Origin of the sequence: Kineosporia babensis (assembly GCF_021129305.1) — a bacterium.
Lineage (GTDB): Bacteria > Actinomycetota > Actinomycetes > Actinomycetales > Kineosporiaceae > Kineosporia > Kineosporia babensis.
Map to the genome: position 1 here is coordinate 1 of NZ_JAJOMB010000011.1, position 230686 is coordinate 230686.

210 protein-coding genes, 3 tRNA genes, 2 pseudogenes and 2 riboswitches (1 of these 217 cut by a window edge) are annotated in these 230686 nt (G+C 68.7%); of the genes and pseudogenes, 101 read left to right on the forward strand and 114 right to left on the reverse strand.

What is annotated here, in order from left to right:
* Positions 1-276: 276 nt before the first annotated feature.
* From LR394_RS20165 to LR394_RS20175, 3 genes are all read right to left on the reverse strand, one after another.
* Complete coding sequence (locus LR394_RS20165) at positions 277-4122, reverse strand: RHS repeat domain-containing protein (protein ID WP_231444221.1); 3846 nt, start codon at positions 4120-4122, stop codon at positions 277-279.
* Positions 4119-9848, reverse strand: a complete 5730-nt coding sequence (locus tag LR394_RS20170; RefSeq protein ID WP_231444223.1) for a LamG-like jellyroll fold domain-containing protein — start codon at positions 9846-9848, stop codon at positions 4119-4121. Before LR394_RS20170 ends, LR394_RS20165 begins: the two co-directional genes overlap by 4 nt.
* Before the next feature lie 672 nt (positions 9849-10520).
* Positions 10521-11396, reverse strand: coding sequence for a helix-turn-helix domain-containing protein (locus LR394_RS20175; protein ID WP_231444225.1), 876 nt, complete (start codon positions 11394-11396; stop codon positions 10521-10523).
* Between the two features lie 399 nt (positions 11397-11795).
* On the opposite strand from LR394_RS20175, the gene LR394_RS20180 reads away from it, so the two are divergent.
* Together LR394_RS20180 and LR394_RS20185 are read left to right on the forward strand one after the other, a co-directional pair.
* Positions 11796-11987: a DUF397 domain-containing protein gene (locus LR394_RS20180; protein ID WP_231444227.1), complete on the forward strand. Its 192-nt coding sequence runs from the start codon at positions 11796-11798 to the stop codon at positions 11985-11987.
* A 264-nt stretch (positions 11988-12251) separates the two neighbouring features.
* Positions 12252-12713, forward strand: a complete 462-nt coding sequence (locus LR394_RS20185; protein WP_231444229.1) for a hypothetical protein — start codon at positions 12252-12254, stop codon at positions 12711-12713.
* A gap of 307 nt (positions 12714-13020) precedes the next feature.
* Here LR394_RS20185 and LR394_RS20190 read toward each other — a convergent pair whose 3' ends face one another.
* The 3 genes from LR394_RS20190 to LR394_RS20200 form a co-directional block, all read right to left on the reverse strand.
* The gene (locus LR394_RS20190; RefSeq protein WP_331283089.1) at positions 13021-14709 is read right to left on the reverse strand and encodes a PKD domain-containing protein; all 1689 of its coding nucleotides are present in this window, start codon (positions 14707-14709) and stop codon (positions 13021-13023) included.
* Positions 14604-15788, reverse strand: coding sequence for a hypothetical protein (locus LR394_RS43070; protein WP_231444232.1), 1185 nt, complete (start codon positions 15786-15788; stop codon positions 14604-14606). The genes LR394_RS20190 and LR394_RS43070 overlap by 106 nt, the downstream gene beginning before the upstream one ends.
* Positions 15789-15896: 108 nt before the next feature.
* Positions 15897-18263, reverse strand: coding sequence for a hypothetical protein (locus tag LR394_RS20200; protein ID WP_231444234.1), 2367 nt, complete (start codon positions 18261-18263; stop codon positions 15897-15899).
* Between the two features lie 412 nt (positions 18264-18675).
* Here LR394_RS20200 and LR394_RS20205 point away from each other — a divergent pair, with 412 nt between their 5' ends.
* On the forward strand, positions 18676-19179 hold the full coding sequence (locus LR394_RS20205; RefSeq protein WP_231444236.1) for a hypothetical protein: 504 nt from the start codon (positions 18676-18678) through the stop codon (positions 19177-19179).
* 534 nt (positions 19180-19713) lie between these two features.
* Here the strand turns inward: LR394_RS20205 and LR394_RS20210 are convergent.
* The gene (locus tag LR394_RS20210; RefSeq protein ID WP_231444238.1) at positions 19714-20205 is read right to left on the reverse strand and encodes a VanZ family protein; all 492 of its coding nucleotides are present in this window, start codon (positions 20203-20205) and stop codon (positions 19714-19716) included.
* An 80-nt stretch (positions 20206-20285) separates the two neighbouring features.
* Positions 20286-20834, reverse strand: a complete 549-nt coding sequence (locus tag LR394_RS20215) for a peptidase inhibitor family I36 protein (protein ID WP_231444240.1) — start codon at positions 20832-20834, stop codon at positions 20286-20288.
* 598 nt (positions 20835-21432) lie between these two features.
* On the opposite strand from LR394_RS20215, the gene LR394_RS20220 reads away from it, so the two are divergent.
* Complete coding sequence (locus tag LR394_RS20220; RefSeq protein WP_231444242.1) at positions 21433-22389, forward strand: hypothetical protein; 957 nt, start codon at positions 21433-21435, stop codon at positions 22387-22389.
* Between the two features lie 151 nt (positions 22390-22540).
* Positions 22541-23113, forward strand: a complete 573-nt coding sequence (locus LR394_RS20225) for a hypothetical protein (RefSeq protein ID WP_231444244.1) — start codon at positions 22541-22543, stop codon at positions 23111-23113.
* Here LR394_RS20225 and LR394_RS20230 read toward each other — a convergent pair whose 3' ends face one another.
* Genes LR394_RS20230 through LR394_RS20240 form a run of 3 tightly spaced genes read right to left on the reverse strand, consistent with a single transcriptional unit; the run spans position 23114 to position 25636 of the window.
* Entirely contained in the window at positions 23114-23593 is a 480-nt protein-coding gene (locus LR394_RS20230) for a D-glycero-alpha-D-manno-heptose-1,7-bisphosphate 7-phosphatase (RefSeq protein ID WP_231444246.1), read from the reverse strand.
* 32 nt (positions 23594-23625) lie between these two features.
* Positions 23626-24594, reverse strand: a complete 969-nt coding sequence (locus tag LR394_RS20235; protein WP_231444248.1) for a bifunctional heptose 7-phosphate kinase/heptose 1-phosphate adenyltransferase — start codon at positions 24592-24594, stop codon at positions 23626-23628.
* Complete coding sequence (locus LR394_RS20240) at positions 24584-25636, reverse strand: SIS domain-containing protein (protein WP_231444250.1); 1053 nt, start codon at positions 25634-25636, stop codon at positions 24584-24586. The genes LR394_RS20235 and LR394_RS20240 overlap by 11 nt, the downstream gene beginning before the upstream one ends.
* A gap of 296 nt (positions 25637-25932) precedes the next feature.
* Here LR394_RS20240 and LR394_RS20245 point away from each other — a divergent pair, with 296 nt between their 5' ends.
* Complete coding sequence (locus LR394_RS20245) at positions 25933-26814, forward strand: hypothetical protein (protein WP_231444252.1); 882 nt, start codon at positions 25933-25935, stop codon at positions 26812-26814.
* A gap of 14 nt (positions 26815-26828) precedes the next feature.
* Here LR394_RS20245 and LR394_RS20250 read toward each other — a convergent pair whose 3' ends face one another.
* On the reverse strand, positions 26829-27149 hold the full coding sequence (locus LR394_RS20250) for a hypothetical protein (RefSeq protein WP_231444254.1): 321 nt from the start codon (positions 27147-27149) through the stop codon (positions 26829-26831).
* A 327-nt stretch (positions 27150-27476) separates the two neighbouring features.
* Here LR394_RS20250 and LR394_RS20255 point away from each other — a divergent pair, with 327 nt between their 5' ends.
* The 3 genes from LR394_RS20255 (at position 27477) to LR394_RS20265 (ending at position 28942) form a co-directional block, all read left to right on the forward strand.
* Positions 27477-27962: a helix-turn-helix domain-containing protein gene (locus tag LR394_RS20255; protein ID WP_231444256.1), complete on the forward strand. Its 486-nt coding sequence runs from the start codon at positions 27477-27479 to the stop codon at positions 27960-27962.
* Positions 27963-28117: 155 nt separating this feature from the next.
* Positions 28118-28555: a hypothetical protein gene (locus LR394_RS20260; RefSeq protein ID WP_231444258.1), complete on the forward strand. Its 438-nt coding sequence runs from the start codon at positions 28118-28120 to the stop codon at positions 28553-28555.
* Between the two features lie 6 nt (positions 28556-28561).
* Positions 28562-28942 (forward strand): peptidase inhibitor family I36 protein, encoded by a 381-nt coding sequence (locus LR394_RS20265; RefSeq protein ID WP_231444260.1) that lies wholly within the window; start codon positions 28562-28564, stop codon positions 28940-28942.
* 61 nt (positions 28943-29003) lie between these two features.
* On the opposite strand, the gene LR394_RS20270 is transcribed toward LR394_RS20265, so the two are convergent.
* Both LR394_RS20270 and LR394_RS20275 read right to left on the reverse strand, forming a co-directional pair.
* On the reverse strand, positions 29004-29867 hold the full coding sequence (locus LR394_RS20270) for a calcium-binding protein (RefSeq protein WP_231444262.1): 864 nt from the start codon (positions 29865-29867) through the stop codon (positions 29004-29006).
* A gap of 82 nt (positions 29868-29949) precedes the next feature.
* Positions 29950-30834 carry a calcium-binding protein gene (locus LR394_RS20275; protein WP_231444264.1) on the reverse strand — a complete coding sequence of 295 codons (885 nt, stop codon included), beginning with the start codon at positions 30832-30834 and terminating at the stop codon, positions 29950-29952.
* A gap of 166 nt (positions 30835-31000) precedes the next feature.
* Here LR394_RS20275 and LR394_RS20280 point away from each other — a divergent pair, with 166 nt between their 5' ends.
* The gene (locus LR394_RS20280; protein WP_231444266.1) at positions 31001-31630 is read left to right on the forward strand and encodes a DUF1963 domain-containing protein; all 630 of its coding nucleotides are present in this window, start codon (positions 31001-31003) and stop codon (positions 31628-31630) included.
* Positions 31631-31717: 87 nt separating this feature from the next.
* On the opposite strand, the gene LR394_RS20285 is transcribed toward LR394_RS20280, so the two are convergent.
* Genes LR394_RS20285 through LR394_RS20300 form a run of 4 tightly spaced genes read right to left on the reverse strand, consistent with a single transcriptional unit; the run spans position 31718 to position 35649 of the window.
* Positions 31718-32302, reverse strand: coding sequence for a GTP-binding protein (locus tag LR394_RS20285; RefSeq protein WP_231444268.1), 585 nt, complete (start codon positions 32300-32302; stop codon positions 31718-31720).
* Positions 32283-32585, reverse strand: a complete 303-nt coding sequence (locus tag LR394_RS20290; protein WP_269329505.1) for a DUF742 domain-containing protein — start codon at positions 32583-32585, stop codon at positions 32283-32285. Before LR394_RS20290 ends, LR394_RS20285 begins: the two co-directional genes overlap by 20 nt.
* Positions 32586-32641: 56 nt before the next feature.
* Positions 32642-33061 (reverse strand): roadblock/LC7 domain-containing protein, encoded by a 420-nt coding sequence (locus LR394_RS20295; protein WP_231444272.1) that lies wholly within the window; start codon positions 33059-33061, stop codon positions 32642-32644.
* 47 nt (positions 33062-33108) lie between these two features.
* Complete coding sequence (locus LR394_RS20300; protein WP_231444274.1) at positions 33109-35649, reverse strand: sensor histidine kinase; 2541 nt, start codon at positions 35647-35649, stop codon at positions 33109-33111.
* Positions 35650-36373: 724 nt separating this feature from the next.
* Here LR394_RS20300 and LR394_RS20305 point away from each other — a divergent pair.
* Positions 36374-37249 carry an SGNH/GDSL hydrolase family protein gene (locus tag LR394_RS20305; RefSeq protein ID WP_231444275.1) on the forward strand — a complete coding sequence of 292 codons (876 nt, stop codon included), beginning with the start codon at positions 36374-36376 and terminating at the stop codon, positions 37247-37249.
* A gap of 103 nt (positions 37250-37352) precedes the next feature.
* On the opposite strand, the gene LR394_RS20310 is transcribed toward LR394_RS20305, so the two are convergent.
* Positions 37353-37754: a RidA family protein gene (locus LR394_RS20310; RefSeq protein ID WP_231444277.1), complete on the reverse strand. Its 402-nt coding sequence runs from the start codon at positions 37752-37754 to the stop codon at positions 37353-37355.
* Between the two features lie 83 nt (positions 37755-37837).
* On the opposite strand from LR394_RS20310, the gene LR394_RS20315 reads away from it, so the two are divergent.
* Positions 37838-38836: an endonuclease/exonuclease/phosphatase family protein gene (locus tag LR394_RS20315; protein WP_231444279.1), complete on the forward strand. Its 999-nt coding sequence runs from the start codon at positions 37838-37840 to the stop codon at positions 38834-38836.
* Between the two features lie 9 nt (positions 38837-38845).
* Here LR394_RS20315 and LR394_RS20320 read toward each other — a convergent pair whose 3' ends face one another.
* Positions 38846-39442, reverse strand: coding sequence for a M15 family metallopeptidase (locus LR394_RS20320; protein WP_231444281.1), 597 nt, complete (start codon positions 39440-39442; stop codon positions 38846-38848).
* Positions 39443-39530: 88 nt separating this feature from the next.
* Between LR394_RS20320 and LR394_RS20325 the strand changes: the two genes are divergently transcribed.
* The 6 genes from LR394_RS20325 to LR394_RS20350 all read left to right on the forward strand — a co-directional run bounded on the left by LR394_RS20325 (position 39531) and on the right by LR394_RS20350 (position 44182).
* The gene (locus tag LR394_RS20325; protein ID WP_231444284.1) at positions 39531-40202 is read left to right on the forward strand and encodes a response regulator transcription factor; all 672 of its coding nucleotides are present in this window, start codon (positions 39531-39533) and stop codon (positions 40200-40202) included.
* Positions 40192-41274, forward strand: coding sequence for a sensor histidine kinase (locus LR394_RS20330; RefSeq protein ID WP_231444286.1), 1083 nt, complete (start codon positions 40192-40194; stop codon positions 41272-41274). The genes LR394_RS20325 and LR394_RS20330 overlap by 11 nt, the downstream gene beginning before the upstream one ends.
* 16 nt (positions 41275-41290) lie before the next feature.
* A complete protein-coding gene (locus LR394_RS20335) occupies positions 41291-41941 on the forward strand; it encodes an MOSC domain-containing protein (RefSeq protein WP_231444287.1) in 651 nt (216 codons plus the stop codon).
* 149 nt (positions 41942-42090) lie between these two features.
* The gene (locus LR394_RS20340; RefSeq protein WP_231444290.1) at positions 42091-42612 is read left to right on the forward strand and encodes a hypothetical protein; all 522 of its coding nucleotides are present in this window, start codon (positions 42091-42093) and stop codon (positions 42610-42612) included.
* 402 nt (positions 42613-43014) lie between these two features.
* A complete protein-coding gene (locus tag LR394_RS20345; RefSeq protein WP_231444292.1) occupies positions 43015-43569 on the forward strand; it encodes a hypothetical protein in 555 nt (184 codons plus the stop codon).
* 73 nt (positions 43570-43642) lie between these two features.
* Positions 43643-44182 carry a hypothetical protein gene (locus LR394_RS20350; RefSeq protein WP_231444294.1) on the forward strand — a complete coding sequence of 180 codons (540 nt, stop codon included), beginning with the start codon at positions 43643-43645 and terminating at the stop codon, positions 44180-44182.
* Here the strand turns inward: LR394_RS20350 and LR394_RS20355 are convergent.
* On the reverse strand, positions 44151-44444 hold the full coding sequence (locus LR394_RS20355; protein ID WP_231444296.1) for a DUF3253 domain-containing protein: 294 nt from the start codon (positions 44442-44444) through the stop codon (positions 44151-44153). The genes LR394_RS20350 and LR394_RS20355 overlap by 32 nt on opposite strands.
* A gap of 10 nt (positions 44445-44454) precedes the next feature.
* Positions 44455-45636 (reverse strand): MFS transporter, encoded by a 1182-nt coding sequence (locus LR394_RS20360; RefSeq protein WP_231444298.1) that lies wholly within the window; start codon positions 45634-45636, stop codon positions 44455-44457.
* Between the two features lie 156 nt (positions 45637-45792).
* Here LR394_RS20360 and LR394_RS43075 point away from each other — a divergent pair, with 156 nt between their 5' ends.
* Positions 45793-46242: an Lrp/AsnC family transcriptional regulator gene (locus tag LR394_RS43075; protein WP_231444300.1), complete on the forward strand. Its 450-nt coding sequence runs from the start codon at positions 45793-45795 to the stop codon at positions 46240-46242.
* Here LR394_RS43075 and LR394_RS20370 read toward each other — a convergent pair.
* Positions 46239-47846: a GGDEF domain-containing protein gene (locus LR394_RS20370; protein ID WP_231444302.1), complete on the reverse strand. Its 1608-nt coding sequence runs from the start codon at positions 47844-47846 to the stop codon at positions 46239-46241. The genes LR394_RS43075 and LR394_RS20370 overlap by 4 nt on opposite strands.
* A gap of 326 nt (positions 47847-48172) precedes the next feature.
* Between LR394_RS20370 and LR394_RS20375 the strand changes: the two genes are divergently transcribed.
* Positions 48173-50437, forward strand: coding sequence for a transglycosylase domain-containing protein (locus LR394_RS20375; RefSeq protein ID WP_231444304.1), 2265 nt, complete (start codon positions 48173-48175; stop codon positions 50435-50437).
* Between the two features lie 265 nt (positions 50438-50702).
* Here the strand turns inward: LR394_RS20375 and LR394_RS20380 are convergent, their stop codons facing one another.
* A complete protein-coding gene (locus LR394_RS20380; RefSeq protein ID WP_231444306.1) occupies positions 50703-51314 on the reverse strand; it encodes a hypothetical protein in 612 nt (203 codons plus the stop codon).
* A 208-nt stretch (positions 51315-51522) separates the two neighbouring features.
* On the opposite strand from LR394_RS20380, the gene LR394_RS20385 reads away from it, so the two are divergent.
* Together LR394_RS20385 and LR394_RS20390 are read left to right on the forward strand one after the other, a co-directional pair.
* The gene (locus LR394_RS20385) at positions 51523-52236 is read left to right on the forward strand and encodes a Crp/Fnr family transcriptional regulator (protein WP_231444308.1); all 714 of its coding nucleotides are present in this window, start codon (positions 51523-51525) and stop codon (positions 52234-52236) included.
* 118 nt (positions 52237-52354) lie between these two features.
* Complete coding sequence (locus LR394_RS20390; RefSeq protein WP_231444310.1) at positions 52355-53275, forward strand: hypothetical protein; 921 nt, start codon at positions 52355-52357, stop codon at positions 53273-53275.
* On the opposite strand, the gene LR394_RS20395 is transcribed toward LR394_RS20390, so the two are convergent.
* The gene (locus LR394_RS20395; RefSeq protein WP_231444312.1) at positions 53272-54456 is read right to left on the reverse strand and encodes an FAD-dependent monooxygenase; all 1185 of its coding nucleotides are present in this window, start codon (positions 54454-54456) and stop codon (positions 53272-53274) included. The two genes, LR394_RS20390 and LR394_RS20395, sit on opposite strands and share 4 nt — an antisense overlap.
* A 91-nt stretch (positions 54457-54547) precedes the next feature.
* Here LR394_RS20395 and LR394_RS20400 point away from each other — a divergent pair, with 91 nt between their 5' ends.
* The 11 genes from LR394_RS20400 to LR394_RS20450 all read left to right on the forward strand — a co-directional run bounded on the left by LR394_RS20400 (position 54548) and on the right by LR394_RS20450 (position 67042).
* Positions 54548-55084, forward strand: coding sequence for a MarR family winged helix-turn-helix transcriptional regulator (locus LR394_RS20400; protein WP_231444314.1), 537 nt, complete (start codon positions 54548-54550; stop codon positions 55082-55084).
* 55 nt (positions 55085-55139) lie between these two features.
* A complete protein-coding gene (idi, locus tag LR394_RS20405) occupies positions 55140-55703 on the forward strand; it encodes an isopentenyl-diphosphate Delta-isomerase (RefSeq protein ID WP_231444316.1) in 564 nt (187 codons plus the stop codon).
* A gap of 3 nt (positions 55704-55706) precedes the next feature.
* Complete coding sequence (locus LR394_RS20410) at positions 55707-56045, forward strand: GntR family transcriptional regulator (RefSeq protein WP_231444318.1); 339 nt, start codon at positions 55707-55709, stop codon at positions 56043-56045.
* Between the two features lie 73 nt (positions 56046-56118).
* Positions 56119-57114: a GGDEF domain-containing protein gene (locus tag LR394_RS20415; protein ID WP_231444320.1), complete on the forward strand. Its 996-nt coding sequence runs from the start codon at positions 56119-56121 to the stop codon at positions 57112-57114.
* Positions 57115-57220: 106 nt separating this feature from the next.
* Entirely contained in the window at positions 57221-59443 is a 2223-nt protein-coding gene (locus LR394_RS20420; protein WP_231444322.1) for an NADP-dependent isocitrate dehydrogenase, read from the forward strand.
* Positions 59444-59671: 228 nt separating this feature from the next.
* Entirely contained in the window at positions 59672-60007 is a 336-nt protein-coding gene (locus tag LR394_RS20425) for a hypothetical protein (protein ID WP_231444324.1), read from the forward strand.
* A 502-nt stretch (positions 60008-60509) separates the two neighbouring features.
* Positions 60510-61109 (forward strand): hypothetical protein, encoded by a 600-nt coding sequence (locus LR394_RS20430; RefSeq protein WP_231444326.1) that lies wholly within the window; start codon positions 60510-60512, stop codon positions 61107-61109.
* A gap of 105 nt (positions 61110-61214) precedes the next feature.
* The gene (locus tag LR394_RS20435; RefSeq protein ID WP_231444327.1) at positions 61215-62351 is read left to right on the forward strand and encodes a hypothetical protein; all 1137 of its coding nucleotides are present in this window, start codon (positions 61215-61217) and stop codon (positions 62349-62351) included.
* A 71-nt stretch (positions 62352-62422) separates the two neighbouring features.
* A complete protein-coding gene (locus LR394_RS20440) occupies positions 62423-63430 on the forward strand; it encodes a hypothetical protein (protein ID WP_231444329.1) in 1008 nt (335 codons plus the stop codon).
* A gap of 383 nt (positions 63431-63813) precedes the next feature.
* Positions 63814-65412, forward strand: a complete 1599-nt coding sequence (locus LR394_RS20445; protein ID WP_231444331.1) for a sulfatase family protein — start codon at positions 63814-63816, stop codon at positions 65410-65412.
* 109 nt (positions 65413-65521) lie between these two features.
* The gene (locus LR394_RS20450; protein WP_231444333.1) at positions 65522-67042 is read left to right on the forward strand and encodes a sulfatase family protein; all 1521 of its coding nucleotides are present in this window, start codon (positions 65522-65524) and stop codon (positions 67040-67042) included.
* A 10-nt stretch (positions 67043-67052) separates the two neighbouring features.
* On the opposite strand, the gene LR394_RS20455 is transcribed toward LR394_RS20450, so the two are convergent.
* Entirely contained in the window at positions 67053-67550 is a 498-nt protein-coding gene (locus LR394_RS20455) for a MarR family winged helix-turn-helix transcriptional regulator (RefSeq protein WP_231444335.1), read from the reverse strand.
* A 41-nt stretch (positions 67551-67591) separates the two neighbouring features.
* On the opposite strand from LR394_RS20455, the gene LR394_RS20460 reads away from it, so the two are divergent.
* The 3 genes from LR394_RS20460 to LR394_RS20470 all read left to right on the forward strand — a co-directional run bounded on the left by LR394_RS20460 (position 67592) and on the right by LR394_RS20470 (position 71037).
* Positions 67592-68512, forward strand: a complete 921-nt coding sequence (locus tag LR394_RS20460; protein ID WP_231444337.1) for a DMT family transporter — start codon at positions 67592-67594, stop codon at positions 68510-68512.
* A 92-nt stretch (positions 68513-68604) separates the two neighbouring features.
* Entirely contained in the window at positions 68605-69318 is a 714-nt protein-coding gene (locus LR394_RS20465; protein WP_231444338.1) for a neutral zinc metallopeptidase, read from the forward strand.
* A 138-nt stretch (positions 69319-69456) separates the two neighbouring features.
* Positions 69457-71037 (forward strand): discoidin domain-containing protein, encoded by a 1581-nt coding sequence (locus LR394_RS20470; RefSeq protein ID WP_231444339.1) that lies wholly within the window; start codon positions 69457-69459, stop codon positions 71035-71037.
* Between the two features lie 11 nt (positions 71038-71048).
* Here the strand turns inward: LR394_RS20470 and LR394_RS20475 are convergent, their stop codons facing one another.
* The 4 genes from LR394_RS20475 to LR394_RS20490 form a co-directional block, all read right to left on the reverse strand.
* Positions 71049-71489, reverse strand: coding sequence for a BLUF domain-containing protein (locus LR394_RS20475; RefSeq protein WP_231444340.1), 441 nt, complete (start codon positions 71487-71489; stop codon positions 71049-71051).
* Positions 71486-72097, reverse strand: coding sequence for a hypothetical protein (locus tag LR394_RS20480; RefSeq protein WP_231444341.1), 612 nt, complete (start codon positions 72095-72097; stop codon positions 71486-71488). Before LR394_RS20480 ends, LR394_RS20475 begins: the two co-directional genes overlap by 4 nt.
* A 323-nt stretch (positions 72098-72420) precedes the next feature.
* The gene (locus tag LR394_RS20485) at positions 72421-72843 is read right to left on the reverse strand and encodes an NINE protein (RefSeq protein WP_231444342.1); all 423 of its coding nucleotides are present in this window, start codon (positions 72841-72843) and stop codon (positions 72421-72423) included.
* Positions 72844-73114: 271 nt separating this feature from the next.
* Positions 73115-73468, reverse strand: a complete 354-nt coding sequence (locus LR394_RS20490) for a hypothetical protein (protein WP_231444344.1) — start codon at positions 73466-73468, stop codon at positions 73115-73117.
* A gap of 403 nt (positions 73469-73871) precedes the next feature.
* On the opposite strand from LR394_RS20490, the gene LR394_RS20495 reads away from it, so the two are divergent.
* Genes LR394_RS20495 through LR394_RS20510 form a run of 4 tightly spaced genes read left to right on the forward strand, consistent with a single transcriptional unit; the run spans position 73872 to position 78926 of the window.
* Complete coding sequence (locus LR394_RS20495; RefSeq protein WP_231444346.1) at positions 73872-74867, forward strand: 3-oxoacyl-ACP synthase III family protein; 996 nt, start codon at positions 73872-73874, stop codon at positions 74865-74867.
* On the forward strand, positions 74864-77566 hold the full coding sequence (locus LR394_RS20500) for an alpha/beta fold hydrolase (RefSeq protein WP_231444348.1): 2703 nt from the start codon (positions 74864-74866) through the stop codon (positions 77564-77566). The genes LR394_RS20495 and LR394_RS20500 overlap by 4 nt, the downstream gene beginning before the upstream one ends.
* Positions 77563-78531, forward strand: a complete 969-nt coding sequence (locus LR394_RS20505) for an NAD-dependent epimerase/dehydratase family protein (RefSeq protein ID WP_231444349.1) — start codon at positions 77563-77565, stop codon at positions 78529-78531. Before LR394_RS20500 ends, LR394_RS20505 begins: the two co-directional genes overlap by 4 nt.
* Positions 78516-78926: a hypothetical protein gene (locus LR394_RS20510; RefSeq protein WP_231444351.1), complete on the forward strand. Its 411-nt coding sequence runs from the start codon at positions 78516-78518 to the stop codon at positions 78924-78926. Before LR394_RS20505 ends, LR394_RS20510 begins: the two co-directional genes overlap by 16 nt.
* A 6-nt stretch (positions 78927-78932) precedes the next feature.
* Here the strand turns inward: LR394_RS20510 and LR394_RS20515 are convergent, their stop codons facing one another.
* Together LR394_RS20515 and LR394_RS43080 are read right to left on the reverse strand one after the other, a co-directional pair.
* Positions 78933-79610 carry a hypothetical protein gene (locus tag LR394_RS20515; protein WP_231444354.1) on the reverse strand — a complete coding sequence of 226 codons (678 nt, stop codon included), beginning with the start codon at positions 79608-79610 and terminating at the stop codon, positions 78933-78935.
* A 29-nt stretch (positions 79611-79639) separates the two neighbouring features.
* Complete coding sequence (locus LR394_RS43080) at positions 79640-81256, reverse strand: sensor domain-containing diguanylate cyclase (protein ID WP_231444356.1); 1617 nt, start codon at positions 81254-81256, stop codon at positions 79640-79642.
* Between the two features lie 186 nt (positions 81257-81442).
* On the opposite strand from LR394_RS43080, the gene LR394_RS20525 reads away from it, so the two are divergent.
* Positions 81443-82396 carry a helix-turn-helix transcriptional regulator gene (locus tag LR394_RS20525; protein WP_231444360.1) on the forward strand — a complete coding sequence of 318 codons (954 nt, stop codon included), beginning with the start codon at positions 81443-81445 and terminating at the stop codon, positions 82394-82396.
* 19 nt (positions 82397-82415) lie between these two features.
* On the opposite strand, the gene LR394_RS43085 is transcribed toward LR394_RS20525, so the two are convergent.
* Both LR394_RS43085 and LR394_RS43675 read right to left on the reverse strand, forming a co-directional pair.
* Positions 82416-83057, reverse strand: a complete 642-nt coding sequence (locus LR394_RS43085; protein ID WP_231444362.1) for a response regulator — start codon at positions 83055-83057, stop codon at positions 82416-82418.
* Positions 83058-83484: 427 nt separating this feature from the next.
* Positions 83485-84237, reverse strand: a pseudogene (locus LR394_RS43675) (histidine kinase); the annotation flags it as partial.
* A gap of 133 nt (positions 84238-84370) precedes the next feature.
* On the opposite strand from LR394_RS43675, the gene LR394_RS20540 reads away from it, so the two are divergent.
* Positions 84371-85495 carry a serine hydrolase domain-containing protein gene (locus LR394_RS20540; protein WP_231444366.1) on the forward strand — a complete coding sequence of 375 codons (1125 nt, stop codon included), beginning with the start codon at positions 84371-84373 and terminating at the stop codon, positions 85493-85495.
* 56 nt (positions 85496-85551) lie between these two features.
* Here the strand turns inward: LR394_RS20540 and LR394_RS20545 are convergent, their stop codons facing one another.
* The 8 genes from LR394_RS20545 to LR394_RS20580 all read right to left on the reverse strand — a co-directional run bounded on the left by LR394_RS20545 (position 85552) and on the right by LR394_RS20580 (position 93709).
* On the reverse strand, positions 85552-87987 hold the full coding sequence (locus tag LR394_RS20545; protein WP_231444368.1) for a FlgD immunoglobulin-like domain containing protein: 2436 nt from the start codon (positions 87985-87987) through the stop codon (positions 85552-85554).
* A 287-nt stretch (positions 87988-88274) separates the two neighbouring features.
* Positions 88275-88955: a response regulator gene (locus LR394_RS20550; RefSeq protein ID WP_231444370.1), complete on the reverse strand. Its 681-nt coding sequence runs from the start codon at positions 88953-88955 to the stop codon at positions 88275-88277.
* Positions 88952-90142, reverse strand: coding sequence for a sensor histidine kinase (locus tag LR394_RS20555; protein ID WP_231444371.1), 1191 nt, complete (start codon positions 90140-90142; stop codon positions 88952-88954). The genes LR394_RS20550 and LR394_RS20555 overlap by 4 nt, the downstream gene beginning before the upstream one ends.
* A gap of 29 nt (positions 90143-90171) precedes the next feature.
* On the reverse strand, positions 90172-90441 hold the full coding sequence (locus LR394_RS20560; RefSeq protein ID WP_231444373.1) for a PLDc N-terminal domain-containing protein: 270 nt from the start codon (positions 90439-90441) through the stop codon (positions 90172-90174).
* 58 nt (positions 90442-90499) lie between these two features.
* Complete coding sequence (locus tag LR394_RS20565; RefSeq protein ID WP_231444375.1) at positions 90500-91306, reverse strand: hypothetical protein; 807 nt, start codon at positions 91304-91306, stop codon at positions 90500-90502.
* Between the two features lie 270 nt (positions 91307-91576).
* The gene (locus LR394_RS20570; RefSeq protein ID WP_231444377.1) at positions 91577-91894 is read right to left on the reverse strand and encodes a hypothetical protein; all 318 of its coding nucleotides are present in this window, start codon (positions 91892-91894) and stop codon (positions 91577-91579) included.
* 134 nt (positions 91895-92028) lie between these two features.
* Positions 92029-92937, reverse strand: a complete 909-nt coding sequence (locus LR394_RS20575; protein ID WP_231444379.1) for a ribonuclease Z — start codon at positions 92935-92937, stop codon at positions 92029-92031.
* A gap of 73 nt (positions 92938-93010) precedes the next feature.
* Complete coding sequence (locus tag LR394_RS20580) at positions 93011-93709, reverse strand: GAF and ANTAR domain-containing protein (RefSeq protein WP_231444381.1); 699 nt, start codon at positions 93707-93709, stop codon at positions 93011-93013.
* Positions 93710-93754: 45 nt separating this feature from the next.
* Here LR394_RS20580 and LR394_RS20585 point away from each other — a divergent pair, with 45 nt between their 5' ends.
* Complete coding sequence (locus tag LR394_RS20585) at positions 93755-94444, forward strand: class I SAM-dependent methyltransferase (RefSeq protein ID WP_231444383.1); 690 nt, start codon at positions 93755-93757, stop codon at positions 94442-94444.
* On the opposite strand, the gene LR394_RS20590 is transcribed toward LR394_RS20585, so the two are convergent.
* Positions 94426-96030: a lysyl oxidase family protein gene (locus LR394_RS20590; protein ID WP_231444385.1), complete on the reverse strand. Its 1605-nt coding sequence runs from the start codon at positions 96028-96030 to the stop codon at positions 94426-94428. The two genes, LR394_RS20585 and LR394_RS20590, sit on opposite strands and share 19 nt — an antisense overlap.
* A gap of 124 nt (positions 96031-96154) precedes the next feature.
* On the opposite strand from LR394_RS20590, the gene LR394_RS20595 reads away from it, so the two are divergent.
* The gene (locus LR394_RS20595; protein ID WP_231444387.1) at positions 96155-96712 is read left to right on the forward strand and encodes a GNAT family N-acetyltransferase; all 558 of its coding nucleotides are present in this window, start codon (positions 96155-96157) and stop codon (positions 96710-96712) included.
* Between the two features lie 115 nt (positions 96713-96827).
* Positions 96828-97274 carry a hypothetical protein gene (locus LR394_RS20600; protein WP_231444389.1) on the forward strand — a complete coding sequence of 149 codons (447 nt, stop codon included), beginning with the start codon at positions 96828-96830 and terminating at the stop codon, positions 97272-97274.
* On the opposite strand, the gene LR394_RS20605 is transcribed toward LR394_RS20600, so the two are convergent.
* Positions 97259-98350, reverse strand: coding sequence for an aggregation-promoting factor C-terminal-like domain-containing protein (locus tag LR394_RS20605; RefSeq protein WP_231444391.1), 1092 nt, complete (start codon positions 98348-98350; stop codon positions 97259-97261). The genes LR394_RS20600 and LR394_RS20605 overlap by 16 nt on opposite strands.
* Before the next feature lie 329 nt (positions 98351-98679).
* On the opposite strand from LR394_RS20605, the gene LR394_RS20610 reads away from it, so the two are divergent.
* Positions 98680-99669, forward strand: a complete 990-nt coding sequence (locus LR394_RS20610; protein ID WP_231444393.1) for a helix-turn-helix transcriptional regulator — start codon at positions 98680-98682, stop codon at positions 99667-99669.
* Between the two features lie 9 nt (positions 99670-99678).
* Here LR394_RS20610 and LR394_RS20615 read toward each other — a convergent pair whose 3' ends face one another.
* Positions 99679-100278 (reverse strand): DUF4126 domain-containing protein, encoded by a 600-nt coding sequence (locus LR394_RS20615; RefSeq protein WP_231444395.1) that lies wholly within the window; start codon positions 100276-100278, stop codon positions 99679-99681.
* Positions 100279-100570: 292 nt separating this feature from the next.
* Between LR394_RS20615 and LR394_RS20620 the strand changes: the two genes are divergently transcribed.
* Positions 100571-101731, forward strand: coding sequence for an SGNH/GDSL hydrolase family protein (locus LR394_RS20620; protein WP_231444396.1), 1161 nt, complete (start codon positions 100571-100573; stop codon positions 101729-101731).
* A gap of 71 nt (positions 101732-101802) precedes the next feature.
* Here the strand turns inward: LR394_RS20620 and LR394_RS20625 are convergent, their stop codons facing one another.
* Genes LR394_RS20625 through LR394_RS20635 form a run of 3 tightly spaced genes read right to left on the reverse strand, consistent with a single transcriptional unit; the run spans position 101803 to position 104877 of the window.
* Positions 101803-102450: a response regulator transcription factor gene (locus LR394_RS20625; protein WP_231444397.1), complete on the reverse strand. Its 648-nt coding sequence runs from the start codon at positions 102448-102450 to the stop codon at positions 101803-101805.
* Positions 102447-103736 (reverse strand): hypothetical protein, encoded by a 1290-nt coding sequence (locus LR394_RS20630; RefSeq protein ID WP_231444398.1) that lies wholly within the window; start codon positions 103734-103736, stop codon positions 102447-102449. Before LR394_RS20630 ends, LR394_RS20625 begins: the two co-directional genes overlap by 4 nt.
* Positions 103729-104877: a sensor histidine kinase gene (locus tag LR394_RS20635; protein WP_231444399.1), complete on the reverse strand. Its 1149-nt coding sequence runs from the start codon at positions 104875-104877 to the stop codon at positions 103729-103731. The genes LR394_RS20630 and LR394_RS20635 overlap by 8 nt, the downstream gene beginning before the upstream one ends.
* Before the next feature lie 364 nt (positions 104878-105241).
* On the opposite strand from LR394_RS20635, the gene LR394_RS20640 reads away from it, so the two are divergent.
* Positions 105242-106084, forward strand: coding sequence for a calcium-binding protein (locus LR394_RS20640; protein ID WP_231444400.1), 843 nt, complete (start codon positions 105242-105244; stop codon positions 106082-106084).
* Positions 106085-106122: 38 nt separating this feature from the next.
* Here the strand turns inward: LR394_RS20640 and LR394_RS20645 are convergent, their stop codons facing one another.
* On the reverse strand, positions 106123-106797 hold the full coding sequence (locus LR394_RS20645) for a hypothetical protein (protein ID WP_231444401.1): 675 nt from the start codon (positions 106795-106797) through the stop codon (positions 106123-106125).
* 203 nt (positions 106798-107000) lie between these two features.
* Here LR394_RS20645 and LR394_RS20650 point away from each other — a divergent pair, with 203 nt between their 5' ends.
* The 4 genes from LR394_RS20650 to LR394_RS20665 all read left to right on the forward strand — a co-directional run bounded on the left by LR394_RS20650 (position 107001) and on the right by LR394_RS20665 (position 110344).
* Complete coding sequence (locus tag LR394_RS20650; protein WP_231444403.1) at positions 107001-107429, forward strand: SRPBCC domain-containing protein; 429 nt, start codon at positions 107001-107003, stop codon at positions 107427-107429.
* Positions 107422-107760, forward strand: a complete 339-nt coding sequence (locus LR394_RS20655) for an ArsR/SmtB family transcription factor (RefSeq protein WP_231444405.1) — start codon at positions 107422-107424, stop codon at positions 107758-107760. The genes LR394_RS20650 and LR394_RS20655 overlap by 8 nt, the downstream gene beginning before the upstream one ends.
* Entirely contained in the window at positions 107757-108521 is a 765-nt protein-coding gene (locus LR394_RS20660; RefSeq protein WP_231444407.1) for a DUF899 domain-containing protein, read from the forward strand. The genes LR394_RS20655 and LR394_RS20660 overlap by 4 nt, the downstream gene beginning before the upstream one ends.
* A 212-nt stretch (positions 108522-108733) precedes the next feature.
* Positions 108734-110344, forward strand: coding sequence for a lysyl oxidase family protein (locus LR394_RS20665; protein WP_231444410.1), 1611 nt, complete (start codon positions 108734-108736; stop codon positions 110342-110344).
* Between the two features lie 64 nt (positions 110345-110408).
* Here LR394_RS20665 and LR394_RS20670 read toward each other — a convergent pair whose 3' ends face one another.
* The 5 genes from LR394_RS20670 to LR394_RS20690 all read right to left on the reverse strand — a co-directional run bounded on the left by LR394_RS20670 (position 110409) and on the right by LR394_RS20690 (position 114920).
* A complete protein-coding gene (locus LR394_RS20670) occupies positions 110409-111491 on the reverse strand; it encodes a DNA polymerase III subunit beta family protein (protein ID WP_231444411.1) in 1083 nt (360 codons plus the stop codon).
* A gap of 121 nt (positions 111492-111612) precedes the next feature.
* A complete protein-coding gene (locus tag LR394_RS20675) occupies positions 111613-112056 on the reverse strand; it encodes a DoxX family protein (protein ID WP_231444413.1) in 444 nt (147 codons plus the stop codon).
* 256 nt (positions 112057-112312) lie between these two features.
* Complete coding sequence (locus tag LR394_RS20680) at positions 112313-112753, reverse strand: DoxX family protein (RefSeq protein WP_231444415.1); 441 nt, start codon at positions 112751-112753, stop codon at positions 112313-112315.
* Positions 112754-112934: 181 nt separating this feature from the next.
* Positions 112935-113780 carry a hypothetical protein gene (locus LR394_RS20685; RefSeq protein ID WP_231444417.1) on the reverse strand — a complete coding sequence of 282 codons (846 nt, stop codon included), beginning with the start codon at positions 113778-113780 and terminating at the stop codon, positions 112935-112937.
* Positions 113781-114041: 261 nt separating this feature from the next.
* Positions 114042-114920, reverse strand: coding sequence for a MerR family transcriptional regulator (locus LR394_RS20690; protein WP_231444420.1), 879 nt, complete (start codon positions 114918-114920; stop codon positions 114042-114044).
* Between the two features lie 181 nt (positions 114921-115101).
* Between LR394_RS20690 and LR394_RS20695 the strand changes: the two genes are divergently transcribed.
* Entirely contained in the window at positions 115102-116244 is a 1143-nt protein-coding gene (locus LR394_RS20695; protein WP_407937090.1) for a winged helix DNA-binding domain-containing protein, read from the forward strand.
* A 442-nt stretch (positions 116245-116686) separates the two neighbouring features.
* Positions 116687-118348: an alpha-amylase gene (locus LR394_RS20700; RefSeq protein WP_231444424.1), complete on the forward strand. Its 1662-nt coding sequence runs from the start codon at positions 116687-116689 to the stop codon at positions 118346-118348.
* Between the two features lie 126 nt (positions 118349-118474).
* On the opposite strand, the gene LR394_RS20705 is transcribed toward LR394_RS20700, so the two are convergent.
* The 4 genes from LR394_RS20705 to LR394_RS20720 form a co-directional block, all read right to left on the reverse strand.
* Positions 118475-118954, reverse strand: a complete 480-nt coding sequence (locus LR394_RS20705; RefSeq protein WP_231444426.1) for an SRPBCC domain-containing protein — start codon at positions 118952-118954, stop codon at positions 118475-118477.
* Between the two features lie 64 nt (positions 118955-119018).
* Complete coding sequence (locus LR394_RS20710) at positions 119019-119201, reverse strand: DUF4236 domain-containing protein (RefSeq protein ID WP_231444428.1); 183 nt, start codon at positions 119199-119201, stop codon at positions 119019-119021.
* 114 nt (positions 119202-119315) lie between these two features.
* Positions 119316-120209 carry an alpha/beta hydrolase gene (locus tag LR394_RS20715; protein WP_231444431.1) on the reverse strand — a complete coding sequence of 298 codons (894 nt, stop codon included), beginning with the start codon at positions 120207-120209 and terminating at the stop codon, positions 119316-119318.
* A gap of 58 nt (positions 120210-120267) precedes the next feature.
* Complete coding sequence (locus LR394_RS20720; RefSeq protein ID WP_407937091.1) at positions 120268-121032, reverse strand: GntR family transcriptional regulator; 765 nt, start codon at positions 121030-121032, stop codon at positions 120268-120270.
* A 127-nt stretch (positions 121033-121159) separates the two neighbouring features.
* On the opposite strand from LR394_RS20720, the gene LR394_RS20725 reads away from it, so the two are divergent.
* The gene (locus tag LR394_RS20725; protein WP_231444435.1) at positions 121160-122488 is read left to right on the forward strand and encodes an MBL fold metallo-hydrolase; all 1329 of its coding nucleotides are present in this window, start codon (positions 121160-121162) and stop codon (positions 122486-122488) included.
* Here LR394_RS20725 and LR394_RS20730 read toward each other — a convergent pair whose 3' ends face one another.
* Together LR394_RS20730 and LR394_RS20735 are read right to left on the reverse strand one after the other, a co-directional pair.
* Entirely contained in the window at positions 122489-122884 is a 396-nt protein-coding gene (locus LR394_RS20730; RefSeq protein ID WP_231444437.1) for a VOC family protein, read from the reverse strand.
* An 11-nt stretch (positions 122885-122895) separates the two neighbouring features.
* On the reverse strand, positions 122896-123210 hold the full coding sequence (locus LR394_RS20735) for a hypothetical protein (RefSeq protein ID WP_231444439.1): 315 nt from the start codon (positions 123208-123210) through the stop codon (positions 122896-122898).
* Positions 123211-123339: 129 nt separating this feature from the next.
* Between LR394_RS20735 and LR394_RS20740 the strand changes: the two genes are divergently transcribed.
* The 3 genes from LR394_RS20740 (at position 123340) to LR394_RS20750 (ending at position 125300) form a co-directional block, all read left to right on the forward strand.
* Positions 123340-123609, forward strand: coding sequence for a hypothetical protein (locus LR394_RS20740; RefSeq protein WP_231444440.1), 270 nt, complete (start codon positions 123340-123342; stop codon positions 123607-123609).
* Positions 123606-123908: a hypothetical protein gene (locus LR394_RS20745; RefSeq protein WP_231444442.1), complete on the forward strand. Its 303-nt coding sequence runs from the start codon at positions 123606-123608 to the stop codon at positions 123906-123908. Before LR394_RS20740 ends, LR394_RS20745 begins: the two co-directional genes overlap by 4 nt.
* Positions 123909-124139: 231 nt before the next feature.
* Entirely contained in the window at positions 124140-125300 is a 1161-nt protein-coding gene (locus LR394_RS20750) for a hypothetical protein (RefSeq protein ID WP_231444444.1), read from the forward strand.
* Positions 125301-125389: 89 nt separating this feature from the next.
* On the opposite strand, the gene LR394_RS20755 is transcribed toward LR394_RS20750, so the two are convergent.
* Positions 125390-125770: a hypothetical protein gene (locus LR394_RS20755; protein ID WP_231444446.1), complete on the reverse strand. Its 381-nt coding sequence runs from the start codon at positions 125768-125770 to the stop codon at positions 125390-125392.
* 156 nt (positions 125771-125926) lie between these two features.
* Between LR394_RS20755 and LR394_RS20760 the strand changes: the two genes are divergently transcribed.
* Positions 125927-126235, forward strand: coding sequence for an effector-associated constant component EACC1 (locus tag LR394_RS20760; RefSeq protein WP_231444448.1), 309 nt, complete (start codon positions 125927-125929; stop codon positions 126233-126235).
* On the opposite strand, the gene LR394_RS20765 is transcribed toward LR394_RS20760, so the two are convergent.
* Positions 126225-127499 carry a hypothetical protein gene (locus LR394_RS20765; RefSeq protein ID WP_231444449.1) on the reverse strand — a complete coding sequence of 425 codons (1275 nt, stop codon included), beginning with the start codon at positions 127497-127499 and terminating at the stop codon, positions 126225-126227. The genes LR394_RS20760 and LR394_RS20765 overlap by 11 nt on opposite strands.
* A gap of 217 nt (positions 127500-127716) precedes the next feature.
* On the opposite strand from LR394_RS20765, the gene LR394_RS20770 reads away from it, so the two are divergent.
* Positions 127717-128421, forward strand: a complete 705-nt coding sequence (locus LR394_RS20770) for an HAD family hydrolase (RefSeq protein WP_231444450.1) — start codon at positions 127717-127719, stop codon at positions 128419-128421.
* On the opposite strand, the gene gcvH is transcribed toward LR394_RS20770, so the two are convergent.
* From gcvH to LR394_RS20785, 3 genes are all read right to left on the reverse strand, one after another.
* Positions 128387-128773, reverse strand: coding sequence for a glycine cleavage system protein GcvH (gene gcvH / locus LR394_RS20775; protein WP_231444451.1), 387 nt, complete (start codon positions 128771-128773; stop codon positions 128387-128389). The genes LR394_RS20770 and gcvH overlap by 35 nt on opposite strands.
* 10 nt (positions 128774-128783) lie before the next feature.
* Positions 128784-129902, reverse strand: a complete 1119-nt coding sequence (gcvT, locus tag LR394_RS20780; protein ID WP_231444452.1) for a glycine cleavage system aminomethyltransferase GcvT — start codon at positions 129900-129902, stop codon at positions 128784-128786.
* Positions 129903-130063: 161 nt separating this feature from the next.
* Positions 130064-130167, reverse strand: a riboswitch (glycine riboswitch).
* 37 nt (positions 130168-130204) lie between these two features.
* Positions 130205-131401 carry a MalY/PatB family protein gene (locus tag LR394_RS20785; RefSeq protein ID WP_231444453.1) on the reverse strand — a complete coding sequence of 399 codons (1197 nt, stop codon included), beginning with the start codon at positions 131399-131401 and terminating at the stop codon, positions 130205-130207.
* 203 nt (positions 131402-131604) lie between these two features.
* Here LR394_RS20785 and LR394_RS20790 point away from each other — a divergent pair, with 203 nt between their 5' ends.
* The 7 genes from LR394_RS20790 to LR394_RS20820 all read left to right on the forward strand — a co-directional run bounded on the left by LR394_RS20790 (position 131605) and on the right by LR394_RS20820 (position 135845).
* Complete coding sequence (locus LR394_RS20790) at positions 131605-132354, forward strand: hypothetical protein (protein ID WP_231444454.1); 750 nt, start codon at positions 131605-131607, stop codon at positions 132352-132354.
* A gap of 233 nt (positions 132355-132587) precedes the next feature.
* Complete coding sequence (locus LR394_RS20795; protein WP_231444455.1) at positions 132588-133079, forward strand: FBP domain-containing protein; 492 nt, start codon at positions 132588-132590, stop codon at positions 133077-133079.
* A gap of 57 nt (positions 133080-133136) precedes the next feature.
* Positions 133137-133703, forward strand: a complete 567-nt coding sequence (locus LR394_RS20800; protein WP_231444457.1) for an RNA polymerase sigma factor — start codon at positions 133137-133139, stop codon at positions 133701-133703.
* A complete protein-coding gene (locus LR394_RS20805; RefSeq protein ID WP_231444459.1) occupies positions 133700-134266 on the forward strand; it encodes a hypothetical protein in 567 nt (188 codons plus the stop codon). Before LR394_RS20800 ends, LR394_RS20805 begins: the two co-directional genes overlap by 4 nt.
* 128 nt (positions 134267-134394) lie before the next feature.
* Complete coding sequence (locus tag LR394_RS20810; RefSeq protein ID WP_231444461.1) at positions 134395-134709, forward strand: hypothetical protein; 315 nt, start codon at positions 134395-134397, stop codon at positions 134707-134709.
* Positions 134710-134714: 5 nt separating this feature from the next.
* Positions 134715-135521 (forward strand): L,D-transpeptidase family protein, encoded by an 807-nt coding sequence (locus LR394_RS20815; protein WP_231444462.1) that lies wholly within the window; start codon positions 134715-134717, stop codon positions 135519-135521.
* A gap of 165 nt (positions 135522-135686) precedes the next feature.
* The gene (locus tag LR394_RS20820; RefSeq protein WP_231444463.1) at positions 135687-135845 is read left to right on the forward strand and encodes a hypothetical protein; all 159 of its coding nucleotides are present in this window, start codon (positions 135687-135689) and stop codon (positions 135843-135845) included.
* 245 nt (positions 135846-136090) lie between these two features.
* On the opposite strand, the gene LR394_RS20825 is transcribed toward LR394_RS20820, so the two are convergent.
* From LR394_RS20825 to LR394_RS20850, 6 genes are all read right to left on the reverse strand, one after another.
* Entirely contained in the window at positions 136091-136729 is a 639-nt protein-coding gene (locus LR394_RS20825) for a nitroreductase family protein (protein WP_231444464.1), read from the reverse strand.
* Between the two features lie 28 nt (positions 136730-136757).
* Positions 136758-137471 (reverse strand): hypothetical protein, encoded by a 714-nt coding sequence (locus LR394_RS20830; RefSeq protein ID WP_231444465.1) that lies wholly within the window; start codon positions 137469-137471, stop codon positions 136758-136760.
* A 6-nt stretch (positions 137472-137477) separates the two neighbouring features.
* Positions 137478-138176, reverse strand: a complete 699-nt coding sequence (locus LR394_RS20835) for a hypothetical protein (protein WP_231444466.1) — start codon at positions 138174-138176, stop codon at positions 137478-137480.
* Entirely contained in the window at positions 138173-139096 is a 924-nt protein-coding gene (locus LR394_RS20840; RefSeq protein WP_231444467.1) for an ABC transporter ATP-binding protein, read from the reverse strand. The genes LR394_RS20835 and LR394_RS20840 overlap by 4 nt, the downstream gene beginning before the upstream one ends.
* A complete protein-coding gene (locus LR394_RS20845) occupies positions 139093-139494 on the reverse strand; it encodes a GntR family transcriptional regulator (protein ID WP_231444468.1) in 402 nt (133 codons plus the stop codon). Before LR394_RS20845 ends, LR394_RS20840 begins: the two co-directional genes overlap by 4 nt.
* Positions 139495-139940: 446 nt before the next feature.
* The gene (locus LR394_RS20850) at positions 139941-140456 is read right to left on the reverse strand and encodes a MarR family winged helix-turn-helix transcriptional regulator (RefSeq protein WP_231444469.1); all 516 of its coding nucleotides are present in this window, start codon (positions 140454-140456) and stop codon (positions 139941-139943) included.
* 107 nt (positions 140457-140563) lie between these two features.
* Here LR394_RS20850 and LR394_RS20855 point away from each other — a divergent pair, with 107 nt between their 5' ends.
* Positions 140564-141772, forward strand: a complete 1209-nt coding sequence (locus LR394_RS20855) for an MFS transporter (protein WP_231444471.1) — start codon at positions 140564-140566, stop codon at positions 141770-141772.
* A 3-nt stretch (positions 141773-141775) separates the two neighbouring features.
* On the opposite strand, the gene LR394_RS20860 is transcribed toward LR394_RS20855, so the two are convergent.
* The 6 genes from LR394_RS20860 to LR394_RS20885 all read right to left on the reverse strand — a co-directional run bounded on the left by LR394_RS20860 (position 141776) and on the right by LR394_RS20885 (position 152879).
* The gene (locus LR394_RS20860) at positions 141776-143284 is read right to left on the reverse strand and encodes a precorrin-2 C(20)-methyltransferase (protein ID WP_231444473.1); all 1509 of its coding nucleotides are present in this window, start codon (positions 143282-143284) and stop codon (positions 141776-141778) included.
* Positions 143281-143934, reverse strand: a complete 654-nt coding sequence (locus LR394_RS20865) for a precorrin-8X methylmutase (protein ID WP_231444475.1) — start codon at positions 143932-143934, stop codon at positions 143281-143283. The genes LR394_RS20860 and LR394_RS20865 overlap by 4 nt, the downstream gene beginning before the upstream one ends.
* The gene (locus tag LR394_RS20870) at positions 143927-145300 is read right to left on the reverse strand and encodes a hypothetical protein (RefSeq protein ID WP_231444477.1); all 1374 of its coding nucleotides are present in this window, start codon (positions 145298-145300) and stop codon (positions 143927-143929) included. Before LR394_RS20870 ends, LR394_RS20865 begins: the two co-directional genes overlap by 8 nt.
* Positions 145301-145504: 204 nt before the next feature.
* The gene (locus LR394_RS20875) at positions 145505-148516 is read right to left on the reverse strand and encodes an MGH1-like glycoside hydrolase domain-containing protein (RefSeq protein WP_231444479.1); all 3012 of its coding nucleotides are present in this window, start codon (positions 148514-148516) and stop codon (positions 145505-145507) included.
* A gap of 119 nt (positions 148517-148635) precedes the next feature.
* Positions 148636-149550, reverse strand: a complete 915-nt coding sequence (locus LR394_RS20880; protein ID WP_231444482.1) for an SWIM zinc finger family protein — start codon at positions 149548-149550, stop codon at positions 148636-148638.
* Positions 149550-152879 (reverse strand): DEAD/DEAH box helicase, encoded by a 3330-nt coding sequence (locus LR394_RS20885; RefSeq protein WP_231444484.1) that lies wholly within the window; start codon positions 152877-152879, stop codon positions 149550-149552. Before LR394_RS20885 ends, LR394_RS20880 begins: the two co-directional genes overlap by 1 nt.
* 83 nt (positions 152880-152962) lie before the next feature.
* Positions 152963-153135: riboswitch (cobalamin riboswitch) on the forward strand.
* A gap of 28 nt (positions 153136-153163) precedes the next feature.
* On the opposite strand from LR394_RS20885, the gene cobN reads away from it, so the two are divergent.
* Positions 153164-156886 carry a cobaltochelatase subunit CobN gene (gene cobN / locus LR394_RS20890; protein ID WP_231444486.1) on the forward strand — a complete coding sequence of 1241 codons (3723 nt, stop codon included), beginning with the start codon at positions 153164-153166 and terminating at the stop codon, positions 156884-156886.
* 3 nt (positions 156887-156889) lie between these two features.
* On the opposite strand, the gene LR394_RS43090 is transcribed toward cobN, so the two are convergent.
* Complete coding sequence (locus LR394_RS43090; protein WP_231444489.1) at positions 156890-157777, reverse strand: helix-turn-helix domain-containing protein; 888 nt, start codon at positions 157775-157777, stop codon at positions 156890-156892.
* Between the two features lie 77 nt (positions 157778-157854).
* Here LR394_RS43090 and LR394_RS20900 point away from each other — a divergent pair, with 77 nt between their 5' ends.
* Positions 157855-158457: a TIGR03086 family metal-binding protein gene (locus LR394_RS20900; RefSeq protein ID WP_231444491.1), complete on the forward strand. Its 603-nt coding sequence runs from the start codon at positions 157855-157857 to the stop codon at positions 158455-158457.
* Positions 158458-158620: 163 nt separating this feature from the next.
* Here the strand turns inward: LR394_RS20900 and cobA are convergent, their stop codons facing one another.
* The 11 genes from cobA to LR394_RS20955 all read right to left on the reverse strand — a co-directional run bounded on the left by cobA (position 158621) and on the right by LR394_RS20955 (position 175224).
* Positions 158621-159907 carry a uroporphyrinogen-III C-methyltransferase gene (cobA, locus tag LR394_RS20905; RefSeq protein ID WP_269329498.1) on the reverse strand — a complete coding sequence of 429 codons (1287 nt, stop codon included), beginning with the start codon at positions 159905-159907 and terminating at the stop codon, positions 158621-158623.
* Between the two features lie 4 nt (positions 159908-159911).
* Positions 159912-161102: a nicotinate-nucleotide--dimethylbenzimidazole phosphoribosyltransferase gene (cobT, locus tag LR394_RS20910; RefSeq protein ID WP_231444495.1), complete on the reverse strand. Its 1191-nt coding sequence runs from the start codon at positions 161100-161102 to the stop codon at positions 159912-159914.
* Between the two features lie 306 nt (positions 161103-161408).
* On the reverse strand, positions 161409-163028 hold the full coding sequence (cobC, locus tag LR394_RS20915; protein WP_231444497.1) for an Rv2231c family pyridoxal phosphate-dependent protein CobC: 1620 nt from the start codon (positions 163026-163028) through the stop codon (positions 161409-161411).
* Positions 163028-164503, reverse strand: a complete 1476-nt coding sequence (locus LR394_RS20920) for a cobyrinate a,c-diamide synthase (protein WP_231444500.1) — start codon at positions 164501-164503, stop codon at positions 163028-163030. Before LR394_RS20920 ends, cobC begins: the two co-directional genes overlap by 1 nt.
* 34 nt (positions 164504-164537) lie before the next feature.
* Complete coding sequence (gene cobO, locus LR394_RS20925) at positions 164538-165152, reverse strand: cob(I)yrinic acid a,c-diamide adenosyltransferase (protein ID WP_231444502.1); 615 nt, start codon at positions 165150-165152, stop codon at positions 164538-164540.
* Complete coding sequence (locus tag LR394_RS20930) at positions 165152-167263, reverse strand: VWA domain-containing protein (protein ID WP_231444503.1); 2112 nt, start codon at positions 167261-167263, stop codon at positions 165152-165154. Before LR394_RS20930 ends, cobO begins: the two co-directional genes overlap by 1 nt.
* Positions 167264-167558: 295 nt before the next feature.
* Entirely contained in the window at positions 167559-169079 is a 1521-nt protein-coding gene (locus LR394_RS20935; RefSeq protein ID WP_407937092.1) for a cobyric acid synthase, read from the reverse strand.
* 197 nt (positions 169080-169276) lie between these two features.
* The gene (locus LR394_RS20940; protein ID WP_231444507.1) at positions 169277-170263 is read right to left on the reverse strand and encodes a cobalamin biosynthesis protein; all 987 of its coding nucleotides are present in this window, start codon (positions 170261-170263) and stop codon (positions 169277-169279) included.
* Positions 170264-170529: 266 nt separating this feature from the next.
* Positions 170530-171138: a single-stranded DNA-binding protein gene (locus tag LR394_RS20945; protein WP_231444509.1), complete on the reverse strand. Its 609-nt coding sequence runs from the start codon at positions 171136-171138 to the stop codon at positions 170530-170532.
* 247 nt (positions 171139-171385) lie between these two features.
* On the reverse strand, positions 171386-173245 hold the full coding sequence (locus LR394_RS20950) for a GTPase (protein ID WP_231444511.1): 1860 nt from the start codon (positions 173243-173245) through the stop codon (positions 171386-171388).
* Between the two features lie 125 nt (positions 173246-173370).
* Positions 173371-175224, reverse strand: coding sequence for a dynamin family protein (locus LR394_RS20955; protein WP_231444513.1), 1854 nt, complete (start codon positions 175222-175224; stop codon positions 173371-173373).
* 2624 nt (positions 175225-177848) lie between these two features.
* On the opposite strand from LR394_RS20955, the gene LR394_RS20960 reads away from it, so the two are divergent.
* Both LR394_RS20960 and LR394_RS20965 read left to right on the forward strand, forming a co-directional pair.
* Positions 177849-177924 (forward strand) — tRNA-Arg (locus LR394_RS20960).
* Between the two features lie 534 nt (positions 177925-178458).
* Positions 178459-179499 (forward strand): GGDEF domain-containing protein, encoded by a 1041-nt coding sequence (locus tag LR394_RS20965; RefSeq protein ID WP_231444515.1) that lies wholly within the window; start codon positions 178459-178461, stop codon positions 179497-179499.
* A 23-nt stretch (positions 179500-179522) separates the two neighbouring features.
* On the opposite strand, the gene LR394_RS20970 is transcribed toward LR394_RS20965, so the two are convergent.
* Both LR394_RS20970 and LR394_RS20975 read right to left on the reverse strand, forming a co-directional pair.
* Positions 179523-180698, reverse strand: a complete 1176-nt coding sequence (locus LR394_RS20970; RefSeq protein ID WP_231444517.1) for a sensor domain-containing phosphodiesterase — start codon at positions 180696-180698, stop codon at positions 179523-179525.
* A 228-nt stretch (positions 180699-180926) separates the two neighbouring features.
* Positions 180927-181589 (reverse strand): pyridoxamine 5'-phosphate oxidase family protein, encoded by a 663-nt coding sequence (locus LR394_RS20975; RefSeq protein WP_231444519.1) that lies wholly within the window; start codon positions 181587-181589, stop codon positions 180927-180929.
* Between the two features lie 272 nt (positions 181590-181861).
* Between LR394_RS20975 and LR394_RS20980 the strand changes: the two genes are divergently transcribed.
* A complete protein-coding gene (locus LR394_RS20980) occupies positions 181862-182911 on the forward strand; it encodes a sigma-70 family RNA polymerase sigma factor (RefSeq protein WP_407937093.1) in 1050 nt (349 codons plus the stop codon).
* Complete coding sequence (locus tag LR394_RS20985; protein WP_231444524.1) at positions 182911-184269, forward strand: hypothetical protein; 1359 nt, start codon at positions 182911-182913, stop codon at positions 184267-184269. Before LR394_RS20980 ends, LR394_RS20985 begins: the two co-directional genes overlap by 1 nt.
* A gap of 13 nt (positions 184270-184282) precedes the next feature.
* Here the strand turns inward: LR394_RS20985 and LR394_RS20990 are convergent, their stop codons facing one another.
* From LR394_RS20990 to LR394_RS21000, 3 genes are all read right to left on the reverse strand, one after another.
* Positions 184283-186034, reverse strand: coding sequence for a hypothetical protein (locus tag LR394_RS20990; RefSeq protein ID WP_231444525.1), 1752 nt, complete (start codon positions 186032-186034; stop codon positions 184283-184285).
* Between the two features lie 180 nt (positions 186035-186214).
* The gene (locus LR394_RS20995; RefSeq protein WP_231444527.1) at positions 186215-187000 is read right to left on the reverse strand and encodes a UbiA family prenyltransferase; all 786 of its coding nucleotides are present in this window, start codon (positions 186998-187000) and stop codon (positions 186215-186217) included.
* A gap of 70 nt (positions 187001-187070) precedes the next feature.
* Positions 187071-187835: a TetR/AcrR family transcriptional regulator gene (locus LR394_RS21000; protein ID WP_231444529.1), complete on the reverse strand. Its 765-nt coding sequence runs from the start codon at positions 187833-187835 to the stop codon at positions 187071-187073.
* Between the two features lie 94 nt (positions 187836-187929).
* On the opposite strand from LR394_RS21000, the gene LR394_RS21005 reads away from it, so the two are divergent.
* Genes LR394_RS21005 through LR394_RS21015 form a run of 3 tightly spaced genes read left to right on the forward strand, consistent with a single transcriptional unit; the run spans position 187930 to position 190221 of the window.
* Positions 187930-188892, forward strand: coding sequence for an ATP-binding cassette domain-containing protein (locus LR394_RS21005; RefSeq protein ID WP_231444532.1), 963 nt, complete (start codon positions 187930-187932; stop codon positions 188890-188892).
* Complete coding sequence (locus LR394_RS21010) at positions 188885-189667, forward strand: ABC transporter permease (protein WP_231444534.1); 783 nt, start codon at positions 188885-188887, stop codon at positions 189665-189667. The genes LR394_RS21005 and LR394_RS21010 overlap by 8 nt, the downstream gene beginning before the upstream one ends.
* Before the next feature lie 41 nt (positions 189668-189708).
* A complete protein-coding gene (locus LR394_RS21015; RefSeq protein WP_269329537.1) occupies positions 189709-190221 on the forward strand; it encodes a metallophosphoesterase family protein in 513 nt (170 codons plus the stop codon).
* 177 nt (positions 190222-190398) lie between these two features.
* Here LR394_RS21015 and LR394_RS21020 read toward each other — a convergent pair whose 3' ends face one another.
* From LR394_RS21020 to orn, 4 genes are all read right to left on the reverse strand, one after another.
* Positions 190399-190725 carry a hypothetical protein gene (locus LR394_RS21020; protein ID WP_231444538.1) on the reverse strand — a complete coding sequence of 109 codons (327 nt, stop codon included), beginning with the start codon at positions 190723-190725 and terminating at the stop codon, positions 190399-190401.
* A gap of 70 nt (positions 190726-190795) precedes the next feature.
* A tRNA-Lys gene (locus tag LR394_RS21025) sits at positions 190796-190868 on the reverse strand.
* A gap of 225 nt (positions 190869-191093) precedes the next feature.
* Positions 191094-191166, reverse strand: a tRNA-Lys gene (locus tag LR394_RS21030).
* Positions 191167-191327: 161 nt separating this feature from the next.
* Positions 191328-191954, reverse strand: coding sequence for an oligoribonuclease (gene orn / locus LR394_RS21035; protein WP_231444540.1), 627 nt, complete (start codon positions 191952-191954; stop codon positions 191328-191330).
* A gap of 79 nt (positions 191955-192033) precedes the next feature.
* Here orn and LR394_RS21040 point away from each other — a divergent pair, with 79 nt between their 5' ends.
* Positions 192034-193203, forward strand: a complete 1170-nt coding sequence (locus tag LR394_RS21040; protein ID WP_231444541.1) for a PrsW family intramembrane metalloprotease — start codon at positions 192034-192036, stop codon at positions 193201-193203.
* Positions 193204-193242: 39 nt separating this feature from the next.
* On the opposite strand, the gene LR394_RS21045 is transcribed toward LR394_RS21040, so the two are convergent.
* Together LR394_RS21045 and LR394_RS21055 are read right to left on the reverse strand one after the other, a co-directional pair.
* Complete coding sequence (locus tag LR394_RS21045; protein WP_231444543.1) at positions 193243-193476, reverse strand: DUF397 domain-containing protein; 234 nt, start codon at positions 193474-193476, stop codon at positions 193243-193245.
* A 277-nt stretch (positions 193477-193753) separates the two neighbouring features.
* A pseudogene (locus LR394_RS21055) lies at positions 193754-194579 on the reverse strand (helix-turn-helix domain-containing protein).
* Between the two features lie 360 nt (positions 194580-194939).
* Here LR394_RS21055 and LR394_RS21060 point away from each other — a divergent pair.
* Positions 194940-195512, forward strand: coding sequence for an ATP-binding protein (locus tag LR394_RS21060; protein ID WP_231444547.1), 573 nt, complete (start codon positions 194940-194942; stop codon positions 195510-195512).
* A gap of 73 nt (positions 195513-195585) precedes the next feature.
* Here the strand turns inward: LR394_RS21060 and LR394_RS21065 are convergent, their stop codons facing one another.
* A complete protein-coding gene (locus LR394_RS21065) occupies positions 195586-196434 on the reverse strand; it encodes an SAM-dependent methyltransferase (protein ID WP_231444549.1) in 849 nt (282 codons plus the stop codon).
* 157 nt (positions 196435-196591) lie between these two features.
* On the opposite strand from LR394_RS21065, the gene LR394_RS21070 reads away from it, so the two are divergent.
* Entirely contained in the window at positions 196592-196873 is a 282-nt protein-coding gene (locus LR394_RS21070) for an Lrp/AsnC family transcriptional regulator (protein ID WP_231444550.1), read from the forward strand.
* Between the two features lie 83 nt (positions 196874-196956).
* Here the strand turns inward: LR394_RS21070 and LR394_RS21075 are convergent, their stop codons facing one another.
* The 4 genes from LR394_RS21075 to LR394_RS21090 all read right to left on the reverse strand — a co-directional run bounded on the left by LR394_RS21075 (position 196957) and on the right by LR394_RS21090 (position 200309).
* On the reverse strand, positions 196957-197568 hold the full coding sequence (locus tag LR394_RS21075; RefSeq protein WP_407937094.1) for a GntR family transcriptional regulator: 612 nt from the start codon (positions 197566-197568) through the stop codon (positions 196957-196959).
* A gap of 79 nt (positions 197569-197647) precedes the next feature.
* The gene (locus LR394_RS21080; RefSeq protein ID WP_231444554.1) at positions 197648-198154 is read right to left on the reverse strand and encodes a flavin reductase family protein; all 507 of its coding nucleotides are present in this window, start codon (positions 198152-198154) and stop codon (positions 197648-197650) included.
* A gap of 50 nt (positions 198155-198204) precedes the next feature.
* A complete protein-coding gene (locus LR394_RS21085; protein WP_231444556.1) occupies positions 198205-198639 on the reverse strand; it encodes an ester cyclase in 435 nt (144 codons plus the stop codon).
* Positions 198636-200309, reverse strand: coding sequence for a BCCT family transporter (locus LR394_RS21090; protein WP_231444558.1), 1674 nt, complete (start codon positions 200307-200309; stop codon positions 198636-198638). The genes LR394_RS21085 and LR394_RS21090 overlap by 4 nt, the downstream gene beginning before the upstream one ends.
* Positions 200310-200661: 352 nt before the next feature.
* Here LR394_RS21090 and LR394_RS21095 point away from each other — a divergent pair, with 352 nt between their 5' ends.
* The 7 genes from LR394_RS21095 to LR394_RS21125 all read left to right on the forward strand — a co-directional run bounded on the left by LR394_RS21095 (position 200662) and on the right by LR394_RS21125 (position 207342).
* Positions 200662-201318 (forward strand): amino acid synthesis family protein, encoded by a 657-nt coding sequence (locus tag LR394_RS21095; RefSeq protein WP_231444560.1) that lies wholly within the window; start codon positions 200662-200664, stop codon positions 201316-201318.
* Positions 201318-201869: an amino acid synthesis family protein gene (locus LR394_RS21100; protein ID WP_231444563.1), complete on the forward strand. Its 552-nt coding sequence runs from the start codon at positions 201318-201320 to the stop codon at positions 201867-201869. The genes LR394_RS21095 and LR394_RS21100 overlap by 1 nt, the downstream gene beginning before the upstream one ends.
* Positions 201866-202588 carry an alpha/beta fold hydrolase gene (locus LR394_RS21105; RefSeq protein WP_231444565.1) on the forward strand — a complete coding sequence of 241 codons (723 nt, stop codon included), beginning with the start codon at positions 201866-201868 and terminating at the stop codon, positions 202586-202588. Before LR394_RS21100 ends, LR394_RS21105 begins: the two co-directional genes overlap by 4 nt.
* The gene (locus tag LR394_RS21110) at positions 202581-204065 is read left to right on the forward strand and encodes an aldehyde dehydrogenase (RefSeq protein ID WP_231444567.1); all 1485 of its coding nucleotides are present in this window, start codon (positions 202581-202583) and stop codon (positions 204063-204065) included. The genes LR394_RS21105 and LR394_RS21110 overlap by 8 nt, the downstream gene beginning before the upstream one ends.
* A gap of 1 nt (position 204066) precedes the next feature.
* Complete coding sequence (locus LR394_RS21115; protein ID WP_231444569.1) at positions 204067-204294, forward strand: tautomerase family protein; 228 nt, start codon at positions 204067-204069, stop codon at positions 204292-204294.
* A complete protein-coding gene (locus tag LR394_RS21120; protein ID WP_231444571.1) occupies positions 204291-205337 on the forward strand; it encodes an LLM class flavin-dependent oxidoreductase in 1047 nt (348 codons plus the stop codon). Before LR394_RS21115 ends, LR394_RS21120 begins: the two co-directional genes overlap by 4 nt.
* A gap of 820 nt (positions 205338-206157) precedes the next feature.
* The gene (locus LR394_RS21125) at positions 206158-207342 is read left to right on the forward strand and encodes a hypothetical protein (RefSeq protein ID WP_231444574.1); all 1185 of its coding nucleotides are present in this window, start codon (positions 206158-206160) and stop codon (positions 207340-207342) included.
* Here LR394_RS21125 and LR394_RS21130 read toward each other — a convergent pair.
* The 6 genes from LR394_RS21130 to LR394_RS21155 all read right to left on the reverse strand — a co-directional run bounded on the left by LR394_RS21130 (position 207318) and on the right by LR394_RS21155 (position 213798).
* The gene (locus tag LR394_RS21130) at positions 207318-208394 is read right to left on the reverse strand and encodes a CAP domain-containing protein (protein WP_231444575.1); all 1077 of its coding nucleotides are present in this window, start codon (positions 208392-208394) and stop codon (positions 207318-207320) included. The genes LR394_RS21125 and LR394_RS21130 overlap by 25 nt on opposite strands.
* A gap of 60 nt (positions 208395-208454) precedes the next feature.
* Positions 208455-209387, reverse strand: a complete 933-nt coding sequence (locus LR394_RS21135) for an N-acetylglucosamine kinase (protein WP_231444577.1) — start codon at positions 209385-209387, stop codon at positions 208455-208457.
* Between the two features lie 9 nt (positions 209388-209396).
* Positions 209397-210740 carry a family 4 glycosyl hydrolase gene (locus tag LR394_RS21140; RefSeq protein ID WP_231444579.1) on the reverse strand — a complete coding sequence of 448 codons (1344 nt, stop codon included), beginning with the start codon at positions 210738-210740 and terminating at the stop codon, positions 209397-209399.
* Positions 210741-210749: 9 nt separating this feature from the next.
* Positions 210750-211574 (reverse strand): carbohydrate ABC transporter permease, encoded by an 825-nt coding sequence (locus LR394_RS21145; protein ID WP_231444581.1) that lies wholly within the window; start codon positions 211572-211574, stop codon positions 210750-210752.
* Positions 211571-212392, reverse strand: a complete 822-nt coding sequence (locus LR394_RS21150) for a carbohydrate ABC transporter permease (protein ID WP_231444583.1) — start codon at positions 212390-212392, stop codon at positions 211571-211573. Before LR394_RS21150 ends, LR394_RS21145 begins: the two co-directional genes overlap by 4 nt.
* 80 nt (positions 212393-212472) lie before the next feature.
* Positions 212473-213798: an ABC transporter substrate-binding protein gene (locus tag LR394_RS21155; protein ID WP_231444585.1), complete on the reverse strand. Its 1326-nt coding sequence runs from the start codon at positions 213796-213798 to the stop codon at positions 212473-212475.
* Positions 213799-213990: 192 nt separating this feature from the next.
* On the opposite strand from LR394_RS21155, the gene LR394_RS21160 reads away from it, so the two are divergent.
* On the forward strand, positions 213991-214746 hold the full coding sequence (locus tag LR394_RS21160; protein WP_231444587.1) for a DeoR/GlpR family DNA-binding transcription regulator: 756 nt from the start codon (positions 213991-213993) through the stop codon (positions 214744-214746).
* On the opposite strand, the gene LR394_RS21165 is transcribed toward LR394_RS21160, so the two are convergent.
* On the reverse strand, positions 214743-215744 hold the full coding sequence (locus LR394_RS21165; protein ID WP_231444589.1) for a sugar-binding transcriptional regulator: 1002 nt from the start codon (positions 215742-215744) through the stop codon (positions 214743-214745). The genes LR394_RS21160 and LR394_RS21165 overlap by 4 nt on opposite strands.
* Positions 215745-215871: 127 nt before the next feature.
* On the opposite strand from LR394_RS21165, the gene LR394_RS21170 reads away from it, so the two are divergent.
* The 13 genes from LR394_RS21170 (at position 215872) to LR394_RS21230 (ending at position 229564) form a co-directional block, all read left to right on the forward strand.
* Positions 215872-216546, forward strand: a complete 675-nt coding sequence (locus LR394_RS21170; RefSeq protein ID WP_231444592.1) for a DUF2291 family protein — start codon at positions 215872-215874, stop codon at positions 216544-216546.
* Positions 216546-218054 carry a sugar ABC transporter ATP-binding protein gene (locus LR394_RS21175; RefSeq protein WP_231444594.1) on the forward strand — a complete coding sequence of 503 codons (1509 nt, stop codon included), beginning with the start codon at positions 216546-216548 and terminating at the stop codon, positions 218052-218054. The genes LR394_RS21170 and LR394_RS21175 overlap by 1 nt, the downstream gene beginning before the upstream one ends.
* Entirely contained in the window at positions 218051-219130 is a 1080-nt protein-coding gene (locus LR394_RS21180) for an ABC transporter permease (protein ID WP_231444596.1), read from the forward strand. The genes LR394_RS21175 and LR394_RS21180 overlap by 4 nt, the downstream gene beginning before the upstream one ends.
* 35 nt (positions 219131-219165) lie before the next feature.
* Positions 219166-220143 (forward strand): D-ribose ABC transporter substrate-binding protein, encoded by a 978-nt coding sequence (locus LR394_RS21185; protein ID WP_231444598.1) that lies wholly within the window; start codon positions 219166-219168, stop codon positions 220141-220143.
* A 12-nt stretch (positions 220144-220155) separates the two neighbouring features.
* Complete coding sequence (locus LR394_RS21190; RefSeq protein ID WP_231444600.1) at positions 220156-221046, forward strand: transketolase; 891 nt, start codon at positions 220156-220158, stop codon at positions 221044-221046.
* Complete coding sequence (locus LR394_RS21195) at positions 221043-221984, forward strand: transketolase family protein (protein ID WP_231444602.1); 942 nt, start codon at positions 221043-221045, stop codon at positions 221982-221984. Before LR394_RS21190 ends, LR394_RS21195 begins: the two co-directional genes overlap by 4 nt.
* Entirely contained in the window at positions 221984-223432 is a 1449-nt protein-coding gene (locus LR394_RS21200; RefSeq protein ID WP_231444604.1) for an FGGY family carbohydrate kinase, read from the forward strand. Before LR394_RS21195 ends, LR394_RS21200 begins: the two co-directional genes overlap by 1 nt.
* A 4-nt stretch (positions 223433-223436) precedes the next feature.
* Positions 223437-224426, forward strand: coding sequence for a sugar phosphate isomerase/epimerase family protein (locus LR394_RS21205; protein WP_231444606.1), 990 nt, complete (start codon positions 223437-223439; stop codon positions 224424-224426).
* A 117-nt stretch (positions 224427-224543) separates the two neighbouring features.
* The gene (locus LR394_RS21210; RefSeq protein WP_231444608.1) at positions 224544-225251 is read left to right on the forward strand and encodes a DUF3632 domain-containing protein; all 708 of its coding nucleotides are present in this window, start codon (positions 224544-224546) and stop codon (positions 225249-225251) included.
* 34 nt (positions 225252-225285) lie between these two features.
* Entirely contained in the window at positions 225286-225819 is a 534-nt protein-coding gene (locus LR394_RS21215; protein ID WP_231444610.1) for a 2'-5' RNA ligase family protein, read from the forward strand.
* 66 nt (positions 225820-225885) lie between these two features.
* Positions 225886-226674 (forward strand): hypothetical protein, encoded by a 789-nt coding sequence (locus LR394_RS21220; RefSeq protein ID WP_231444612.1) that lies wholly within the window; start codon positions 225886-225888, stop codon positions 226672-226674.
* 234 nt (positions 226675-226908) lie between these two features.
* On the forward strand, positions 226909-229020 hold the full coding sequence (locus tag LR394_RS21225) for a putative bifunctional diguanylate cyclase/phosphodiesterase (protein ID WP_231444614.1): 2112 nt from the start codon (positions 226909-226911) through the stop codon (positions 229018-229020).
* A 28-nt stretch (positions 229021-229048) separates the two neighbouring features.
* Complete coding sequence (locus LR394_RS21230; RefSeq protein WP_231444616.1) at positions 229049-229564, forward strand: DUF1707 SHOCT-like domain-containing protein; 516 nt, start codon at positions 229049-229051, stop codon at positions 229562-229564.
* On the opposite strand, the gene LR394_RS21235 is transcribed toward LR394_RS21230, so the two are convergent.
* Both LR394_RS21235 and LR394_RS21240 read right to left on the reverse strand, forming a co-directional pair.
* A complete protein-coding gene (locus LR394_RS21235) occupies positions 229561-229965 on the reverse strand; it encodes a MerR family transcriptional regulator (RefSeq protein WP_231444617.1) in 405 nt (134 codons plus the stop codon). The two genes, LR394_RS21230 and LR394_RS21235, sit on opposite strands and share 4 nt — an antisense overlap.
* A 358-nt stretch (positions 229966-230323) precedes the next feature.
* On the reverse strand, positions 230324-230686 hold the end of the coding sequence (locus tag LR394_RS21240; protein ID WP_231444619.1) for a CAP domain-containing protein. 618 nt of this gene lie beyond the right edge of the window; 363 of the gene's 981 nt are visible here — the last part of the coding sequence; the start codon falls outside the window, past its right edge; the stop codon is at positions 230324-230326.

Sequence of the window (230686 nt, forward strand, 5' to 3'; positions counted from 1 at the left end):
ATGCCCCTCGGTCACGGACTCAGAGGTGAACAAACGGTCAGACACGGCACTCCTAGTGCTGTTGGCGGGCTGCGACAAGACCTAGCCCACGCTGGGAATTGTCATCGGAATACTTAGCTTTCCAGCGGGTTCTGCAACATGTCGTCTACTCACGAGTCCTCGGCCGAACGTACGGTCGGGCCTTCCGATCCCGCCCCCCATGCACCTTCGGTGCGAAGAGATGGGGCCACCGTTTCATCGACGGTGGCCCCATCATTCTTCCCCTCCGTCAGACCATTAAGGCCGCCGTACCGACCCAGTCCCGGTCGGATCGGTGTTGTTCACCGGGTCACTCCCGGCGTAGGTGTACCGATTGCTTCCCTCATTGGGATAGCCGACGCTCTCGTTGATGTACCTCTGGAGCGCGAAGTTATGGTAGCGGGACCTGTTGTACTGCAGACCATTCCCATCGCTCTGGAGCCCGGTGAAGTAGAACGAGTTGTTGCTCGAACCGCTGGCCGTTGCCTTGCCGAACGGGTCGTACGTGTAGCTCACTGTCACTGTGCCCGACGGGTCGGCCAGGGAAACCGTCGAACCGAGCCGATCGGTCATGAACGAACGGATGACATTCCCGGTGGTCGTCCGCGTGTAGATCTCGTCCGGGCCCAGACCAGCCAGAAGGCTGGAGAAGACCGCAGCTCCGCGACGCTCCTGCAAGACGTTCTGGCCGTCGTAAAGGAACGCGGTCAACGGGTCGGCGCCGACCTTCTTGCTAGCCCGACGCCCCACCGCATCGTAGGTGTACGGGCTAGCCCCAGCCTGCGTCAGCTGCCCCCGCGCGTTCCACGTGTAGGCCAGGGTCCCATCATTCGTCAGCTGCCCGTTGGCGTCATACGTCAACGACTTCGCCCCCAGCTGCGTCAACTGGTTGTTCGCGTTGTACTCCGCCCCCGACCAGTTCGCCGGCAGGTTCACCTTCGCCGCGCTGCCGTCCGCCGTCAGCGTCCGCCCAGCATCGTCGTACGTGTACAGCAGATCGCCCTTGTTCGTCGTCCCGACGCTGTGGTTGATCTTCGTAACCTGCGATGCCGCATCGTAAGTCAGCGTGCGCTTCAGGTTGCCCGGCATCGTCACCGAGGTCCGTCGGTCCGCGTCGTCCCAGGTGAAGGCCACGGTCTGCTCGGCCCGCACAAGAGAGGTCATACGGTCGGCGTCGTCGTACGTATAGCTGGTCGCGGCCTGGTTGGGCGCGGTCATGCCGGTGCGCCGGTCGGCCAGGTCGTACGTGTAGCCCACGGTTCCGACCGAGCCGGCCTCCGAGGACAGCCGGTCCAAGGCGTCGTAGGTGTAGTCGATGGTGCCGCCCACACTGTCCACCAACTTCGTCAGCCGGTCACCGGCGTCCCAAGTTTTGCTCGAAGTGCTCTCGTAGGTGGTGGTTCCGCCGCTGGTGGTGGCCTTGTAGCCGGTCATCAGCGAGCGCCCGAGCACGTCGTAGGTCTGCGTGGTGGTCTGGCCCTTGCGGTCTACCGTCGCGGCGAGGTCTCCCCCGCTGTTGTACGTGTAGTTCTCGGTGTTGCCCAGGGCGTCGGTCCAGGACAGAGGACGGTTCAGGCCGTCGTAGGTGCTGGTCTCCACCTGTCCGAGGGGGTTGGTTCGGGTGAGGGCGTTGCCCACTGCGTCGTAGGCGGTGGTGGTGGCGTTGCCGGCGGCGTCGGTGACCTTGGTGGGCCAGTCCATGGCGTTGTAGGTGGTGCTGGTGCGCCTTCCAGTGGCGTCGGTGGTGCGCGTGAGGCGACCGGCCGCGTCCCAGAGCAGGGTTCGGGTGCGCTCCAGCGGGTCGCTGACCGCTACGGGCTTGCCGTCGAGGTAGCTGACGGTGGTGGCGTTGCCCAGGGCGTCGGTCTTGCGTACTGGGAAGCCTTCGGAGAATTCGGTTGTGCTGGTGTGGCCGAGCGGGTCGGTTTTGGTCTCCAGGCCGTCGTCGTAGGTGAAGGTGGTGGTCTTGTTCAGAGCGTTCTTGATCGAGGCGACGCGGCTGAACATGGGCTCGTAGGTGTAGGTGACCTTTTGGGCGGTCGACGTGCCGGTGGCCTTGGTGGTGGTGAGCAGGTTGCCCTTGGCGTCGTAGGTGTTGGTGGTGCGGCGGCTCAGCGGGGCGAGCAGCTGGAGCACGCGGTTGGTGTTGGCGTCGCGGGTGTAGGTGGTGGCCTGGGCCAGTGGGGTGCCGAAGGCCTTGGTGTCGGTGAGCGGGTAGCCCGAGGCGTTGAAGGTGACCCGGCGTTTGGCGCCGCGTGGGTCGGTGACCGTGGTGGTGACGATCCGGAGATTGTCCGGGTTGGTCACGTACTCGAACTTGTAGTCGCTGTCGTCGGCCAGTTGCCGCCGGGTCAGGCGGTTCTCGCCGTTGTAGGTGTAGCGGTCGGTGATCACGTTGACCGCGTTCTTGACCGAGGCGATCTGGTTACAGGTCGTCCACCAGTCGGTGCACTCGTTCCAGGTGTAGGTGGTGGCCTTGCCCGCGGCGTTGGTGAACTTGGTCAGCCGGGCGTTCGGGTCGTAGTCGTACTTGACCGTGCGGCTGGTGTTGTCTTTGGCCTGGCCGATGCACTGGTATCCGCTGCCGCAGGACTTGTAGGTGAACTGGATCCAGCGGTTGTTCGGCGAGGTGATCTTGTAGGCCCGACCGTTGTAGTAGTCGCGCTCCACGGTCAGGGTGTTGCCGTGGCGGTCGGTCTGGGCGGTGAGATAGCCGTGGTAGTAACCGAAGTACCAGACTCGGCCGTCCTTGAAGGTGATCGTGTAGCCGTTCGGGTAGCCACCGCCGAAGACCGCGCCCTGGAGGTCGCTGGGGGTGTTCTTGGCCCGGTACTGCCCGTCGGGGTCCGCCGTGAAGGTCACGGTTAAGCCGGACGGGAAGCCGACCTGGTAGTAACCGTTCCCGTTCCAGCCGGCCCAGATGTTGAGCTTGTTGCCCTGGGCCAGTCCGAAGTCCCGGTAGCTACTGTCGCCCTGGTGGTAGTGCCGGTTCAGGGCGGCGTCGCTCACGTCCGACACCGAGAGGTCGGTGCCCAGATTGTCGAGCACCCCGTAGGCGAGGTTGACGCCGTCGACCGTGCGCAGCTCGTCTTCTTGGAATGGTTCACCGGCACAGCCCTGGTTCTGCGTATCGCAGCCAGGACCGGCCTGGGCGGTGGAGAGCTCGAAAAGTTTGGACGAGGTGTCCCAGTTGGTGCCTCTGCCAGCCGAAGTGGTTTCCACCGATGCGAGACCGGGCTGCAGCGTCCAGCCCATCGGGGTACCGCCGGTGGGTGGCACCGGCTGCTTCGAGGGATCGATCTTGACCAGGGACAGCGAGCGCACCGGTTTGCCATCCAGGCCGGTGAGTTTCGTGCCAGCCGGGATCTTGAGATTCAGGTTGGGCAGGTCGGAGCTGCTCAGAGCGAGCTCTCCGGTGATCTTGGCAGGTGCGCTGAACCGCTTGCCGCGCTCCACCAGGGTCAGCCAGTTCACCCCGGGCAGGGCGGTGGCCTCGCCCTTCTCCAGCTTGATCGGCTGCTGGTACGAGCCGTAGTCGCCGCCCGTCGCCGCGTGGGCGTTGATGGTCAGCGTGGTCTGCTCCGGGTCCAGACCGGTGAGCAGGAACCGGCCGTCAGCACCGGTTTTGGCCTGCTTCGAGCCAACCGAGTAGATCACACCAGCCAGAGGACGTCCGTCCGGCGTCTTGGCGGCGCCGGTCACCGCGGTCTGTCCCTTGGGTGCGGTCAAGGGCTGGTAGCCCCGGTCGGCCTTGGGCAGCGATGCCAGCGAGTTGCGCGGAACGGTGTGCTCGGTCTTTCCGGGCGGGACTGCTGCGGTGGGTTCCCGGTCTTGCTGGGCTGCAGCCTTTTTGGCTGCGCTCGGGAAGACCGGCGAACCGATCGTGAGGAGGTTGCCCACTGCGTCGTAGGTGTACTTCTTGGTGGCGCCGGTTGCGTCGGCGACGGTTTGCAGCCGGCCCAGGGCGTCGTAGGTGTAGGTCACCTTGGGCACGGCGGCGGTGGCCGGGGCGGCCAGGCTGGCGCCCAGGGGCAGGGCCAGGGTCAGCGACAGCGCGCCGACCAGGCCTGCCTTGCTTGGCGAAGCGTTCTTTTTCATGGTCATCGTCCGCTCGTGTAGTGGGCCGACACCTGGGCGGCGGTCAGGACGGTTCCGAAGATGGCGACTTCGTCGATGCCGCCAGAGAAGCCTGTATTTCCTTCGTGATCGGATCCGACGAAGAGCCGGTTGTCGACGTTCGCGGTACGCAGGCGCGTCGAGAAGGTCTGCGCGCCCAACGATGCCCCGTCGAGGTAGGCCGTCACCGATGTTCCGTTGTAGGTCACCACCACGTGATGCCAGGCCCCGTCGACCAGGTCTTTCCCGGTGGCGAACGTAAGGGCGTTGTAGTAGCTGTCCACGGTGAGATTGCTCCCTGACACTCCGATGGCGAAGGCCCTGCCGGTCTCCGAGTCGCCCCAGGCCACGTCCCACCGATGGTTGCCGTCGGTACGCTTGACCCAGTACTCGACGCTGCGGGCACCGGTGCCCTTGGGCAGATCCGGCACCACGCTTCGGCCGATCGGCGTGCTGTTGTTACCCGAGGCCGAAGTGTCAGGGTCGTTCCGGACCGCGCCTGCGACGCCCAAAGTCGTTCCGTAGTAGGGAATGAGCTGAGATCCCTTGCCCGAGGAGTCAGCCAGCGAAGGACTACCGGTCGAGTCGCCCAGCCGGTAGTAGGCCAGCGGGTTCAGCGCCTGCACCTGCGTGACGTAGGTGCTGGTGCCGCCGGTCGGAGTGGCCGTCACGCCGGTACCGGACGGGCCGGAGCCGAACTCGTTGTTGGCCGTGACCTTCACCGTGTGGGCGCTGCCGCCGGGCAGGCCGCTGATGACAGTCGACCGAATGTTGCCGGCAACGGTTTTCGCGTTCACCACGCCACCGCTGCGTACGGCCGTGATCGTGTATGAGGTAGCGGCATCCGCTCCGGGGGCCGTTGCCCACGTGACCGTCACCCGGTTGGCTCCCCCGGTCGCGGCGACCGACGGGACCGTGCCGGGCACGGATCGTCCACTGTTGTCGAAGTGAGCCTTGATCCGGGCTGCCGAGAGACTTGCCGAGTACACCGCAACCTCGTCGAGGTCACCGTGAACGCCGGGGTAGTTCTCGTGGCGGGAACCGATCCAGAGCAGGTCGTCGTCGGTGGTGGTGTACAGCGGCTCGGTGAGTTCCTTGGTACCGAGCGACTGGCCGTCCAGGTACGCGGTGATGCTCGTGCCGTCGTACGTGGTGGCGAAGTGGTGCCAGGCGTTCTGCAGCGATCGGCCGGCCGGGAACTTCAACTCCCGGGCACCGACGTTCACCACTACCGATTCACCGACATACCCCAGTGAGAATCCGCGGTCGCGACTGTTGGAGCCGTAGCCGATCAGGTACGAGTCGTCCGTGGTGCCGGGCCGGGCCCAACCCTCCAGGGTGCGCGCTGCGTCTCCACCGGGCAGATCCCGCACCGTGGAGCGAGCAACTTCGTAGTTCCAGGTGGTGCTGGCCGAGGCGTCGTCGTCTCCGCGCAGCGCCCCCGCGCCACCGAAGGACGCCCACGAGCCGGCTGTCCCGGACTGGGAACCGGTGATTGAGCGACCGGAAGAGTCGGCAAGACCGGCGGAACCGGTTGCCTCGCTGAGCCGGTAGTAGGCCTTGGGCGCATCGGTGAGCACTTCGGCCGCGTAGGTCGTAGCCGCGCCGGTCGGCCTGATCACGGTCGACACTGCGGCCGGGCCCTCGCCCAGGCTGTTCGCCGCGCGCACCTGGATGGTGTAGTCGACGGCGCCGGGCAGGCCGGTGAGCAGCGTGTTGGTCGTGCCCGGAGCGACGATCACCGAGTTCAGCGGTGTCGATCCCCGAAACGCGGTAACCCGGTAGCGGGTGGGCGTGTCACCGGTGGTCGGCGCCTCCCACGTCACGGCCGCGCCGTTCTCCCGGGCAGAAGCGCTGATCAGGCTCACCACGCCGGGAACGGCATGTCCTGAGGCGTTCACCCGGGCTTCCACCTGAGCCGCGGTCAGCGCGGTCGGGTAGATGGCGACCTCGTCCAGACCGCCGTAGTGCTGGCTGTTGCCGGTGCTGTCCGCACCCAGCCAGAGCTTGGAGTTGGCCGTGCTGGTGAGTTCCGGGTCGGTGAAGGCTTCGCTGCCCAGGCTCACACCGTCCAGGTAGGCGGTGACCTCGTGGGTGGTGGAGTCGTAGGTAGCCGTGATCAGGTGCCAGTTGTTGTCGGAGATGGACTTCTCGACGACGTCCGTGGAGAAGTTCTGGGTCTGGCCGTTGCCGCGCACCAGCACCGCGTTGGGGCGAACCCCCACGCTGAAGCCGCGCTCGGAGTCGCCGCCCCAGCCGACCAGCCAGCGCTCGCTGGTGTCGGTCAGCTTCACCCACGCCTCAGCCGTGCGAGAACCGTTGCCCTTGGGCAGAGACGCGACCAACCCCGACGCCGTGACGCCGCAGCAGGCTGCGGCGGTGTCCGCGTCCTCCCCAATGGCGCCCGTCTCGCCCAGCGCAGACGAGTGGCGGCGCAGGTTGGCGCCGCGGCCGGAAGAGTCGGCGAGGTAGGTGTTCGTGTTCGACGGCTCGCCCAGGCGGTAGTACGCGGAGGGCGAGTTCGACAGAACGGTAGACGCGTACGTGCTGGTGGTGCCGGTCGGTGTCACGGCCGCGCTGGCTCGGGCGGCGCCGAAACCGTAGGCGTTCGCGGCGGAGACCTGCACGGTGTACGGCGACGCCCCGACCAGGCCGGTGAGGGTGGTCGACGTGGTGCCGGCCGGAACGACCTTGGCGTTGACCGGCGTCGTACCCCGGAATGCCTTCACCAGGTAGTCGGTGACCGCATCAGGGGTAGCTGTCGGAGCCGTCCAGGAGACCGCGGCCCCGTTCGGACGAGCCGACGCCGTGACCGTGCCGACCTGACCCGGACGCGGGTGCCCGCCCGTTGTGAACTGGGCCGAGACCTGGGCAGCAGTGAGAGCGGTGCTGAACACAGCAACTTCGTCCAGGCCGCCGTACGCCGGGTAGTAGTTCTGCGGCGCGCTACCGACCCACAGCCGCTTGTCTCCCCCGATGTCGCGCGGGGTGCCGAATGTGCGGGTGCCCAGGCTGACGCCGTCAAGGTAGGCGGTGATGTTCTGCCCGGTGACGGTGTAGGCCACGTGGTGCCAGGCGCCATCGGTCAGCGAGCGGTTGGTCGGGAACTGCACCCGGCCCTCGCCGATGTCAGCCACCAGCAAGGCGTCGCCGTAGCCGAAGCTGATGCCGTTGCCGGCGCCGTTCGCGCCCCATCCGGCCACCCAGCGGTAGTTGTACGAGTCAGACGGCTTGATCCACGCCCCCACGCTCAACGGCGCATCTCCCTGGGGAAGCCGGCTGACCGGCGCGTTGCCCAGAGGGTTGCCATTCGCATTGGCTCCGCGGTCGGGTGCCGCGAGCACGCCGTTACCGCCGATGCCGGGGTTGGTGAGCACCAGCTGCTGGGCGTTGTTCGCCGAGTACGCCGAACTGTCGGCCGCCGACGTCACGCCGGTCTCCTCGCCCAGGCGGTAGTAGGCGATCGGTGAGTTGGCAAGCACCGAACCGGAGTGGGTGGTTGCGCTACCAGTAACAGTGGACGCCGGTGAGGTCAGCCGCGCGCTGTCGCCGTAGAGGCTGCTTGCCTGCACGGCCACGGTGTAGGCGGTGCCACCGGGAAGGTCACCGATGGTGGCGGTGGTGACGTCGCCAGCCACGATGATCGAGTTGACCGGCGTTGTGCCCTTGTACGCGGTCACGGTGTACCGGGTGGGTGTGTCTCCCGAGGTCGGCTCCGGCCAGGTGGCCGTGATCCGGTTGGCGCCCGGCGTCACGCTGACATCGCCGCTCAGCACCGGCGGCTGGTGACCGCTGGCGGCCAGGTGGGCCTGAACCTGGGTGGCGCTCAGCGCCTTGTCGTAGACGGCGACCTCGTCGAGCGCGCCGTACCAGCGGTAGTCACCGTTCAGGTTGCTGCCGACCCATAGCCCGCTGGAGTCCAGCGTGCGCAGTGCGGTCAGCGCTACCGAGCCCAGTGACGTGCCGTCGATGTAAACCGTGGCCTTGGAGCCGTTGTAGCTGAGCACCAGGTGGTGCCAGGAACCGTCGGTCAGAACCTTCTTGCCCTTGAACCGGACGCTTGAGGCGCTGTCCTGCAGCAGGACGTCCTTGCCTTCGACCGCAACGCCGAACTCACGCCGCGACTCCCGGGTGCCCCACGACGCCACGTAGTGAAAGCCGTCGGTGGCCGGGCGAACCCAGGCCTCCAGCGAGCGGGCCGAGTTGCCTGCCGGAGTGCGGGCCGGGCTCCATCCCGCTCCGCGGGGAGAGTCAACGGTGTTGACGGCGCCGTCGCTGTCGCCGACGAGCGCGCCATCCGCCACGGCCTTGCGCTCGGCGCGGTACTGCAGCTGGTTGTTGCGAACGGACGAGTCTCCGCCCAGGCTGACGCCGTTCGGCTCACCGAGGCGGTAGTAGGCCACCGGTGAATCCGCGCGCACCGTGCTGGAGTACGTCGTTGCCGCACCCTCGACCGTGGCCGACGACGGCGATGTGGCTGCCGTGCCCAGGCCGTAGGTGTTCACCGGGCGCACCGTGGCGGAGTAGGCACTGTCCCCCGCCAGACCTGTGATCCGGGCCGAGGTCTTCGTTCCGGCGACCACCGTCTGCGCCTGTGTAACACCTTCCGGGTTCTGCGCAGTGACCAGGTAGCTGCTGGCCGGCGGCTTCGAGGCAGTGGTCGGCAGCGACCAGCTCACCACCGCCTCGTTGTCGCTGGCGGCGGCAATGCTCACCCGACTGGCCGGGTTCGGACGTGACCAGCCAGAGGCCGCGAAGTGCGACGAGACCTCGGTGCTGGTGAGCTCCTTGCTGTACACGGCCACTTCGTCCAGGCCGCCGTACCAGGGGTAGTGGTAACCGTAGTCGCCCAGCCTGAGGGTGTTGTCGTCCACCCGGGTCGCGATCGGCTGATCGAGCGTGCGGCTGCCCAGGAGCTGACCGTCGAGGTAAGCCGTGACCTTGTCGCCCGAGGCCGTCACCGCCAAGTGATGCCAGACCCCGTCGTCCAGGGCCCGCGGCGCGGGAAACCAGGCCTCGTTCGACCAGGTACCCACGTTGATCCAGTTCGGATGAGCGGCCACGTGGAAATCCCGGTAGGTGTTGTGCGTACCCCACTGGGCAATGGTCCGGTAGTTGTTGTCGCGCGGCTTGAACCATGCCTCCACCGACCGCGCGTTGTCCTCATCCGGCAGCGTCAGACTGGAACGCCCCAGCTCCGAACCGTTCGCGTTGGCCGACTTGTCCGTGTCGTTCGCCAGTGCTCCCGCCTGCGAACGCTCCTGCCCGGTGTAGCCGTAGCGCAGGGTGGCTGCCGTAGCCGACGAGTCCGCGCCTACTTCCAGCGACTCAGCTTCTCCAAGTCGGTAGTAGGCGCTCGGTGCGCTCGCCAGCACGCTGGAGGCGTACGTTGTGGCCGCACCGGCCACCGTCACGGCCGCGCTAGTGCGTACGGCCCCGTTGCCACAGGTGCTGACCGCCCGCACTCTCACCGTCCAACCAGTCCCGGCAGCAACACCGGTCAGCGTTGCGGTGGTCGCATCCGCAGCAACCGCAACGGCTGGTCCGGCCGTCGTCCCCTTGTAGGCCTGGGCGATGTAGCCCTGGATGGAGGTTCCGTTGTCGGCGGCCGCCCCGAAAGTCGTCTTGAGTTGGTTGCTTCCCGGCGAGGTAGCTGTGGCCGATGCCGGTGCTCCCGGCACGTCGCAGTCGGCTGCCTGCGCGGTACCGGCCACGGCGCTCAGCCCACCTACGGCGAGCGCTCCAGCGACCAGTCGGGCAAACCATCTTGCCCCGGCCCGTCTTTGGACATGGCGAAGCGATGGACGCAATGACATGACAATCCCCCGTAACCCCGCCTTTTTGCAGGGCTCTTCGATCGTTCGATGATCTGCGGACGGCCGCACCGTTCCCCCGCGGCGCGACTTAGCAAGATGAGAGCGCTTCTGCAGCGCTCAGCCGAAATCCCCCTGCGCTGCCGACATCTCAGATCGTGCGGCAGCGCGGCCTGAGCATAGCTAACTCACAGCAGCCGGGGTCGGGCTGTTCATTCGAAAGAAACTCATCCGAGCGGTGGAGCCTCCGCCCACCAGAGGTGCGATATCGCAAGTCGCCGAGATAGACACCTGTCGAGGAAATTCAGGGGATGACCAGACGATGGGCGATCATGTCCCGATGCCGTCCCCGGAACGCTCGCCCGCGGTCAAGCGAGGGCCGCCTGCCCGTAACAACTCTGGGCCGCTACGGTCCCTCCCGCACGCGAGTATCCGCCTTATCGAAAAACGGGAGCTCTCACGCGTCTGCCTCCCAAGGCCCTGGCCGCCTCGACAGGCCTTTCGGTAGGCCTACTTGTCGTGTCCGCTACACCGACCGCTGCGCTTACCCGAATCGCACTTCAGTATCGCCCTTCAGCCGAGGGCATTGATCGCCAGATCCAATATCTCGAGCGTGTTCTCGCGAGGCGCGATCTGCTCTATCTCCCAGAAGTGGTTGAGATAAGTCAGCGGCGTCGACGGCCCTCGTTCTTCTGCGTCGCTTTCGCTGATGATCATCTGGCCTCCGGGATGTTCCAGGTACAGGACGTTTTCGTCCTCGTCCGCCTCGAACTCGAAGATCACATAAGGCGCGCGCATGTGCGGGTACAGGCCGCGGTCGAAGGTGACTACGCGAACCGTCACGTGCTCCTCCTGTGCCGCTTCCATAATCCGGCGAAGCTGCCTGCGCATGAGCGGAACGCCCCCGACCTGACGCCGCACGATCGCTTCGTCGATGATGAAGTGCAGCTTCGGAGGGTTCGGCCGGACCAGCAACTCCTGCCGCTGCATGCGCAGGTCGACCAGAGAGTCGATGCGACCCTTCGGATCGATGACCTGCAGTACCGCCCGAGCATATTCCTCGGTCTGCAACAGCCCAGGAACCAAGGTGGGTTCAAAGTTCCGGATGATTGCTGCCGAGGACTCGAGCCCGACGAAGTTCAGGTATTCGGAGGTAGCCTCGCCTCGCCAGGCTGCCCATGGCGTCGGTCCACGCGCCGCTCGGGACACCTCCATGATCTCTTCGGCCCGCGATGCCTCCACACCGTAGAAGCTCAGGAGCATCCGCAGATCGTTGGTGCTGACCCGGACCGACCCGCTCTCGATTCTGATCAGCTTTGAAATTGACCAGTCCATGGCCTGCACAACCTCCCTCTGGGTACGCTGTGCAGCTTCGCGGGCACGACGCAACTGGTTGCGCAGTCTCCGCCGGTGGATAAACGGATCAGGACTCACCGGATCCTCAGTCACCCTCGTCACCTCGCCAAGGTCACGCAGTCGCCTTTCGGCGGCGCACAGCCACACCCCGTATGCCGTGCATGCTTGTTTCGCAGGATATGAGACGGATACCAGGGCGGGAATGCACTCGATCTGCCACCTGGAGAACGGGAACATTGACGTCCGATGGTGCCAGGACGAAACCGCAAAAAATTTAGGTAGTAAAATGCAACCGTTGCAAAATTACACGGCTATCGATCTTGCCAGAAACTGACCCCGTCAGACTCAGGGCGAGGCAGGCGGCTGTCGACGAGTCAGCACAGGTAGCCCGGCGGCTGCCCTGGTCCGCAAATGCTCATTTTGGGTTTATCCTGAAAACTCGGGCGGGCCGATAGGTCCGGCGGATCTCGGGACTCACGGAGGAGCCAGTTGATGGAACGCGAAAAAATTTGGCATAAGAGCACTTTCAGCGCAGAAGAGAACTGCGTCGAAGTCCTGGTGGAGCCCGAACGCGTCCTGGTGCGCCATACCCGAGACCGCCTTGGCCCGGTACTGAGCTTCAGCACCGCCGAGTGGCAAGCATTCCTCCAAGGGGTGAAAGCAGACCAATTCGAAGTTTCCTGAACCAGCCGTCCCACCTACGGAGTAACTGCCGACAGTTGCAATCTGCAACGTTTCAGCTCAGGACCAGGCGTTCCGTCTAGACCATCAGGCCCTGGCACCCTTTGACTACTTGCCGAGCGATTCGCGCTTTTCCAGTTACTCCAGAAAAGCAAGTAGCCACGAAGAGAAGAGTCACCTTGCATCGGCCAGGCATCCCGGTAGCGGGTCGCTCATATCCGGTTGACGTTATCTGGCAAGGTTTTTCGCCTCATCTATTATCAATTCGTGGGTAAGAAGAACATCCCCCAGCAAGGGGACAGCTCATCTGTCCGATCCAACGCGGCACGAGCTCTGCGCTGGCTGTCCCAGCAACTCGTGCACAAGGACGGCGGCCTCTTGGCAACCGTTCGTGGCCTGCTCGTTGCCGGTCTGCTCGCTGCTGCGGCCAAGTTCGTGCCGCAGGCCTACCTACCTGACGATATCTGGCAGGCATCGACATATTTGTTGATCTTTGTACTCGTGGTGATGGGGTTAGTGCTGATAGTTCGCCGCAGGAACTCGGTGCCGACCAAGACAGCACCACCGAGCACCGACAATTCCGGTGAAACTCCTGCGGAGCTTCCGGCAACCCTGAGGCCCTACGAACCGGCCGGGCCTTCCACAGAAGGCGGGGCGTCCACACGGAACGTCCTTGACCTGCATGTACATATCCATGTGGACACGCGCGGGCCTGACGACGAGCCGTAGCTGCGGAAGCTCTGCCCCGAGAGCCTGCGCTCCTGCAGGCCGGGTCGAGGTTGGAAAGGCCATGCTGGTGGTGCCAGCGGCCGACGAGGTCCTGGGGTGGGCGATTGCTGCTCAACCCGATCTCCGCGAGCAGGTCACCGAAGCTTTCGAGTTTTAGGTGTCGGCGGCGCCCGTCTGATCGCCGCGACTGAACCGAGTACCTGGCACGTATTCGTCTGGGATGCCCGCATGGTTGCTCTGCTGCGCGCAGCACGCGAAAGCTAACATAGGTGGTGGGCTTCCAACGGCTGGAAGCCCACCACCTATGTCACTCCTGGATCAGAGTGTTCCGACCTGGTCCGCCATCCAGCACGTCGGCACCCGGACCACCGTGCAGCCAGTCGTCACCGGCTTCACCGTTCAGGCTGTCGTCTCCGGCCTCGCCGTGCAGCACGTCGTCGCGGGCGCCGCCGTAGATGACGTCGTTCCCGTCGCCCCCGCGCAGACTGTCGCGACCGTTGCCGCCCAGCAGGTGATCGGCATCGGCTTCGCCTGACACCTGGTCATGGCCGTTACCTCCGTCGATCCGGTCCTGACCGGCACCGCCGCGCAGGAAGTCGTCGCCGGTGTCGCCGACGATCGTGTCGTTACCGGCAGCGCCTAGGATCGTGTCGTCGCCGGACCCGCCGTACAGGGAGTCGTTGCCGTCGCCTCCGTCGATGACGTCGTCGCCCTTTTCGCCCTCCACCCGGTCGTTACCGGCACCGGCACAGATCACGTCGTCACCGGCACCGCCCCGGATCACCTCGTCGGCCGAAGTTCCCACGATCACATCGGCTTTTTTGGTGCCCTGGATGACACCGCTTCCGTCACCGATGATCGTGGCCGCCAGGCCCTGGCAAGAAGTTGCCGGAGGGGTGGCCTTGACGATCGTGATGTTCGTGGTCGTCTCGGCCCACGCGCCATCGTCGTCGGTGACCCGCAACTTGACCGCAAACGTCCCTGGCTTTTTGTACTCGTGCTGGATCTTGGCTCCCTTCGCGGTCGATCCGTCTCCGAAGTTCCAGTCGTAGGTGGCGATCGTGCCGTCGCTGTCGCTGGAGGTGCTGGCATCGAAGGCAAGGGTGGCCGGTGCCACTGTTTCGCCGGCGAACGAGAATGCCGCTGTGGGTGGCTCGTTCGCTGGAGGCTCGGCCGCCTTGACCGTGACCTGGGTAGAGGCACTGGCCTTGAGCCCAGCGTCATCGGTGACGTTCAGCTTGACTGTGTAGGTGCCGGACTTGGCGTAGGTGTGCTGGACCTTAGCTCCCTGCGCGGTCTTCCCATCGCCGAAGTCCCATTCGTACAGCTGGATCTGGCCACCGTCGGCGGTTGAGCCGCTTCCGTCGACCACGATCTTGAGCGGTTCTTGGTTGTCCACCGCCAAATTGAGGACGGCCGTGGGCGCCTGCCGCTGAACGGTGACGGTGGACGATGTGGTTGCGGTGAGCCCGCTGTTGTCCCGCACCGTCAGATTCACCTGATAGGAACCTGGTGCCTGGTACTCGTGCTCCGGGGTCGCTCCCGTAGCCGTGCTGCCGTCGCCGAAGTTCCATTCGTAGGCAGCGATCGAGCCGTCCGGATCGAAGGAGCTCGAACCGTCGAACTTGTACTTCCTGGGCTGGTTCTCGTCCGGCACCACAGCCGTGAACGACGCACTCGGTGCCTGAGGCTCGGGCTCCGGCGCGTCCTGGGTGGAGGCAACTGCTGCAGCCCGGGCGAAAGCGGCCACATCGTCACTCTCGGCGCGCAGCTGAGCGGCCGAATCGTTCAGGGCCGTGGTCAGGCTCTTGTCCACCGGCGCCTCGGTAATCGGCGTGGAGAGGTTGCCGCGGGCGTCCACGATTTCGGCGTCGCTCCAGCCGAGAGCCTTCAGCTGATCGATCTCCCGCTGAGTGAAACCGTTCTCGCGCACCCGCTTGCGGATCGCATCGATGTTGTCGCGCTCGGCCTGGGTGAACAGAGTCTGGTTGAACACCGACTCGGTCGCCAACTGGTTCGACCAGGCCTGCTGGGCGGCGGCCGACCGGTCCAGTTCGGCGGCCAACTCGAGCCGTACTCGCGGATCGCTGCGGCCTGGCGCACCTGCCCGGCGACGTTGTTGTCCAGCACGGCTCCCTGGTAGCGCTCGTAGGCCACCAGCACGGCCCGGCCGAGTGAGCGCTGCCGGTCCATCGAGATGCCCAGCGCCTTCAGGTTCGGGTCGGCGATCTCGGGGAAGGTGCTGTACTCCGGCTTCTGCACGTTCTGGTAGTCGTGGCGCGGCGGGTCCTTGACGATGTCGTCGAACATTCGCTGCACGCCGCAGGAGACGTGGGTCAGGATGGTCCAGGCCCGATCCTGGGAGCTGTCGAAGGTGCCGTACTCCAGTTGCCCGGAGAATTCGAGGTCCTCGTTGGCCACCAGGACGGCGCCGACCCTGACGTAGTTACGGCCCACGGCATCGGCCGGGTCACGCAGCAGACGGCCGACGCCCTTCCTGATCGCGCCGACCCCAGGTGATCCGGCGAAGTCCACGGCGGTCAGGGCGGCACAGGTCAGGGTAGTGCCCAGGCGCAGGCGGGCCGACGACTGCTTGAACGCGGCCGCCGCCTCGGCACCGATCCGCGGGTCACAGCCGCTCTCGATCACGCACGGCTCCACCGTGAACGGCTCACTGAGCTTGGCAGAGCCGCCGCCTTCACCGTCGCTGGTCTCGTGCTCAGTGACCATCAGCCGGTAGGTGCCGGGAACCAGGCTCGGGCCCTCGATCAGGGTGTACACCGTGCCGACCCCGATCACGTAGTTGGGCGTGCTCCAGTCGACCTTCCGTTTGGAGCAGGTGTTCTCGCTGTCCTCCTCGGCCAGCGGCGCGTCCGGGACCACGCAGATGTCGCCGCCCTCGAGGTCCGAGGTCATGTAGGCGAACAGGGCATCAGCAGTGGTGAATCGGTTCTCCGGAAGACCGTCCTCGTCAGCCGGTATGGGGTTGTATAGGTGGGCCTGCGCGGATGGCGCAAACACCACCAGTCCGAGAACGACCACGAGGCCGGACAGCAGTCCGGCGATGGTGGTCACTGAACGTCGGTGCCGAACTTTCATTGGATCCCCCGATCCAGGCGGGAACGGGTGGCGGCCCGAGAAGGCCGCCACCCGTTCGTCATTGGTTCAGAAAGTGCTGCTGGATCACTCCTGGATCAGCGTGTTGTGTCCTGGTCCCCCGTCCAGCACGTCTTCGCCCAGGCCACCGTGCAGCCAGTCGTCGTCCTCCTCGCCGCGCAGCACGTCGTCACCGTCGTCGCCGTAAAGGACGTCGTCGTCGAGGCCACCGAGGATCTGGTCGTTGCCGGCCCCACCGTGCAGGTCGTCACGTCCGTCCCGGCCCCACAACAGGTCGTTGCCGGCGTCACCGGACAGCTGGTCGCGCCCGGCGCCACCGTCCAGCTTGTCCATGCCGTCGGCGCCCCGCAGCACGTCGTTGCCGGCTTCGCCGTGGATGGTGTCGTCGCCCGAACCGCCGGTGATGTTGTCGCGGCCGTCGCCACCGTAGATGGTGTCGTTGCCAGCCTCACCGTTGACGGTGTCGTTACCCGCGTCGCCCCGGACGGTGTCGTTGCCGGTTCCGCCGACGATGACGTCACGGCCCTCGCCACCGGCGAAGGTGTCGTTACCGGCGTCGCCGATCAGAGCGTCGTTACCCTTGCCGCCGTCGAAGGTGTCGTTGCCCTCGCCACCGAACAGGGTGTCGTTGCCCTTGTCCCCGATCAGCTTGTCGTCGCCACCGTTACCGCAGATGACGTCGTTGCCGCCGAGGCCGTTGATCGTCTCGGCCGCGGACGAGCCGACGATGACGTCGTCTTTCTTGGTTCCGGTGATCACCGGCTCGCCGTACCCGATGATGGTGGCCGGGCGACCGCCGCAGGTGGCTTCCGAACCCTCAGGAGCCTTCTGCATCCAGAGCACGGTCGCAGTGGCCGTCAGTTCCGAGACCGTGGCCGTGACCGTGGAGTCGCCGTCCTCGCTGGAGGCGAAGCAGAACTTCGCCGAGCCGTCGGCACCGGTGCTCACCGACTTGGTGGTGGCGCCCTTGCCGGTGGCGGCGAAGTCCACGCGGATGCCGTCGAGCTTGGCTCCCGGCTCGCCGGTGAGCTTGCCAGTCACACACGCTTCGGCGCCGGTGATGGCAGTCTGCGTGGCTGGGTCGAGCGCCAGGCCGGTGATCTGGGCGATCGCCCCGATACCGAAACCGCCCGGATAGCCATAGGAGTCGTACGAGTCGAACCCGTACACCAGCACTCCGACCGGAGTACCGCCCGAGATCTTGTGAGCACCCGGCTGAACCGGGACAACGGTGGATGCGTAGGCCGAGCCGTTGCCGATCGGCTTCCAGTCGGCTTCCGGCACCGCCTTACCGTCCACACTGACCTGACCGACCTTGTCGGCCAGAGCGGTGAGGTTGATGTAGTTCTGCGCGAAGCCCTCGCCCGGCGTGGCCACGGTGTACTCGGTTAGGTACTGCTCGTACGGTGGCACCAGCGACATGAACGGGTCCGACACCGTACCGTCCGACCCGGAGCCTTCGGAGAACTGGGCCACCAGCACCGGCTCGTCCGACGTGATCGCCGAAGGAACACCGGTGCGGAACGTGTGAGACTCCCCCGCCTCCAGTTTCACCTGAGTGGGAGCGCCACCGGAGGTGATGGTGAGATCCGTGCCGTTCTTGTCGGCCAGCACCCGCAGAGTGTCGTTGGCCCGGGTGGCCAGCGGTGCGGTCACGTACTTTTTGCCCCACGAGTCCAGGGGTGGCATGGCCTCGACGATGTGGTCGCAGGCCGACACCCCCTCCGGGATGTTGACGCACTGGTGCGCGCCGAACACGGCGACCGGCGCCGAAGCCTTCACCAGCGAACCGGTCAGGTCGCCCGGCGGAGTGACCTGGTACTCCAGCGCCTCCCCCTTCTGCAGGGTGACGGTGGCCGGCTTACCGGCTTCGTAGCTGCTGTTGCCGACGGTCGGGACGAAGGTGACCTTCGTGTCTGCCTGGGTTGCCACCACCGAGAACTCCGAGCCGCCGTGGCCCGGCCCGTAACTCATGATCCGGTAGTCGGTACCGAGTGAGTTCACTGGGATACCGGTGAAAGCGTCGGTGGTGTACTGGGTGCGGTTGAGCCCGTACAGCGCGACGTCTGACGACGACTGCACGTTGATGCCCAGAGCCTGGATGAACGACTGGTTGGGATCTAGCTGGCTCTCCAGTGGGACGTTCACCGACGCCAGGCCGTCTGCCCCGATGCTGAACGTGCTGTTGAATCCGAGCGAGTCGATCTTCACCGTGCCGGTGGCCGGCACCGGTGACGACATGTACAGCGTCAGTTTGCTGGTGTCGTTCGTCTCCAGATTGTGGTCGAAAGCCACCCAGAAGTCCTGCCCGTAGGTGGTGCGTGGAGCTGCCCCGGCCCCACCCCCGCCGAGCATCGCGATGGCCAGGGCCGAGGCCCCGGCCGCCGCCGCGATCCAGAGTGCCCGTCGTCTGCCACGTTTCCCGATTGCCAAGATCTTCCCCTCCGTTGAGTTGACCGCCCAGTTCTAGAGCGGATTCGCCGGCATTCACGGGAATTTTCAAGCAACTCGACGATACGTGGGAGGTTGATCCGACCGTTCAACCCTTCAAATTTCAACCGTTCGATGCGGTAACGCCCCAGGAACACCATTCGGCATGCGGATATTCATCAGATATCGACAAAGAACAGTGCCATCAGATGTGGCCAGATATTCTCAGAGACAGTACTTTTCGCCGTTTCCGCACAGCTCCGATCCGACTACCCCAGCAACACCCCAGAGAACCGCTGCACCCGCCCCAACTGCCCTTCCGAAACCCACGAGCATCCTTGATGGGGCGTCCCGATTGGGCGCTATCCCCCAAAAGACCCGCCGTGGATCCAACTCCCTTGCTACTACGATTGCCATGACCAATTACCGCGCAACCGCTTTGACCACAGCAAGCCTTCTCGTAGCTGCACTCAGTGCCTGCTCCAGCGCCAAGGGAGCAGCCGCCATCGCCGACGACGTGGCCCGAGAATCGGGTGACGTGGTGCGGGTCGCCGACAACGTGTTCAGCCAGAGCGACGATCTGGCCCGAGTCGGTCGCTACCGCCCGGTGCCGAAAACCGTGATACCCGCTCAGCCCGTGGTGGAGCAGCGGATGATCGCCATCCTGCAGACGCACCTGGCCGACCTGCCGGTAGAAGATGCCCAGCAGGTGGTGGCCCTCGCCTGCCAGGCCAAGGACTGGTACGAGGTGGGTCAGGCATCCAGTGCCTCCGACGCGGCCTGGGCCGTCACCGTCAACTACGGCGGCAACCTGACCTTCCGCTATCGGGTGCAGGGGCTGGCCGCCGAACTGCAGAGCCAGAACGGGATGGACGCCGTAGGTGTTTTCGCTGTGTTCGCCATCTGCGAGTTGGCCTGAAGAAGCAGGGCTCGCCGGGCCTGTGCAGACCCGGCGTCCAGTACTGTGCAGCACGAGCATCGGGTGTCGCCAGGTGCGTTTGTCATGCATCGCGCTCACCTGGCTGTGTGCCGTTACGCCCGTCTACCGTTCCGCTGGCCGGTGACTGCACGGCATGCCGGTGGCCGATTGGCTCTTCCTCTCCTGTAGGCCGTTTCGCCTCTCTACTGTTCAGCTGCCTTCGACCGGTTCACCCGATCTTCGGCAACCTCCGTCGCTAGCGTTCGCCCTCGTAGCACTTACTTCGGGGGAGTACGAACTGATGGCCCTCCTGCTTGCCCGGCCACGGGCGTCCGCAATCAAGAGAACCCGGGTGATCAGGGGGCACGCTGGTCGGGGTGTGCGGTGTGGCTCTGGCGCTCAGCGCCACAACCGTCTTCGCCGGGCCCATGTTGCCGGCCAAGCCGCAGCAGGTCGGCACAGCCGCTGCCGAGGGCAGCATCACCGTATACACGGAATCGGTGGCGCAGAGAACGTCATCGCGAGGACAAGAGCTTAGTGAAACCGCTGCCCACACCGCACCGCAAGAACGGTAACCATCGCACCTCCCATGTTCCGCAGGAGATCCACTTCTTCGCAGACGCCGATATTCAGAGCACTCTGCGCCAGTTCCAAGCCTGTCGCGTACAACAGAACGAAGATCAGGACGCGACTGGTGGTTTGCACTGTGAGCGCAAGGAAAAAAGCCAGCGGCATGTACAAGAACACGTTGATCCAGGCCGCCGCATTCCACGACCACTCGATGGACAGATCGAAGCAAGACTGAAAGTTAGCTCCGGAAAATGAACTCGAGAAAGAACGCCCGCCTGCAAGTAAAGTTCCTACGGCCGGGATGCCCAGGCCCAGGACCAACCCGAAGGCCACAACCCGTGCGATGCCTAGTCGACTCGCCATTAGTTGAGACACCACGAGTGCAGCGAGCAGCACCAAGATGAGTGCGCCAAGCGTGAGGGGCTCCTTCAGGAAACCCATCAGGGCTGAACCCATGTGACCTCCGAACGATCAGCCGAACTGGCGCCTGGCCGCACCATTGCACAGCGGCGCGACCAGGCGTCTGCGTCGTGCGACTACGGGTGCACCTTGTCAGCCTTGTCGTTGAAACTGCCTACGTACGAGACGTAGGCGTTCGCCTCCAGCTTGTAGTAGTTCGAAGGCGTGTCAAGGAGTTCGCCGGCCCCGTCGCTCTGCCGATTCCGGTAGGACGAAACCATGTTCACGAAGCCGTAGTTGCTGAGATTTTGCCAGGTCTCATCCCGGAAGATCAGCCGGCGTCCTTCGCCGTTGGCATGCTCGAACAGGCATAGCCAACCGCTCGCACAGTCAGGAACCGCCGAGACGGACCGCTCTGCAGAAGCCAGACCGCGAGCCTGCAGCGCGCGGTCGGCCGCTCGGTTACTGGTGAAGCACTCCGTCTCCGTGCCACCAACCACGACGCACGATGTGGCCTCGCCCCAACCCTTGGTCAGGTCTATGCTCTGAGTCCCGAACTTGGCCATCACCGGCTTGGCAGAGCCACCGGCGGCCGTGTCCGCCTGTGCTGCTCCGGCGACACCCGTCACAGAGATGAAGGTCAACCCGAGTGCGGCGATTCGTCTGTTGCGTTTCTGCTGCTTCACTTTCAACCCCCGTTTGATCGAATACCCACGAAGCGTAGGTACGAACCGGAGGCTAGCAGCAGCTTTAACAGCCGTCCCCGAAACCGCAAATTACATTCGCTCGGTCGACCGATCCCAAATCTGGCCATCCTGGCGATGATTTCCTGGCCGAAAACACCCCTGCCACAGATCTCGCGCTCACCTCGCCGTTTCATTCGAATGACGTCGAATGACAATTTTCTTGAGTCTTCCCTCACTACTCCAAGGTCTGGACTGCCCTGACGTACGTGCGCGACCTGCAAGCGGAGGCAGCCGTCCTACCGCGTGCCCCGACAGCAGGCAGCCGAGACATTGCATGCGGGCGTGTTCCCTACCCACTGGTCGTCGCACTTAAACTGCCTTTTCGGTCCGTTTGGGCGATACCGACGCCGATTCGAGGGCAAGCTCCTCAGCGATTCAGCAATGTTCGTCAGCGCTTCCGTCACAGCGGAGCCAATCGCCCACGGAGACCAACGATTTGAACAGCATTCTCGAGAGCCCCAGCTACTGGGTCCGCAACCACTGGCGCAAGGCCGCGATCGGTGGCTGTGTCCTGGCCGTCGCCACAACCGGTTGGGGCGTGATCTCCCCCAGCGGGCAGACTCATGCCAGCAGCTGGCGCCTGCCCGATGCCCAGTGGGACGGTGCGCCGACGCCGACCATCGCGCCGACAACTCCAGTCACAGTGGAACCCAAGAGCCTGCCGGGCCTGCCGCCTCAGCCGCCCAAGGGGCCAGTGGTGCCAGCTCCGCGTGTGGCCTCCATACCGCAGTCGACCGAACCAAGCGATCCGGCCGTCAAGCCCACACCCGATGAGAAGCCCACTCGCAGCGTGTCATCCACTCCTCCCGAAGCTTCAGCCCCAACTGAACCGAAGGACTCGCCTACAAGCGAGCCCACGCCTACCGAGCCGACCCGGCCGCTGATCGAGGATCCATCCCCCGCTGCCCCTGAGGTATCGAACGACCCAGTACTCGTCGCTGGCCCCGAGCCGCACTTCTACTTCCAGGGCAACGTCAACGTGTTCACGGAAGCCAAGGTCCACTGCGCACTGTTGGACAACGAGTCCGACCTCAGTTACCGCATCACCTCAGTCAGTTTCACACCGCTCGAGGGCGACAGCTTCTCCACGGTCTCACCCACAGCCGAAGACTGCTCGGGGTCCGGCAAATCCGAGCCGGCCGGCCCTTGCACCGAGATCACTCTCGCGCCCGGCTCCTTCTGCGAATTCGCCATCCAGGCACCGTCCCGCGACGGGCACAACCATCGGGCCCGCCTGGTTATCACTGCCGAGGGCATCTGCACCGACCGGAAGTCCGCCGAGTGCGCGCAGATCCCCAGCGACCGCAAGCCCACGGCCCAGAACCCGATCCGCGTGCAGTGGAAGCTGGCCAACCGGACGATCGTGGCCTGCCACGCGGTAGACCGTCCAGCAGACAGGGGCACCTGGCCGGAAGAGGATGCGGGCAAGTGCCCGGAGCCGGAACCTGATTCACATCTCGAGGAGACACCCAGCAAGGAGAGCAAGGACTCCTGAGGGATGCCACTCAACCCGTGACATGGCCCACAGCTTCCAACGCAATCCCCTCGAAACGTCCCGAACCGCCCACTGAAGTCGATCGTCCCTCATTGACACCGCCAGGCCCGGCCACTTGCCTGTGGCTGCGACCAAGCGGATGGGGAAAGCGATGGCAGTTCGAAGGGTTCGGCGCCGTAGGCTGACGGCGGTCGTCACCGTGGCGATGGCGATGCTGCTCCTGGGCGGGTACTTCTGGATCGGCCGGGCGCCCAGGTCTTTGGAGGGGTCGATCGGCGCGGGCACGTACGGGCTGCACATGAACGTGAACGAAGTGGCGACGTGGGGTGGGCTGGACGTCCGGAACACGGGCAGCCGCCCACTGGTGCTGGACAGCCTGACTCTGCATCAGGCCGAAGGGGCAGCCGACGGGGTCAAGTTCCTGCGGATGCAGGTGGTGGCCACGGACAAGCTCGGAGACGGGCCCCGGATCGGGATGAGCGGGAATGCTGGGGCCGACGTGATTCCGGAAGGGTTGCGTTCGCCGCTGGACGGATACGAGTTGCCAGCGAGTTCTGAGGTGTCGGTGTTGATTCAGTACCAGGCGTTGCGGGAAGGCTCTTTTCGGTATGACACGGCGACGTTCGACTATCACGAAGGCAGCCGCACCGGGCAGTTGACCGTGGTGCAGGCCCTGGATGTGTGCGTGCCGGCGGATGCCGAATGCGACCTGCCACGGCTGTGATCAGACCTGCGTCAGGGCCGGGCTCATCAGTTCTTCCAGCGCTTTGATCGACGGGTGATCGGCAGACTCCCCGAGGAGAACACCACAGGCTCCTGCCGCCTGGGCAGCCTGCAGATCGGACAGGTTGTCGCCCACCACCAGGCATTCGGCGGGCTCGACCCGGAGGGTGGTCGCGGCAGCCTGGATCAACCGGGGCGCGGGTTTACGGCAGTCACAGCCGTCCCACGGCGCATGCGGGCAGACCTTCCAGGTGTCGAACACCCCGATCAGGCGCTCGATCCGCATGTTCACGATTTCCATCTGCTCGTAGCTGATCATCCCCCGCCCCACCGCAGACTGGTTCGTGACCACGCCGAGCTTGAGCCCGCTGCGGCGCAGTGCGGCGATGCACGCGGCAGCGCCGGGCATCGGGTCGACCAGATCGGGATCGCCGTTGTAGGGAACATCTTTGACCAGTGTGCCGTCGCGGTCGAACAGCACTGCCTTGACCGAGGGGTAGCGACTCAGCGGATTCACGGCACGGTCTCCAGTTCAGTCTCGTTCCGAGACATCAGGTTACCGGTCGCGGTCAGTTCCTCTCGAGTAATCGGCGTGGTGCCGCGCCGGCCGACCACGATGCCGGCCCCGGCGTTGGCGATCTGGCAGGCCTGCCTCAGGTCGAGGCCTCGGGCCAAGCAGGCGGCGACCACTGCGGCGACGGTGTCGCCTGCACCGGTGACGTCGGCGACCTCGAGCGCCTGGGCGGGCAGGTGGAACTCTGCCGATCGACCGTCGAACAAGGACATTCCCTCGGCACCTCGGGTGACCAGCACGGCACACCCCAAATGGCGGACGAGTCCGAGCGCCTGTTCCTGCAGCGAACCTTTGGGGGTGGCACGGCGCAGTTCGCCGAGGTTCGGCGTGATCAGGGTGGCACCGCGATACCGGCGGTAGTGGGTACCTTTCGGGTCGACGACGATCGGGATCTCGGCCGCTGCGGCCATCCGGATCACCTCGGCGCAGAGGTAGGCGTTGCACAGGCCTTTCGCGTAGTCGGACAAGAGGACGATGTCGGCGGCCTCGATCTGCCGGCGCACCTGGTTGAGGCAGCCGCGGACGAGTTCGGGCCGGACCGTTGCCGGAGGTTCCTGGTCCAGCCGGAGCAGTTGCTGACCACCGGCCAGGATCCGGTGTTTGCTGGTGGTTGGGCCCTCGCCGATCACCACGGCCGAGCAGTCGACGCCGCCGGCGGTGAGCAAGTCGCGCAGGCGCTCCCCCGCCGTATCCGGCCCGACCGCGCCGACCAGAGAAACCGACTCCCCCAGCGCGGCCAGGTTCATGGCCGCATTGCCTGCGCCGCCCGGAGTGTGAGTGCGGTTGCGCTCCAGCACGATCGGGACGGGCGCTTCCGGCGAAAGACGGCTGGCCTCGCCCTCGGTGAAGGTGTCCAGCATCAGGTCACCGACCACCAGTGCCCGGCGGGGCCGCACGTCAGACCACATCCAGGCGCTCGATGAGCTGCGTGCTCGAGAGGTCGATGATGCGGGGCAGGAACTCGACTCGGCCGCCGAACCGCTCCACGATCTCCCGCTCGGGCAGAGCCGCGGCATATTCCGAACCCTTGCAGTGCACATCGGGCTGCAGCTCGGCCAGGGCTGCGGCCGGATCGTCCTGGTCGAAGATGCAGACGTAGTCGACCGGCTCCAGAGCCTGCAGCAGCACCGCGCGCCCGCCCTGCGAGCTGAACGGCCGGCCGGGGCCCTTCACCCGGCGCACCGAGGCGTCCGAGTTGAGCAGCACCACCAGAACGTCGCCCAGCGCTGCTGCCCGCGACAGTGAGTCCAGGTGACCGGCGTGCAGTACGTCGAAACAGCCGTTCGTGGAGACGACCGTCAGACGCTGCTGCCGCCATTCCTCCCGCATCGCGAGCAGTTTCCCCGGCAGGATCGTCGACTCGTCGGCCGGTTCGTCCGCGCTCCCCAGCAAGAGACGTTCGGTGAGGTCACAGACGATGTGCAGCAGCGTCATCTGGCATTCCTGGATCCGCGCGGTCACCACCGAGGGCACCTTGAGCAGCAGATCGCAGTGCCGGTCCAGTGCCGCCGGATGCCGCCCGGTCAGGCCCACGACGAACACGCCTTTCTTCTGGGCGATGCGCGCGGCCTCGACGACGTTCGAGGAGTTGCCGCTGGCGCTGATCGCGAACAGGATGTCGCCCTGTCGCCCGAAAGCCTCTACCTGACGGGCAAAGACTGCGTCGAAACCGAAGTCGTTGCCTACGCCGGTCAGCACACTGGTGTCTGTGCTCAGCGCCAGTACCGGCAGCGGACGGCGGGCCCGATGGAACCGGCCGGTGAACTCGGCGGCGAAGTGCTGGGCGTCGGCCGCCGAGCCACCGTTACCCACCACATAGGCCCGACGCTCGCCGTCCAGGCATTCGGCCAGACGCCTGGACGCCTCGACCACCTGTGGCCCCAAAGCGTCCCGAGCCAGCGTCTTGACCCGCGCAGCCTGACGTAGCGCCTCCCCGACAACAACGTCCACAATTCCCCCTTGCCTCAGGTCGACATTCGTCCATGCCATCAAGATCGGAATATCCGATCCCTGGACGATTATGCCCGAAGCAAAGGGCTGGCCGCGCCAGCCGCTCATCAACCCGACCGCGCTAGCAGAGGGCGCCGGGCCGCACCACGCCCAGCGCCCTGTCTCGTGCAGCGTGGGCACCGGGTGCCATCAGATGCATCTGTTGTGCATCGTGCTCACCTGGTTGCGCGCGGCCGGGCCTGCCTACCGTTCTTGCGGTGGCGGTGGGGCCTTCAGGCTTCGAAAGGACTAGGGCGATGACGGTCGAGCGGTCTTCCGGGCATGCAGCTTCCACGCGTCTGACCTCGTTCATGCGCCGGCTGATCGCTCATCCGTGCGTGCTGGAGGCGCTGCTGACCGGCGGCCACCGACGCAGAAGCACCCAGCCGTACGTCAAGGATCTGGACCTGATCGTGGTGCTGCGCCGTGACTACCCCCGGGAGCAGGCGGTCCGCCTGATCCAGCAGATCGTCTGCTTCGGGGCACTGGGCCGCTCGCTCGACGACCGTCACCGCTACCGCAGCACTCGCGTCACCGGCTACTCGCTGCAGTACGAAGCCCGCGACGACGCCGTGGACCCGCAGGAACGCTTCTACCTGAGCCCTCCCCCGGTGGACGTGATGCCCGCCTACCGCGAAGGCACGCACCTGATGATCCCCGACCGCGACTCCGACCAGTGGATTCCGGCCAATCCCGACTACGCCGACCTAAAACCGTTGGTGACGGCCTGGAGTCGGCGCCACGACCTCGGCCTGACCCCACTTGCGGCGCAGACCATGGCGCTGCGGTACCTGCCGCGTGGCCGCACCGACGGGGTGGATGTGGCGCTGGCCGCGTTCTTCCGCAACGCCGCCGAAAACGCCCTCAGCACCGAAGATCCCCTGGTGCGGGTCTGCCTGCGAGAGACCGCGGACGTGGCGGAACGGGCCGTCGTCACCGATCGGCTCGGCGATCGCTGGGACGCCGAACGGCTGTGGCATGACGTTCTGGGCGAGAGGTTCGGGCCGAACTGGATGTCCGGGGTGCCGGTGGCCATCCCGATCCGGCCCTCGAAGACCGACGAGATGCTGACCGCGGCCTCGAAGTGGCGGGCGCGCAAGAGTCTTGGCCGGGCCAGCATCCGCTCAGCGTTCGGGTAGATCTGGTTCTGGATCTACTGGGTCCAGCCCTCGACCCACGACTTCTGGTTCGCCCAGCCCACCTTCGCCTTGGGCAGGTCCCCGCCGGACGCGAAGGTCACGCTGACGATCGCGCCGGGCGCCTTGCAGGCCTTGTACTCGCGGACCTCGTTCGTGTAGCCGTGCCCGTCCGGGCCGACGGACTCCCGCTTGCCCTTGGTCCCGAAGATCTTGGCCACCTTGGCCTTCGACATGCCCACCTGGACCTTGCCGAACTCCGTGGTGGTGACGCAGGGCTTGTTCTTGGGCGCGGCATCCGCGGCGGCCGCCCCGCCGACCAGCAGGGCGGTGCTCATTCCAACTGCAACCAGGACTCGACGCATGACAGGTTCCCCTCCGGTTCGGCCGGGACTTTCCCGGTCTGCCTGCTACGACGCCGGTCTCGCAGAGCCGGTTGTCCGGAAGTTCGATGCTGCCCTTGCGGGCAGGTCCGCCACCTCGCCAAGCACCGGGTGATAGGTGCGACCTGCGCCACATACCGGCCTGCCTGCCACAGAACGATCTGTGACACAAGAGGGTGGAAAAGGGTCTTAGGTGGTTATCGTTGTGCGGCTATGGGAGGGGGTCCTGGGGCGGGAGTACTTCTTTGCCTGCTTCCAGGACGAGCACGCATGGAGGCACGCATGACGACGAATACATCGGCGAAGGATCTGGGGGCGCTGCTTCAGCAGCTGAAGGACCGGGACGGGCGCAGCTACAGCGCGTTGGCTCATCGGGCGGGGACGAGCCGGTCCAGTTTGCATCGGTACTGCCAGGGGCAGTGTGTGCCGGAGACCTTCGGGACGGTGGAGCAGCTGGCCCGGCTCTGTGGGGCTACCCAGGAAGAGCTGGCCGAGCTTCACCGGCTGTGGTCGCTGGCTACTCGGCCGGTTGATCCTTGCGGCGCAGTGGCCCGGGTGCCGGCCGCTCGGGTGTCGTCGGAGCAGCAGACCGTTGAACCGCAGCGCCTGATGCTGCGGGCCTCCACGCTGACCCCGATCCTCCTGGCCTTCCTGATCGTTCTCCTGGTGCTGATCGCCATCGAGATCGCCGAGGACTCCGGGGACCTGTTCACCATCTCGGCCGAGACGACCGATCCGGGCCAGCAGGCGTCCCAACCGACCCGCTGAGCAACGTCCCACCAGGTCAGAGGGGGTGGGACGTCCCGGGACGAGCTTGTCTCCGGATTCCTTCCGGGCGCTCGGCCGGCCGTGCCAACGTCTTGGTCACCGCCCGGGAGGGCCCCGACGCAGGGGCCTCGACGGCGGGCTGAGGAGGGGCAGAGATGGCTACACAACTGAAGCGGCGAAGGACCTTGGCCGGGCTGGCGGCTGCGATGGTGCTGGGGGCGGGCCTCGTGACCACATCGGCCGGAACGGCTCAGGCCGCGACCAACTGCGGCAGCACGGTCTGGCCGGACGTCTACCAGAACGTGCGCGAAGTGATGCCGTCCGACTTCTTCGGCCGGCACATCGTGCTGCGCAACGGACGGGCGTCCGACGCCTCGTACGCGGCGATCGCCACCGGCTACCACTCCAGCGACCGGGTGTGGATCGACCGCAAGGCGCCGGGCAGTTCCTCGTGGTTCCAGTGCGGGCCGTTCAGCCGCTCGACCTCCAACCGGATGGACAACTTCGGCTGGACGATGCGCGCCTGCGCCGACGTCATCTACAACAACAAGCGCGTGCACAAGTGCACCGGCTGGTACACGGACCGGGGGTAGAAAACGATGAGACTGCGAACCGTAGCGGCCGCCGCGCTCACCGGAGTGCTCGCCGGCGTGGCCATGGTGACTGCCGCCGGACCGGCCTCGGCCGACGACGCCCGCTGCCCGGCCAACCGGGTGTGCATGTACGAGGACCCGAACTTCACCGGCTCGCTCTACGTGAACCAGAAGTACAAGAGCGGCGGCAAGTTCGAGATCGACTGGTGGGACGGCGACAACGAGATCTCCTCGGTGATCAACAACACCGGAGGCTCGGTCAAGCTTTATGCCAACGACGGGCAGAAGGGCAAGTGGCAGTGCGTCGGCGCGCACTCCACCCGCAGCAACCTGAAGGACAACGCCTTCGACAACAACGCGGAGAGCTGGGCCTTCGCCAGCTGCTGACGCTGCCCGAACGACCGCGGGGCCCGGAACAGATCTGTTCCGGGCCCCGCGGTGCTGCTAACTACACATCGACGATGGTGTTGTTGCCCGCGCCGCCGGAGATGGTGTCCACGCCCGCCCCGCCGGAAATGTAGTCGTCCCCGCTGTTGCCGAAAATCGTGTCGTCACCGCTGTTGCCGTAGATGGTGTCGTCGTGACGGCCACCGTAGAGCTGGTCATTGCCGGTGCCACCGACGATGTAGTCGTCACCGTCGTTGCCGTAGATGATGTCGTCGCCCGCTTCCCCATGCAGCGTGTCGTCGCCGGCCCCGCCGTTGATGGTGTCGTTGTGGTCGCCGCCGTAAACCGTGCCGGCGCCACCGACCAGGGTGATGTTGTCCTCGCCGTGCCCGCCGTACACGACGGCCCCGGTACCGGCCAGGATGGTGTCGTTGGCTTCGCCACCCTCGATGATCGCGTCGGGCGCCTCGGGCCGCTGGGTCTCGTAGTAGTCGTTGCCCACGCCCAGGTTGAACGTGGTGAAGTTCTCGCCGCTGGTGTTGTTGGTGTACAGCACCCGGTCGGTGGCGTTGCCCAGGTAGAACTCGGCCAGGGCGGGAGCCTCGGCACTCTTGGGGATCTCGCAGACCACCTTGGTGTTGTCGGCCGCGTCGGGGTAGGCACAGCCGTCGTAGGGGCGGATCTCGATGTTGTCCTTGAGGGTGAAGACGAACTTGTCGTCGGTCTCGTCCAGGATCACATCGAGCCGGCTGGAGATCCCGATGTTGCCGTCGTAGAAGAGCCGGGTGCGCCCTTCGCTGGAGCCCACGTTGACGTAGGTGTACGTGTCGGCCGCCTGGGCCGGCAGGGCGAACAGCAGCGGGGCGACGCCGACCGCGAAAGCGGTTGCGGCGAAAAGCGATACACGGGTGCGACGCAGGGTCACGTGATTCCTCCGAACTTGGTCGTCACAGGTGGGCGGACGGGTGGCCCGGAACGTGATGCTCCGGGCCGCCCGGTGGAACTACTTACACATCGACGATGGTGTTGTTGCCCGCGCCACCGGAGATGGTGTCCACACCCGCCCCACCGGAGATGTAGTCGTCCCCGCTGTTGCCGTAAATCGTGTCGTTACCGGTGTTCCCGTAGATCGTGTCGTTGTGCTTGCCGCCGTAGAGCTCGTCGTTACCCGCGCCACCGACGATGTAGTCGTCACCGTCGTTGCCGTAGATCACGTCGTCGCCGGCCTCGCCGTGCAGCGAGTCGTCGCCCACGCCACCGTTGATCAGGTCGTTGCCGTCCTCACCGTGCACCTCGGCGGCGCCACCGATCAGGGTGACGAGGTCGTTCCCGGCCCCCGCCGCGACATAGGCCCCGGTTCCGGCGTTGATGGTGTCCACGCCGTCGCCACCGCTGATCGCCGCGTCCAGGGCGTTCGGGCGGGTGGCCGTGTAGGTGTCCGCCCCGGCGCCGAGGTCGATGCTGGTGAAGCTGGTGTTGGTCAGGTTGGTGAAACGCAGGATGTCGTTGCCGTCGTTCAGGCTGACCACCCCGGCCGGGTCGTTGCCACCCGTCTCGGTCTTGTCGATGGTGCAGACGACCTTGGTCAGGTCGGCCTCGTCGGGGTGCGTGCAGTTCGAGCCGACCTCGATCTCGATCACGTCGTCGACCGTGTAGACGAAGGACGATTCGTCGCCCGACTCGTCCACCCGCACGTCGGCGTCGCTGCGCACGCCGGTGCCGCCGTCGTACGAGAAGGTGAAGAACTCCGCCTCGGCAGTGCCGATCACCTCGGCCTTGCCCTTGCCTTCCGCCGCGTGGGCGGGACTGACCAGCAGCAGGGGCCCCACCCCGACCCCGAGCAGCGAAGCGGTACCCATCAGAACGGTCAAACGGTTGCGGCGCAGAGCCATTCAGGTTCCTCCGAAATAGATGGTTCCCCCGATGGCTCGACGATGCCACCCGTGTCCGTTTCGCGTGGGTTAACGATGCAAACGGGGTTTACGTCACATTCGCTTGCATCGCCGGACCCATACCGACCGGTAGTGCGAGGACGGCCGGAATCGGTAACCTCCCGAGATGGCCACGCTGATCATCGACGCCGGGGAGACCGTTCCTGACATGCCGGGCTCACGCTTCGGTGGGCTCCCCCTGGTTCCCGACGGATTCGACTGGCCGGTCTGCCACACCTGCAAGAACCTGCTGCAGTTCGTCGGCCAGCTGGACCTGCCGCAGTGGCCGGACGACGTGCGCCTGATGGCGATCTTCATGTGCAACAGCGCCCCGGGCACCTGCGAGACCTGGAGCCCGATCACCGGCGCCAACCAGGCCCTGGTCTTCACCGGTGGCCTGCGCCCGACCGCGGCCCCGATCCTGCTGGACGCCGAGAACGAGCTGGTGCGGCCCGCTACCGCGGTGCGCCTGGTCTCGGTGGAGCCGGCGGCGGGTGAGGACGAGGACGACGAGTACTGGCTGTCGCAGATGGCCTGGAAGGCGCGCCACCAGGAGGAAGCGCCACGAGTCCTGGGACAGTTCGGGGGCCGGCCGTCGTGGCTTCAGGCGCCGGAGACGCCGCACTGCCCGTCCTGCTACCGGCCGATGACGTTCGCCGCCCAACTGGAGGAACACGGCGCCAACTTCGGGACCGGCGAGGCGTTCGCCTTCCACTGCATCGCCTGCCACACCGGCTCGTTCCTCTGGCAGTGCTAGCAGGACCTCGGCGACGTCCGCGCGATCCTGGCGCAGTGAGGTCGGCCCGGGAGTGGTTGTCTCCCGGGCCGACCGATCACGCCGGGTTCAGCGGGCGCCCGCGGTGACCATGGTCAGGGCGTGCTCGGCCAGGGTGACCAGGACCTGCTTGCAGGAGGCCCGGTCGCGCACGTCGCACATCACGATCGGCACCCAGGTGTCCAGGTCCAGCGCGTCGCGGACCTCTTCCACCTCGTGCACCGCGCCGTCGTCGAAGCAGTTCACCCCGATCACGAAGGGCACGCCGCGGCTCTCGAAGTAGTCGATCGCCGGGAACGAGCTACCCAGCCGCCGGGTGTCGGCCAGGATCACCGCGCCCAGCGCCCCGTCGGCCAGCTCGTCCCACATGAACCAGAACCGGTCCTGGCCAGGGGTTCCGAACAGGTAGAGCACCAGTTCGGGGCTGATCGTGATGCGCCCGAAGTCGAGGGCCACGGTGGTGGTGGTCTTCGACTCCACGCCCGCGAGATCGTCCACCCCGCGGCTCATCTCGGTGATGACTTCCTCGGTGCGCAACGGCGGGATCTCGCTGATCGTGCCGACCATGGTGGTCTTGCCGACCCCGAAACCGCCTGCCACCAGGAGTTTGACGGACGAGCCGCGCAGCACGGGCTCAGAGTTGTCGAATGCCATTGATCACTGCCTGGAGAACTCGGATGTCGGGGGTCACGGCCGAGCGGAACGCAACCAGTTGCTTGTCGATCAGATCCCCGAGGAGGATCTTGGTGACGGACAGGGGAAGCCGCAGCCCGGCCGAGATCTCGGCCACGGACGCGGGCTTCTGCACCAGCCGCAGGATCTGGATCAGCTCGTCGTCCAGGCTCGTGGCCTGGACCCGGGTGACCGGGCCGAGCGCCACGACCAGCGCGATGATCTCCAGATCGGCCTGCCGGCTGGTGGTCCGGCCACCGGTCATCGCGTACGGCCGCACCAGAGGTCCGGCCGCATCGTCGAACCAGGTGCCGTCGTTGCTCACAAGCGCTGCCCGGCCCCCACGCCCTCCTCGGCCCGGGGCTGCGAGCTGAGGTAGGTCCCGACCTTGGTCACCATCAGGTTCATCTCGTAGGCGATCAGGCCCATGTCGGCGTTGGCGTCGGCCAGCAGGGCCAGGCAGGCGCCCTCGCCGGCGGCGGTGACGACGAAGAAGAAGTTGTCCATCTCCACCATCGTCTGGCGCACCGCCCCGCCACCGAAGTGCCGGCCGGTGCCGCGGGCCAGGCTCTGGAACCCGGAGGCGACGGCGGCCAGGTGCTCGCCCTCGTCCCGGTCCACCACCGAGGACCGGCCGATCAGCAGACCGTCGGACGAGAGCACGATGGCTCGGTCGACTCCGGGCAGCCGTCGGGTGAGGTCGTCGACCAGCCAGTCCAGGCCCTGCAGATTGTCGCTCATCTCGCCTTCCGCTTACTTCGTGGTGAAAATCGTTACCGGCTGGCCGTTCAGCCGGCGTTGTCGTCGCTGTGGGCCCGGCCGCGACGGGTTCCGCTCTGGAACGCCAGCATCGTGCTGCGGGCCCGGTCGGGGTTCTCCGGAGCGGCCGAGCGCACCGGAGCGGCCATCACCGGGGCTCCGGCCTGGTTCTTCAGCCGGTCCGACAGGTGGGCCTGCCGGGTACGCCGTGGCAGCGTGGGCCGGTTGTGTCCCGGGGTCGGCGCGATGGTCTGCGCCGAGTGCGACCCTCGGGTCGGCAGCGGGGCCGAGACGACCGGCGTGGGCGCAGTGTTCGGGCCGTTCCCGTTCTCCCGGCTCCCCGCGGATTCCTGCGACCGGGAGGCCCAGGTAGCAGAGGACGAGGGGCCTGCGGCCCACGGTGTCGGCACCGGTTGGGCGGGTCGCTGGGTAGGTGATTGAGGACGAGCGACTCGCCGCCGGCGGTCCTCCGACGGTTCCGGGGTGACGGGAGTGCTCGGCGTGACCGGGGTCTGCACAGTCTCCGGAGATCGGGCGATCTCGGGAGCCCGGGTGATCTCGGCGGGCTTGGGGTCGGGCGAGCCGACCACCGTCAGACGTGAGCGTCCGGTGCCGTGCGCCGGGGTCAGCTCACCCTGGAACGCCATGCGCTCGTGGATGGACTGGGTGGGGGTTTCGGTGACCGCCGCGTCCTCCGGTGTGCCCTGCCCCGGATCGCCCTTGGCGTCCAGCAGCGCGTCGGGCAGCAGAATCACCACCCGGGTGCCGCCGTAGGCCGGTGAGGCGGTCAGCGTGACCCGGATGCCGTTCTTGCGGGCCAGCTGGCCGACCACGAACATGCCCAGGCGCGGCTCCTCGCGCAGCGCCATCACGTGGAACTCCGGCGGCTTGGTCATCATCTCGTTGAGCTGGGCGAGCTGGTGCGGCGGGATGCCCAGGCCCTGGTCCTCGACCTCGATCACCAGGCCGCGCCCGACCATGTTGCCGCGCACCTCGACCCGCGACATCGGCGGCGAGAAGGTGGTGGCGTTGTCGACGATCTCGGCCAGCAGGTGGACCACGTCGGCCACCGCGGAACCGGTGATCGACAGGCGCGGCAGCTCGGTCACGGTGACCCGGGCGTAGTCCTGGGCCTCGCTGATCGCGCCGCGGATGACCTGGCTCAGCGGCACCGAGTTGCGCCACTGCCGGCCCGGGGTGCCGTCACCGAGGATGACCAGGTTCTCGGCGTTGCGCCGGGCCCGGGTGGAGAGGTGGTCGAGCTCGAACAGCAGCTTCAGCTGTTCCGGGTCCTCCTGGTAGCGCTCGGCGGTCTCCAGCACCGAAAGCTGCTGGTGCACGATGATCTGGCTACGGCGGGCGATGTTGAGGAAGACCAGGCGCAGACCGGCCCGGGTCTCGGCCTCCTGCACGGCGGCCGAGACGGCCACCCGCTGGGCCTCGTTGAACGCCTCGGCCACCTCACCGATCTCGTCGTCGCCGAGGTGGATCTCCGGCACTTCCTCGTTGATGTCGACCTTGTCGCCGGTGCGCAGCCGGTCGATGATGTGCGGCAGCCGGATCTGGGCCATGTCCAGGGTGGCCAGCTGCAGCTTGCGCAGGCGGCCGATCAGCCGGTTGGCCACCCACGAGGTCATCAGGATGACGCTGATCGCCAGGACGAGCAGCGCCACGGCACCGATGATCGCCTGGGTGATCCGGGTGCCGGCGGTATCCAGGGCCAGCACACCGGCGGCGTTCATCTGGTCGATACCGATCGCGGCGACCTGGACGTAGACCTCGTCCGAGCTACGCGCCCAGGACGCCCGGTCCACCGGAAGATCAGCGCTCTCGCCCGGCCCGGCGCTCAGCGCCGCCTCTTCGACCTGCTGCATCTCCCGCCAGGCGTCGGACTCCTTGAGCGCGGCGAACTTCTCCCGGGCGGTAGGAGCCAGATAGGGCTCGAGGCTGTCCAGCTGCTCCCGGCTCTGCCCCACCATGCGGACCAGGGTCACGTACTGCGTCTCGGTCATCCCCGACCGCGAAAAGGCGGTGTAGGCGATGGCATTGGCCTCGGCCAGGTTGTTCGCGGAGGTCCAGAAGTCACCGGCCAGAGAACCGATGATCGCGGACTCGGCGTCCGGCGAGGTCTGCGCGAGATAGATCACCGAGTCGAAGATGCCTCGTTCGATCTGCCCGTACGTGTGGACCGCGTCGGTCAGCTCGATCGACCGGTCGTCGATGCCGGCCCGCAGATCGGCCAGCCCGGCGAGCACTTCCTGGAACCTGGCCGCGGAATCCCGGTAGGCCTGGGTGACGGACTGCTCCTGGACCCGGGCGGCAATGTTCTGGAATCCGATCAGCGTCTGGTCCGTTTTGGCACGCTGTTCGGCGAGGGCCCTTTCGGACGTCCGTCCGGGATTTACCCACTGCTGACCGGTCAGCCGCATTTCGGTCTGGACCGCCGAGAAGAACGGCTCGGCGTCCTGCGGCGCGTAAAAGATGTCGGCCAGGCCGCGGTCCCGCACACCATTGTTGATCATGATGCCGGCAATCACCGAACCGACCACCAGCAGAACCACACTGGGCACCCAGGCGACCAGCAAGATCCGGTTACGCAGCGAGCGGCGGCGCCTGTTGCCGGACTCCTGACTATCCGTGACAGCCGAAGCTCCCCGCCTGAACAGCCGCACCAAAGGACGCTCCCTCAACCAATTGCCATGACTCGACCTGAAGACTGGGGAACATTGACACCGCGAAATGTCTGGGTCAAGAGAAGGTGAGGTCACAGTTCACATGAACAGAGCCGATGAAACGGACACTTGGCCACGAAAGCCAATTCTTCACGATTCAATGTTTCAGGGAAATCGGACGACTGGCCCTTACTTAGGGTTAAATGAACGCTCTGGGTCGATTTTCCGTTTCATGCCTTAGATGGGCAAACGCGCAAGGCCGACAGCGGCGAACACCCTTGTTTAGACTGGACATTCGTCCAATTCAACTGGAACACGCCGATTCACAGGAACTTTCGCGCTTCCGAGCCAAGCGACGACCCGAATCCGGGCGAAGATCCACTTGGAGCAGTCTTTCGTTGCGTTCTGTAGCCGCCATTGGGGTGATTCCCCCTACTCGCCAGCTCCTCGGAGCCCGGGTCGGCAAGCGCCGAATGTGTACACCTGGCACCCCTGGTACCTGACGTACGCGCCTACGGCCGCCACCGACGTCCGTTCGACCGGTTTGGCGGATTTAACCCTCCCGAGCGCCTGCCCGGGGCAGGATGGGTTACGTCCGAGTAACCATGAGGGGGGTTCATTCGTGCGTAGAGCACTGTCTGCCGTCGTCACCGCGGCGATCGCTTTCGCCACCGTGGCGGCGGTCGGAGCCGGTCCGGCCAATGCGGCGGCATCGTCGTCGACGGTTTCGGCGTCATCAACGACCGAGGTCTCGCAGGCGTCGTTCTTCAAGGGGCGGGGTGAGTACGTCGCACTGGGCGACTCGTACGCCTCGGGGGTAGGTGCCTCGGTGTACGACGAGTCCAGCGGCGACTGCCTTCGCAGCCCGAAGAGCTATCCGCGCAGCTGGTCACGCAAGCATCCGAAGCTCAAGCTGAAGGACGTCACCTGCAGCGGGGCCCGGATCCCGCAGGTTCGGGCCAACCAGCTCAGCGCCCTGAGCCGCAGGACCAAGCTGGTCACGATCAACATCGGGGGTAACGACGCGGGCTTCCGGACCACGGTCGACGCCTGCCTCGGCGGCACCGACGCGCAGTGCGAGGGGGCGACGGCGCTGGCCATCAACTACTCGCAGACCACGCTGATCACCGAGCTGCAGAGTCTGTACGCCGACATCAAGACGCTGGCGCCGAACGCGAAGCTGATCGTGCTGGGCTACCCGTACCTGGTCGACGGCGAGGGCACCGGCAGCTGCGGCGACGTCACGCCGAACGCCCAGCGGCGGGCCCTGTTCACCAAGACGGTGGACGCGGTCAACCAGGGCATCATCACCGCGACCACCCAGGCCAAGGTGAAGTTCGTGGAGATGCGCCCGGCCTTCGACGGGCACGAGGTCTGCACCGACGACCCGTGGCTGCACGAGGTGGACCTGGAGAACGTGCCGGAGATGTTCCACCCCACCGACACCGGCTACCGGGCCTACACCCGGCAGCTGACCAAGGTGACGGACCGGCACTGAGGTAGCTGAAGCAGAGGTAGTCCGGCCCGGGGCACTACTCCCCGGGCCGGACTCTGCTCCCCACCCTGATGGGGAGCACGGTGCTCGGCTGAGGACGCACCGTTCAGCTGGGCAGGACCGCGAAGGCCTCGATCTCGATCAGCCATTCCGGCCGGGCCAGCGCGACCACCTGCGCGATCGTGTCGGCCGGGTACGGCTGGGAGAAGAACTCCCGGCGCAGGGCGACCACCTCGTCCATTGCTGGGGTCTGGGTGGTCAGGATCGTCACCTTGGCCACGTGATCCAGATCGGTACCGGCCGCCTTCAGCACCTTTTCCAGATTCAGCAGGGCCTGACGGGCCTGCGCGGTGAAGCCGCCGGGCACGGTGTCACCGTTCTCGTCGATGCCGACCTGGCCCGAGACCACCACCAGATCGCCCAGAGCCACGGCCTGCGAGATGGCGGAGGGCGCGTAGAGGTCGGGGTCGGTGGCGATCCGGCGGATCTGAGGACGCTCAGCAGTCATGTGTTTCAGCCTGCCAGCTCAGGAGCTGAGCGGTGGCTTAGACCGGTTCTGAGCCCATCCTCCGCACCGGTAGGCTCACCGGCGTGACGGCAGGGATCCTTACCGGCCGGCCCCTGCTCGCGACGACGGCGATGCTTGCCGTGGTCATCTACGGTGCGCTGGCCACACTGCACGTCATCATCCGACAGGTAGCCGGCGACCAGTGGTCGTGGCTTTACGTGGCCAACATGCTCGCGGTGGTGTGGTGGGCTCCGGCCGTGCTCGCGCTGCCCCTGGCCTTTCTGGGCCGGGCCTGGTGGCCGGCGGCCCTGCTGAGCGTGCTGCCCGCGGTGGTCTGGGTGTCTACGTTCGGGCCTTACCTGATTCCGGGCCGGGCCGAGTCCACCACCGCAGTCGCCAACGCCCAGCAGGTGCGGGTGATCGCCTGGAACGTGCGGCCCCGCAACCCTTCTGCTGATCTGGCCGCGCTGATCGCCGAGAGCAACCCGGACGTCATGCTGCTGGCCGAGGTTCCGGGCGAATACGCGCAGGACGTGGTGGCCGCTGCCCCGGGTCTGCCGCACCACTACTTCGCCCCAGAGGCCCCCGGTGCTCCCACGCACGGCGAAACGGCTGTGCTGTCGCGCTATCCGATCGTGGGGACGCGGCTGATCGAGGGCATGCCGGTCGGTTCGCGAACGGCCGCCGTGGTCACCGTGGACATCGAGGGCCGGCAGGTGGATCTCGTCCCGCTGCACCTGTCCTCGCCGTTCACCGGTCTAGGGCTGAAGGATCTGGGCAAGAACTCGCGGCTGCGGGAGGCCGAGACCGAGGTGATCGCCGAGCACCTGCGCAGCACCACGAACCCGCTGGTGCTCGGTGGCGACCTGAACTCCGCGCCGGCCAACACCCCGCGCAAGCTCCTGCTGAACGCCGGGCTCGAAGACCTGCAGGCCGAGGTGGGTTCCAGCTTCGGCACCACGCGCCGCAAGCTGCGCGTGGACTGGGTGTTCGCCCGCGACGTGAAAGCCCTGCGGGCCTGGACCGGTAACGCCCGCAACAGCGACCACCGGCCGGTGCTGGCCGACATCCTGGTGCCCTGAGCCTGCCCGTCAGGAGGATCCGTCCGGGCGCAGGGCCGGGCACTCGCCGCCGGGCGTGGTCAGCAGCTCGAAATGCCACATCTCGTTGGCGAACACCTGGCACAGGCCGTGGTCGGAGCCGTGGCGGATGGTCCAGTCGGCGGCGTCCGTGGGCCCGATGTCCACTGCCTCGCCGGTGACGTGCCGGGAGCCGGTGGGCGTACTCACCCAGCGCCGGGCCTCCTCGTAGGAGCCGTACTTGGCCACCGCCTCGTCGAGCAGGTACTGCTGGAACGCCGCGCTGCGCCAGCCGCTGGTGACCTTGAGCTCGACCCCGTCGGCGGCCGCGTCCGCAGCCGCTGCTCGCACGGCTTCGCGCAGGTCGGGCTGCAGCTTGTTCAGGGCGGGCAGGTCGGCCCACACGTCCAGGTAGTCGTCGCCGACGTAACCGTCCGCGGCCCCGAATCCCCCGCCGCGAGCGTCCCCAATTGAGACAAAGCCGAACGGACGCTCGAGAGCCGCTTTCACCGAAGCGTCGGGTTTGAGGACGATTGCGGCGGCGACGCCCACGATCAGCGCCACGAGCGCGAAAGCCAGCGGCCGGGAATGCGTTCTGGTCTGCGTCATACCTCCTAGACAAGAGCGCCGGAGGTTGCCGGGACGTCTGCGCTTTTGCTTATGCCCGCGTTACCTCCGCCCGATTAGCCTTGGCCGAATGCGGGTGCTGATCGTGGAGGACGAGCCGTATCTGGCCGAGGCGGTGCGTGACGGCCTGCGGCTGGAGGCGATCGCGGCCGACCTGGCTCTGGACGGTGCCTCGGCGCTGGAGATGCTGGCCGTGCACGCCTACGACATCGCGGTGCTGGACCGGGATCTGCCGGTGATCCACGGCGACGAGGTGGCCCGGCGGATCGTGGCCGAGCATCCCGGCACCCGGATCATCATGCTCACCGCCGCCGATCTGCTCGACGACAAGGCCAGCGGCTTCGAGCTGGGCGCGGACGACTACCTGACCAAGCCGTTCGAGATGCGGGAGCTGGTGATGCGGCTGCGGGCGCTGGGCCGGCGCAGCGCCCAGGCCCGGCCACCGGTGATGGAGTGCGAGGGGGTTCGGGTGGATGTGTTTCGCCGCGAGGTGTACCGCGACGGGAGGTACCTGGCCCTGACCCGTAAACAGTTCTCGGTGCTGCAGGTTCTGATCGCGGCCGGGGGTGGGGTGGTCAGCGCGGAAGATCTGCTGGAACAGGCCTGGGACGAGAACGCCGACCCGTTCACCAACGCCGTGCGGGTCACGATCTCCACCCTGCGCAAGCGGCTGGGCGAGCCGCAGCTGATCCAGACCGTGCCCGGGGTCGGCTACCGGTTCGGGCGTGATGATGCGCTCTGAACGCCCGCCGGGCCTGAGCCTGCGGATGCAGCTGACGCTCAGCTACACCGGTTTCCTGATGCTGGCCGGGGCCGCCCTTTTCGCGGTGATGCTGCTGGTGCTGCGCTACGTGCCGAACGAGAACCTGATGATCATCGAGAACGGTGGTTTCGCGCCCCGGCGCACCGATCTACTGGAGGTGGCGCTGCGGTTCTCCGCGGCGGGCCTGATCTTTCTGGCCGTCGTGGGGCTGGTGGCCGGCTGGGTGCTGGCCGGGCGGATGCTGCGCCCGCTGGAGATGATCACCCAGGCGGCGCAGGCCGCGTCCCAGGGCTCGCTGTCGCACCGGATCGCCATGCCCGGGCGGGACGACGAACTGCACCGGCTGGCCGACACCTTCGACCAGATGCTGGCCCGGCTGGAGCGCGCTTTCGAGGAGCAGCGCCGGTTCACCGCCAACGCCTCGCACGAGCTGCGCACCCCGCAGACCGTCATGAAGACCATGCTGCAGGTCGCCCGGGCCAATCCGGAAGCCGTTGACCTGCACAAGCTTCTGCCCCGGCTGCAGGAGATGAACGACCGTTCGATCGACACCCACGAGGCGCTGTTGCAGCTGGCCCGGGCCGAGCGGGAGGACCTCCCGCGCCAGCCGTGCGATCTGGCCGAGGTGGTGCAGGCGGTGGTCGGCTCGGAATCGGCGTCGGTGTCGGTCTCGCTGACTGCGGCCCTGGTCCACGCCAATCCCCCGTTGCTGCACCAGCTGGTCGAGAACCTGGTGCGCAACGCCGTGGTGCACAATCTGCCCGAGGACGGCCGGATCTGGGCGGATGTGGCGGTCGGACCGGACGGGCGGGCGCGGTTCACCATCGCCAACACCGGCGAGCCGATCACCGCGGACGTGGCCGCCACGCTCACCGAACCCTTCGTCCGGGCCCGCGGCCGGGTGCGCTCGGGTGGCCACAACGGCAGCGGCCTGGGGCTGGCCATCGTCGCCTCGATCGCCCGGATCCACCACGCCGATCTCACGGTTGCGCCGCGGCCCGACGGTGGGCTGATGGTCACGGTGATATTCCCGGCGGTCACCGGGGACTGATGGTTACGGTGGTTGCGTGAAGCTCCTGTCGGTGAACATCGGCCACCCCATCCCCAGCCACTGGCGAACCGCGTCGCAGACCGGGATCGACAAGCGCCCGGTGAGCGAACCCGTCCAGGTCAGTGCACCAGGGCCAATGGGGGACGGGTCGGTGGGCCTGGCCGGGGATCGCGTCTTCGATGTCGATCACCACGGTGGAACGGACCAGGCGGTCTACGCCTACGCCCGCGAGGACCTGGACTTCTGGGAACCGCGGTTGGGGCGCAGCCTGCCCAACGGGGTTTTCGGTGAGAACCTGACCACCTCGGGAGTGGACGTCAACGAGGCTCTGATCGGCGAGCGCTGGCGAATTGGGGACGAGGTGGTCCTGGAGGTCACGCGCCCGCGGATCCCTTGTTCGACGTTTGCGGGCTGGCTGGACCGGAAGGGCTGGGCCAAGGAGTTCACCCAGGTGGCGTTGCCCGGCCCGTACTTCCGGGTGCTCACGCCGGGGGCGATCCGCGGCGGTGACGGGATCGAGGTGCTGAGCCGGCCGGATCACCAGGTGACGATTGCGCTCGCCTTCCGGGCGATGACGCTGGAGCCGGCCCTGCTGCCCGAGTTGCTGGTGGCGGATGCGCTGCCGGTGGCCGACATGAGCAAGATCCGGCGGCGCCTGAAGGTCTGACCTGCGAACGTCGCGCTGCTCTCGCAGGCATCCACCCGGCAAGATGTGGACACGCGCCCGAATTCGGCCCGTCTATGCCCGCCGTTCAGCTGAATGACACCAAATGGCGTCAGAATCCCTTCCGGCGGGGATCATCGGAAGAGGGCGGTATGCGCAGGTCACGCGGTGGGGCCCTGATCTCTCTGGGGGTGGCGGCCGCTCTCACGGCGGCCTGTTCGAGCCCGTTCGGCGGGGATTCGGCGGCCGGGGACGCTCTGCCTTCGGCGCAGACCACCGAGAGCGCGGAGGCTGGCTCGCCCCGGCTCGGTGATGCGTTCACCAAGCAGGACGTCGCGGCGATGTACCAGGCGGAGAAGGGCATGCGCCTGAAACTGCCGGTCGCTCTGCCCGAGGGCTACGAGTTCGTCGGCTTCCTGCCGCCGGACCGGCAGGGCAAGCAGATCATCGCCCGCAATGCCTGGTTCCGCCTGGGCCACGAGAACGTCACGGTGTGCTCCGAGCTGGTCCGGTTCGGGGCCGGGATCTGCCCGGAGACCAACATCGACGTGCGCAAGCGCGAGCGCGGCCAGTTGCAGCAGGTCTCGGTCGAGGTGCCGGTGCTGATCGACACCGAGGCCTGGGGTGAAGTGGAGTACTCGGCCGACCCGGACGACTGGGAATGGATGCCCTGACTTCGTCGGGCTTCGGGTGCTTTGGGCCCGGCGCCGGTTGCCTGATCCGCTGCTGATGTGGCGCAATGGCCACCGCTGCCGGATCGAGTGCCTGGGGAACCCGTTGTGACGTCAGAGCCACCTGTCTGGGGCACGCCCGAGCCGGACCCTAAGTCGTCTCCTCCTGGTTCTCCCCCGGTTCCGCCGCAGTTCGAGCCGGGATCGCCCGAGGCATTGCGCCAGCAGGAGGCTCTGCGTCAGCAGTCTTATCCGCCGCCATACGGCCGTCCGCAAGGCTGGCACGGGCCTCCACAAGGTTGGCACGGGCCTGGGCGAGGTTGGCACGGGCCTCCTCGTTCGCCGCAGGGTCCCCGGCGGCGGCGTTCCAAGCTGCGCTGGATCCCGATCGCGATCGTGGCCGGGGTGATCTTCAGCAACGGGGTGGGCCCGTTCGGCGTCCTCCCGGGCATGCTCATCCCGATCCCGGGCTTCTCCTCCGACTGGTCGTTCGACGACTCCGATCCGGACGACAGCCAGATGTGCGAACTACTGCCCGAGGACACCGTCGCCGAAACCTTCGACGGTGACGTGGATTACGACGACGACTCGTTCGCCATCTCCGAGCGTCGCTGCAGCTGGCTGATCGAGGACTCGGACTTCTTCTCCGGCATCTCCACCCCGGGCCGGCTGTACGCCGACTACAAGGTGCTGGACAGCACCGGTCTGAGCAAGGACTCGGCCATCCAGACGATCGACGAGGACATCCGGCGCGGCGATGCGCAGGAGGTGGAGGGCGTGGGCGAGAAGGCCGCCTGGGAGACCGGCACGAAGACGCTGACCTTCGTCCACGACGAGCACCGGTACACGATCCAGCTGACGAACGGCGAGCGCACCCAGGACGAGCGCTCGGCCAAGGCCCAGGAGCTGGCCAAGGCGATCATTGCCAACCACGAGGCCGACGGGCCGCCCGAGGACTGAATTTCGGCAAGCGCCCTCCCCTCTTCAAGCCGCGCCTTACCATGCCAAAGGGCGACAAAGGGGGCGGGGGACCTTGCGTGCACTCAGAACCGAGGATCAAGTTCCGGCGAAGGTCGAGGAGGCTGCCCGCCGCCACGGCCTGGGCCGGCTGCTGCATGTGCGGCGCTTCATGCATCCCGTGGTGTGGGCCAGTGGCTATCTGTCGGCAGCGATCGTCGCGGCGATCGCGTATCGGATCCTGCGCCAGTTCGTAGACGGCTGGGAAGGCGAGATGTCGCGCCGGCTGGACACTGCGGTGCGGATCGCCGAGACCGGACTGGTGGCGTTCGGGGTTCTCCTGGTGCTGGTCGCGGTGCTGGCCCTGGCTCGGGGCAGACGCGCGTATTACCTGTGGGAGGGCGGTTTCGTGCTGCAGAACGGGCTGGTCCAGACCTACCCCTGGGCCGAGGTGGAGGCGCTGTTGCTGGTGCGGCATCACACCGGAGACCTCACCGGCGAGATCGACCGCTATCGGCTGGTGCCGCGCAAGGGCAGGCCGATCACCATTCCGGCGGACCCGTTCACCGAGGCTTTGGTCAAGGTCATGCTCGAGGCCGGCCGTCCGGTGGCTTAGCTTCTTCGGCTTCTTCGACCCGGCGGATCCGGATCGGGCCGCGGGCGGTAGCCGGGTCGACGGCTTGGCCGCCCTGGGTGATCTCGACGTCGCCGGTCTCGATGAGTCGGCGGGCGGCGGCGCGGACCGGTTCCATCAGCTCACGCCATTCCTCACCGCCGAGGGCACGGGCCACTTCGGACGGGCAGATCGTGGCTCCCGCCTGACGTTCGGCGAGCAGGTCCAGGATGGTCTGCTCCAGGCGCTGGTCGTTCCGGCTCATCCAGCCACTCTTAAGCAGGGACGACCTGTCCGCTGGGGAGGACACGCTGCCGGGCGCCGGCGAAAGCGGCTGCGATCAGCCCGGCCGCTGCCAGGATCAGGGCCAGCCCGCCGATCGCCGACGGCACGTCCGAGGTCAGGGCGTAGGCGCCGGTGGCGGTGGTGACGGCGCCGCAAACTCCATACGCAACAGCCGCATACGCTGAAGCAGCTCTACCTTGGCGACCTGCGCGGAGCCCGTGGGTAACGGTGGCCAGGCCCAGGCTGTAGGCCGGTCCTTGGCCCAGGCCGCAGACCACCGCGCCGACGAGCAGCCAGCCGATCGCCCCGGCCTCCAACGCCGCCGCGATCATCACCAGGCCGGTCACCAGCGGGATCGACAGCTGCCAGGCGCGCAGCCAGAGCAGGTAGCGGCGGCAGGCCAGCTGCGCCAGCCACGCCGTGGCCAGGAAGACCCCGCCCGGGAGAACGGCCTCCAGCAAGGAGATCTCCGGCAGGACCTCGCGCAGGGCGGCCGGGACCAGGGCCAGGACGACGCCGGCGGTGCTCCAGGCCATGGCGCCGAGAACCAGTCCGGCCCGGCGGTGCCTGCGCAGGTAGCCGGGCACTGTGCTGGGTTGCGCCTGCGGTTCGGTCGCCGTTGCGGAGCTACGCCGCGCGGCCAGCACCACGGCCGCGCCAACGCCCAGGGTGATCAGGAGGTGAGCGGCGAAGACGGTGAGCTGGGGCGCGGGCAGCACGGAGCCGAACAGCCCGCCGCCGACATTGCCCAGCAGAGAACCGATCACAGCGCCCGAGGCGACGGTGGTGCGGGCTCGTTCGCCCAGACCGGCCAGGGCCAGGGTGGCGGCCGATCCGGTGGCCAGGCCCACGCTCACTCCGGCAACCAGCCGGCCGGTCAGAAGGGTGGCGTAGGAGGTGGCGCCGAGCATCATCAGCAGATCGGAGACGGCGCACAGAGCCAGCGCGGCAACCAGCGTTCGGTGGGGTGAAGGCGGCCGGGAGCTGAGCATCACCGCCAGCAGAGTGATCACCAGGGCCAGCAGGTAGACGCTGAACATCACCGACTGGGCCAGCGGGGTGAGCCCGTAGTGCGCGGTGTAGAGCGGCACCAGCGGGTTGGGCAGGTTCACCCCGACCAGGACCACGCAGAACCCCGCGATCGCCAGTACCCCCGAGCCCCGACCTGGCACTTCTGCTGCTCCCTGCGCTGTGGTGGCGATGCGCAGGCCAGTGTCGGGAGCCCGGACGCAACGATCAAGACTTTGCCGCCGAAGTGGTCGATCTGTTCAACTGACCATGCCATCAACCGGTGCAATTGATCATCCCGACCATCCGGAGGACCTCGCGTGATCGACTCGATCGACCGGCGCATCCTGCGTCTTCTCGACCGTGTTCCGCGGGCCACCGTGCAGTACGTGGCCGAGCACCTGAGCATCGCCCGCGGCACCGCGCACTCGCACCTGAGCAAGCTGTTCGAGGGCCGGGACCTGGCGCCGGTCTCGGCCCGGCTGCACCCTTCCGCGGTCGGCCGGCCGTTGCGGGCGCTGGTGACCGCCGAGGTGGACCAGGCCAAGATCGAGGGGTTGTTCGAGGCGCTGGAGCAGATTCCGGAGGTGGTGGAGTGCACCGCCATCTCGGGCCAGAGCGACCTGTGGCTGGAGATCGTGGCCCGCGACGCCGACGACGTGTACCGGATCACCCAGCGGATCATGGAGTGCCGCGGGATCCGGCGCACGGCAACCAGTCTGGTCCTGCGGGAGATGATCCCGCGGCGCATGGCCCAGCTCCTGACCTAGGGGCTGACCCGGTTCCGGCCGCTGGACTTGGCGTTGTAGAGGTGCTGATCGGCCCGGGCGAGCAGGGTTTCGTAGGTGTCGCCCGGCGCCTGGGTGGCCAGTCCGGCGCTGAGGGTGATCTCCCGGCCGGGAATGACGTAGCTCCAGTCGTGCTGCTGAACGGTGCGGCGCAACTGCTCGACGATCTGGTGGGCCCGGTCGCGGTTGGGAGTGAGCAGCACCAGCAGGAACTCCTCACCGCCGAACCGGGCCGCGAACGAGCCGCCGTCGTCGCCCGGCAGCGCCGCCTCCAGCAGCCCGGCCACCGCCTCCAGCACCCGGTCACCGGCCTCGTGCGAGTAGTCGTCGTTCACCGACTTGAAGTGGTCCAGGTCGACCAGGGCCACGCTGAGCCGGCCCGGATGCCCGGCGGTGAGCAGTTCGGTCAGCCGCTCCTGCACGTAGAGCCGGTTGCGCAGGCCGGTCAGCGGATCCCGCCGGGCCTCCTCGCGGTAGCGGGCCGCCTCTTCCCGCGCAGCCTTGGTCTCGAACAGCGTCTGGCGGATCCGGGCCTGCGCCTCACGGGTGCGCGAGAGCAGCTCCCGGTCGGCGGCGTTGAACGCCTGCAACGTTTCATAAGCGCCGCGGTAGTCGCCCAGCGCGGCCAGGATCTCGGCCTGTTCCTTGAGGATCTCGTTCTTGACCCGGGCGTACCCCTCGGCCGAGCAGGCCTTCTGGGCCTGGTTCAGGGTGGCCTGCGCCTCCTGCGGCCGGCCCAGCGAACGCTGGGCGGCGGCCAGCGTGATCAGGTAGTACGGGCCGGCGTCGGCGGTCAGGAAGTCGACCGGCAGGGCCGCCTCGACCGCGCGCTGGGCGATCTCGACCGCCGTCTGCGGATCACCGGCCAGCAGGTTGATCCGGGCGATGGTGTCCAGGCCGGCCGCGTTCAGCGGGTATCCGTAGCGGGCGCTGAACTCCGACAGTTGCTGGGCCCCGGCCACCGCGTCGTCCACCCGGCCGTCCAGCAGCGCGCCGTAGGCCCGGTTGTTGATCACCATCAGGTGCACCGGCGGGTCCCCGACCGCCAGCTCCTCGGCGCGGGAGTACCACAGCAGCGAGTCCTCCAGGGCGCCGAGCTTGTTCAGCAGGTCGGCGGCCTTGTTCAGCACCCGGACCCGCAGCAGCCGGGGCACTTCGTCGGAGAAGGCGAGTACCGCGTCCATGATGTGCTGCAGGGCGGTGGGCTCGTCGCCCAGATCGTTGTAGACGAAGGCTTTCAGCAGCGAGGCCCGCACCCGGTTGCCGCCCGACAACGGCGTGGACCCGTCGCAGGCCTGCCGGATCAGAGTCACCGCGGCGGCGATCTCGCCCCGGCGCTGGCAGGCCTCGGCCCGGCAGAGCACGGCCCCGGCGACCACCTGGTGCGCGCCCAGCCGCTCGGCCCGGGCCTGCAGATCCTGGGCGCGCTCGCCGGCCAGGGCGGGCTCGGAGGTGACCAGCGCCAGCAGGGCGTCCAGTTCGGCCAGCAGCGGGGCGGGGTTGGCCGGACGGCTGCTCGGCTGATAGTTCGGGCGACTGCGGACCATCAGGGCGCCGGTGCTGCGGGAAGGCCGCACCTGTTTCATCCAGCGCCTCCGGATAACGCTTTGTCTGCATAGGAAGCTTTCGCAACGATTGCATAGTCTTGCAGCCCGAGCGGTGAAAGCGATAGGGATTCACCGATATGTTCTGCTCCGGCGCGTGTCCGTTCACTCACGCTGCGAACAAGGCGCTCTTGTCGTGTTCTTGAGGCCGATACAACGACTTTGAGCTTTTCGGGCCTGCACACCGTGACGATTCATTTCCGGACCGTCATCACAGCACCAATGTGGGCGACTCGACAGGCGATTTGCCCTCATACAGTTGCCCTTTGGTTATGGATGAGCAGAATGCCTGCACTAGGGTCGCGGACATGCCGCCGAAGTCTCGCCCGCTCAACTTCCTGGGTCTGCTCGGCGCCTTCGTGGTGACGAGTCTGGTGGCCGGGGTTCTCGCCGCCGGTCTGGCCATCCCCGCGATCGGCGCGACAGGTATGGCCGCCACCACCACGATCGACGCGTTCAACGAGTTACCCACCGAAATGGTGGACACCCCGATGCCGACCAACACCAAGGTGCTGGCCGCCGACGGCTCGCTGATCGCCACCTTCTACGACGAGAACCGCGTGCCGGTGAAGCTGGAGGACATCTCGCCGTTCATGCAGACCGCGATCGTGGCGATCGAGGACGAGCGGTTCTACGAGCACGGCGGGGTGGACCCGCAGGGCCTGCTGCGCGCGGTGATGGCCAACCAGGTCTCGGGTGAGGCCTCACAGGGTGCCTCCACGCTGACCCAGCAGCTGGTCAAGAACATGCTGAAGGCCGAGGCCTACCTGGCCGGGGACACCGAGGGGTTCGAGGCCGCGCAGGAGCGCACCAACTCGCGCAAGCTGCGGGAGATCCGGCTGGCCACCGCGCTGGAGAAGCGCAAGAACAAGCAGGAGATCCTCGAGGGCTACCTGAACATCTCCTGGTTCGGCGGGCAGATCAACGGGGTCGAGGCGGCCGCCCGGTACTACTTCAACACCTCGGCCAAGAAGCTGACGCTGCCCCAGGCCGCCATGCTGGCCGGGATGATCCAGTCGCCGCCGAGCTACAACATCTCCGACCCGGACCGGCACGAGGCCGCGATCGCCCGGCGCAACACGGTGCTGCGCAAGATGTTCGAGCAGAACATGATCGACGCCGAGACCCGCGACAAGGCGCTGAAGGCCAAGCTCGGGGCCGACATCCACCCGACCTACCAGGGCTGCGCCAACGCCGGCACCCGGGCCTACTTCTGCGACTACGTGTACAACGTGCTGACCAAGAGCCCGGACTTCAAGGCCCTCGGTGAGACCGCCGAGGAGCGCGCGATCGCGATCAAGCGCGGCGGCTACACGATCAAGACCACGCTCGACCCGAAGGTGCTCTCGGCCAGCTGGAAGGCCGTGAAGTCGGCGATCCCGCCGGACGACGACAGCCGGGTGGCCACCGCCGCGGTCACCGTCGAACCGGGCACCGGCAAGGTGCTCTCGATGACCCAGAACAAGTACTACAGCGTGGAGAAGGGCCGGCAGAACACCACGGTCAACTACTCCTCCGACTACGCCTACGGTGGCTCGTCCGGCTTCCTGACCGGCTCCACCTTCAAGCCGGTCGTGCTGGCCGCCTGGCTGAAGTCGGGCCGCAAGCTCAACGACACCATCGACGGCAGCCCGGGCAGCCTGCCGGTCAGCTCGTTCCGCGCCTGCGGGTCCAACCTGCGCAGCAGCGAGATCTGGAACTTCAGCAACGCCGGGGACGGCGGCGGCAAGGGCGGGATGACCGCCTGGGACGCCACCGCCAACTCGGTCAACGGCGCCTACGTGCGGATGGAGCAGAAGCTCGACCTGTGCCAGGTGGCCGAGATGGCCGAGGCGCTGGGTATGCACCGCGCCGCCCCGGTCAAGGTGAACGGCGAGAACACCCAGGAGATCCCGACCACGGTGCCCTCGCTGGTCCTCGGCGTGATCAACCAGTCCCCGCTGACCATGGCCAACGCCTACGCCACGTTCGCCTCGGGCGGTAAGTACTGCAAGCCGATCGCGGTGACCTCGATCAAGGACCGCAACGGCAAGGCGGTCAAGATCCCCAAGACCAGCTGCAAGCAGACCGTTCCGGCCGACGTGGCGCACGCCGCCACCCTGGGCCTGAGCCGGGCGCTGACCAACGGCACCGCCTCCGGCACCGGCCCGCTCTCCAGCGGCCAGCCCGCCTCGGGCAAGACCGGTACCACGAACAACTCGCAGGACACCTGGTTCGTCGGCTACACCCCGCAGCTGTCCACCTCGGTCTGGGTGGGCCCGGAACTGGTGGACGGCAAGCGCAAGTACATGCAGGGCGTGCGGATCAACGGCCAGTGGCGCTCGCACGTGTACGGCGGCACGATCGCGGCGCCGACCTGGAAGAAGATCATGGAGTCGGCGCTCAAGGGCAAGAAGGTCAAGGGCTTCCCCAGCGCGAACGGCTCGCTGATCGGCCAGAAGCCGGTGCCCAAGAAAGAGCCTAAGGACGATGACCGCGGCGGCCGCGGTAACGGCGCCCGCCCCGGTGGTGGGGGCAACAACGGCGGCGGTAACGGTGGTGGCGGCAACGGTGGTGGCGGCGGGGGCCGCTGACCGAACGGCACCGCCGGCCGGACCGCGCTCTGGACGGTCCGGCCGGCGGGCCTGAGGCTGGGTGGCCCGCCCCGGCGATGGTGGTGAACCGCCCGGTGTCACCACCACACCGGCTCACCCTCCACGGTTCGCCGCACCCAGCACGTCCATGGTGCGCGATCACCCGCCGGATCCCCGCACAAGCCATCATTTGCGGGGATCCGGCCGACTCGATCAACCCGGCCCGCACCGCCGCCAGGCCGGCCGGCTCAATCCGCCCTGCCGTTCAGACCGGCAGGAGCAGCCACCAGACCAGGCCCGCCAGTACCGTCACCAACAACCACGACACCGCCCGCTGCACCCGCCGGTTCTTGACCGCAGCGATCCGGCCCACTGCCTCGGCCGCCAGCCACGCCTCGTCCGTCAATGTCTGCGCTGTGGGACGCCCGAGGGGCCGTACCCGCCCACCCGCCCCGCAACCCCAGTGGTTGAACTCGGCATACGCCGCAACGATCGGGCGGAATGCCGAAAGGAGCGCGTAACTGGTCATACTCACCCCGAGCAGGACCACTGCGCTCGCGATCCACACCCGAACTGGAACCAGCCCGACCGGGCGGGGGCGCAGCACCGCGCTGTAACCCCCGGCCAGCAGGGCGATCACCGACAGATGCACCGTGAGCAACGTGCTCACCTTGGCGTCCAGCTGTTCGGTGATCCGCTGGAACGAAGCCAACGCGGCCAGCGGCGGGCCGGTTCCGTCGATCGGCTCGGCACCCGACTGAGCACCTGGCCGAACGGCTGACCCGACACTCGTTCCGGGGTCTGCACGTTCGGGCAGCGAAACTCCGCGGTCCGGACGAGATCGGCGAAAACCGTTGACCCAACCGATGACTGCCATGACCCCAGGGTTGCTCAGCCGTCCCCCGAGCCCGGCGTGTTCCATCGTTTGAGGGCAAGTGCGGCTTGTGTCCTCCCGGCGACAGGCGCATTCATCCGGTCGTGGTGCATGCACGCGGCCGCCCGGCGATCTAATCTGTCGGGAGAGTTCGTTTCGCCGCGAGAAGCACCAGACTTTCAGCCAGAGGGCGCCTGCTGCCATGTCGATGATGCTCGAGAACCTGATCACCACCTCCAGCCACGAATGGTCCCCGCGGAGCTTCCTGGCCAACCTGAACTCCTCGCAGCTCGAGACCTTCACCGGGGCAGGGCGGTTCCAGCAGTTCGGCAGCGGGGAGCTGCTGATCGAGGAGGGCGGGAGCGACACCTCGGTACACATCCTGCTGAACCCGGCGGTCAAGATCACCGCGGCGATGCCCGACGGAGGCGAGGCGCTGCTGGCGGTGCGGGTGGCCGGGGACATCGTCGGTGAGCTGGCGGCGCTGGACGGCCAGCCCCGGCTGGCCTCGGTACGTTCCTGCGCCCGAGGCGAACTGGACGTGCTCACCCTGCCCGGGCCGACGTTCCGGGAGTTGCTGGCCAAGGACGGCCCGGTGGCGTTGTGGCTGTCCAACTCGGTCTCGGCCAAGCTGCGGGCGGCCACCCGACGGCGGATCGACTACACCGGCTTCGACTCGCACGTGCGGCTGGCCCGGGTGCTGCTCGAGCTGGCCGAGGACCACGGATACCGGCCCCGCTCCAAGGAACTGGTGATCGGGGTGAACCTGACCCAGGTGGAGCTGGGCACGCTGGTCGGGGTCGCCGAGGCCACCGCCCAGCGGGGTCTGCGCCGGCTGCGCGAGGAGGGGCTGGTGCTGACCGACGGGCGCCGCCCGATCATCCGCGACCTGGAAGGCCTGCAACAGGTCGCCGGCCAGGTCTGAGCCCATCCAAGTCTGAGCCCATCCAGGTCTGAGCCGGTACGAGCCTGAGCTGGTAGATCCGAGCAAGCCCGATCCTGTCCGCGTCCGCAATCAGCAACCGAAACCGTCCGGAGGCCCTGTGACCACGCCGAGCGCTGCCCACTACTGGATCGTGGTGCTGGACATCGAGAACTTCAGCGCCCGCAGCAATCCGCTGCAGTTCCTGCTGCGCGAGGCCATGCACCGGCTGGTCCGGACCGCGGTGCGGGACACCTACTTCGAGTGGGACGAGCTGGGAGTGAAGGACGAGGGCGACGGGATGATCCTGTTCTTCCCCACCCAGGTGCAGCCGATCCGGATCGTCAGCGGATTCGTCGACCGGCTGCACGAGGGACTGATCGAGGCCCGCAGCATCTACAGCGCCGAGCACGAGATCCGGTTCCGGGTGGCGCTGCACCACGGCATGGCCACGGCGGACGAGAGCGGCTTCCCCGGGCAGGCCACCAACACGGCCTGCCGGCTGGTGGATGCCGAACTACTGCGGACCGTGCTGACCGCGGCCGCACCAACCCCGCTGGCGGTGATCGCCTCCGACGACTTCTACCGCACCGTGATCCGGCCCGGTGACCGTGCGGTCAAGCCCGACGAATGGGCCTGTGTGACGGTCGATCTGAAGAAGGCGCCGGGCACCCCGGCCTGGATCAACGTGCCGGGCCAGAGCACGCCGCCCGGGCTGGCGGGCAGCCCACCACCGGTGATCACGCTGCCCGCCGGGCCGGCCGAACCAGAACAATCAGCAATGGACGCTCGGGGCACCTTGCTGGCCGATGCGGGACGGGTGGCCCGGCAGTCGGGCGACGACGGGCTGCTCTACCCGCTGGAAATGCTCAGCGCCGAACTGAGTCGCCCGGACCCCAGCGATGCGCGGATCGTGCGCTCGCTGGCCCAGATCGCCAAGGCCTGGCCGGCACTCACCCAGGACCCCCGTCTCAACGCTGGTTTTGGTGGATTGTGCGACCTGACCACACTGAAAGACGCTGGAAAAACGGGACGACCCTAGTACTGCGGCAGGTGCGGCAACGCGCCCGCGTTGGAGATCAGGAGCCGCTCGGCCAGGCGCTTCATCGGGGCGGTGGCGGCAATCCGGTGGGCGGACTCCAGAACCCGCAGACCGGCCCGGGATTTGGGAAAGATGATGCGCGGGACGCCCGGCGGGAATGCCTGGACCTTCTCGGCGTAGGGCCGCATCACCCGCTCGTAGCCACCGAAAGCCTCGGCCAAGTAGCTGTTCCCGCAGCTTCGAGCGAGTTCACCGGCCAGTACGTACGCCCCGACCAGAGCCAGGGTCGTGCCCATACCCGAGGGCCCCGAAGCCCAGGCCGCATCGCCCAGCAGCACCACTCGTCCATTGGTGTAAGCCGGTAGCCGCACCTGGGTGAACCGCTCGAGGTAGAACTCCTCGGGCCGGGCCGCGAAGCCGTCCAGCACCCGCCCGGCCTCCCAGCCGACATCGGCGTAACGCTCTCGCAGCACGTGCATCTGGGCGTCGAAGGGCAAGGTCTCCAGGCCGATGGCCGGGGACATGAAGGCCAGGTTGGCGCGGATCGTGCCGTGCGAATCGGGGCGCAGGGAGACCATCCGGCTGCCGGTGGTGGTCATCCACTTCCACCAGTCGTCGTCCTGCGGCGTGCGCTCGATCGTGCCGTAGGCCACGTACTCGCCCAGATCCCGCCAGGCGACCTGCCCACCGAAAACCATTTCCCGGGTGGCCGAACGACGACCCTCGGCGATCACCAGCAAGTCGTAACGCTCCTGCGCACCGCCGGCCAGCGTCACGTCCACACCCTGCTCGTCCTGCTCCACAGCGGTGATGTGATCGCCGTAGCGGTGCGGGAGCTCGTCCTTGGTCAGCGACAGCAGCAGCTCGGCCAGATCACCCCGCAGAATCTCCAGCTCGGCGGTGGGACCGTCGTGGCCGGCCTGGGCCGGGTACTCGCTGTAGGGGCGGCCGGTGCTGTCCACGAAGCGGGTGCCCACTTCACCGGTGCGCGCCGCCAGCACCGCTTCGCGCAGGCCCATGGCATCGATCACCTCGTGCCCGGCGTCGCGGATGTCGATGTTCTGCCCCGCCGTACGTCGGCGCGATGCCCGTTCCAGCAGGGTCGGGGCGAATCCGGCCCGATGTAGAGCCCAGGCCGCCGCCGGGCCCGCGATGCTTCCTCCGGTCACCAGCACCTTCATGCGATCCACCTTCACTTCGCTCCGAAGAAAACTTCATGGTGAAGTTACCTCAATCGTGAAGCAATGCATCCGGTGAAGTAACTTGGTGGGCATGAGCGAGGAGTTGCGGCCGTTCCCGCCGGTCCTGCAACCCGGCCCCCGGCTGGACCTGCTGGAGGGGCTGCGCAGCTACGCAGCCGAATTCGCCGAACTGGCCCGGCACAGCGCCCGGCACCTGAACCTGCACACCACCGACGCCAACGCCCTGGTGGAGGTGCTGGTGGCCGAGCGCGGGGGCGAACCACTCTCCCCCGCCCGGCTGGCCGAACGGGTCGCGCTCACCTCCGGCGCCACCAACGCCCTGGTCAACCGCCTGGAGAAGGCCGGGTACGTGGTGCGCAGCCGGGAGCACACCGATCGCCGTCAGGTCAGCCTGCGCAGCACCGAGCTGGCCCGGACCCGGACCGAAGCCCTCTACACCCGTCCGTCGGTCCTGCTCGATCAGGCCCTGGACCGGATCGACCCGCGGACGATCATGGAAATGACCGCCGCGCTGCAGGTTCTGGCCGGCGCCCTGAACCGGATCAACCGGGAGCTGGGCACGCCCGAGTGGCAGGATGCACCCGAATCAGCGAAAAAGATGTTCTGATCAGTGTGGCTCCGACCGGCCGGCTGACCGGCACGGCCTCACCAGCGATCGAGAGATGGGCAGAATCATCGTCACCGACCAGCAGTCCGACCTGGTGGTGCTCCTGGACGAGAACGCCGCCCCGCTGGGCACGGCGGCCCGGCTGGCCGTGCACGACACCCAGACCCCGCTGCATCTGGCCTTCTCGTTCCATCTGCTGGACAGCCAGGGCCGCACGCTGCTGACCCGCCGGGCGCTGTCGAAGAAGACCTGGCCGGGGGTGTGGACCAACACCTGCTGCGGGCATCCGCGCCCGGACGAGGACATTGCCCAGGCAGTCTCGCGCCGGGTCGGTGAAGAGCTCGGGGTGAAGGTGGCGGCCGAGGCGCTGAGCGTGGTGCTGCCGGACTTCCGCTACCGCGCGGTGGATGCGGGCGGGATCGTCGAGAACGAGGTCTGCCCGGTGCACGCCGCGGTGCTCGACCCCGTTCCGGTGCCCGAGCCGGATCCGGCCGAGGTGGCCGAGTACGCCTGGGTGGCCTGGCCGGACGTGTACGAGGCGGTGCGCCGGACCCCGTTCGCCTTCAGTCCCTGGCTGGTGCTCCAGGCCCAGGCCATCGGCCCGGAACTGCACCTGTAGATCATGCCGGTCTCGCTGCACCTGCTGCTCGCCGACCACCTGGCGGCCCGGATCCAGGCCGGGCACTACCCGCCCGGGGCCCCGCTGCCGTCGCTGCCCGATCTGGAGCATGAGGGTTACCCGATCCGCACGGCCCGCGATGCGCTGCGCCGGCTGGTCCGGGAGGGCTGGGCCGAGCAACTCGCCGACGGTGGTTTCGTGGTGGCCGGGGAAGCCCCGGACACCGATTGGGACCAGGTGTACCAGCAGGTCGAGACGCTGCTGCAGGCCTGGCACGGAAAGCCCGCCGAGCCGGGGCAGCCAGGCACCGGAGGAGTAACACTGCGCGGGCCCATGCCTTAGACCGGCACCCGCAGTGCACTGCTAAGGATCTTGCCCCGGCCGGCCGATGCTCCTCCCCAAGGGGGGATGGTCGATGAACGCAGGGATGGCCGGCGCGCGCCGCGCGATGCTGGTCTGCCGGATCGGCGCGGAGCTGCTCGACGCCCCCGGCACCGATGCCTCGCACATCCGGGCCACCGGCTGGAACGCGATCCGGGACCTGGTCAACGAGACCCCCGGCCTGCTCGCCGTGCGCCTGGCCCTGACCGCCGACGGCTTCGGGCTCGGGCCCTGGCTGGGCCCCTTCACCGACCGCCCCTCGGCCATCGTCTTCCCCGACGGGACCAACCAGCTCGACGCCAACGTCCCCCTGGTCCACGACATCCTCGACCAGGCGGTGGGCACCTCCTGCATCTGGCACATGATCACCTACCCGCAGGTGGCGCCCGAGGTGACGATGGCGCTGGGGCACCCGGAGCAGCTCGACATGGAGGTGCTGCTGACCGCCCGCAGCATCCTGAACCAGGTGATGCTGGCCTACCGCACCAGCCTGGTGCACGACGAGGCCAGCCAGAACGCGGCCACCGACGACCTCACCCGGCTGGCCAGTCAGCAGGCGTTCACCGAGGTACTCGACGAGCACCTGGAACAGCCCGGCGCCGGTGAGGCCACCCTGCTGCTGATCGACCTGGACGACTTCACCGCGCTGAACGAGGCCTGCGGGCACGAGACCGGCGACGACGTGCTGCGCCGGGTGGCCGACATCCTGCGCGAGATCGTCCGGGGCAGCGACGTGGTGGCCCGCCTGGGCAGCGACGACTTCGCCGTGCTGCTGCTCGGCATCGACCAGGCCGCGGCCGAGCGGATCGCCGACCGGATCGTCTTCGCGGTCTCCACCCTCACCGTCGGCGACACCGCCGAGATCTCCACCGGGGCCTCGATCGGGGTGGTGTCTCTCGGTGCGGACGCCGACCTGCACTCACTGATGCTGCGGGCCGAGGTGGCGCTCAAGGTGGCCAAACGCCGCGGGCGAGGCCAGGTGCAGACCTGGCGGGCCGACATGACCCCGGTCACGCCCCCTGAGCCATAGAACACTCCTGAGTGCGACCCACGGCACGTCCACCACTTAACCCACCTCCTGGCCCACGGCATAGGCTCAGGTTCGACCAGTACCTGCTAGGGACGGAGAGCCAGCGTTGGCGGACGCTTCTACCATCATCTACACCCACACCGACGAGGCCCCGGCACTGGCAACGTACTCGCTGCTGCCGATCGTGCAGGCGTACGCCTCGACCGCGGGTGTCACCATCGAGACCCGGGACATCTCGCTCTCGGGCCGGATCATCGCCGCGTTCGCCGACCGGCTGCCCGCGGGGCAGCAGCTCGACGACGCGCTGGCCGAGCTCGGTGAGCTGGCCAAGCGCCCCGAGGCGAACATCGTCAAGCTGCCGAACATCTCCGCGTCGATCCCGCAGCTCAAGGCGGCCGTCGCCGAGCTGCGCGAGCAGGGCTTCGACCTGCCGGACTACCCGGACAGCCCCTCGACCGACGCCGAGCGCGACGCCCGCGCCCGCTACGACAAGGTCAAGGGCAGCGCCGTCAACCCGGTGCTGCGCGAGGGCAACTCCGACCGGCGCGCGCCGGCCTCGGTGAAGAACTACGCCCGCAAGCACCCGCACCGGATGGGTGCCTGGTCGGCCGACTCGAAGACCAACGTCGCCACGATGAGCGCCGGCGACTTCCGCACCAGCGAGAAGTCCGTGGTGATCGGCCAGGACGACACGCTGCGGATCGAGTTCGTGGGCACCGACGGGGTCACCGCGACGCTGCGCGAGTCGGTACCGGTGCTGGCCGGTGAGGTGATCGACGCCACCCGGCTGGACGTGGCCGCGCTGCGCCAGTTCCTGAGCGCCCAGATCGCCCGGGCCAAGGACGAGGGCGTGCTGTTCAGCCTGCACCTCAAGGCCACGATGATGAAGGTCTCCGACCCGATCGTCTTCGGTCACGCCGTGCGCGCGTTCTTCCCCAGGACCTTCCAGCAGTACGGCGACACCCTGGCCGCGGCCGGGCTGACCCCGAACGACGGGCTGGGCGCGATCCTGGCCGGTCTGTCCGCGCTGCCCGAGGGCGAGGCGATCAAGGCCTCCTTCGACGCCGAGCTCGCCGAGGGCCCGGCCCTGGCCATGGTCGACTCCGACCGCGGGATCACCAACCTGCACGTGCCCAGCGACGTCATCGTCGACGCCTCGATGCCGGCGATGATCCGCACCTCCGGCCACATGTGGGGCCCGGACGGCAACGAGGCCGACACCCTGGCGGTGCTGCCGGACAGCAGCTACTCCGGCGTGTACCAGACGGTCATCGACGACTGCCGGGCCAACGGCGCACTCGACCCGGCCACCATCGGCTCGGTGCCGAACGTGGGCCTGATGGCGCAGAAGGCCGAGGAGTACGGCAGCCACGACAAGACCTTCGAGATCGCCGAGGCCGGCACCGTGCGCGTGGTCTCGTCCGACGGCAGCGTGCTGCTGGAGCACGAGGTCTCCCCGGGTGACATCTGGCGGGCCTGCCAGACCAAGGACGTGCCGATCCGGGACTGGGTCAAGCTGGCCGTCCGACGGGCCCGGGCCACCGGCGACCCGGCCGTGTTCTGGCTGGACGCCGCCCGGGCGCACGACGCCAACCTGATCGCCAAGGTCGAGCAGTACCTGCCCGAGCACGACACCGACGGGCTGACCATCAAGATCATGTCCCCGGTGGAGGCCACGGCCTACTCGCTGGAGCGGATCCGCCGCGGCGAGGACACCATCTCGGTCACCGGCAACGTGCTGCGCGACTACCTCACCGACCTGTTCCCCATCCTCGAGCTGGGCACCAGCGCGAAGATGCTGTCGGTGGTGCCGCTGATCAACGGTGGCGGCCTGTTCGAGACCGGTGCGGGCGGCTCGGCCCCCAAGCACGTGCAGCAGGTGCTGCGCGAGAACCACCTGCGCTGGGACAGCCTGGGCGAGTTCCTGGCCCTGGCCGTCAGTTTCGAGCAGCTGGCGCAGTCCACCGGCAACGCCCGGGCCCAGGTCCTGGCCGACACGCTGGACCGGGCCACCGGCACGTTCCTGAACGAGAACAAGTCGCCCAGCCGTAAGGCCGGCGAGATCGACAACCGCGGCAGCCACTTCTACCTGGGCCTGTACTGGGCTCAGGAGCTGGCTCAGCAGACCGCGGACGCCGAGCTCGCCGGGCAGTTCACCGCGCTCGCCACCACCCTGGCCGAGCAGGAGGAGACCATCCTGGCCGAACTGCTGGCCGTGCAGGGTGCTCCGGCCGACATCGGTGGCTACTACCGGCCCGACCCGGCCAAGGCGGAAGCGGTCATGCGCCCGTCGGCCACGCTGAACAAGGCTTTGTCCTCGCTCGGCTGACCCTTCTGAGTGAAGCCCGTACCCCCGATCGGGGGTACGGGCTTTTCTTCGTCCCAGTTCGTCCCAGGAAGTTCTCGAAGAGCATCAAGCAACGGACGTCCGACGCGCCTTCGGTCAGTTGGCTCACCAATTCCGCCTGCCGGAATCCCTAGCGTTTCAGCGTTTTCGCCCTTTTCGACAACGCTGCCGGTCGAACACCTGTGCGAATTTGTGTGGCACCCTGAAGACGTGGAAGAGCAGAAGGACCCCAGCCCGCCGATGGAGCCACCCCGGCAGATCCACGCTCTTCGCAACGTGACCAAGGATCCGATCCCCTGGCCCGGCGGCCCTCGCCCCGAAGACCGCAAGCGCGCCCAGGCCCGGGTCCGGGCCCAGGCCGGCCAGCACTGCTGGGTCACCGACCCCAACGGCTCGGGAACCCCGCAGGCCGGACTCCTGCTCGACTGGAGGCGCGAGCGGGACGGCTGGTGGGGACGAGTCGTCCTCTGCTTCTCCAACGTCGAGGGCCTCACCGTCACCGACACCTGGCTGCCCGCCAAGCAACTGCACCAGACCCCGCCCTGATCGGCAGATTCCGACCCGATCGATCGCGAGGCCAAAGAACGTCCGACCTCGCTTCGCCTTCACCGCGCCGTCAGCGCTTGAGACCGCACCGGCCGGTCAGGGTGGCGGCCACTTCATCGCTACGGGCACCCCATCGCCACAGAGCTCCCGGAGCAAACAGGGCCTCCGCAAACGTGTACACATGGCACCAGATGACCCCGATGTACACATCGCAGGCTCGCCGCTGCCGGTGGGCGGGTCGGTGAGCCGGTCGGGAGATAGACGTCGCCGACCCGCCAACCGGATTGCGGCGGGGACGTTGAGGCGTTCGGGACATCAAGTGGCTACGGTGGGTGGTGGAACGTGTTCGTTGGGATGTTTTTCGGGTAGGCGAACAGCAAGAAACTGCAATGAAACGCAAGATTTGACTCTTCCGGGCAAGATAGGGGTTAACACCCCCTCCGGATCCGCTGATCCCGCGCTGCCGGAGGGGCCAGCATCTCCAGACGGGTGGGAGACCTGCATGGCCGACGAGAACTGGGCCGACGAGCCTCGGCTCAGCACTGCCGCCATCGCGGAAGAGGCCTGGTTCGTCATGGAATTCGCCGTGCTGGCCCTGGTCCTGGTCGCGGCCCTGATCGCGGCGGCCGGCTGGCTGGCCTATCGGCCGGTGCGGGGCGGGCGGCGGGCCTTTCATCTTCTGCCGCCGGCCGAGCGTGAGCTGGTGGTCAAGGCGCTGCTTTTCGTGGTGCACAACGGGGCGATCGAGAAGGGGCAGGCGGGCCGGGGATACGTCCGCAAGCCGGCTCGGGTGCTGGCCGATCTGCTGGCGCTGAACGTGCACACGGTGGACGAGGCGCTGCGCAAGCTGGTCGAGCACGGCTATCTGGGCGGGGTGACCGGGCGCTCGGCCTGGTCGCTGACCACGCACATCGAGACCACGCCGAAGGGGCGCAGTTTCCACCTCGAGCACTTCGGGGCCTCCGGCGGGGTGTTCGCGCTCGAGCCGCTGGGTCTGGTCATCCTCAGTAGCGAGTCTCCGCGGTTTCCGTCGCTTCCCCCGACGCCGGACATTCTCGTCCTGCCGCGCGCCGAGGACAGCGCCCAACCCCCGACGCAATAGCGCTTCACCTCCCGGCTTCGGCGTCCGAGGGCCAGTACGGTGGACGTCGGGGCAGCGGGGGCAAGAGCGGCGGGGGTCGTGGGACGGTTTGCACGCGTATCAGGTGTGGCGGGGGCCTTGGCCGGGCTCTGCCTGGTCGGCTCCACGCTCAGCGGGCACGCCGCACCGGCCGCTCCGAGCGACGTATCGCTCAGTGCCGGGCGCCTGTTCAAGGTGAACAGCGGCGGCATCAGTGTCTCCGGTACGCATGAACTGCGGCGCTCCGGAACAAACGTCTACAGCGTGAAGCACGGCCCTCATCCGGCGCTCACTCTGCCCGAGGCACCGACGGGGGCCCACCGGATCAAGCAGTCCGGACCTTATTCTCTGATCGGCGGAACGGTTTTCGTGGCCGCACCGAAGAACACCGTGCGCCTGGCGATGCGGACCGGTACCTCGAACACCGATCTGTTCGGCCCGCACGTGGTCTGGTCCACGAAAGACGGTCAGGTGCGCCAGCGCTACCTGGACCCGGACGGGCCGGCCAAGAAGATCCTGGCCAGGAGCGGGGCCGCGGGGCCGGTGGCGGTGTGGGGCCCGCGCTCGGCCTGGCTCGACACCGACGGCCGCATCCACATCCTCGGGAATCTCGGCTACGAGCGCAGAACCGTCCAGGCCGGACCTCGCGCCCGTGACCTGCGCCTGAACTACGCCACGCTCTCCTGGACCGCGAGCAACGGCAGCGTGCACGTGATGGATCTGGGAGAGGCCGAACCTCGCCGGCGCAAGCTCAGCCTGAGAAGCCCGTACGCGATCGAGGGCCGAGAAGTGGCCGGGGTGGACGCGAGCGGCCGGGTCCGGCGGCAGGAGTTGCCGAATCCCACCCGACGGCAGGCGCCCTGGGTGGTCTCGGCGCAGACTTCCACCCAACTCGAGGTGGGCCGGCCCTGGAAGCCGCGGTTCGACGTCTCCAAGCCGTTGAAGAACGTCACTCTGACCATTCTCGGCTCGGGTTCACCGGTGGCCGTACTGAAATCGAAGGCGCCGTTCGGCACCATCGGCGGGCTGCGCTGGGACGGCCGCGACTCCTCGGGCCGACTGGCCGAACCCAGTTGCTACACCTGGACACTCAAGGGCGAGGCCCGGGACGGCAGCGGTCCGGTGGTCGGCGATCTGGGCCCGAACCCGGCCGGTACCTTCAATCTGACGCCGGTGGGCGGATGGCCGGACGGCATCGGAATGGGCTGCTGGAGCGGGTACTGACGATCGGCCCAGCCGATCCTCCCCCGAATACGCCACAGACCTACCGGCCGGTCGTTCCTAGTCTGGCGCACTTGACGAGACGACGTGGATACCTGGTGGCGGCCGCTGCGACCGTGGCGGTGGCGCTGCCCGGCCTGACCAGCGCCACCGCGGCCGAGACCGGAACCCGCAACGAGATCACGGTTCTGGGTGCCGATTCCGGCCGGATCGCCGTGCTGCGGGGCGAATCGGTCATTCTGGCCGCGCGGATCGGCCGGCCGTTGACCGAGGCCGCGCAGGCCGACCTGAGAATCGGCTGGCGCGAGACCTACACGGATCTGACCGGCAAGTTCCTGCGCTGGACGGAAGAGCCCCGGCGCGGCGCCGGGGTGGTGCGGCATCGTCTCGACCTGAGCACCGGTAAGGAGCGGACCGGCCGGACCCGCGAAGAGCTGGTGGCCTGGACACCGCTGGGCTGGATCGGTTACCAGAACGACCGTCTGTTCGAGCATCTCAGGGGCGGGATCCGGCGGGAACTGCTGCAACTGCCTCCAACCAAGGACGTCGGTCTGCCGTACGTGGTCAGCGACGGCGAACGCACGCTGGTGTATCGCAACGGACGTCTGCTCCTGGTCACCGATGGTGGGCGCACCACCCAGATGCTGTACGACGCGCAGCAGGGACCGAAGCTGTTGTCCGGGATGGCGTTGACCCCGCACTCAGCGGTGTGGAGCCTGGCCCCCGCGCCCGACGGTTCGGCCGGGGGCAAGGTGCTCCGCCAGATCGGCACCACCGAAGAGCCCGTTGTGCTGGACTCCCCCGGCGAGCTGGCCGCCGCCACCGACGACAGCATCGTGGTCGTGGCTACCGGATCTTCGGCGTCGCCGACGGCCGCCGATCGGCACAGCGTGCACCGGTGGGACGGGACGTCGTGGAGCGAGGTGGACCTGCCCGGGCCGGCCGCCGCACCAGGCCGCGAAGAGACGACCACCGAGCCGATCAGTGGGCCGGTCACCGACGGGGAAACCTTCTACCTGAGCGTCGGAACCAAGATCTACAGCCTGTCCGAGGACAGCGTTCTGGAGCCGGTCACCCGCTGAGGCCTGTCAAGACCGCCTCGATCACCACCGGGTGCACACTGGGTGAACTGTGGATAAGCTCCCGCTTTAGCCATGAATCCGGCACGTGACCATCGTCACGCTCTCAGCCGGTTCACAGCTGCTCACCGAACTTCCGGGTATCTCCACCCAACGGCATCAGCCCAGGTCACAGGCTCGATAGCCCAGGCCTTAAGTGGCATTTCGTGCCGCCCGACACTGAGTCGGTGGCCAGGGCGCCCCGGTGGCCAGGTGCGTCACCAGTTCACCGATTTGGTGGCGCGAAAGGTGACTTATGCGGTCGACTAGTCTGCTGTCCCCCCTGATTGACGCGACCCGACCTGGTGGCTGACCTTGGCCGGCGGTGACGGCTGCGGAGGTGCGAGATGCTGAAGAAACGCGTGCTGGCGGTAATCGCGGCGCTGTCGGTGACCGCGCTGACGGCCTGCAGTTCGGCCGAGGCGCACAACGTGAGCAGCGTGGAGGCCACCGGGCCGGTGGCGGCGGCCGAGAAGCCGAACATCGTCTTCGTGCTCACCGACGACCTGGCCACCAACCTGGTCGAGTACATGCCGACGGTGAAGGCGATGCAGGAAGAGGGCGCATCGTTCGAGAACTACTACGTCAGCAACTCGCTGTGCTGCCCCTCCCGCTCCACCATCTTCACCGGCATGTACCCGCACAACACCGAGGTGATGACCAACACCGCGGCCACCGGCGGTGGCTACTACATGTTCAAGGGCCGCCAGCTCGATCAGAACACCTTCGCCACCGACCTGCAGAAGGTCGGGTACCGCACGGCGATGATGGGCAAGTACATGAACGAGTACCAGGCCGGTACCCCGAAGAACCCGGGCACGAACAACCCGGTGGGCTGGGACGAGTGGGCGCTGGCCGGCAGCGGGTACGCCGGGTTCAACTACCAGCTGAACCAGAACGGCGAGGTCAAGCGCTACGGCGACGCCCCCGAGGACTACATGACCGACGTGATGTCGGCGCGTGGCCAGGACTTCATCAAGCGGGCGGCGGCCGACGGCCAGCCGTTCATGCTCGAGCTGGCGCCGTTCACCCCGCACAAGCCGTACATCCCGGCCCCGCGGCACGAGAACCTGTACAACGACCTGAAGGCCCCGCGCACCGCCTCGTACGGCAAGCAGAACAAGAACGCGCCGACCTGGCTGGCCTCGCAGAAGCTGACCAAGTCGCGGATCGCGAAGATGGACGAGCAGTACCGCCAGCGGGTGCGCACGGTGCTCTCGATCGACGAGATGGTCGCCGACATCCGGGCCCAGCTGCGAGCCAGCGGGGTGGAGGACAACACCTACATCGTGTTCAGCTCCGACAACGGCTACCACATGGGTGAGCACTCGCTGATCTCCGGGAAGATGACGGCGTTCCGCACCGACGTCCAGGTGCCGCTGATCGTGGTCGGCCCGGAGGTCCCGGCCGGCGCCAAGGTCGAGGACATGGCCTCCAACATCGACCTGCGCTCCACCTTCGGCGACCTGGCCGGAGCCGCCGTGCCCACCACGGTGGACGGCACCAGCCTGGCCCCGCTGTGGTCGGGCGGCTCGCTGGATCGCAAGTACGTCCTGGTCGAGCACAAGGGCATGGACGTGGACAAGATGGATCCGGACACCGGCATCTTCCGCAGCCCGATCCCGCCCGACTACGCGGCGATCCGCACCACCGAGTGGCTGTACATCAAGTACAACAACGGCCAGCGCGAGTACTACGACCTGCTCAAGGACCCGCTCGAGCTGAACAACATCGCCGGCCGGGTGTCGAAGACCCGGATCCGCCAGCTGGACACCAAGCTGCGCCAGATCCGGGAATGCTCCGGGCAGGACGACTGCGGCACCGCCCAGGCCTCAGGCGCGAAGACTCCTGCCCAGACGGCAACGCCCAGTGCCCCGGCTCCGGGCACAACCGCCGAGCCGACGGCCACGTCCCCGGTAGCGGCAGGTCTGCCCACCACAGAGTGATCCCGCGGTAAGCAGCACTTCCCTCAGGGGGTCCCGGACCGGGACCCCCTGACTCTTTGCCTCAGCCCCACGCCCCAGCACACTGGGTTCACCGAAGGAGGTGCGCGCCTTGCGGAGTTCTTGGCGGGCCACCGTTGCAGCCGGATTTCTGATCACCGCCCTGGTGGGCTGTGGCACCGCGCCGGCCACCCCGTCCATAAGCACCCCGCAGGACAGCGCAACCGCGGCCGCCCCCGGGAACGACCGCCCCGCGGACCCGGCGAACCAGCCCAACATCGTCTTCGTGCTCACCGACGACCTGTCGATGAACCTGCTCAAGCACCTGCCCGCGGTGGACACCCTGCGCGAGGACGGCACCACCTTCACGAACTACTTCGTCACCAACTCGCTGTGCTGCCCCTCCCGCACCACGATCATGACCGGCAAGTACTCGCACAACACCGGGATCTTCCGTAACCACGGGGCCACCGGCGGTTACCGAGCGTTCCGCAGCAAGCACCTGGACCAGGACACCTTCGCCACCGACCTGCAGCAGGCCGGGTACCGCACGGCGATGATGGGCAAGTTCCTGAACGAGTACGAGACCGGGACCACCGACACCCCGTCGCTGAACCAGCCCGCCGGCTGGGACGAGTGGGCACTGGGCGCGGACGCCTACAAGAACTACGACTACAACCTGAACCAGACCGGCGAGGTGGTGCACTACGGCAACCAGCCGGAGGACTACCTCACCGACGTGATCTCCGAGCGCGGCCGCGACTTCATCGAGCGCACCGCCGCCGCGAAGCAGCCCTTCCTGCTGGAGATCTCGACCTACACCCCCCACAAGCCCTACACCCCCGCCGAACGGCACAAGCACCTGTTCAAGGACGCGAAGGTGCCGCGGGTGAAGTCCTACGACGAGCAGAACACCAACGCGCCGAAATGGCTGGCCGGGCAGGAACTCACCGCCGCGCAGAAGAAGAAGATGGACCGCCAGTACCGCAAGCGTCTGCAGTCGGTCCAGTCGGTCAGCGACCTGATCGAGAACCTGCGCGGACAGCTGCGCAAGAGCGGGGTCGAGGACAACACCTACTTCGTGTTCGCCTCCGACAACGGCTACCACATGGGCGAGCACGCGATGGTCTCGGGCAAGATGACGGCGTTCAGCACCGACATCAATGTGCCGCTGGTCGTGGTCGGCCCGGACGTACCGGCCGGGGCCAAGGTCGACGAGATGGCCCAGAGCATCGATCTGCGGCCGACTTTCACCGACGTGGCCGGCACCCGCAGCCCGGACGCGGTCGACGGCACCAGCCTGGTGCCGCTGTGGCAGGGCGGTAGCAACGACCGGAACTTCGTGCTGGTCGAGCACCGCGGCCCGAACAACGACCCGAACGACCCGGACGTGGACACGTTCCGCAGCCCGAACCCGCCGAACTACGGGGCGCTTCGCGGCGACGACTGGCTGTACGTGGAGTACGTGACCGGCGAGAAGGAGTACTACGACCGGGCGAAGGACCCCTCGGAGCGCCACAACATCGCCGGAGAGCTCTCCAAGGCCGAGCTGAACGATCTGCACACGAAGCTGAAGACCGCCGAGGCCTGCAGCGGTTTCGTCGCCTGCCGGCTGGCCCAGGCGGCGAGCTAGGGCTTTTGGGCTACCCGGAGCCTGATTCGAACCGGCTCAGCCACTGGGTCAGGAGCACCTGCAGCGCCTGACGTTCCGGCGGAGTGAAGTGCTCGAGCAGGCGGTGCTCGTTGGCCATGTGCGCGGTGTAGGCCTGGTCGATCAGCTCGCGCCCCCGGACGGTCAGGGCCACCACCCGGCCCCGGCCGTCCACCTCGCTGACCCGGCGGGAGACCAGCCCGGCCTCGACCAGCCGGTCCAGCCGCTTGGTCATCGCCCCGGTGGTGACCATGGTGTTCTGCGCCAGATCACCCGGCGTGCGCTCGAACGGCTCCCCCACCCGGCGCAGCGCCGCCAGCACGTCGAACTCCCCCTCGGACAGGCCGTGCTCCCGGTAGACCGCGACCAGCTCCTGGGTGAGCGCATTGGCCAGGCGGTGCAGCCGGCCGATCACCCCGACCGGAGTGGAGTCCAGGTCGGGCCGCTCGCGGGCCCACTCCGCCAGTACCCGATCCACATGGTCAGCCATCCGCGAACTATATAGCTTCCCAGGAAGCTATATTACCTTCCATGGAAGCTAACGTCCGCTGGGCCGCGATCACCGCCATCGCGCCCATTGCCTTCGGCTCGACGTACTACGTCACCAGCCACACCCTGCCCGCGGACCACCCGTTCTACGGCGGCGTCCTGCGCGCCCTCCCCGCCGGGCTCCTGCTCCTGCTGATCGCCCGGCAACTACCCAAGGGCTCCTGGTGGTGGCGTTCGCTGGTGCTCGGGGCGCTGAACTTCGGCGCCTTCTTCACCCTGATCTACATCACCGCACAACTGCTGCCGACCAGCATCGCCTCGACCACCATGGCCACCTCCTCGGTGATGCTGATGCTGCTGGCCTGGCCGCTGCTGGCCGAGCGACCGCAGATCCTGTCGGTGATCGGCGCCGTGGTCGGCATCTCCGGGGTGGCGGTGATGCTGCTGGGAGAGGGCAGCGGCATCGACTACCGCGGCGTGCTCGCCTCACTGGCCGCCATGACGCTGACCAGCCTCGGGGCGATCCTGACCAAGCGCTGGAGCCCGGACGTCAACATCCTGGCCCTGACCTCGTGGCAGCTGATCTACGGCGGCCTGATCATCCTGCCGGTCGCGATCGCGGTCGAGGGTGCTCCCCCGGCCCTGACGCCCGAGCGCCTGGCCGGCTACGGCTACGTCACCGTCGTGGCCACCGCGCTCGGCTTCACCCTCTGGTTCAACGGCCTCAAGCGCCTGAACGCGGCCACCGTGGGCCTGATCGGCCTGCTCAACCCGGTCTCGGGCGTGGTGCTGGGGGTGCTGCTGGCCTCGGAACCGTTCGGCCCCAAGCAGATCGCCGGGGTGACGCTGGTGATCGTGGGCATCCTGCTGGGACAACCGATCGCCCGGCGGCTGATCCTGGGCGAACGGCCGCAGGCACCTGCTACGTCGCAAGCCCCGGCCGTCAGCGGAAGGGTCGCCTGAACTCCTGGTGCTGCACTTGGAACTGGGGACGTCGGGCGCACCGCCGATTTTCGGGTCGCCGAATGATCTTGGCTGGCTTACGCTCGGGCGATATGACCGCCTCGCGTCGTCTTTCGGCATTCCGGCCGTTCACCGTGGCCGCCGTCGGGCTCAGCGCCCTGCTGGTCCTGAGCGGGTGCGGCCTCGGCTCACCCGAGCCGTCCACCCCGGTCAGCAGCGAGCCGAGCGGTAACGATCTGCAGTCGGACATCGACCTGGCGATCCGCACCTCGCAGTCGTACTGGAAGGCCGTGTTCGAGAGCCAGGGCGCGCAGTTCGCCTCGGTCGAGGGCGTGATCCCGTACACCGACCCGTCCGAAGGTGACTGCGGCGGTGAGCCGTTCGTGCTGAACAACGCGTTCTTCTGCCCGGTGGGCAATTTCATCGCCTACGACCAGAACTTCCTGGCCGGCCAGTACCAGGCCATCGGCGACTCCTTCGTGTACTACCTGATCGGCCACGAGTACGCGCACGCCGTGCAGGATCTGCTCGGCATCGAGCACCGGCTGACCATCCAGCACGAACTGCAGGCGGACTGCATGGCCGGGGCCTATCTCGGTGACTCGGTGCGGGCCAGCATCCTGGCGGTCGAGGAGGGCGACATCGACGAGCTGCTGATCTCGCTGGAAACGGTCGGTGACCAGCCGGGGGTACCCTGGTTCGCCGAGGGCGCGCACGGCACCGGACAGCAGCGCACCGAGGCTTTCGCTCAGGGTTACGATGGCACTACCGGTGGCGGGAGCGCAGTTTCGGCCTGTTTGGCCTGAACGTAGGCTTTTCCCGGCGATCTTTGGGGTCGGCTTGATGCTGACCCGACGTCCGGCTAAAACGACTCAGGGTTCGGTGGCTGACCGTCACCGCCGGCAAGGACGTCGGCTCCGACCCCTGACTCGGAGGCACCACCGATGGCACGACCCGTGATCGGAACCCGAAAGCGGTTGCTGTACTCCACCGGTCTGGTGACCGGCGTGCTCGGGCTCGGCGTCGGCCTGATCGCCTCGCCCGCGGTGGCCGGGATGGTCAGCAGCTCTCCCACGGTCGCCGGGCTGATGGGTAACTCGTCTCCAGCGCCCAAGCCGACCTCTGCGGCCAACGCCGGGAGTGAACCGGAGCTCGCGGTGCCGGACAGGAACAACCTGGCGCTGGGTAAGACCGTCACCGGTTCCGCCGCCTGCCGGGCCGGCGAGAGCGCAGACCAGGCGGTCGACGGCGAACTGGATGCCAAATGGTGCTCCGGTGAGCGCCGCGCCCAGCTCACCATCGACCTGGGCGAGCAGTACCACCTGGCCGCGGTTACGGTCGATCACGCCGAGGCCGGAGGCGAGAACGCTGCGCTGAACACCCGGTCCTTCGACATCCGGGTTTCCGACGACGGCCAGACGTTCCGTATGGCGGCGCAGGTCCGGGGCAACACCGAGGGCCAGACCGTGTCCGAGATCGACAACTCGGCGCGCTACGTGCAGGTGCTGGTGCGCGCCCCCGAGCAGCGCAAGCGCGGGGGCGCGGCCCGGATCTACGAGGTCGGGGTGGCCGAGGCCGAGTTCCAGATGCCCGACGGCGAGACGACTCCGGCGGCCACCCCTTCCACCGAGTGCCATGCCGATGCCCCGGAGCAGCTCACCGACTTCGTGGCCGAGCACACCACGCCGATGACCCGGGTGGAGTGCAACGAGGACGTGGCGGTCTACTTCGACGACAACCTGAAGGCGGTGCCGGCCGAGACCACCGAGTGGGTCGCGCCGTTCGCCACCGACGTGTGGAAGTACCTGAAGTCGGCCTACGGCTCCTGCGCGGCCGAACCCCGGCTGGACGCCTCGCTGGGGGCCTGTGAGAACTTCGGTGCCCCCAGGCCGGGCCTGTTCTTCATGCACAAGGACTCGTACAGCGGGGGCACGGTGAACGGCCGGTTCGACCAGAACTCGGGCTTCCGCACGGTCAACGACATCGGCTACGGCAACTGGGACGGCACCGACAACCAGGTGCGCGACATCATCGTGCACGAGGCCTGCCACCAGGTGGAGGGCGACAGCCAGGGCCGGCACGGCTCCCCCGCCTTCAGCATCTGGGGCGACTCCAAGTGGGCCGAGTTCTGCGTGTACGACTTCTACGCCAACTCCGGCCGGGACGCCGACGCCGAGCGGGTCAAGGCGGCCTTCCTGAGCAGCCGGGACGACCTGCCCGCGGGAGCGCAGGACGCGGCCTGGTTCCAGGACTGGTTCCTGCCGCTGTGGGAAGAGGGCGGCGGCCAGCCGGACGTGATGGAGAACTACTTCGGCCTGCTGGCCCAGCACTTCCCCACCCAGGCCGAGAACGACGGCAAGAACCTTACTTACGCGCGAGGGATGACCACCGGTGAGTACGTGCTGTTCACCAGTGCGGCGGCGGGCAAGGACCTGAGCGACCGGGCGGCCCAGGCCTTCGGGGCGGGCTTCGACCCGGCCGAGTTCGAGCAGGCGCGAAAGGACTTTCCCGAACTGGCCTTTTAGTACCTGAAGACTTAGTGGGCCACTGCGGCGCAGGAAGTGATCAGGGACTGGACCCCGGACCGGTCGGCCAGCAGGTCGACCAAGTTCGTGCGATTCGGCCCGGCAACGGTTTTGGCCAGGTCCAGCGCGGGTTCGGCCTCGAGCATGAGCAGCCGCATCGGCCAGGCCGCGAAGGCCCGGCGCTCGGCCTGGCCGCAGTGCAGCACGGTGGCTTGCACGTGCAGCTCGTCTCGGCTGATCCGCTCGAACGCCTGCTGCACCGCCCGCTGCGGGCCTTCGAGGTGCTGGACGAAGTAGGCGCCCCGGGCGTCGTGCAGGTGCAGCAGCAGACCGGTCACGTCGGCAGCCTCGTTCTTCAGTCGGCTCGGCCCCAGCAGGGTCTCCAGCTCACGCTCGTTCAGGTCGACCACGGCGGTGCTGACGTAGAGCAGCTGATACAGGATGCTGCTCACGCCGCGTCGACATCCTCGACCCCGTTGCGCCGCCGGCCGGTGACCTTGGTGTACTCCGCGGGCACGCTCCAGCTACCGCCGTGCGGCCGGCGCAGACGCACGGTCAGGCCGACCGGGCCCACGTCGAGCACCTCGCACCAGGCCGACAGGAAGCAAGCCTGGTCTCCGGGCTCGAAGTCGGACGGGCCCCAGCGCCGGGCCCGGCCGGCCTGCACCAGCAGGTCGAGCGAGTGCCGGCCGGCCTGGATCTGCTGGGTGAGATCGCGCATGGCGGACTCGGTTTCGAACCGCTGCTGCCGGTCGGTGAGGTCGGGCAGGGTGCGGCGCAGGCGACGCAGGCTCTCCCGGTCCCGGGCGATGCGCTGCTTGATCACCAGCGGCCGGTCGGACATCACCGGCACGTCGGGGGCCTGCTCCAGCATCCGGGTCAGCGCCACCTCGAAGCTGGGCTCGGCGGCGCTCTGGCCGGGCGCGACGTGACGGCCGGGCCCGCCTTCGACCTCGGAGCCGGCCGGTTCGGGCCGGGCGCGGTGGACACCGGGCCGGCCCTGGCGGACCATGCGGACGGTTTCGGTGGGTGCGGTGACCGGGATCGAGTTCGGGGTCATGGAGGTCTGCTTTCGCTGAAAATATGTGGGGAGAGCCGGGTCTCGCTGGCGATACGAGGTGCCCTGCGCGGTCCGCTCAGCACGGGGATGCTGGGGGCGGCGACCGGATTGCCGAAAAGATTGTGGGCATCGAGAGACTCCGGGCAGGACATGAGGGGTGTCTGCCGCTCGGAGACCGATGCGGTGATCATCTTGACCCACGCCCGCCGTTCGGCGCAAGTAGTTACTGGAAAAGATTTTCCGCCCGACCCGCAGTGGGACCGGTCCGATCGCCGGGCGAGATGTGTTGGTCGCCGTGCGTATTCAGGCCGGTGGCGCAGAAGTTACTGTGCGCAGCGGGAGTTCGCCCGGGCGAGCTGGCGGGGCAGGGTGACCAGATCGACCGCCAGCATCACCCACAACGGCATGAGCAGCAGGTAGCCGACCAGCAAACCGCTCATGCCCCAGCCGAAGATGTTCAGGATCAGGTACGTCAGGGCCGCGTCGAAATTGCGCAGGTAGAGCTTGTGCACTCCGAACGAGCCGCCCAGCAGGAGCAGCACGTAGGCCAGTCCGAGGTCACGTGGGCGCCGGCGGGAGGCGAAATGGGCAGGTACGTCCCGCCCGAGGCGATCCAGCTGGAGGCGATATCCGCTCCAGGAAGCGGGATTCCAGGCCGGAACGAGCCGACGCCAGGCCGGGATCTGCCAGTCCAGAAGGCCGCCCAGGAAAGCGGGTTCCGGATCGCCGGGGAAGCTCAGGCCCACGCGGCGGCGGTACGGATCCTCCGGCGCTGGGGCGCTTCTCGGCACACCTGAGGCATCACACGGCTCCGGAGTCCCCCAGGCCGGAGCATCGCTCAACGGCTGTGACTGGGCGCGGTGATCCATCGGCTCTCCCGGTGCAGACCGGCTGACACGGCACCCACCGCATCGCCCCACCTATCGACAGTTTCGACGCCCGCCGACATCCCGCCCGAGCCCGCTCACGCTTCCGGCCTGCCCCAGACCACCGCGAAATACCCCAAAGACGTGCGCTTCAGGCCGCGTCCGTGATCTCCACGCCCTGTCGCCGCCGCCCGGTGATCCGACCGTACTGCACCGGGACGTCCCAGTCCGCACCGTCGCGGGGCCGCCGCAGTCGCACGGTGAGGCCGACCGGCCCGACCAGCAGCACCTCCCGCCAGCCATCGAAGCAGCGCACCAGGTCGCCGGCCTCGAAGTCGGAAGGACCCCAGCGCCGGGCGCTGCCCGGCTCGACCATCTGGTCCAGCCGCGGCCTGCCCAACCCCTCGGCCACCGCGTCCCGCGGGTCCACGGCCACGTGCCGGCCCACCCGCACAGATGCGGCGACCGCCATCGGGGCGGTGATCGGGGCACTGGGTGAAGACATGATGCGAACTCCTGGCTGGGCAGGCCGTACTGCCCTCTGCTCGGGAGCCGACTCCTGGTCAGCGTCCGAGAGGCCCCCAGGGCCCGCAACTCGAGAACGGGGGTATCGGGATAACGAGTCGATCTCGTCGACAACCTGCGACGAAGCGTTCACCGACCAGCCCGGGACGGCACCAAGAGGCAGACGAACGGGACCAAGGGGTAACCGCGGAACACAACGGCACTACCAGTCGTCATCACTTCGTACCCGCACTCAACACCCGTATCGGCAACCCCGGTAGCGAGCGGAATGCCGATTCCGTGTCAGGATGGCAGACGGCCCAAAGCCGGAAGACGCCGACGTCAGGTCCGGTCCCTGTTTCCCCAGTCGCCAAGGTGAGAGAACTTTGATCAATTCTGCGGTCGTGAGCACCGGACACGCGATACCGGACGGCGTGATCACCTCAGCCGAGATCGAAGCCCTGGTCACCGAGCGCAGTCCGAACTTCACCATGCCCACGGGCCTGGTGGAGCGGCTGACCGGGGTCAGTGAGCGACGTCACGCGCCGAAGGGCACGCCTTCCTCGGACCTGGCCGCCCAGGCCGGTCTGGCCGCGCTGCGCAACGCCGACGTGGACCCGCTGTCGGTGGACCTGCTGATCTACTCCTCGGCCTCGCACGACGTGTCCGAACCGGCCACCTCGGCGATCGTGCAGCACAAGATGGGCGCCCGCAACGCCACGTTCGCCGACATCAAGAACGCCTGCAACAGCTTCCTGAACGGCCTGGACTTCGCCTCTGCGGCGATCGAGACAGGCCGGGCCCGCCGGGTGCTGGTGGTGGCCGGCGAGGTGCTCTCGCCCACCATCAACTGGTCCATCGACAGCTCGCTGGACCTGCGCAAGAAGCTCGCGGCGCTGACCCTGGGCGACGCCGGCGGTGCGGTGCTGCTGGAGGCCTCCGAGGACGAGGGCCGGGGTCTGCTGCCCGGCCGGTTCGTCTCGGACGGCTCGCAGTGGGAGCTGTCCACGGTGCTGGCCGGCGGCACGCTGATGCCGCACGACAACTCCCGTTACTACTTCGAGTGCGACAGCGCCGGGCTGCAGGCCCTGGCGATCGAGCACATCCCGCCGCTGATCGAGAAGACGATCGCCGAGCTGGGCTGGGGCCTGGACGAGGTGAGGCGGATCTTCCCGCACCAGGTCTCCAAGGGCGTCACCCAGGCCCTGTGCTCGGCCATCGGCTACCCGCAGGACCAGGTGTCGGTCACGCTCGACCGGTACGGCAACAACGCCGCGGCCAGCATCCCGGTGGCCCTCAGCCTGGCCTCGGAGCAGGGCCTGATCAGCAAGGGCGACAAGCTCCTGCTGGTCTGCGGGGCGGCCGGCTTCACCGCCGGTGTGCTGCCGGTGATCTGGTGAGCAGCCGCACGGCAGGTATCCGGCTGGGGCACGGGGTCGATCCGGACTGGGTGCGCTCGGTCCGGGTGCCGGACTCGAGCAACGTGGTGCGCACCTGGCACGTGCTGGACAACCACAACAGCCTTCCCACTGCACCCGTGGGCACCGTACTCGCGGTGCACGGCAACCCCACCTCCTCGTACCTGTGGCGTCATGTCATGGCCGAGCTGTCCACCGGTGAGCGCCCGTGGCGGGTGATCGCGATGGACCAGCTGAACATGGGCTGGTCAGAGCGCACCGGGGTGCAGCGGCGGCTCGGGCTGCGGCTGGACGACCTGGACCGGCTCACCGAAGCGCTGCAGATCGAGGGCCCGGTGGTCACCCTCGGGCACGACTGGGGCGGTTGCATCTCGCTGGGCTGGGCCACCCGTAACCGGGCTCGGCTGGCCGGTGTCGCGGTGCTCAACACCGCGGTGCATCAGCCGCCCGGCTCCGCGCTGCCCGGTCTGATCGCGGCCGCCCGGCTGCCCGGGGTACGCCGTCTGGTCACAGCCACGTCCCCGGTGTTCCTGCAGGGCACGCTGGCGATCGCCCACCCGCAGCTGTCGGCCGAGGTGCGGGCCGGATACCTGGACCCGTACCGCGGCGCCGACCGGCGTACCGGGATCGACGAGTTCGTGGAAGACATCCCGGTCTCCCCGGAGCACCCCAGCTGGGATGCGCTCGAGGGCATCGTCCAGGAACTGCCGAAGCTGGCCGACGTGCCCGCGCTGATGCTCTGGGGCCCGCGCGACCCGGTGTTCACCGACCTGTATCTGCGCGATCTGCGGGCGCGGCTGCCGCATGCGCAGGTGCACCGGTTCGAGAAGGCCGGGCACATGATCGCCGAGGACGCGCCGGTCGCGACCGCGCTGCGCCAGTGGCTGGAAGACGCGATCGAGCCCGGCCTGCAGAACTTCGGGCAACGGACGTCCGTCCCCGGCTCGGGTGCCGACACCTCGGTTCCGGGCGCACAGACGTCCGTTGCCGGCTCCGGTGCCCCGGCTCCCGAGGTTTCCGGGGTTTCCGAGCAACGGACGTCCGTACCCGACGCGGCCGCGGGCGAACGGCGGCCGCTGTGGGCGGCTTTGGACGAACGGGCCGGCGAACTCGGCGCTGCTCTGGTCGAGGCCACCGGCAACGGGCACGAGCGCACCGCCAGCTGGCGCACCACGAGCTGGCTGGCCCTGTCGAACGATGTCGCCCGGGTCGCCTCCGGCCTGCTCGCCTTCGGTGTGAAACCCGGTGACCGGGTTGCCCTTCTGGTCCCGCCCGGCGCCGACCTCACGGTGGCCCTGTACGCCTGCGCCCGGATCGGAGCCGTCGCGGTCATCGCCGACGCCGGCCTGGGCCTGCCCGGCCTGCACCGGGCGATCCGGGGCGCCGCGGTCAGGCATGTCATCGCCATCGACCGAGGGCTGGCCGCCGCCCGGGCTCTGCGCTGGCCCGGGCGCCGCATCTCGGTCGGCGTCCCGGCCGGCTCGGCCAAGGCCCGGCTGCTGGGCGTGAGCGTGGCGCTGGAAGACCTGAAGAACTCCTCGATCTCCGAGCTTCCGGCCGAGCCCGGCCCGAACGACGAGGCCATGGTGATCTTCACCTCGGGCTCCACCGGCCCGGCCAAGGGCGTGGTCTACACCCACCGCCAGCTCGAGGGTGTGCGCGATGCCCTGACCAACGCCTACGGCCTGCGCGGAAGCGACCGTTTCGTGGCCGCGTTCGCTCCGTTCGCATTGTTCGGGCCGGCCCTGGGCGTGCCCTCGGTGGTGCCGGACATGGACGTCACCGCACCGCGCACGCTCACCGCCACCGCTCTGGCCCAGGCCGCCCGGGCGGTCGACGCCACCATGGTCTTCGCCTCCCCCGCGGCGCTGGCCAACGTGCTGCTCACCTCGGTCGACCTGGCCGCGGCGGACCGTGAGGGTCTCAAGCACGTGCGGCTGCTGCTGTCGGCGGGCTCGCCCGTGCCGGCGCCGCTGCTGACGTCGCTGCAGGCGCTGCTGCCCGCGGCCTCGCTGCACACCCCCTACGGCATGACCGAGGCACTGCTGGTCACCGACGTCGACCTGCCCGAGCTGCTGGCCACCGGCCCGGGCAACGGCGTGCTGGTCGGAAAGCCGCTGCCCGGGGTCGAGGTCACGCTCAGCCCGCTGGATCACACCGGTGCGGCTGCTGCCGAGGAGACCACCAGCAAGCCCGACGTCACCGGCGAGATCCTGGTCCGGGCCGCGCACGTGAAGAACCACTACGACCAGCTCTGGTTCACCCAGCGCAACACCGCCACCGCGGACGGCTGGCACCGCACCGGCGACGTGGGCCATTTCGACGCCGAGGGCCGGCTGTGGGTCGAGGGTCGGCTGGTCCACGTGCTCGCCACCGCAGACGGTTTCGTCACCCCGGTCGGCGTGGAGCAGCGGATCGAGACGGTGCCCGAGGTGGAGCGGGCGGCCCTGGTCGGCATCGGCCCGGCCGGTGCGCAGCGACTGGTGGCGGTGCTAGAGGCCGACTCCCCCGCCGGCGTGGCCACCACCGACCTGGCCGACGAGGTCCGCCAGGCGGCCGGCGTCGACCTGGTCGCGGTGCTGGTCATCGACGGCCTGAAGACCGATATCCGGCACAACTCGAAGATCGACCGCACCGAGGTTGCCCGCTGGGCGGAAGGTCGTCTGGCGGGGTCACGATGAAGGTTCTGGTCACCGGTGCCAGCGGGATGCTCGGGGGCGGGGTGGCCCAGCAACTGGCCGCCCGAGGAGACGAGGTAACCGTCTTCCAGCGCCGCCCCTCGTCCCTGATCGGCGTGCGTGAGGTGACCGGAGACGTCACCGATCCCACCAGCGTCCGTAAAGCAGTAGAAGGTATGGACGCGGTGGTGCACCTGGCCGCCAAGGTCAACGTCACGGGTCCGTGGGCGGAGTACGCGGCGGTCAACATCGACGGGGTACGCAACCTTCTCGGCGCGCTGCGCGAAACCGGCGTCCCCCGGCTGGTTCACGTCTCCTCCCCCTCGGTCGCCCACCACGGCCACGCCCTGGTCGGCGCCGGTGCAGGCCCGGCCGACCCGGAACGCGCGCGGGGCAACTACGCCCGCAGCAAGGCCGCCGGGGAGCAGCTCGCCCTGGCCGCGGACGGTCCCGATCTCGCGGTGGTAGCGATTCGCCCGCACCTGGTCTGGGGACCGGGCGACACTCAGCTGGTCGGTCGGATCGTCCAGCGGGCGCGTGAAGGCCGCCTGCCGCTGGTCGGTTCCGGCGCGGCGCTGATCGACACCACGTACGTGGACAACGCCGTAGACGCCACGATCGCCGCCCTGGACCGCATCGAGACTGCCCGCGGCGAAGCTCTGGTCGTCACCAACGGCGAACCGCGCCCGGTGGAGGAAATCTTCGCCCGGCTCTGCCTTTCCGCAGGGGTAGCGGCTCCTACCCGGCACGTCCCGTTCGGTGTGGCCTGGCTGGCCGGCGCCGCTGTAGAGGGCGTCTGGGCGCTGGGTAAGCGCCGCGACGATCCCCCGCTGACCCGCTTCCTGGCTGAGCAACTGGCCACCGCGCACTGGTTCGACCAGAGCCACACGCGCGCGGTGCTGGACTGGACGCCGGCGGTCGGCCTGGAAGAGGGTTTCGAGCGGATGCGGCAGTGGTACGCGGCCTGAACAAGCGGGGTCTGCTCGCGGTCGTGCTGGTTCCGGTGATCGCCGCGGTCGGTGCCTTCTTCTGGCTGAAGCCGGAACCCGAGCCGCGGGGCTTCTTCATGATTTCGAAGCCGCCCACCGCCGAGATCCGTTCCCTGGTCGCTCAGCTGACCAGCGATCCGCAGTCAGTGGCGGCACCCGATGCCCGCACGGTGGGTCCGGACGGCTGGTTCGAGGATGTTCCGCGCGGCAGCACCGTCGAGATCACCCGAGCCGGATGGCTGGCCGATGACAGCTTCGGCATGATCAACCTGAACGTCCGGCCCCCGGACCAGTACGCCTACGAGACCCAGGTGCACCTCAGACGCCAGGACGAGCGCTGGCTGGTCACCTCGATCGAGTCGCAGGACCTGTAAGGGTTTTCAGGTCAGGAACAGGAAGAGCAGGAAGGCCCAGATCCCGGTCAGCCGACGAGCGCCCTCGGCCGGGGTAGGCAGGAACACCGACGGGCCGGACAGCACCAGATAGAGCGGCGTGCCGATCGGGGTGCACCACAACCAGAACCAGGCCCAGCGAGTGGCCCGGTAAGGCCGCTGGGGGCTGGCGACCAGCCGGATCAGGACCGCGATGTTGACCAGCAGGAACGTTATGCCGAACCAGGTAGGCAAGTGCCCCCAGCCGTGGACGGTGCTGGAGCTGTAGCTCTGCTCGTCGGTGCGCTCGATCTTCAGGTCCGGGGATTGCTCCTGCAAGTAGGTTCCCAGGTCCTGGGCGTCGATCTCGACCCGGTTCGAGCCACCCTGCCGTTCGGCCTTTTCCCCGTAGACGGTGACCTCTTCGTACCGGTTGACCAGATTGCCGTCCCGCCAGTGCACGGTCTGAGTGGCCATGCCTTCGCGGCCGAGGGCGCCGGCGCCGTTCACCCGCACTTCGCTCACCTCGCCCGAGGCGATCGCCGCCTCGAGATTCGTCAGGCGGCCCTCCCGTTCGCCGGTGGTCACCATGATCACGGCAAGCCCGACCCAGACCACGAGCAGGCCCCAGCGCACCCACTCCGCCACGGTCGCCGCGAGCGGGGGACGTTCCGGAACCGTGATCATTTCTGCACTGTAGGGCCGCGAACCACGGCTCAGCGTGTGCCGATTGACACACGTCCTCGTCCCTGTCTTTTTGCAACGTAAAGCTGCCGGTCCGCCTCTGAAGTGAGGTGAGCCAGGTCGGTGGCCGGTCCGCGGTACAGGCCCAGGCTGATCGAGATCCCCATCCCCGGGGCGACTTCCGACCAGGGGAACTGCTGCACCGCCAGCACGATCGACTCGGCCCGGGTCTCACCGACGCCCGAGGTGTCCGGGGCCATCACCACCACGAACTCGTCACCGCCGAGCCGGGCCGCCAGATCGACCGAGCGCACGTGCGAGGCCAGGATCGCGCCGATCCGGCGCAGCACCTCGTCGCCGGCGTCGTGCCCGAAAGTGTCGTTCACCGCCTTGAAGTGGTCCACGTCGATCATCATGATCACCAGCTCCGCGCGGGGTTCCCGGTTGCGGCGCAGGCGTTCCAGGTAGGCGGTGTAGGCACGGCGGTTACCCAGCCCGGTCAGGTCGTCGATCAGCACCTGGTCGCGCAGGAACTCGTGCTCCACCCGGCGGCGCTCGGCCTCGATCGCGGCCCGCATGGACGAAAGCCGGCTCAGGCGGCCGTTCCAGCGCAGGCCGGCGAGCTCGGCGGCATAGGTGAGCGCGGCCGGTGGGGTCTGCGGGGTGTGGGCGGCCAGGTTCAGGGCCAGCAGCCGCAGATGCACCGGGACGTTGGGAGTGACCGGCCCGGCGCACGGTCCGGCCAGCCGGGCGGCCTCAGCGGTGTCCCCGGCCCGGTAGGCCCGGATCGCGTCGGCCACCGAGAGCATGACCAGGTTCGGATCGTCGGCCGGATCGGGGGCGCTGCGGGTGATCAGGTCCCGGTCGGCCGGTGAGGGCTGTCCGGCCAGGGCAGCGAACAGGTCGGCGAAGGCATGGGTCAGCGAGATCCAGCTCGGCGGCCAGCCGCCGTCCAACGGGTCCAGCACCCGGGGCAGGTAACGGGCGGCGAACCGGGCCGCGTTGTCCCACTTGCCCACCTCGGCCATCGCGCAGGCCTCGTCGACCGCCATGTCGCTCTTGTTGATGTGGACCACGCGCTGCTGTCGCTGCAGCACCTCGGCCCACGCCGAATCCGGCTCGGCCCCGAAGAACGGCTCGATCAGGGCCAGTTGCTCGTGCGCCAGCGGCCACAGGCTGAGCGCGTGAAAGGTTCCGGCCACCTCGATCTGGGCGGCGATCCGATGCACCACCGGACCGTGCCCGTCGTCCAGCAGCACCACCGCCCGCACCAGCGGCTCGGCGCCGGGCCGGGCCTGTGACAGCGCCGAACCGAGATTGGCCGCCCGCTGGGCCGAGGTGGCCATGGACAGCGCCAGCAGGGCCTGATCGCCGAGTTCGGTGGCGGCCTTCAGCATCGCCTGCACGTGCTCGGTGTCGTCGCGGCCGGCGTCCCGCGCGGCGAGCGAACGGGCGAAGTGCATCAGCAGGCCGACATCGCCCCAGCCGAGCTGAGCGGCCCGGGCATCGAGTTCGGCGATCTCGGCGGTGACGTCGTGGTCCTGGGCCGCCTCGATCAGCTCGTAGGCCTTGACCAGCGCGGCGGTCTGCTCCGGGCCGATCTGGACGGTGGGCGCAGCGCCAGGGGCAGGGGTGTGCGCGTGGATCACCGCCTGCCGCCCCCTCGCGCTCCTGCCGCCATTGCAATCTGCATCGGCAACCGGGACGCACGGTTGAGGCGGCAGGCTCCGCTGATCATCAGCCCAGCTACGTCGAGTAGCCCGATCACCCCCGAAACCGAGGTCGCGGGGTTAGCGGTCAGGTTCTGGCCTCTACCCCGGAGCATCATGGACGCCATGAGCGGAACCTCCGAGCGCCTGCTGTCTCTGTTGTCGTTGCTCCAGGCCCGCCGCGACTGGCCGGGCCAGGTGCTGGCCGAGCGCCTGGAGGTCAGCCCGCGCACGGTGCGCCGAGACGTGGACCGGCTCCGCGAGCTCGGGTACCCGATCGCCGCGGTCAAAGGGCCGGACGGCGGTTACCGGCTGGAGGCCGGGGCCGACCTGCCGCCCCTGCTGTTCGACGACGAGCAGGCGGTGGCCCTGACGATCGCCCTGCAACTGGCCTCGGCCAGCGGCGCCGGGGTGGCCGAGGCGGCCGAACGAGCGCTCAGCACGCTGCGCCAGGTGATGCCGTCAAGGTTGCGGCACCGGATCGACGCCCTGCAGGTCACGCCAATGCGCCCGACCAACGCGCCCGAGGCCGACCCGGCCGTGCTGAGAACCCTGTCCGACGCTGTACGGGCCCGTGAGTTGCTGCGCTTCGACTACGCGGGCTCTCCTGAGGTCCGCAAGGCCGCGCCGCAGCACCTGCTCAGCCGGAACGGCCGCTGGTACCTGCTGGCCTGGGACCTGGACAAGAACGACTGGCGCACCTACCGCGCCGACCGGATCAGCCCGCGCACCCCGAACGGCCCCCGCTTCAGCCCTCGTCCGATTCCTGGCGGCGACCCGACCGCCTTCGTCGCGGGCCTGTTCAAGGGCTCGCGCGACGGCAATGCCTGGCCCTGCACCGGCACGGTGGTGCTGCACGCCGCCGCCGACCAGATCGCTCCCTTCGCCGGAGACGGCCTGGTGGAGCCGCTGGGCCCCGACCGCACGCGTCTCACATCGGGCTCGTGGTCATGGGGTGGGCTGGCCGCCTCGATCGCCCGGTTCGACGTGGATCTCGAGGTCGAGGGGCCGGCCGAACTGCGGGCCGCGCTGGAGACCCTGGCCGGGCGCCTGGCTCGCGCCGCTGATGGAGGCCGATGAGGGCCGTCAACCCAACCGGTCAGCGGCCTTCCAGGTACATCAGCACGGCCAGCACGCGCCGGTGCCCGCTCTCCGAGGCGACCAGCCCGAGCTTGGCGAAGATGCTGCCGATGTGCTTGTGCACGGCGTTGTCGGTGACGAAAAGCCTCTCAGCGATGGCCTGATTGTCCATTCCTTCGGCCATCAGCGCGATCACCTCACGTTCGCGCGGGCTCAGCGTGGAGATCGGGCCGGGCCGACGGTTGGCCAGGAGTTGCGCCACCACCTCCGGGTCCATCACCGTGCCGCCGGCCGCGACCCGGGAGAGTGCCTCGGTGAACTCGCTCACCCGGCTGATCCGGTCCTTGAGCAGATAGCCCATCCCACCCCCGGCCGCGATCAACTCGGCCGCATACTGCTGCTCGACGTACTGCGAGAGAACAAGAATCGGCAACTGGGGACGCCGGCGGCGGGCTTCCAGAGCGGCCCGGATGCCCTCGTCCCGGAAGCCGGGGGGAAGCCGGACATCGATGATGGCGACGTCCGGATGCCCGGCCTCGACCGCTTCCAGAAGGGCATCCGCGTCGGCGACCAGCGCCGCTACTTCGAACCCGGCCTCTTCCAGCAGCAGCTCGAGACCGTTGGCCAGCAGCACGTTGTCCTCGGCGATCACCACGCGCACGGCAGCTCCGCCCTGATCGTGGTCGGGCCACCGGCCGGGCTGTGCACCGTGAACGTACCGTCCAGCGCCCTGCCCGGCCGCGCATACCGTTCAGCCCGCTGCCTTTTCGGTGATCGGCCGCCCCGGCACCGTCGTCGGTCACGGCCAGCCGAAGGCTGCCCGCGGCATCGAGGGCCAGCCGGACCTGCGCATGATGCGCTCCGCTGTGCCGGACCACGTTGGTCAATGCCTCGGCCACCACGAAGTACACCACCGACTCGACGGCCGCCGGAAGCCTTCCGACCTCGGCCATCTCGAGGTGGGTAGGCACCGAGCACCCTGCAGTCAGCGCATTCAGGGCACCAGGAAGACCGCGATCTGCCAGGATCGGCGGGTAGACGCTGCGCAGAACACCCCTCAAAGCCTCCATCGCATCCCTGATCTCGATGTGGGCCTGGCTCACCAGACGACCGACCTTGTCGTGCTCTCCCCGGGCGTGAGCCTTCTCGGCGACCCCCAGCCGAACCGCGATGGCCACCAGATGCGCCTGCGTACCGTCGTGCAGATCCCGCTCGATCCGACGCAGTTCACCGGCGTGGGCATCGAGTACGTCGGCCCGGCTCTCGGCCAGTACCGTCACCCGCTGAGCCAGGCGCTCGGCCCGGCGGTCGGACGCCGAGGGAGCCAACTGGTTCAGGCAGCACCGGGCCAGCCCGTGGGCCGAGGGCCTGAACGTCGGACCGGCCACCGCCAGCAAGAGGATGACCTGCGACGGCCCCAGGAGCAAAGCTCTGGGCCAACTGGTCACCGGGATCTCGACGAACAGACGCGGCGGGTCGGCCGGATCGAACACCCACCACAGCCCCGTCGCCACCGGAGCGACCGCGATGTTGCCCACGATCAGCAGGACCAGCAGACCCGCAGCCGAACCGGCGACGGCCTGGATCAGCGCCCAGCCCGCAATCCTCCAGCGGCTGCCGGTCGGTGGCAAATTCCCGGTATCGCCGAGTATCCGGCGCGAGCGCTGCTGTTCACGCCGGGCCCAGACTTGCGCAACCCGCGAACTGAACAGCAGCGGGAGAACGAGAACGGCCAGGGGCCCGCGCAGTAGCCCTGCCAGCAGATAAACCGCGCACCGCAACGTTTCTCGAAGAAATGACTGTGCTCGCTGCGGGGAATCTCTTCCCTGCCCCTGCAACATCCGAAGCCCCCTCCCTGAACCCCTCGCCAGCCTGCCGGGACGACCCGGCCCAGTGCACTACAGCCAGCTGTAGGCCTCTTTCTACAGCTGGGGGCACTGCTCGGAATCGTACGTGAAACTTACTGTGCCAGGCATGAAACCATCATTCATCCACAGGCCGAAACTTCTTGTCGCCGTTGCGGCCGTTACCGCAGCTCTGTTCAGCGGTGCTTCCTCGGCGAACGCCGACGTCAGCCCTCTGCAGAAAGACGCCGATGCGATCGGCGCACTCGGCGTAGTCGGGGTCCAAGCCGAGGTCAGCACCCCGAAGGGGCGCATCGTGGTCACCAGCGGCGTGGCCGGGCAGCGCAGCCGGAGGGAGATGCCTGAGCAAGGGCACTTCCGGATCGCCAGCACTCGCAAGGCCATGGTTGCGGTGGTGGTGCTCCAGCTGGTGGCCGAAGGCAAGCTCGGCCTCGACGAGAAGGTGGAGAAGTACCTGCCCGGAACGACGGACCGGATCACCGTGCGCCACCTGCTGCAGAACACCAGTGGTCTGCACGACGACCTGCCCGGCTACACCACTGCGCAGGAATACCTCGAGCAGCGCTACGACGTGCACACCCGTGAAGAGCTGATCGCCCGGACCATGCAGCATCCCCTCGACTTCGCACCCGGAACGAGCTGGAGCTACTCCAACACCGGCTACCTGCTGCTGGACGCGATCGTCGAGAAAGTCACCAGGAAGCCGCTGTACCGGTCGATCGAGCAGCGCATCGCCGGGCCGCTCGGACTGCGTACGCTCGGCCCGGCCGGGACGTCACCGCTTCTGCCAACCCCGCACTCCCGCGCTCACCAGCAGTTCGAAGTCGGTAGCCTGGTCGACGTCACCGAGCAGGTCTCGAGCGATCCGGACGGCGTCCTGGCCACCACACGCGACCTCACCCGGTTCTTTCGGGCCTTGCTCGGCGGACAGCTCCTGCCCCCGGCCCAGCTGAACGTGATGCGTCAGGATGTGCCGGTCAGCCCCGAACTCGCGGCTTTCTGGCCCGACGCCCGCTACGGACTCGGCTTGGTGAGCCGACCTCTGAGGTGCGGTGGGCGGTACTGGGGGCACGACGGTGGCGATGGCGGATTCATCACGGTCACCGGCGTCACCGAGAACGGCCGCAGCAGTGCCGTTGTCACGATGAACACCGCGCTCGCGGCAACCCCCGAGGGCGTGCTGAACCAGCAACGAGCCGCCGACCGCCTGGTCCAGCGGGCCCTGTGCTCCTGATCCGCATCGTCAAGGGCGCCGGGCCGAAGCCCGGCGCCCTTACCGTCCCCCCTGGTTCAGTTGACTCGCACCTGCCCGGAAACCACTGAACCACCGAACTTCCCGATCAGAGAGCCGTCCCCGTCGGCCGCCTGGCCGAGCAACCGCCAGTGGTAGGTACCCGGTTCCATCTTCCGGCCGGTCCGGTCGCGGCCGTCCCAGACGATGTCCCGGATACTGCCGTCGGGAGCCGTGCCGGTCAGCGTCTTCACGGTTGCCCCGTTGCGGTCAGTGATCAGCAGACGGACGTCGGTCATCGGCTTGGAGACGTCGAACCGGGGCCGCCACTGCTGGGTTCCGGCGGTGAAGCGGGACGCGGCCAGCTTGCCGATCAAACGCGGACGGTACTGCTGGGCGAACGGAATCCGTTGCACCTCGGCCCCGTCCCGGCCGGGCAGCGCCCGGGTGAGCAGGTGGTCGTCCAGATCGAACCGGTACCAGGCTCCCAACAGGTCCACCCGCTGAGCATCCGGCGAGTTCAGGTCTATCAGGTGGCCGCCGTACTGTTCGGCGGCGTTCTCCACCCAGTTCGACCAGAACAGCACCCCCTCGCTCAGCTGCAGGTCGGTCACCTGGAATCCGCTGCCGAACGGATTGTCGATCAGGCGTTCGGTGTCGTTGCGGATGTTCCGGACGACGATCTTCTCGGCGTCGCAGTCCTCCCAGGCCACGAGCTCGCCCCAGATCGAGACCTGCGGCGGGCGCCAGCACGGGCCCTGATAGGTGGCGAGCAGTTGCGGATCCGGGTTCTCCACGTCGTCCAGCCAGACCCGGGTCTCGTAGGCTCCGGTGTCCTCGTCGTAACTCGGCCCGATGCTGTAGACGATGCTCGAGCCGAACAGTTCGGCCCGGCCGGTGGCGTAGTCGGACTTGCGCACCTCGTAGACCTTGTCGCCGTTCGGCTTGAACACCGCGGTGTCGAGCAGGGCGTACGGCCCGGAGACATCGGGGTACCAGGGCCCCCACTCGGACTGGCCCTGGATCACGCCGGTGACCCGCCCCCGATCGGCGAGTTGCCAGCTGTGCTCGTCCTGCCCCCAGATCAGGGCCCGGCCGGCCGAGAAGGCGAAGAGCCGGTCGGAGTGGCTGACCTGGTACTCGATCAGCGAACTTCCGTTGACGCCGAGCCGCTTGCGGGGACCGGCGGTCAGCGTCTCCTGGCCGGAAATCGCGGTCTTCCAGACCGTATGACGATCGTCGGAACTGCTGGAACGGTCCAGCGTGTACAGGCTGGAACCGGCCAGGCCGACGTCCAGCACGGGATACGTCGCACTGGCGACGGTTGCGGTGCGGACTGCGACGTCACCCGGGCTTACGCTGTACACACCAGCCGTTTTCGGTGCCCCACCGGTGGCGGTCAGGAAACGATCGCCGACGGCGGCCAGGCCTTGGCTGTAGTCGGGAAGTTCGGTGGTGGTTGCGTTTTCGCCCTTCACCACGCGAAGTTCTACGTCCTTGGCCGGAGGCACCGGGAAGGCGTCTTCGTCGGTCGGACCGGCCACCAGGTAGCCCACACCCTGATCATTGGCGACCAGGTCGACACTTTCGGCGTCCGGGTCGGTCTCGGCATACGAACTCACCACCGGCTCCGCCACGAAGAGCGGCCGGCTGTGGATCTGCAGAGACTGACCGGCCGCCTGCGAGTCCCAGGCCAGCAGATCAGGGCCCAGAGCAACCGACTTGATGACGTCGGTCGTCTCTACCAGCGTCGAGAACGTTCCGCTGTAGGGGTCTCTCAGAAGCAGGCTGAATTGTCGGGTGCCTTCCGGCGCCGAGTCCGGGTAACCCGGCTTGGGTACCGGCGGATCGGCCCGCACGACCGCCACCGTGGACCCGTCGGCAGCCAGATCGACGATTCCCTCGGCGTTCTCCATCAACCGGTCGATCGCCATCTCGCCGTTCTTGCCGCCGGTGCCGGTTCCGGCCTTGTGCCGCAGCAGGTTGACCGGCTCGCCCCCGGCCAGACCCGCCGCGGTGTACCAGTTGCCGGCGTTGAAGGCCGAAGGACGGGCGGCCGGGGCGTCGATGACGTCCTGGCCGCTGATCAGATTCATCCGGTGCAGGTACCAGGCCTGGTTCACGAAGGGATAGGGCGACAAGGGGTCGGCCCAGGCCAGTTCGTCACCGTGAACCCCGACCAGCAGCCGCGGCTGCTCGAAGTAGTTCGTGGCCTTGATCAGTGGCCGGGCCGTCAGCTCACCACCCTCGGCGCCGGTGTAGACCAGGGAGTTGACCACGTCTGCGTGATCGGTCGGGTCGCTGCCCTGTTCCACCACCACCCCGGAGTCCGAGGCCCCGACCATCCGCAGCGACGCCTGCATCGGGCCGCCGCTCACCCGGATCGTCGGTGGTGAAGGGTTTTCGGCCGCCTGAGCAGGCGCCGCGAGCAGCGTCCCGCCCACTCCTACTCCCAAGGCCAGCAACCAGCCCAGCGCACGCCGTGCTCCAGCCATGATGCCCCCACCGGTCAGGGCGGTAGATCACCGGAGGGCGCGAGCCGCCGCCGCAACCGGATGCTCGGGCAAGGCCCGAGAACGGGCGCGGCAGCAGGGACGGCGCAGTCCGGGCCGACCGCAGAGAAGGCCCGGCCGGAACGTTTCGCGCCGGTGCCGTATCGATGGTCGCGCCCGGGAACCAGAACGCGCGTCGGCCGAATGTGCGTCGGCTGAACGTGCGTCAGCCGTCTGCGCGGCCGGTCACCCAGCGACGTATCCGGTTCCCTGAGCAGGAAGGCCTCGACTCAGCCGAGCTCGTGCGAGCCGGGCACCACCACGCCGGCCTCGTACGCCAGCACCACCGCCTGCACCCGGTCACGCAGGCCCAGCTTGGCCAGGATGTGCCCCACGTGCACCTTGACCGTGCCCTCGGAAAGGTAGAGCTGTGCAGCGATCTCCTGGTTCGAGCGACCCGCAGCCAGCAGCAGGAACACCTCTCGCTCGCGATCGGTCAGCGCGGCCAGCACCTCCTCGCGCCGCTGCGCGCCCTGGGCCCCGGGCATCACCGAGCCGAACCGTTCCAGCAGACGCCGGGTCACCGAAGGCGCCAGCACCGCATCCCCGGTGGCCACCGTGCTGATCGCGGTCAGCAGCACATCGGGCGGAGCATCCTTCAGCAGGAAGCCGCTGGCCCCGGCCCGCAGTCCGGCGAACACGTACTCGTCCAGGTCGAACGTGGTCAGGATCAGCACCTTGGTCTCCGGCCGCTCGGCCAGGATCTTCTCGGTGGCGGTGATCCCGTCCATCTTCTGCATCCGGACATCCATCAGCACCACGTCGGGCTTCAGGGCCGCCGACATCGGTACCGCCGACGAGCCGTCCTCCGCCTCCCCGACGATCTCGATGCCCGGCTCGGGCTCGAGCACCATCCGCAGGCCGAGCCGCAGGAACGGCTGGTCGTCGACCAGCATCACGCCGATAGTCACGGTGCCACCTTGCTGTTGAGCGGGAATCCCGCGCTGACCTTCCAGCCGCCGGCCCGGCTCGGCCCGGCCTCGACCGTTCCGCCGAACGACTGCACCCGCTGCCGCATGCCCATGATCCCCCGCCCGAGACCGTCCGCCGCCGGTGCCCCCGAGGCGCGTCCGTCGTCCTCGATCGAGATGTTGATGGCGTCGGACCGGTACTGCAGCCGCACAACGGTTCTGGTCGCGTCCTGGGCGTGCTTCATCGAATTGGTCAGGGCCTCCTGCACCAGCCGGTACACCGTCAGTTGCAGCCCACTGGAGGCCAGTTCGCCCGGCGGCTCGCCCTCCACCTCCAGCGTGACCGGCAGGCCGGTGGCCCGGACCTGGCTGACCAGACCGTCCAGCGAGCGCAGGTCCGGGGCCGGGTGCAGTCCGGCGGTCGCATCGCCCTCCCTCGGCATCGTGCCCAGCAACCGGCGGGTCTCCTCCAGCGCGGACCGGGCCATGGTGACCGTGGTGGTCACCGCCTGTCGGGAACGGTCGCTGGTGATCTCGCCGCTGCGGGCCAGACCCTCGCTCAGCGCCACCACCACGGTGAGGTGGTGGGCGATCAGGTCGTGCATCTCGCGGGCGATCCGGGCGCGCTCGTCGGCCGCGGCCAGGGCGTCGCGCTGCTCCCGCTCGATCACCAGGTGCCGATTGCGTTCCTGCAGGTCGGCCTGGTTCTGGTCGCGGGCCCGGCGGTACAGGCCGAGGGTGAAGGCCAGCACCTGCGGGGTGGACAGGCCGACGAAGATCAGGATCTTCTGGGCCACCGAGTTGAGAGCCGAAAGCGGTCCGGCGGCGGCCACGAACGGCCAGAACATCGACAGCGCCAGCCCGAACACCGCCGCCCGGCGCGGACCCAGGACGGTGAGGGTGTGCAGGGCCAGGCTCACGGCGCCCAGTTGCAGCATCGCGTTGCCGGTGCCGAAGGTGGCCACGCAGATCATGATCACCAGCAGGTTCACCGGCACCGGCCAGATCCGGCGGAACAGCAGCAGTGGGCCCACCAGGACCACGACAGCGGTCGAGACGGTGCTGATGTTGTCGATCGCCAGCACCGCGATCAGCAGGCCGAGGGCAGCGTCCAGGACCCAGGACCGGCGCGGCCGTCCGCGCAGCGGGGTGGCCGGACGCCACAACTGCGCCCACCAGTTCGACATCAGGCTCAGCCTTTCCATCTCAGGCCTTTTCAGTAGGCCGGGCCGGGACGGCGCCGGCGGGAGTCCGGCCGGCCGATCAGGTACCAGGCGAACCAGGCCACCACCGGCATCCAGAAGATGAACAGCACCCACAGCACCTTCATCCCGGCCGACAGGTCCGAGCCCAGCACAGAGACCAGGACCACGACGAACAAGGCGACCAGAGCCAGGAGGAACAGCACGATGCCGCCCGCGAACAGCCAGTGCAGAGGCTGGGACGTCGAATCCACCTGGGCCGCAACCGCATGAAGAGAAGTCATGCCAAGAATGCTGCGGCTCGGTGGCCCGCGGAACCATAACTCACCCGGCCAGCATCAGCTATGCCGGAAGTCGTACCCCGAGCACCTCCGCGTAGGCCGCGACATCGGCCGGGGCGTCCGAAAGCACCCGGAAGACCACTGCCCGCGCCATCGCCGCCCGCGCCGGGCCGTACCGCCACTCGTCCAGCACCTCGCGCGCCGCCCCGTGCCAGAGCACGCTGTCCAGCACACACACCGCATCGGCCCACAGCACCGGCCGCCAGGCCGGGGCGAAGTCGATCACCACCGGCGCACCGTTCGCGTCGAGCAGGACGTTGCCGGCCAGGTCGGCGTGCACCAGCTGGTCCCGGCCGATCGACGGTTCCTCGTCGGCCGCCGCCAGCGCCCGCTTCACCAGTTCCACCACCGCCGGATCGGCGTCGGGGACCGGCAGCTCACCGAAGGCGACCCGTTCGGCCAACGCCCAGCGGTCGTTGCGTTCCGGCAGCCGCACCGGGCGCTCCAGCAGCGACGTGGCCAGCTGGGCGTGCAGCACGTGCCCGGCGGCGATCGAGACGGCCAGGTTCTGGCAGGCCACCGTGCCGGGCTCGTACCGGCTGGCCGCCCAGCCGTCGACCACCCAGCTCCCGTCCCGGGCCGGCACCGGAACCGCGATCCGCAGATCCCGGGGGTGCCGGGCCGGGTCCACGTCGAGCCGGACCGCGAGCCGGGCCAGGAGGGGACTCAGCCAGTCCTGGATCAGGGCATCGCGCTCGGGGCTGAGCACCAGGTCACCAGCGCGAACGCTGTGCCCTTGGCCGCCGGGCAGCGGCTCGGTGTCTTCGGGGACGGCGAACAGGTCCAGTACGTGAGGGGAAGGACGCACCCGGCCAGCCTAACCAGACGAATCAACGGGGCCGGGGTGAGCGTGGCCTCGTTCCGACCCAGGGGTTCGGTACGGCTCAACCGTCTACCGCACGCCCTTGGCCACCACGGTGGCGCCGACGGCGAACCGTGATGGAAGGACGTCCCTGGCCGCACCGCGGGTAACGCAACGATGAGCGTGGGGACGTCCGTCGGTTCTGTACATCCGGGACACGTGGCACCAAATGTCCCGGGTGTACACAATCATCGATTGCTTTCCGGTCGGCGGTACCTACATCGAAGCGGCTGCGCTCAGTGCGCCGGCCACACCGGCGCTGGTCAGGGCGGCGCGGCGGTAGTCGGGGGCAGTTGCGGCGAGGGCGAGCATGCTGGCGGCATGCAGGCCGTCGACCCAGGCAGCCCAGCGGGCGGCCCGGAACCGGCTGGGGGCCGAGGCTACGACCGCGGCCTGGGCCAGGTGGCGGGCGCCGAGAATTCGGGCGGCGGTGGTGACGCCCGGCAGGTCGGGATCGGTGCCGGTGAGGGCCAGGATGCGACGAGGTTGCAGCACCAGGGCGGCGCCGAAGGCTGCACCCAGGGCCGTGCTCACCGCCGGACGAGAAGCATCGAGTCCTCCGGCGGATTCAGGCGCGCTGGTGCCGGCCGGGGTCATGCGGTGCCTTCACGGGTCGAACTGCTGATCATGGCGCCGAGTTTGCCAGGTGTTCATGGCCTCCGAAGACGTCAGATGAGGCGCGAAGGCACGGCCACGGTCTGCAGATCGCGGACCACCACCACGTCCGGATGGATGTCCCCGGCTTCCTTGGCGTGCTCGTCCAGATCTTCGTACCGCGAGGAGAAATGGGTCAGCACCAGCCGCCGCACCCCGGCCTGAACCGCCAGGGCGGCCGCCTGCCCGGCGGTCAGGTGCCCGTTCTCCTCGGCCAGTCCGGCCTCGGACTCGAGGTACGTGGCCTCGGCGACCAGCAGATCGCAGCCCTCGGCCAGGGCCAGCGCCCCCTCGCACACCGCAGTATCCATGATCACGGCAATCCGCTGGCCCCGCCGCGGCACGCTCACATCGGCCAGCCGCACGCCCCGAATCACTTCGCCGCGCTGGATCCTTCCGATGTCCGGACCCGAGATGCCGCGCTCGGCGGCCAGTTCCGGAACCACCCGGCGTCCGTCGTCCTCCACGAAGCGATACCCGACCGTCGGCACCCCATGCCGCAGGGGCGCCGTCCAAACGCTCCAGGTGTCCAGCCGCATCACTTCCACCAGACCGGCAGAGGACGCGGGGACCCAGCTATGCAGCGGATTCTCACCACGAGTGGCGAACGAGGTGAGCAGATCGAGCCGTTCCAGCGCAGCCTGCGGGGCGATCACCGGTAACGGGTTCAGCGCACCGTCAACCCGCCGCCGATTCAGAAATCCGGGTACCCCGTAGGTGTGATCACCGTGCTCGTGCGTCAGGCACAGGGCCGCGATCCGGCTGCTGGCCACGCCGGCCTTGAGCATCTGGCGCTGCGTTCCCTCCCCGCAGTCGACGAGAATGCTTGTGGCGCCGAGGCGCACCAGCGTGGCTACATGATTACGTTCTCGCGTAGGCACCTGGCACGACGTACCCAGCGCAACGATCTCCAGGCGACCCATGGGCGAATTATCCTGCTCACCCCGGCCGCCTCGCTAGGGAGACCGGGCTGGAACACCTAAAAGCGCGGCCGGTTCAGGGGGTATCCGGCAACCGCTCCACGATGTCCTTGGCCAGATCGCGGAGCTTGACGTTGCGGCCCATCGAGGCCACCCGCAGGATCTCGAACGCCTGCTCGGCGCTGCACCGGTTCTGCGCCATGATCGCGCCCTTGGCCTGCTCGATCACCGCCCGGCTGCGCATCGCGGCCTGCATGTCCTCGGCCAGCCGGGCGCTGTCCTGGTACGACACCGCGTTACCGATGGCCACCGCGATGTGGGAAGCCACTTCCCGGGCCACTGCCAGCGTCTCCTCACCCAACGCCTCAGGCTTGCGGGAGTACAGGTTCAGCGCTCCCAGCAGTTCGGTCTGCACCGGCAACGGGAGGGACACTGCGCTCAGCACCCCCTCTTGCGCGACGGCAGCCGCGTAGTCCGGCCAGCGCGCCTCGTCCCGCATGTCCGGGATGGCCAGCTCGACCCCGGAGACACCGGCGTCGACGCACGGGCCGTAGCCGCGTTCGTACTGCAGCTCGTCGGCGGCCAGGGCCAGGTCTCCGCTGTGGCCGGCGGTGAACGGCCGGTTGTTCCGGATCAAGGTGATCGAGACCTCGTCGGCACCGTCCACCCCGCTCTGGGCGATCCGGACATACTGGGCCAGCAACTGCTCCAGGGAGGCGTCGGCAAACCGGATGTTCAGCAACTCGGCCAGAACCGCGGCGGGAAGCTTAGACATAATCGCCACGCTACCCAGGACCCGGCGCTACGGAGACTCGAGACGGTGACCAAGCCCGAGGAACCTGACTTCCTGACCGCGACCCGCCGCACCTACCAGAAGGTCGCGCAGGCCTACACCCGCGCGAGCAGCGAAGGCCTGCAGGTCCGGCCCTACGACCGGGCCATGCTGCCGCTGTTCGCCGAACTGGTCCGGGAGGCCGGCGGCACCAGGGTGGCGGACGTCGGCTGCGGGTCAGGCTTCGTGACCCAGTTCCTGCACGAGCTGGGCCTGGACGTGTTCGGCCTGGACCTGTCACCGGCCATGCTCGAGCAGGCCCGCCGGTCCTATCCGCACCTGGAGTTCCGCGAGGCCACGATTCTGGACCTGCCGGTGACCGACCTCAGCCTGCACGGCATCACCGCGCTGTTCTCGTTCAACACCGTTCCGATCGAGCACCTTTCGCAGGCGTTCCAGGGTTTTCACCGGGCGCTGCAGCCCGGCGGCGTGGTGCTGCTGGCGTTCAGCGTGCGGGAAGAGCCGCTGGAGCTGCGGACCTGGCTGGATCACGACGTCACCCTGCCCCTGCAACGACTGGTACCCGACGAGGTGTCGCAGGCGCTGGGCGAGGCCGGTCTGCCGGTTCAGGCACAACTGCTGCACCAGCCCCGCCCACCCCACGAGACCCGTCCCTACGTGCATCTTCTGGCCCAGAAAGCAACCAGCGCCGGCCCTTCTCAGTCCTTCACGCCCTGATGCGGATACACCTTCACCGTGCGCTTGCCCCCGACGTCCCCACCGATCTTCACCTTGCGCAGTGAGGAGTTGTTGTCGTAGTTCGACTCGGTGAGCCGGTGCTCGGGGTTGGCGATGGTCTGGATGAAGTAGACCCCGCTGGGCACCCGGGTGATGTTGAACGACTGGCCCGGCAGGTCCTGGCTGTAGGTGTCGCCCCAGCCGGTCTCCAGCACCTCGCGGATGCTGAGCAGGTTCTTGTTGCCCTGCCCGCAGGCGGTGTACAGGTCGGTCGAGGCCGGGGCCCACTTGGCGCCCGGCACGGTCAGGTCGACCGGGTCGGTGGGAGCCAGGCAGAACGCCTCCTTACCGCTCACGATGGTCTTCGTCCGGGTGGAGTCCAGCAGCCGGTACGAGGCGAAGTCCCGGAAGTGCCAGTGGTTGTGGCCCGATCGCGGATCCCATTCCATCTCACCGGCCGGCGCGTAGCCCACCTGGTTGCCGTCCGCGTCGAAGAAGTACTGGTAGGCGTCCAGCACATCGGCTCCCGGACGCCGGAACCCGTCGACCACCATCGGCGAAGGACCGGCGTTCCAGACCGTGGCACCGAAGGTGAGGTACGTCTTCTTCGGCCCGTCCTTCTTCCCCCGGACATCGGTGTAGATCTGGTAGGCGGGCAGCGAGCGCAGGTCGGCCTTGGGCAGGTCGTCCAGGGCCAGTCCGCTGATCGACCTCTGGGCGGTGGGCGGGTTCGGGGCCGGAACGTTCGGCACCCCCAGCGCCTGCTCACGCGCCGCCTCCAGGGCCGCCCGCTGCGGTGACAACGGCTCCCCGGCGGTGACATCGCCGCCGTGATGGGCGTGCGCGGCAACGCTACTGGCATCGACCTTGACGGTCTTCACCTTGACCGTGCTCTGCATGGTGCCCTGCTTGAGGGTGAGCCCGAACGCCTGCCGCCAGGGCTTGGACACGGCCACCTTCAGGACGTACGTGCCGTCGGGACCGTCGAACGAGACCGGGCTTTCGTAATCCCCCAGCACCGGCGTGGACCAGCCGCCGGTGACGCCGAAGACCCCGCCGATCGCGAACGGGTGGGAGCCGCAGCCCAGCGGGTAGGGCGACTGCGCGGGCGCGTCCACCTGCACCCGGGAACGCCCCCAGGAGTTGGGGCAGAAGTCGAGGGTGCTGGTCTGCACGGTCTTTCCGTCGGCGTTGCTGACCTTCACGTCGAAGAACTTGGTCAGCGTGTTCGGCGTGCCGGTGAGGCCGTCGGGCAGCCTGGTGGTGACCTGCTGCGCCCCCTCACCCAGGATCAGCGTGGTCCGGACCGGGTCGGCGTACGATTTTCCCTTGCGCGTGCGGATTTCCACGTTCTGATCGGCGATCGCGTACTGCCCGAGGCCGTAGAGCCAGACCGGTTCGCCCTTGGCCCGCTGCACGGTGTGGGTGGTGCCCAGAACGGTGAAGCTCAGCGCCGGGCCGTCGGTGGGCACGATGGCCGAGGCAGCGGGCCAGGCCGAGTTCACGGCGGCGGCGGTGCCGCCGGCCATCAGCACGACCAGGACCGGAGCGATGCGCAAGGCGGTGCGGCGAAGATTCAGATTCATGGTTCCCCCTTTGGGCCGATGCTCCTCCTCACCGCAATTGATGATGGAGAAGTTCGACGACGAGCGCCCTTAGGGGCCGAAAACCACTACCTAGGAGTAGGTGTGGCGACCCTAGACTGCGCCGGTGAGACAATACTCGGCCCTCGCTTCGGAGCGGCTGCTCTTCCCCCACACCCGTGAACTGGCGGCCAGCGACGCGTCCGTAGGTAAGGCACTTCTGGCGCGCCCCACCCAACTGCCACCCCCGACGCGTCCCTCATTGACCCTGACGCCCATTGCTTCCCCGGATGACTGGCAGCTCTACGAACAACGGCGCATCGAGGTGGAGGACGGATTCGGTGTACCCCCGCAGCAGGCCCGCGCCATGGTGGCTGCTCTACGGGAACGCACCGCGGTTCTGGAGCTGAGCATGTTCTTCGGGCGTACAACTAAGGACGATGTGGTTGCCGCGATCGGCTACTTCGGCCGGGGTAGGTGGGTGCGTTTACAGGAGGTGGACGTGTTTCCGGCCTGGCGCGGACGGGGGTACGGCGACGGGCTGCTGTCGGCCACCCTGCAACACCTGACCGACACTACGGACGCCGAAGTGGTGATTCTGGGCGCCGACGAGGACGACTGGCCGCTGGAGTGGTACCGGCGACGGGGCTTCGCCGACGTCGCCCGGGTGGCTCTGACCCGCTGACCGGTCCGGTCCGATCTCAGTCCGAAGCAGTCCGATCCGGTCCAGTTGGGTCCGGGCAGAAATCGTTCCGCAGTTTGTGACTGGCCCGATACCTTCGTCCCACATAATGTCCGCCATGCCTGAGTCGCCTCAGCCCGCGGAATCCGACCTGCACAGCCTGGTGCAGCGGATGGAACAGCTGCGCAAGGACTTCCACCAGCAGCTGGTCGAACCGCGCCAGTACTGGCAGTTGCACTACGGCCCGGTCCGGATCCGGCGCCGCCTGTCCTCCCGCACGGTCACCTCCACGTTCTTGTCGTTCTGGCTGCTCACACTGGCCGCGGGACTGGCGGCGATCTTCTTCGACAGCACCCAGGAACTGGGCATCGCCCTGGTGGTGGCCGCGGTGTTCACCGCCGGCTCGTTCCTGATCCAGCTGTGGACCGCGCAGATCGAGGTCGAGCACTCGCTCTACAGTCAGCTCTCGGACGCCCGTCAGCGCGAGATGCTGGAGACGTACGCCAAGGAGATGAACGCGATCGCGGCCCGGATCGCCGCGCTCGACCCTCAGTACGAGTTGTGAGCCTGACTGAAACTCCAGGCCCCGCAGGGGCTGCCGTAACGGTCGGCGATGTAGTCCAGACCCCAGCGGATCTGCGTGACCGGGTTGGTCTGCCAGTCCGCGCCGGCGCTGGCCATCTTGCTACCGGGGTAGGACTGCGGGATGCCGTAAGCGCCGGAGGAGGGGTTGGTGGCCTTGTAGTTCCACTGGCTCTCCTTGGTCCACAGCGAGTCCAGGCAGGAGAACTCGGAGGACGACCAACCCCGGTCGGCCAGCATCACCTTTGCTGCTGAGCGGGGGTCGCGCTGGGCGTTGCGCAGCGCGTTCTCGCGGGCCTTCTTCTCCGCCTCGATCCGGTCGGCGGCGGCCTTGGCCTGGGTGTACTGGGCCATTGCGGCGTCGGCCTTGGCGGGGGTGGCCTTCTTGACCGCCGCGTTGCGCTCGGCTGCCTCCTGAGCTGCGATCGCGGCGGCCTCGATCTCGGCCTGCGCCTGAGCCTCGGCCTCTTCCCGCTCGGCCTTCTGCTCGGGGGTCTCTTCCTCGGTGAGGACGAACGCTGCCGAGGCGGAGCCGTCGCCGAAGAGCGGAAGTGCGTGACTGGCAAGGTAAGACGCGCCAATTCCCTGCGCCCCCACCACCAGCGCCATCACCGCCAGCCGGGCCGCTCCGGTCACCCCTTTGCCCAGCAAAGGACGCGGGGCGGGCACTGCGATCGGCACCATCGGCGCTGATCGGGCGGGGTTGCGGAACGGGTCGGCGGAGACCCGGTGCGGAACCGGAAGGTCGATGCCCGCGGGGCGCCGGGGGTCGGTCTGCGGGGTTGGCAGAGCGGCTGGGGTAGGCGCGACGGCGACGCCTTGGTGGGGCTGGAATGAGGGACGACGGTGAGACTCGGCGCTGCGGGTGGCCGTTGCCGGGCTGGGGGGACGCTGTGACCGGGACGGGGCGCCGGACGGACGGCTGTCGGCGGGGCGGCTGGCGTTGCGTCGCGCTTCGGCTCTACGCAGCTCGGACCGCTTGGGGTAGCTGCGATTCCCGCCGGCTGGGGTAATCGGGTCGGCGCCGGTGCTGCGTTCTACTCCGGCCACTGTCGTCACGGTGACAAAAGTGGCCCGTGCGAAAGCTGAGCACAAGTACTTAGAGCAACATTTCTGGACGGCCCGGGGGCTCGCCCTCCTCGCTCCCCCGGGCCTGGCGGCCCTGTCGTCCAGAGACGACGTGGCCGTTGCCGACAGCCAAGAACACTGAACCACCCTCGGCCAGTTATCGGTAACACAGCGACGCATTCCGGCTACCGCGGGCGTGTATCGGCGAGTACGGATCTCATCGGCCGTTCCTGCTGCTGAACGGCCGAGAAGCAGTAACTTGGGTGTAGGTCCGGCAGCGGGGCCTGCGCACCTCGCTTCAGCTACGGGGAGAGCGGTCGTTGCGTGCTGCCCAAGACGAGCCGGTCCGGCTGGCTGCCTTCGAGTCCCATCATCCCGACGAAGCCTCGGTCCTGGCCACCCGGATAGTCGGTGCCACCTCGTTCTCGATCGCCGACGACGCCTCGGGCTTCTACTACCGGCTGGCGACCGCCGCGACCAAGGGCCTGCGCTCGGGCATCGCGCACAACGGTTCAGCCACCCGGGTGGTGAGCGATCCGCGGCTGCGCTTCACCGCGGTCCTCTCGGTCACCGGCTCGGTCACCGTGGCAGACGCCGGGCGTACCCGGCCGGGTGCGGTCCTGCCGCCGGGCGGTGTGTGGCGGCTGGACGAGGAGGCACCCTCGGACCTCACCTACTCGGCGAAATCCATCACCGGGGCGCTGAGCCTGGAGATGAGCGACATCGCCGCGGTGGCGGCCGAAAGCCTGCACAAGGAAGCAGTCACCGTCCACTTCCTCGACTCCGAGCCGCTGGACGAGATCAGCGCCCGCTACTGGGCCGACCTGATGCGGCTGACGCACCGCCAGGCCACCGCCCCGGTATCGGTGCTGAACCGTCCGCTGATCCGCGCGCAGATGACACGGACCCTGGCCACTGCGGCCCTGCTGGTCTTCCCCAACACGACGATGACGCTGGACTACCTGCCCGGCCCGGGGCAGGTCGGGCAGGTCACGCTGCGCCGGGCGGTGAACTACCTGCATGCCCACGCCGCGCAGCCGATCACCGTCACCGACATCGCCTCGGCCGCGGGGATCGGGGTCCGGGCCCTGCAGAAGGCGTTTCACCAGCACTACGGCTGCAGCCCGATGGCCTATCTGCGGCAGGTGCGGCTGGAGGGAGCCCATCGCGACCTGCAGGCGGCCGACCCGACCAACGGGGACCAGGTGGCGCTGATCGCGATCCGCTGGGGCTTCGGCCACGCCGGCCGCTTCGGCGCCGCCTACCGCGAGCGCTACGGCGTCCTGCCCTCGGCCACCCTGCGCTCCTGACCGCTGCCTTCAGGTGCCGGCGGCCGCTGCGGCCCGGCGGTCGCGCCGGGCCGCCCACTTCCGCCAGATCACGAACATTCCCCAGGCCAGCAGCACCAGGGCGATCACGATCAGCACCGGCGCGAAAATGGCCAGGATCGCCAGCAGCACCGACAGCACGTCCTCGACGGTGGAGACCACCGGTGCCCCGACCCCGGCCGTGCTCAGGTTCACCACCGGCCGGGCCGCGGACTTGGTGGCGTGGGTCAGCCCGGCCACCACCACGCCGATCAGTGCTCCGGCCCAGGGGTTGTCGCGCATCCACTGGCTGTTGTCCAGGTTCTGCGCGCTGAAGGTGGCGCTGGAGATCAGCCCACCCACGGTCGGGCGCACCGCGGTCTGCACCAGATCGTTGAAGTGGTCCACCACCGGCACCTTGTCCAGCACCAGCTCGGCCAGCAGCAGCACCGCCCCGGCGGCGATCGCCCAGTCGCTGATCACCCAGGAGTACTCCCCGGGCAGCTCGATCACATCGCTCATCCGCGCGGTCAGGGCCACCAGCACGAACGGGATCCAGGCGTTCAGGCCGGCCGCGGCGGCCAGCCCCGAACCGGTCAGCGCCGCGAACACGCAGAAACCTCCAGCACAGCTGTCATGCCGGTGATTCTTCCCGATCCGGCCGCAATCCACAGCCGGGCCGGTCCACCTCCGAGCCGGTCCGCAGCCGGTCCGCAGCCGGTCCACCGCCGTCGGCGGGCCGAACCACGCACGGTCCCGGCCGCCTCGCGACCCGCCCTAAACACCCGTCCCCCATTCGCCGGATTACCCCGGGTTCCCGCGAAAGCCTGCCGACCCCGTCCTACGTTTCTTGACGAAGTTTCACGGGGAGAACTGGGTTCGACGGGGAGAACGGGTGAGGACCATGAAGCTCGGCAGATCCGGCCGGTGGTGCTCGGCGGTGACCGCGGCGGTGGCCACGATGACGGTGGTGACCTCTGTGGCCTGGGTCACCCAGACCGCGTCGGCGGTGCAGGCCGGCGAAGAGCTGCAGTGGGCCCAGCGGCCGCCCGAGAAGGTGCTGCGCCCGGCGCTCGGCGACACCACGTTCACCGTCGACGCCGGGGCGGGCAATGCGCTGTCCTGGTCCGGCCGGGCCGCCAGCTGCCTGAAGACCAGCAGCTCGGCCGCCGAATGCCGGGTGCGGGACCGCTCGCGCGGCGGCTCGATGTCGTTCACCGCCACCACCCCCGCCGGGCTGAGCAGCACCGCCGGCACCCAGGTGGTCTCCGACGTCACGATCGTCTCGCTGGGTGAGTCGTACGCCTCCGGGGAGGCCAACCCGCCGTTCGTCACCGACGACTACGACACCGCGGCCAACGGCTGCCACCGCTCCGGCACCGCCGGAGTCCGGCAGATGGCCCAGCGGGTGCGGGTGCCCGACGAGGGCAGCACCGGGTTCAAGCACCTGGCCTGCAGCGGGGCGACCATCCCGCAGCTGACCACCGGGACCAAGGGTGAACCCGGGCAGCTGGCCCGGCTGGCCGCGACCCCGAACGTCAGCCTGGTCACGCTCTCGGTGGGCGGCAACGACATCGGGATGAGCTCGATCGTCTCCAAGTGCCTGCCCGCCCAGGGCTGCCAGGAGGCGCTGGCCCAGGCCGTGACCGCGCTCGACGCGATCAGCACGCCCTCGCCCGCCTACGGCGGGATCTCGTTGCTGGAGCGCACTTACCGGGATGTCCGCAAGGCCGCCCCGCACGCCCGGCTGGCGATCACCGGCTACCCGCTGCTGTTCCCGGTGAACGACACCAGTGCCTGCACGCCGCTCGGCAAGCCGGTCTCCGACCTGGTCAACGCGGTCACCCTGGAGCTGAACCGGCGGATCGAGCTGATCGCCCAGAAGGTGCCCGACACCACGTTCGTCGACCTGGTCGAGCCGTTCGCCGGGCACGCCTCCTGCGAGCGGGTGCCGGCCAAGCGCTGGCTCACCTTCGTCGACCCGGTCAACCCGGTGTACAGCCTGCACCCGAACACCCGTGGGCAGGTCGAGATCCGGGATGCGCTGGAAGACGCCCTCTCGTAAAACTGCTTTCGAACCAAGGACGGGGTGCTCACCTTGGTGAGCACCCCGTCCTTGGTTTTCGGCAAGGCTTTTCAGAGGTCGTCGAGCGAGACCAGGCCGTCCTGAATCGCTCTGGCCACCAGCGTGGCCTTGGTGGAGGCCGGCCGGCCGGTGTTGGCGTACTTGATCCGTACCCGGTCGATGTAGGTGGACACCGTGCGGGCCGAGATCCCGAGCTTCTGCGCCACCAGGTCTTTCGACTCGCAGCGGAACCACTCCAGGAGCACGTCGATCTCCCGCGGGGCCAGGTCCGGACGGATGCGCCGGCTGTCCACCCCCATCGCCCCGGCCAGCGAGGGCGAGACGTAGGGCCGGGACTCGGCCGCCGCGCGCACCGCGTCGACCAGGTGGGCCTGCCCCTCGGCCTTGGTCAGATAGGTGAAGGCGCCGATCTCCAGGCAGGTCAGCGCGGTGTCGCTGTCCTCGCGCATCGAGTAGACCACCACCTGCCGGCCGTGCTCGACCAGCCGCGAGAGGTCCGCGTAGGCGGGCGCCCCACCGAGCTGCAGGTCCATCACCACGACCGGGACCGAGCGGCCCGGTTCCAGCCAGGCCACCGACAGGTCCGAGCCGGCCGCCACCACCTCCACCGGCGGGCTGGCCAGGGCCATCCACGCCTGCACCCCGGCCAGGATCGCCGGATGATCGTCCACCAGCACCACATTCACGCCGGTACTCACACCCGTACCGTCCGCTGCCGGTTCGTCCGGTCGTCCATCGCCCGCACCGTCCGAATCGGTTGCGCTGGCTGCGCTTGCCATGTCACCTCCACCCAGAGCCGGTCACCACTTCTGAGCCGGCTCACCCGTACACGTCCCCCGGCCCGGCCGATTCCCCCACCTGCACCAGGCAGAATCTGCTCGCCCTCGGGGACTTCGACGGCGCCGTCCTGCGCGCCGTCGGTGACCACACTCAAAGTCACCGAATCCTGCATCCCCACCCCTTGTTCCAACGCCGCCGACGTCTGGCCGGTCACGGTCACCCGGGCGGCCGAACGAGCCCCGGCCAGCGCCGCGATGACCGGCTCGGTCAGCGCCCGGCGCACCGGCAGCGGCAGTGCCGGCAGCGACCCCCTCGTCGACATCTGCACCGCCGTACCCCGCCGTTCGGCCACATCGACGCAGGCATGGATCTCGTGCTCCAGCGGGTCCGCCACGTCGTCGCTCTCGGCGAACAGCCGCCGCATCCGGGACGCTTCGACCGAGCACGCACGTTGCACGCCGGAGTCCGCGGGATTCAGCTGCCCGGAGGCGAGACCGGCCAGCAGCGGCGCGGTGGTCACGGCCAGATCGGCGTAACGGGCCTGCCGGTCGCGGTGCAGCTGCTCGGCCACTCGCTCGAAGGTGCGCAGCTGTTCCTCCTCGACCGCGGTCCGCAGGGCCACCTCGGCCGAGCGGCGCAGGGCGATCGAGAACAGCGCGACCGTGGACTGCCAGGCGCCGGCCAGCAGACCGGTCACGCCGAACTCCACCAGCATCGGGGCGTGGGCCGCGTCCTGCCCCAGGATCAGCGCCGCAGTCACCGCGTACTGGCCGAGCAGAGCGCCGAAGAACCAGCGCAGCCGCAGATCCAGCAACAGCAGCACGGCGAACCAGCCGAACATCTCCCAGGACCAGTGCGGGGTGTCGATCAGGTACTCCGGCTCGACCGCGACCGTACCGCCCACACAGGCCACGAACACCACCGCCAGCAGCACCCAGCGCAGCCACGACCAGGGCCGGTCCAGAGCCACGAACACCGCCGCCACGGCCACCACCGCGAGCATCGCCACCAGGGCGCCCAGATCGGCCGCGGGCCAGCGGTAGGCGTCGGTGAACTGCAGGGCGACCGGCAGGTGGATGAAGATCAGGACGACCGAGGTGACCGACATCGCGGCGATCCGCAGCCCTCGCAGGAACTCGTCGGCGATCACCGTGGGCCGGGGAATCGGCGCGGTCGGCCCTGCCGTACCGAGGGGGTCAGTCATCAGCGGCCCACTCCAGATGCACAGTGGTGCCCTGGCCCGGCGCCGAGACGACCTCGCCGCGGCCGCCGGCCCGGCGCATCCGGGCACTGATCGACTCGGAGATGCCCCTGCGCTGGGCCGGTATCTGCTGCGGGTCGAAGCCCCGGCCGGCATCGGTGATCCACACCTGGACCCGCCGGCCGTCGTGCTGCAGGCTCAGCTGCGCTTCGGGCACCCCAGCGTGCCGGGCCACGTTGGCCAGGGCCTCGTGCACGCTGTCGCAGATCGCCGTCGCCGGGCCCGGTGGCACCAGCACGGTCTGCAGCGGGGTGCGATGCACCTGCACCTCGGCGTCGGCGGTGGATTCGGCCAACAGCGCGGCCAGGTCGATCACCGGGCCGGTGCGGGCGGTGCGGCCATCCGGGTCGAGCACCCGCAGATCGCGGCGGGCCTGGTCGGCCAGCCAGGTCTGGCGGCCCTCGACCGTGCCCTGGCCGACCATCAGCAGGGTGGCGGCCGCGGTGTCGTGCAGCGTGGCCAGGTGCTCGCGCTCGTCGGAGCGCTGAGCCCGGCTCACCTCGGCCACCGAGCGCTTGCGTTCGCCGTCGACCAGGTAGGAGTCGGCCCGCCGGGCGCCGGCCCGCACGGCGTTGTACAGACCGCGCGAAAGGGCAGCCTCGACCAGCAGCCAGATCACCGGCAGCAGCCAGAGTTCGTTGTCCCCGGCGACCGAGGACTCCACGCCCACCGTGTGCGCGAGGGCGACCAGCCCGGCCAGGACCGCGCCACCTCTGGGGGTGGACTGCCACTGATAGGTCACGACGGCCATCGAGGCCAGGGCCAGCATCCAGCCGGTGCCGTCCGACTGCCCGTCCTGGGGCACCGTCCAGGGCTGACTCAGCAGCACCGCACAGGTCAGGGCGACGTCGCCGGACAACCAGAGCTGTCCCGGGCGCTGCTGCGGCCGCCTGAACACCCGCAGGGCGTAGACGATGTTCCAGATGACGAGGGCGGCCACCGCCACCACAGCGGCGGCCAGGCGCTCACCGGACAGCAGAAGCAGGCCGAGGCATCCGCATCCGCTCGCGACCACACCTCGGCCCGCAATTGCGTATCGGAGACTCAGCCGTTGCAGCTCGCGCTCAACCGGCGGTAACGACACCGGCGCAGTATGACAGCAGGCAGTGTCGAACTCACCCCTTGTCACCCGAGAGTGACGATCCTTCGCGCCTGGTCACAAAACGTGTGACCAGGCGCCCCTGCCGGTCCGCGCCCGGCACCCGCCCCTCCTCGGGTGCCGAGCAGCCTCCGATCCTCCCGAAGGCGGAAGAGGCCCGGCGCGATCGCTGTCGCGCTAAAAGTCTGGGTCATGGCCGTGAGGAGTGGTGACGGTCAAACACCCCACATCGGCCCGGAAAGTCAGATGGCTCCGGGTTACGCCGTTTTTCCGGATCCGCGATTCCACCCTCGGTACAGCCCGACGAGCGTAGAGTGATCGGGGTCACGTGAGCTCTGGGGGTTCCACCATGCGCTTCGTTCTCCGGCCGGTTTCGGCCCTTGCTCTGGTAACGGCCGGATCCTTGATCGCAGCGGGGCCCGCGCCGGCCGGCCCACCCTCCGGCCAGGCCCTGGTCGGCATCCAGAACCTGCGGCTGATCTACACCGCGGCCCCTGGGCACGACAACCGGCTCACCGTGACCATGCAGCCGGCCGAGGGCGCGTTCTACGAGTACCTCCTGGAAGACAACCACGCGATGAACGCGGTGGAGGGCTGCGACTACCCCACCCCCGGCGACCTGACCAAGGTCTCCTGCCTGGTCGAGATGTTCGATTCGCGTGACCCGGCGGTGCTGGGCCAGTTCCGCCTCGGCGACGGCGACGACACGGTGCGCTTCGTCAACACCACCGAACAGGCCTACTACGCCAACGAGTTCTGGCTGGGCACCGGCAACGACAAGGCCACCACCCGGCAGGCCGACGGGAGCCTGGACGGCAGCGGGATCTGGGGACAGAACGGCCGCGACGTCATCACCGCCGGCCGGATCGGTGACCTGGGAGGGGTCTGGGGCGGCAACCACGACGACACGATCTCGATCGGCCCGGGCGGCTACAACTCGGCCCACGGCGGCAACGGCAACGACAAACTGCAGGCCCTGGACGGCGTGCTGTACGGCGACGACGGCAACGACCTGCTCGATGGCGGGCCCACCGCCGACAGCCTGTACGGCGGGCCGGGCAACGATCGGATCCACGGCCGGGCCGGCGCCGATCGGATCTACGGCAACAGTGGCAACGACAAGCTGTACGGCGGGCGCGGCACCGACTTCATCTCGGGCGGGCCGGGCCGGGACCACATCGAGCACGACTAGGGCCTGCCCCGCAGTAGGCAAAGATCCGCAGGGCGGCCCTAGCTACAGCTACCCTGACCGTCGGTGGAGCAGGTCCGGGTGCCGAGCAGGAACGAGCGGAACTGGACCTCCTGCACCGGCGTGAACTCGGGTTCCTCGCCCTGCGGCGTGGTGAACATGATGGCGTAGTGGGCGTACTGGTCGCCGGTGGTGCGGGCGAACCGGCCGCGCTCGATGTCGATGCGCCCGTCGCCGGGCCTCTCGAAGTTCGGCGTGAACTGCTCGTTGGGGAACCCGGCGGAATCCAGGAACTCGAAGTCACCGGCCTGCGGCGGCGCCTGGAGGAGCAGCTTGCTGACCACCGGGTCGGGACGCCCGCGCAGACTTTGCGGACTGGCTGAGCCGTCGTGCTCGAAGGCCCAGATGTCCCGGTCCGAACTGCCGTCGTCCGCGAGCTTCCACAGCGTCCAGGTGAAGGCGGCACTCCCGAAACCTTCGGCCTTGACCGTCTTCACCTCGCCGCCGTGCCATTCCCAGCGATCGCCGTCGGAACCGCCCAGCCCCTGCGGTCCCCCGACCCCCTGGCTGAACGATTCCTCGACCGGGTTCTCGCCGAACCGGAACGAGACGCCGGGCAGGAAGTACCAGCGTCCCGAGGTGATCAACCCGGCCAGCATCCAGATGACGAGCAGCCCGATCAGAGCGTAGTGACCGGCATGGAGCTTGCGGGGCATGGGCGTCGTTCCTGTCGTGATCCGGCCGGGCACCGCACCTTAAGACGCACCCCGCTGCGTCGACGCGCCAAACCCGGCAGATGCGTGGGCCGTTCGGGTGAGACGGCTACCGCCGGATCGCCACCACTCACCGAGCTGGACGCAACCGCTTGGTTGCCATAGCCTGAGTGGCAACCAAGAGGTTGCTACTCAAGGAGGCGGACGTGACGTTCCCCGACCGGATCGAGCGCACCCTGGACCTGCCCCACCCGCCCGAGAAGGTGTGGGCCGCGCTCACCACCGCCGAGGGCCTGGGCACCTGGTTCGGCAACCGGGCCGAGATCGACCTGCAGGTGGGCGGTCTCGTGCACCTGAGCTGGGACAGCGGAGACAAGGCCACGCTCACCATCGAGCACCTGGACCCGCCCAAGGTGTTCGCCTACTCCTGGCGGCTGTCCGGCCTGCCGGAGACCGATCCACGCCGCACCTACGTCGAGTTCACCCTCGAACCGACCGCGGAGGGCACGCTTCTGACCATGGTCGAGAGCGGCTTCGCCCAACTGCCACCGCAGGCTCACACCCACGCCTTCACCGACAACACCGGTGGCTGGAAGAACGAACTCGGCGAACTGGTGGCCTACCTCAATGGATAGCCGGGAAGCAGTGGCGCAGGACGTTTTCACCGCGCTGTCCGACCCGACCCGCCGTTCCATCCTGGCTGCCCTCGCCACCGACGGCCCGGCGACCGCCTCCGATCTGGCCGGGAAGCTCCCGATCACCCGCCAGGCGGTCTCCAAACACCTGACCCTGCTGACCGACGCCGGGCTGGTGGTGGCCGAACCCGGTGAACGCCGCCGGGTGCGCTACCACCTCGACTCCGCGCCGATGCAGATCGCCCAGCAGTTCCTGGCTGCCCTGGCCCGGGACTGGGACAACCCGCTCAACGCCCTGAAACATCATCTGAACCAGGGGGAAGCATCGTGAGCCTGCCCGAGGTCGTCACCCATGAGGAATGGCTGGCCGCCCGCCGCGAACTTCTGACCAAGGAGAAGGCCCTGACCCGGGCCCGCGACCAGCTCAACGCCGATCGCCGCCGGCTGCCGATGGTGCGGATCGACAAGCTCTATCAGTTCGAGGGCCCGGACGGAACCGCCACCCTGCCGGAACTCTTCGCCGGTCGGCGGCAACTCGTCGTCCACCACTTCATGTTCGCCCCGGACTGGGACACCGCCTGCCCGAGCTGCTCCTCGGCCGCCGACAGCCTGGCCGGCCTGCGCCAGCTGCACGCCCGCAACACCACGCTGGTAGCCGTCTCCCGCGCTCCCCAGAGCAAGATCGCCGGTTACCAGAAGCGCATGGGCTGGACCTTTCCCTGGTTCTCGGCCCAGGACAGCGACTTCAACTACGACTTCCACGCCACCCTGGACGATCGCCGGGCCCCGGTGATGCTGCACCTGCGCACCGGCGAGGAGCTGAAAGTGCCCTGGACCGGCGGCCCTTGGCAGCCGGAGATGCGCGGCACCGAGATGCCCGGGATCAGCGTCTTTCTCCAGCACGAGGGCCATGCCCACCTGACCTACTCGACCTTCGGGCGCGGCCTGGAGGAGTTCCACAACGGCTACCCGTACCTCGACCTGACCGCACTGGGCCGGCAGGAGGCCTGGGAAGAGCCGGCCGGCCGGGCGGCTGTGCTGGAGCGTCAGGTGGGCGGGCCGGGAATGCGCCTGCCGGACGAGTACTCCTGACCACAGCGGCCGAAAATCCGACACCTGCCTGATACTCATTCTTCGGGAGGATCGGGCGGCCCCTTGGGGCGAGCAGCATCATCCTGGAGGATGATTCGGTCCGATTCGGGCAACCTTAAGGTTCGGTGAATGCGTCACTTGTCGTGATGCAGTCACTCGTCCCTGGAGGGGGATCCCCCGTGAACCCGAACCGCCGGCCTGCCGTCAGGCGAATGGCCCCGATAGCAGCCGTGGCGCTGAGCGCCGTCATGGCCGGTTCCGTGATGACCGCGGCCGCGGTGGAGGCCGCCGAGCACGTCGGCGGCGCACCCGCCGCCAAGGCCCCGAGCGCCGCGCTCGACCTGGTCGTGCCGGTCAAGACCCAGAACGTGGTGCGGTACAAGGGCGAGCCGGTCGGCCTGTACGGCCTGGGCTTCTACGCGGTGGCCCCGAAGACCGTGGAGATCCGCACCGACCGCGGCAAGTCGTACAAGAACCCGGTCACCACCAAGCTGAGCGTGGGCGACGGTGCGGACAAGGTCACCACCACCCTGCCGGCCGGCATCACCGCCAGCCCGAGCACGCTGACCGGCTTCTTCGACCTCAAGGTCACCGACAAGGCCGGTAAGAAGGTGGCCTCGTCCAAGCTCGACTTCTGCATGAACTCCAACGAGCAGAGCCGGGTCGACAAGGACGCGGTGGACAAGTCGCCCTACCCCAAGCAGTGCGGCTACCACCCCTACGCGATCGGTGGCGTGTTCGGCCTGCCCGCCGGCTGGTCCACCCCGGTGCTGAACGACTGGAACAACCCGCTGGCGTTCAAGGGCAAGGACGGCACGTACACGGTCACCGCCACGGTGAACAAGAAGTGGGCCAAGGCCCTGAACATCCCCGCCGCCAAGGCCACCTCGAAGATCAAGGTCAAGGTCAAGACGGTCAAGGAGGGCCAGGGCTACGGGTACGCCGCGGCCGCGCACGACATGAACCACAACCACGGCGTCGCGATGACCGGCGTGGACATGAACTCCAAGGACCTCTCGCCGCAGCACGCCGCCCGGGAGAAGGCCCGTAAGGCCGCACTGGGCAAGCCGAACGTGCCGGCCCAGAACGCGCCGACCGGCAGCCGGATCGCCGCCGCCGCGGTCGACAAGGCCCAGATGCCCGACCTGCGCTCGCTGCCGGCCACCGGGATCCGGCTGGACACCCAGAGCAAGAAGAAGAAGACGTACCTCAGCTTCGGCGCCACGGTCTGGAACGCCGGGCCCTCGCCGCTGGTGGTGGACGGCTTCCGCAAGCCGGGCAAGGCCGTGCTGGACGCCTACCAGTACTACTACGACGAGAACGGCAAGCAGCTGGGCTACTCCCCGGCCGGCGAGATGGAGTGGGACCCGCGCGAAGGCCACAACCACTGGCATTTCCGGGCCTTCGCCTCCTACCGGCTGCTCGACGCCAACAAGAAGAAGCCGGTGATCAGCGGCAAGGAGGCGTTCTGCCTGGCCCCCACCGACTCGGTCGACCCGAACGTCAAGGGCGCGCAGTGGCAGCCGGAGTCGATCGACCTGTACACCGCCTGCGGCCAGGGCAACGCCAACCTGCTGAGCATCCGTGAGGTGCTGAGCACCGGCTGGGGCGACACCTACAGCCAGGACCTGCCCGGTCAGTCGTTCAACATCACCAACGTCAAGGCCGGCACGTACTACATCCAGACGATCGCCAACCCGGACAAGAAGCTCGGCGAGTCCAACTACGCCAACAACTCGGCGCTGCGCAAGATCAAGATCGGCGGAAAGCCGGGCGGCAAGCGCACTCTGAAGATCTACCCGTACCAGGGCCTGAAGGGCTGACCTGCCCCCTCCCCGAACGCCAGAGCCCTCGAAATCCCCTTCTTCGAGGGCTCTGGCCAGTTTGTCAGACCGGATCGGCGATTTCGGCGACCGGCATGGCCAGGGTGGTCAGGTCGCCGTGGTCGGCGGAGCGGATCGTGACGGGCAGGGCCGGACCACGCACTTCCAGCACCAGGTCCGCGCCGATCGCGGTGCTCACGGCCGGGTAGAAGGTGGTCAGTTCGAAGAGCACACTTGAGGACGCTCCACTCACCTCGGCCGGCACGCTCACCTCGGCGACGGTGAGACTTTCGGGGTTCAGGCGGATCGGGACCCGCGGTCCGGGCGCAGCTTCCAGAGCGGCCAGAAGAGCCTGCTTCTGGACAACGACGCGCCCGGTCACGTCGGGCAGCGAGTCCAGCAGCGTACGGTGATCCGGATAGTCGCCGGACAACAGACGGCAGAACTGATCCGGCTCGTCGTCCCGCAGTTGCAGGCCGATACGTTGGTCGTCGGCGAAAACGCCTACCCGGGAGCTTCGCCGCACCGCCGGGAGAACTGCCCGCAGGTCGTCGGCATCGATCGTCGCCGCCCACTCCCCCAGCGCCTCCACCGGCACCAGCGAGCGGGTGGACAGTCGGTAACGATCTGTCGCGGTGAGAATCACTGTTCCGGGCGATGATTCGATCCGGATACCGTTCAGCAGCGGAATCCCTGGGTCGCGCCCGGCGGCAGCCAGAATCTGATCGACGGCGGCGGCGAAGACCGGGCCGTTCAGCGTGAGCACCCGAGGCCCGGCCTGATGCGCCGGGGCAGCCCGGTTGTTCAGGCCCTGGTCGCTCAGGCCGGCAATGATGAGGGCGGCCTGGCGGCGGGCGCTGTCGGCATCGTCGGCCACCTGGCGGACGTGCTCCTCGACCAGCTTCACCGCGGCCGGTCCGCCCGGAAGCACGTCGGCCACGGCGGGCAACGGCATGCCGATCTCCCGCAGGCGGCGCACCAGAACCGCCCGTTCCACCTGACTCTCGGCGTAGTAGCGGTAGCCGGAAGCCTGGTCCACCCGCGCCGGTGGAAGCAGGCCGGCGTCGGCGTAGAACCGCAGCGCGCTGGTGGTCAGGCCGCTGCGCTGGGCGAACGCGCCGATGGGCAGGTGTTCTTCGGTTGGCATGCGCTCATCCTTGGCCTTCGACCAACCTGAAGGTCAAGCAAAACGCCACGGCGCCGGACCTCGGTCGGGAGTCCGGCGCCGTGCTTGCGTTCGGTGCGGTGCTGGATTGTTGCTGGTGGTTTCAGGCGGTGGCCGGAACCCGGGCCACGCCACTGGCCAGGCGCGGCGAGATGACCTGGTCCACGCTCAGCCGGCCGGCCCCGATCGCCGCGATCATCAGCGAGAAGGCGGCCAGGATCAGGGTGTACTCGTAGCCACCGTTGCTGGACATCAGCCCACCTTCGAGGTGCACCAGGAACATGGCGCCGAACATGGTGAACGCCATCAGCAGGCCGAGCAGCGGCACCCCGAGCCCGGCGATCATCAGGACTCCCCCGACCAGCTCGACCGCCACGGTGAACCACGCGCTGAGGGCCGGGAGCGGGATCCCCATGCCCTCGAAGCCGGTGACGGTGGCCTCCATGCCGTTGGTGCTGAACTTCTGCCATCCATGAGCAATGAAGACAACGCCCAGGGCGGCCCGGGCGGCGAGCACGATCAGGTCGCGCAGCAAGACAGCGTTCACTGAGGAGAGTCCCTTCAACTGGTCCAAAAGCACCGCGCCGACCGGGCGCCCCGTCGCGCGTCGATCGGCTGGATTCGATTCCGCAACCTACAGGTGTCGGATTTATGGAAGCTTGAAGCAGCAATCATTTAAATGTCAACTTTGCGCTTAACATGCGTCACTCTGAGAAGTCGCTGTGCTCCTTCTGTGTGTCCCCAAACACAACAAAAGGGACGGTGGGCGACCGGCCGGCCGCCACCGTCCCTATTCCGAGCAGTCAGGCTTTGACGAGAGCGCCGGCGCCCTGGGCAAGCTTCGGCGAGACCACCTGGTCGACGCTGAACCGGCCGGCTCCGACCGCAGCCAGCAGCAGCGCCCCGACCCCGAGGGCCAGCACCAGCTCGTAGCCGCCTTCGCCGGCGAAGATCCCGCTGTCCAGGTGCACGATGAACATCGCGCCGAGCATGTTGACCAGCAGCAACAGGCCGACCACGGGCACGCCCAGGCCGACGATCAGCAGGGCACCACCGACCAGCTCGACGATTGCGGCGAACCAGGCGCTGACGGTCGGGGCGGGCACCCCCATCTGCTCGAACGAGCCGGCCGTGCCGCTCATCCCCCACTCGCTGAACTTCTGCCAACCGTGGGCGATGAAGATGACCCCGAGAGCCACCCGGGCAATGAGCACGGCGACGTCCCGCAGCATGGCGTTGTTCACGACAGTCCTTTCGACAGGTCACAGGTCCGCACCACCGGGACGCATCGTTGCCGTCCGGGGGCCGGTCTTGGAGGGCCAGCCGTTCCAGCCTGACGGATCAAGAAACTTGAAGCAACAAATATTGAGGTCTCAACCAAGAGGTCTGGGTCACGCTTTTGCTGTGCGCCTGCTGTCCCGAGCGTCACAGACTGCGGCTGTGGTCGCGACGTGAGACGTCACGTCCACCCGGCAGGTCGTAGGCACTTACCGACAGCCGGGCCCGATCCAGCAGGCGGACCAGGTTGCCGTTCATCCGCCGGATCACCGGCAGCGAGCTGTTGCCGTTCAGCGTCCGGGCCCGCAGCTGGGTACGGCTGTCGGCGTAGCGGTCGTTCTTCGGCCGGTCGAGCATGCCCTGCAGGGTGCCCAGATTGCCCTTGGCGTCCTGGCCGAGAAGGTCTACGGCGCTGAGGAGTTCGGAGTAGGACATGGCCAGCACCCCGGTGTCGCGCAGGCTGGAGAGCTGCACGTGCAGTTGCCCGGTGCGCCGCACCACCGACTTCAGCGCCTTCAGCTGCGGATCGAGCTTCGGCAGCTTCGGGTAGGACGGGTAGTCCAGCTCAGGGCAGGACCAGCCGCAGTCCCGCAACCGGTAGGCATTGGCGGCGTTGATCTGGTCGATCTCGCTCTCCACGGCGGAAAGCCTGGTGTTGTACTTCTCGATCGCCTCGCGAACGACCCGCATGGCCGGCAGGTAGCGGCGCTCGGCGGCGAAGAAGTCGGCCCGCACCTCCATGAGTACCCCCAGCCCGGGCCGAAGTTCGGCCTGCAGGTCGGCGAGTGCGGCGGCCTGACGCTCGGCCGCGCTCGGCCCGCCGACCACCCCGGTCAGCCGCAGCCCACCGAAGACCAGGCCGGCCAGCACCAGGAGGGTGATCGAGGTGATCCAGAGCCCGATCCACCATCCGCCGGTGCCCTTGGCCGGGGCGTTCTTGGCGGTCAGGATCTCCTGGATGCGCACCTGCCGGGGCCGGGGAATCCTGACCACCGGGCGGGCCTTCGTTCTGGATCTGGGCTTTTGGGCGTGCTTTTGAGCCGGTCGGCGGGTCGGCTGACCTTGCCGAGGCAATGGGCGCATGCTCAACTGGGCACCGCAGCGCCCGCAGAACGCCCGGTGCGGCCCGAGCGGATGCGCGCAGGCCGGACAACTCAGCGTCGTGACACCCACGTTGGCCCCCGATGACGATTCTGGTGCCCTCTTCATCGGCGGGTCACCCGCTCGGGTCAAGTCACGGCGACGAACGTCTGTTTAGCGCAGTTCGACGTCGAACACCGTGGTGTGCTCCCCGTCCGGCCCGGTCAGCACCGGACGCGGGAATCGGCCGATCTGGATGAGGTCGTGCTCGCGGCGGTAGTGGTCGAAGGCCAGGGAACGCTGGTAGTCGAGCGCTGCCTCGTCCTCAGTACTCAACTCCGCCTTGCTGCTCGGGGTAAAGGTGATTTCCAGACGCCGGGGCAGACGACCGCTGACCACCGAGACGTTTTCGTCCCCGGCCTTACTCACCTCGTCGGCGATCTCGGCCGCCTCACCGGCATGCAAGGCCCGGGCCGCGGGCCGGGCCATGACCATGGTCGTCTCCCGCTGGTTCACCACGCCGGTGCCCTCCTGCTCCGCGGTCCAGGAGACTTCACCGGCCAGTAGCCCTCGAGTCTGCAGGGCGCTGCGGAAGGCCTCGTCGAGCAACGGCATCGTGCCGGCCAGCACGGCGAACACGCCAATGCTCTCCTCCAAGTCGGACGGTACCCCGAACCTCCAGACCACCCCGATCCAGTCGACCGGCGGCGCCTCGGCGCGGTGCACCTGCAGCTGCTGCGGCTCGAACTGGCAAACCCGCTGGGCCACATCGAGGTAGAAGTCCTCGGACATCCGCTGCAGGGCCAGACGCTCGCGGCGACCCTCGAAGTCGAACTCGCCCGCTGCGGCCAGCTCGGCGAGCGGAACATTGGCCCGGCGCAGCAGATCGGTGACCTGCCCCTGCCGCAGCTGAGACCGGTCGTAGTAGCGGTACCCGGTGTCCGGCTCGACGAAGGCCGGCGACAGGATGCCGCGCTCGCGGTACAGCCGTAGGGCCTTGGCGCTCAGCCCGGTCAGGATGGAGAACTCGCCCGCCGTCAGTTCCTCGCCCACAGTGTTCCTCGCCGCCTCAGAAGTCGATGTGCCTCCAGCCTGCGGCCTGCCCCAGGGGCCAGGTCAAAACCAGGCTCGGGCCGTGACAACGAGAAGCGCCCGCCTTCAGTTGCTTTGCCGGTCCCGGACGGGCCCGCCCATACTCTCGGTGATGAGTGGGACCGTGCGGCATGATGACCGGGTGCGACTGGTCACCGATGTTGAGCGCCGGGCCCGGCTGGCCCGGCGGCATGCGCTGGCCCCCGGCCACGAGGCGGAGTCTGCCGAGGGTGTCACCAAGGCGCTCACCGTGCTGCATTCCACCGAACCGGCCACGCCCTACCTGTCGTGCTGGGCCCGGACGAACGCGACCTCACCCGAAGACCTGGACCGGGCTCTGTACCAAGAACGTTCTCTGGTCAAGCAGTTGGCCATGCGGCGCACGCTGTTCGTCTTCCCTCGCGACCTGCTGCCGGCGGCGTGGCCGAGCGCGTCGGCCCGAGTGGCGGCCAGCGAACGGTCAAAGCTGATGAAGGACGTGGTCAGCGCGGGGGTTTCCGAGGACGGGAGTGGCTGGCTGGACGCGGCGAGGGCCGAGATCCTGGCGGTACTGGCCGAGCACGCCGAAGGCCTGACCGCGGCCGAGATCCGGACGGCGGTGCCACGGCTCGAGGTGAAGCTCGACGGGTTGGGGGCCGGGCCGCGGATTCTGACCTGGCTCGGGGCCGGCGCCGACATCGTGCGCGGGGCCAACACCGGGCGCTGGGCCACCTCCCGGCCGAGGTGGACCCTCGTCGGGAACTGGCTCACCGCCGTCCCCAGGCAGGTGGACCCGGCCGCCGGCTACCGGGAACTGGTGCGCCGCTGGCTGTACTCGTTCGGGCCGGGCACCGAAGCCGATCTGGTGTGGTGGCTGGGCTCGACCAAGGCAGCCGTGCGCCGGGCCCTGGCCGAACTGCGGGCCGAGGCCGTGCGACTCGAGGACGATTCGACCGCCTGGCTCCTGCCCGACGACCTGGACGAGGTCGGCGACCCGGGCCCGTGGGTGCGGCTGCTGCCCGTGCTGGACCCGACCGTGATGGGCTGGCAGGGCCGGGGTTTCTACCTCGGGCCGCACAAGGACCGGCTGTTCGACACCCGCGGCAACGTGGGCACCAGCGCCTGGGCGAACGGGCGGATGGTGGGCTGCTGGGTGCAGGACGAGGCCGGGCAGGTGGAAGTGCGCCTGGTGGAGACTGTTCCAGTAGGCGTACGACAGGCCCTGGATGCTGAGGCGGCCCGCCTGAGCGCATGGCTGGGCGGACTGCGGATCGGTACCGTCTATCGCTCTCCCGCAATGAAGTAGTGGCAACTCGGGCCTGGCGCCGGGACGGCCCTCACTCCGCCCCGGCGCCAATGCCCTCACCCGTCCAGGCCCCTGAACCGGCCGGGCGCTTCAGGCCCGCGCGCAACCACTGCAGTTCCACGCGGACATTCACGTCTCTGGTGTGCACCCGGCCGACCGGCTCAGGGGTGGCCGGCGGGCGTACATAGATAGAGATGCCTCGAGACCGGTTTTAGGTCGCAGAATTTCGGGTGAGCTGAATCACAGTTCGGCAGCGACCGGGTCGAGCAGGCCTAAAAGCACGCTAAACCGCCGTTTTCAGGGTGGCTCCAGCGACACACAACGACGCTGCAAAGCTGGCTGATTGTCGGATGCCAGAGACGTTAAGACACGGGCAGTAGTCGGACGGTTGTTCAGATCTTGGCTGGTCAAGCACGTTTTCTGGGCTGTTAGGGTCACCGCCGTGACTCGGGGTAAAGAGATTTCGACCAAGCAGCGTCGGCGGATGGTGACGATCGCCGGAGCCACCACCGTGCTGGTGGTCGGCGCCTCGGCCACTGCGATGGCCTGGCCGCAGCGCGGCGCCGACGGTGAGCGCTGGTGGCAGGACCGGACCGCTCCGGTCGCCTCCTCCGCGCAGGAGACCGAGCCGGCCACCACCACCGCGGCCGCGACGACGCAGGCGACCTCCGCCGCGGAGGCGAGCACACCGTCCGTCGGTAGTGACACCGAGGTGACCAAGAGCGCGAGTGCCGCCAAGTCGGGTGATGCGATCGCCAACCTGTTCCAGTGGAACTGGGCCTCGGTGGCGCAGGAGTGCACCACCGTGCTCGGCCCCAACGGCTACGGGGGCGTGCAGGTGGCCCCGCCGCAGGACTCGATCAAGGTGAACTGGGACAACCACCCGTGGTGGGAGGTCTACCAGCCGGCCGGTTACGACCTGAACAGCCGGATGGGCAGCGAGGCGCAGTTCAGGAGCATGGTGCAGACCTGCCGCGACGCCGGCGTGAAGGTCTACGTCGACGCGGTGATCAACCACATGTCCGGCAGCGACTTCACCGCCGAGGGCGCCACCTCGTACAGCGGCAACAAGTACAGCTCGATGACGTACCCCGGCCTGTACACCAAGGACGACTTCCACCAGGCCGCCGACTGCCCCACCGCCTCGGGCAACGTCGAGGACTACGACAACGTCAAGCAGGCGCACTTCTGCCAGCTGGGCAAGCTGGAAGACCTGAAGACCGAGAGCACCTACGTACGCGGCGCGATCACCAAGTACCTGAACAAGCTGACCAGCTACGGGGTCTCGGGCTTCCGGGTGGACGCGGCCAAGCACATCCCGCTGGCCGACATGAAGGCGATCATCGACGGCCTGGACAAGACCGCCGACGGCACCGCTCCCTACGTTGCCCTGGAGGTGTTCGGCGGCAAGGGTGAGCTCTCCCAGGCCGCGTACTCGGAGCTGGGCAGTGTGCTCGGCCTGGATGCCTCGGTGGACCTGAAGAAGGCCTTCAACGGCAACATCTCGACGCTGAAGAGCTTCGGGGACAACCTGGTGGCCTCCGACAGGTCGCTGACCTTCGTGATGAACCACGACACCGACCGCAACGAGGACTCGCTGCAGCTGAAGAACACCGCCAAGCACCGGCTGGCCACCCAGTTCGTCCTGGCCGGAGACTACGGCCGGGCGCAGGTGTACTCCTCGTTCAGCTGGAAGTCCTACGACGACGCCCCGCCCTCGGGCAGCAACGGCATGATCACCGACACCGACTGCGCCACTGCGGCCTGGGACTGCCTGGACCGCGACCCGGGGGTGCTCGGCATGGTGGCCTTCCGCAACAGCGTGGGCGATGCCGCGGTGAAGAACTGGTCGGACGACGGGGCGAACCTGATCTCGTTCAGCCGGGGCGCGAAGGGCTGGACGGCGCTGAACAACAACTCCTCGGCCAAGAGCCAGAGCTTCTCGACCGGCCTGGCCGAGGGCAGCTACTGCGACCTGATCACCGGCGGCCTGAAGGACGGCGCCTGCGCGGGGACTACGGTGAAGGTCGGTGCCGACGGCCGGGCTTCGGTGAACGCGCCTGCGCAGGGCGCGGTCGCGATCACCCAGGACTCCCTTCTCTGATCGGAAGGGGCAAGGTTCCGGCCCTGGCCGCCCCAGGGTCGGATCACTCCGCCGCCCGCCTCACGACCTGCCGCCGGCCTGCCGGTGGGATTCGTGCGGCGGGCGGTGGCATTTCAGCTCGGCTTCTCAACTGGCGGCCACTGCTTTGGCCAGGCCGTTGAGCCGCAGGCCGGTGGCGCCGCGCAGGTGCTGCAGGTCGATGCCGCCGTCGCCCCGGTAGTTCAGGAAAGCGACCTGCTCGGTCCAGTCCAGCAGCGTGCCGTTGCCCTCGGGAAGTTCGTACAGCTCCACGGTGAGCAGCGCCGTCCACATCCGCACCCCGCTGATCGCGGTCCCGTAGTGCTGCACCATCCGGCGCTGCGGCACGATGTCGATCCAGTGGCCGCGGTTCACCACGTGCTCGTCCGGGCCGTCGAGCTGGGTGAAGGTGGACTCGTGGTGCTCCTCGCCGCCGATCCGGAAGTCGAACGAGTACTGTGCGCCCCGGCCGGGCAGCTTGAACCAGATCCGGCGCAGCTCGTCCTCGGCGAACACCCGGAACACCGTCTCCGGCGGCGCGTCCAGCTCCCGCGAGACGGTGAAGGTGTGGTGCCTGACTCCACTCACGACCGTGTCCATGACGGCCAAGTGAACCACTCGGCGGCCATGGACACGGGTGGCATCCGCGGACTCAGCGGCGACCGCGGGCCTTGGTCTGGTAGTTCACCGGGCCCGGCAGGTCGACCGAGTGCCGCCGGGTGCGCGAGTTCCAGGACCAGCGGCCGAGGTGCCAGGTGCGGCTGGTGCCGGTCTTGGACACGTTCAGGCGCAGGAACGGGAGCATCTTGATCCGCTTGCGGAACGTGAAAGGCATGTCTTCTCTCCCCTGCTGCGAAGCCGGTATTTCGATATCCACACCATTGGGGCAATCGGCCGGGCCCGCAATCCGAACCGATCATGGACGTCCGCCGGCCTCGGTGGGTAACGGTCAACTGAGTCGGTCGGTGAGGAAGCGGAGCTGGGCCGGAACCTGGGCGCGCCAGTAGCCGTGGTTGTGCGCACCGTTGCCGATCGAACCGGCGGGTGTGGGATCGCAGGCTTCGCGATAGCGCTCGGTCTCGGTGCTGAACGGGTCGTCGACGCCGCAGGAGACCGACAGCGGGATGTTCTTCACATCCGGCTTGTCGGAGAGGGCTCCCCACCGCTGGAAATCCGCTGCGTCATCGAAAGATCCGGCTGAGGTGGCGGAGGCCTGGGCGAACAGAGCCGGGCTCGATGCTGCGGCGGCCTTGATCGGCACGAAGCGCTGATGCGAGGATTCCCGGGCCAGGAGCAGAGCACCGAAACCGCCCATCGAGTAGCCCATCACGCCGAGGTTGGCGGTGTTGAAGCCGAGTTCGGCCACTCGGGGCAGAAGTTCGTCGCTCAGCATGCTCAGGGGGTCGTCGTCATTGGCTCGGGGATGCCAGTACGCCTCCCCGCCGTCGACCGAGACCACCCCGGCCGGTTTTCCGCCCGCCTCCACGTGCGCGGCCAGAAACTGGTGCATGCCAAGGGAGTCGAACACCGAGTGCGCGTCGTCCCCGCGGCCGTGCAGCACCAGAATCACCGGAAGTCCGTCCGGTTTCTGGTTCGGTGGCGTGACCCAGCCGAACGTAACCTGAGTGCCCCGCGCAGCCGAGTCGAACGTCTCAAATTGGGGTTCTGCTCCCCCGGCGTCGGGTACCCCCTCCCCCGCCTGGCCGATCCCCAGTGCTTCGCGCAGGTGGCGGCGACCAGGCAGGACACCGCTGAGAGATCCGGCCACAGCCGCACCGGACAGCGCGGCACCGGCCGCACCGGTCAGCAGCACACGGCGGGCGATCGGCCGGGAGTTGAGCATGCCGGAGATTATGGCCTGGGCGTCGCTACCGACTGCGGGCTCGGGTTCTCGGGGGGCTTCAGACGCCGGAGAGGCTGAGTTTGTAGCCGCCGCCGGTGGAGAACTGCACGGCCACGGCGAAACGGTCGGCGCGGACCAGGGTTCGGCGGTACTCGGCCGGGCCGGCTGGGCCCTGGGCGCGACGCTCGATGGCGAAGCCGGGTACTTCGGTGCTGATGCCCAGCAGTTCGCGCTCCTCGACGGTGGGCAGGACGGCGTGGATGATTTCTTCTCCGCCGCCGAGCCGGACTCCGCAGCGCCGTTCCAGTTCGCGGTAGACGGCGGTGTGGGTGAAGTCAACTTCCAGCAGGGGGGCGGCGAGCGTGGCCGGGAGCCAGACGCGGTCGAAGGCCAGGGGTTCGTTGTCGGCCAGGCGCACGCGCTCTAGGTAGAACAGTTCGGTGGCGGGGTCGAGGGAAAGCTTGGCGGCGGCTTCGGGGTCGGTGCGGATGTCGATGGCCCGGACGACGCTGCGCTGTTCCAGGCCTTCGGACTCGACCGAGGCGAAGAGGCTGTAGAGCGCGCCCAGCGGCTGAGTGATCCGGCGGGTGCCGGTGGCGATGCGGGGGCGGCGGCCGCGCCCGGCGATCACCACGCCCTCGTCGCGCAGCCGGCGCAGGGCCTCGCGGACGGTGTGGCGGCTGACGTCGTACGCCTCCACCAGGGCCATCTCGCCGGGGAAGTCCGAGGTGAACTGGCCCTCGTTGAGCCGACGGCGCAGGTCGGCGTGCACTTGGGCCCACAGCGGCAGCGGGTCGGAACGGTCGATCACCGCCGACCAGATGCCCGGGGCCGGAACCTCGTCCTCGGTCTGCACGCTCGTGACCACCATCGCTCCGTTGCCGTCGTCCGCTCGGGCGCCTAATGTACGGACATTCGGATGTACCAGCAATACGCGGGAGCGTGAGCACGTGATCCAGGTGGACGTGATCGAGACCAGTGAGCTGGGCGACCGCAGCTACATCGCCCACGACGGCCGCAGCGCCGTGGTGATCGACCCGCAGCGGGACATCGACCGGGTCCTGGAACTGCTCGAGCGCAAGGGCCTGACCTGCAAGCTCGTGCTGGAGACGCACATCCACAACGACTACGTCACCGGGGGCTACGAGCTGGCCCGGCTCACCGGCGCGGTGTACGGGGTGAACCGGGACGACGAGGTGAGCTTCGAACGGCATCCGATCACGGACGGGGACGTGCTCACGGCCGGCGACATCCGGGTGCGGGTGCTGGCCACTCCCGGCCACACCGACACGCACCTGGCGTACGTGGTGGAGGACGCGATCGCGTTCACCGGCGGGTCGTTGCTGTTCGGCAGCGTCGGGCGCACCGATCTGGTCGACCCGGCCCGCACCGTGGAACTCACCCACGCCCAGTACCGCTCGGCCCACCGCCTGGCCCACGAACTGGCCGACGAGGTGCAGGTCATGCCCACCCACGGGTTCGGCAGCTTCTGCTCGGCGGGCGCGGCCACCGGCGGCTCGGCCAGCACCATCGGTGAGCAGAAGCAGCAGAACGACGCGCTGCTGGAGACCGACGAGAACGCTTTCGTACAGCGGTTGGTGGCCGGGCTGACCGCGTACCCGGCCTACTACGTGCACATGGGTGTGCGGAACCGGCAGGGGCCGGGCCCGGTGGACCTGTCGGTGGCCGAGCCGGTACAGGCCGAGGAGTTGCACCGCCGGATCGCGGCCGGGGAATGGGTGGTGGACCTACGCGATCGCACGGCCTACGCCGCCGGGCACCTGGCCGGCACGGTGAGTTTCGACCTGGGCGGGCCGTTCACCACCTATCTGGGCTGGCTGATGCCCTGGGGCGCGCCGCTCACGCTGATCGGGGAGAGCCAGGAACAGATCGCCGAGGCGCAGCGGCAGCTGGTGCGGATCGGGATCGACCGGCCGGATGCCACTGCCTTCGGAGCGATTTCGGCCTTCACCGACAAGCCCGAGACCTACCGCAAGGCCGGCTTCGCCGAACTGGCCGAGGCCGAGGTGGTGCTGGACGTGCGCCGGGACGACGAACGGGCGGCCAGCCACATCCCCGGCTCCGCCCACGTCCCCCTGCACCGCCTGCTCACCGAACTCGACACGCTGCCGCCGGGCGAGCTGTGGGTGCACTGCGTGAGCGGTTACCGTTCCTCGATCGCGGCCGGCCTGCTGCGCCGGGCCGGGCGCGACGTGGTCTGGGTGGCCGACGACTACGCCAACGCGGTCAGCGCCGGGCTCACCCGGGAAACCGCCTGATCAGTCGGTTTTCGTGGTGCTGGTGAGGCAGATGAGGTTGCCGCAGGTGTCGTCCAGCACGGCCATCGTCATCGGCCCCAGGTCGGCCGGCTCCTGGGTGAAGCGCACGCCGAGGGCGAGCAGCCGCTGGTACTCGGCCCGGCAGTCGTCCACGGCGAAGCTGGCGAACGGGATGCCGTCGGTCTTCAGCGCCTGCTGGAAGGGCTGCGCGGCCGGGTGTTTGGCCGGTTCGAGCAGCAGCTCCACGCCGTTCTCGTCGCCGGCCGCGGTGAGCGTGAGCCAGCGGTCCGGGCCGTACGGCAGGTCGTTCTTCACCACGAAACCCAGCTTCCCCGTGTAGAACTCCCGGGCCTTGTCCTGGTCGTCCACGAAGACGCTGGTCAGATGGATGCGCATGACCGGTGAGGCTACACGCGGGTGAGCTCGTAGTTGCCGTTCGCGCTGCCTTCCGGATCGATCCGCTGCATCACCTTGAACGCGGTCCGCAGCACCTGCGGGTCGTGGGTGGCGCCGGCCTGGGTCAGCCCGGCGATCAGTTCCTCGCGGTCGGACTCGGGCTGGTTCACGTACTCCTCCAGCGCCTGCAACGCCCCGGGCCGGCCGGCCAGGCGCTCGCGCAGCACCGAGTACAGACTGGTGAAGTCGTCCTCGACGGCACCCAGCATGGTGTTGGTCTCGGCCTTCGACTCCCCGGCGACGACCGCCGTGAGAATCAGCGACATCGGTTCCATGATCACCCTCTGCGTACCTCGACGGCTCCTGACCGGTTCGATTCTGGTCGCCGGCCGCTGCGGTCGCACCTCGGGCCGGTAGCTCCCATACTGGGCAGCCACCGGATCAGGAGGCCGACCGTGACCCAGCCCCGCGTCAAGATCGATCCCGAAACCTCGCTCGGGCCGGTCGAAAAGCTGCGCGAACCGTTGGAGGACCAGCTCAGCTCCGCCTTGCAGGTGGCGGTGCAGAAGGTGGACAAACGTTACGCCGGCGAGAGCCTGGACGAGGTGCAGCACGACCTGCTCGAGACCACCAAGGCCGGGCTGCACCCGGACGTGGCCGAGGCGTTCCGGCCGAACCAGGCGCAGCTGCGCGACGTGGCGGCGGGGATCGTCGAGGAGGAGTGAACCTCACCCCGGACGGGCACCATGTGCTGATCAAGGGCCGTAAGTGGCGGGCCACCGACCCGGAACTGCCCGAAGAGGTCGGCGCGGTGCTGCGCAAGGAACTGATGAGTGCCCGGCGAGCGGTGGGCGCGGCCCTGAAGGCCGAGAACACTGAAGCCGAGCGGGCCGCCCGCGACCGGGTGCAGCGGGCCAAGGTTGCCCTGGGCGAGCGCGGTACTCCGTGGTGGGAACAGGATTCGGACGATCGGAAGACGCGCTGGGAACCGCTGTATCGCGAGCTCAGCGGAAATGGAAGTTAAGTTTTTCCACCCGGCCCACTCCTAACCGGACCTGGGAATCCCGGGTACCACGAGCGTCCGCTGGTAGATCGCCCGCAAACCACCTGGCCGCGCTTCGGCATAACGTAAATCCGGCCCATTAATTCACGGTCAAACGGCCGTCCCGGCGGTCCCGGGCGAAATTGACCCGGCACGGTCACGGCTGCGAAGTTGCTGAGGGTTCATCCCGCTCGGACAACTTCGGGAGTTGCTGTGAAACGTCGCCGCGCAACAGTTCTGCTCAGTGCTCTGGCTCTGGTCGGGGCCGGCCTGGCGGTCGCCGTGCCGTCGCTGACGGCGAATCCGGCGGTGGCGGCCGAGGCGTGCGGCAGCGGTAGTTTCCAGGCCGAGGTGGTCAAGAGCGGCTCCACGTGGACGGCCAGGAACGGCAGCCGCACCGTGTACACCGGCTCGGACATGCTGAGCGCGGTGCAGGGCGGGATCAACAGCCTCACCGCCAACCGCACCGCCAAGGAACGCGTGGTGGTGCGGGGCGACGGCTCGATGCCCGCGAACCAGCGGATCCGGATGGCCAGCTACACCACGCTGGACTTCTGCGGCACGATCACCACCACCGGCTCCGGGGCGACCGACATGGCCCCGATCTACGGCCGCGGCATCACCGACGTCGAGGTGCAGCATCTGAACGTGAAGGGCGCGCCCTGGTACGGCATCTTCATGCGCCAGGTGAACAACCTCACCCTGGGCCAGATCACGATGGATCTGCCCGGCGGCGGGATCGGGGTGCGGGTGGACAACAACAACGCCACCGCGTTCTCCAGGAACTTCACGCTGGACACGCTGAGCGTGCAGAACGCCGGCTCACACGCGCTGGAGACCTACGGCATCGACGGGGTCAAGGTCGGCACCGTCACCGCCCGGAACGTGGGCGAGTCCGGGGTACTGCTGAACCGCACGATCAACGCCACGATCGGCACCGTGGACGCGGAGAACGCGGGCGCCGGGACCGGATACGCGGCGTTCCGGATGGCCAACCGCAACGGTCTGGTCGGCTCCTCGTACCCCACGAACATCAAGGTCGGCACGGTGAAGGCGCGCGGCGGCGGCCGGGGCATCTTCTGTGTCTCGGAGAGCGGCGGAGCGACGATCGACAAGGTGGACATCAGTGGCACCGGCAACAACGCGGTGCTCATCGAGAACTGTCACAACGTGGACATCGCACCCGGTGGCGGGACCATCGCCGGGCCCGGTAACGTCCGTCTCGCAGCGCGCTCGGAGTTCGCCAACAACACCGGCATCACGCTGCGGAACTTCACCCTGTCGAACAGCAGCCTGGTCGAGAACCCGTGCGTCAGCGGTGGGCTCAGCTATTCCGGGGTGAAGGTGAGCAACTCCTCGGTCAGCCGCTGCTGACCCCCTGATCGCCGGTGGAGGCGGGCGCCGATGCCCCGGATCCCGTCTCCACCGGCTCTTCCTCCTAAAACCGGTCGGGCCCGGAAGGCTCAGTTGGGCGTGAACAGGCCCTGGATGCCGACCACCACGGCGATCAGCCCGAAGATGGCCAGGATCAGCGGGGCCCCCTCGGGGGTGGCGCTCTGGCTGCGCAGCGGCGGCCGGCCGGTGATCTTGTCCCACAGCAGGATCACCCCGACGGCCACCCCGACCACCTCGAAGTGGAACAGGTGCGGGCCGCTGACCAGGTGCACGATCAGGTAGTAGCCGCCGGTCACCAGCGCCACCACGCCGACGATCCAGGCCCACGGATCGATCCGGGCGATCAGCCCGGCGCCCCGCTCACCACCCCGGGGCAGCATCCGCAGCAGAGGCAGGCCGAGCAGCAGCCCGCCGACGATGGTGGACAGGTCGAGCAGGAGAGCGATCACCGTGAGCTCCGGATGGCCGATGGGACGTCGAGGCGCTCAGGTCGGTGAGCCCCAAAACCGTAGCAGAACGTGATCAATCCGCAGGTTCACGACCGTGAACGGGCAGGGGACGGCCCGGCGCACTACCATCCGGAGTCACGTGACGGAGGGGGAACCATGCACGTGCACATGGTGGTGTGGGGCGAGCCCGGGGAGCAGCATGTCGCCTCGCTGGAGAGCTGGCTGCAGCTGGAGCCACAACTACGCCGGGCGCCGCTGCGCCGCGGCCCGGAGGATCAGCTGGTGATCACCCTGCCGGACGACGCCGCCCCGAAGGTCCTGGCCAGCTCACTGAGTACCTGGCTGAGCACCCGGATCGGGGATGTCCGGCTGAACGTCACCGGGCCGGACCGCACCTCGGTCGAGGTCACGGTGGCCAACATCGCCGACCACGACGAACTGCTGGGCCAGGTCCTCAGGAACTGAGACCGGTACTCGGGATCGTGGCCCGCACCCGGATCGCGGCCGGCTGCGTGTAGAGGGCGCCGTCGGGGATCCCGGTCACGCCGTCGAGGAGCACGTCGATGCCCGAGGTCAGCCAGGTCCGCGCCACGGTGGTGAAACCGTCGGCCTTCCAGGCCTGGTTCAGGCAGCGCATGGCCACCGAATGGGCTTGGCGCACGCTTTCTTCGGCCACCGCCAGGCTTTCGACCGGACGGTCGAGGCGTCCCCGCTTGAGGCAGTTGCCCTTCAGCAATTTCGTCAGCAGGTCGGGGTCGACCGGGGTGCTTTGCGTGGGCATCCCGGCCGAGGTGCGCTCAAAGGCGTCGAACCCGAGGGCCAGAGCCAAGGCCAAGAACCCGGCGTTGCTGGTGCGCGCGGTGACCGTGCCGCCGGGGGTGAGCGCGTCGGGGTGCAGTTCCAGCGTCGAGCCACCGCTCAGCAGCGCGCTTCCGGGCTGATCGGCCAGGGCTTCCAGGGCGCGCGGCAGCTGCACCCCGTCGCGTAGCTGACGCATCCGCCAGGAACGCGGAAAGCCGACCGTGACCGGATAGCCCTGCGTGTTGACGACTTTCAGCACCGCCGTGCCGTTGTCCAGGCCGTAGCACCAGCTGATCCGCTCACTGTTGGCCGCGGTCACCCGGACTCCGGCCTGCTGCGCGGCGGACTCGTGCTCGCACTGCGGATCGGCCGCCTTCACGTCCAGCACCGAGCGGTAGGTGGTGGCGACGGCGTTGCGCAGCTCGGAGAAGTCCCAGACGAACGCGTTCCACCAGGCCTGCTCGTAAACCTCGGCGGCGATCGTCTTGCGGTCCGGATCGTACTGCGCCGGAACGATTTTCCACTCGCCCTGCTCGTACCGGCCGAGCACGGCGGCAGCCTCTTCGTCGGCGCTGGTGGGCAGCGGCTGCATCTGGACCGGGAAGCTCAGCCGTATCGGGCCGGACAGCTTGGCCCCCTCCAGCTTGAGCTCGTACGCGTCGCGAATGCTGAGGAAGGGTGAGGGAGCGACCGGGGCGCCTTGGGACTTGCGCAGAGACAAGGTGCCTTGCCCCGAGACCGAGCCGGCCGGAACGTCGACGACCGGTCCGCCCGGCACCACCACCCGTCCCCCGGCCGGGCCGACCACAGCCGAGACTCCGGGCTGAGGTTCCACCACCGAAGCCACCTTGGCGACCCGGACCTCCGGATCGGTGCAGCCGGCCAGCACGACGGCCGAGCACACCAGAACCAGCAGCTTCTTCAGCACGATCGCCCCGTTCGGTCTCGGCCTGCGGTCTCGCCGGAAACGACCACGGTAGAACCCGGTCCCGGTTCACCGGTCGCTACCGGCCGGTCTCGGCAGAACAGCCGATGGGCGGGAGCAACGGACGTTCGCCCAGCCGGCGAGCGCAGGTGGCGGTCCGAGGGTTGCGGGGCAGCTGCGGTAGGCGTGGGTGCCCGGGCAACCCTAGAGTTGCGTGACTATGACGGACGAAGAGCGTCTGAGCGATCTGGCGGCGGCTACGCACTTCGTGCTGCTGGACTTCGACGGGCCGGTCTGCGACCTGTTCGCCAACCTGCCGGCCGATGCGGTGGCGGCCTCGGTCCTGGACGAGCTGGAAGGCATGCTCGGCGGGCCGGTGGACGAGGACCTGGCCGACATCGACGATCCGCTGGACCTGCTGGACGGGGTCTCGGAGATCTACCCGCAGCTGCTCCCGGCCGTCGATTCGGCGGTGCGCGAGGCCGAGGCGGACGCCGGGGCGCTGGCTCCGCTCACCGCCGGGGCGGTGGACTTTCTGCAGGTCTGCGTGGACAGCGGGCGCCGGCTGGCGATCGTCAGCAACAACGGCGCGGAGGCGGTGCGCACCGTGCTGGATCTGCACGACCTGAGCGAACGGGTGTTACACGTCCAGGGTCGTGATCCGGACCCGCGGCTGATGAAGCCCGACCCCACTCCCCTGCTGCAGGCCATGCGGGCGCTCGGTGCCGATCCGACCAGGACCACGATGATCGGGGACTCCTCCAGCGACATGCTGGCCGCGCGGGCCGCCGGGATCGAGGCGATCGCCCTGCTGGAGGCCGCCCCACCCCCGGCGACCCCCGATGCCGGTCAGGCCTGGGTCGCCGGGATGGACCAGCTGGCAGAGCTTTTCAGGCGATCAGAGCCTCGTACTCCTCGGCGGTGAGCAGCTTGGCCGTCTCCTGCGGGGTGACGGTGAACAGCCAGCCGCCGTCGTACGGGTCGGCCGCGATCAGCGCCGGGTCGTCGACGATCGCCTGGTTGACCTCGGCCACCACGCCGGTGGCCGGGGAGTACAGGTCGGAGACCGACTTGGTGGACTCCACCTCACCGCAGGCGTCACCCGCGGTCACCGTGGCGCCCACCTCGGGCAGGTCCACGTAGACCACGTCGCCCAGGGCGTCCAGAGCGAAGGTGGTCAGGCCCACGCGCACGGGCTCGGCGGGGAGTTCGGCACCGGGAGCGAGCAGGATCCACTCGTGCTCAGCGGTGTAGAGACGGTCGGCGGGGTTGGCCATCGGGAACTCCTCAGGAACGCTTGTAGAACGGGTACGGGGTGACGTCGAAGGGCAGCAGCGTCCCTCGCACGTCCACCTGCAAGGACTGGCCCTCGCCGGTCGGGTCGATGGCAGCCGGGTCGATGTAGGCCAGGGCGATCGGGTGGCCGAGGGTCGGCGAGAGCGCGCCGGAGGTGATCACACCCACGGTCTGGCCGGCGGCGTTGAGTACCGGGTGACCCGCTCGGGCGGCGCGGCGGCCGGTGCCGGTCAGGCCGGTCAGCACCCGCTCGGGCGTCTTCTCGGCGGCCTGGGCCAGAGCCTCCTGGCCGACGAACGGCTTGCCGAGCTGGACCACGCGGCCCAGACCGGCGGCGTACGGGGTGGTCTGCAGGCTGAGCTCGTTGCCGTACAGCGGCATCCCGGCCTCCAGGCGCAGGGTGTCGCGGCAGGCCAGCCCGGCCAGCCGACCGCCGGCGGCCTCGGTGGCGGACTGCAGGGCCTGCCACAGCGGCACGGCCTGGTCGGCGCCGATGTACACCTCGAAGCCGTCCTCACCGGTGTAGCCGGTGCGGGCCAGCAGCACCGTCAGCCCGGCCAGCTGAGCCGGCATGCAGGCGTAGTAGCGCAGGCCGGCGATCGCCGCCCGCTCCTCGTCGGTGCCGACCAGCTGCTGAACGATCGCCTGCGAGGCCGGGCCCTGCACCGCGAGCAACGCGGTCTGCGCGGTCTCGTCGGTGATCTCCACGTCGAAGTCCTGGACCCGGGCGGTCAGCGCCTCGAGCACCACGGCGGTGTTCGAGGCGTTCGCGATGACCAGGTACTCGTCCTCGTCGAGCCGGTAGGTGACCAGGTCGTCGAGGATGCCGCCGCTCTCGTCGCACAGCAGCGAGTACTTGGCCCGGCCGACCGCGATCGCCGAGAGCCGGCCCACCAGAGCGTGGTCCAGCGCGGCACCGGCCTGCGGGCCGTACAGCCGGATCTCGCCCATGTGGCTGAGGTCGAACAGCCCGGCGGTGGTGCGCACGGCCTCGTGCTCGGCCAGCTCGCTGGTGTACTTCAGCGGCATGTGCCAGCCGGCGAAGTCGGTCAGCCGGGCGCCGTGGGCGCTGTGCACGTCATGCAGCGGGGTGGGGCGTGGCGTGGACATAGCTGCCTTCCGGAATCCATCGCGACCGGGCCGCACCTGGGGTGCGCCGGTGAGCCGATTCCTCCCCGCTCTGTCCTGGGACCTGAGAGCTTGACCGCGTTCGGCGACGCGGCACTTCACCTTCGGTAAACCGGCATCGGGCCGGATTTCTCCAGAGTTGCCTCGTCGCGACGGTATCTGGGCCTGAGAGATTCCTGGGGAGGCGTTGCTCCTACGGCGCCTCCTGCCGCTGGTTCACGGAGGAAGGCTCTCCCGTCGCGCGTCGACGGCGTATTCAGTTCTCAGTGCAGCTGGCAAACTTATCATCGCCGGATGACGGAGCCACTTCCGATCAGAGCTTTCCGGATCTGCGTGGTGATCAGGTCCAGCACCTCGGTACTGGTGGCGAAGTTGCACCGGACCATCTCCGGCCCGCCGCCGAAGTCCGGGCCCGGGCTCATCCGCACCTTGGCCACCCGCCGGAAGAACTGCCCGGCATCCTCGCCCAGCTCCGCACCCGAGCAGTCCAGCCAGGCCAGGTACGTGGCATCGGGTAACCGCAAGCTCACTCCGGGCATCTCGGCCACCGCCGCTGCCAGCCGGCCCCGCTGCTGAAGCAGATGGGCCCGCACCCCGGCGAGCCAATCGTCCCCTTGTTCCCAGGCAACCCGGGTCGCTTCCACGCCCATCACATTCATCACGCCGTGCATCTCCGGCGGTTGCGAGTCCCACCGCCGGCGCACCGCGGCCGAACCCAGATGGGCAACGGCTGCTCGCAGCCCGGCGATGTTGAACGCCTTGGTGGCCGACGTCAGAGTGACGGTACGGGAAGCGATCTCGGGGCTCAGACCGGCGAACGGGACGTGCTGGTTCGGATCGTGCACCAGGTCGGCATGGATCTCGTCACAGATCACCAGCAGGTCGTGCCGATCGGCGAATTCGGCCAGCCGGAGCAGCTCTTCGCGCTCCAGCGCAGCCCCGGTCGGGTTGTGCGGGTTGACCAGCAGCAGAACCTTGGCATCGGCGAGGTTCTCCAGGCGGTCGAAGTCGTGACGCCAGTGCCCGTCCTGGAAAGTCAGGGGCAGCCGGATCGGCGCACGGCCCATCGCGGGCACCGTGTTACGGAAGGGCGGGTAGTTCGGGTCCTGCAGTACCACGCCGTCGCCCGGCTCGGTGGTCAGGCCGAGCAGGATCTGCAGGCCGGAGATCAGGTCGGCGATACCGCGCACCTCGTGCGGATCCGGCTGCCAGCCGAACCGGGCGGACATCCGCGCGGCGAACGGCTCGGCCAGCGGGTGCGGGCCGAATTGCCAGTCGGGGTAGGTCACGTCGCCGCGCTCCAGCTGGTCGGCCAGAGCCTGCCTGATCACCGGCGCGACCGGAAAGTCCATGTCCGCCACCCAGGCAGGCAGCATCTCGGACCCGTACCGGGCCCATTTCACCCCGTGCTTGGCTCGTAACCAGCTCAACGGGGGTTCGAACCAGGGGACGTCCGTGTCCGGCGAGGCGGGACTGGTCATCGATGACCCTCCAAGGGTTCTCAGCTCGGCGCAACCCGGATCACCAGTCTCACATGTCAGGCGTCCGAGCACTGAGCGTCACCGCCGGGCCGGACATTGACCCAAACCGGTTGCCCGCTGGGCCGAATGCCGGAAACCCACTTCACCACCCACGTCCCTGATTCCGATGACCTGCTGAAACACACTCGGTGAGGGGACTGCGGATGAGCACGGCCACGGACGACACTCCCCCGCAGAGCCCACCTACGGCCACCGACGAACTGCTGCACGACATCGCCGAGGAAGCACCCCTGCGCGATCCGGTGCGCCGCCGTCGGCTGCTGCTCGGCCTCGGGATCGTGGTGCTCGTGGTGGCGGTCGTGCTGGGTGGCCTGCGGCTGGGCGGCCTGCTCGGTGGTCCCAGCGAGGCTGAGAAGGACCAGGACGCGCTGGTCCAGGTGCAGGAGCGGATCCTGCCCGAACTGCGCGAGCTGATGAGCCAACGAGAGACGTTCTTGGCCGCCGAACGCCTGTACCTGCCGGCCATGCAGGAGGCGGGTGAGCAGGCCCGGGTCTACAACCGCCGTTACGCGGCCGGTCAGCGCCGCACGCCGGTGCCCGATCTGGCCGAGCAGACCAGCGATCTGGAGCAGGTGGTGCGGGACACGACCGCCCTCGGCACCAAGCTGACCGAGGCGAAACCCGGCGCCGGCGTGACCTCCGAGGCGCACGACTACCTGCTCTCGGCCGTGCACACCCTGACCCGCAACGCCGCCCGCAACCTCCGGGTGCTGCAGCGCAGCCGGGGACCGTACGTCCTCACCCAGGTCAACAACGAGAACGCTCTGACCGCGATCAAGCGGATGAACAAGTCTCTGCTGTACGTGCTGGACGCCGCCCAGCTGCCGGTCGCGGACTTCGACCTTCCGGGCGGGACCGACAAACACCCGCACGACCACAGCACCTTGATGTAACCCGAACCAGGCGTACACTCGCTGACGTGTCTGGTTCCTACTCGTGTCCTCCGCCCGCTGGGCGTCTGGAGGTTGCTGGCGCCCTCCGCGCCGGCACGAGGTAGTTCTGCCCTCAATCGGTGACCAGAGCTCCGCGCTCTGCACGGCCCTTTGCGGCCTTCGGCACCCCCTTTGAGACCACTGTTCCCGGCCGCCCGACGAGGCTGCCGGGCGATCAGACATGAGGCAGAACTTTGCGTTCCATCACCGAGAAGCAGATCCGCACATCCTTCGTGAACTCCACCCTGCGTGAGCGCAAGGAGCTCGTGCTGCCGGAGAACTTCGCCGAGCTGGACTGGGAGAACCTGGACTACCTGGGCTGGCGCGACCGCAAGTACCCGAACCAGGGCTACGTCTTCGCCGAGATCGACGAAACCCTGGTCGGCGTGGTGCTGCGCCGCTCCGACGGCCTCACCCGCAGCCGTCCGCTGTGCAACTGGTGCGAGGACGTCACGCTGCCCAACGACGTGGTGTTCTTCAGCGCCCGCCGGGCCGGCAAGGCCGGGCGCAACGGCAACACCCTGGGCACCCTGGCCTGCGCGGACTTCGAGTGCTCGGCCAACGTCCGGGTGCTGCCGCCGCCCGCCTACGAGGGCTTCGACCGTGAGGCCGCCCGCATCCAGCGGATCGAGGCCCTGCAGCTGAACGTGTACGCCTTCGTCAGCGCGGTCGTGAAGGACGAGTGACCTGAGGCACAGTCGATCGCACAACCTCCGCACAGGGTCGCGCGTCGTACCGAGGTGATGGTCACGTTCAGGTCTGCCGGCAACCCGCCCGGGGTCGGTGAGGAGTTGCCGGCTCTGTCGTCGCTCGATCCACAGAGCGCGGTCGAGGCGTTGTTCGACCGCTATCAGTTGCGCATGCTGCGGGTGGCGACCGTACTGGTCGGGGACCCGGCCCAGGCCGAGGACGTGGTGCAGGACGCGTTCCTGGCCGTGTACAACAGCTGGGACCGGATCCGGAACAAGGACGAGGCGGTCGGGTACCTGCACCGCAGCGTGATCAACACGGCGCGCTCGCGATTACGGCGGCGCTCGGTGGTGCAGCGGCTGGCCGGGCTGCGGCACCACGACCAGATCAGTGCCGAGGACGCCGTGCTGAAGGCACAGCTGCCCGGGCCGCTGACCGCGGCGCTGGCGGCGCTGCCGCGGCGGGAGCGGGAGGTGGTGCTGCTGCGGCACTACCTGGATCTGTCGGAGAAGGAAACAGCGGACGCTCTCGGGCTGCGGGTCGGGTCGGTTAAGGGGTACGCCTCGCGCGGCCTGGCCAAGCTGCGCAAGGTGCTCGACGGGAAGGAGGATCAGCGATGACGGACGACGAACTGCTCGCCCAGCGGCTGCGGGGGCAGATGGACGAGGAACTCGGCGACATCCAGGTCCGGGCCGGTTCCCGCGAGCGGCTGCGCCAGGGCATGCGCAAGGAGAAGCGGGTGCCGTGGTTGCGGCCCTCGATCATGGTGCCGGTCGGGGCGGCCACTGCGATCGCGGCCACGGTGCTGGCGATTCCGCTGCTGCTGAACCAGGACGACCAGCAACGGGTAGAGGTGGTCCCGGCTGGGCCGCCGGCGGTGAGCAGCGTCCCCGCCGAGCCGGCTCCTACGCCGACCGAGTCGGCGGTCGAGAAGCAACCGAAGGTCGCGCCGTCGGCAGAGCCGTCGTCCTTGGAGGATGCGCCGACCGACGACAGCCGGAAGAACCGGACGCCGGAGCGCACCGAACCCTCGCAGGCCCCGGTCCGGGAGACTGAGAGCAAGCTCCGCCCTGATGCGCCGGAGTCGCCGACGGCGGCCACCGAGGACCCGACCGAGGCCCGGCCGACTTCCGAGGTGCCCGGTGCCACCCAGGAACCCATCGTGGCCGGCGACGCCGAGTAGTTGCCGAACTACTTCTGCGGAAATCCTGGCCCGGCACAACCTTTCTGATCGGCCGCGAGTCGTTCGTTCTGTGATCCGGTGCCGCAGTGGCCCTCCGGTCCGGCCGGATCACCGAACGAGGAGGAACGATGCGTAAGACCAAGCTGGTTGCTGCGGTTCTGGTTTCGGCGGGACTGCTGTTCGGGGCGTCCGGCACGGCGATGGCGGTCAGCTCCGACACCAAGCCGGCCGAGACCCCCCGCCCGGCGGCCACGGTGGAGGACGAGGTCGCCGAGGCCGTCACCACGCCGGCCGAAAAGCGGCAGCCGACCCAGGAACCGACCGTGGCCCCGAGCCCTGACACCACGGAAGAGCCGACCGAGGCTCGGCCGGTCCCGGCCGACGAGATCGCTGAAGCCGTCCCGGCCAAGCCGGTTCGGGGCAACCCGAGCTTCACCGGCTGAGCCTGGTGCGCCGAATTTTCCGTGGTCGCTCCGCCGGGCTTCGTGCCCGGCGGGGCGCCCCGCAGATCCTGACCGCTTCGGTGATCGCCTGCGGCGTGCTGCTTTCCGGATGTTCCTCCAGCGAACCCGAGGCGAGTTCAGCTCCCCCGGCGCCGCAAGCGTCTCAAGTTGAAAGCCAGGCCGAGGCGGTGAGCCACCTGGAGAACCTTTCCGAGGGCAGCAGTTTGGTGGCAACCGCGACCGGCGCCGAGGTTTCGGTGTTCAAGAAGCCGGGCGGTAAGAACGGGAAGTCGCTGGCCAGCCCGATCGAGAGTGGCGGCCCACTGACCTTCCTGGTGACGGACGAGCAGGACGAGTGGCTGAAGGTGCACCTGCCGACCCGGCCGAACGGCTCGACCGGCTGGATCTCCCGGGACGAGGTGCAGCTCTCGACCTCGCCCTACCGGCTGGTGGTCTCGATGCGCAAGCACCAGCTCCAGGTGCTCAAGAACGGCCAGAGCATCGGTGAGCACGAGGTCGGGGTGGGCAAGGCCGCGACGCCGACGCCACCCGGGGAGTACTACCTGACCGAGCTGATCCAGCCGAACAACGCCGACGGCGCCTACGGGCCCTACGCGTTCGGCATCTCCGGGCACTCGGACACCCTGCAGAAGTTCGCCGGCGGGCCTGGGCAACTGGGGCTGCACGGGACGAACCAGCCCGACAAGCTCGGTTCGGACGTCAGCCACGGCTGTCTGCGGCTGGCCAACGAGGTGATCACCGAGCTGGCCGAGACGCTGCCGCTGGGCACCCCGATCGAGATCCAGGCCTGAGACCCCTCGTCCGTGATCACGCCGAGCAGGCGTGATCACGGACCGCCCGATCGGCCCAGCGCCCGACCTCGGCCAGCTACTCCGGTGGGTGACGGACTGCTCCGACGGAGTGCAATCGGGGCCGGTGTCGTGACGTTCAACTAGCTCTCCGCACATGCTTGAGCCATGGACGAACTCAGCCGCCTCGCGAGCATCCTCGACGCCTGCGCAGACAAGCTCGAGGTACTCAGCGCACAGCTCCAGGTCGACGAGCTCCTGCTCGATCTGCGGGCACACCCCGACCTGGCCTACCTCGACGCGCAGTTCACCGCGTTCTACAGCTGATCCACAGCGCCATCGCCGATTTGGTCGCGGCATCCGTCCCGGGGTGAGAAGGACAGCGTCGCGACCAAATCGGCTTGACGGGGTATGCCTGGTTTAACGCATCCCCGGCGGTAGGGACACCCCGAACGCGTGGGTAGGCTCGAAATCCACCGATCGTCGGGCTTTTCGCTGCGATCAGCCGGGCTGCTGAGCCGGATCGGCACGCCCGGCCAGCAAGTTCGCACTGAGACAGGTGAGCCGGCGGATCACCAGCTGTCCCAGTGGATCACCGCATCCGGCTCCGGCCGCTGGGCCGGGCGGAAGTCGGTGCCCTTGGTGAAGGCCAGCGGAGTCAGCACCGCCTGGGCCACCGTTTCGTACGGAATTCCGAGGATTTCGGACACTTCCCGCTCGCGCGCCACGTGCATGCTGGTCCAGGCGGTGCCCAGACCACGGGCCCGCGCAGCCAGCATGAAGCTCCACATCCCCGGCAGGATGTTGCTCAGCCCGGCGCTCGCCGCAGCCCGGTTGGGCCCGGTGTTGCAGCCGAGGACCAGTACCGGCGCCTCCCCCAGGTGCTCGCCGAGAAAGTCGGCCGAGGCCGCCACCTTCGCCTGGACCCGGTCGCGCTCGGCGTCGCCGGTGGGATTCCCGGGGTAGTTCGGCGAGCGCTTGTAGTTGGCGTACAGCTCGCGGTAGATCTGCCCGACCGCCTGACGCTTGGCCTGGTCGCGGATCACCACGAACTGCATCGTCACCAAGTTCGAGCCGGAGGGCGCCTGCAGGGCCAGCTTTACGCAGTCCCGCACCAGGTCGTCCGGCACCGGGCGGTCGAAGTCGAGACGTTTGCGGACGGCGCGGGTGGTCGAGAGCAGTTCGTCGGGGTTCAGATCGAGCAGGCTCATATGGTTCTTCCCGTCGTGAGGGGCCTGATCAGGCATTGACCTTTCGTAGCAGCAGGTAGGTGGCCGCGCCGAGGACCGCGGTGATGGCCCACGGGTAACCCGCCAGCAGCGCCACCATCGGCTGATCCACGAACCACTGGCCCACCGACATCCAGTTCTGGGTGAGCGTCACGCCCAGGATGAACAAGATCACCACCAGCGTGATCAGGGTCAGCACGCCCCAGACCCCGATCGTCCCCCAGCGGGCGTAGAAACCGCCCAGCAGGGCCCCGAAGGCGCTGATCGCGAGCATCGGGGCGGCGTACCCGATGATCTGGCTGATCGGGTCGCCGGTGTACCAGCCGCCGATCTCGAAGAACTCCAGCTGCAGGAACCAGCCGCCGGTGAGCTGTTCGAGAAGCCGCATCAGGTAGAGGAACACGCCCGAGCCGAGCGCCAGCCCCAGGGCGAACAGCGCGGTGCCGGACAGGTAGGCGCGGCGGGTGAGGCTGAAGCCGAGGGCGAAGCGGAACGGCTCGTTCACGAGCACGACGAACATGACGCCGACGGTGATGTAGAGCGAGAGCAGGCCTCCGGTGAACTGGGCCTCGTTCTCGTCCACCCCGAAACCGCGCAGCAGGCCGAAGATCACGAAGTTGACCAGCAGGGCACTGAACATCACCGAGTAGGGCACGGAGAGGGAGTGCCAGCCGAGGGTGTGCAGCCGGGCCGCCAGGGCGACCCGGCGCATCCTGTTACTCATCTGTTCTCAGGCTCCCACTCGACGGGAGACCAGGTAGGTCCCGGCCCCCAGCAGTGCGGCCGCGATCAGCGGGTAGCCGGCCAGCAGGGCCAGGTGCGGCTGGTCCGCCCACCAGCCGAAGAACGAGGCCCAGGCCTTGGTGTAGGTGAGCAGCACCGCGCCCAGGCCACCGACCAGAACGGCCAGCAGGGTCGCGGCATACACACCGGTCATGCCCCAGCGGTGGTTGATCGCGCCGTACAACGCGCCCACGGCGATGAAGAAGAGCATCGGCACGGCGTACGAGGGCACGGCGGTGAGCGGGTTGGCGGTGAAGAGCTCGGCCACGCCGAAGAACTCCAGCTCCAGGCCCCAGCCGCCAGTGGCCAGCTCGATGCCGAGCAGCGCGTACAGCAGCAGGGCCGAGCCCAGTGCCATGCCCAGCGCGAACAGCGCGGTGCCGAGCAGGTAGCCCCGGCGGCTCAGGCCGAAGCTGACGGCGAAGTCGAAGTGCTTGTTCATCAGCTGCACGGCGCTGACCGAGGCGGCGATGTAGATCGAGACCAGGCCGCCGGTGAAGGCCGCCTCCTCGCTCGCCCCGCCGGCCTGCATCGAGCCGAACAGCAGCAGGTTCACCGCCAGGGCACTGGCCAGCACGGCCCACGGGATCGCCACGTTCTGGTAGCTGAGCAGGTGCAGCCGGGCTGCACTGACTACGCGGTTCATCGCTCGCCCTCCGCCTTCTTCTCCGGGTTGACCTGGGTGGTGCTCTGGACCACGAGCTGCTGCAGCGAAACCGGTTTCACGTCCAGGCCGAGGGTGCGGGCGTGCTGGGCGTCTTCCGGATCGCCGAGCACCGTGACCCGGCTCTGGCCGAGCATCTGCTCCTCGTGCAGCCTGGTCATCGCGTAGCTGAACTTCTCCACCAGATCGCTCGGGCCGCTCACGCTGACCGCCCGGCCGCGCAGCAGCTCGGCCTCCTCGTTGATCACCAGCCGGCCGCGGTCGATCACCAGCACGTGCTCGATCAGCTCGCTCACCTCGTCGATCAGGTGGGTGGAAAGCATGATCGTCCGCGGGTTCTCGGCGTAGTCGGCGAGCAGGTGGTCGTAGAACAGCTGCCGCGAGGTGGCGTCCAGGCCCAGGTACGGCTCGTCGAAGATGGTGACCGGAGCGCGCGAGGCCAGGCCGACCACGATGCCCACGGCCGAGCGCATACCCCGGGAAAGCTTCTTCACCTGGCGCTTTTTCGGAAGGTTGAACACCTCCATCAGCTCTTGCGCGTACGCCTCGTCCCACCGGGGGTAGAGCAGCCGGCCTGCAGTGAGCACATCCTTCACACGGAAGACGTCCGGGTAGACCTGGTTCTCGGCGGCGAAGCAGATCTGCTGGGTGATCTCGTCGTTCTCGAAGGGCTCGGCGCCGAGCATCTCGACCCGGCCCTGGGTGGGCTGCGCGTGGCCGGCCAGCATCCGCATGATCGTGCTCTTGCCCGCGCCGTTGCGCCCGAGCAGGCCGTAGATGGTGTTGGCCCGTACCTCGAAGCTGACGTCGTCCACCGCGGTGAAGTCACCGAAGCGCTTGCTCACCCCCTGCAGGCTGCCGGCCTGCGCTTTCTGCGAGGTGCGGTTCTCCAGGGCGTTCATCGCTTCCCCTCCTGAGTGATGCCCGCCGGATCCGTGCCGGCTGCTCCCTGACCCCATTTGTCGATCATGTTCTTGAGTTCGTCGGCGTCCAGCCCGAGCTTGCGGGCCTCGAGCACCAGCGGAACCACGAACTGCTCGGCGAACGCGTTACGCCGCCGCTCGCGCAGCTGGCCGCGCGCCCCTTCGGAGACGAACATCCCAATCCCCCTGCGCTTGTGCAGAATTCCGTCGGCGACCAGCTGATTGACGCCCTTGGCGGCGGTGGCCGGATTGATCCGGTGAAAGGCGGCCAGCTCGGTGGTCGAGGGCGCCTGCGCTCCTTCGGCCAGCGAACCGTCGATGATCGCGTTCTCCAGCCGCTCGGCGATCTGCACGAAGATCGGCCGACCCTCATCCATCGGGGGTTACCCACCTTGCTGGTTCATTACTCATGTAACTAACCATGCAACCTGGGCGGGCGGGTGTCAACGCCGATTGCTGCGCCCGGCCCGGTCGATGGGGGTCTTTGCGCAGGCCAGCGGGCTTTTAGGGCAAATGTGGGACGGGGTGGCTGAGCCCGCGCGCCAGGCTGGTTACGCAGGTAGCCGGGTAGGTGCTGGACTGCCCGGGCTTCACCTCCGGCCGCAGCTTTCACCTTCGGCCCACCAGCTAGCACAGCCTGTTATCGCCCGTCGAAGATAGTGAGAAGACAAAACAACGCTATGGCGTGCTTTCTCTTCCCGATGAGCTAAGCGATCGGAGTGGCGGGCCGAACAGCTGGGGACTGGTCAAGACCGCACCCACCCCTCGGCTGGCACGGCCCGTTATCGCCACTGCTGGTCATGGTGCTCCGACCACCGAGCGGTCAGGGTTCGGCAGGGTATTCGGCGTCGACGACCACAGCCAGCTTGCGCAGGAGGCGGTTGAGGGCGGCCAGTTCCTTGGGCGTGAGGGCGCCGAGGAGGTTGCGCTCGGCCTCGCCCCGCAGGGCCATTGCCTTGCGCCAGACGTCTGCCCCGCGGGAGGTGGCCTCGATGGTGACGCTGCGACGATCGGTGCGGCTGGGGCGGCGCTTGATCAGGCCAGCCTTCTCCAGGCTGTCCAGGCGCCCGGTCATGCCGGCCGGGGAGACGTCGGCCGCCTGCGCCAGCTCGCTGGGCGAGGCGGTGCCGGGGGTGTCGCGGATCATCAGGGCGTGCAGCGTCTCGTACTCGTGGACCTGCAGGCCCACCTCGGCCGAGGCCCTGCGGGTGGCCTCGCGGGTATGGCGCTTGATCCGGGAGATCCGCACCATGGCCAGCTCGACCGGCTCGTCGAAGTCGATGTCGATCCAGTGGTCCCGCCAGCGAGCGACGTGCCGCTCGGCGAAGTCCTCAGCCATGCCGGGCAGGATAACCGGCGGCGCCTCCGGCGGAGATAATTCGCTGGCAGATATTTCGCTGGCGAACTATCTTGAGCCGGTCCGGCAGCAGCGTCCGAGGGAGAGACATGGCCAGCAGCATGGACCCTGCAGCTTGGGCGTCGCCGGCGTTCCGCTGGCTTCTGGCCGGGCGGACGGTCACCAGCCTGGGCTCGGCGATCGCCCCGGTCGCCTTGGCCCTGGCGGTGCTGCACCTGGGCGGCTCGGCCACCGAACTCGGGCTCGTGGTGGCGGCGTATGCCCTGGTCGAGGTGCTGACCACGCTGGTCTCGGGGGTGATCGGCGACCGGTTCTCGCGGACTTTGCTGATGCGGGGGTCAGCCTGGCTGGCCGGGCTCGCCCAGGCCTTCGTGGCCGTGGCCCTGGTGATGCAGTGGGCGAGCGTGCCGCTGCTGGCGGTGATGGGTGGGGTGAACGGAGCGCTGGCGGCGTTGGCCGGGCCGAGCTCGCGGGCAGTGGTGGCGCAGACCGTTCCGGCCGAGGCTCTGCCCAATGCCATCTCGGCGCTGCGACTTTCGCAGAACACGGCGATGGTGGCGGGATTCAGCCTGGCCGGGGTGCTGGTGGGGTTCTTCGGGCCGGGGGTAGCGATTGCGGTCGACGCGGGGACCTTTGCCGTGGCGGCGCTCTGCTTCACCGCCATGAAAGTGCAGCCGCAGGCCATGCCGAGCAGCGAGTCGCTGCTGAACGATCTGGGGGCCGGTGCGCGGGAGGTGTTCCGGCACACCTGGTTGTGGGTGCTGATCGGGCAGGCGCTGGTCTATCACCTGGTCTACGGCGGGGTGCAGGGCGTGGTCGGGCCGATCGTGCTCACCCGGGAGTTCGGTGACCAGGCCTGGGGGCTGTCGCTCGCCGCGCTGATGGCGGGGTTCATGGTCGGAGGGGTGATCAGTCTGCGCTTCCGGCCGCGGCGGCTGTTGTTCTCCGGCACCGCTTTTCTGGCCCTGACCGCCTGCTTCCCGCTGGCGATGGCCCTGAACGTACCACTGCCGGCGATCCTGCTGGGCGCCTTCGTGCACGGCGTCGGGCTGGAGATCTTCAGCGTGAACTGGGATCTGGCGATCCAGCAGCAGATCCCGCCGGACAAGCTGGCCCGGGTGTACTCCTTCGACCAGGTGGGCTCGTACGTGATGCGCCCGCTTGGCCTGGCTCTGACCGGACCGCTCGCCCAGAGCATCGGCGAGCATCGCTGGTTGCTGGCGACCGCGTCCGTCATGGCGGGATCAACTGCACTGGCGCTGATCCCGCCATCGGTACGAAACCTCAGGCGGCTCTAAGGGCTAGGCAGGATAGCGCCGCGGTGTCCAGACCACCGAAGTGCCGTCGGGGCGGGTGCTGATCCGGGTCTGCGACGAGCCGATGATCAGCAGCGTGCGCATGTCCACGATCTCGGGGTCGAGTTCACCCAGCTCGACCACGGTCAGCTTCTCCTGTGCCGAGCCGATCGCCCGGCCGACGATGACCGGGGTGGCCGGATCACGGTGGCGCAGCACGATGTCCCGGGCCAGGGCGACCTGCTGACGGCGCTCCTTGGAGGCCGGGTTGTAGATCGCGATGACCAGGTCGGCGGCGGCCACGGCGTCCAGTCGCTGCTCGACCACGTCCCAGGGCTTGAGCCGGTCGGACAACGAGATGGTGCAGAAGTCGTGGCCCAGCGGCGCTCCGGCCCGGGCCGCCACCGCCTGCGCGGCGCTGACCCCCGGCAGGATGCGCACCGGGATGTTCTTGTAGGCGGGCTCGTCGGCCACTTCCAGGACCGCCGAGGCCATGGCGAAAACGCCCGGGTCACCAGAACTCACCACCACCACGCGGCGCCCCCGCAGAGCCAGGTCCAGGGCGAAGGCCGAGCGTTCCGACTCCACCTTGTTGTCCGAAGCATGGCGCTTCTGGCGGGGATTCACCGGAACGCGGTTGAGATACGTGACGTAGCCGACCAGGTCGTCGGCCTCGGAAAGGGCGTGCTGCACCTCAGGCGTGGTCCAGTCGCGCGGGCCGGGACCCAGGCCGACCACCACAACCTCTCCCCCGCTGGCCTGCGCCGAAGGCGCCTGGCCGACCGTGGCTTCACCCTCGTTCAGGGGGCCCGGCATCAGCGCGATCGACATGTACGGAACGGCCTGCGGATCCACATCGGCCAAGGCCGAGGTGCGCTGCCGATCGCTGCTGGCGCGTTCCACGTACCAGGCCCGGTCCAGCTTGCCGGCCGCCTCGAAACCCTCGCGCACCCCTTCGAAAGTACGCCCCAGCTTCATCACCACCGCCGCATCCGTGGTGCTGAGCCGCTGCGCCAGCTGCTCGGGGGGAAGCGTTCCCGGCAGGACGGTGAGCACCTCGTCGCGCTCCACCAGCGGACGGCCGAGGGCAGCCGCGGCCGCGCTGAAAGACGTGATGCCGGGCACCACCTCGGTCGGGTACCGGTGAGCCAGCCGTTTGTGCATGTGCATGTAGGAGCCGTAGAAGAACGGGTCGCCCTCGGCCAGCACCACCACGTTGAGGCCGGCTTCCAGGTGCGAGGCCAGGCGTTCGGCGGCGGTGGTGTAGAAGGCGTTCATCGCACCCTGGTAACCGCCCGGATGATCGACCGTTTCGGTGGTGACCGGGTAGATCAGCTGTTCTTCGATCTGCCCGGGCCGCAGGTAGGGCTCGGCGATCGAGCGGGCGATGCTCCGGCCGTGCCGGGCGCTGTGGTAGGCGATCACGTCGGCCGCCCCGATCAGGCGAACCGCCTTGACGCTGACCAGTTCCGGGTCGCCCGGGCCGAGCCCGACGCCGTAAAGAGTGCCGCTCATTCCTTCTCGCTCGCGATCGCGTTGACGGCACCGACGGTCATCGCGCTACCGCCGCGGCGGCCGTGCACGACGACATAGTCCAGCCCGAGGGGGTTGCTGCTCAGGGCCAGCTTCGACTCGGCCGCCCCGATGAAACCGACCGGGATGCCGAGGATCGCAGCCGGGCGGGGAGCCCCGTCACGGATCAGCTCGAGCAGCCGGAACAGCGCGGTCGGGGCGTTGCCGATCGCCACCACACTGCCTTCCAGCCGGTCCATCCACAGATCGATGGCGGCTGCGCTGCGGGTGGTGTTCAGCCGGGCGGCCAGATCGGGCACACCGGGCTCGTTGAGGGTGCAGACGATCTCGTTGGCGCGGGGCAGCCGGGCCCGGGTGATGCCGCTGGCCACCATCTGCGCGTCGCACAGCACCGGGGCGCCGTCGAGCAGGGCCTGCCGGGCGGCCTTCACCGCGTTCGGGCTGTAGGCGAAATCGGCGGCCAGATCGGTCATCCCGGAGGAATGAATCATCCGGACCAGGACCCGCGCCACGTCTTCGGGCAGGGCCGCCAGGTCGGCGGCGGCCTCGGACCGGATGGTCGCGAACGACTCGCGGTAGATCTGCGCGCCGCTCGCCTCGTAGAACCCCGGCCAGGGAGTTGTGTCAGTCATGTTGCGGGGATTCGTCTTTCGTTCCAATGCTTGAGGACGCCGCCACGTTGCGGTCGGTTTCGCCGAGTGTTCCGAGCACTCGGTAGCCGCCTTCGGCCGCCAGCAGGGCCACCGCTCCGTGCGGGGTGCCGCAGGCCCGGCCGCAGCCGGCCCAGTGCACCAGTGGACCTTGCGGGGTGACGGCTTCGGCGAAGATGCGGGCGTCGGCCTGTACGTCGGTGAGCGACTTGGCGCAGCCCGGCTGCCCGGCGCAGGCGGTGACCCGGGACCAGGCGGATGCGGCTTCGGTGACCAGGCCGGTGGAAGCCAGGAGTTCCTGCGCGGCCAGGGCGGCGGGAAGTTCGAGATCCCGGATGATCACCCGCCGCCAGGGGGTGATCCGAAGCGGGGTCTGCTCGGCCGCGGTGCCGTCGAGCAGCCGGCCGTCCAGCACGGCGGCAGCGAACTCGTCAGCCGGGTCCGCGCCGTCCAGTTGTTCGAGCTCAGCCAGCTCGGTATCGGTCGCCAGCTCGCAACAGGCGACCACAGCGTCCATTTGCTCGCTGTTCAGGATGCCCAGCGGAACCACCGCACAGACCGCGAACCGGCCGTCCTTCTGCTCGGTCAGGCCCGGAGCGGTGGACCGGTCAGCCTGCGGTTCCTTGTCCAGGTCGATCGAGGTTCCGAAACCGTCGGCCGCCAGCGCGGCCACCATCGCGTCCGCGCCCCCGGGCAGTTCCTGCACCCGCCAGGCCTTGCTCCCCTGCTGCGAGCGCTCGGACAGGAAGACCGTGGCCGCATACAACGCTGCCTCGACCACCCGGGCACGCCCGAGCTCTACCCCGGCGGAGGAGCCGGACGCGCTAAGCACAAACCGCCCCGGCTGAACCGCCCGGACCAGGACGTCGGGCTCTTCGCCGGCGATGTCACCAGTGCCGTCGTCCAGGCCGAACATGAACCGCCCGGGCAGCTCCATCAGATCCCGCCGGGCACACAAGCCGCCGTCGAGAGCACCAACCAGCTCGCCGACGTCCTCAATCGAGGTAAACCCGACACCCGACAAAGGGGAGGCAAGAATGTTGCGCACCCGCTCGTGCGTGGGGTGCGGCAGCAGCCCGAGGGCGGCCATCCGCGCTTCCAGCGGACCCAAATTCTCCGCCGCAACCCCTCTGACCTGCATGTTCCCGCGCGAAGTAAGACCGAGATCGCCGTCCGCCAGTTCCGCTGCAACGTCCCGCAGACCGCGCAGCGTGGCCACCGGAAGGGCTCCCCCGGGCGCGCGGAAGCGGGCCAGCGCGCCGTCCGACGCCTGGAAGGGACGCAGGACTCCCGGACAGGAGTCCGCCGTTACTCGCTGCACCGGCATCGGCGCCACCCGTCCAACCACGCCGCCGATCCTACGTGCCCCCGGCCGATGCCATCCCGGGACCAGCGGTCCCGTTCTGCGCCCAGGAACCGGGTCAACCGTCCTTTTCGGGATCAGGCTCACAAGTCGCCGTGTTGCTGGACCCCGTCGCGGACGTCCACAGTTCTTGGTTTCTCACCGGCGGACAGTTCGCTCGAGCGGAGGTGTGGCAGGTGACCGTGTGCCTCACGCCCAGCCCCGCTGGCGGGGGTCGGGAGGCAGGCGGGGGTTGAGGAGGTGGGCGACGAGGGCGGTCCAGCCGGTTTGGTGGGTGGCGCCCAGGCCTTCGCCGGTGTCCCCGTCGAAGAATTCGCTGAAGGTGGGGTGCTCGGACCACAGCGGGTCGTCGGTGGCCTCGATCCGGTTTCCGTCGGCCGGGCGTTTGCCGTTGACCGGCTGGAACAGCGCAGCCAGGCCGCGGTCGATCATGTCGGCGGCCTCGACCAGGGTGCAGTGGTTGCCCGAGCCGGTGGGGATCTCGATCGTGAACGTGTCGCCGAAGTGGCGGCCGTAGGTGCGCAGCTTGTCTGCCAGCAGCACGTTCACGGGGAACCAGACCGGACCCCGCCAGTTCGAGTTACCCCCGAACAAACCGGTGCGGGACTCTCCCGGCTCGTACTCGATCGAGGCGCTGCGGCCATCGATCACGGTCGTTACCCCGGAGCGCACCGCCGCCGACATCGACCGGATGCCGTACGGAGACAGGAACTGCTCCGGGTCGAACATCCGCTCCAGAATGCGCCGCAACCGCTCGGGGTCGAGCAGCGAGAGCAGCATCTTGCGCCCTCCCTGCCCCTTGGCGAACAGCAGGGGGCCGACCAGTTCGGGGCGGCGACGCTGCAGCCAGCGCAGCCGGGCGGTGACGTCGGGGCATTCCTCGTTGATCCAGGAGGGCACTTCGGTGGCGCCGAGGATCGGCAGCAGACCCACCATCGAGGGCACCCGCATCGGCTGGGCGCTGCCGTCCGGGCCGACCAGCACGTCGTAGAAGAAGCCGTCGTCCTCGTCCCAGAGCGAGACCTCGTGCGAGCCGAAGCTGGTCATCGATCGGGCGATGGCCAGGAAGTGCTCGAGGAACTTGGTGGCGGTGTCGTCCCAGGCCTTGTCGTAGCGGGACAGCTCCAGGGCGATCTTGAACATCTGCTGGCAGTAGAACGCCATCCAGCTGGTGGCGTCGGACTGTTCCAGCCGGAAACCGGGCGGCAGCGGGGCGGACCGGTCGAACAGGCCGATGTTGTCCATCCCGAGGAAGCCGCCCTCGAAGATGTTGGAGCCGGTGGAGTCCTTGCGGTTGACCCACCAGGAGAAGTTCAGCAGCAGCTTGGTGAAGACCCGGATCAGGAACTCGCGGTCGCGGTAGCCGTCGATCCGGTAGACGTGCCAGGTGGCCCAGGCGTGCACCGGCGGGTTCACGTCGCCGAACTCCCACTCGTAGGCCGGGAGCTGGCCGTTGGGGTGCATCGCCCATTCCCGGCACATCAGCACCAGCTGTTCCTTGGCGAAGTCCGGGTCGACGTGGGCCAGCGGGATGGCGTGGAAAGCCGTGTCCCAGGCCGCGAACCAGGGGTACTCCCACTCGTCGGGCATGGAGATGACATCGGCCAGCGAGACCTGGCGCCAGGTGGTGTTACGCCCGCCCTTGCCCCGGCGCGACTCCGGAGCCTCGGCTCCCGGATCGCCCTCCAGCCACTGCTCCACGTCGTAGCGGTACAGCTGCTTGCCCCAGAGCAGGCCGGCGTAGGCCCGGCGGGCCAGGTGCCGGTCGGAGTCGGGCAGGTCGAGATGTACCACCTTGCCGTAGAACTCGTCCGCCTCCCGGCGCCGCGACTTCATCACCGCCTCGAATCCCGGGCCGAACGTGTTGCTGTCCGGCATCTGCCGGCTCAGCCGCAGCTTCACGGTGACCGACTGGCCGGGGGCGACCGAGTCGAACGCGTACCAGACCGCGGCTTTGGTGCCCTCGTCGAACGGGTTGATGCTCTGCGTGTCGCCGTGCACGATCCGCTGATTGATGCCGTCCTTCGGGTGGGCGCTGGTGTTGCGCTCGGCCCCGAACAGCGAGACCGCGTTGGTCTCATTGTCGCAGAACAGCATCACCGGAGCACCCTCGGCGGCCAGGTAGTAGGTGCCGAGCGAACCGTGCTGCACCTCCAGCGCTTCCATCCCGCCCACCGCCAGGGTCGGGGGCAGCAGCTGATTCATGTGGGCCCGGCGGGCATCCCGGCCCCAGGCCCAGGTGTTGCGCAGCCAGATCTGCGGCAGCAGGTCGAGCGGGGCCGGATCAGGGCCGTGGTTGGTGGCCCGGATCGAGATGCACAGGTCTTCCGGCGAGGCCTTGGCGTAGGTGACCATCACGTCGAAAAAGCGGTTCTGCTCGAAGATCCCGGTGTCGCCGAGCTCGTACTCCCGCTCGTCCCGGCCGCGCCGGGCGTTCTCGTCGCGCAGCTGCTGGTAGGGGTACTCGTTCTGGGGGTAGCGGTAGAGCCACTGCATCCAGCTGTGGGTGGGCGTGCCGTCGACCGCCCACCAGTACTCCTTGACGTCCTCGCCGTGGTTGCCCTGGCCGTTGGTCAGACCGTAGAGGCGTTCCTTGAGGATCGGGTCCTTGCGGTTCCACAGGGCGATCGCGAAGTTGAGAAAGCCGAAGCGGTCGCAGATCCCGCCCAGGCCGTCCTCCCCCCAGCGATAGGCCCGCGCGTGCGCATGCTCGAACGGGAAGGCCGACCAGGCGTCTCCATCGGCGGTGTAGTCCTCGCGCACGGTGCCCCACTGGCGACCGGCCAGATACGGACCCCACTGACGCCACGGGCTACCCGGGCCGGGAGACTCGGCGAGCCGGGCATGCTCGGCCGTTGGTTCGGCGGGCAGGCCCCAGGAGACGCCGCCGTCACCCCACGTCTGTTCCGAACCTTCTTCATCAGAGGACGATTCGTGCTCGGGTGCCGCTTCGTGCCCCCAGTAGGCGACCATCGCCTCGGCGACGTCCCGCTGCTCGGCCTGGCGCCGTTCCGCCTGACGGCGCTCGGCCTGGCGGCGGTCCTCGCCTCGCTTCTCGGAAACCTCGCGCGGGGTGGGGATCTGCGCCGCTTGGGCCGGCTTGGCCGAATCTTCGCCCGATGCGGCTTCCGGCTGCTTCGTCGCAGTCTCGGCTGCTCCTCGGGCCTGCTTCCTGGGCCTGGGTTTCTGTCCGGAGGTCACGGTCCAAGACTGCCGCGCCGAAGCGGAAGAATCCCGCCTAGCACGCGGAGCGCCGGGCGACTTCATCACCCGGATCGCGCCGGGCCGCCGGCGAAAACCAGTGAAATTCGGCGAACCGGTCAATCCTCCTGTGCCAGTTGCCGGTACAGCGCAGCCAGCTCCTGCACCAGGCCGTCGCCGCCCAGCCAGGAACCGGGCACCGGTAGCTGCCGCAGCAGTAGATCCACCGGCAGTTCCGGATGGCTGGGCAGTGGCAGCAGTTGCCCGGCGGCCCAGAACGCCACCGCGTCACCGCCCGGAGGGCCGGGTTTCGCCCGCTTGGTGGCGGAAACCTCCGCTACCGGGTCGGGTTCGGCCAGCGCCAGGGCGGCGCTGAGCACCTGCCGGCCCGGCGTCGCGGTGGGTGGTGGATCCACGGTGAATTCGGGCTCTTCAGGCTCCTCCACGTCTCCGCGCAGGGCCCGTAGCCGCTCCAGCAGGGCGGTCTTGGACCGGCCGCGCCAGCGCAGCAGCAGGAACGGGTCGTCGTCGAAACGCTCGGCCATCAAGTAGAACACGGCCGCGATGTGCTTGCAGGGCACCGCCTGGTCGGGGCAGCTGCAGCGCAGGTCGAGGTCGGCCAGGCGGGCCGGGAACAGCGGCGCCCCGATCTGGGCGAGCACCGGCTCCAGCTCGCGCGGGAACTGCCCGGCCAGCAGCTGGGCACTGAACAGGGCCTGCTCGGCCAGCGCCACCTCGGCCTTGGCCCAGACCAGCTCGCTAAACTTCTTCAGGCCGATCCGCACCCGGTACGGCGTGACCCGCGAGCCCTGCACGTCGGCCTTGACCTCGCCGGCGTCGATCTCCAGCGAGATGATCTGCCCCTTGCGGGCGTAGGCCCGACCGCGGGTGAGCCGGGTGCCCAGGGCGAACGACTCCAGCACCCCGATGAACCGGCGCGACCACCACTGCTCACCGATGTCACCGCGGGCGCTGCGGGCCATCAGGCCGTTCTCCACCGCCCGGGGCTTGCTGAACTTCGCGAAGTCGGCCATCAGCCCACCGCCGCCGGGTCGAGGGTCAGGAGTTCGCGCAGCTGACCGGTGTCCAGTTCGGTGAGCCACCCCTCGCCGGTACCGACGATCGAGGCGGCCAGGCCGCGCTTGTCGCGGATCATCGTGGCGATCCGTTCCTCCAGGGTTCCGGCACAGACGAACTTGCGCACCTGCACCGGGCGCGACTGCCCGATCCGGAACACGCGGTCGGTGGCCTGGTCCTCCACCGCCGGGTTCCACCACCGGTCCACGTGGATCACATGGTTGGCCGCGGTCAGGGTCAGCCCGGTGCCGCCGGCCTTGAGCGAGAGCACGAAGATCGGCGGGGCGTCGTGCTCACCGCTCTGGAACCGGGCCACCATCTCGTCACGCCGGCTCTTGCGCACACCGCCGTGCAGGAAGAGCACTTCCCGGCCGAAGCGGGCGGTCAGGTGGGTGCGCAGCATCTCACCGAACTCGGCGTACTGGGTGAACAGCAGTGCCTTCTCACCGGAGGCGAGGACTTCTTCCAGGGTCTCCTCCAGCCGGGCCAGCTTCCCGGAACGGCCCGGGACCCGGCTGCCGTCGCGCTGGAACTGGGCCGGGTGGTTGCAGACCTGCTTGAGCTTGGTCATCGCGGCCAGCACAAGCCCGCGCCGCTCCATCCCCTCGCTCTGCTCGATCCGGGCGAGCATGTCGGTGACCACGTTCTGGTAGAGCGCGGCCTGCTCGGAGGTGAGGTTGCAGACCACCTCGATCTCCAGCTTCTCCGGCAGGTCGCTGATGATGCTCTTGTCGGTCTTCACCCGGCGCAGGATGAACGGCTGGGTGACCGCCCGCAGCTTCTCCCGGGCCTCGTCCGAGCCGAGCCGCTCGATCGGCAGGGCATAACGTTTCTTGAAGTCGGCCGCCTCACCCAGCACCCGCGGGTTGGCGAACTCCATCAGGCTCCACAGGTCGGCCAGCCGGTTCTCGACCGGGGTGCCGGTGACCGCGATCCGGCGTTCGGCGGTGAGCGAGCGGGCCGCGGTGGCCGCCTGGGTGGCCGCGTTCTTCACCGCCTGGGCCTCGTCCAGCACGATCCGCCGCCAGCCGTACTTGCGCAGCATCACCGCGTCGCGGGCCAGCAGCGAGTAGGTGGTGATCACCAGGTCGGCCCCGGCCACGGCGTCGAAGAAGTCGTCACCCTGCGGCCGGCCGGCCCCGTGCTGGACGTGCACGCGCAGCCCGGGCGTGAACTTGGCGGCCTCCCGCTGCCAGTTGCCGACCAGCGACATCGGGCAGACCAGGAGCGTCGGCGCGGGGACGAGGTCGTGATCGGGCTGCGGCTGCGGCCGGTCCGAGGCGATCAGGGCCAGCAGCTGGACGGTCTTGCCGAGCCCCATGTCGTCGGCCAGAACCGCACCCAGGCCGACGGATTCGAGGAAGGCCAGCCAGGAGACCCCGCGCTCCTGGTACGGACGCAGGGTGCCCTCGAAATCGTCGGTGACCACGAACGTCTCGAATTTTCGCTCTTGCGGGGAGGCCAGGAAGTCGGACAGCCAGCCCGAGGCGTCCACCCCCGTGACCTCCAGTCCGGCCGGGCCTTCGGAACCGGCGCCGATCACCGAAAGGACGTCGGCGATGGACATGGTCTGCGGGCCGATCCGGCGCTGTTTGCGCAGGAATGTGCGGGCCTTCCTGAGCTTTTCCGGATCGACCTGCATCCATTCGCCGCGCAGCCGGACCAGCGGTTCCTGCGCCTCGATCAGGGCCTCGACCTCGGCGTCGCTGAGCAGCTGGTCGCCGATGGACAGCCGCCAGTCGTACTGCACGATGTCGTTCTGCCGGAAGACCGGTGTGCCCTCGACCCTTCCGGGCTGGGCCGCGGTGCCCGCCCGCAGCCGGGCACCCAGCCGCTGCGGTTTCGACCACCAGCCGGGCAGCTGCACTCCGAAACCGGCGCCGATCAGGAGTTCTGCCGATTCGGCCAGGAAGGCGTGGGCGCCGGCGTTGTCCAGGAGCAGCTCGACCGGCTCGGCCCCCAGCAGGGCTTCTCGCAGCGCGGGGAACAGGCGCAGTGCGCGGCCGAGCTCGGACAGGAGGGTCTCTTGCGGACGAGGGGCGTTGCGACGTAGGCGGGTCAGGTTGAGTTCGCGGTCCCAGATCTCCTGCGCGGTGAAGAAGATGCCGGGCTGGTCGGCGTCCTGCAGGCCGAACTCCAGTCGCCACAGCATGGCGTCCTCGGCGGGGCGCAGTTCGTCGGTGGCAGGGCGCAGGATGCTGGTCAGGTCGTCGTCGGTGGGCTCGAACAGCCGGAACCCGGCGCGCACCAGGCCGCCGTTGATCGTCTCGGCCTGCCAGGCGTCCAGGCCGTCGACCAGATTGCGCATCTGGCGTTGATTCGCTGGGAATGCCGGGTATTCGCCGTGCAGCGCCTGCCGCCAGCCCAGCAGCCCCAGTCCACCCTGGCCCGGGCCTCGTCCGAGCTTTGCCCTCACCCCGGCATCCACCAGCGCATCGACGGCGGCCGCGGCGCTTCGGTCGGCCGGTGCCTGCGCGTTCCAGGACGGCGGGAGCGCGCTGATCGCCTGGCGGAACCAGTCTCCGTCCTCGCCGGTGATCACCGGACGCCAGCGAGCTACGCCGTGGCCGTCGGGGGTCTCCAGAACTACCGGCAGGACGCGACCGCGGCTGATCAGGTTGGCTACGAACCGGTGCAGGGCGAGGAGAATGCGGACATCAGAACCCAGGACGATCGTTGCGGGCTCATCCTGGGCCGCCGGGTTCTGCGGTGCTGATCGTTCGTCCTGCGGTCTGGAGGCACCTTGGCCCTCGTCGGGCCGGCACATCTCTCGGCCCTCGTCGGGCCGGCGCACCTCTCGGCCCTCGTCGGGCCGGCGCACCTCTCGGCCCGCGGAGGAGTCAGCCGTCTCCTCGGCCAGCCGGGCGAGCAACCCCTCGGCCTCCTGGGCGGGCACCACGATCGTCCTCACCCGCCACTTGACCTGCGGGAACAACCGGGCCGACTCACCCTCGACACGATCGGCGGCCCAGCCCGAGCGCAGGTCCAGGAGCTCGGGCGAACCGCTCGGGGAGTGCTGGAACGAGGGCAGCACGATGTCGGCCGTGCCGTCCTTCCAGCCCTCGGCGGCCAGACCGGTGACGCTGCTGAGGGTGGCGCGCAGATCCTCGGCGGGGATGTCGAAGGGGTGCTCGCGAACCTTGGGACGCCGGCCGGTGCGTTCGGCGGGCACGGTGCGGACCTGTGGATCTTCGGCCCAGAGGACGAGGGAGCCGTCGTCCGCGGGATCTTTCTCGGCGAAGGACCACCAGGCATGAGCGACGAACACCGAGAAAGCGTAGGCCATGGTGAGCAGCACCTCCTGCTCGCCGGGGGTTGCGCAGCTGCCCGGGGGTTGGGTGGCTCGCTCCGGGCTGGCACAGTTGGCCCGTCAAGCAACCGCGGTGTGGTGAGACAGGAAGCCGGTGAGAATCCGGCGCGGTCGCGCCACTGTGAGCGCTGAGTCATGTTTCCGAGGTAATGGTCACGGCCGGTGAGGCTGGAAGGCCGGGAACCGACGAGGACGCCGAGCCAGGAAACTGTGCCGCACCGCAGCAACCCGCCGCGCGGACGGCGAGGAAGAGGACGTACGTGACCTTTGAGGCTCCTGAGCGCTCTGCTGTGCTGCTCATCTCCACCTCGGACACCGATCTGCTCAGCGCCCGCGCGAGCAAGCTGCCCTACCGGCTGGCCAACCCCAACCGGGTCACGGTGGACGACCTGGACGGCCTCCTGGAGGGAGTCGCCGTCGCCGTCGTGCGCCTGCTCGGGGGTACGCGGGCCTGGGAAGACGGTCTGGCCGCGCTGCTGACCAAGGGGGTGCCGGTCGTGGTGCTCTCGGGTGAGGCGCTGCCGGACGCCGATCTGATGCAGCGCTCCACCGTCCCGGTCGGGGTGGCCACGCAGGCGCACGGTTACCTGGCCGAGGGCGGCCCGGAGAACCTCACCGAACTGCACTCGTTCCTGACCGACACGCTGCTGCTGACCGGCTTCGGGTTCGAGCCGCCGCGCAGCACGCCGGTCTGGGGGGTGCTGGAGCGCACTTCTTCTGTTGCGGCCGGCTCTGCTGACCGCCCGACGATCGCGGTGCTCTACTACCGGGCCCACCACGTGGCCGGGAACACCGGATTCGTCGAGTCGCTGTGCTCGGCGGTGGAGGAGGCCGGCGGGCGCGCCCTGCCGATCTACTGCGCCTCGCTGCGGGCCGCTGAGCCGGAGTTGCTGGAGCTGCTCGGCACGGCCGACGCGCTGCTGGTCACCGTGCTGGCGGCCGGCGGTAACCGGCCGGCCAACGCCTCGGCCGGGGGCGACGAGTCCTCCTGGGACATCGGCGCACTGGCTGCCCTGGACGTGCCGATCCTGCAGGCGATCAGCACGCTGACCTCGCGCGAGCGCTGGATCGAGAACTCCGAGGGCCTGATCCCGCTGGATGCGGCCAACCAGGTGGCCATCCCGGAGTTCGACGGCCGGCTGATCACGGTGCCGTTCTCGTTCAAGGAGGTCGACTCCGAGGGCCTCACCCAGTACGTGGCCGACCCGGAGCGGGCGCTGCGGGCCGCGGGGATCGCGGTGGCGCACGCCCGGCTGCGGCACCTGCCGGCCGGATCGAAGCGAGTGGGTCTGGTCCTGACCGCCTACCCGACCAAGCACGCGCGGATCGGTAACGCGGTCGGGCTGGACACCCCTGCCTCGGCCCTGGTGCTGCTGAAGGCGATGCGCGAAGCCGGTTACGACGTGGGCCCCTTGGAGGGATCGGAAGCGCTGCCCGGCCTGGCCGCCATGGACGGCGACGCACTGATCCACGGGCTGATCGAGGCCGGTGGGCAGGACCTGGACTGGCTCTCCGAAGAAGACCTGGCGCGCAACCCGGTTCGTATCCCGGCGGCCGTGTACCGGCGCTTCTTCTCGACGCTGCCGGCCGATCTGCAGGAGGCGGTGACCGAGGCCTGGGGACCGGCGCCGGGTGAGATGTTCGTGGACCCACCGGGCGGCGCGCTGTCCTCGGGAGACCCGGACGGCGACATCGTGCTGGCCGCCATCATTTCCGGCAACATCGTGCTGCTTCTTCAGCCACCGCGTGGCTTCGGCGACAACCCCGTAGCGATTTATCACGACCCCGAACTCCCCCCGTCGCATCACTATCTGGCAGCGTACCACTGGCTGAATCTTGCTGTCGCAGAAGGCGGTTTCGGCGCCGACGCGCTGGTGCACCTGGGCAAGCACGGCACGCTGGAGTGGACTCCCGGCAAGACGCTGGCCCTTTCGGCCTCCTGCTCCCCCGACGCCGCGCTGGGCAATCTGCCGCTGATCTACCCGTTCCTGGTGAACGACCCGGGAGAGGGCACCCAGGCCAAGCGCCGGGCGCACGCCACCCTGGTCGACCACCTGGTGCCGCCGATGGCCCGGGCCGACTCCTACGGCGACATCGCCCGGCTGGAACAGCTTCTGGACGAGTACGCCGCGGTCACCGCGATGGACCCGGCCAAGGCCCCGCAGATCCAGACCCAGATCTGGACGCTGATGCACGCGGCCAAGCTGGACCACGACCTGGGCCTGGAGGAGCGGCCGCACGAGGCCGAGTTCGACGACATGATCCTGCACCTGGACGGGTGGCTCTGCCAGGTCAAGGACGCCCAGATCCGGGACGGGCTGCACGTTCTCGGTCAAGCCCCCGAGGGTGCGGTGCGGGTGCACCTGGTCACCTCGATGCTGCGGGCCCGGCAGTTGTGGGCCGGGTCTTCTTCGCTGCCAGGTCTGCGCGAGGCGCTGGGCCTGGACGAGGCCTCGGTCGGCACCGGGCTCGAGGACTCGGACGGTCTGGAAGAGGTGGACGCCGCGCAACTGGCCGCGGTGGCACTGGTCCAGGGCCTGGACGACGTCTCCTGGGACGTCGATGCGGTGCCGTCCGTGATCGAGTCGGTGCTGGCGTCCTCTGATTTCGCGGTTGATCCCTCGAAGGTCGACCGCGAAGGCCTTCAGGCCGTCCTGGAATTCGCTGCCACCGAGGTGATTCCGCGGCTGGCCGGGACGACCGACGAGCTGACGGCCGTGCTGCACGCCCTGGAGGGCGGTTTCGTTCATCCCGGCCCGAGCGGTTCACCGCTGCGCGGGCTGGTCAACGTGCTGCCGACCGGACGCAACTTCTACTCGGTGGACCCGCGCGCGGTGCCGAGCCGGCTGGCCTGGGAGACCGGGCGCTCGATGGCCGAGTCGCTGCTGGAGCGGTACAGGGCCGACGAGGGCGACTGGCCGCGTTCGGTCGGACTGTCGATCTGGGGCACCTCGGCGATGCGGACCTCCGGTGACGACGTGGCGGAAGTGCTGGCGCTGCTGGGCATCCGGCCGGTCTGGGACGACGCCTCCCGGCGGATCACCTCGCTGGAGGCGCTTTCCATCGAGGAACTCGGCCATCCGCGGATCGACGTCACCGTGCGGATCTCCGGTTTCTTCCGGGACGCCTTCCCGCACGTGGTCGCGATGATGGACGATGCGGTGAAGCTGGCTGCGGCCCAGGACGAGCCTTTGGAGCAGAACTTCGTCCGGGCGCACGTCCAGGACGATGTTGCCGCGCATGGCGACGAGCGCCGGGCCACCACCCGGATCTTCGGTTCCAAGCCGGGTACCTACGGCGCCGGGGTGCTGCCGCTGATCGACACCAAGACCTGGCGCAACGACGCCGATCTGGCCGAGGTGTACGCGGTCTGGGGCGGTTACGCGTACGGGCGCGGGCTGGACGGGCGGCCGGCCCGGGACGACATGGAGTCCTCGTACAAGCGGATCGCGGTGGCGGCGAAGAACTACGACAGCGTCGAGCACGACATCGCCGACAGCGACGACTATTTCCAGTACCACGGCGGCATGGTGTCCATGGTCCGTTCGCTGACCGGCACCGCCCCCAAGGCATACATCGGAGACAGCACCCAGCCGTCCGCCGTTCGTACCCGGACCTTGCACGAAGAGGTTTCGCGGGTCTTCCGCTCCCGGGTGGTGAACCCGCGGTGGGTGGCCGCGATGCAGCGGCACGGCTACAAGGGCGCGTTCGAGATGGCCGCCACGGTGGACTACCTGTTCGGTTACGACGCCACGACAGGTGTGGTCGCGGACTGGATGTACGGCAAGCTCGCCGAGACGTACGTGCTCGACGAGGGTATGCAGAAGTTCATGAACGACTCCAACCCCTGGGCGCTGCACGGGATCACCGAGCGGTTGCTGGAGGCGGTCGAGCGTGGGCTGTGGGCCGAGCCGGATCCGGAGCAGCTGGACGCGCTGCGTGAGGTGTTCCTGCGGACCGAGGGCGATCTCGAAGGTAAGTGAGTTTCAGCCGGTGGCTTTGGCGTAGGCGGCCGGGGTCGACCCGATCGCCGCGCTGAAGTCCCGGATCAGGTGGGCCTGGTCGCTGTAGCCGAGATCGGCGGCGATCCGGGCCCACTTCACGTTCTCGCCGTTGCGCACCGACTCGGCCGCGTCGAGCAGGCGGTACCGGCGCAGCACCCAGGTCGGGGAGACTCCGGCGTACTCGGCGAACATTCGCTGCAATGTACGGACGCTGGTACCCGACTGGGCGGCCAGCTGCTCCGCTTTGCGGATGGTCCGGTCGGTTTCGGCGCACCGGGCGATGCGGGCCACTTCGCGGGCGGGTTCGGCTCGTTCCGGTTTGACTGCTGTTTCTAGTGCCTGCCGCAGGACGGCCACTTTGGTGAGTTCGTCGTCCGTGCTTTGAATGCTGTCGATCAGCGCGGTGTCGTCGGTGCCGATGGCCTGGCCGAGCAGTACCACCCGGTCGTTGTACTCGGCGGCCGGGCCGGTCAGGAAGGCGCCGAGACCGCCGGGGGTGGTCATTGCGGCCACGCAGATGCCTTCGCCGGACATTCTCCGGCTGGAGCGGTTGAGCAGGACCCCTTCCAGCTCGGCGGTCGTCGGCGGACTGGTCTGCCCGGCTTCCGCTGCTGTGGGGCTGACTTCCCTGAGGCTGACTCCTCTGGGGCTGACCTCTCTGGGGCTTACGTAGAGGTTGGCGCAGGGGTGGGTGAGCAGTTCCTGGACGTGCTGGCGGCCGGGCGGCAGGGCCCAGCTCACCACCCAGAACCAGCTGATCAGGCCGTCCAGCTCCGGGCCGGCCGGGTGCCGGTTGAGCTGGTAGCGACGCTGGAAGGCGGCGGGCTCGATGATGCCGCGGCTGTCCTCGCTGACCGGTCTGGGCCCCACGCCTGAACCTTACTGTTCGTGCTGCTGTCGCGGTTCTTCAATCAAGACTGTCGGACCCTCTCGGTAGCTTGATCGGCATGACAGAAACCATGCCCACCGGTCCGCACCTGGTCAGCGTTCTGGACGCGCTTGCCGATCTGCTCGCCCAGGCTCAGCCGGAGCACTACAGCAACGCCACTCCGTGTGACGATTTTGATGTCGCCGTGCTGCGCAGCCACATCCTGGCCTGGGCCCAGTTCTTCACGGTCTCGCTGGAGCAGCCCGACGGCAGCGGGGATCAGCTCGATGTCGACACCTACGAGGCTCCGGCCGATCCGGCGGAGGCGGCGGCGCTGCTGCGTTCGGTCGGGCAGCGGATCAGCGCCTGTATCGAGGGCGGGGTGGCCTCGGCGCCGGTCACGTTGTTCGGCAGCCCGATGCCCGGCTGGATGGTGATGGGGATGTGCCTGGGTGAGTACCTGGCGCACGGGCACGATCTGGCCCAGGGGCTCGGCCTGCCCTGGAACCCGCCGGCCGAGGCGGTGGCCACCGCGCTGGAGTTCATGCCGATGATGCTCACCGACGACTTCCGGGGGCCGGACAAGAGCTTCGGTTACCCGGTCGAGGTGCCCGAGTCGGCCTCGGACCTGGACAAGCTGGTGGCGTTCACCGGGCGCGACCCGTACTGGAAGGCCGCCTGAGCAGGAGGTTCCGCGGACTGGATCTCGCACTTCGGCGGCAGCACCGCCAGCGGGTGCCGGACGGGCCGTGGCCTGTGCGGATCGGCCGACCTGGGGGAGGCTCGGCTGCTGAGCCTTCCCCGGGCCGGTGTGGGCGTTGGCCTGTGCTTTGGCCTTGGGCCGGTTACTGCGGGCGGCGGTTGACCACGTCGCCGATCACGATGATGGCGGGCGGGCGGATGTTCTCCCGCTCGGCCACTTCGCCGATCTCGGCCAGGCTGGAGACGGTGACCCGCTCGGCCGGCATCGAGCCGTCCTGGATCACCGCCACGCCGGTCTTGCCGTCCCGGCCGTGGGCCATCAGGGTCTCGGCGATCGCGGGCAGGTTGGCCACGCCCATCAGCACCACGATGGTGCCGTGCAGCCGGGCCAGAGCTGTCCAGTCGATCAGTGAGTCGGGGTTGTCCGGCGGCAGGTGGCCGGACACGATCACCGCCTCGTGCGCCACCCCGCGGTGGGTCAGCGGGATACCGGCCAGCCCGGGCACCGAGATCGCGCTGCTCAGACCGGGCACGACCTGGACCGGCACGCCGGCTTCCAGGCAGGCTTCCAGCTCTTCGGAGCCGCGGCCGAACACGTACGGGTCACCGCCCTTGAGCCGGACCACGAACTTGCCGGCCAGGGCGTGCTCGACCAGGGCCGCGTTGATCGCTTCCTGTGACATCGAGCGGCCGCGGGGCAGCTTGGTCGCGTCGATCAGCTCGACCTCGGGGCTGAGCTCGGGCAGCAGGCTGCGCGGGCCCAGGCGGTCGACCACCACCACGTCGGCCTGACCGAGCAGCCGGCGGCCGCGCACGGTGATCAGGTCCGGATCGCCCGGGCCGCCACCGACCAGAGCCACTCCGGGCAGCTTCTGCGGCGCCATGTCGGCCCGGGTCTGCTCACCGCGGGCCTGCTTGCGCCGGGCGAGGATCTCGTCACCGGCCCCGGAACGCAGCCATTCCAGCAGGCTGTCGCGCACCACGGCGGCCCGGATCGGGTCGGCGCCGTGCTCCGAGCCCGGGCCGATCGACTCGCTGGCCACGGCGATGCGCAGCCCCCGCCACTCGCCGCTGGCCGGGGTGGAAGCCGTACCGGCCGCGCCCCGATCGGCGCGCACGCAGAACACCCGGTGCTGCTCGGCCTCCTCGGCCACGGCCGCGTTGACCTCGGGGTTGTCGGTCAGCGCGAGGACGTACCAGGCGCCTTCCAGGTCTCCCGAAGCGAACGAGCGGCGGTGCCAGGTGATCTCGTCAGCCCCGGCCATGCCTTCGATGGCGGCGGTGACCTCGGGGGCGATCAGCTCGATCCGGGCACCCACGTCGAGCAGGGGCGGGAGCCGGCGCTGCGCGACGGTGCCACCGCCGACCACCACGACCCGGCGGCCGGTCAGATCGAGCCCGGCGATGTACGGCCTGTCCACTTGCGGCATTGTCTCAGGAACTCTTCTCGGTGACGCCCGCGGTGTCGAACGTTGCCATCTCACGCAGCACGGCGACAGCCGATCGGACCAACGGCAGAGCCAGGACCGCGCCGCTGCCCTCGCCCAGGCGCAGTTCCAGGTCGACCAGCGGGGTCAGGCCCAGATGCTGGAGGGCGACGGCGTGACCGGGCTCGGCGGAGCGGTGACCGGCCAGGCACGCGTCCAGGGCAGCGGGCGCGAGGGCGGCGGCGACCAGGGCGGCGGCGCCGGCGATGACCCCGTCCAGCACGATCGGGACGCGGTGGGCGGCGGCACCGAGGATGAACCCGGCGATCTGGGCGTGCTCCAGGCCACCGACCGAGGCCAGGATGTCGATCGGGTCCTGCGGGTGAGTGTCGTTCTCGGCCGTGCGACGAGCCAGCGCGACCCGGACCACGCCGACCTTGTGCCGGTGGGCCTCCTCGTCGATGCCGGTGCCGCGGCCGGTGACCGAGGCCGGGTCGGAGCCGGTGAAGGCGGCGATCAGGGTGGCCGAGGCGGTGGTGTTGGCGATCCCCATGTCACCGGCGACCAGGGCGCGGTAGCCGGAGGCGGCCAGCTGCCCGGCGATCTCGATGCCACTGGCCAGGCTCCGGATCGCCTGCTCGCGGGTCATCGCGGGGCGGACCGAGATGTCGTCGCTGCCCTTGCGCACCGCCCGGGCGATCAACCGGGGTTGTTCCGGCTGGATGTCGGTGGCGTCGACGGCCAGGGCATCTTCGGCCAACTCGAGGGGGGTGACCACGCCGGCGTCGACCACGACCACCGCGGCGCCGCTCTGCCGGGCGAGCACGTTGACGGCGGCGCCACCGGCCAGGAAGTTGGCCACCATCTGAGCGGTGACTTCCTGCGGCCAGGGGCTGACGCCCTGGGCGTGAACGCCGTGGTCAGCTGCGAACACCGCCACCGCAGCCGGAGACGGGTCGGGCGGCGGGCAGGTTCCGGCCAGCCCGGCCAGGCGGATCGAGACCTCTTCGAGCACGCCGAGGGCGCCGGCCGGCTTGGTCAGACGGGCCTGCTGGTCCCGGGCGGCCTCCAGTGCGCTCGGGTCGGCCGGCCGGATCGCGGCGAGGGCTGCGTCGAGTGTGGCCTGAGCCTGCTCCAGGCTCTGGGGCTGGTTCGGAGGCTGCTCGGGGCTCGGTTCCTGGCCCTGGACGGCGGTCATGTGGTGCTCCTGGCGTTGTCGGGGCGGGTGACGCCTGGTCGGCGTGATGGTCCCACCGGGGTGGTGCTCGTCCGGACGCTGGTCGGGACGTATTGGTTGTCTGCGGCGTCGTGGTCGGCGGCGTCGCCGTCTGCAGCGCTGGGACCGATGACCAGCAGGGGCAGCGCGGCCTGCCGCCGGACCGACGTCCTGACAGCATGCGGCGCCCGGGCAGGGGTACTGCTCGGGCGCCTTACTGACTCGGCCCGGCACCTCGGCGGGGTAACCGCCTCAGGCCGGACCGCGTCCATTGTTCTGGATCTTGAACTACTGCTGCGGGGCGGGGTGCACGGCCTGGTTCAGGGCCGCGGCGAACTGGTCCGAGGTGGACTCGTCGCGCACCGCCACCCGCAGCCAGCCGGAGCCGAGGCCGGGGAAGGTGTCGGCCCGGCGCACCGCCCAGCCCGCCTGACGCAGCCGCAGGTGCACGCCCGCCGGGTCCGGCCCGCCGGCCCGCAGCAGGACGAACGGAGCGGCCGCGGGGCCGAGCACGTCCACGTCGGGAACCTCGGCCAGGGCCCCGATCAGGTGCTCGCGCGCCTCGGCCTGGCGCTTGGCGAAACCGTCGGCCTCGGCCAGCGCCTCCGGCGTGGTGACGGCCAGCGCGGCCTCCACCGCCAGCGAGTTCACCGCCCACAGCGACTGGGTGGCCGCGCAGGCGCGCAGGAGTTCCGGGGCGCCCAGCAGATAACCGATCCGCAGACCGGCCAGGCCCCAGCTCTTGGTGAGGCTCCGGACCACGACCAGGCCGGGCACGTTCGGCGCGGGCCGCTGCGGGCTACCGGCCAGCGACTGCGACTCCCCCGGAACCGCGTCCATGAACGCCTCGTCGACCACCAGCACCCGGCCGGGGCGAGACAGCGCGATCAGGGTCTCGGCGCGGTGCAGCACCGACGTCGGGTTGGTCGGGTTCCCGACCATCACCAGGTCGGCGTCGTCGGGGATCATGCCCGGATCGATCTGGAACGGCGGGGCGAGCACCACCCGCTGCACCTCGTGGCCGGCCGCCAGCAGCGCGGCCTCGGGCTCGGTGAACTGCGGGTGGATCATCACCGCGCGGTGCGGGGCCAGCGCCCGGGCCAGCAGCACGAAGGCCTCGGCGCCACCGGCGGTCAGCAGCACCTGGTCGGCCGGGCGGCCGTGCCGGGCGGCGATCGCCTCGGTGGCGGCGCGCGGATCGGGGTAGGCGGCCAGGTCGGCCACCGCGTCGCGCAGCCGCTGCTGCAGCCACTGCGGGGCGGCACCACGCACGTTGACGGCGAGATCGACCAGCCCCGGAGCCACCTCGGCGTCACCGTGGTGACCCAGGTCCTCGGCGATGTACGCCTCGTCGTAGGCGCCCGGCTCGGTGCTCATCGCGTAGGCGCCCGGTGAGGCCTGCTGGGCCGGGGCACCCTGCGCCACCCGGCCCAGGGCGACCGTGACACCGCGGTAGGTGTGCTTGTTGCCGATCAGCTGCGCGTCCGAAGCGAGCACCGCGGCCTCGGCCACCGAGGGCACCCCGACCAGCCGTTCGGTCGTGGGCGAGGGATTCGGGACCTGCTGGCCGGCCAGGACGTCGGCGGGCAGGAACTTCAGCGGGACGTTCAGCACGTCGGCCAGCTCGAGCAGGGCCTCCTCGCTCTGCTTGGCGTCGACCGTGGCGATCGCGATCACGTCGCGGGCGCGCAGGCCGGCCATCGACAGCGCCTGGCCCATCGCCATCCGCACGTCCCGGATGCCGACGCCGCGGCGCGAGCCGATGCCGACCACGATCTGCTCGCCGGTGCCCTGCAGGTCCAGGTGCAGGCTGCCGGTGATCGGGCCGATCGTGTTGTAGCGGTCGCGGATCTCCTCGGGGCTGCGGCCGTCGGTCGCGCCGGTGTCGGAAGCTGCGGTGGTCGACATCAGGCTTTGACCTCTCTTCCTCTACCGGGGGCACCGGTCGAGATACGGGCAACGTTCAGGCGGGCGGCCTCGGTCAGGCGCAGCGCGGCGCCCGGCATCGAAGCCCAGTGCAGATGGAGGTAGGAGGCATGGACACTACCTTCGACGAATCCCTCCCGTTGCCGGCTCCCGTCCGGGGCCGTCCATTCCCAGGCAGGGGTGACACCCGTGCCCGGACGGCAGGCCGTCCGGTGGAACTCGTGGCCACGCACCGTTGCGCCGGCGGTGGCGAGGACGGAGTCACTCATCGCAGTCGCCTCTCTGTATCCCAGGGTGAGCCGGCCGGTCATACTCGCGTCCGTGTCCAGCACACCGCACATCTCCCGATCATCGAGAGAGCGTGCCAGGTAGAGCAAACCCGCGCACTCCGCCACGATGGGAGCTTGAGCTTTTGCTTGGGCAGCAACGGCAATTCGTAACGGACGGTTGGCCGACAGTTCCTCTGCGTAGATCTCGGGAAAGCCTCCACCGATCACCAGCCCGCTCGTGCCCTCCGGCAGGCGCTCGTCCTTGCGCGGGTCGAAGGTGACCACATCGGCCCCGGCCGCCGTGAGCAACTCGGCGGTTTCGGCGTAGGAGAAGGTGAACGCGGCCCCGCCGGCCATCGCCACGACCGGCCGGCCGAACCCGGTTCCTGACCTTCGGCCCTTCTTTTCGGGCCAGAGGTCACCGGTTTCCGCAACAACCGTCGTTTTTCGAGCCGCCTCGATCTCGTCCGCGGCGTTCCAGGCCGGGCCGGGAAGCTCCGGGGCTGACCGGGCGAGGGCCAGCACCGCGTCCAGGTCCACCGCGTCGGCCACTACCGCACCCAGCCCGCGCACCACGTCCACGGCTTCCTGGGAGCGCTCGGCGGCGGGCACAAGACCCAGGTGCCGAGAGGGCGTCGCGAGTGCATCGTGACGGCGGATCGCGCCGAGCACCGGGATGCCGAGTTCTTCCAGCGCCAGCCGCAGGATCATCTCGTGCCGGTCGGAGCCGACCCGGTTCAGGATCACGCCGCCGACCCTGATCCGCGGGTCGAACCCGGCGAAGCCCTTGACCAGCGCGGCCACCGAGCGACCCATCGCGGTGCTGTCGACGACCAGCAGGACGGGGGCGTCCAGGGTGCGGGCCACGTGGGCGGTGGAGGCGAACTCGCCCCGGCCGGCGGCCCCGTCGTACAGGCCCATCACGCCCTCGATGACGGCCAGGTCGGTCGCGGCGGAGGCGTGCTTGAACAGCGGGATCAGGCGTTCCTCGCCGACCAGCCAGGGATCGAGGGTGCGGCCCGGGCGCCCGGCGGCGAGCGCGTGGTAGCCCGGGTCGATGTAGTCCGGGCCAACCTTGTGCGGGCTGACCGTCAGTCCCCGGGCGGCGAAGGCGGCGAGCAGGCCGGTGGCCACGCTGGTCTTGCCGTGGCCGCTGGCCGGCGCCGCCACCACGATCCGGGCGGTCATCGGCCGGTGGCCGAGGGGCGCAGGAGGGCGGTGATCACCATTCGATGCCCCGCTGGCCCTTCTGGCCCGCGTCCATCGGGTGCTTGATCTTCGTGGTCTCCATGACCAGGTCGGCCGCGTCCATCAGGTCGGGATGCGCGTCCCGGCCGGTGATGATCACGTGCTGGTGCCCGGGCCGGTTGCGCAGCGTCTCGACCACCTCGGCCACGTCCACCCAGCCCCACTTCATCGGGTAGGTGAACTCGTCCAGCACGTAGAGCCCGTGCTCCTCGGCGGCGAGCCGGCGCTGGATCTCCCGCCAGCCCTCCAGCGCGGCCTCGGCGTGCTCCTCGTCCGAGCCGGGCTTGCGCGACCAGGACCAGCCCTCGCCCATCTTGGCCCAGCTGACCGCGCCGCCCTCACCGGTCTGCTCGTGCAGCCGGCCGAGCGCCCGGAACGCGTTCTCCTCGCCGACCTTCCACTTCGCCGACTTCACGAACTGGAACACGCCGATCGACCAGCCCTGGGTCCAGCCGCGCAGGGCCAGGCCGAAGGCGGCGGTGGACTTCCCCTTCATGGTGCCGGTGTGGACGATGACCAGCGGCCGGTTGCGGCGCTGGCGAGTGGTGAGCCCGTCGCGGGGGACGGCCACCGGTTGGCCCTGAGGCATCAGGCGATCCTTCGTTCCGTCTGCTGGTTGACCTGGTCACGAACCATTCCGGCGAGCGACTCCGCGCGCAGGTCGTCCAGGGTGATGAGTTCTCCGCCGAGGCCGGCGGCGAGTTTTCCGGCCATGCCCAGGCGCACGATGCCGCGTTCGCAGTCCACCACCACGCTGCGGATGCCGCGGCGGGCGAACTCGGCGGCGATGGGCGTCGGGTCCTCCCCGGCGGTATGGCGGCCGTCGGTGACCAGAACCAGCAACGGACGCCGGTGCGGGTCGCGGAGCTTCTCGTTGCCGATCACGGTCCAGGACTTGCGCAGCCCGGCCGAGAGCGGGGTGCGGCCGCCGGTGGGCAGCCGGTCCAGACGCATCCGGGCGGCCTCGACCGCGCCGGTGGGCGGCAGCGCCAGCTCGGCCTCCTGACCCCGGAAGGTGATCAGCCCGACCCGGTCCCGGCGCTGGTAGGCGTCCAGGAGCAGGGAGAGCACGGCGCCCTTGACCGCGGCCATGCGCTGTTTGGCGGCCATCGAGCCGGAGGCGTCGACGCAGAAGAGGATCAGGTTGCCCTCGCGGCCTTCGCGCACGCCGAGCCGGATGTCGTCACGGCGCAGCACAACTGGGCCGCCCGGTAGCCGGCCGCGGGCGTGCTGCTGGCTGGCGGCGGCGGTCAGGGTGGCCGGCAGGTGCACCCGGCCCGAGCTGCGTTCGGACGTCAGCGGCAAGGTCGCGATGGTCCGGCCGGACTCGGTCAGTGCCCGGGAACGTCGCCCGGATGCGCCTTTTCCGAGGCCCGGAACCTTGAACGAGCGCACCTTGAACGGATTCGTGGCGGCGACCGCGTCCTGCGTCGCGGCCGGAGTCCGGCTTTCGGCGTTCTGCTGCGGGTTCTGGGTCGGGTTCTTCCCGGTCGGCTGCTGCCCCTCGGCCTGCTGACCTTCGGCCTGCCGGCCCTGAGGCTGCTGGTCCGGGTGCTGCTGGCTCTGGGTGCCCGGCTGCTCAGCCGGCCCCGTCGCCGAGTCCTGGTGCGAACCGGTGTCCTGGCGATCGTCCCCAGTTTCGCTCTGTTGGGAGTTGTTCGGGTCCTGGCCGCCGGGACCACCTTCGGGCCCACCGTCCGGGTCGGTCTCGGGCGGTTCGGGATCCTCGGGGGTGTTGTTGCGCAGAGCCTCGTCGAGCAGGTTCTCGTCCATACCGGGAGCGTCGAACGGATCCCGCCGACGCCGGTGCGGCAGCGCGAACATCGCTGCCACGCGGACATCTTCACTGGTTACCTTGCTCCGACCGGACCAGGCTGCATGCGCCCGGGCGGTGCGGGCGACCACCAGGTCGGCGCGCATCCCGTCCACGTCGAAAGCCGCGCACACGGCCGCGATCTGACGCAGGACGCCGTCGGAGAGCTCGACCGTGGCCAGGTGCTCGCGAGCGGAGACGATCCGCGCGGCCAGCTCGCGCTCGGCCTCCTGCCACTCCTTGATGAAGGCTTCGGGATCGGCGTCGAAAGCCAGCCGGCGGCGCACCACCTCGGCCCGCACATCGGGGTCCCGGCTGGCTCGCACCTCGACGGTCAGGCCGAACCGGTCGAGCAGCTGCGGGCGCAGCTCGCCCTCTTCCGGGTTCATGGTGCCGACCAGCACGAATCGCGCGGCGTGGGTGATCGAGATGCTCTCGCGCTCGATGTGCACGCGTCCCATGGCCGCCGCGTCGAGCAGCACGTCCACCAGGTGGTCGTGCAGCAGGTTGACCTCGTCCACGTACAGGATGCCGCGATGCGCCCCGGCCAGCAGACCGGGCTCGTAGGCCCGCACACCGGCGGACAGCGCTCGATCAAGGTCGAGAGAGCCGAGCAGACGGTCTTCGGTAGCACCCACCGGCAGCTCGACCAGCCGGGCCGGGCGCGGGTGGTGCTCGTGGCCGTGCGGCTGATCGGGGCAGTCCGGGTCCGGGGCGTGCGGGTCGCAGCCGAATCGGCAGCCGGAGATCACGTCCACCGGAGGCAGCAGGTTCGCCAGGGCGCGGACCGCGGTCGACTTGGCCGTGCCCTTCTCACCACGGACAAGCACGCCGCCGATGTCGGGGGCCACCGAGGAAAGAAGAAGCGACAGGACGAGATCGTCCATGCCGACAACGGCCGTCAACGGGTACGGGGGCACCTGGGGTTCCTCCACTCCCGGCGGGTCTCCACGCCCGCCGCTCGCGCACACCACGCCCAGGCGGGCGTGGGGACCTGATCGAAGTACCTGGCTTCCGGATCGTGTCCGGTCACAGTGGCGGGACCGCCCCGGACTCGGAGACCGGCCGATGTGGCCGTCCTCCTGCACCGGCGTTCCTCCGCACAGGTCGCCTCGGATACTGCCACATTCGGATGACCGGGCAATCCTCCGCACGAAGTCACGACCGCGGCCGACCCGGTGATCATGGGCGGCCCGGTGGCACGAACGGAAGATCGTCCGGCACACCCCCGTTGATCAGCCGCGTTACCGCCGCGACGTCCAGATGATCGGCCACCATGTCGGCGAGCGAGTCCAGCCGGGCCTCCCGCAGGGCGGAGAACGACGTGTCGGGCGCGACCTGGAAGCCGTCCCGCCCGGCCAGACCGGCCACCTCGGTGAGGAAGGCCCGGCGGAAGCCGTCGTTCTCCAGGGCGCCGTGCCAGGTCGTGCCCCAGACCGGGCCGCTGCGCCAGCCGTCCAGGAAGGCCTCGGCGGCGCTGAGCTGCGACTGCGGCGCCTGCGGATCCAGGGTGACCACACCGTGGTGGATCTCATACCCCGCGACCGGCTGCCCGAGCGCGGTTCCACTCGGCCGGGCCAGTACCTTCTGCGCGCCGAAGTCGGTGCGGGTCGGCAGCAGCCCGAGCCCGGGCACACTGCCCTGCCGGGATTCCACCTCGTCACTGACCAGGCGCCCGAGCATCTGGTGGCCGCCGCAGATGCCGAGGACCGGAAGGCCGGCGGCGGCGTGCTGGATGATCGCGTCGGCCAGGCCGGTGGAACGCAGCCAGGCCAGGTCGTTGACCGTGGCCCGGGTGCCCGGCAGCACCACCAGGTCGGAACCGGCGATCTCGGCACCGTGGTGGACCAGGCGCACGGCGACGCCCGGCTCGGCCGCGAGCGCGTCGACATCGGTGACGTTGGACAGGCGGGGCAGACGCGGCACCGCCACCCGGAGGACGTCAGTGCCCAGCGGCGCACGCATCGGCCCCCGGTCCTTCTCGAGGTCGAGGGAGTCCTCGACGTCGAGCCACAGACCGGTGAGGTAGGGCAGTACCCCCAGCACCGGACGCCCGGTGATCCGGTGGATCATGCTCAGCCCGGAGTCGAGCAGGGCCGGATCGCCCCGGAACTTGTTGATCACGAACCCGCTGATGTGCTTCTGGTCGTTCGCGTCGAGCAGGGCGAGCGTGCCGTGCAGGGCAGCGAACACCCCGCCCCGGTCGATGTCGCCGACGACCAGGACCGGAAGACCGGCCGGGCGGGCCAGGCCGAGGTTGGTGATGTCGCGGTGGCGCAGATTGATCTCGGCCGGGCTGCCCGCGCCCTCGCAGATCACCACGTCGAACCGGGACCGCAGGTCTTCGAGGGCGTTGAGGACGACCGGCAGCAGCTGCGGGGTGAGGTCGCCGTAGTCCAGGGCGCCGGCCTCGGCGAACGGGCGGCCCATCACCACGACCTGGGACGTGCGATCGCTGCCGGGCTTGAGCAGGACCGGATTCATCGCGGCCTCAGGCTCGATCCGGGCCGCCCGGGCCTGCATCGCCTGGGCCCGGCCGATCTCGGCCCCGTCCCGGGTGACGAACGAGTTCAGGGACATGTTCTGCGCCTTGAACGGAGCCACCCGCACACCCTGCCGGGCCAGCCAGCGGCAGAGCCCGGCCACCAGAACGCTTTTGCCTGCGTCGGAGGTGGTACCGGCCACCATCAGCCCGCCGCGCATCGACGTGAACGCCGGTTCCGGCGCGGCCGCGCCCTTTTCGCCCTGCACCGAACTCCCTGCCACCGTCATCGCCCCGTCATCGTCATCGCTTGGTCACCGTCATCGCCCTGCCACCGTCAACTCCCTTACCAGCGTCATCGGCCGGCTTCCTGGTCCTCCTGGCCCCGTGAGCCTTCTGGCCCCGTGGCGACCGAATCTCACTGCACCGCTTTTCGTCCACGCCGAGCCGTCATCAGCACTGCGGCCGCAGCGACAGCCGCCGCCAGTGCTCCCACAGAACGACCGAGCTTCACCGCCCGGCGCACATCACCGACGTCCGGCAGCGGGTTCCCCTCCCCCATCGCCGGCCGCGATTCTTCCTGCCCCCCGTAAGTATTCGTCCCGCCCAGACGCACTCCCAAAGCGCCCGCCGCCGCGGCCTCACACTGCCCCGCGTTGGGGCTGGGATGCTGTCCTCCGTCTCGCCGCCACACGGCCCACGCCTCACCCATCGTGCCCTGGACCACTGGAGCACAGACCACGGTGAGCAACCCGGTGACGCGAGAAGGCACCAGGTTGACCACATCGTCCACACGTGCCGCCGCCCAGCCGAAACGCTCGTACCGATCGGAGCGGTACCCCACCATCGCATCCAGCGTGTTCACCGCCCGATAACCGATCACCCCGGCCGGCCCGGCCAGCGCCGCCCAGAACAAGGGAGCCACCACTGCGTCTGAGGTGTTCTCCGCGAGCGACTCCACCGTGGCCCGGGCCAGTTCCGGCGGTTCCAGTTCGGACGGGTCCCGCGCGCACAGGTGGGTGAGCAGCTCACGCGCCTGCAGCACGTGTCCGGCCTCGAGGGCGACGGCCATCCGATCTCCTTCTCTGGCCAGGCTGGTACCGCCGAGCGCAGTCCAGGTGGCGAGGGCGGTCAGACCGGCCCGCCCCACCGGATGACCGGCACACAACTTGTCCACCCCAGCAACGGCCACGACCGGAACCCCGGTAGCGACGACAGCGAAGAGTGCCCCGCGCCGCCGGCTAGGCCGATAGAGACGTTGCTCGAGCCGACCGGCCCAGGAACCGAACAACGCCACCGGATGCCCCCGCCGAGGGTCACCGAAGACGGCGTCGGCCAGGACCCCGATCACGATCCCGGCGGCCCGTGCTCGCAGGTCACGGCCGGTCGACTGGACGAAGCTCATAGGCACGAATCCTGCCGCACCAGGCAGTCGGTTCCGCGCACGAGGGGTCCGGCATGGGGTCGAGGGCCTTCCTGAACTCCGGCAGCGCAACCTCACCGGCACTCCGTCGTGCCGGTAAGCCTGTGCTGACCGGCACGCACCGAAGAGTGCGCGCCGATCAGGTCACGCCGGCCGACCCGCGCCGATCAGCCCCTGTGCTGGGTCCTCTGTCCTGGGCCGAGTCCATCGCTGGGTCCGTCCGGTGCTGAGGTCAGCCTGCGCTGGGGTCAGCCTGCGCGAGTCACCGAGAAGTCGTCCGAGGCCCGGTCGCTCTCACTGTCCGAACCATCCGCCTCGTCCGCCTTGTCGTCGAGAACCGGGAGCCCGGAGACATCGGTGACTGGAGTCTCGATCTTCCGGACCGCCTCGTAGATCGCGGCAGCGTCCGGCTGACTCTCGGGTGAGTCCGGCCCGGCCTCACTGCTGCTCTTCTCCCCGGCCGCGTCCTCCTCGTTCGTGTGCCGGTCGCGCGAACTGCGCAGGACGCGAGTGAAGGCCGAGACCCCGAACGTCAGGTCGTGACCAACGGTTTCGGCCTCGACCTCCAGGGTGCGACCGGACCGCTCGTCCTTGACCCAGGCCCGCTCCCAGAGCCGGCCCGTGACCACCACCGGATGCCCCTTGCGCAGACTCTGCTGCGCACTCGTGGCCAGCGCCCGCCGACAGTTCACGCTCACATAGGTGGTGCGCCGGTCGACCCAGGTGTTGTTGTTACGGTCGAACCACGACGACGTGGAGGCCAGCCGGAAACTGGTCACGGTGTTGCCGTCGTCGAACGTGACGAAGCGCGGCTCGCTCGCGAGATTCCCCCGCAGGACTACCTGGATGTCGTTCACTGAGGACCCCTTTCGTCACCGGCCGAGGGCCGGGGATGGCCGGGCCGAATGCCCGAGCAGGTATCCAGGCTCAGCCAATGAGCGGCCGTTCCGAAAGCCGGAAAGGACTCCTGTGGATAAGTAGGCGATCGTGCCTACCTGTGGAAAGCAGGAACCCCGGCTTATCCACAGAACGGCCGTGCAGATGGTTCCGCACGGCCGTTCTGGGCATCATCGAGGCATGAACGCATCGGCCTCAGGCAGGTTTTCAGCTGGACAGAGCCGCCACCGGTTCAGTCCCGGCGCCCTGCTGCGCGGCGTTCGAGGGCTGGCTCTCAGGGCTCGCACCGGGACCGGCCGACGGGGAACGCTCGCCCAGCAGCACCTGCCGGGTCTCCCGGTGCCGGGCCAGCACCGAGCGGACCGGGCCGACCACACGCTCAGCAGCAACCTCGGCCACGGCCTCGTGCAGTCGGCGCTCCAGCTCGGACCGGCGGGTTGCATCACCGGTGATCAGCCACCAGCGCGAGAGCAGAGCAAGGACGAGCCCGGCCGCCACCGAGCCCAGAGCGAGGACAAGAGCAGCCGGAAGACTTCCCAGAACGCCGGGCAGATCCAGTCCGGCCGCCTGCCCCAGGCCGGCGGCGACAACCCAGACCAAGCCCAGCACTGCTGCCCCGCAGAAGATCTGCTGAAAGGCCTGAACCACACGCCACCAGACCGGGACCGTGAACGTGAGATCCACAGCGGTCAGGCGAGTGTCCAGAACCCGGGCGAGACCGTCCGGGTCGGGCGCCTCACTGGTACCTGCTCCAGGGGTGAGCATCGGCATCCCGTAGGCCGGAGTGTGGCGGCCGCGCCCCTGCGAGACGGCGCTCGCCCCCGAGGACGATCGCGCTCGACCGGCCGAGGCCGCCCCGGCAGCGGGCAGCAGGGCATCTTGCGGCGAGACCGCCGGGTCCCCGGCGCGAGCCACGATGGCGCGCACCTCGGCCGCCCAGCGGGTCGGCAGCGGATCAGCGTTGTCGGCGACCATGGCTTCGACGGCCAGGCGGACCGCCGGCCGTTGCGCAGGCGAGGCCAGGGCCTTGAGCGAGGCGGTCTCGGCCCGCAGACGAGTCTCTGCCGCTCCGGCCTGCGGTCGGCGCGAGGCCAGGAAACGGGAGAGCAAGGAGGCCGGTGCCCAGCCGAGCTTTTCCTTGCCCCGGCGGCGGTGTTCGGCGCTCAGCACATCGAGCAGCGCCGGCACACCGGTCGCCGCGGCCAGGTCCTGGACGAGTTTTTCCTGCGAGACCGGCTGTCCCGAGCCCGGTTCCGAAGCGGCCAGGCCGGCGGCGATCTCCTCGGCGGCGATGTCCAGGTCGCTCTCGATCCGCTCGAGAACGGCGAACCGGTCCTGGACCACCTCGCAGAGCAGAGCGCGCAGTTCCTCCACGCCGTCACCACGGGTGGCCGACACCGGAACGATGCCGACCCGGCCCAGGCCGTCTCCGTCCAGCAGGCGGCGCAGGTCGGTCACGCAGGTCTCGACCTCGTCCGGGCCGAGTTTGTCCACCTGGTTGAGCACCACCAGCATCACGCCGTCGTGGCTGGTCAGTTTCTGCAGGTACCCGGCGTGCAGGGCGTTGTCCGCGTACTTCTGCGGATCGACCACCCAGATCATCAGGTCGACCATCCGCACCAGGCGGTCCACCTCGACCCGGTGCACGACCTCGGTCGAGTCGTGGTCCGGCAGGTCCAGCAGCACCAGCCCGTGCAGAGCGGCCTGGTCGTCGGCGTCGAGCACCGACTCCCGGGTCATCCGGCGATCGGCCGGGACCTTCAGCCAGTCCAGCAGGCTCTGCGAGCCGAACTCACCCCAGACACAGGCCATGGCCGACTTGGTCAGCGGCCGCCGGGCCCCCACCGCCGCGATGTCCATCCCGGCGATCGCGTTGAACAGGCTGGACTTTCCGCTGCCGGTCGCGCCGACGAGGGCGACCACCGTGCGCTCGGTGCCGAGGTCGAGCCGGTGGCCGACATGCTCCATCCGGTCCCGGGTGTTCTTCACGGCTTCCGGCGGCAGCCAGGGAGCACCGCAGTCGAGGGCCGCGGACAGTGCGGCGACGCGCCCCATCACGTCGGTCACCGGGTCTCGCCAACCTTTCGGGTCATCGGTCCTGTCGCTCTCACAAAGATGGTGGGTGCCGACGCGGCGGCCCGGGCCGTCGGGCCCGGGCTCGCGTCAGTCTTCGTCGGTCTCAAGGGTAGGGCTCATTCGGCGATATTCACCGCAGAAGCGGCATCCAGCAGGGCCCCCACACGAAGGCCGAGGCCCTCGGGGCTCTCCAGGACACGCTCCAGCCGCAGCCGCTCGTTGTCCATCACGGTGCCGGCCCGTTCCAGCAGATCGGCGCGGGCGGCCTCGACGATCGAACGGACGCTCTCCTGCCCCAGCAGTTCCTCGACGGCCAGGCGGGCCCCCGTGGTGGAACCGCCGGCGAGCGCCGGTTCGGCCGGATCCGGCGCCGCAGCCTGGGAGCCGGTGTCGGCATGATCCCCAGCCACCGCGAGGGCGAACATCACGTCCACCACCGTCTGCTCGTCCGCAACCAGGTCCGGGCGTTCCGCACGAACCTGTCCCAGCGCCTTCGTCACCTGCTCGGCAACCGCGCGGCGCCAGTCGTCCACCGGCTTGGCCAGCAGCTTCTCCCGCTCCGTGGGCGTCACCTGATGCCCACGGGCGGTGAGCAGGCCGACTCCGTACGGGTGCTTGCGCCAGGTCGTGACCACCTGCTCCATCGCGGTTCGCACGTCGTGGTGCACCGCCGCCGAAACAGCCTCGCAAATGGTGGACGTCAGTGGTGCGTCGCTCGATTCCGGCGAGGTGAGCGCCGCCCCGATGCGCTGGGTGCGGGTGGTCGTGGTGCCGCCCAGCCGCGAGCCCAGATCACCACGGGCGATGGACTCCTGCCAGTGCGACAGAACCTGCCCGCTCATCAGCGATCCGTCGCCCAGCCGGGACAGCATGCCCGAGCGCGCCGGGATGAAGACCTCGTCGGTCTCCTCCCACAGCTGCGACCAGCCATCAGCCTGCGCAGCAGCGGCTTTCGCGAGCAGCCGGGCGCGGGGCGGCAGACTGCGCAGGGCCCCGGCCAGGGTCCGCTCGACCACGACCGATCGCGAACGGTCGTCACCGGCGATCCGGCGCAGCCAGTCCCGCAGCGGCTTGACCGCCGCAGCGGGCAGGAAGCCGTTCTCCAGCGGGCTTTCCGGCACGGTGAACAGCGCCGCTCCGCCGAGCCCTTGGTCGCGCAGCTTGGTGGCCAGGTGAATACGCAGCTCCTGCAGCGACTCCGGAGGTACGCGATCGAGAACGACGGCGATCGCCGCACCCCGCTCGGCAGCCTGCCGGAGCATCGTCCAGGGCGTTGCGTCGGCATAACGGGCAGCTGTGGTCACGAAGATCCACAAGTCCGCCGCCTGCAGCAACTGCACCGCGAGATCCCGGTTGGTCTCGACCAGGCTGTCGATGTCCGGGGCATCCAGGATCCCGAGACCGGGCGCAAGACCGTCGTACGGCACCAGTCGCAGGCCGGTGATCCGGGGTGCGTTCGGATCGATCGGCTGGACCGGTTCGGGCGCCTCGGAGGTGACCCGGGTGAGCCGCGGCAGGATCCGCTGCGACAGGAACGCGCCCGAGTCCAGCGGGTGATGCACCAGAACGGGCGAGCGCGTGGTCGGGCGGAGTACTCCGGAACGGGTGACCTCACGACCGACGATCGAGTTCGTCAAGGTGGACTTGCCGGCACCGGTCGAACCACCGATCACGGCCAGCGCGGGGGCGTCCGGCCGCTGCAGACGAGGCAGGACGTAGTCGTCGAGCTGACTGAGCAGGTCTTCGCGCTCCTTCCGGACCGCGGCCACACCCTCCACGTCCAGCGTCAGGGGCAGCGTGGCCACCTGGGTACGCAGTCGTTCCACCGCAGCCAGGCGCTTGGGCACCGTAGTACTGGCATTCATCTCGTCCCGATCAGCAAGTTCACCGCTGTTCTTGGTCTGCGAGGTCTGGACGGGTGCGGCTTTGGCAGCGGCCGGGTTCCCCGACGTTCCAGAACTGGCGACCATCTGTCCGGCCGAAGGGCCGAAGCCTGGCGCACCTTGGTCAGCCTGCCCACGGCCCGCCCTCCCCGAGCCGAGCAAGTCCTGGCCAGAGGCCTGATCACCGAGAGCCACTTGCGGCGAACTCGATTCACTGACGCCCGGGCTCAAGCCACCCGCCTCTCGACCGGCGACCGAGCCAGCATTACGGCCGACAGCGCCTTCCCGTCCGGCAACATCACGTCCGGCGAACCCGCCGTCCGAGTCACGCACCCAGGGGCGACCGACAGGAGCAGCGAAACCCGCCTTCCGGTCATTACTTTCGCCTCTGCCCCAGCCGGTCTCCACGTTTCCTCCAACGGAACCGCCTTCCGCAGAATTCGTCCCGCCAGCGACCCCGGCAGCGGAGGGGTGTGCACTCGGTGTGGTCTCCGACTTCTGCTCCTGAGCACCACGGCGGCCTGTACCATCTGCGCCGGGACGGAACCACGATTCGGCCGCAGCCGAGGTTTCCACGACACCTTGGCGAGCGCCCTCGGCCTGTCCGGGCTGATTCGTTGCATCGCGAGCAGCATTCGCGCCGGCTGCAACCGGCGCCTGAGGCGGCGTACCGCTCACCTGACCACCAACTGCAGACCTGGCGCGGAAGTCACGGGCAGCCGGATGAACTCCGGTTGCGGCGAATCCGGCAGGGCCCTCGGCGTTCGACTCAGGGTTCGACCCGGCCGAAGCGCCGTCGGTCGTTGGGCCCGCTTCGGCCTTGACGGGCATGGAAATGGGCCCGGTGCCGATGGAGGTCCTCGCGCCGCGTGGCACCGGACCTGCACCAGGACGCCCTCCCCCAGGAAGGCTCGCTCCGGCAAAGTTCAGGCCGGTGCGGCTCACTTGAGATTGAGGTGCCCGGCGATCGCCCACTCCCGTGTGACCGCCGCCAGGGAGAACGCTTCCGCCGTTGCTTCCTTTAAGGCCGACTGCTTCCGGACCGACCCCTTCAGGGTTGCTGCTGCCCAGACCGACCCTGTCACCGTGGATCTCTCCACTGCGGATCCCGTCAGAGCTGGGTCCTCCAGGGCCGACCTCTCCAGGATTAGCCCCTCCAAGGCTGTTGTTTCGCGGGTTGCCCCCTTCGCCGCGGGTCTCTCCGAGGCGGCTCACCCCAGGGTGCGCCGCTCCAACGGAAGCCGAAGTCGACCCGACAACGGCGCTCTCCCCCGCTTGTGGGCCAATGGCACCAACCGTCGAATCTGGTTTACCGGACGAAAGTTGGCCACCAGGCGGCAACAGACTTTCGACGTCCGCAGTACCCCCGACACCGGTCCCAGCATCGAGGCTAGCCCCGACACCACCGCTGGCACCGGCACCAGACCTGCCCTCGGCCCCAACGCCAGCACCGACGCCACCCACGGCTCCGGCTCGAAGCCAGTCCGTGGGGCTCACCGGCGGTACCGACCCAGGCGGACGAGGCCCGAGCTGCGATGCCTCCTCCGACCCCAACGGGGTAGCGGCCGCGCCAGCCCCCGGAACCGATCGGCCGACGGAAGGAGCGAACACGCCCTCATCTGCGGCACGACCATTCTCAGCGGCCGCGTCAGCCTCAGCCGCCGAAGAGTCAGCGCCAACGCCAGCAACGTCGGCTTCTGCAGCGCCGCCGCTCGTTCCCTCGACGTGCACGCCGCCCTTACTCACCGGCCAGGCCCGACGCGGCGGCGTCTGGCTCTGGGCGGCGCCGGCAGAACCACCCACCCACGACGACACGGCCGGACCAACCCGACGCGCAGGAGCCATCCCACGGGCAGGCGTGTCGCCGCGGCTCACGGGCACACTTTCGGCGAAAGGCGAGCCAGAGGCCGCACCCGAAGCCCCAACGGGACCATCAGCGCTCGTCGAGCCCACACTTGCCGCCGCCGGGACCCCTGCATCCCCTCGGCCGACCGGGTACGAAGCCGGCGCAGCCTTCTCGCGTTCGGCCTGCTCGATCTCCTCCAACTCGACCAGACGGGCCTGGACACCGGTCCGCCAGGAGCCGGCCGCAGCGCTACCTTCGCTGACCCAGGCCGGGATCGTGCCTTCGCGGTCCTGTTCTCCGGACCTACCTGGATGATGCTGTTCGCCGCCGAGTTCGTCGGCGCCACCAAGATCTTCCGTGCGGCGGCCATCTCGTGCCGGGCTCACAGCGCCGTCCACCTCCCTGTCGTCCGCAACGTCGCCGTCCCGACGACCGAATGCAATACGTTCCGTCGAGCAAAGATAACTAATTGTTCAATGCATGAGGAAGGGGCCTGGCACCCCAGCCTTGGAACCTATGTTTACTGCTTCCCCGCCTGGAACACGGCCAACCCACGCCGAAACCTTCGATTGGGCGTACTGCGAGATCTAGCTCACGAAGATTCCCGATGAATGCACCGAGAGGCGGTCTACATAAACTCTTCGCATTCATTCAAATACTCTTGGTAGCGACTTCTTTAATCTGCAGGCCAATCTCCCACAGGCGTCCGACAAGCCAAAAGTGCGGTTCGCACCTTTTACCCGTTGTCCGCCGACGCAGTGATTCCATATTCCCTTCATCGGAGGCGACGCGCCGGTATCATCGCGGTCGGGGGTCAGTGAACGAGGCGCTGGAGACACCGGCACCTTGCGCAGCAACCCCCCGCGCGCTCGTAGCTCAGCGGATAGAGCAACAGACTTCTAATCTGTCGGTCGCAGGTTCAAATCCTGCCGGGCGCACCACCAGCACCACCAGCCTCAGCACTGCCGGGCCACCCGCCTCAGCCGCTCACCGTGGACGCATCAGCATCGCCGGGCCTCCGTCCGCTGATCGCGTGACAGCTGATCGGCTCGGACCGGCGCCTCGCCCTCCGCCCAGGCAACCGCCATGGATCGGACAGCACTCGGCTCGATCGGGGCACACCTCCAGGGCGATACAGCGCACCGCACCGGCCCACCGGCTCGGGCAACCACAGAGCAGGCGCACCGCAACGACCAGGCCGACCCGCACGTCCAAAAGCAGAAAACCAACACCTGACGCCCGCTCAGGTGGTCATCCTGGTTACTGATCGAAGACTCAAAGTCATCTGCCCCCGAACGATGGCATCATCACCTTCTGTGCCGAACTCGGGCGAATCAGTCCCGACCGATCCCGACGGACGAGGCGTGCCACCACGATCCGACGAAGCAACTGCCAGATCCGATGAGGCGACGGCCAGGATCCAGAGCCTCGCCGCGGTCGCGCGCGCCCTCGGCCGGTCCATCCATCTCGATCAGATGCTGGAGCTGGCCAGCGAGTCCGCCCTCACCGCGCTCGGTGCCAGCTCGATCTCGATCAGCCGGCTGCAACCGGGCACCAGCACCCTGCAGACGCTGATCAACTCCGGCGACCTGGCCCCGGACGAGGAGCGCTGGCCGCTCGACGAGACGTACCACTTCGACGACTACCCCCAGGCCCGGCAGGTGTTGTCCGACCTCAAGGTCTGGGTCACCGACGTGGACGATCCGCTGAGCGACCCGATCGAGGTCGAGCTGCTGCGCAAGCTCGGCAAGCGCACCGCCCTGGCCGCCCCGCTGATCGTCGACGGCCAGCTCTGGGGCGAGTTCTACGCCACCCGCAACAGCCGGCTCGAGCGCTTCTCGGCGTTCGACCTCGCCTACACCGAGGCGCTCTGCGCGATCCTGGCCGGGGCCCTCTCCCGGGCCATCCACTTCGAGGCGCTGGAACAGCTCGCCTTCCGCGACCCGCTGACCGGCCTGGCCAACCGGCGGGCCCTGGACGATGCCGCTGCCGTGGCGCTTCAGCACCGGCGCGGTCCGCGGCAGGGTCTTGTCAGCCATCTGAGTACCTTCGGCCCCGATCATGACGGCCGGGCCCGCAACCGCTCCGGCGCCGAGGCGACAACCGGGCCGCGCCGGGTGTCCGCCGTGGCGGTAGACGTCAACGGGCTGAAACGAGTCAACGACAGCGCCGGTCACGCCGCCGGCGACCAGTTGCTCACCTCGGTCGCCCGGCTGCTCGTGCAGCACTTCTCCCCGCTGATCGGCAGCATGATCGCCCGGGTCGGGGGCGACGAGTTCGTCGTCCTGGTCCCCAACCACTCCGTCCTGGCCGTTCTGAACTGCGCGAACGCCTTGTGCGCGGCTGCCTGCGAGCTACCGGCCGGGGCCGGCGTCTCGTGCGGGGTGGCCAGCACGACCCGGGCCTGGCCGCACCTGTCGGCGAACGATCTCTTCCGCGCCGCCGATCAGGCTCAGTACGAGGCCAAGCATCGTGGCCAGAGCACCGCCGTGCTCTCCTCGCTCCTGGACGACTGAGCCGCCCAGGAGCACCGGCCGCCTCAGGCCGCGGGCAGATCCGCCGGGCGCCCGACGATGAAGCCCTGCCCGAACCCGACCCCGAGGGCGCGCAGCGTCTGCAGTTCGCCGTCGGTCTCGATGCCCTCGGCCACCAGCGAGACCTTCGCCTCGGCGGCGAACCCGACCAGGCTCCGGGTCAGGGCCAGGCGCATCGGGTCCTGGTCGATCCCGCGCACGATCTCGATGTCCAGCTTGATCACCGAAGGCCGCAGCTTGAGCAGGTGCACGAAGTTCGCGAACCCGGCCCCGGCGTCGTCCACCACGATCTCGACCCCGGCCCGGCGCAGGTGCTCCAGCGGTTCCGAGAGCGAGGCGTAGTCCCGGACCTGGGTGTGCTCGGTGATCTCCACGCTGAGCGGGTACTGGGCGTGGTGCAGCAGCAGGTCCACCACGCTCGGGGTCATCAGCGCCTCGGCCGACAGATTGACGTTCAGCCGGCCCCCACCCGGGACCACGGGCAGCATCTCCAGCGCCGAGCTCATGGTGAGCAGTTCCAGCTGCACGCCGACCCCGGCCCGGCTGGCGGCCTCGAAAGCATGTGCCGGAGTGGGAAATCCCGGGTCGTCGAACCGGGCGAGCGCCTCGTAGCCGACCACGCTGCCCTGGGCCAGGTCGACGATCGGCTGGTAGACCATCCGGAACCGGGCCGCGTCCAGCGCCTCGTGGATCCGGCCGGACTCCCACAGATGAGCCTGCCGCACCTGCTCGCCCACGACCTCGGCCAGCAGGGAGAGGAACTGCGAGGCCCGCTCGTCCAGGCCGGGGGTGCTCTTGCCGCTGGCACAGATCAGCAGGGCGGCCGGGCCGATCGGGGCGGCCGCGTACGAGCCGACCCCGTTGACCCGGGTGGAGGGCAGGTCACGGGTGCCCGGGTGCCAGTGCGTGTCGGCCAGATGGGTCGGCAGTGTGCCGGCCAGGATGCGCTGCGCGTACGTGCCGTCGGCGGGCAGGTGGCGGTCGAGCAGGAAGCTCAGTGTGGTCTGGCCACAGTCGACCGCGCGCAGGGCGACCTGGTCGCCGAAGACCTCCACGACCGCCGCGAACTCCATGCCCAGATGGACCCGGGCCAGCCGCAGAAGCCGCCGGATTTCCAGGTCCTCACCAGAAACACGTTGACGCGGAAAAGGCGGCACGGAGGCCGCCTCGATACTTTCCACAGATTGGCCCCATCCCGGCACTTCGGCGCGCTGCTCGTCAGACCCAGCTTGATTTTACGGGAGCGAACTCCGGGTGCCCTGGTGAAGCTTTTCAGCCGACCAAGGACGAACGGATTGCGCGCCGGACCCGTGACAGGATTTCCCGTCGAATCCTGCCATAAGGTGCCTTCCACCCCATCTGCAACGAGTGTGATTTATACCACTACCGAGCGGGCGGGCCAACTCTCGTCACTCCTGGTTCACCGGGTACAGACCCTCCGCGTAACTCGGAGAGTTGTAGTACGCCTCGACCGTCTCCAGCGACTGGTCCGAGCGCTCGAGCTGATGGGCGATCCGGGCCCGGGAGGGCACCGCCTCGGGCTCCCAGGTCTCGGGATGCCAGAGCTGGGAGCGCAGGAACGCCTTGGAACAGTGGAAGAAGATCTCTTCGACGTCGACCACCAGGGCCAGGACCGGCCGGTGACCCTTGACCACCATCGCGTCGAAGAAGGGCCCGTCGCTGACGATCCGGGCGTGGCCGTTGATCCGCATCGTGTCGTCCCGGCCAGGCACCAGGAAGAGCAGACCGACCTGGGGGTTGCCGAGGATGTTCAGGTAGCCGTCGACGCGCCGGTTGCCGGCCCGCTCGGGGATCGCGATCGTGGTGTCGTCCAGGACCTGGACGAAGCCCGCCGGGTCGCCCTTCGGGGACACGTCGCCCGAGCCGTCGGCCGCGGAGGTGCCCAGCAGCAGGAACGGTGAGGCCGCGAGGAACTGACGATGCGGTTCCTCCAGCCGGTGCCGGACCTTGTGGGCCACTCTCGGGATCGGCTCGCCGATGATCTCCCGGAGGGCGGCGACGCTGGTCACCTCGGTCAGCACCGCGTTCCGGCCGTCCTGGACATCCTGCATGTCTTACCTCCGCACGATTCCCCGGACCGGCCGCCGGGGTCGGCCGGGCTTCCATGCCCCTACGGCAGACCCTGTCCGAAGCGGACGCGGCTGGCAATGGGGTTTCGGTCCCGGAGGCAGTGCGGGTTTCCTGGGTGGTTCCCCCTGATTTGAGGACGAGGAACGGCCAGGTCTTCCTCACTCGGGCCGAGCGCCGGAAGATTGTCGGTGGCCGCCCCTACGCTTGCGGGCAGATGAACGACTCGGCCGTCGATGCGAAGGGGATCGTCACGATGAGCGAGGTCAGGACGGTAGATGGGGCCGCTCTCGGGGTCACGGGGGACGAACCGCAAGCCCATCAGGTGCACGAACTGGAGCAGTTCCGCACCGAACTTACGGCCTATGCCTACCGCATGCTCGGCTCGGCCTTCGAGGCCGAAGATGCCGTGCAGGAGGCGATGATCCGGGGCTGGCGCGGCCTGGAGCGGTTCGAGGGCCGCTCGGCCCTGCGCTCCTGGATGTACCGGATCACCACCAACGTCTGCCTGGACATGCTGAAGGGCCGCGAGCGCCGGGCCCTGCCGATGGATCTGGGCCCCTCGCAGAAGACCGCCGAGGTGGTCCTGGGCGAACCGCTCGGCGAGGCCACCTGGATCCAGCCGATCCCGGACGGGCGGGTCCTGGCCGGTACGGCGGATCCGGCCGAGGCCGCGGTCCAACGGGAGACGGTTCAGCTGGCCTTCGTGGCTCTGCTGCAGAACCTGCCGCCCCGGCAGCGGGTGGTGCTGATCCTGCGCGAGGTGCTGCAGTGGCGCGCCGCGGAGGTCGCCGAACTGCTGGACACCTCGGTGGCCTCGGTCAACAGCGCACTGCAGCGGGCCCGCGCCACGCTGGCCACCGACGGCACCACTCCGGAAGAGGCGATCGCCAAGGCGACGGCGGGAGCCCGGGCCGGCGCCCCGGACGCCGAGGACGAGTCGGCCCGGCTGTTGCAGCGCTACCTCGAAGTCTTCGAGAACTACGACATGGAGGGCCTGGTCGCGCTGCTGCATGAGGACGCCACCATGTCGATGCCGCCGCTCGACCTGTGGCTCAGCGGTCCCGAGGAGATCGTGGCCTGGATGACCGGCCCGGGCCACGAGTGTCAGGGCTCCCGGCTGGTGCGAACCTCGGCCAACGGGATGCCGGCCTTCGGTCAGTACCGGGTGGCCCCTGAGGGCGGCTGGACGCCGTGGAGCCTGCAGGTGCTGCAGGTGGTCGACGGGCGGATCACCGAGATGACCACGTTTCTCGACACCCCCACGCTGTTCCCTTACTTCGGTCTTCCGGATCGGCTGGACTAGTGGCCCCTTCGCTCGAAGAGGCGGCAGCTGAGCTGTACGCAGTCGAGCCGGGCCGGTTCACCACCGAGCGTTCCCGTCTCACCGGCGAAGCCCGCCAGGCCAAGGACCCGCAGACGGCCAGAGCCATCGGCGAGCTGCGTCGGCCCACCACCTCGGCCTGGCTGATCAATCAGCTGGCCCGGGGTCAGCAGGCCCTCGGGAGGCAGGCGCCAGGTGAGCAGGCGCCCCGTGAGCAGGCGACCGGTGAGCAGGCGACCGGTGAGCAGGCGACCGGTGAGCAGGCGACCGGTGAGCAGGCGACCGGTGAGCAGGGGCGCCGGAAGCAGACGCCCCGTGATCGGGGTGCAGGCGAGGAGATGAAACGGCTCGAGCAGCTGGGGCAGGAGCTGCGGGAGGCTCAGGCCGCGCTGGATGCCAACCTGATGCGCGAGCTGACCAAGGAGAGGCAGCGCTTGGTCGCCGCGTTGGTCCGGCAGGCCGACGAGATCGCTGCCGAGGCGGGGCAGAAGGTCAGTGCGGCGGTGCGCCGCGAGCTGGAAGACACGCTCGGGGCCGCCGTGGCCGACGAGCAAGCCTCGTTGGCGGTGATGTCCGGGCGACTCACCCGGGCGCTCACCTTCGCGGGGTTCGGCGAAGTCGACGTCACGGAGGCCACGGCCACCCCGCTCAAGGCCGGCAAGCCCGCCCGGGCCGACAGCAGAGGGGGCCCTGGCAGCGGCAGCGGCGACCTTGGCGGTAGCGCCAGGTCCGCCAAGACAAGCCCGATGAAGCGCGAAGACTCGAAACTGGCTCCCGCCCGGAGTCAGAAGCACGGCGAGTCGCCAGGCACCGCCCCGCACCGAAAGACGTTCAGCAGCAGCCGGCCTGCCTCGCACCCAGAAGATCTACGTCAGGATGAGGATCACCAACCATCAGGCACCGAACCCTCAGCAGGCGAACACCGGCCTACCGAGAAGCAGCGCTCGGCGCCTCAGCCCACCGCCGAGAACTCGGCCGAGCAAAAAGAGCAAGGAACCGCGAAAAAGCCAGCGCAGGAGGTCAAAGCAGAAAAGCAGGCAGCCCGGCGCCGAGAGGCCGAAGAGCTCCTCACCCAGTCCCGCGCCGACTTCGACACCGCCGAAGAAGCCTTGCGGCAGAAGGAACTAGAGCTCGACGAGGCCACCACTGAGCAGACCGAACTACAGGCCCGCCTCAACGAGCTGCAAGCCGAGATCGTCTCGCTCAGGAGGAAACTCGATGCCGGCGACCGGCGGGTGTCACGAGCCGAACGCGACGTCACCCGCCAGCAACGTCATCTGAAGGAGGTGACCAAGTCCTTGGACCGGGCCGAGGCAGCCCTCGACCGTCTGGAACCCTGATCTGAGCCGAAGCTCAGGGCTCGTAATCGTCGTGCAGCACCACCCGGGAGAACTCGATCCCGTCCGAGACCTTCCAGAAGTGCAACCGCCGGGCCTGCGGAGCATTACGCTGCAACGCCACCCGGAAACACGTCGCCCCGTCATCCCGCCGCACCGGCTGGTCGTTCCCACCCACACCGGTCCGCAGCGCATGCATCTGCCGCCCGGCCGACGTCCCGGCCAGCCCGGTCAGCACCTCCACCACCACATCGATCACCTTGCCGCGATCAAGCCCCGGCGTCTCGTCCAGCGAAGCAACAAAGCGCGGCCCCAGCCGATACCCGGCCAGCGGACGCCCCGCCTTCTCCCCCGCCGGAATCCGCCGGGCCCAGCACACCGTCACATCGAACCGGAACCGTTCCTCGGCATCCGTGAAAAGGTCGTCCGAAGACAACGTCTCCCGATGATCGCGCTGCGCCCCCTTCCGGTTGCGCCGCCGCAGCCGCTCCAGCTCCTTCTCCCGCGCATCCAGCACCCCGTGCTTACGGGCCAGCTCAGCCTCCAAGTGCTGCAGCTCCAACGTGGACGAGCGAAGTTCCTGCTCCAGCCGGGCCTTCTCGATCAATGTCGCCCGCATCGTGGCCCGGGCCTCCTCCAGCGCCCGCTGCGTACTCTGAAGGGCATCCTTACGCACCGGGCGCTCAAGCACCTGCACCGCCCGCGCAGCAAACATCGCCGGCGAAGGCCGGGGCAACATCCGCACCGGCGAACCGTGACGCAACATCGCCACGTTGTCAGCCGATTTCGCGTGGGGCTTCTCCAGATAACTGGGCACGCCCAGGCGCACCTCGGGCGAAGTCATCTGGGCCGGGATGGACTTGAGCGCAGCCAGTTCCGGCGTATCCGCGACAACCGGCGCCACGACCGGTGCCGCGACAGCCCCGGCCTCCGGCATGACCAGCCATCCGGGCCCGCCGGGCAACACCGCCAAAGACCGTACGGGGGCATCCTCGTCGGCGTCCACAATGCTCAGCGAAGAGCCACCGGAGCCGACCCGTACCGGCACAACTTCACCCACCGACAGCAGGTCGCGCAGGTCCTCGGCCGAATCATCGGTCACCCGGGCCCGCGGCACCGATGCCGATATCCCCGGCAGCAGCGCGATCTCGCACGACGCCGTCCCGACCGACTCCACCCGTCCGAGCAGCACCTCACCGTCGACGATCTCGGCCAGCCGCTCACCGGGCGAAGCCAGCATCCCCGAGACATCGAGCCGGCGAGACTGGTCGTCGAACACGCCGCGGACCTGCATGCTCCGCTCGAACAGCCGCTCCGAGGCCACGCCCGGGCATAGCAGGCCGACCTGGATCGTGGCGTACCGTCCGTCGGTCAGGTTCACCATCGCCTGCGAAGGGTTCGGGCAACCGCTGACGATCCCGGTCACCTCGGGCAACGCCGCCCGACTGGACGAACCCATCGGCATGGACAGCAGACCGGCGCCGCCGGCCGCCTTGAGCCCGTCCTCAAGCAGGCGCTCGGTGGTGATCACGCCCTCGGCCTCGGAGTACGCAAAGCGCAGCCGCGAGCGCCGTGGTTCGTGCACCCACTCCAGGCCGATCGGATAGACCCGGCCGGCGCCGCCGTAGACCTGGGTCAGTTCGGGCATACCCCGGGAGAAGGCCCAGGACGCGGCCGGATCGCAGATCAGGTAGACGTCGGCCAGCCCGGCGAGTTCGACGGCCAGGCGGTCCGCGTCGATGTACGGGCGGCTGGCACCGCGCGCCACCGTGACTACCGCCGTGGGCCGGGTACGCCCGGGTCGGTTCAGCTCTTCGGCTAGTTCTTCGGCCCGCCTGGGACCGGTGATCGTCTGCGCCCCCACAACCGCCCGCCCTCACGATCGCCTTGGTTTCTCCCCTGCTGCCTCATCGGCATCCGTAGGGGCCCACTGAAGATCCCGAGCAATTCAGGCAGCTACTAGGAATCCGGCTACCAGGAGAGCAACCGAGCCCAGCGTCAGCCGAAACGCGGCGTGTCCACCCAGTATCCCGACGCGTCCCACCGCGCCGGCGAGGGCCAGTCCGACCCCGGCGACCAGCAACACCACCGACAGAAGCCTTCGCAACGTACCGATGCCGTCCGAACCGATGACCCCGATCAGCAACCCGCCGGCGGCCAGCGCGATCAGCACCGCCATCACTGTCAGAGATCGGGCCGGGCCAATTCGCTGGGGTAGGCCACGCACGCCGGTGATCGCGTCCGCCTCGGTATCGCCGACCGTGTTCGCGAAATGGGCTCCGGCGCCGAGCAATGCGGCGGCGACAATGGTAGACGTCGGTGGCGCCTGGGCGAGTACGGCCAAGGAGGCGATCACGGGCAGCAGACCGAACGAGACCAGGTACGGAAGCGGGCTGACCACCGTGCCTTTCAGACCGGCGTTGTACCCGATGGCGCTGAGCACCGCGATGAGATGGCAGAGCCCGGCCCCGTGGTCAAGTCGCCAGGAGAGCAGAATCGCCGCCGCGGCTGCCAGACCCGCACCCGCCTGGATCACCCGCTCGTCCACCAGGCCGGCACTGATCGGTTTGTCCGAGCGCTGGGCAACCCGATCGCGTTCGGCGTCGAAGGCGTCGTTCGACCAGCCCACGCACAGCTGCCCGGCCAGCACGGCTACGCCCACCGCGACCGCCGTCCGAAAACCGTCGGCCGAAAGACCATCCTGGACCGCGAGCGCGTAAGCCGTCACGAACACTGTGACAGCCAGGGTCGGAAGCGGGTGACAAGCGTCCACCATTCCCCGAACCGCGCGTAGCGAAGGCACTTCAGGCCTTTTCGATCATCGCACCGATACCGTCGAGCACCCGGTCCAGACCGAACCGCATCTCCGACCAGATCAGGTCTGCCCCCGGCGCCGGCTCTCCCGGAGCAGGTACGTCCGCCTCCATCGCCCCGCTCATCACCGTGTGGGTAAGGGCCGGGAACCGCCCGTCGCCCAGCACCTGACGCATCACCGCTGCAAACGTGGCCGCGCCGTCCACCGCACCGGCGCCGATCTCGGCCGCCAGCGTCCCGTAGCCGCGTACCAGATTGCTCAGCAGCAGGATCGAGGCCAGCTTCTCCCCCTCCGCCAACCGCGTCTCCTGGAGGCACCGCAACCCGCGCTCCATCCACATCACCTGGTTGGGCAGCGGCGGCAACGTACTGATCGGAATCCGCAGTACCCACGGGCGCTGCCGGTAAGCAGCGAGCATTCCCATGGCCCACGCATCCAGGCCCACCCGCCAGCCTTTTTCCACCGGGGGCAGTTCCGGAGGCCCACCCACGGCCGCATCCAGCACCAGGATCAGCAGCTCGTCCTTGCTGCCCACGTGCCGGTAGAGCGCCATGGCGGTCACCCCGACCTCGGCCGCAACCTTGCTCATCGACACCGCAGCCAAACCGTCGGCGTCGGCGATGCGCACCGCCGCGTCCACGATTTCCCTTACCCCCACCGTCGGCCGGGGGCCCCTCACCGGCCGCTCGCGTAGGCCCCAGATCTCGGCGATGGCCGCGGGGACGGCGAACTCCGCCCGATCGTCATCCGCCATGCCTCCCACCCTCTCATCAAGTTTTCTGTGTACAGCGTAGACAGTTAGCTATATGGTCTACACAGTTTATGGTCTACACAAAAAGGAGTCGGGGATGCCCAGCCACTCACCGGCGATCACCGCCCAAGGCCTGACCAAGCGCTACGGCGACCACACCGTCCTCAATGATCTGGATCTGGAGGTCGACGCCGGTTCGATCTACGCCCTGCTGGGGCCCAACGGCGCCGGCAAGACCACCACCGTGCGCATCCTGGCCACGCTCACCACGCCCGACTCCGGCCGGGCCACGGTCAACGGGCTGGACGTCGCGCACCAGCGCAAGCACCTCCGCCGTACGATCAGCCTCACCGGGCAGTACGCCGCGCTCGACGAACTGCAGACCGGCCGTGAGAACCTAGGCATGATCGGTGCACTGGCCGGGCTCAACCGAGCCCAGGCCCGCTTTCGCTCGGGCCAGCTTCTCGACCAGCTGGATCTCGCCAAGGCCGCCGACCGGCAGGTGGTCACCTACTCCGGCGGGATGCGGCGACGGCTCGACCTGGCCGCCGGGCTGCTGCGCCGACCTGCGGTGATGTTCCTCGACGAGCCCACTACCGGCCTGGATCCCCGTAGCCGGGAACAGCTTTGGCAGGTGATCAGCGAGGTTGCGGCGAGCGGGACCACGGTCCTCCTGACCACGCAGTACCTGGAGGAGGCCGACCGGCTGGCCGACCGGGTGGCGATCATGGACCAGGGCCGCAAGGTCGTCGAAGGCACCCCCAGCGAGCTGAAGCAGCAGGTCGGAGGGGAACTGCTGCGTCTGGAGCTGGCCGATCGCGACGCCTTCGACCTGGTTCGGGCAAGGGCCGGCAAGAACGCAATGGGGGACGCCTCTGCTCTCGTTCTCAAGATCCCGGTCACCGGAGCTGCACCCGAGATTCGTTCACAAATGGACGTTCTCGATCCCGACCGCACGCTGATCCGGCACTTCGCACTGCACCGCCCGGACCTGGACGACGTGTTCTTCACCTTCACCGGCCAACCCGCCAAGACGGCCAAGGAGCTCTCGCATGTCTGATCCGGCCATGTCTGCGAACACCGCCTCGGTCGCGCTGACCCTGACCGGACGCACGCTGCGGTTGTCCCGGCGCAACACCGAAGCTCTGCTGATCTCGCTGGTCCTGCCGATCATGCTGATGCTGGTCTTCGTCTACCTGTTCGGCGGCGCCCTGCAGCCCGGCGTCGGCACCTCGGCCTACGTCACCTACGTCGTACCTGGGGTTCTGCTGCTGTGCGCCGCCTTCGGGGCGGCCCTCACCGCGGGAGCAGTCAGTTACGACATGACCAGTGGCATCATCGACCGCTTCAGATCAATGGACGTCGGTGGCGGCTGGTTCCTGTGCAGTCACGTGGTTGCCAGCCTGGCTCGCAACATCGTCTCCACCACCATCGTCCTCGGGGTCGCCCTGGCCATCGGATTCCGCCCGGACACCACTCCAGCGCACGCCCTGGCCGCCGCCGGTGTCCTGATCGCGTTCGTCCTGGCCGTCTCCTGGCTCTCCGCCGTGGTCGGCCTGATCGCCAAGACCCCGGAAGCAGCCAGCAGTTTCACCTTCGTACCGATGTTCCTGCCCTACGCCAGCAGCGCGTTCGTCCCGATCGAGACCATGCCGAGCTGGCTGCGGGGCTTCGCCGAGCACCAGCCGGTCACCCCGGTGATCGAGACCCTGCGCGGACTCCTGCTGGGTGCCGACGTGGGCAACAGCCCCTGGCTGGCCCTGGCCTGGAGCACCGGCCTGCTGCTGCTCGGCGTGGCCTTGTCCGGTGTGCTGTTCCGACGCCGGGCCGCCTGACCTCTCTTCCGGGGACGTGACGTACCTTCCAGTACGTGACCCTGAAGCTGCTGATCATCTCCGACACCCACCTGCCCAAGCGCGGCCACGACCTCCCCGCGCAAGTCTGGTCCGCGGTGGCCGAGGCCGACATCGTGTTCCACGCCGGCGACTGGGTGGCCGAATCGCTGCTCGACCGCCTGGAACGCCGGGCCCAGCAGGTGGTCGGGGTCTGGGGCAACAACGACGGTCCGGGCCTGCGCCGCCGCCTGCCGGAAGTCGCGCGGATCGAACTCGAGGGCATCCGTTTCGCCATGACCCACGAGACCGGCGCCGCCGACGGCCGGGAGAAGCGCTGCGACAAGACCTATCCCGAAACCGACGTGCTGATCTTCGGCCACAGTCACATCCCCTGGGACACCGTCACCCCCAACGGACTGCGCCTGCTCAACCCGGGCTCCCCCACCGACCGCCGCAAGCAGCCCGACCACACCTACCTCACCGCCACTGCCCAGAACGGCCAACTGCTCGACGTGGTGCTGCACCGCATGCCCCCGGAAACCACCAAGGCATAGCCTGGAGCATGGCTGACGTCCGGATCGGCATCTCGGGACGGCGCTACCCCGCTGACATCTCCGACCCCTGCGCGCACTGGTGATTCCCCGCTCAGCGCACCGGTCTTGGCCATCAGGGCAGCCCGAATCCCCATCCCCTGAAGGTAATCCCCAGCAGCACGAACCGGTCCGTGGCGCTCAGACCGGATAGTCGGAGTTGTGGACGTACTCGAGATCGGAAGGCTGCACGTTCCTGACCCGTAATGCCTCGACCAACTGTTCCTCGCCCGTGACCCGGACAAACCCGTGCTCGAGCATCCCGTCGTCCGGTCCGATGCACCAGTCGTTCGCCATGTACTCCTCGTCGAACTCCCGATGGAAGACGTTGAAGGTCCCGACCGACCCGGGGATCGAGTACACCGCGATCCAGGCCCGATGACGCGGCACGCTCGCCTCGACCTCTGCCACCATCAATTGCCCACGCCGCAACGCGGTACGAGTAGCCACCGGCCAGTCAACATTCACGGTGCCCCCTTGTCCGACCCGCAAAAACAGAACTGGCCCGGTCCGAAGCAGACCGAGCCAGTTACCGAGGTGGGCCATCAGGGACTTGAACCCCGAACCCGCTGATTAAGAGTCAGCTGCTCTGCCAATTGAGCTAATGACCCTCGGTTGGTGCTGGATAAGAGTGCCACACTCGCCCCGGACGTGCCAAAACGGGTCCCCGCCGAACCGATGGACGACGCTTGGGCACCAGTGACTTCGAGGTCCAGGACAACCGGTGGCAGCAGGACCGGCAACCAACCGCCAGCCGATTGCAGCTCGACGGGCAGACGAGCACTCAGGCGCAAACGAGCGAAGCCCGGTCGCATGACCGGGCTTCGCATCCAAGGTGGGCCATCAGGGACTTGAACCCCGAACCCGCTGATTAAGAGTCAGCTGCTCTGCCAATTGAGCTAATGACCCTTGGCTGGCGCAGCCTGGTTCCTTGCGGCCCCTTGCTGCGTTGAAAACATTAGCAGGCGCCGGACGAAACCACGAAACCGATAACCCCGCCCGCCGCGTGACGGTCGGCACAGCAGGCCGAAACCGCCACGCAGACAGGCAAAAGCCCTGACCCGAACCGGTCAGGAAGGGGGCAGGACGTACTTCTTGGCGGCCGCGCGGGCGGTCTCGCTGTCCGGGCCCGGATGCGGCACGAAGAGCACCTCGCGGTAGTACTTCAGCTCCTCGATGCTCTCCCGGATGTCGGCCAGGGCCCGGTGCCCGCCGTTCTTGGCCGGGGAGGCGAAGTACACCCGGGGATACCAGCGGCGAGCCAGCTCCTTGATCGAGGAGACGTCCACGATCCGGTAGTGCAGGTGCGCCTCGAGTTCGGGCATGTCCCGGACCAGGAACGCCCGGTCGGTGCCCACCGAGTTGCCGGCCAGCGGGGCCTTGCGGGCGTCGGGCACCCACTTCTTCACGTAGTCGAGGACCATCTGCTGGGCCTCCTGCATGCTCACGCCACTGTCCAGCTCGTCCAGCAGGCCCGAGGTGGTGTGCATGGTGCGCACCACGTCCACCATCGTGTCGACCACGCCCTCGGGCGGGCGGATCACCACGTCCACCCCCTCGCCGAGGATGTTCAGCTGGGAATCGGTGACTAGCGCCGCCACCTCGATGAGGGCATCCTTCCCCAGGTCGAGGCCGGTCATCTCGCAGTCGATCCACACGATGCGGTCCTGCGAACGTTCGCTGTTCTCCGATGTCACGGCCGGTACTCTACGCTTCGAGGCGTTCGTCGGCTCTGGATGAACCGCCGGGTACCGCGCGCCGCTAAGGTCTGAAACCGTGAGCACGCCGTCCCCCTACCAACCGGCCCAGCCCGCCGACGCACCGATGGTGACGCCGCGGCGTCCCCGGTTCCGCACCACCATCCTGTGGGTGGCGGTCGTGGTCGTCCTGGTCGGCTCGGCTCTGCTCAGTCTCACCGCGATCACCCGCGAGACCGGCCTGGCCGGCCTGGTGACCGGTTCGGTGCTGGCCGCGGTGCCGGTCTTCCCGGTGGTGGCGGCCTTCCTCTGGCTGGACCGCTACGAGGCCGAGCCCCCGCCGCTGCTGGCCCTGGCCTTCGCCTGGGGCGCCGGGGTGTCCACGTTCGGCGCCCTGGTGATCAACACCGCATCGATGGTGGCGATCCACAACGCGGGCGGGGACATGACGCACGCCGCGGTGTTCGTGGCGCCGGTGGTGGAGGAGGCGTTCAAGGGCGCCGCCGTGCTGCTGATCCTGCTGATGCGCCGCCGGGAGTTCGACGGCGTGGTGGACGGCATCGTCTACGCCGGGATGGCCGGTATCGGCTTCGCCTACGTGGAGAACGTGCTGTATCTGGGCCGTACCCTGGCCGACGCCGAGTCCGGGGGTGGCGGTACGGCCTTCGTGTTCATCCTGCGCTGTGTGGTCTCGCCGTTCGCGCACCCGCTGTTCACGGCGGCGATCGGCGTCGGCATCGGGATGGCGGTGCGCACCCGCACCCCGGCCCTGCGAGTGCTCGCCCCACTGGCCGGTTACCTGGTGGCGGTGCTGCTGCACGGGGTCTGGAACTGGTCGGCCTCGTCCGGCCTGGCCGGTTTCGCCTCGGCCTACGTGGTGCTGCAGGTGCCGGTGTTCCTGGCCTTCATTGCACTGGCGCTGGTGGCCCGGCGCCGCGAGGGCAAGCTGGTGGCCCAGCACCTTGACATCTACGGGCGGACCGGCTGGCTGACCCAGGCCGAGGTGGCGATGCTGGCCTCACTGCCGGCCCGGCGTGAGGCCCGCAGCTGGGCGTTGCGTACCGGCGGCAGCGAGGCCCGCCGGGCGATGCGCGACTTCCAGGAGCTCGGGAGCGAACTCGCCTTCCTGCGTGAGCGGATGGCCAGGGGCACGGCCGCACCGGACGCCCCGAACACGGAGTACGCGATGCTCGCGACGCTTTCGACGTTGCGCTCGCGCTTCCTGCCGAGGATGCCCCACCACCCCTGACCGGAGGGATCCACCGGCCACCCGCTCGACCTCAGGTGCTCAGCCCAGCAGGTGGTCGAAGTCGCCGTCCTTGGCGCCGAGGATCATCGCCTCGATCTCGCCGCGGGTGTAGACCAGAGCCGGCCCCTGCGGGAACCGGGAGTTGCGCACGGCCACCTGACCGTCGTGCAGTGCAGCCAGCTCGACGCACTGACCCTGGGAGTTGCTGCGGGCGGACTTCTTCCACTCCGCGGTGATCAGATCGGCCCGCATCCCGTTGTGAATCTGCGACATCTCGACCTCCAAAAACTGGCAGACGACGTCCGCGGTCCAGATCGCTCAGACGTTGGCACGTTCTCCTGCACGTTCTCCTGCGCGTGCACTTGCGCGAGCAGTCCGGCAGTTCGTGACTATACGGGCAGGTCGGACCGCCTGACCAGCCTGTTTTGCACACTGTGTTGGTATATGCACACGCCTAGTCAACAGGTCGCTCTGTGCACAAGAGGGTTAACACCCGCATCGCACGCCCCGACGATGCCCTCGCCGGGCCAGGACATCGTGAGACGTGAAATCAGGCCTGCGCCAGGATCTTCTGCAGAGTGCGCCGGGTCATGTCCGGCGGCTGGCTGTCCACCGTGAGCCGCTCCATGGTCTGCGCATAGCGCTCCACGTGGTCCGGCTTGTCCAGGTAGTGCGCACTGGTCAGGTGCTCGACGTAGACCGTGTCGGGCAGCTCCGGCTCCGGGAAGCGCAGGATGGTGAAGGCACCGCCCTCACCGACGTGCCCGCCGAACCGGAACGGCATCACCTGCAGCGTCACGTTCGGCAGCGTCATCAGGTCGAGCAGGTGCTCCACCTGCTCGCGCATCACCTTGGCGCCCCCGATCGGCCGGTGCAGCGCAGCCTCGTCGACCACCGCCCAGAAGTGCGGGGGGGCTCTCCCGGCGCAGGATCGACTGGCGCTTGATCCGGAAGTTCACCCGGCGCTCGACCTCGGCCACGGCCGCGTTCGGGGCGCCGGCACTGACCACCGCGCGGGCGTAGGCCTCGGTCTGCAGAAGCCCGGGCAGCAGCTGGATCTCGTAGCTGCGGATCAGGCTGGCGGCCTCTTCCAGGCCGACGAACGTCTCGAACCAGTTCGGCAGCACGTCGTCGTAGCTGTGCCACCAGCCGGGGTGGTTGGCCTCCCGGGCCAGGGCCACCAGCGCCTCGCGCTGGGCCGCGTCCTCGACCCCGTAGTACTCGAGCAGATCGGCGATGTCGCGGTCCTTGAATCCGACCCGGCCCAGCTCGAGACGGCTTATCTTGGACTCGGACGCGCGGATCCGGTAGCCCGCGGCCTCTCGGGTCAGGTTCCTCGACTCCCGCAGGCGTCGTAACTGGGCGCCCACCAGAATGCGCCGGACCGTCGGTCCACCCGGCGTCGTCACAGTGTGTGCACCTCACTAGAAGTCAAGAGGATCCGATCGCCGATGAGCGTGGCTCTTCGTGTCCAACCTGCAGCATTGCCGCGACCCGGTGCCAGTGTGCCACCTCGGCGACCTCAGGACCTAGCGGAAGCCACTTTCATCGGATTTCGGACGGCTCGCACATTTATCGCAGATGCACGTGCATCTGCACGAACCAATCGGATACTCTCGAGATGCACGTGCATCTGGCGGTAGCGTTTGCACCGGCACAGCGCGCGTGGTCAGGGGAACCGGTCCGGCGAAAGGCTGAGTTCCCCCAGGGGTCGGGAATGAGGTGTGAGGCCAGTCGTGGTGATTGCACAGCCGCAGTCCGTAGACGTAGCGCCACCTGCCGAGCAGAGCGGGGGTGAGCACGAGATCGTGCTTGAGACCGGCTCTGCCTCCTGCCTCCTGCCTGCCACACCCCAGGCCGTACCCAAGGGCCGGGCCTTGGTCCGCCGCGGCCTGAAGCACCTGGGCGCCGATTCCGTCTCGGACGACGTCGCTCTGGTCGCCACCGAGCTCCTGGCCAATGCGCTCGAGCACGGCGTCCGCGACGCCGATGCCCGCGCCAGCGAGCCGGACGAACTGCACCGCCGACGGCTGGACGGGGTACGGATCTCTCTGGCCAGCACCGGCTCGCACATCGTCCTGTCGGTCACCGATCCCAGCCCCACGCCGCCGGTCCGCCGTCCGCGTGACCCGCTGTCCGGCGGGGGCCGGGGAATGCAACTGGTCGAGTCGCTGAGCCTGTGCTGGGGCTGGACGCTGCTGGAGGAGCAGGACGGGCAGCGTCTGCCCGGTAAGTCGGTGTGGGCGATGTTCCCGAAGACCGCCGTGGAGAAGCCGGCCGCGCAGATCCGGATCCAGGGCGCAGCCTGATCCCGCGCAAGAACCAGCAATACCCCAGCCGGCCGCGCAGGAACCAGCAACGTCCCGGTCGGCAACCTCGAAGTCAGCTGATCCGGGCCACACCGCTGAGCATCCGGATCGGCAGCGGCTGCCCGGGGTTACGCCACTGCGTCACGTCGACGAGCCCGGGCTCGATCAGCTCCGAACCGTCGAACAGCTGCTCCACCTGCGCGGTCGAACGCGCCACGAAGGGCGTGCTGGAAGCCTGGAACACCTGCTCCAGCCGCTCGATCACGGCCGGTTCCGTCCCGTCCGCGCAAACTACCGAGACCGCCAGGTAACTGCCCTCGGGCAGCAGCTTGCGGTACTGCTCCAGCACCTTGACCGCGATCTCCCGGCGCACGAAGTGCAGCACGGCGACCATCAGCAGTCCCACCGGCCGGTCCAGATCGAGGTGGTTGCGCAGCTTGCTGTCGTCGATCAGCGAGTGCGGCCGGCGCAGGTCGTGGTTCAGCGCGAGCACCCCCGGGCCCGGCTCGCGCAGGGCCCGGTTGTACGTCATCACGATCGGATCGTTGTCGACGTAGACCACTCTGGCGTCCGGCTGGAACACCTGTGCCACCTCGTGCACGTTGGGCGAGGTGGGGATTCCGGAGCCGAGATCGATGAACTGGTCGATGCCGAGCTCGGCCAGCGCGTGCCCGGCCCGGATCAGGAAACCGCGATTGGCCAGGGCACACGCGCGGAAGTCGGGGACCAGCCCGGCGACCTCGTGCACGGCCCGGCGGTCGACCTCGTAGTTGTCCTTGCCGCCGATCGCGTAGTCGTACATCCGCGCGGCACTGGGCTTGGACGCGTCGATGTCCGGTGGGATCCAGCCGTCGTCGGACGACGTCCAGGACCAGTCGACCTCGATCTGCTCGGCCGGTGAACCGTGGGGCTGCGTCGTCATCGTCGGCGTTCTCCGCGCTCGATCCAGGCAGGACACCACCAACCTAATAGCCGGTACAGATCTACCTGAATGGATGAAAACCCCCGCCCATCCCACCTAAACGCGCACTTCGCTCCCGCCCTGCGCCGCAGAAGGGGCCAGTACTAGGCTGTCACCTGTGATCACCGTGTTCGTGATGCTTCAAGCCAGGCCGGATCGGATCCCCGAAGTTGCGACGGAGGTCTCAGCCATCGAGGGGGTGCGCGAGGTCTACTCGGTGACCGGTGACGTCGACCTGGTCGCCATCGTCCGGGTGGAGAAGCAGGACGATCTCGCCGACATCATCGCCGACCACCTGGGCAAGGTGGAGGGCGTGGTCTCGACCCGCACCTACCTGGCCTTCCGCACCTACGCCCCGGACGCGGTGGACGACGCGCTCACCTCAGGCTTCGACGTCTAGGTTTCCGAACCCAAAGGCAACAACCAACGGACGGTGCCCTCGCCTCGAGCAGGCGAGGGCACCGTCCGTTGGTTGTTGGGCTTTCAGGGAAGATCCAGCCCGGCCAGCAGCGCCCGCCGGCTGGCCCGAACGTGTTCCCGCATGACCTGCTCGGCGCTGTCACCGTCCTTGGAGCGGATCAGGTCCAGGACCACGTGGTGCTCCCGGTCGGACTGCCGGGCCCGGCCGGGCTGCTGCAGCGAGGTGACCACCAGCCGGGAGTAGGCCAGCTGGTTCATCAGCGTGCGGTAGTGCGCCTCGAGCTTGGTGTTGTCGGCGCCGGTGATCAGCAGCCCGTGGAACTCCTCGACCAGCTCGGCGTACCGGGCCCGGTCGTCGGCCTCGACCGCCAGATCGGACTGGCGGACGTTCTCCTCCAGCTGCTCCACCTCCGGCACCCGCCCGCGCAGCGCCAGCAGCCGGGCGGCCGCCCCTTCCAGCAGTTCCTTCATCTCGAACAGCTCGGTGATGTCCCGCCGCGACGGCGCCGCGACGAAAGTGCCCACCCGCGGGCGGATCTCGACCAGCCCCTCGGTCTGGAGCTGTTTGAGCGCCTCCCGCACCGGGGTCCGGCTGACCCCGAACTCCTCGGCCAGGGCGATCTCGGAAAGCAGGGCACCGGAGGCCGCCTCACCGGTGATGATCCGCCGGCGCATCTCGGCGATCACCCGTTCCTGACGACTCCCGGTGCCTTCCGCCACGCGCTGCATCGTTCCTCGGTCTCGATCGGACGGCTCAGCCGAGCGGCGAAAGGCCCTCGGAGCTGAAGAACTTACCCGAGCTGTAGACCACCGGCGGCAGGTCGGTGACCTCGGCCGCGACCACCCGGCAGATGAACACGGTGTGAGTGCTGGCCTGCAGCCGCTCGCGGATCTCGACTTCCAGGTGGGCACTGCTGCCGGCCAGCAGCGGGGTGCCGAACTGCCCACGGCTCCAGGCCACGCCCTCGAACTTGTCGCCGGTCTTGGAGGCGAACTTGCCCATCACCTCCATCTGCTCGACCGAGGCGATGTTGATCGCCAGGTGCGAGGCGGTGAACAGGCAGTCGTGGGTGTTGGAGGTGCGCTGCACGCAGACCATCACGGTGGGCGGGTCCAGCGAGATGCTGGCGAAGGCGTTCACCGCCAGGCCGCGCGGGGTGTCCTCGTCCATCGCGGTGACCAGCGTGACGCCGGTGACGAAGCGGCGGTTGACCTGCTTGAGGATGTCGACATCGGGGCGGGTGGGAGTGGAGACCGTCATTGGATCCTCCTGCTGATACGGGTTCTCGCCGGGAAATTCGGGGGCGGGGCTCACTGGTCCTGGCCGACGGTGATCACGCCGATCGCGGTGAGCAGGCCCCGCGGGTCCCAGGTCACGTCCTCGGTGTGGATCAGCCCGTCGGGGCCGAAGGCGGCGAAGGTGGCGCCGGAGACCTCGACCCGGCGCTTGGTGGCCGGTACGCCGAGGAAGGGGTGGCTGTGGGTGCCCGCGCTGTGCCAGCGCACCGCCACCTTGTCCCCCTCCACGACCAGGTCGTCGATGGTGGTGACCAGGTCGGGGAAGGCCGCCCGGGTGGTGATGATGGTCGCCTTGAATGCCTCGCGGTCCAGGCCCTCGTCGTCGTTGCGGGCGCGCCGCCGGTAGTCCGGGGCGAGCAACTGGTCGAGGGCGTCCACGTCGCCGTCGTCCCAGGCGGCCGACCAGCTCTCGGTGACCAGCCGGCGGCGGGTCTCGCTGTCGCTCATGCGGTTTCCTCCTTGTCGGTGCAGGCGTCCAGTTCCTGCTTCTTCAGCTGCGCCCGGCGCACCGCGTGCTGGTCCTGCACCAGTTCCTTCCAGAACGAGACGGCCAGCCCGGCGATGATCACCAGGAACGGTGCGGAGGTGACGATCACGGTGTTCTGCAGCGCGTTCAGGCCGCCGGCGAGCATCAGCACGATCGCGGTGATGCCGGTGAGGATGCCCCACAGGACCAGGATCGAGCGGCGCGGGGTGAGCGAGCCGCCGGAGGTCATCATCGCCAGCACGTAGGTGTTCGCGTCGGCGCCGGAGACGAAGAACATCACGACCAGGAAGATCGCCACCGCGGAAGTGACGCTGGCGAACGGGAAGTTCTCGAGAGTGGCGAAGAACGCGCTGTTGATGTCGGCCGCGGTCTGCTCGGCGATGGTGCCGCCACCGAACATGTCCACGTGGATCGCGGTACCGCCGAAAACCGTGAACCAGGTGAAGAAGACGACGGTGGGCACGACCAGGACACCGACGATGAAACCGCGGATGGTACGGCCCTTGGAGATCCGGGCCAGGAAGACGCCGACGAAGGCGCCCCAGGACACCCACCAGGCCATCATGAAGTAGGTCCACCACTGCATCCACTGCAGGTCGCCGAAAGCCGTTCCCTGCAGGCTCATCCGGAAGAAGTCGGTGGCCCACAGGCCGAGCGACTCGATGTACAGGTTCGCGATGAACACGGTCGGGCCGACCACCAGCATGAACACGAACAGCGCACCGGCCGCGATCACGCTGCCCTGGCTGAGGTACTTGATGCCCTTGCTGACCCCGGTGACGGCGGACATCGTGAAGATCGCGGTGACCGCGGCGATGATCAGTACCTGGGCCACGTTGTTGACCGGGATACCGAAAAGCGTGGCCAGGCCGTTGTTCACCTGCAGGGCGCCCAGGCCGAGCGAGGTGGTGGTGCCGAACAAGGTGGCGAACACCGCCAGGACGTCGATCGCCTTGCCGATCGGGCCGTCGACCCGGTTACCCAGCAGAGGACGGAACAGCTGGCTCACCAGGGTCGGGCGGCCTTTGCGGTGGGTGGAGTAGGCGATCGCCAGACCGAACACCGCGAAGATGGCCCAGGCGTGCAGGCCCCAGTCGAAGTAGCTGTACTGCATCGCCCGCACCGCCGCGTCCGGCGTCCCGGCCTCGGCCAGAGCGTGCGGCGGGGTGGCGAAGTGCGAGATCGGCTCGGCCACGCCGTAGGAGACCAGGCCGATGCCCATCACCGCGGACAGGATCATCGCGAACCAGGAGAGGTTGGAGAACTCCGGGCGGTCGGTGTCCTTACCGAGGCGGATGTCGCCGTACGGGCTGAAGGCCAGGAACACCAGGAAGACCAGGAGCGCGAGGGTGACCACTAGGTAGGCCCAGCCGAAGGTGCCGGTCAGCCAGTTCAGGGAAGCGTTGGTGACGTCGTTGAGGTTCTCGGTGAACAGCACGCCCCAGGCCACGAAGAGGGCGCAGACCGTGACCGAGGCGGCGAACACGCCCCCGAGCCGGCCGCGACCGGCGCTGTTGTCGTTCTGCGGCTGACCCACGGGCACCTCGGCGCTCGGCGATGGGGGCGGCGTACTGGCCTGGGGGACGTCGATGACGTCGACCTCTGCAGGCTCGCTGAACTTCTGGGACATCTGGCCCTCCTGAGGCGCCTATGCCTTGGGACTGCGGTTGGATCAAGCTCTTCGATGTTGCATGCATCAGGGATGCTACGAAGGTCACATGGGGGTGTCAATGGCCGTGAGCCAGGGCATAGGAATCCACTCGGGAAACGGTAGTGCCGCAGCCCTCGAACCGCCCTCCGGGTCACCCTTGCCAGGGCTCATTCGCTGGCAGTTACGGGTGTATTGCGAACTTGAGACGGCTGCGGACGGGTGAGCGCGGCGGTAACCGGACGGCAACCCGAGTCGGGCTTCCGATGACGTCTGTTGACACTCGCATCGGGCGGTCGTACGTTCTGTTGCATACATGAGCGAGGAGAAGCGCATGAGCGTCGACCTGGAGCCGAGTCCCGGCTCGCTGGATCTCGAAGCCGCCCCCCGTACGCCGGACTGGCTGCGGCGGATCGCGGTGTACCGGGAGGAGGTGCTGCTCGAGAACGCAGCTGCGCCCGCCGTCCCTGCTCTGAAGGCCACAGCGGCGGCCGTGATCCGCAATCCCTGGATCGGGACCCCCTCCTCGCGTGACCTCTCCCCCGAGGTCGAGGCGATCGCCCCGGTTCTGGCCCGTGAGCTGACCGGACGGCTGATCGCCACCCTGGGCGGCACCGCGGCGATCGAGGCGTTCGGGAAGGCGGCGATCGTCGGCACCCGCGGCGAGCTCGAGCACGCCGGGGCGCTGATCCACACCCCGTTCTTCGGCAACCTCATGCGCGAGTTCCTCGAGGGCGAATCCATCATCTGCTTCGCCGACACCCGCGCCGACGCCGGCGAGACCCTGGTGGTGCCGATGTGGCACAAGAACCACGCCGCCACCCGCAGTCACTACCAGACGATCACCGCGCGGATCTCCGACGGCCCCCGGGCCGACGAGATCGTCGTGGTGGCGGCGGCCTCCACCGGCCCCCGCCCACACGCCCGGATCGGCGACCGGCGTACCGATCCGACTGTCAGCGCGTCCACCATTGCGAAGGGAACCAAGTGATGAACGTCCGCAAGATCGTCACGATCGTCGACGAGACCCTCACCGAGGGCGGCCGTCCGGTCGAGCCCGCCGCCCGGGTCGCGGTCGTCGCGGCAGTGATCGAGAACCCCTGGGCGGGCCAAGGTTTCGTGGAGAACCTGACCGCCGGGATCGACGCCAACGCCTCCGACCTGGGCGCGCTGCTGGCCCCGCGGGTGATCGAGGCGCTGGGTGCGCCGGTCGAGGCCTACGGCAAGGCGGCGATCGTCGGTCTGGACGGCGAGATCGAGCACGGTTCGGCGCTGATCCACACGCTGAAGTTCGGCAACCACTTCCGGGACGCCGCCGCGGCCAAGACCCTGCTGCCGGCGGTGGAGAAGCGCGGGCCCGCGGGCATCGTCTTCGACATCCCGCTCAAGCACTTCACCGACGCCACGATCCGCTCGCACCACCAGACCTTCGAGGTGCGTATCCCGGACGCCCCGCACCCGGGCGAGATCGTGATCGCGCTCGCCGCCGCGGCCCAGGGCCGGCCCCAGCAGCGCCTCGCGGCCCTCTCCACCGAGCAATGAGCCGCCCGGTCGTCGTTCTGCTGCACGGGGTGGGCCTGGACCACTCCGTGTGGCGGGACGTCGTCCCGCTGCTGAGCCGCTACCAGGTCCTGACCCCGGACCTGCCCGGCCACGGCTCGGCCGCCAGAGTCCCCCAGGACGTCGACCTGGCCGGGCTGGCCGGGTTGCTGGAGATCCCGCCCGGCTCGCATCTGGTCGGGTTCTCGCTCGGCGCCCTGGTCGCGCAGTATCTGGCGATTCACCGGCCGGAACTGGTGGCCTCGCTGACCAGCGTGAGCTCGGTCTGCCGGCGCACCCCGGCCGAGCGAGAGGCGGTGCTGGGCCGCCTGGCGGTGGCTGAGCAGGACCCGGCCCGGGCCGCGGCCGCCTCGATCGACCGCTGGTTCGCCGGATCCACGGTTGCGGCCGAGACCATCGAGCACACCCGGGCCGTACTCACCGCCAACGACCCGGCACAGTTCCTGGCCTGCTACCGGGTCTTCGGCACCGGCGACGCGGTCGTCGGAGGAGATCTGCACCGGATCACCGCGCCCTCCATCGCCGTCACCGGCGCCGAGGACCCAGGTTCCACCCCGGAGATGTCACAGCGCCTGGCGGCCGCCATCCCCGGCGCCCGGGCCGTGATCGTCCCGGGTGTGCGCCACATGCTCCCGGTCGAGACACCCACCGTGCTGGCCGGCCTCATCGACGAGGTCATCGGAGGAAAAGTCAATGTCTGAAACCCTTACCCATCACATCGGTGGGGAGAAGGTCGAGCCGGCCGGTGGCGGGCACTTCGACAGCACCAACCCGGCCACCCGGGAAACCCTGTACGCGGCCGCCCGGGGCGATGCCACCGACGTCGACAAAGCGGTCAAGGCTGCCCGCCGGGCGTTCGAGTCGCCCGCCTGGCGGGACATGACCCAGACCGGCCGCGGCCGGCTGCTGCGCCGGCTGGCCGAACTGATCGCCGAGAACGCCGAGGAACTGGCCCGCACCGAGAGCCTGGACAACGGCAAGCTACTGCGCGAGATGCGCGGCCAGATGCAGGGTCTGCCCGAGTACTACCACTACTACTCCGGTCTGGCCGACAAGATCCAGGGCGACGTGATTCCCACGTCCGACCGGGCGGTGCTGAACTACACCATGCGCGAGCCGCTGGGCGTGGTCGGCGCGATCACCCCCTGGAACTCCCCACTCACCCTGACCACCAGCAAGCTTGCGCCCGCGCTGTGCGCCGGGAACACCGTCGTGATCAAGCCGTCCGAGTACACCTCGGCCTCGGTGCTGCGGCTGGCCGAGCTGATCGACGAAGCCGGGTTCCCGCCTGGCGTGGTCAATGTCGTCACCGGGTTCGGCGCCGAGGCCGGTCAGGCTCTGGTCGAGCACCCCGGCATCGCCAAGATCTCCTTCACCGGCAGCACCGGTACCGGTTCCCGGATCGCCGCGTCGGTGGCCTCGCGTTTCCTCGGCTCGACCCTGGAACTGGGCGGCAAGTCACCGAACATCGTGTTCGAGGACGCGAACCTGCACAACGCCGCGATGGGTGTCGTGGCCGGTGTTTTCGCCGCCGCCGGGCAGACCTGCATCGCCGGTAGCCGGGTGTTCGTGCACCGCAGCGTCTACGACGAACTGCTGGAGCGGGTGGCCGCCCGGGCAGCGTCGATCAAGATCGGCGATCCGCTGAACGCCGAGACCGAGCTCGGTCCGCTGGCTTTCGCCGACCAGCGGGACAAGGTGGCCGGTTACGTGGACCTCGGCCGATCCGAGGGCGCCCGGGTGCTGACCGGCGGCTGCGTCTCGGACGGCGGTGGGCTGGGCGGTTACTTCTACGAGCCGACCGTGCTGGTCGACGTCAACAACGGGATGCGGGTGGTCCAGGAGGAGATCTTCGGTCCCGTCGTCGCGATGATGCCCTTCGAAACCGAGGACGAGGTGGTCGCCTTGGCCAACGACACCGAGTACGGTCTCGCGGCCGGTGTGTGGACGAAGGACCTCGGCCGGGCCCACCGGATGGCCAACCGGCTCGAGGCCGGCACGATCTGGGTGAACACCTACCGGGCGATGTCGCCGATGTCGCCCCGCCAGGGTTTCAAGAACAGCGGTGTGGGGGTCGAGCACGGGCAGGCGACGATCAAGGAGTACACCCAGCTCAAGAGCGTCTGGATCAACACCAGCGACGCTCCGGTCGCCGACCCGTTCGTGCTGAGGAGCTGACATGCCGCTGGTGGACGTCACCATCACCGAAGGCCGCTCCGCCGAGCAGATCCGCGCCCTGATCGGCCGTCTGCACGCGGCAGTGGTCGAGACCATCGACGCCAGGCCGGAATTCGTCCGGGTGATCGTGCGTGAGGTGCCGCGCGCGCACTGGGCCACCGGCGACGTCACCGTTGAGGAAATGGGCTCGCAGGCCCGCATTGCTTTGGAGCAGAAGGAGTCACAATGAAGTTCTCTCTTTTCGTCCACATGGAACGCTGGGACGAGTCGGTCAGCCACCGTGAGCTGTTCGAGAACCTGACCGAACTGACGCTGCTGGCCGAGGCCGGCGGGTTCAGCACGGTGTGGGTGGGCGAGCACCACTCGATGGAATACACCATCTCGCCGAACCCGATGCCGACCCTGGCCTACCTGGCGGCGCGCACCTCGACCATCCGGCTCGGGGCGGGCACGATCATCGCGCCGTTCTGGAACCCGATCCGCGCGGCCGGTGAGTGTGCCCTGCTCGACGTGATCAGCAACGGCCGGATGGAGGTCGGCCTGGCCCGCGGCGCCTACCAGTTCGAGTTCGACCGGCTGGCCGGCGGTCTGCCCGCCACCGACGGCGGCAAGCACCTGCGGGAACTCGTGCCGGCCGTGCGGGCGCTGTGGCAGGGCGACTACGCGCACGACGGCGAGATCTGGAAGTTCCCCACCTCGACCTCGGTGCCCAAGCCGATCCAGCAGCCCACCCCGCCGATGTGGATCGCCGCCCGGGACCCTGCCTCGCACGACTTCGCCGTGGCGAACGGCTGCAACGTGATGGTGACGCCGCTGATGAAGGGCGACGAGGAGGTGGAGAACCTGGTGGGCAAGTTCGAGACCGCAGTTGCTGCCCACCCGGAGATCACCGAGCGGCCCAAGCTGATGGTGCTGCGCCACACCCACGTGCACGACGAGAGCGACCCGGAGGGCTGGAAGCCGGCGGCGGCCGCGATCAACAAGTACTACCGCAGCTTCGATGCCTGGTTCGGCAACAAGAGCACCCCGGAGGACGGCTTCCTGGAGCCCAGCCCAGAGTCGAAGTTCGACGGTCGGCCCGAGTTCGAGTTGGAGTCGCTGCACCGTACCGCCATGATCGGCACGCCTGCCGAGGTGATTGAGCGGCTGAAGCACTACCAGGCGCTGGGGGTGGACGAGTTCAGCTTCTGGATCGACAACAGCATGTCGCACGAGGAGAAGCGGGCCTCGCTGCAGCGCTTCGTCGAGCACGTGGTGCCCGCCTTCAGCTGACCTACCCGTCCCAGCTTCACCAGCCTTCGCATCGCTTCGCCAGCCTTTGCGGCCGCAAAAGCCCAGGTCGCCGGCCGGGCGGTGGGAACGGAGGCTGGTGAAGCCTTGCTCTCCGCCCACCTTCTCGCCAGACCTGACCAGCCCTGGCACCCGCAACGCCCGGGCGGCGGAACAGTCGCTGGTGAAACCCGAGTGTTCTTTCCCCTCCGCATAGCTCCCGCCCGGACCTGGCCAGCCTTTGCACCCGCAAGGCCCGGGCGGCGGAACAAGGCGCTAGCGAAACCCAAGCACCCCCGCCCTCCGCACCGCTCCCGCCGGACCTAACCAGCCGTTTCACCCGCGATACCGGGCGGCGGAACGCGGGACAGCCGCTGGTGAAACCCCTAGTGTTCCTGCCCTCCGCCGAGCTCCCGCCGGACCTAACCAGCCGTTTCACCCGCGATACCGGGCGGCGGAACGCGGGACAGCCGCTGGTGAAACCCCTAGTGTTCCTGCCCTCCGCCGAGTTCCCGCCGGACCTGACCAGTCTCTGCACCCGCAGAATCGGGCGGCAGGACGGTCGCTGGTGAAACCCCAAGTGTTCCTGACCTCCGCTGAGCTCTCGCCGGACCGGGCCAGCCTTTGCACCCGCAATGCCCGGGCGGCGGGACAAGGCACCAGTGAAACCCAAGCACTCCAGCCCTCCGCCCCACTCCCGCAGGACCCGACCAGCCCTTGCACCCACAATCCCGGCAGCAGGGACAAGGCGCTGGCGAGGTTCGGATTGGGGCAGGCGGTGAGCGGGTGGTTTGGGATGGTTCGCGAGGATAGCCTGAGTCGGATGGGTGAGGTTCAGGAGTTGCGGGATCAGGTCGAGGCCCTGATCCGGCGCTGGCACGTCTACGAGGTGGACCGGGGCGGGCGGCCGGTGATCGACTTCGACTGCTCGCCGGATCGGGCCCCTCGGCGGTATCGGCCGGTCGAGAGCCGGTTGGAGGTGTACCAGGAGCTCACCCGACTGCGTGCGACGGCGGCGGAAATCGGTTCGGGCGCGCGGCAGATCGGCGAGGTGATCCGGGCGCACCGGGCTTATGCCGGAGCACTGCTCGGGCGTCGCGATCCGCTGTACACGTATCTGCGCGACACCCAGGGCTGCGATGCCGAGGGGTGGCCGGAGGAGCACATTCTGCAGGTGCGTGATCTGGCGGTGAAGGCGCTTGAGGGTTTAGGGGTGCGCTGGGGCCGCGACCTGAACCGGGACCTGCTGGCGCTGGAACAACCGATCACGGGGGAAGAAGCGGCCGAGCTGATCCCGGCGGCGGCAAGATCGCTGGAACCGGTTGTGCGGGAGCTGGTCCGGAGCACCGCGAAGTACTCGGTGCGGGTGCAGCCGGACGACGTGGACGACTTCTGGGCCTACTGGCTGGACGGCGCCGGTCAGGACGTGCGGCTGCGGATCAACCAGCGCTACGCCACGTTCACCATGGTTCAGGTGCGGCAGTTCGCCCTGCATGAACTGCTGGGACACGCGCTGCAGTACGCCTCGTACACGCAGGTCTGCGCCGAGGACCCGGATGTGCCCTGGGTGCGACTGATGTCGGTGAACCTGCCCTACCAGTTCATGCTGGAAGGACTGGCCCAGGCGCTACCGCTGTTCGTGACGCCGTCCGACGCCGCGCTGGTGGCCCGGGTGCGGCTGGCGCATTATCTGCAACTGGTGCGGGGCGAGCTGCACCTGGCGGTGAACGCGGGCGTGCCGCTGATCGAGTGCGCCAACCATGCGCGGGCCCGGGTGCCGTACTGGACCGACGCGACGATCAGCGACACGTTGACCGAGCGCAGCGCGAATCCCCTGCTGCGTTCCTACCTCTGGTCCTACCCGGCCGGTCTGGACTGGTGGGCCGCGCTGGCTGATTCGGCCGACGACCAGGCCCGGGACCGGGTGCTGCAGGCGGTGTACCGCCGTCCGCTGTCGCCGGTCCAGCTCGAGCGGCTGGCCGGTCAGGCCACGTCGGCGTTGAAGTAGCGCACCGAGTACTTGCGGGTGATCTTCTTCTTGGTCAGCGCGGTGTCGGCCTTGTTCCAGGTTCGGATGCCGCTCACGGTCACGTCCAGCCGTCGCGATCGCACGCCGGTGGGCAGGGCGAAGTCGGCCACCTCCCAGACCAGGGCCGGGGTGCCGTAGTCGGGCCGGCCGTGCACGGTGGGTTTGTATTGGCACACCTTGAGCCTGGCGCCGCCGGCGATGCGGACGGTGACCTTGGCGCGGGCGAAGTCGATCTTGTCGTTCGAGGCGCTGAGGGACCAGCGGCCGCCCGGATCGAGCTCGTTGGGGAAGTAGCCGGGGGTGGGCCAGGAGACCCAGGCCGGGCTCTTGACCTTGGCCGGCCGACTGGGGATGACCCACAGGGCGCTGGCGCCGGAGGTGATGCCGCTGCCCATCTTCTTCACGAACGGGTACAACAGCCAGCGACGGTGGCCGGCCTCTGTGTTGTTCGGGCCCGGGTCTGCGAGGTACTGGGCCACCGACTCGGCGCCGGTGCAGCTGAGACAGAGGTTGGAGTGGCCGGCCGCATCAGCACCTTCGGCGCTGTAGCAGGGCCAGGATGTGGGTGGGGCGTGGCTCAGGGAGTTCTCCGCGTCCATCATCAGGGCGGCCTTCTGGGCCTTGGCCGACAGCTTGGCATCGAAGGTAACCGGGGTGAGTTGGCCCATCGCCCGGAAGAAGTTGACGGTCTTGAGGGTGGCGGTCTGGGTGGCGGTGGAGGGGCGGCCGGCTACGCAGTCGGTGGTGGAGCCGTTCCACTTGACCGGGGTGGCCAGGGCGGGGCGCAGACGCTTCAGGACGGCCTGGCGAACGGCGGCACGGTTGCCGGTGTCGATGGGGCGAAAGGCGACGGCTTGCAGAGAAGTCGTGGGGCCATCGGATGCTGGGGAGTCAGCGGTAGAGAGCGGCACCGGGACGGCCACGGCCACCGCGCTCGCAGGCACCGAGACGGTCCGGACCGAAGCCGTTCCTTGTGCGGCTACCAAGAACACGATGGCGCCGACCACTGCCAGAAGAGCCTGTCGCTTCATCAGCTTCCCCCCGAAAGCCCTGAATGAGATGCGACCAACCCTAGCTCACCGCAAGACAAATCAACCAATCGCCGGGATGGCACTCACCGGTGCACCCGCCAGGCGGGCCGCATGCAGCGCAGCACCCACCACCGGGCTGGACAACGGCTCACGTAGGTCGAATCGCTCACCCAGGCTGCGCGCGAAGGAGTCCAGCACCTCGGGCACCGCGAAGATCCCGCCCGAGTAGGACACCGGAACCGGCGCGGCGAAGGCCAGACGTCGTCCCAGAACCTCGACCAGCTGGGCCAATTCCTCCCCCGCAGCCGTCAACAGCGCAGCCGCGGCCGTGTCTCCAGCCCGTGCGGCCGTGACCAGTGGCCGGGAGAGCGCAGCGATCGGGGTGCGGTCACGCTGCCATTGGTTGATCACGACGTCCACCGCGTCCAGGTCTGTACCCAAACCCAGGTGATCGCGAAGGATGCCCAGCAGCGGCCCGGGCGCCAAGCGTCCGTCGCTCATCTTCGAGAACAACTGCAGCGCACCAACTCCGAGCCAGTGGCCAGACCCCTCGTCCCCGAATCCCTCACCCCAGCCGCCGACCCGCAGACCCACGCCGTCGTGCCGGCCGTAGGCGATCGATCCGGTGCCGCTGACCACGCTGATACCGTCGGCGCCGCCCAGCGAACCAGCCCAGCTGCAGACCACATCGTTGTCGCAGGTGTATCTTTCGTGCCCGATCAGCCCTTTCGGAATGGCGTCGAGCAAGGGCACATCGGAACTGATCTCGCCGTATCCGGCCAATCCGAAGAAGCCGTGGGAAATCTCCGAGATCCCGGCCGCGGAAGTCACTTCACCAATACCCTCGGCCAGCACCTGCTCGACCCGATCGGGGCGCCCCGGGTGATAGGACGTGGTCGTCTCGTAAGAAGCCAGCACCGCACCCTCGGCCGAAAGCAGACAGAACGCCGTCTTGGTACCGCCGCCATCAACACCGAGAAAGACCGCACCCACGAAAAACCCTCATTCCCCGGCTGCCCGCCGGAACCGGTCCATTGCCGCGCCATGCGCATTACTCGCATCGTCCAGAATCGACTCGGCCACCGCAAGACCCGGGACCAGCGGATCCAGCACCAGCGCCTGCAACGCCAGTTCCCGGGAGCCGCTGAGTGCCGCCTGCACAGTGATTTCCTGCTGCTGCGCCCGGGCGGTCAGCACGGCCGCAATACCGGCCGGCAGAGCGCCCACCCCGAGCCCGGTAATGCCCGAGGCCCCGACCACCGCCGGAACTTCGACCACGGCCTCGGGCGGAAGGTTGGGAATCTTGCCCGCGTTGGGCAGGTTCACCGCCAGCTCGACGTGCTCGCGACCGGTCACGACGGCTTCGCAGATCGCCACCAGCCGCTCGGCCTCCTGGTCGTCCACCGGCGCCAGCGGCTGCGAACCGTCGGCCTGAGCGTGCAACCGGTCCCAGAGGTCGTTCTTCTCGTCGATATAGCGAATCGTGTCGTCCCGACCACCCTGCAGCCCCCAGGGCAGATGATCACCGTCCGCTCCCAGGTAATGCCCGAAGAACTCAGAGACATGGCGATCGCCCGGGGCCGGGTACCGGCCGAAAGTTCGCAGGAGATCGGCCGAAACGGGAAGATGGACGCCTTCTTCATTGGTCGAGGGAGCATCCCGGTCCCCCGCCTGCGCAGCCACCGCCTCACGCAGCCGCGGATACACATCGAGCGGCCCCTGGCGCAGGTCGAGCAACCAGCACAGGTGGTTCAGCCCGGCGAAGGTCGCGGATATCTCACCGGCCGGAACTCCCAGATCGGCGCCGATCTTGGCCAGGGTGTGCATGGTGCCGTGGCACAGCCCGACCGTCTGAACCGGAGTAGTAGCAGTGATCGAACGGACGTTTGCGGTGAGTGGGTTCGTGTAGTTCACCAGCAGCGCGGAAGGGGCCAACTCGGCAATGTCTTCCGCAATGGCAACCAGTTCCGGAACATGACGCAAGGCCCGCAGAACTCCGCCCGGGCCCACACTGTCCCCCACCGTCTGGGCGATGCCGTATCGCGCAGGCACTTCCAGATCGTGATGCCAGCCCTCCGCCCCGCCCACCGCGATCGTCGTGGTCACGAACCGGGCCCCGGGAAGAGCCTCTCGCCGGTCGGTGTGCGGCACGAACGTCAGGTCCGCACCCTTCTCCTTGGCGATCCGGCGGCCGACCCGGGCCATCGTCTCGGCCGCATCCTCCACCAGATCGACCAGATGCACCGTCCAGCCGTCGAAAGTGCGGGACTCGGCCAGGTCGTTCATCAGGCCCGGCGTGAAAACCGTGCTTCCGGCTCCGATCAGAACGATTGAGGTGTTGCTCATGGCTTCCTCTCAGCGGGTACTGCCGGCCAGCAGGCCGTTGACGATGTAGCGGTTGAAGGTCAGGGCCAGGACGACCGGGACGACGATGGCCAGCACGCCGGCCGCATCGAGCAGGGTCACCGGGACCACGTGGCGTCCTTGCAGACCAGCGATCACGACGGTGAGGGGCTGGGTGGACAGGTCGCTGGAAAGCACCAGCGGGAACAGGAACTGCGCCCAGGCGAAGAGGAAGGTGATCAGCGCGGTGGAGATGATTCCGGGACGGGCGAGCGGGAGGACGATGTGCCAGAGCACCTGCAGCCGGCCCGCTCCGTCGACGGTCGCGGCTTCCTCCAGGCTGACCGGCATGCTGGAGAAGTAGTTGTACAGGACCCAGGTGGCCAGCGGCAGGAATCCGGAGACGTAGACCAGCACGATCCCGGTGTAGGTGTTGACCAGGGAGAACTGGCTCATGATCCGGTAGAGCGGGATCAGGGTGGTGTAGGCCGGTAGCGTCATGGTGGCCAGAACGGTGTAGAAGATCACCTTTCGGCCGCGGAACCGCATCCGGGCGAAGGCGTAGGCCGCCAGGGTGGCCAGCAGCACGGTCACGACGGTGGCGGCGCCGCACTCGATCACGATGTTCCAGGCCGAGCGGCGGATCTGGGCCGGTACTTCGCCGTCGCCGGTCAACAGGGTGCGATAGTTCTCCAAAGTCGGGTTCAACGGCAGGAACTGCACCGGTGTGGCCCGGGCGTCGGACTCGGTCTGCAGGCTGGTGCGCACCGCCCAGTAGATCGGGACGAGTGACCAGAGCAGCAGCAGGGCCAGACCGATGCGGCGGGCCGGCTTCACATCTCCACCTTTCGGTAGACCAGCCGCACCACGGCCATTGAGATCGCCAGGGTGGCCAGCGTGATCAGCAGGGTGAGGGCGTAACCGGCTCCGAAGTCGAGGTTCTGGAAACTGACGAAGTAGGTCTGCATGGTCACCGAGGCACCGGTCGAGGCGGCCCCGTTGAGCACGTAGGGCTGGTCGAACACGTTCAGGGTGGCGATCACGGCCTGCACCATGGCGACGGCGATTCCGGGCCGGGCCAGCGGCAGGGTGATCCGGCGGAAGGCGGCCCAGGGCGAGCAGCCGTCGAGTTGTGCGGCCTCGTACAGCTCGTCCGGGATCAGTTGCAGCGCGGCCAGGATCAGCAGGGCGGACAGCGGGGTGATCTGCCAGACCTGGACCAGCTCGATCAGGCCGATGGTCAGCAGCCGGTTCTGGCCGAGCAGCAGACCGCCGTCGGCCCCGAACAGCTGCAGGACCGCGCTGATCAGACCGGAGTTCGGCTCGAAGATGCCCTGCCAGAGAATGCCCTCGACCACGCCGGGCAGCGCCCAGGGCAGGATCATCACCGCGATCACCAGACTCCGCCCGCGGAACGGCCTTTGCAGGAGCACCGCCGCGGCGGTCCCCAGCAGCGTCGACAGCGTGACCCCGATGAGCACGTAGAGGCCGGTATTGGCCATGCTGGAACGCACGGCCGCATCCCCGAAGAGCCCGGTGAAGTTGCTCAGACCCGCCCACCGCATCGGTGGGTCCAGGGCGTCGACAATGAAGAACGACTGCACCACCGCGAAAACCGCAGGCAGCAGGGCCAACCCGGCGATGAACAAGGTCACCGGCGCGACCATCAGGTAGGGCAGAACATCAAACCTGCTTGGGGACGATTGAACTGTCGCCTTGGGAGCCAGGACCGCCGTCATGCAGCACCGGCCAGATCCTCGGCCGCCTCGGCGATCGTGCCGACCGCCTGCTCCACACTCATCGATCCGGTCGCCGCCGCGTGCAGGCTGGTGTAGACCGCGTTCGAGAACTTCGGGTACCAGGTCGGAGCGCCGCCTTCGAACACCGGCTGGGAACCTTCCAGCATGGTGACCAGTTCGGCGCCGCCCGCCAGCTTGTCGGCGTTCACCATACGATCGACCGCGGAGACGTGCGACGGCAGGGGGTAGGCCTCGTAGATCTTCTCCGGGCCGTCCAGCCCGGAGAACGCGGCCTGGGTCTCAGCACTGGCGAACCAGTCGATGAACTTGGCTGCGGCGTCAGGGTATTTGGCCTGCTTCGGAATACCCACCGCATCGGGGTTGGACAGGTTCGCCGCCGGACCGGTCACGCCCGGCGTGGGCAGATACTCCACATCACCGGCGACCTTGGACGAGCCCTCGACGTCGTAAATCGTTCCCACGGTTCCGGAGTAGTCCGAGAACGTGCTCGCCACCTGACCGGTGGCCATCAGCGTCTGCTGCCCCTGAGAGTCCGTCACGTTGATGTTTCCGGGCGGGACGAGACCTTCTTTGAGCGCACCGATCATCCACTGCGCCGCCTGGAATCCGGCCGAACCGGGCTCCTTGAACTGCGGATTCCCCTCGGCGTCGAGCACGGTCCCGCCGAATGCGGCGGTGGTCTCGTACCAGTAGGTGGACAGGCCCTCGGCGGCGGCGAACGGGATGTTCAGCGGGTACTCGACCACCCCGGCCTGCTTGATCCTGCGCAGATCGTCGGTGTAATCGTCCATGGTTCGTGGCATCTCACCGATCCCGGCCTTCTCGAACATGGCCCGGTTGACCGTCGTGACCATGAACGAGGCGTCGTACGGAATCCCGACCACGTGCCCGTCGCTGGTGAACGACGCAAGCTGCGGGACATCGTCCTTCATTGCCGCGGTGTCCAGGAAGGTCTCCATCGGGGTGAACCAGCCGAGCTTGCCCAGCTGCCCGACCCGCGACCAGTCCACGTTGGTGGCGTCGGCGAAGTAGGTGTTGGCGGCCGCCGCGGCAGAGATCTTGGTCTGCAGGCTGTCCCAGTCCAGGTTGGTCCAGTTCACCGTGATCCCGGTTTCCTCGGTGAACTCGGCCAGCAGCGCCTTGGGTGGAGGTTCGGCGGCCAGCACCACGTTGATCGTGACCCCGCTGGTCTGGTCCGAGGCGTTCTTGTTGCCGACGCTGGGGGCTCCGCAGCCGGCCGCCACCAGGGCCGCGGTCAGGCCCAGGGCCGCGATGAGCTTGCTGCTTCTGGTCCTCGGCATGACGCTCCTCGAAGGATGGCGTGCGCGAAAGTGAGCAGTTCTCGATTTTCCCTGCGCAGAACTGCGCAGTTGGTGAACTGAACCGTACGATTTGGGCTCAACCAGCGTCAATGACGGAATCGAACATTCCTGTTACGAGCAGTGGGATGCGCAAATGAGCAGTCCAATGCGCAGATTGGTTAGGGTGAAAAGGTGCGGAGAGCGGAACGGCTGAGCGCGATCCTCGACCAGGTGCGCACCGACGGCAGCGTCGACGTGCTCGAGCTGGCCACCTCGCTGGGTGTCTCGGGGGCCACGGTGCGCCGCGACCTGCAGGCGCTGGCCGAGAACCGGATGCTGGTGCGCACCCGGGGCGGGGCGATGTCCAACGACATCGGCGACGAACTGCCGTCCCGGCTGAAGGCCCCGCGCTTCCAGGCGGAGAAGAAGCGCATCGGTGCCGCTGCGGCCGCGCTGGTCCCCGACGGCGCCGTGGTCGGGCTGACCGGCGGCTCGACCGCACTGGAAGTGGCCCGCGCCCTGGCCCGCCGGCGCGGCGTCACCATCGTCACCAACGCCATCGACCTGGCTGAGGAACTGGCCGGAAACTCGGGCCTGCGCATCGTGGTGATCGGTGGAATCCTGCGCACCTCAAGAGAACTCGTGGGTCCGGCCGCGGAGACCATGCTCTCGAACTACCACCTGGACATCGCCTTCGTCGGAGTGGACGGACTCACCCCGGACGAGGGCTGCACCACCTACGACGAGATGGAAGCCCAGACCGACCTGGCCTTCCTGCGCCGGGCCCGCCGCAGCGTGGTGATCGCCGACTCCTCCAAGCTCGGCAAGGTCACCTTCGCCCGGATCAGCCCACTGGCCGAGGTGGACGACGTGGTCACCGACACCGGCGCCGAGCCGGAACAACTCGAGGCGATCGAAGCTACCGGCGTTCAGGTAACGGCGATTTAGCCTTCGGCAGCCAGGCGTTCGGCTACGCGGTGGTCGGTGATCAGGACGTTGACCCAGCCGCCCTGGAGCGATGCACGGATGGCGTTGTACTTGCGGTCGCCGCCGGCGACGCCGACGCGGCGGGGCACCCGGCGCAGTACGTCGGCGCCGATACCGATCAGGCGGTCCTCGAAGGGGGTGGTGATGTGCTCGCCGTGGGCGTCGAAAAAGCGTAGGCAGACGTCGCCGACTGCGCCGAGGCGCCGCAGGTGAGCGGTTTCGGTCTCGGCGATGGCGTTTCCGCTCTGGCGCAGCAGGGGTGAGGGTTCGAGGCTGCCGATGCCGGCGAGCAGCAGGGTGAGGTGTTCCCAGGCGCGGAGCACGTCGGCGATGGCCTGGTCGGCGACCAGACCGTCGCGGGTGGCGGACGATGCAACCAGACCAGGAGCGGGTAGGTAGACGGCGTTGCCCCCGGTCATCTGAGCCAGGCGGCCGGTCAGGCGGGTGGCGGTGGCCTGGGCGGTGACCACGCCCATGCCGCCGAGCACCTGCACCACCTCTTCGGTGGTGCGGGCCGGGCGGGGCTGCATCGCCTCCACCGTGGCCAGCAGGGTCGAACTCCAGGACGAGATGCCCACCCGTTCGCCGCCCATCAGCGTGGTCTCCAGGTAGACCGCGGCGGTCGAGGCCAGGGCGGGCAGGATGCGTTCTTCCTCGGTCTCGTCGCCGGTGTCGGCCACCACCACCTCGCTCAGGCCGTACTTCTGCTCGACCGCTTCCTCCATGTCGGCGTACACCCCGCGCGGTGAGATCACGATGGTGCGCACGATGCCCAGCTCGACCGCCTTCTTCAGCAGCCGGGACACCCGTGGCTGCGAAATATGCAGCTGGGCGGCAATTTCGGGCTGACGCAGGCCGCGCTCGTGGTACATCCGGGCGACCTTGGTGAGCAGCCTGATCTGGCCGGCGGGCAGGACCGGACCGGCAGGGCCGGGGCGGCGGGACGGCGCGTCAGTCATGTCTGCACATATCTATTCGACAGCGGCGAGCTATGCAGTATGCCACGTCGCGCCCGCATCCGAACCCGTCCAGGGGATGTCAAATCGACCATTGACAGCAGCAGCACCGGCGCCACATCATCGAGCCATGTCCAATCAACGTCGAATGGATATTCATCCATGGCTGCGCCCCGCCACCGGGGTGCTGTTGCTCGGCCTTCTGAGTGCCTGCTCGCAGGTGCCCGGCATCTACACGATCGAGAGCAAGAGCGACGCGCAGGCCGCGGCCAGCAGCCAGACGTTCGATCCGGCCGCCTACGTCGAGGCCGCGTGGGACTCCAAAGTGCTTCCGGCAGTGCAAGAACAAGCAACGGACGCGTCGACTCTCCTCCCGGCGATCGCGGACGATCCCGAGGCGGCCGGCGAGCAGTACGGCAACCGTCCCGGAGTCGGCAGCCCGTTCTCGTTCCTGATCAAGGGCACGGGCACGGTCACCGAGGTGGACGCCGAGAGCCCGACCGCTCCCCTCACCGTGCAACTGGACGGCGTTGACGAGGAAGTCAGCATCGGGACCGGCACGGTGATCGCCGGTACCGCGCTGCGCGACGCAGTCGGCTTCATCAGCTTCAGCGAATTCAACAATCAACTCGACTACGCCGATGTGGCGACGAAGCTGAACGACCGGGTGCGCACCGACGTCCTCAAGCAGTTGCCCGAAGACCGGGGAGCGCTCGAAGGAGCGAAAGTCTCCTTCAGCGGCGCCTTCTCCGCACTGGTCCCGGGCACGGTGATGATCGTCCCGGTCACGCTCGAGGTGAGCTGATGCTCACCGCAGAGGGCGTGAGCAAGAACTACGGCGGGGTGCACGCCCTGCGCGACGTCACCTTCACCGCCCACCGCGGCAAGGTCAACGTGCTGGTCGGGGAGAACGGCGCGGGCAAGTCCACACTGATGAAGATCCTCTGCGGGGCCGAGCGGCCGAGCTCGGGCACCATCCGGCTCGAGGGCGAGGCGGTCCAGATCGACAGCCCGCGCACGGCGATGGCGCACGGCATCGGCATCATCCACCAGGAGCTCAGCCTCTTCCCCAACCTCTCGATCGCCGAGAACCTTTTCGCCGGGCGGGAACTGCGCCAGCGCGGGTTCAGCGATCTGCAGACCCAGCGCGGCCGCTCGAAGGAGGTGCTGGCCCGGCTCGGCCAGAGCCACCTGGACCCGGACCGGCTGGTCGGCGAACTCCCGATCGGCCAGCAGCAACTCGTCGAGATCGCCCGGGTGCTGCTGGAGGACGTGCGCATCCTGATCATGGACGAGCCCACCTCGGCCTTGTCCAACCACGAGGTGGACATCCTGTTCACGGTGATCGGCGACCTGCTGGCCGACGACGTGACGATCATCTACATCTCGCACAAGCTGGACGAGTTCCGCCGGATCGGCGACCACGTCACGGTTCTGCGGGACGGCCGGCTGGTGGCGCACGAGCGGATGGATCGCACCGACACCGCCTGGATCGTGCGGCAGATGGTCGGCCGCGATCCGGACAGCCTGTTCACCCGTAACCGCTCCGAGACCGGCGAAACCCTGCTCTCGGTGGATGGTCTCACCGTGGCCGGGCCCACCCGGGCGCTGGTCGACGACGTGAGCCTCCAGGTCCGGGCCGGTGAGGTGGTCGGGATCTACGGCCTGATGGGAGCCGGGCGCACCGAGCTGATGGAAGCCCTGATGGGCCTGCGGAAAACGGCTTCGGGCACGGTGGCGGTCAAAGGACGCGTGGAGCCGGCCGGGACGGTCAGGGCCCGGCTGGCCGCGGGGCTGGCTCTGGTACCGGAAGACCGGCAGCGCGACGGCCTGGTCCAGACCATGTCGGTGCGCGACAACATCGTCCTGTCCACCCTGAACCGGCTGACCCGGGGCGGGCTGTTCCGGCGCGGGGCGCAACGGCAGACGGCCCAGCGCAAGGTCGACGAACTGGCCATCAAGGTGGGCGATCTCGCTCTGGCGATCACCTCGCTCAGCGGGGGCAACCAGCAGAAGGTGGTGCTGGCCCGGGCGATGCTCACCGACCCGGTGGTGCTGCTGCTCGACGAGCCCACCCGGGGCGTGGACGTGGGCGCCAAGAGCCAGATCGCCGACCTGATGGCCGGGCTGGCCCAGGCCGGGTTCGGCGTCCTGTTCATCTCGTCCGAACTGGCCGAGGTGATGGCCATCGCCGACCGGGTGCTGGTGATGGCCGCCGGCCGGATCACCGCCGAGTTCGACGCGGACGAGCTCACCGAAGAGGCGCTGGTCGCGGCCTCCGCATCGAAACCGGCTATGGAGGTCGAAGAATGAGCGACACCGACGTCGCCACGCCGCCCGCGACGACCGGGCCGGCCCCGAAACGCCCGCCCGGCAACCTCGCCCGGGCCGCCCTGCTGCTGCTCAAGGGCCGCACCGTGGTCGTCCTGGTGATCCTGATGATCCTGTTCGGCACCATGTCCGGCGAATACCTCAGCTCCAGCAACCTGATCGTGATGACCAAGCACGTGGCGATCAACGCGATCCTGGCGATCGGCGTCACGTTCGTGATCCTGACCGGCGGCATCGACCTGTCGGTGGGCTCGATCGCGGGCCTGGCCAGCATGATCTGCGGCGGGCTGCTGTTCTCCGGCCTGGCCCTGCCGGGCGAGGGCACGCTGTTCCTGTCGGTCGGCATGGTGATCCTGGCCGGGGTGCTGGTGGGCTGCGTGGTCGGCTGGGTGAACGGCGTACTCGTCACCCGGTTCAAAGTGGCCCCGTTCATCGCCACGCTGGGAATGCTCTACGTGGCCCGTGGTTTCGCTCAGCTTCGCAGCGAGGGTGGCACCTTCCCGAACCTGGCCGGCACGCCCGAGCGCGGCAACACCGGCTTCCACATCATCGGCGTGGACCGCTGGCTGGGCATTCCGGTGGCGGTCTGGATCATGGTCCTGGTGGCGGCCGCGGCGATCGTGGTCACCACCCGCACCCCCTTCGGCCGTCAGGTCTACGCCGTGGGCGGTAACGAGCGGGCGGCCGAACTGGCCGGCATCCGGGTCAACCGGATCAAGGTTGCGGTGTACGCGATCAGCGGTGCCTGTGCCGCGCTGGCCGGGCTGCTGCTCACTTCCGAGCTCGGCGCGGCCTACCCGGACACCGCCACCACCTACGAGCTGAACGCCATCGCCGCGGCGGTTCTCGGCGGCACGGCATTGTCCGGCGGGCGCGGCACCATCGTCGGCACCGTGCTCGGCGCCTTCGTCATCGGCTTCCTGGCCGACGGGCTGGTGCTGGTCGGGGTCTCGACCTTCTGGCAGTCCGTGGTCAAGGGCGCCGTCATCGTCTTCGCTGTCATCACCGCAACTGCCCAACAGCGTCTGGAAGCCTCCCTGGCCGAACGCGCTGCCTGATCCCTTCATCGCAAAGACGCGAAAGGACCCGTCCCATGGCTCTCAAACACCTCCTGCCGATCGCCCTGGCCGCCACCCTCGTCCTCAGTGCCTGTGGTTCGGACTCCGAAGGCTCCGACGGTTCCGACGCCGGTGCCTCGGAAGCCAAGTCGAACCTGATCGTGATCATCACCCCCTCCCCCGACAACGTCTTCTTCAAGGCCGAGCAGGTGGCGGCCGACGCCAAGGCCAAGGAACTGGGCTACGAGACGCTGGTGATCAGCCACGACGACGACCCGACCAAGCAGAGCCAGGCGATCGACACCGCGATCTCGCGCAAGGCCGGCGCGATCATCCTGGACAACGCCGGGGCCGACGCCACCGAAACCGCCGTCCAGCGGGCCAAGGACGCCGGCGTTCCCTCGTTCCTGATCGACCGCGAGATCAACTCCACCGGGATTGCGGTGGCCCAGATCGTCTCCAACAACGCCCAGGGCGCCGCGCTCGGCGGCCAGCTGTTCGCCGAGGAGATGGAGGGCAAGGGGCAGTACGCCGAACTGCTCGGCAAGGAGACCGACACCAACGCCGGGGTGCGCTCGAAGGGCTACCACGACGTCCTCGATCAGTTCCCCGACCTGGAGATGGTGGCGCAGCAGACGGCCAACTGGGACCAGGCCGAGGCGCTCAGCAAGACCCAGACCATCCTGCAGGCCAACCCCAAGATCAAGGGCATCATCGCGGGTAACGACACGATGGCCCTCGGCGCCCAGGCGGCCCTGGACGCGGCCGGTCGCGACGACGTCATCGTGGTCGGCTTCGACGGCAGCCCGGACGTGGTCGAGTCGATCAAGAGCGAGAAGATCAAGGCCACCGTGCTGCAGCCGGCCAGCCAGATCGCCGAGATGGCGGTCGAGCAGGCGGACTCCTACATCAGGACCGGCCAGGCGAGCCAGCCCGAGAAGCAGTCGGTGGACTGCATTCTGGTCAACGCCGAGAACGCCGATTCTGTCGACAACTTCGCTGTCACGAGCTGAGGAGAACAACCCATGCTGGTCGCCGATCCCAACGGTGTCGCCGGCTGGCGCCGGTTCCGCGAGGAACTGAGCGCGGCCGACGACCCGGGCAAGGCCCACCTGCTGGCGGCCCAGGCCGCGCGGCTGCGGGCCGCCGACATCCGCATGATCAACCGGGCCGGGCTCGGGCACGTCGGCGGCGACATGTCGGTGCTGGACATCCTGACCACTCTGGTGTTCGGGGTTCTCCAGATCGACCCGGAACAGCCCGAGGCCCCCGATCGCGACCGGCTGATCCTCAGCAAGGGCCACAGCGCCGGGGCGCTCTACGCCACGCTGGCGGCGGCCGGCTTCTTTCCCGAGTCCGAGCTGGAGACCTTCGCCCAGCCGCTCTCGGCGCTGAACGGTCACCCGAACCGCGTGAAAGTCCCTGGTGTAGAGACGAACACCGGTCCGCTGGGGCACGGCCTGCCGGTCGCGGTCGGGATGGCCGTGGCCGGGGTGCTGGCCGCCTCGGACCGCAAGGTGTTCGTGGTGCTGGGTGACGGCGAACTGCAGGAGGGCAGCAACTGGGAGGCGGCGATGGCGGCCGGGCACCGAAAGCTGGCCAACCTCACCGCGATCGTCGACCGGAACCGGCTCCAGCAGGGTGCCCGCACCGAGGACACGGTCACGCTGGAGCCGCTGGCCGACAAGTGGACGGCGTTCGGCTGGCGGGTGGTGGAGCTGGACGGCCACGATCACCTCGCTCTGCTGGACGCTTTCACCCAGCCCCGGGACGAGCGGCCGACCTGTGTGATCGCCCGGACGGTGAAGGGCAAGGGCATCTCGTTCATGGAGGACCGGGTGGAGTGGCACCACAAGGTGCCCAGCGGCGAGCAGGTCACCACCGCTCTGCAGGAACTGGAGGAAGTACAGGCATGAGCGCTGTCATCGACACCGCGCCGACGTTCGACTGCCGGGTGGCCTTCGCCGAGGAACTGATCGCGCTGGCCGAGCAGGACCCGCGGATCGTCGCGGTCTGCAACGACTCGGTCGGCTCGAGCAACCTGGTCGGGTTCCGCGAGAAGTTCCCGGACCGGCTGATCAACGTGGGTATCGCCGAGCAGGACATGGTCGGGGTGGGCGCCGGGCTGGCGCTCAGTGGTTACGTGCCGTTCGTCTGCGGGGCGGCGCCGTTCCTGACCGGGCGGGCGCTGGAGCAGATCAAGGCCGATGTCGCGTACAGCCAGGCGCCGGTGGTGCTGTGCGGGATGAGCCCGGGGATGGCCTACGGCGAACTCGGCCCGACCCATCACTCGATCGAGGATCTGGCCTGGCTTCGGGCGGTTGCCGGGCTGGGGATCGTGGTGCCGGCCGATCCGCTGCAGACTCGCGAGGCGGTGCGCTGGGCGGCTTCGGCGGCTACTCCGGTGTTCCTGCGGGTCGGGCGGTTCAAGGTTCCGGCCGTCAGCTCGGGCTTTTCGTTCGGGAAGGCGGAGGAGCTGCGCAGCGGCGACGGTATTGCCCTGGTGGCCACCGGTTCGATGGTCTCGCGGGCGGTTCAGGCGGCGGAAGTCCTGGCGGGCGAGGGCATTGCGGCCCGGGTTCTGAACATGGCCACGATCGCTCCCTTGGACGAGGCTGCGGTGGTGCGGGCGGTGCACCAGACCCGCGGCATCGTCACGGTCGAAGAGGCGACGATCACCGGCGGGCTGGGGGCGGCCGTGGGCGAGATCAATCTGCGGCAGGCCCGACCGGTGCCGATGCGGATGCTGGGCTCACCTCGGGAGTTCGCGCCGACCGGCGATACGGCCTTTCTGCTGGAGCATTTCGGGCTGACCGCCGAGGGCATCGCCGCCGCCGGTCGTGAGCTGGCCTGATGTCTTCCTACGGCCTGGCCGTGGATCAGGGCACCAGCGCCACCAAGTGCGTGCTGCTCGACGAGGCCGGCCGGATCGCCCGTTCGGCCTCGTCCCCGGTGGCGATCTCCTATCCGCAGCCCGGATGGGTGGAGCAAAGGCCGCAGGACGTTCTCGAGAGTGTGGCGGTAGCTGCGGCTTCAGTGCTTGAGGACGTCGGTGCTGGTTCGGTGGTCGGCGTCGGGTTGAGCACACAGCGGGAATCCGCACTGCTCTGGGACCGCGCCACGGGCCGGCCGGTGGACGCGCTGCTGGGCTGGCAGGATCAGCGGGCAGCATCGGTCTGCCGTCGGCTTCGGGTGCACGAGGCGCGGATCCGGGAGCTGACCGGCCTGCCGTTGGACCCGATGTTCAGCGCGGCGAAGCTGACCTGGCTGCTGGATCGGCACGACCCGGACCGTTCGTTGTCGCGGGCCGGGCGGTTGGCGGTGGGAACGGTGGACTCCTGGCTGGTGTGGTCCCTGACCGGGCAGCACGTGATCGAGGCCGGAAATGCCTCGCGCACCCAGCTTCTGGACCTGTCCACGGCGGCCTGGAGCCCGGAGCTGCTGGACATCTTCGCGATTCCGGAAGCCGTTCTTCCCGCTGTCGTCTGGTCCGAGGGGGATCTGGGGGTAGTTGCCCGCGGACCGATGGCCGGGCTTCGCCTGCGGGCCGTGCTGGGAGACTCGCACGCAGCTCTGTACGCGCACGGGGAGGTAGGCCGCGGGGCCAAAGTCACCTACGGGACCGGCTCATCGGTGATGCAGAGCGAGCGTGGCGCTGCTGGGCCTGGCCTCGATACTGAACCGAACCCTCGTGACGACAGCGGTTCGGTCTGCCGCACGATGGCCTGGGCAGACCCACGTCCGCAATTGGCTCTGGAAGGCAACATTCGCTCCAGCGGCTCCACCCTCACCTGGCTGGCCGAGCTGTTCGGGACCACCCCGGAGAACCTGTCCCGGCTGGCTGGTGAGGCGAGCAGCGACGGCGTGCACATCGTCCCTGCTTTCGGAGGCCTGGCGGCTCCCTGGTGGGACGAGGGCGCCCAGGGACTGATCAGTGGCGTCACGCTGGGCACCCGGCTCCCCCAGCTGGCGCGCGCTGCGGTCGAATCCATTGCCCTCCAGGTTGATGCCGTCATCCGGGCCATGGGTGGTGCTACCTCGATCCTCGCCGACGGGGGCGCCACCTCCAGCGATGTGCTCATGCAGCTTCAGGCCGACATCAGCGGCGTTCCGGTGCGGCGGGCGGTGGAGCGGGAGCTTTCGGCGATCGGGGCCGGGCTGCTGGCCGCGCGATCGAGCTGGGGAACCCTGCAACCGCTGCACTACAACGAATTTCATCCTGGATCCGACCACCACCAGAGCGCGGCTCTGCGCGCTTCGTGGCTGACCGCCGTCCGTAGATCAAGACTCGATGGAGAGTGACATCGTGACCGAATACCCGCGCTTCGGAGCCGGACTCTGGCACTTCGCCTCGTACCTCGACCGGTACGCGACCGACGGCTACGGCCCGGCCCGCACCACCCTGGAGGCGATCCAGCTGGCCGGTTCGGTCGGCGAGCTGTCGGTGGTCGACCTGAACTACCCGTTCACGCCGGGCGTCTCGCTGGAGGAGGTGAAGGACGCGCTCAAGGCCAGCAACCTGACCGCGATCGGCATCACCCCGGAGATTTACTTGCGCAAGCATTCTCGCGGCGCGTTCACCAACCCCGATCCGGCCGTGCGAGCGTCTGCCCTTGACCTCATGCACGAAGCCGCGGGCGTGGTGCGGGAACTCGGCGCCGACTACGTCAAGATCTGGCCGGGGCAGGACGGCTGGGACTACCCGTTCCAGGTCAACCACAAGCAGCTGTGGGCGCTGGCCGTGGACGGCATGCGCGAGCTGGCGGGCGCCCATCCGGACCTGAAGTTCGCGATCGAGTACAAACCGCGCGAGCCCCGGGTGAAGATGACCTGGGACTCAGCCGCCCGCACCCTGCTGGGGATCGAGCAGATCGGCCTCGACAACGTCGGCGTGCTGCTCGATTTCGGGCATTCGCTGTACGGCGGTGAGTCCCCCGCCGATGCCGCCCAGCTGATCATCGACCACGGCCGGCTCTACGGGATGGACGTCAACGACAACCTCCGCGGCTGGGACGACGACCTGGTGGTGGGCTCGGTCCACCTGATCGAGATCCTGGAGTTCTTCCACGTGCTGCGGCAGAACAACTGGGACGGGGTGTGGCAGCTGGACCAGTTCCCGTTCCGGGAGGATCCGGTCGATGCGGTGAAGACCTCGCTGCGCACGCTCAAGGCGCTGCACCGGGCCCTGGACCGGCTGGACGTGCCCGCCCTGCTGGCGGCGCAGGACCGGCAGGACGCGATGGCCTCGCAGCGGATTGTGCAGGATGCGTTGCTCTCCGTCGGCACTTCGGACTAGGCGGTACAGGACTGCCCTGTCGGCCTCGGTAACGCTTCGGTTTCACTCTGCGATTACCGGGGCCGGATGGGCCCTACGGGGCAGAAGTAACGCCCTGGGGCTGTCATGATCTGGGCGATGAGTACCGCCCAGCCTCCTCTGACCGGGTACTACCGCGCCCTGCTGCGGTCGTACCTGACGACGGCGAGCCCGGACGTGAACGGTACGGCCCACGCCTTCGCCACCCCGGTGGAGAAGGCTGCGGAACCACAGGAACGACTCTGGACGGCCTGGGGCGAGGTGATCCGCCAGGCCAGTGTGCGTGCCCCGGAGGATCACACCCGCCTGGTCGAGCTGGTGGTGGCGCTGCGCGACCGCGGCTTCAAGCCGGACGCCACCAACCCGCACATCATCTGGGGCCAGGTTCTCTGGACCGGCCTGCCGCTGCTGAACGCGCAGATGCGCGAGGCCTGGAACTGGGCCGCCCCGCCGGCCACCTCGGACTACACCTGGCGCAACGTCAACGGCTTCGCCGCCCGGCTGACCGTGGCCGGGGTGGACTTCTCACTGCTGGGGCTGTGGACCATCCGCTCCAGCCTGGAGGAGAGCACCAAGGTCACGGCGACCGAGCTGATGGCCGCGGCCGAGTGGTTCAAGTACCTGTCCAAGTCGCTCGTGCAGTGGTCGGAGGCGGACCGGCAGTTCGACGGCCCGGACGACCCGGCCTCGCGCCCCGGCAAGCTGCTGCTGGATCAGGGCTTCGCCCGGTCCGGGTTCAGCGCCCGCCGGCTGGCCTACTGGCAGCACCGGATCCAGCAGGGCTCCAGCCAGCAGAAGGCCGTCTGACCAGCTCTCATCGCCGGTAGCGGATAATCACCCCATGGCCTCGCAAGAGCAGTCCGCGCTGATCGTGCCGATTCCCGAGACCGAACCGGTGGTGGGACGTCTGCGCGCCGAGCTGGACGGCAGCGCCGTGAAGGGGGTTCCGGCCCACGTGACGGTGCTCTTCCCCTTCCTGCCGCCCGAGTCGCTGGACGAGGAGGTCCGCAGCACGTTGCGCGAGGTGTTCGCCACCCAGACCCCTTTCGACGTCGACTTCACCGAGGTGCGCTGGTTCGGCGACCAGGTGGCCTGGCTGGCCCCGGAACCGAACATCGCCTTCCGTCAGCTCACCACCGCCGTCTGGAACTGCTTCCCGGACACCCCGCCGTACTCCGGTGAGCACGACGGCGACCACCCGCACCTCACCCTGGGCCACGACCGTCCGGTCGAGACTCTGCAGCAGGCCGCCGCCGAGGTGACCGAGCAGTTGCCGATCCCCGCCCAGATCAGATCGGTGCATCTGATTGCGGGGTCGGACGAACCGGACTCCTGGCGCACGCTCGAGGTGTTCACGCTGGGCCACCGCAGCTGATCCTTCCGGGCGGATTCCCCGGCCCTGCGCGTTGAGTCACCGCACCTTGCGCACGATGAACCAGACGTGGACGACTCCCGCGATCAGGGCCGCCGCACGCGCCGGGGCCCAATGGTGAAATTCGGGCTGGCCCTGACGCTGCTCGCGCTCGTCATGCTGGCCCCGATGCTGGCCTGGAACCTGCCCGGCGAGAAGACGGCCCTGGGCACCAACTACACGCTGCGCAGCGCTCAGCTGGCCAGCGGGAAGTCGACGACGGCGCGCTGGGACCCGTGCCAGAAGGCGATCACCTGGCAGGTGAACATGGCCGGGTGGCCGGCCAAGAAGCGCCCGGCGATGCTCAAGCAGATCCAGAGTGCGGTCGCCCAGGTCTCCCGGATCACCGGGATGAAGTACCGCTACGCCGGGACGACGACGTTCACGCCGCGGCAGGAGAACCTGGTGTCGGCGCCGGCCGACATCGTGGTGGCGGTGATCAACCCGAAGACCACGAACTTCTCTTTCAGTGAGAACTCGCTCGGCTACGGTGGAGTGCTCTGGGCCACCTGGTACGGCGGGGACGGCGAAGGGGCGGCCGTGGTGCGGGGTTACGCGGTGCTGATCCCGAGCGGGATGAACAAGCTCAAGGCCGGTTTCGGCAAGGGCAACACCCAGGGCAACGTGATCCTGCACGAGATGGCGCACGCGGCCGGGCTGGACCACGTGCGCAGCAGCAAGCAGCAGATGTATCCGGACCTGACCGCCAAGTCGCCCAACGGGTACGCCTCGGGTGACCTGCAGGGGCTGGGCAAGGTGGGCAAGAAGGCCGGCTGCATCACCATTCCGGACCGGGTCAACATCACCAATTACGACTGAGGACGCTCGCGGGCGCCGCTGATCCTTTTACTTCAGCAAATCGGGGACGTCGGCCCGGCCGGGCGGTGAGCGCCGGCTCGGGTGCGGGTCCAGTCGCGGAACGACCTGCACCCGAACTGGACCCGACGGTCCGGTTCGTCGGCGATCCCGGGCCGGGGACGAACGTCCCCTGTTTCTGCTCTTCCGAAAGTTCTGCGGCGCAACCGGCCGCCGAGGGTTCAGTCGGATGGCTGAATGCCGATGTCCATTGCCATGGGGGCGATGTTGCTGCGGTTACGGCAGTGGTGGGGCTTGCACGCGGGGGCGAGGTTCTTCGTCACGCTCGCGGTGATCAGTCTGGTCCCGGTGCTCGCACTGGGCACCGTGATGGCGACGCAGTACCGGACCGAGCTACGGGACCGGGGTATCGCGCAGGGCCGATTGCAGGCCGCGCTGATCTCCCGGCTGATCACCGACACCCAGCTCGAGCAGGTCACCCTGAAGAACGGGGTGAGCGTCCTGGAGCGGGCCCGGCTGGACCGGCTGGCCGACACCCAGGTGGACAGCGGCATCATCACCCGATTCCGGTTGCGCGGCCCAGATCTTCGGATCGTCTACAGTTCGGACGGCTCCGGTCTGCGTTACGGCCCGGCGGTCGGTGACAGCACCGAGCTGACCGGCCAGTCCGCCGCCGACGTGCTCACCGCGCTGAACGGCGACCCGACCGCCCTGATCGTCAAGACCGAGCAGGACGGCAAGGAGATCGAGGTCATCGAGGCGTTCGCCCCGATGTACAACGTGCGCACCCACGAGCTGATCGGGGTGCTGCAGGCCGAGCTGCCCTACGGCCCGATCGCCGAGCAGATGAACTCCGGTCTGCACCGGCTGTACGCGGCCCTGGGTACCGGGCTGCTCGTGCTGTACCTGGTGCTGGCCTCGCTGGTCTGGTGGTTCACCCGCGAACTGGCCCGCACCGCGGCCAAGTTCGAGCATCAGGCGCTGCACGACGCGCTCACCGACCTGCCCAACAAGGCGCTGTTCGCTGACCGGATCTCGCAGACCGCCACCCTGGTCGAGCGCGGCGGCGGGATCCACCTGGGCCCGGGCCGGCGCGGAGGTGGCGCCGCGGTGGTGCTTTTCGACCTGGACGGCTTCCGCGAGACCAACGAGGCGATCGGCCCGGTCAACGGCGACATCGTGCTGACCACGGTGGCCGAGCGGCTGCGCAACACCGTGCGGGCGGTGGACACCGTGGCCGGCCTGGGCAGTGACGTGTACGGGCTGATCCTGGCCGGGGTGGAGAAGCAGGACCAGATCGAGGCGGCCGCGGCGCGGATCAACCGCGCGGTCGAGGAGGACATCCTGCTGGACGACTTCGACGTGCCGGTAAGGGTTTCCGGCAGCATGGGCGTGGTGTTCATGCCGAAGAACGGCACCAACGCCGAGGGTCTGCTGAACCGCGCCGACGTGGCCCTGAACGTGGCCAAGACCTCGCACAGCAAGCTGGTCTGCTACGACGACGAGCAGAACAACTACAGCCCGGACCGGCTGGCGATGATCGGCCAGCTGCGCTCGGCGATCGACAACGACGAGCTGCGGCTGCACTACCAGCCCAAGGTGGGCCAGCCGGACGGGCACGTGACCTGCGTGGAGGCGCTGGTGCGCTGGCAGCACCCGGACCGCGGGCTGCTCTCGCCGGACAAGTTCGTGCCGCTGGCCGAGCAGACCGGGCTGATCGACGACCTGACCCGCTGGGTGCTCACCGCCGCGCTGCGCCAGCTCACCGTGTGGCGCCGGGCCCGGCCGGACCTGAGCGTGGCGGTGAACATCTCCGAGCGCAGCATGAATCACCTGGACCTGCCGCAGATGGTGTTCGACGCGATGAACGACACCGGCGCCGAGGCCTCCGCCCTGGTCCTGGAGATCACCGAGGGCGCGCTGGTGACCGACCCGGAGCGGGCCGGGGTGGTGATGCAGCACCTGGCCGGGGCCGGGGTGCGGCTCAGCCTGGACGACTTCGGTGAGGGCTTCACCAGCCTGCACACGCTGTCCGGGCTGCCGCTGAACGAGCTGAAGATCGACCGGATCTTCGTCAACGACGTGCTCAACGGCCCGAACGACGCGGCGATCGTGCGCTCGGTGGTCGAGCTCGGGCACAACCTGAACCTGCAGGTGGTGGCCGAGGGGGTGGAGACCGCCGAGATCCTGGCCCTGCTGAACCAGATGGGGGTCAACGCGGCGCAGGGGTACTACTTCAGCCCGCCGCTGCCGGCCGAGGAGATCATGGACTGGCTGGCGGCCAGCACCCCGCCGAACGAGCCGTTGCAGCTGCCGCCGGACAACCCGGAGCCGCCGCCGCAACCGTAGGGCCGACGGCGGTGCCAAGATGGGCAGTATGAGTGACGGCGTCCCCGCAGAACCCATCCGGATCGGCCATGACGAACGCCAGGCCGCGGTGGAAGCGCTGAAGCACCACCAGCAGGCCGGGCGGCTCGATGCCCAGGAGTACGAGGAGCGCTCGGTCAAGGCCGGCAACGCACGCTCGCAGCAGGAGCTGGACGCGTTGTTCACCGACCTGCCGCAGCCGCACTCCGGCGCTGCGGCCTACGGCTCCGCTCCGGCCGGGCTGACGCAGACCAACAGCACGCTGACGCCCGGGGCACCCGCGCCCGAGCCGGTGGTGGCGACCGGCACGCCGCGGCGCGGGGTGCTGAACATCGACGAGCCGTGGGCCACCACGATCGTGTCGATCACGCCGATCCTGGGAGTGGTCCTGTTCTTCGTCACCGAGTCCTGGCTGTGGTTCCTGGCCATCCCGGTGGTGGCGCTGCTGGTCTACGGCCCGGAAGGGCGGTACGGGGTGGGCCCGGACGCCGCGCTGAAGGAGAAGAAGCGCAAGCGAAACCGTTAGGAACTACGTTCGCGGTGGGACGTGAGGCGGTTGCGCAGCGTCCCCGCGAACGACTCGGCGATCCGCAGCTGCCCGCGCAGGGCGTCGCAGCGGGCGTCGGCGGCCACCCGGTACATGGCCAGGCGCTCGAGGATCTGCTCGTGGCCCTGGGTGGAGCCCTCGTCGTCCAGCTTGTCCAGCACACCGAGCAGGTCGCGCATCTCGTCCAGGCTGAAGCCCAGCGGCTTCATGTCCTTGACCAGCTGCAGCCGGGCCACGTCGGCCTCGAGGTAGAGCCGGAACCCGCCCTGGCTGCGGGCCGAGGGGGCGATCAGGCCGATCTCCTCGTAGTACCGGATGGTGCGCAGGGAGAGTCCGACACGCTCGGCCACCTCGCCGATGTGCATCGTGGGCTCGGACATCTCTCCCCTTCGCACCGGTGGCGCCAGTCGTGTCACCAGGCCGGTCGGCGCTGGGATCGCGGGGCGTTGCACCAGCCGCGACGCGTCAGTTTACGCAGTCCGGAGGGGCTCGCGCCGGGCCTATGGCAGAAATGTCCTGAGACGCAGCTGAGAGACACTCACGCGGCGCAACCCCGGTAAAGGCTCGCCCCCGAGCCAACCGCGTGCTAAACCTTCCGGAGCGTGAGGTTTTGTCCCCTCCGGGGTGAGACCGCGCACACGCTCCTGCGGAGCTCCTCGCACGACTTCCGGGGCAAATGCGTGAGGCCGGAACGACCCCGGACAGGTCGTTCCGGCCTCACGTCCGGTACGGGTGCGGTCACGCCGGCTTGGCGAAGACCTGGGTCCAGTAGTTGCCGTTCTTGGCCAGGCCCAGCCCCATCTCGGTGTAGTCGCAGTTGAGGATGTTGGCCTTGTGGCCGGCCGAGTTCATCCAGCCCTCGACCACGGCCTCGGCGCTGCCGTAGCCCTGCGCGATGTTCTCGGCGGCGGCACCGAACTTGTACCCGGCATCGGCCATCCGGTCGAACGGGCTGCGACCGTCCTGGCTGTCGTGGCTGAAGTACTTCTTGGCCGCCATGTCGTCGCTGTGGCCCTGGGCGGCGGCGTTCAGCTTGGAGTCGAGCTTCAGCGCGGTCTTGCAGCCGTTGCTGGCGCGCTCCTGGTTGGTCAGCTTCAGCAC

Coding starts and splice junctions, on each gene's coding strand:
- LR394_RS21045 (WP_231444543.1), bottom strand. CDS start 193,476: ATGTCGCAGATTCACAACGGGATGCGGGCCGATCTGATCACCGCGGAG.
- LR394_RS20490 (WP_231444344.1), bottom strand. CDS start 73,468: ATGTCTTCACCCAGTGCCCCGATCACCGCCCCGATGGCGGTCGCCGCA.
- LR394_RS20275 (WP_231444264.1), bottom strand. CDS start 30,834: ATGGCTCTGCGCCGCAACCGTTTGACCGTTCTGATGGGTACCGCTTCG.
- LR394_RS21210 (WP_231444608.1), top strand. CDS start 224,544: ATGAGTACCGCCCAGCCTCCTCTGACCGGGTACTACCGCGCCCTGCTG.
- LR394_RS20825 (WP_231444464.1), bottom strand. CDS start 136,729: ATGAGCCTGCTCGATCTGAACCCCGACGAACTGCTCTCGACCACCCGC.
- LR394_RS20470 (WP_231444339.1), top strand. CDS start 69,457: ATGGCACGACCCGTGATCGGAACCCGAAAGCGGTTGCTGTACTCCACC.
- LR394_RS20920 (WP_231444500.1), bottom strand. CDS start 164,503: ATGACCGCCCGGATCGTGGTGGCGGCGCCGGCCAGCGGCCACGGCAAG.
- LR394_RS20260 (WP_231444258.1), top strand. CDS start 28,118: ATGGCTACACAACTGAAGCGGCGAAGGACCTTGGCCGGGCTGGCGGCT.
- LR394_RS21005 (WP_231444532.1), top strand. CDS start 187,930: ATGCCCAGCCACTCACCGGCGATCACCGCCCAAGGCCTGACCAAGCGC.
- LR394_RS21120 (WP_231444571.1), top strand. CDS start 204,291: ATGAAGTTCTCTCTTTTCGTCCACATGGAACGCTGGGACGAGTCGGTC.
- LR394_RS20245 (WP_231444252.1), top strand. CDS start 25,933: ATGACGGTCGAGCGGTCTTCCGGGCATGCAGCTTCCACGCGTCTGACC.
- LR394_RS20370 (WP_231444302.1), bottom strand. CDS start 47,846: ATGAAACAGGTGCGGCCTTCCCGCAGCACCGGCGCCCTGATGGTCCGC.
- LR394_RS20310 (WP_231444277.1), bottom strand. CDS start 37,754: ATGACTGCTGAGCGTCCTCAGATCCGCCGGATCGCCACCGACCCCGAC.
- LR394_RS21165 (WP_231444589.1), bottom strand. CDS start 215,744: ATGACTGACGCGCCGTCCCGCCGCCCCGGCCCTGCCGGTCCGGTCCTG.
- LR394_RS20180 (WP_231444227.1), top strand. CDS start 11,796: ATGGAACGCGAAAAAATTTGGCATAAGAGCACTTTCAGCGCAGAAGAG.
- LR394_RS20400 (WP_231444314.1), top strand. CDS start 54,548: ATGAGCGAGGAGTTGCGGCCGTTCCCGCCGGTCCTGCAACCCGGCCCC.
- LR394_RS20255 (WP_231444256.1), top strand. CDS start 27,477: ATGACGACGAATACATCGGCGAAGGATCTGGGGGCGCTGCTTCAGCAG.
- LR394_RS20340 (WP_231444290.1), top strand. CDS start 42,091: ATGCGCAGGTCACGCGGTGGGGCCCTGATCTCTCTGGGGGTGGCGGCC.
- LR394_RS20835 (WP_231444466.1), bottom strand. CDS start 138,176: ATGAACCGCGTAGTCAGTGCAGCCCGGCTGCACCTGCTCAGCTACCAG.
- LR394_RS20165 (WP_231444221.1), bottom strand. CDS start 4,122: ATGACCATGAAAAAGAACGCTTCGCCAAGCAAGGCAGGCCTGGTCGGC.
- LR394_RS21085 (WP_231444556.1), bottom strand. CDS start 198,639: ATGAGCGACAGCGAGACCCGCCGCCGGCTGGTCACCGAGAGCTGGTCG.
- LR394_RS21075 (WP_407937094.1), bottom strand. CDS start 197,568: ATGCGCCGGCGGATCATCACCGGTGAGGCGGCCTCCGGTGCCCTGCTT.
- LR394_RS21140 (WP_231444579.1), bottom strand. CDS start 210,740: ATGAGCAACACCTCAATCGTTCTGATCGGAGCCGGAAGCACGGTTTTC.
- LR394_RS20325 (WP_231444284.1), top strand. CDS start 39,531: ATGCGGGTGCTGATCGTGGAGGACGAGCCGTATCTGGCCGAGGCGGTG.
- LR394_RS21000 (WP_231444529.1), bottom strand. CDS start 187,835: ATGGCGGATGACGATCGGGCGGAGTTCGCCGTCCCCGCGGCCATCGCC.
- cobT (WP_231444495.1), bottom strand. CDS start 161,102: ATGACCGCCGTCCAGGGCCAGGAACCGAGCCCCGAGCAGCCTCCGAAC.
- LR394_RS20710 (WP_231444428.1), bottom strand. CDS start 119,201: ATGCCTTTCACGTTCCGCAAGCGGATCAAGATGCTCCCGTTCCTGCGC.
- LR394_RS21170 (WP_231444592.1), top strand. CDS start 215,872: ATGTCCAATCAACGTCGAATGGATATTCATCCATGGCTGCGCCCCGCC.
- LR394_RS21190 (WP_231444600.1), top strand. CDS start 220,156: ATGCTGGTCGCCGATCCCAACGGTGTCGCCGGCTGGCGCCGGTTCCGC.
- LR394_RS20330 (WP_231444286.1), top strand. CDS start 40,192: ATGCGCTCTGAACGCCCGCCGGGCCTGAGCCTGCGGATGCAGCTGACG.
- LR394_RS20455 (WP_231444335.1), bottom strand. CDS start 67,550: ATGGCTGACCATGTGGATCGGGTACTGGCGGAGTGGGCCCGCGAGCGG.
- LR394_RS21195 (WP_231444602.1), top strand. CDS start 221,043: ATGAGCGCTGTCATCGACACCGCGCCGACGTTCGACTGCCGGGTGGCC.
- LR394_RS20965 (WP_231444515.1), top strand. CDS start 178,459: ATGCTGGAGCTGGCCAGCGAGTCCGCCCTCACCGCGCTCGGTGCCAGC.
- LR394_RS20885 (WP_231444484.1), bottom strand. CDS start 152,879: ATGGCCTACGCTTTCTCGGTGTTCGTCGCTCATGCCTGGTGGTCCTTC.
- LR394_RS21225 (WP_231444614.1), top strand. CDS start 226,909: ATGCCGATGTCCATTGCCATGGGGGCGATGTTGCTGCGGTTACGGCAG.
- LR394_RS20480 (WP_231444341.1), bottom strand. CDS start 72,097: ATGACCCCGAACTCGATCCCGGTCACCGCACCCACCGAAACCGTCCGC.
- LR394_RS21200 (WP_231444604.1), top strand. CDS start 221,984: ATGTCTTCCTACGGCCTGGCCGTGGATCAGGGCACCAGCGCCACCAAG.
- LR394_RS20415 (WP_231444320.1), top strand. CDS start 56,119: ATGAACGCAGGGATGGCCGGCGCGCGCCGCGCGATGCTGGTCTGCCGG.
- LR394_RS20645 (WP_231444401.1), bottom strand. CDS start 106,797: ATGCCCCGCAAGCTCCATGCCGGTCACTACGCTCTGATCGGGCTGCTC.
- gcvH (WP_231444451.1), bottom strand. CDS start 128,773: ATGGCCAACCCCGCCGACCGTCTCTACACCGCTGAGCACGAGTGGATC.
- LR394_RS20940 (WP_231444507.1), bottom strand. CDS start 170,263: ATGAGCTTCGTCCAGTCGACCGGCCGTGACCTGCGAGCACGGGCCGCC.
- cobA (WP_269329498.1), bottom strand. CDS start 159,907: ATGCCGCAAGTGGACAGGCCGTACATCGCCGGGCTCGATCTGACCGGC.
- cobC (WP_231444497.1), bottom strand. CDS start 163,028: ATGTCGACCACCGCAGCTTCCGACACCGGCGCGACCGACGGCCGCAGC.
- LR394_RS20900 (WP_231444491.1), top strand. CDS start 157,855: ATGACAGAAACCATGCCCACCGGTCCGCACCTGGTCAGCGTTCTGGAC.
- LR394_RS20320 (WP_231444281.1), bottom strand. CDS start 39,442: ATGACGCAGACCAGAACGCATTCCCGGCCGCTGGCTTTCGCGCTCGTG.
- LR394_RS20840 (WP_231444467.1), bottom strand. CDS start 139,096: ATGAACGCCCTGGAGAACCGCACCTCGCAGAAAGCGCAGGCCGGCAGC.
- LR394_RS20860 (WP_231444473.1), bottom strand. CDS start 143,284: ATGAGCGGCACTCTTTACGGCGTCGGGCTCGGCCCGGGCGACCCGGAA.
- LR394_RS20770 (WP_231444450.1), top strand. CDS start 127,717: ATGACGGACGAAGAGCGTCTGAGCGATCTGGCGGCGGCTACGCACTTC.
- LR394_RS20210 (WP_231444238.1), bottom strand. CDS start 20,205: ATGGGTTCAGCCCTGATGGGTTTCCTGAAGGAGCCCCTCACGCTTGGC.
- LR394_RS20715 (WP_231444431.1), bottom strand. CDS start 120,209: ATGCTCAACTCCCGGCCGATCGCCCGCCGTGTGCTGCTGACCGGTGCG.
- gcvT (WP_231444452.1), bottom strand. CDS start 129,902: ATGTCCACGCCACGCCCCACCCCGCTGCATGACGTGCACAGCGCCCAC.
- LR394_RS20430 (WP_231444326.1), top strand. CDS start 60,510: ATGGCCGACGAGAACTGGGCCGACGAGCCTCGGCTCAGCACTGCCGCC.
- LR394_RS20575 (WP_231444379.1), bottom strand. CDS start 92,937: ATGGGTCGCCTGGAGATCGTTGCGCTGGGTACGTCGTGCCAGGTGCCT.
- LR394_RS20205 (WP_231444236.1), top strand. CDS start 18,676: ATGACCAATTACCGCGCAACCGCTTTGACCACAGCAAGCCTTCTCGTA.
- LR394_RS20760 (WP_231444448.1), top strand. CDS start 125,927: ATGCACGTGCACATGGTGGTGTGGGGCGAGCCCGGGGAGCAGCATGTC.
- LR394_RS21215 (WP_231444610.1), top strand. CDS start 225,286: ATGGCCTCGCAAGAGCAGTCCGCGCTGATCGTGCCGATTCCCGAGACC.
- LR394_RS20880 (WP_231444482.1), bottom strand. CDS start 149,550: ATGGCCGACTTCGCGAAGTTCAGCAAGCCCCGGGCGGTGGAGAACGGC.
- LR394_RS20285 (WP_231444268.1), bottom strand. CDS start 32,302: ATGGCATTCGACAACTCTGAGCCCGTGCTGCGCGGCTCGTCCGTCAAA.
- LR394_RS21130 (WP_231444575.1), bottom strand. CDS start 208,394: ATGAAGCGACAGGCTCTTCTGGCAGTGGTCGGCGCCATCGTGTTCTTG.
- LR394_RS20630 (WP_231444398.1), bottom strand. CDS start 103,736: ATGACTGACCCCCTCGGTACGGCAGGGCCGACCGCGCCGATTCCCCGG.
- LR394_RS20640 (WP_231444400.1), top strand. CDS start 105,242: ATGCGCTTCGTTCTCCGGCCGGTTTCGGCCCTTGCTCTGGTAACGGCC.
- LR394_RS20600 (WP_231444389.1), top strand. CDS start 96,828: ATGCCTGAGTCGCCTCAGCCCGCGGAATCCGACCTGCACAGCCTGGTG.
- LR394_RS20855 (WP_231444471.1), top strand. CDS start 140,564: ATGGCCAGCAGCATGGACCCTGCAGCTTGGGCGTCGCCGGCGTTCCGC.
- LR394_RS20380 (WP_231444306.1), bottom strand. CDS start 51,314: ATGGCAGTCATCGGTTGGGTCAACGGTTTTCGCCGATCTCGTCCGGAC.
- LR394_RS20280 (WP_231444266.1), top strand. CDS start 31,001: ATGGCCACGCTGATCATCGACGCCGGGGAGACCGTTCCTGACATGCCG.
- LR394_RS20540 (WP_231444366.1), top strand. CDS start 84,371: ATGAAACCATCATTCATCCACAGGCCGAAACTTCTTGTCGCCGTTGCG.
- LR394_RS20545 (WP_231444368.1), bottom strand. CDS start 87,987: ATGGCTGGAGCACGGCGTGCGCTGGGCTGGTTGCTGGCCTTGGGAGTA.
- LR394_RS20355 (WP_231444296.1), bottom strand. CDS start 44,444: ATGAGCCGGAACGACCAGCGCCTGGAGCAGACCATCCTGGACCTGCTC.
- LR394_RS20830 (WP_231444465.1), bottom strand. CDS start 137,471: ATGAGTAACAGGATGCGCCGGGTCGCCCTGGCGGCCCGGCTGCACACC.
- LR394_RS20395 (WP_231444312.1), bottom strand. CDS start 54,456: ATGAAGGTGCTGGTGACCGGAGGAAGCATCGCGGGCCCGGCGGCGGCC.
- LR394_RS20225 (WP_231444244.1), top strand. CDS start 22,541: ATGGCAGTTCGAAGGGTTCGGCGCCGTAGGCTGACGGCGGTCGTCACC.
- LR394_RS20790 (WP_231444454.1), top strand. CDS start 131,605: ATGAGCACGGCCACGGACGACACTCCCCCGCAGAGCCCACCTACGGCC.
- LR394_RS21065 (WP_231444549.1), bottom strand. CDS start 196,434: ATGACGACGCAGCCCCACGGTTCACCGGCCGAGCAGATCGAGGTCGAC.
- LR394_RS20290 (WP_269329505.1), bottom strand. CDS start 32,585: ATGACCGGTGGCCGGACCACCAGCCGGCAGGCCGATCTGGAGATCATC.
- LR394_RS21230 (WP_231444616.1), top strand. CDS start 229,049: ATGAGTGACGGCGTCCCCGCAGAACCCATCCGGATCGGCCATGACGAA.
- LR394_RS20375 (WP_231444304.1), top strand. CDS start 48,173: ATGCCGCCGAAGTCTCGCCCGCTCAACTTCCTGGGTCTGCTCGGCGCC.
- LR394_RS21155 (WP_231444585.1), bottom strand. CDS start 213,798: ATGCCGAGGACCAGAAGCAGCAAGCTCATCGCGGCCCTGGGCCTGACC.
- idi (WP_231444316.1), top strand. CDS start 55,140: ATGGGCAGAATCATCGTCACCGACCAGCAGTCCGACCTGGTGGTGCTC.
- LR394_RS21095 (WP_231444560.1), top strand. CDS start 200,662: ATGAGCGTCGACCTGGAGCCGAGTCCCGGCTCGCTGGATCTCGAAGCC.
- LR394_RS20820 (WP_231444463.1), top strand. CDS start 135,687: ATGGACGAACTCAGCCGCCTCGCGAGCATCCTCGACGCCTGCGCAGAC.
- LR394_RS20670 (WP_231444411.1), bottom strand. CDS start 111,491: ATGCCAACCGAAGAACACCTGCCCATCGGCGCGTTCGCCCAGCGCAGC.
- LR394_RS20845 (WP_231444468.1), bottom strand. CDS start 139,494: ATGGATGAGGGTCGGCCGATCTTCGTGCAGATCGCCGAGCGGCTGGAG.
- LR394_RS21175 (WP_231444594.1), top strand. CDS start 216,546: ATGCTCACCGCAGAGGGCGTGAGCAAGAACTACGGCGGGGTGCACGCC.
- LR394_RS20465 (WP_231444338.1), top strand. CDS start 68,605: ATGACCGCCTCGCGTCGTCTTTCGGCATTCCGGCCGTTCACCGTGGCC.
- LR394_RS21090 (WP_231444558.1), bottom strand. CDS start 200,309: ATGTCCCAGAAGTTCAGCGAGCCTGCAGAGGTCGACGTCATCGACGTC.
- LR394_RS20865 (WP_231444475.1), bottom strand. CDS start 143,934: ATGACTGACACAACTCCCTGGCCGGGGTTCTACGAGGCGAGCGGCGCG.
- LR394_RS20850 (WP_231444469.1), bottom strand. CDS start 140,456: ATGGCTGAGGACTTCGCCGAGCGGCACGTCGCTCGCTGGCGGGACCAC.
- LR394_RS20250 (WP_231444254.1), bottom strand. CDS start 27,149: ATGAGCACCGCCCTGCTGGTCGGCGGGGCGGCCGCCGCGGATGCCGCG.
- LR394_RS21080 (WP_231444554.1), bottom strand. CDS start 198,154: ATGACGGTCTCCACTCCCACCCGCCCCGATGTCGACATCCTCAAGCAG.
- LR394_RS20555 (WP_231444371.1), bottom strand. CDS start 90,142: ATGTCGAACTGGTGGGCGCAGTTGTGGCGTCCGGCCACCCCGCTGCGC.
- LR394_RS20655 (WP_231444405.1), top strand. CDS start 107,422: ATGGATAGCCGGGAAGCAGTGGCGCAGGACGTTTTCACCGCGCTGTCC.
- LR394_RS20235 (WP_231444248.1), bottom strand. CDS start 24,594: ATGTGGTCTGACGTGCGGCCCCGCCGGGCACTGGTGGTCGGTGACCTG.
- LR394_RS20385 (WP_231444308.1), top strand. CDS start 51,523: ATGCTCGAGAACCTGATCACCACCTCCAGCCACGAATGGTCCCCGCGG.
- LR394_RS20785 (WP_231444453.1), bottom strand. CDS start 131,401: ATGACCAGTCCCGCCTCGCCGGACACGGACGTCCCCTGGTTCGAACCC.
- LR394_RS20410 (WP_231444318.1), top strand. CDS start 55,707: ATGCCGGTCTCGCTGCACCTGCTGCTCGCCGACCACCTGGCGGCCCGG.
- LR394_RS21110 (WP_231444567.1), top strand. CDS start 202,581: ATGTCTGAAACCCTTACCCATCACATCGGTGGGGAGAAGGTCGAGCCG.
- LR394_RS20580 (WP_231444381.1), bottom strand. CDS start 93,709: ATGTCTAAGCTTCCCGCCGCGGTTCTGGCCGAGTTGCTGAACATCCGG.
- LR394_RS20735 (WP_231444439.1), bottom strand. CDS start 123,210: ATGTCGCTGATTCTCACGGCGGTCGTCGCCGGGGAGTCGAAGGCCGAG.
- LR394_RS20560 (WP_231444373.1), bottom strand. CDS start 90,441: ATGACTTCTCTTCATGCGGTTGCGGCCCAGGTGGATTCGACGTCCCAG.
- LR394_RS20590 (WP_231444385.1), bottom strand. CDS start 96,030: ATGAATCTGAATCTTCGCCGCACCGCCTTGCGCATCGCTCCGGTCCTG.
- LR394_RS21235 (WP_231444617.1), bottom strand. CDS start 229,965: ATGTCCGAGCCCACGATGCACATCGGCGAGGTGGCCGAGCGTGTCGGA.
- LR394_RS21185 (WP_231444598.1), top strand. CDS start 219,166: ATGGCTCTCAAACACCTCCTGCCGATCGCCCTGGCCGCCACCCTCGTC.
- LR394_RS20515 (WP_231444354.1), bottom strand. CDS start 79,610: ATGATCACGGTTCCGGAACGTCCCCCGCTCGCGGCGACCGTGGCGGAG.
- LR394_RS20955 (WP_231444513.1), bottom strand. CDS start 175,224: ATGGTCGCCAGTTCTGGAACGTCGGGGAACCCGGCCGCTGCCAAAGCC.
- LR394_RS20665 (WP_231444410.1), top strand. CDS start 108,734: ATGGCCCCGATAGCAGCCGTGGCGCTGAGCGCCGTCATGGCCGGTTCC.
- LR394_RS20445 (WP_231444331.1), top strand. CDS start 63,814: ATGCTGAAGAAACGCGTGCTGGCGGTAATCGCGGCGCTGTCGGTGACC.
- LR394_RS20810 (WP_231444461.1), top strand. CDS start 134,395: ATGCGTAAGACCAAGCTGGTTGCTGCGGTTCTGGTTTCGGCGGGACTG.
- LR394_RS21125 (WP_231444574.1), top strand. CDS start 206,158: ATGGGTGAGGTTCAGGAGTTGCGGGATCAGGTCGAGGCCCTGATCCGG.
- LR394_RS20620 (WP_231444396.1), top strand. CDS start 100,571: ATGAAGCTCGGCAGATCCGGCCGGTGGTGCTCGGCGGTGACCGCGGCG.
- LR394_RS20975 (WP_231444519.1), bottom strand. CDS start 181,589: ATGCAGGATGTCCAGGACGGCCGGAACGCGGTGCTGACCGAGGTGACC.
- LR394_RS20805 (WP_231444459.1), top strand. CDS start 133,700: ATGACGGACGACGAACTGCTCGCCCAGCGGCTGCGGGGGCAGATGGAC.
- LR394_RS21100 (WP_231444563.1), top strand. CDS start 201,318: ATGAACGTCCGCAAGATCGTCACGATCGTCGACGAGACCCTCACCGAG.
- LR394_RS21180 (WP_231444596.1), top strand. CDS start 218,051: ATGAGCGACACCGACGTCGCCACGCCGCCCGCGACGACCGGGCCGGCC.
- LR394_RS20800 (WP_231444457.1), top strand. CDS start 133,137: ATGGTCACGTTCAGGTCTGCCGGCAACCCGCCCGGGGTCGGTGAGGAG.
- LR394_RS20930 (WP_231444503.1), bottom strand. CDS start 167,263: ATGGACGATCTCGTCCTGTCGCTTCTTCTTTCCTCGGTGGCCCCCGAC.
- LR394_RS20935 (WP_407937092.1), bottom strand. CDS start 169,079: ATGCGCGGCGGGCTGATGGTGGCCGGTACCACCTCCGACGCAGGCAAA.
- LR394_RS20295 (WP_231444272.1), bottom strand. CDS start 33,061: ATGAGCGACAATCTGCAGGGCCTGGACTGGCTGGTCGACGACCTCACC.
- LR394_RS21115 (WP_231444569.1), top strand. CDS start 204,067: ATGCCGCTGGTGGACGTCACCATCACCGAAGGCCGCTCCGCCGAGCAG.
- cobO (WP_231444502.1), bottom strand. CDS start 165,152: ATGCCTCAGGGCCAACCGGTGGCCGTCCCCCGCGACGGGCTCACCACT.
- LR394_RS21105 (WP_231444565.1), top strand. CDS start 201,866: ATGAGCCGCCCGGTCGTCGTTCTGCTGCACGGGGTGGGCCTGGACCAC.
- LR394_RS21010 (WP_231444534.1), top strand. CDS start 188,885: ATGTCTGATCCGGCCATGTCTGCGAACACCGCCTCGGTCGCGCTGACC.
- LR394_RS20730 (WP_231444437.1), bottom strand. CDS start 122,884: ATGCGCATCCATCTGACCAGCGTCTTCGTGGACGACCAGGACAAGGCC.
- LR394_RS20265 (WP_231444260.1), top strand. CDS start 28,562: ATGAGACTGCGAACCGTAGCGGCCGCCGCGCTCACCGGAGTGCTCGCC.
- LR394_RS20505 (WP_231444349.1), top strand. CDS start 77,563: ATGAAGGTTCTGGTCACCGGTGCCAGCGGGATGCTCGGGGGCGGGGTG.
- LR394_RS20980 (WP_407937093.1), top strand. CDS start 181,862: ATGAGCGAGGTCAGGACGGTAGATGGGGCCGCTCTCGGGGTCACGGGG.
- LR394_RS20460 (WP_231444337.1), top strand. CDS start 67,592: ATGGAAGCTAACGTCCGCTGGGCCGCGATCACCGCCATCGCGCCCATT.
- LR394_RS20525 (WP_231444360.1), top strand. CDS start 81,443: ATGAGCGGAACCTCCGAGCGCCTGCTGTCTCTGTTGTCGTTGCTCCAG.